Origin of the sequence: Rhizobium sp. YTUHZ044 (genome assembly GCF_051123975.1) — a bacterium.
Lineage (GTDB): Bacteria > Pseudomonadota > Alphaproteobacteria > Rhizobiales > Rhizobiaceae > Rhizobium.
The window spans coordinates 1-207,592 of record NZ_CP101431.1 but is presented as its reverse complement, the minus strand read 5'-3'; the positions used below and the strand labels follow the sequence as shown (position 1 = coordinate 207,592).

Here is a 207,592-nt window from a genome sequence, read left to right as displayed (position 1 = left end):
GGAAATCTCGAAAATGCGATTTAAAAGCTCTACGCGCTGAGAAACCGCATTTAGCGCCGATTCTGGAGGAGTGGCAAGGCAAATAGGGTTAACAAGACCCTATCAAAAGGTTGTCCAATCTTTTTCAAGCGGTTGCGCAGGCCGCGCCTGTCGCTGGCCGGTGCAATCGCACGTTCACGGGCCGAATCGGACGAGGTCGGCTGGAAACACCGGCATGATAATCCAAATCGCAATGTCGGGTGGGCAAAGCGCTTTGCGGCATGTCCGCAGCGGCAAGCCACCGGTTCGTCGGCATAGAGCACGGCGCGGCGGTAAGGTGCCGGGCTCTGGCCGATCAGCCGCAACTTGCCAGATCACGCGAGGCTGAGCTCGGAGGAGAATTGCCCGCCGGCCCGTTACTCGAGAGGCGGACGGGTGATATTCGCTATCGACGGCAAAGCCGGGCGGCTTTCCGCCTGCGCCATCGCTTTCACCAATGCGATGATCGTTTCACGGATATCGGGATCGGCAATCTTCAGAAAGGCCCGATTAAGCACCAGCCCTTCCTTCGTCCGCAGGAATTCAGCGACGGGGTCGGCGCGGTCCGGCAGATCCAGCCCTTGCAGGCTCAATGGCTGTGACTCGTTCTGCTGGAAGAAGAAGCTCGGTGAGGTGTGAAGCACTTCGGCGATTCGCTGCAAGCGGCTCGCACCAATGCGGTTGATGCCCTTCTCGTATTTCTGAACCTGCTGAAAAGTCACGCCGATCTGCTCGGCAAGCCGCTCCTGGCTCATTCCAAGCAGCTGCCGGCGTGTTCTGATGCGCGCTCCGACGTAGCTGTCTATGGCATTCGGTGTCTTGACATTCATCGCGTGTTTTCAGCCTCGATCGATTTCAATCGGCGCAGCTGTAGTACCCCTGCAAGCAGTTTTCCACGGTTGTTTCCATGTAGCATAGCATATCTGCGATGATCACGGCTGACTGTGATATGAAAACCCCCATCCGGCAAACGCCAGCGACGCAGGAACCGGTCGGCGGTGGGGAAAATCAGACAAAAGCCGTACCGATCCTGGCCAAACCGGGCTGGTGATCGTTGGCCGACCTGCGTTAAGTATCTTTCAGCGACCGTCGCTTGATAGTCTTGCCAGCCCCGATCGCCCAAAATCCATCGAAAACGACGGCACTGATCGTGCCTGTGCAGGAGGATGTTGATGGCAAGCGTTGCCGAGCGCGCACCCCGTTTCGAAAAGACAACGATGTCCATTCTGATGGCTGTCAGCTTCTGCCATATGCTGAACGACATCATGCAGTCGCTGCTCGCCTCGCTCTATCCACTGTTCAAGGCAAATTACGACCTCGATTTTGTCCAGATCGGCCTGCTGACCATGACGTTCCAGGTCACGGCGTCTCTGCTGCAGCCGGCGGTCGGCATCGTCACCGATCGCTGGCCGATGCCCTATTCGCTGCCGGTCGGCATGGCGAGCACTTTTTGCGGACTCATTCTGCTCGGCAATGCCGGCAATTTCGCGCTGCTGCTGGTCGCGGCAAGCCTGATCGGGTTTGGCTCGGCCGTCTTCCATCCGGAATCCTCGCGTGTTGCCCGTCTTGCCTCCGGCGGCCGCCACGGTTTCGCGCAGTCCTTTTTCCAGGTCGGTGGCAATGCCGGCCAGGCGATCGGTCCGCTGCTCGCCGCCTTCATCGTGCTGCCGCTCGGGCAGCACAGCGTCTCCTGGTTTGCCGCCATCGCGATGATCGGCATGATCGTGCTGAGCTGGGTAGGCAGCTGGTATATGAGCCACAGGCGACAAAACGCCAGCAAACCGGCCGCGAGTCGAACTCTGCCGTTATCGCAGAGCCGGGTCGTCCGGGCGCTGCTGATCCTCGTGTTGCTGACGGCGACGAAGAATGTCTACATGGCGAGCGTGTCGAGCTACTTCACCTTCTATGTCATCGACAGGTTCGAACTCAGCGTGCAGCAGGCGCAGCTGATGCTGTTCCTGTTCCTCGGTTCGGTCGCCGTCGGCACTTTCCTCGGCGGGCCGATCGGCGATCGCTTCGGTGCCCGTTTCGTCATCTGGTTTTCGATCCTCGGCGTCATTCCTTTCGCATTGCTGCTGCCCTATGCCGATCTTTTCTGGACAGGCGTGCTCAGCATCGTCATTGGCCTGGTCTTCGCGTCGGCCTTTTCAGCGATCGTCGTCTTCGCGCAGGAACTGGTGCCCGGCCGCGTCGGGCTGATTGCCGGCGTTTTCTTTGGCTTTGCATTCGGGGCAGGGGGGTTAGGGGCTGCGCTGCTCGGCGATTTTGCTGACACTCACGGCATCGCCTTCGTCTACCGCATCTGCTCCTACCTGCCGCTGCTCGGCCTGCTGACGATCTTCCTGCCGCGCATTCCGAATCAGAAGCCGGCCTAAGGCCATCCGGGACGTCACGATTGCCGTATCGGAGCGGGTCTGAGAAGTCCGTCGTCCCCTTTGGCCGCCGTGGTTGCAAACGGCGGCCACAGGCGACGTTTTCCTTTTTTAGGGGATGCTCACAAGCCGCAATTAATCCATAAATTTGATGGAAAATTTATCCTGCCGGTATTGATGACGGGGCAAGAGTTTTTCCGACCTTTCCTCCACATCAGACTTTCTTGCTTCGCCCGCGACCCAGCCATTTGCCATGATCGACCGGCTCGGGGCGTTCGGCCTCATTCAGTCAGACGGGATATAAAATGACCAAGAACAAAAATCTTCACGGCTTCCACCTTTCGCGCCGCGCGGCTCTTGCGGCCGTCGCTGTTTCCGCGGCTGCACTTTTTACCCTTGCGGCACCCGCACTTTCCTTTGCCGAGGACAAGTCGATCAAGGTCGGCATCATGGCCGGCGAGGATGAGGATGTATGGCGCGTGGTGACCAGCGAGGCGGCCAAGAAGGGCCTGACGATCGAGACCATCACCTTCAACGACTATACTCAGCCGAACGAAGCGCTGGAGCGCGGCGAAATCGACGCCAATGCCTTCCAGCACCGACCCTATCTCGACAACCAGATCCAGCAGCACGGCTATCACATCGTCCCCGTCGGCTATACCGGCGTCTGGCCGATCGGTCTCTATAGCAAGAAGCACAAGGCCGTCGCTGAGATCCCCGAAGGCGCCGTCATCGGCGTGCCGAACGATCCCTCGAACGAAGGTCGGGCACTGCGAGTTCTTCAGAATGAAGGCCTGATCAAGCTGAAGGACGGCACCGGCATTCTTGCGACAGTTGCTGACGTCAGCGACAATCCGAAGAAGATCGAGATCAAGGAGCTCGATGCCGGCATCGTCGGCCGTTCGATCGACGATCTCGATGCCGGCGTCGTCAATACCGACTGGGCGCTGAAAAGCGGTCTTTCTCCGGCCGAGCGCATCGCGCAGGAGCCGGCCGCCGATAACCCGTACCGCAACTTCATCGCCGTCAAGGAAGAGAACAAGAATGCGGACTGGGTCAAGACGCTGGTGTCGTCCTACCAGAACGACACCGTCAAGGCCGAGTTCGACAAGGTCTACAAAGGGACCGGTCTCAGCGCCTATTGATCCGAGAGAAGGCCGGGGTTAAGGCCTGCCTAAAGGCGGTTCGGGCATTCCCCGCTCGGACCGCCTTCGGCGTTTGCAAGGAAAAGCACATGAATTCGTTTGTTTCCACCACTGCGGTCGCGGCGCAGCCGCAGACGACGGTGACCGAAGAGGTGGTGAGGCTGATCGATGTGAAGCGGCGGTTCGGCACCACGCCGGCGCTCGACGGTATTTCGCTGAGCGTAAAGAGGGGCGAGATCCTCGGCATCATCGGCCGCAGCGGCGCCGGCAAGTCGACGCTGATCCGCTGCCTGAACGGGTTGGAGCGCGCCGACAGCGGCGAGATCCGCATCGAGGGCCGCGATATCACCCGACTTCAGGAGCAGGAGCTGCAGCCGCTGCGCCGCCGCATCGGCATGATCTTTCAGCACTTTAACCTGCTGTCCGCCAAAACGGTCGAGGAGAATGTCGCGCTGCCGCTGAAGATCGAGGGTGTTGCCAAGGCCGAACGCGTGAAGCGGGCCCACGAACTGCTCGAGCTCGTCGGGCTTGCCGACAAGGCGCAAGCCTATCCCGCATCACTCTCCGGCGGCCAGAAACAACGCGTCGGCATCGCTCGGGCCCTGGCAGCACGCCCGGCACTGCTGCTGTCGGACGAGGCGACATCGGCCCTCGACCCGGAGACAACACGATCGATTCTGGCGCTGCTCAGGGATATCAACCGTAAGCTCGGACTGACCATTCTGCTGATCACCCATGAGATGGAAGTGGTGCGCGGCATTGCTGATCGGGTCGCGGTCATCGATGCCGGGCGGATCGTCGAGGAGGGCCAGGTCTGGTCGGTTTTCGCCAATCCGCAGACTGACATCACCAGGAGCTTGCTGGGCGGCATCCGCCCGCAACTTCCCGATCACATTCTCGGCCGGCTGTCGGCGAAGACAGGCAGCGAAGTGATCCTCAGTGTTGATCTCGCCGGGCCGCAAGCGCAAGGGGCGCTGTTTGCGGAACTCTCGGCGATGCTGCCGCATTCCTTCCGCCTCGTCCATGGCGGCATCGACCATATCCAGAACCAGCCGGTGGCGCGGTTCTTCATCGCCGTCCCCGCGCGCGACCCCGCGCTCGCCGGAAAGGTCGAACAATTCCTGACAGCCCGGTCTGCCCGGGTGGAGGTGCTTGGTTATGACACCGATCATGCTTGAACTGCTTCTTCGCTCGCTTTGGGAGACGGTCCTGATGACTGTCGCCTCGGGGGTGATTTCGCTCTTCGCCGGGCTGCCGTTCGGCCTTGCCCTCGTCGTCACGGCGCGCGGCGGCATCGCCGAAAATCTCTGGATCAATCGCATGCTCGGCGCCGTCATCAACGGCTTCCGCTCGGTGCCATTCATCATCCTGCTGGTGGCGCTGATCCCGCTGACGCGGCTGATCGTCGGCACCGCGCTCGGCACCGGAGCGGCCATCGTGCCGCTCGCCATCGCCGCGACACCTTATTATGCGCGCATCGCCGAAGTATCGCTGCGGGAGGTCGACCGCGGGCTGATCGATGCCGTCCGCGCCATGGGCGGCAATCGCTGGACCATCATCCGCGAGGTGCTGGTGCCTGAAGCGCTCCCTGGCATCGTCGCCGGTTTCACCGTCACGCTGGTGACGCTGATCGGCGCCTCGGCCATGGCAGGCGCGATCGGCGCCGGCGGCCTCGGCGACCTTGCCATTCGCTATGGCTATCAGCGCTTCGAAACCAATGTCATGATCGCAGTGGTCGCCGTCCTCGTCATCCTCGTCTGCGGCATCCAGTGGCTCGGCGACCGACTGGTCGCCAAGCTCGACCACAGATAGGTCAAAACCGCAGGCGTGCGGCTGCTTTAATTGTCCTAAGGCCGTATCGCATCAGCCACCTGTGAAGTGATAAGGTGGCGATGAAGCAGCCGGAGGAACGCATGACGAAGAAGACGCTGTCGGATTGGGCGGAGCTTGCGCAGAAGGAACTGCGCGCCTCACCCGAGACACTGACCTGGCAGACGCCGGAAGGCATCGCTGTCAAGCCGCTTTATACCGCCGAGGATCTCGAAGGCGCCGCGCATCTCGGCTCGCTGCCCGGTTTTGCACCCTTTACCCGCGGACCGCGCGCGACGATGTATGCCGGCCGGCCATGGACGATCCGCCAATATGCCGGCTTCTCCACAGCCGAGGAATCGAACGCCTTTTATCGCCGCAATCTCGCAGCCGGCCAGAAGGGCCTGTCGGTCGCCTTCGATCTTGCCACCCATCGCGGTTATGACAGCGACCATCCTCGCGTCGAGGGCGATGTCGGCAAGGCGGGCGTCGCGATCGACAGCGTCGAGGATATGAAAATCCTGTTCGACGGTATTCCGCTTGGCGACATGTCGGTTTCAATGACCATGAACGGCGCCGTCATTCCGATCCTCGCTTCCTTCATCGTCGCCGGCGAAGAGCAGGGCGTGCCGAGGGCCGAGCTGTCGGGGACCATCCAGAACGACATCCTCAAGGAGTTCATGGTCCGCAACACCTATATCTATCCGCCCGAACCTTCGATGCGGATCGTTGCCGACATCATCGACTATACGGCAAGGGAGATGCCGAAATTCAATTCGATCTCGATCTCCGGCTATCACATGCAGGAGGCCGGCGCGACACTGGTCCAGGAGCTTGCCTTCACGCTGGCCGACGGCCGCGAATATGTCAGGGCGGCGATCGCCAAGGGTCTCAACGTCGATGATTTTGCCGGAAGACTCTCCTTCTTCTTTGCGGTCGGCATGAATTTTTTCATGGAGGCGGCAAAGCTGCGCGCCGCCCGGCTGCTCTGGACCCGTATCATGGAGGAGTTCCAGCCGAAGAAGGCATCCTCGCTGATGCTTCGCACCCATTGTCAGACCTCCGGCGTCTCATTGCAGGAGCAGGATCCCTACAACAACATCATTCGCACCGCTTTCGAGGCGATGTCGGCCGTGCTTGGCGGCACGCAGTCGCTGCACACCAATTCCTTCGACGAGGCGATCGCGCTGCCGACGGAATTCTCCGCCCGCATCGCCCGCAACACCCAGCTGATCCTCCAGCATGAAACCGGCGTGACCAAGGTGGTCGATCCGCTGGCCGGCTCATATTATGTCGAGAGCCTGACGAAGGAACTTGCCGACAAGGCCTGGGCGCTGATCGAGGAGGTGGAAGCGATCGGCGGCATGACGAAGGCTGTCAACGAAGGTCTGCCAAAGCGGCTAATCGAGGAAGCAGCGGCGCGCCGCCAGGCGGCCGTCGACAAGGGCGAGGAGGTCATCGTCGGCGTCAATCGCTACAGGCTCGACAACGAACAGCCGATCGACATTTTGGAAATCGACAACAGCGCGGTGCGCACCGCGCAGATCCGCCGCATCGAGGAGACGAAGCGGCGGCGTGACAGCAGCGCCGTGCGCGAAACGCTGGCCGCCCTGGCAGAAACCGCACGCAGCGGCAAAGGCAATTTGCTGGCCGCCGCCATCGAGGCGGCACGGGCCCGCGCCACTGTCGGCGAGATATCGGATGCGATGCGCGCCGCCTTTGGCGATCACGCCGCGACACCTGATGTCATCAAGGGCGTCTATGGCGAGGCCTATGACAACGAGCCGGAACTTGCCGTCCTGAGGGAGCGTATGGCAGAGGTGACGGAAGCGATGGGATACCGGCCGAAAATCATGGTCGCCAAGCTCGGTCAGGACGGGCACGACCGGGGCGCCAAGGTAATCGCCTCGGCCTTCGGCGATATCGGCTTCGACGTGCTCGCCGGTCCACTGTTTCAGACGCCTGACGAGGCTGTCGAGTTGGCGCTTGATCGCAAGGTCAATGTCGTCGGTGTCTCGTCGCTCGCCGCAGGCCACAGGACGCTGCTGCCGCAGTTGGTCGACAGGCTCAGGGAAAAGGGTGGTGACGATATCATCGTCGTCTGCGGCGGCGTCATTCCGCGGCAGGACTATGAATTCCTCCACGAACACGGCGTTGCGGCCGTGTTCGGCCCGGGCACGAACGTTCTGGAAGCGGCGAACTCCGTTCTCGACCTGCTAGAGGGCAAACGGCGAAACCAGTAATTCATAAAATCTGCGCAGCCGGAGGCAAACCGCTGCGCACTTTGCTTAGAGTAACCCGCGCGTCGCAAGGTTGCGCATCAGCGCCGATATGCCGAACGTCCAGGGCGGGCATTCGGTGGAGAGGCGCACGGTATTGACGAGCGCGCCGAGCCCGGCCGACGAAATCTCGACGACATCGCCGATCTTGTGCGTGAAGCCTTGCTTCGGCGCGTCACGGTCCTGCGTCGGCGCAAACAACGTGCCGAGGAAGAGCATGAAACCATCGGGGTATTGATGATGAGGGCCAAGCGTCTGTTTGACGAGATCGGTCGGGTCGCGGCTGATCTGCGACATCGAACTCTTGCCATGCAGCACGAAGCCATCCTGCCCGGTTACCTTTAGATCGAGTTCGGCCTTGCGTACCTCGTCGAGCCCGTAACCGGCATCGAACAGCCGGACGAACGGACCGATCGAGCAGGAGGCATTGTTGTCCTTGGCCTTGCCGAGCAAGAGGGCCGAGCGGCCTTCGACATCGCGAAGATTGACGTCATTGCCGAGCGTCGCACCCTTGATCTCGCCGCGGCTGTTGACCGCGAGCACGATTTCCGGCTCCGGATTGTTCCAGGTCGAGATCGGATGCAGGCCGACATCGGCACCCCAACCGACGGAAGAGAGCACCGGTGCCTTGGTGAAGACCTCGGCATCGGGACCGATGCCGACTTCGAGATATTGCGACCACATGCCTTCGTCGATCAGCGCCTGCTTGACCTTGGCGGCCTCGGGCGAACCGGCCTTGAGATTGGTGAGACTGCCGCCGATCAGCGCGCTGACGCGCTCGCGGATCGAAGCGGCGCGATCGGGATTGCCGGCCGCCTTCTCCTCAATGACGCGCTCGATCATCGACTGGGCAAAGGTGACGCCGCAGGCCTTGACCGCCTGCAGGTCGGCGGGCGCAAGCAGGCAGGGCCGTCCAGCATCCGGTTTTCCGGTGCTGTTGGCGGCAATCTCCTCCAGCGAACCGATCGCCTTGCCATTTGCGGCTCGGACGAAGCCCGCAGCATCCTGCGTCTCGAAGAGGGCGCTCAGTGTCGGCGCCTCGTGCGAGGTGATGTCGACGAGCATCCCGTCGCGAAGGGTCACGATGCTCGGGCCGGCAACTTCGGGATTCCAGACGCGGCCAACAAAAATTCCGCCGGAAACGGCAGCATCGAGAAGGGGATGAGTCATGGTGATCCTCCGTCACAGGCAAGCGGCGAGCGCTCTTGAAAGAATTCCGAGATCATTGCCGCCCTCCAGCCCGGCGGCGGCCGAAATCGATCACATTCGGCCGAATGGAGCAAGATAGGCGGGGGAAAAAGACTTTTGCCGGATTGGATCGAAAAGAGGAACTGCCTGCATCCATTCGAACGAAGGCCACAAATAACTATTTAGATACATAATAGTCGTTATTTTACAAACATTTAGATATGAGCACCAACGATTTCATCCCGCAACTCGCCTTGACAGCAGCCCGCTTTCGTTATCTGTTTTGGCCGAGATGGAGGACGCCGGCATCAGCCGGCCGCACGAAAATCCCGGGAGGATATTGCAGCGATGTTGAGATTTGCCGTCGTCGGAATCGACCATGGGCATACGTTCGATCACGTGAAGGGACTGCTCGCCGCAGGCGGCGAGTTCGTCGGCTATTGCCCGCAGACCTCCGTGCCGGCGTTGCGGGAAGCCTTTGAGAAGACCTATCCCGATGCACCGCAGATCGACCGAGAGAAACTGTTCGACGATCCGTCGATCGACGTCATCTGCATTTCCGCCATTCCGCGCGACCGGGCCGGGCTTGCCATCCGCGCGATGAAAGCGGGCAAGGATGTGATGACCGACAAGCCTGGTGTGACGACCTTTGCCCAGCTCGAAGAGGTCAAGCGCACCGTTGCCGAGACCGGCAAAATCTTCTCCATCTGCTTTTCCGAGCGCCATTGCGTGCGCTCCGCCGTCAAGGCCGGCAAGCTGGTAAAGGAAGGCGCGATCGGCAAGGTCATTCAGACGCTTGGCGTCGGTCCGCACCGGCTGCAGCTGCCGACACGTCCCGACTGGTTCTTCGAGCCCGAAGCCTTCGGTGGCATCATCGTCGACATCGCCTCGCACCAGGTCGATCAATTCCTGTTCTATACCGGCTCGACCTCGGGCGAAGTCATCGCCAGCTCGATCGGCAACTTCGGCATGCCCGATAAACCCGCCTTCCAGGATTTCGGCGAGGTGCTGCTGCGCTCCGACAGGGCGGCGGGCTACGTTCGCGTCGATTGGTTCACGCCGGAGGCGCTGCCGACCTGGGGCGACGGCCGTCTTACCATCCTGGGCACAGAGGGTTATATCGAGCTTCGCAAATATATCGATATTGCCGGCCGGCCGGGCAAGGATCACCTCTTCCTCGTCAATGGCAAGGAAATGACCCATATCGATTGCAGCGGTGAGAAGCTCGACTATTTCGACGCGTTCACTGCCGATGTCGCGAACCGCACGCAGACGGCGATGACGCAGGATCACGTTTTCGAAGTCTGCCGCCTTTCGCTCGAAGCCCAGACGAAGGCCGCGCGCATCGGCGCCCGCTGAGGAGGATATCATGGCCAGAAAATTACGCGTCGGTGTCATCGGCGCAGGCATCGCCGCGCGGCACCTGACCGGCTTCGGCTGGAACAAGGATCTCTTCGAGGTTCCCGTCCTTTGCTCGCTGGACGAGGATCGCGGCCGGGCGCTGTGCGACGAATTCGGCATTCGGGAATATACGCAGGATGCGGATTCGCTGTTTGCCCGGGACGATCTCGACATCATCGACATTTCGACGCCGCCGAGTTCGCATTTCGAGCTCTGCCGCAAAGGCATTGTGTCAGGCAAGCATGTGATCTGCGAAAAGCCGCTCTTCGGCTCGATTGCCGAGGTCGACGAGATGGGCCGCATCCTCACCAGCTTCCCCGGCCGGAAGCTGATGCCGATCTTTCAGTATCGCTACGGCTCCGGCCTGCAGAAGTTGAAACTGTTGATCGAGAAGGGCCTCGCCGGCAAGCCGTTCCTGACGACGATCGAGACCCATTGGTGGCGCGGTCCGGATTATTATGCCGTGCCGTGGCGCGGCAAATGGGCGAGTGAACTCGGCGGTGGCCTTCTCGGCCACGCGATCCACGCCCACGACATGCTGAACTACGTGCACGGCCCTTGCGCCGAGGTGTTTTCCTATGGCGCGACGCTGGTCAATCCGATCGAGGTCGAGGATACGGCCGCTCTTTCGGTGAAGATGCAGAACGGTTCGCTGGCGACACTGTCGATGACGCTCGGCTCACGCAAGGAAATCTCGCGGCTGCGTTTCTGCTTCAGCGATCTCGTCGCCGAAAGCATCCTCGAACCCTATACGATGGGCCGCGATCCCTGGGTCTTTACCGCCGGAACCGAAGAACACCAGGCGCGGGTCGATGCGGCGCTCGCCGCCTATGTGCCGGGCGAAGATGGTTATACCCGCCAGTTCGAGCTCTTCCACAAGGCGATCGTCGAGGACACGGAACCGCCGGTGACGTTGCAGGATGCCCGCAATTCGCTGGAGCTGGTGACGGCTGCCTATTTCTCCCAGCGCACCGGCCAGCCGACGCCGATGCCGATCGCCGCCGATCATCCGCTCTATCGCTCCTGGCTTCCGGAAGAACAGCGCGCGGCTGGCAGCCGCTGAATGATCAAGCGGAGGATGCCGGGCGGCGCTTGGCATCCTCCCTGACGGGCGATGAGGCGGAGCGTGCGTTAATTGCGGAAGGCGCCGGCGGGCATCGTCGTCACCAGCCGGATGTCGCGGCGGAAATCGGACGGCGACATGCCGGCGATGTGGCGGAAGGATTTGTTGAAGGCGCTGATCGAGCCGAAGCCGCTGTCCATCGCCACCTGCAGAACGTTGGCACCTTCGCTCATCAGCATCGCCTGGGCGCGCGACAGCCTGAGCAGCGTCACATATTTGCTGAGCGTCATGCCGGTCGATCGCTTGAAAAGGTTCATCGCATATTTCGGATGCAGATCGGCGGCGCGGGCGATATCGACCGAATCGATGTCCTGCAGAAAATTGGCGGCGATGAAATCACACATGCGCGCGACGCTGCGCGAGGAGTTGGGTTGCGGCTGATCGCCTTCCAGGCTGACGGCCGTTTTCGATGTCGTCATCGAATAGGGTTCGAGCGCGATGCGCTCGATGCGCAGCAGCAGTTCGTCGACTGCGTGCTGGGCCTTGGCGGAATCGCCAGACTTGGAATAGCGAGACCAGCGGGCGAAGTTCTCGTTGTCGGCGGCATCGGTTGCCGAAGTCAACAGCGTCTCGCCCTTCATTAGCCGGCTGGAAATGCTGATCGGCAGACGCAGCCGGAAGAAATAGATGAGCGGCAGATGGGCGCCGGCATAGAGCGAATCATCCGAGGATTCGTCCATCTGATGCGGCTGCCCGCCCCAGAACAGGCACATTTGACCGGCGCTCAGCCGGAATTCGTGGTCGCTCATCCGATAATGAACAGTGCCGCGCATGACGTAATTGACCTCGACCTGCGCATGCCAGTGCGGCATGGCCATGACGAGCGGATGGGCATGAAACATCTGCAGCGCCGTCGGCGAACCCTCGATGCTGCTTGCGCCGGGCTGATAGATTGCAGCCGTGCCGACCTTACTTTCCGCCAAATCCATATTCCCTTTTTAGGAGACAGCCGCTCCCTTGCGGATAGTCTAACCGCGTTCGTGAAAGATCGGCAATTGAAAAGGGAGGATTTTCAATGCGCTTCAAACTTCTCGCTGCGACCGCAGCTGTCGCACTGCTTGCTTCCGGCTCCGCCTTCGCTGAGTCGGCCAATCTCACAATCTGGAGCTGGAATGTCGCCGCATCGGCGTTGAAATCCACGCTGCCCGGTTTCAACAAACAATTCCCCGATATCAAGGTCACCGTCGAAGACCTTGGCAACAGCCAGGTTTTCGACAAGACGCTCGCGGCCTGCGCTGCCGGCGGCGACGGCTTGCCCGACATTGTCAGCATCGAGAATTTCGAGGCTGAAATCTTCTGGAGCCGTTTCCCCGATTGCTTCGCCAATCTGAAGGAGCTCGGCTACACGGCCGATATCCAGGCGAAGTTCCCCGACTTCAAGCGCACCGAACTTGAGGTCGGCGATGTCGCCTATGCCATGCCGTGGGATTCCGGCCCCGTCGCCGTTTTCTACCGCCGCGACATGTATGAAAAGGCCGGCGTCGATCCGAGCACGATCAGCACCTGGGACGATTTCATCGCGGCCGGCAAGAAGATTTCCGCCGCCAATCCCGGCGTCGTCATGGCGCAGGCGGATTTCAACGGCGACAGCGAATGGTTCCGCATGATCGCCAACGAACAGGGCTGCGGCTATTTCTCGACCGACGGCCAGAACATCACCATCAATCAGCCGGCCTGCGTCGCCGCGCTGCAAAAGGTGAAAGAGATGAAGGATGCGGGCACGCTGACGGCGGCCAACTGGGACGAGAAGATCCAGGCTAATACCGCCGGCAAGGCCGCAAGCCAGCTCTATGGCGGCTGGTATGAAGGCACCGTGCGCTCGACCTCGCCTGACCTCAAGGGCAAGTGGGGCGTTTACAGAATGCCGAGCCTGACGGCCGATGGTCCGCATGCCGCCAACCTCGGCGGTTCCTCGCTCGCCATTTCGGCGACTTCCGCAAACAAGGATGCCGCCTGGAAATTCGTCAATTACGCCCTCGGCACGAATGAAGGTCAGGTCACCATGCTGAAGGAATTCGGTCTGGTGCCGTCGCTGCTTTCTGCCGAAAAGGATCCTTTCGTCAACGAGGCGCAGCCCTATTGGGGCGGCCAGAAAGTCTGGGCCGACATCCTCGCGACACTGCCGAAGATCGTGCCGAGCCGCGGCACCGCCTTCCAGAGCGATGCCGAAGGCATCTTCAAGGCAACGCAGGCGAAATTCTTCGCGGGCGGCTACCCCGACGCGAAAGCGGCTCTCGACGATGCCGCCAAGCAGATCGCTTCCGCAACCGGACTTCCGATCGCGCAATGAATGACGATGCCGGGCGCTTCCCGCGCCCGGCTTTCTCCCGGCTTGCAACGCGCCCGGTCATTCATTCGTTCGTGAGGAGGAGGCTCGATGCCGTTCAGAACCCGGAGCGCCTATGCGTTCCTCGCCCCCTATCTGCTTGTTTTCGCCACCTTCTGGGTCTGGCCGATCATCGACTCATTCCTGATTTCCTTTCAGAACACGCGCATCAATCCGTGGAAATACAGTTTCCAGGCCAACTGGGGCCGGCTCTTCTACGACCCTGCCTTCTATAATGCTCTGTACAACACGCTGATCATCCTGGTGATCCAGGTGCCTGTAATGATCGCGCTGGCCACCGTCATGGCCGTACTGCTCAATTCGCCGCTCCTGAAAGCGCGCCCGCTTTTCCGTTTCGCCTTCTTTGCCCCCGTCGTCGTCGGTGAGGTTGCCTACGCGGCCGTGTTCCGGCTGATGTTCAGCCTCGATTTCGGCATCGTCAACAAGATGATCTCAGCGGTCGGCTTCAGCCCGATCTCCTGGTTCGACAACGCCAATGCCGCAATGGGCGTAATCATCCTCGCCGTCACATGGCGCTGGGCCGGCTATAACGCCATCATCATCCTGGCCGGCCTGCAGGCCATCCCCGACGATGTCTACGAGGCCGCGACGCTCGACCGGGTGAACAAGGCACAACAATTCTTCCACATCACCCTGCCGCTCTTAAAGCCGATCATCCTCTTCTGTGTGGTGCTCTCGGTGATCGGCACCATGCAGCTCTTTACCGAACCCTTCCTCATCACCAATCGCGGTGGTCCGGGCGGCGGCACGGAGACACTCGGCCTCTTCCTCTACCGCCAGGGTTTCACCTCGCTGAACTTCGGCTATGCCTCGGCGATCGCCTATACGATGGCCGCTCTCGCCGTGGTGATCTCCTTTTTCAATCTCTGGATCGGGAGGGACCCGAAATGAGATCCAAGTCGCAATCCCTTCTCATCCGTCAGATCGCGCTGCACGCCGCGCTGGCGCCGCTGGCGCTGATCTGGCTGTTTCCGCTGTGGATGATGTTCGTTTTCTCGACAATGCCCGACAACGGCATCTTCAATCCCGAGATCGTGCTGTGGCCATCGACCAACTTCGTCGAGAATTTCAAAAATCTGCAGGCCGATACCGATTTCGTTGGCGCAATGGTGATCTCCATCGGCGTGGCGCTTATCTATACCGTGCTCTCGGTGATGCTGACGTCGATGGCCGGCTGGGCGCTGGCACGTTACCGTTTTGTCGGCCGCTCCGTCGTCATCGCCATCATCCTCGGTACGATCACACTGCCGTTCTCCGTGGTCGTCATCCCGCAATTCATCATGGTGGCGCGCGAGTTCAAGCTGGCAAACACCTGGGTGGCACTGATCGTGCCGCCGCTCTTCAATTCCCTCGGCGTCTTATTCATGCGGCAGTCTTTCTCGATGATGCCGGGCGAGCTCTTCGACGCGGCCCGCGTCGAGGGGGTCAAGGAATGGCAGATCTTCCTGCGCATCGCCCTGCCGCTGGCGCGTCCGACCATGGCGGCATTGGCGATCATTCTCTTCCTGCATTCGTGGAACAATTACCTCTGGCCGCTGCTCATCAATTCCAGACCGGGGATGATGACGGCGCCGGTGGCATTGGGAACGCTGATCGGCCTCACCAAGGTGTCCTGGGGCGGCATCATGGCCGGCGCGGTGCTGCTGACGGCGCCGATCCTCGTCGTCTTCGTGGCGCTCCAGCGCCATTTCATCGCCGGCATCGCGGCCGGCGCAATCAAGTAATCGGGGAAGCCGAATGGCAGAGCTTTCATTGACCAACATCGTCAAACGCTTCGGCGGCTTCGAGATCATCCATGGCGCCAATCTGGAGGTGAAGGACGGCGAATTCGTCGTCTTCGTCGGCCCTTCCGGCTGTGGCAAGTCCACGCTGCTGAGGATGATCGCCGGTCTCGAGGATATTACATCGGGCGAGCTTCGGATCGGAGGCAAGGTCGTCAACGACGTCGAGCCGGCCGATCGCGGCATCGCCATGGTCTTCCAATCCTATGCGCTCTATCCGCATCTGACGGTCGAGGAGAATTTGAGCTTCGGCTTGCGCATGAACGGCAACCCGAAGTCCGATACCGAGCGGCGCGTGAGCCATGTCGCCGATATCCTGCAGATCACCGAACTGATGAAACGGCGGCCAAAACAGCTTTCCGGCGGTCAACGGCAGCGCGTCGCCATCGGGCGCGCCATCGTGCGCGAACCTGAGGTCTTCCTGTTCGACGAACCCCTATCGAACCTCGACGCAGAGCTGCGCGTGCAGATGCGTGTGGAAATATCAAGGCTGCACAAACAGCTCGGCACGACGATGATATACGTGACCCACGATCAGACGGAAGCGATGACGCTCGCCGACCGCATCGTCGTGCTGCGCGCCGGCAACATCGAGCAGATCGGCGCGCCGCTCGACCTCTATGACGATCCGGCCAACCAGTTCGTCGCCGGTTTCGTCGGCTCGCCGAAGATGAATTTCTTGAAAGCCGCGGTCGTCGAGGCGCAGCCGGGCAGGGCGGTGATCGCGCTGGAGAGCAATCCGGCGACGCGCCTGCCGCTGTCCGTCGCCGATCGCATCGAAACCGGTGCGAAAGTGACCCTCGGCATCCGGCCCGAACATTTCGTCGATGCAGGTGCCGGCGATACCGATCTTACCGTTGCCATAGATGTCGCCGAACACCTCGGCAATACCAGCTACATCTATGCCGCCGTCGGCGACGAACAGCTGATCATCGAGCGGCCGGAATCGCGCACATCAGGCAATCGCGAGACGCTGACCGTCGGCCTTCCCGCCAGCCGCACATTCCTTTTCGACGGCGCTGGCAAACGGCTCCGCTAAACCGCAATCCCAAGGCAGAAAGACGAAAGAGGTTTCCATGACTTCAGATCAACCGATCCGCTGGGGCATCATCGGCCCCGGCACCATCGCTCGCACCTTTGCCGATGGCGTTGCCCACTCGCGCACCGGCAAACTGGTCGCGATCGCCACCCGCAACCCCTCCAAGCCGGGACTTGCCGAAAACTTCCCGGGCGCCCGCATCGTCGATGGTTACGAGGCGCTGCTTTCCGACCCCGAAGTCGATGCGGTCTATATTTCCGTGCCCCATACCGGCCATGCCGAATGGGCGATCAAGGCGGCGCGCGCCGGCAAGCACATCCTGGTGGAAAAGCCGATCGCGCTTTCGGCCTATGATGCCGAAGCCGTTTATTACGAAGCCAAGAAAGCCGGCGTCTTTGCTGGCGAAGCTTTCATGTACCGGGTGCATCCGCAGACGGAAAAGCTGGTTCAGCTCATCAAGAGCGGCGTCATCGGCACGATCCGCATCATCCGTTCGAGCTTCGGCTTCAACATGGGCAGCTATAAGCCGGAGCATCGGCTTTTCGCCAATGATACCGCCGGCGGCGGCATTCTCGATGTCGGCGGCTATCCTGTTTCCATGGCGCGGTTGATCTCTGGCGCCGCGGAAGGCAAAGCCTTCCTCGAGCCGGAGAAGGTGTCGGGCGTCGCCCATCTCGGAGAGAGCGGCGTCGACGAATGGGCGTCGGCCGTGCTCAAGTTCCCGAACGAGATCATCGCCGAAGTCTCCTGCTCGATCATGGCTCAGCAGGACAATGTGCTGCGCATCATCGGCTCCGAAGGCCGGATCGAGGTCGCGGATTTCTGGTTCGCCTCCGGCCACAAGGGCGGCGTCGGCAAGATCGAGATCTTCAAGGGCGGCAAACAGGAGACGGTAGAGGTCAAGGAAGAGCGCTGGCTCTATTCCTTCGAAGCGGACGCGGCGGGCGATGCGATCCGGGCCGGCAGAACCGAGTTCAGTTCTCCAGGCATGAGCTGGGCCGATTCGATCGGAAACCTGCGCGTGCTCGACCAGTGGCGCGCCTCGGTCGGGCTCGAATATGGCGTCGAAAAAGCCGCCAAACGCACGGCCAATATATCAGGCGGCGCGGTCACGCGCGGCAACAGCATTCCGCAGCGACAGATTCCGGGCATCTCCAAGCCGGCTTCGGTCGTGACCCTCGGCTTCGAGTTCTTCCCGAACTTTGCCGCCGCCTCCCTGACGCTCGACGCCTTCTACGAAGCCGGCGGCAACGCCTTCGATACGGCTTTTGTCTATGGCGCCGGCAAGACGGAGGCGATCTTCGGGGACTGGCACACCAGCCGCAAGGTGCCGCGCGAGGAGATCGTGCTGATCGGCAAGGGCGCGCATTCGCCGCTCTGCTATCCCGACATGATTGCAAAGCAGCTCGACCAGTCGCTCGCCCGGCTGAAGACCGACTATGTCGACATCTATTTCATGCATCGCGACAATACCGACGTGCCTGTCGGCGAATTCGTCGATGCCATGGATGCCGAGGTCAAACGCGGCCGCATCCGCGGCATCTTCGGCGGCTCGAACTGGACGCGCGCACGTTTCGACGAGGCGATCGCCTATGCCGAAAAGACCGGCAAGAGGGCACCGGCAGCGCTCTCCAACAACTTCTCGCTTGCTGAGATGCTCGATCCGATCTGGGCCGGCTGCGTCGCCGCCTCCGACGACGACTGGAAGACGTGGCTTAACGACAAGCAGATCCCGAACTTCGCTTGGTCGAGCCAGGGCCGCGGCTTCTTCACCGACCGCGCTGGCCGCGACAAGCGGGACGATGAGGAGATCGTGCGGGTCTGGTATTCCGAGCGCAATTTCGGGCGCCGCGACCGCGCCATCGAGCTTGCCAACAAGCTCGGCCGCAACCCGATCCACATCGCGCTCGCCTATGTGATCGCCCAGCCTTTCCCGGTCATTCCATTGATCGGGCCGCGCACCATCGCCGAGCTGGAGGACAGCCTCTCGGCGCTCGACATCAAGCTGACACCCGATCAGGTGAAGTGGCTGGAAGGCTGATAAAACAGGGAAAGGGCGCGGTTCGAAGCCGCGCCCTTCGCATATTTATTTGCGCGTTTCGGACGCCTTTCTTCCGGCTGCGTCGTCCATCAGCTCGTACCACATGGCGTTGAGGACAGCGAAGGCGGCTGCCAGCGGCAGGCCGAGAATCCATGCGAAATACCACATCGTTTCGTCTCCCTCAGTAAGCGTGACTGTTCTTGTCTGTGATCGATTTCTCGTCGACCTTGCCCCACAAAACCCTATAGACCCAGGCGGTGTAGGCAAAGATGATCGGCAGGAATATCGCCGATACCACGAGCATGATGAACAGCGTCATGTGGCTGGAGGATGCATCCCAAACCGTCAGGCTCGAGCGCGGATCGAGGGAGGAGGGCAGGATGAACGGGAACATCGACAGGCCGACCGTTGAGATGATCCCCAGTATCGCGATCTTACTGAAAAGCAGTGTCATCACCTCGCGCCTTGCCCGCATGGCGATGAAGGCCAATGCCGCACCGGCAAAGCCGAGGACGGGCGCGACGATCATCCATGAATGGGCGGTGTAGTTGGCAAGCCATGCGCCGTTCTCAGGCACCACCGTCTTCAGCAACGGATTGGAAGGCCCGATCGGGCTGATATCGCTGCTGATGCGATAGCCACTGACGCCGACCCATAGGAAGAGCCCGCCGAGGGCAAATAGCACGATGGCCGCCAGGGCGGCGATGCTGCCATAACTCCTGGCGCGTTCCGCAACCGGCCCGCTCGCCTTCAACACCAGCCAGGCCGCGCCGTGCATCGTCAGCATGGCGACGGAGAGCAGGCCGCAGAGCAAAGCATAGGGGTTGAGCAGGGCAAAGAACGAGCCTTCGTAGAAGATCCGCATATCGTCGGCAAAGCGGAAGGGCACGCCCTGCAGCACATTGCCGACGGCAACGCCGAAGATCAGCGCCGGCACGAAGCCGCCGATGAAGAGCGCCCAGTCCCAGCCGTAGCGCCAGCGGACACTTTCCCGCTTCGACCGGTATTTGAAACCGACCGGACGCAGGATGAGTGCGAAGAGGATCGCAAACATTGCGAGATAAAAGCCCGAGAAGGAGACTGCATAAAGCGGCGGCCAGGCGGCGAAGATGGCGCCGCCGCCGAGAATCAACCAGACTTGGTTGCCTTCCCAGGTTGCGCCGATGGTGTTGATTGCCAGGCGCCGTTCCGTATCGGTCCTGGCGACGAAGGGCAGGAGCGTGCCGACGCCGAGGTCGAAGCCGCCGGTCGTCGCAAAGGCGATCAGCAAGACGCCGAGCAGCAGCCACCAGATGACGCGCAGGGTTTCATAATCGAGGAGTTCGTGAAGGATCATGACAGGTCACTCCGCGGCCGGGACGAGGGTTTCGGAAATCAGCACGGCTTCCGGCGCGTCGTCCGGTTCCGGTCCCTGGCGGATCGCCTTGATCATCAGACTCATCTCGATGACGATCAGAACCGTGTAGAGCGCGGCAAAACCGATGATCGTCAGAAGCACGGTGCCGGCGCCGAGGCTGGAGACGGCTGCCGCCGTCGGCAGCACGCCTTCGATCACCCAGGGCTGGCGGCCGAATTCGGCGACGACCCAGCCGAGCTCGATGGCGACCCAGGGAAGCGGGATCGCCAGCACGGCAATCCGCAGCAGCAGCGGATATTTGTCGAGATGGCGCCGCGCCGATAGCCAGAAGAAGGTTGATGTCAGCAGGATGAAGAAGATGCCGAGCCCAACCATGATGCGGAAGGACCAGAAGAGGGTCGGCACATGCGGGATCGTATCACGCGCCGCCTGAACGATCTGCGCGTCGGTCGCCTGGCGGGGATCGTCGACATAACGCTTCAGCAGAAGGGCATAACCGAGATCATGGCCGAGATCCTCGAAGGAGGTGCGCACTTCCTGCGCAACCTGATCCTGCGTCGGCGCTGCGCGGATCTGCATAAGCGCATCGTAAGCTCTGATGCCGCCGCGGATGCGGGCTTCGGCTTGCTGTTCGAGCTTATCGATTCCGGGTATTTCCGTCGTCAGCGATCGTGTGCCGATCAAGCCCATGACCCAGGGGATATGCACGGCGAAATGTGTTTCGCGCGCTTCCTGATCCGGAAAGCCGAAGGCGGTGAAGGCGGCCGGAGCCGGCTCCGTCTTCCACATGCCTTCGATCGCGGCGAGCTTCATCTTCTGGTTTTCGGTTGCCAGATAACCGCTCTCGTCACCCAACACGACGACGGACAGCGCCGAGGCAAGACCGAAGGAGGCGGCGACCGTCATCGAACGCTTGGCAAGCTCGATATGCCGGCCCTTCAGCACATACCAGGCCGAGACGCCGAGCACGAAGATCGAAGCGCAGACGTAGCCTGCCGACACGGTATGAACGAATTTCGCCTGGGCGACCGGGTTGAAGACGACGTCGAAGAAGCTTGTGATCTCCATGCGCATCGTCTGCGGATTGAGTGCCGATCCCACCGGGTTCTGCATCCAGCCATTGGCTATGAGAATCCAAAGGGCGGAAAAATTCGAGCCGAGCGCCACAGCCCAGGTGGCGACGAGATGGCCGACCTTCGACAGCTTGTCCCAGCCGAAGAAGAACAGCCCGACGAAGGTGGCCTCCAGGAAGAAGGCCATCAAGCCTTCGATCGCCAGCGGCGCGCCGAAGATGTCGCCGACATAATAGCTGTAATAGCTCCAGTTCATGCCGAACTGGAATTCCATGACGATGCCGGTGGCGACGCCGAGCACGAAATTGATGCCGAACAGCGTGCCCCAGAATTTTGTCATCTGCCGCCAGATCTGGCGGCCGGTCATCACATAGACGGTTTCCATGATCGCCAGGAGCACGGACAGGCCGAGCGTCAGCGGCACGAACAGGAAGTGGTAAAGCGCCGTCAGCGCAAATTGGAAGCGCGAAAGTGCTACGATATCTAGTTCCATTGTCTTTCTCCCACGGTCCCACGGGGTACGGAGCGTTCCTCAGCGCCGGCCGGCGGGTGAGGGCATGCGGGTCTTGCTCAGTCCGATCGAAGCCGGTCGAGCGCCTTTTCGAACGCCGCCTCCCCACGGCGCGAAACTTCCGAAATACGGCCGCCCTCGATGACGGCGATGCGGTCGGCAACCGCAGCCTCGCGGCGGATATGCGTGGCGATCACCAGCGAGCGGCCTGCCGCCATTAACGACAGCTGTGAGAGCACATCGCGAGCGGTGGCGCCGTCGAGGCCTTCGGTCGGCTCGTCGAGCAGCCAGAGCGGCGTCTCGCGCAGGAACAGCCGGGCAAGCGCCAGCCGGCGCGACTGGCCGCCCGAAAGTCCGAGCCCACACTCGCCGAGCCTTGTGTCGATCCCCTTTGGCATGGCCTCGATATCGGCAAGCAGGCCGGCGGCGGCAAGCGCTTCGCGAAGGCGGTCCTCGCTCGCATCCGGGTTCGCAAGAAGAAGGTTGCCGCGCAGGCTATCCTCGAAGAGTTCCGTCCGTTGCGTCAGCAAGGTCGCCCTCATCACGGCGACGCTTCCTGCGCTTGCCGGCAACTCGCGGGAAAGCAGAGCGAGCAGGCTCGACTTGCCGGCGCCGCTGCTGCCGATGACGGCAAGGCGTTCGCCCTGCTTGAGCACCAGGTCGATGTCCTCCAACGCCGGCACGGCGGAATTCTCATGGAAGCCGGACACGCCAGCCAGAGAAAAGGCGTGCCCCGGCAGCGGCGTCGCTGGCGGTTGGGTCTCATCAGCGACGGCAAGCCGCGGTGCGATCCGCTTTGCGGCCAGCAGCGTTCGGCCGAGTTCCAGAGCCCCGCGGCGGAGCGCCGCGAAGGGTTCGACCGCCGCGAAGGCGACGAGCAGGCCGAGGGCTGCGACCGGCGCGCTAATCGCTTTCGTTTCCGCAAGCGCGGCCACCGTGAGCAGCGATGCCGTCAGCAGGAGCGTGGAGACGAGGCCGAAACCGAATGTCAGACCGGTTTCGACACGGTTCAACCGATCATCGGCTTGAGCCGCGTAACTGTCGGCATCCGCGATGGCGCTCCTCTGCGCCTTGAGCCGGCCGGCCATCAGCAGGTCGGTCTGGCCGGCGACGAGATCGATCGTCCGTGACCGCAGCGCCTCGATGCCATGGGCACGCCTGCGGGCGGGTTTGCGCGCAACGCGGCCCGCGATCAATGGCAGGCCAAGGCCGGCTCCGGCGAGAAAGAGGCCGAAACACAGGCCGAACGGGGGATGCATCAGGCCCAGCACCACGCTCGCAGTCAGTGTTGCGCCGATCGCGACAGCAGCCGGCACGAGAATTCGGAGATAGAGGGAATCAAGCGCATCGATATCGCCCGTCAGCCGGAACAGCAGTCTCGCCGGACGGTGCGCCAGAGCACGGGCAGCACCCGGTTCGGCAAAGCCGCGAAACAGTCTTTCGCGCAGCGCGGCAAGCACGCCGAGTGTTGCATCATGGGTCGCAAGCCTCTCGCCGTAGCGTGCCGCCGTCCTGACGACGGCGAGCAGGCGGATGCCGGCGGCCGGTGCGAAAACGTCGAAGGTCATGGCGGCCGCGGCCGATAGCCCGGCAAGGGCAGTGGCGGTGATGAACCAGCCGGAGAGTCCGAGCAGCGCGACCCCTGCCGTCACCGTTGCCGCCGAAAGCACGGCGCCGACAAACAACGCGCGTCGACGTTCGGCCAAGAACAGACGAAGGATCGGCTTGATGTCTGCAACAAAGAAGCTCATTCAGCCGCCTCCCTCATGGCGAAATCCGCATCGATGCGGATGGCGCGGTGCATGCGGGCGGCGAGCAGCGGATCATGTGTCGCGACGATGAGGGTACGACCCCGCGCCAGCGCGAGCAAGGTCTCGGTCACATCAGCCGCCGTGTCCGCGTCGAGATGCGCGATCGGCTCGTCGGCCAGAATGATCTTCAGATCAGGATTGCAAGCAGCGCGTGCGATCGCAAGCCGCAGCGCCTCGCCGCCGGAAAGACCGATCCCGCCTTCGCCGAGCGGCTGGCCCCCATAAGCGTCGGCAACCTTTCCGAGGCTGGCGGCGGCAAGCGCGTCCGCCACGTCGCCGCGCGAGATACCAGGCCTGCCGAGTGCGATATTGCCTGCGATGGTACCGGCAAAGATATGCGGCTTTTGGCCGATCCAAGCCATCGCGCCCCGCAGCGTGGCGACGGTGTCATCCCCAAGCTCGATGCCACCGATGACGATGCGGCCACCGACGCAGGGCGCCAGTCCCGCTATCAGCGAAAGAAGCGTTGACTTGCCGGAGCCGCTGGCACCAAGCAGCGCCAGATGTTCGCCGGCGGCGATATCGAGGTTGAAGCGGTCGAGGATCAGCGGCTCGTCGGCGCCGTAACCAAAGGCGAGATTTTCAAGTCGGATGCCGGGCGCCTCGGTGCTGGCGAGAGCCGCCGGTTCGGCCAATCCCCGAATGGACAGACCTTCGGCGGCAAGCGCGTCCAGGCCTTTCAGCGCCGCTTCCCCCGCCGCCCGGTCGTGCCAGACGGCCGAGAGTTCGCGCAGCGGCTCGAAGAAGGCCGGCGCCAGCAGCAGCATGAACAGTCCCTCTGTCAGGTCAAGCCGTCCTGTCCAAGTGCCGAAACGGATTTCGCCGAGCAGGCTGAAGCCGACATAGACGGCAACCATAGCCACGCCGAGCGCTGCCAAAAGCTCGAGCACGGCCGAGGACAGAAAGGCGATCTTCAGCACGGACATAGTGCGCGCACGCAGCGATTCCGCCTCGCGACGCAGCCGCAGGGCCGTTGTATCGACCGCATCCAGAGCACGGATCGTCGTCAGTCCGCGCAGGCGGTCGAGTAGGAAGCCGTTGAGATCGCCGGTCGCCACAAGCTGCTTTTCGCTGGCCGCCTGGGCGCGCCAACCGATCAGCGCCATGAAGATCGGAATCAGCGGCGCGGCAAACAGCAGAACCAGCGCGGCGATCCAGGAGACGGCGAGGATAAAGACAAGGATGACGAGCGGCACAAGGCTCGCTTTCACCCGCGCCGGCTGGAAACGGGCGAGATAGGGCACGATGAGCTCAGCCTGTTCGCCGATGACACTCGCGGCTTTGCCGGATGCCGGCCGGCCGCGGTCGACCGGCGACGCCAAGGAGAGGGAAGCGGCCGCCGCCTGCCGCTTTCGGCTGAGTTCGCTCCGCGCGGCGCGGAAGGCCAGGCGCCCCCCAGCCGCGTCGAGACAGCTTCTTACCAATCCGAGAACGAGAATGCCAAAGGCCGGCCAGAGAACGTCATGCTGCCCGCCGCCGCCGGCGAGACGGCCAACCGAGACGGCCAGCAGCGCAGCCTGCGGGATCCAGATGACAGCGGCCAGCGCCTGCAGCATCGCCGCATTGCGCAGCCGGCCTTTGCCCGCATCGGCGCGTGGTGTCGCGACCTTTCCAGCCCGCGGCCGTCCATCCGCTTCGTTTGTCGCGTCGAAGAAAGCAGTGCCCATGCCGCTAACTCTTGTTTGCAGGATTCGGCCGGCGGCTGCGGCCGAGCGAGATGACTCGGTCCTTGGCCTCCAGAAGCTTTGTCACTTTCGCGCCCAGCGAGAGTAACGTCGCGAGCCTTTCCGTTTCAAGTTGTTTTACGTCTTCATACCAATGCGTCAGCTGTTCGATCAGCGTATGCATCTCGCCCATGCGTTCCTGCGCATAGCGCTCGGTTTCGCTTGCCGGGCGCTGCATCAGGATTTCGCGCAAAACCGACAGCGTCGGGTCGACCTCCCGTTTCTTCCGCTCCTCGGCAAGCGTCCTCAATATCTGCCAGACATCATCGGGTGTGGTGAAGAAATCGCGGCGATCATCCGGCTTGTGTTTGAGAAGGACGAGATTCCAGGCCTGCAGCTCGCGCAGGCTCATCGACACATTGGAGCGCGAGATGCTGAGGGAATCGGCGATCTCCTCGGCGCAGAGCGAGGCGGGAGAGACGAATAGCAGGGCGTAGATCTGACCGACTGTGCGATTGATCCCCCAGCGCGATCCCATTTCCCCGAAATGGAGAACAAAGGACTGAACGAGAGGCGGAAGGTTCATGTCAATTTCCGTTGAGTCTGTGATTTCAGAAATTTCTGAAATCACTATACAGAGCTTTACCTCCCGCCGACAATCAGCAAGAGGTGCCTGCGTCAATTTGGATATTGTCAATTCACGCGTGGGATTGACCGCAGCGGATTACGCGGCGCAACTCCGCGGTTCGTCAGCGCAATAATGCGAAAACTATGTCCGGCATTGCATCGCGCATGCCGAGCGTAATTGTCCGAGCGAGGTGCGTCAGCTGCGTATCGGCTTCTTGCCGAAATGCGAACAGATCAGATCAGACCGGCCAGGATGCCCAGTCCCGAGATGGCGGCAAGGCCGCCGGCCGCCCGCGTGACGAAAACGCCCTGGCGTTCGCCGGCGCGGCCGATCACGCAGCCAAGCGCGAGGCCGGCGCCATGCAGCAGTCCGGTTGCCATCATGAAGCCGGCAGCATAGGCGGCGCCGGCAGCGTCGTCCGGCATTTCGGCGCCGTGCGCATGGCCATGAAAGATGGCGAAGAGACCCGCCATGCCGAGCGCCGTAGCCAGCGGCGCCCTGACATTGATTGCAATCATGCCCCCCAGAACGACGACGGAAAGCGCAATGCCTGTCTCAACGAAGGGAAGATCAACGCCGGCAACGCCGAGAGCACCGCCAAATGCCATCATCAGGACGAAGGTCAACGGCAAGAGCCAGATGGCGCGACCGCCGAGCTGGAAAGCAACCACACCGACCATCACCATGGCAAGGACATGATCGAAGCCGGAGATCGGATGAGCAAAGCCATGGCTGAAGCCGGCAGCGTCGCCGACGGCAGGATGGGCGGAAGCGACAGCCGGTAGCGCTGCGGCAGCCAAGGCAAGCAGGCCGCTCTTAAGTACTGACTTCATGGTTCGTTTCCTTTGCAATTCTTCGACTTCCTGCCGGGATGCCTCAAGCTAATTCAGGCAGTTCGTACCGTCAACAAAAAAGCCACGAATAGCCAGAGAATTCAATTGCTTATCTGATAGGCAAATGCCGCTTTCCATTGCTTCGGCCACTCATGATCAGCACCGGTGCGCGGTTCGCTCTGCAATTTCTCGTCAGCCAACTGGAAACGACCGCAGTCGGAGGTTATCAATTCTCCAGCCGGCAACGCAAGCCGCCGCGACGGAGGAGATGCCGATGACAAATGCCGAACGACCGCTGGCGATCAGCGCGCCCGAGCCGCGCACGCTCGATCTGATCTTCAGCGATAAGGCACGCGCCGAACTGCAGGCGAAATACGAAGTTGTCGAAGCCGATCCGAAGAACATCGCCGGGCTTGGCGACGAAATTCTCGGCAGAGCGCGCTATGTGATCGGTCAGCCGCCGCTCTCGGCGGAAACGCTCGCCAGAATGCCGGCTCTACGCTCGATCCTCAACGTCGAGAGCAATCTTCTCAACAACATGCCCTATGACGTGCTGTTCGAGCGCGGCATCCATGTCGTGACGACGGGCCAGGTTTTCGCCGAGCCGGTGGCCGAAATCGGTCTCGGCTTTGCGCTGGCCCTGGCGCGCGGCATCGTCGATGCCGACGTGGCCTTTCGCCAGGGCAGCGAGCTCTGGGGCGGGGAGGGCAATGCGAGCGCGCGGCTGATCGCCGGTTCCGAGATCGGCATTGTCGGCTTCGGCGATCTCGGCAGGGCGCTGCGCCGCTTGCTGTCCGGTTTCAGGGCGCGCATCCGGGTCTTCGATCCCTGGCTGCCCCGCTCGATCCTCGAAGAAAACGGCGTCGAGCCCGCAAGCCTGGAGGATGTCCTGACGAAGAGCGATTTCGTCTTTGTCGTCGCAGCCGTCACCAGCGAAAACAGGGGATTTCTCGGTACCGAGGCCTTTTCCAGCATGCGCAGGGGAGCGGCCTTCATCCTGCTCAGCCGCGCCGACGTTGTCGATTTCGACGCATTGATGGCGGCTGTTTCGTCAGGCCATATCGTCGCGGCAAGCGACGTCTACCCTGAAGAGCCGCTGCCGCCTGATCATCCGGTACGCAGCCTGAAGGGCTTCATCCGCTCGGCGCACCGGGCCGGAGCGCTCGACAGCGCCTTCAAGAAGATGGGCGACATGGTGCTCGAGGACATGGACCTGATGGATCGCGGCCTGCCGCCGATGCGCTGCAAACGGGCGGAGCGCGAGACGGTCTCCCGCATGCGCTCCAAGCCGGTCGCGGTGAATTGAAGATGCCGCCCAAGCTGATTGACAGCCTGGGCGGCGTGAATAAGAGCCTTCTTTAAGCGGCGCGCTGCCCGGTGCCCTGGATCGCGGCGAGTTTCCAGTCCGCGCCCGGCCTGCGCACGAAGGTCCAGATCTCGGTGCTTTCGCTCGGACGGCGGTCGTCGCCGGAAACGACGCGACCGCTCTCGCGTTCGACCATCGCATCGATCGAGGAATAACGCATAGCGAGCGTCGCATATTCCTGGCCGTTCTCGCGCCAGGCCTCGGCAATATCGCCCTGCAGCAGCTTGACGTCGGAGACACGGTTGCGCACGCCGTTGGTGGCGTTTTCTCCCAGTTCCTCGGCAAGGTAGGACATGGCCTCGGGCGTCGTCAGCCGGCGCAACGCGCCGTAATCTTCGGCGCCGTAAGCGGTCTGCACGCTCGTCAGCAACTCCTCGAACTGGTCGAGATCAGCCTGGACCAGCCCGATCTCGTCGCTTAGGCGATTGCCGCGCGGCAGTCCGCCGTAACCGGCGCCCGAGCCGATCGCCGGGATCTGGAACGACGAAGAGTTCGTGGGCGACATTTTAACGGACTGGCCGTAGGACCGGCTCTGACCGCTGGCGCCGTAAGAAGGCTGGCGGCGGTTGGCGAAATAACGCATGGCAAGCATGACGGCGCCGCCGATCAAAGCGATCTGCAGCAGCATGCCGAGGAAGCCGAAGCCGCCGCCGAAACCCTGGCCGAGCAGCATGCCGAGGAGACCGCCGGCGATCAGCCCGCCGATCATCGAACGGCCGAAGCCGTTGAAGAAACCCGGGCGCTGCTGGGCGTAGCCGGGCTGCTGCGTGCTATAGGGTGCCGTCGTTTGCGGGCGCGGCGTCATCGATCGTTCGATGGGGGCAGCCGGGGCAGGCGCCGTACGGGTAACCGGAGGCGCGCTGAAAGTGCGGGTGCCACGGCTTCCGAACCCGCCGAAGGCGCGTCGCGCATCGGCATCGCTGATCGTGGCAAAAACGGTAGCGCTCGTCAGTACGGCAATGGCCGCCATCTTGGCAAAACGCGAAACGGCACTCGGCATTCCTGGTCTCCTGTCATGCACAATCACGGCATGTCGGGATAGAATATAGGTCGTCTTTCTTCTGTTTGAAGTTTTGCGAGTGTTTTACTGACAAACATCGACCCAACTGGCGCCGGTGAGCTCGGCCAGCCGTCCCGTAGCGATGCGCACGGCCGAATTGGTCGAGCCGGCCGCCGGTACCACTTCATCGAAACGTTTCAGCGAAATATCGCAATAGATCGGCAGCGGCGCGGGCAGGCCGAACGGGCAGACACCACCGACCGGGTGGCTGGTGACCGCCACCACCTCTTCGGCATCGAGCATGCGCCCCTTGGCCCCGAAAGTGTCCTTGAACTTGCGATTGTCGAGCCGCGCCGTACCGCCGGCGACCACCAGCATCATCTGTTCGCCGACGCGCAGACAGATCGTTTTGGCGATCTGGGCGGGCTCGACGCCATGGGCTTCGGCGGCAAGGGCAACCGTCGAGGAACTCTCGGCGGTTTCGATGATGTCGATATCGGGTGCGTGAGCACGGAGGAAGGCGCGGACGGATTCAAGGCTCATGAGGCGATGCTAGACCAGGAAAGCCGCAATTTGAAGCATAAAAGATGCCCGTCGAACACTGCCGCTTGCAAGTCCCGCGCACATCGTCATAATAATTTTTGCACACGTGCTCAATTTTGTCATTCGACCGTTACATCAAGCCCATAGAGCGGGACTTGTCACGTTTCGCGGGCTCTCGAAGCGGTCGTCAACACCAGTGATGACCCGTCAAGAGGCTTCACACTGCTCTTCTGGGGAGATGAAGAAGATGACCATTTTGCCGACGTTGAAATCCCTTACGATCGCGGCTGCCATCCTGGCCTCGACCTCCGTATTTGCATTCGCCAAGGATGTTACCATCAGCGTCTGGGCCGGGGGCACCGGCCCGAACGACGTCTATCGTCTCGATGCCATCGAGATCGCGGCGCAGCAGCTGCAGCGCGAAGCCGCCCTCAAGGGCGAAGACCTGAAAATCACCGTCGAGAAAAAGCCCTATAGCGCCTGGGAAGACTTCAAACAGGCGCTGACCCTTGCCGCAGAAGCCAAGACCGCCCCGAACATCGTCGTAAGCGGCCATGAGGACATCGCGCCCTGGTCGCAATCCGGCCTGATCGTCCCGATCGAAGATTATGTCGACCTCGACTCCTGGCCGCTCAACGGCATCTACGAAAATCTTCTGAAGATCGCCTCCTACAACGGCACCGTCTACGGCATCCCGCAGGATGCCGAATCCCGGCCGATGTTCTTCTGGAAACCGTATATGAAGGCGATCGGCTACAGTGACGCCGATCTCGACGCCCTGCCGCAGAACGTGCAGGACGGTAAGTATACGATGAAGAACCTGCTCGAAGACGCCAAGAAGATGCAGGACAAGGGCCTCGTCCAGCCCGGCTACGGCTTTTATCCGCGCACCAGCAACGGTCCGGATTACTGGCAGTTCTACACCAGCTTCGGCGGCACGATGGAAGAAGGCGGCAAGCTTGTTTTCGACAAGGCTGCGATGGCACGCACTTACCAGTTCTTCGCCGACGCTGTTAAATCAGGCGTCACCAAGAAGAACCACATCGGCATGCCGGGCGACCAGTGGTGGAAGGAAGTCGCCACCGGCAAGGCCGGCATCTGGGACGGCGGCACCTGGCACTATGCCCGACTCGTCAATCAGGAAGGCCTCAAGGATTTCTTCGGCAACGTGATCTTCACGCTGATCCCGGCCGGCGAAGGGGGCAAGGCCAACACGCTGACGCATCCGCTCGTCTACCTCCTGACCGCAGGCCACGACAAGGAGGACACCGATATCGCCGCCAAGCTGATCGCGATCGCCTCGGAGCCGCGCATCAATGCGTTGCATGCGGTCAAGTCAGCCCATCTCGGCATTTCTGAGGCGGAGTCTGAAGTGGATTTTTACTCGGCTGACCGCTGGACCCGCGAAGCCACCGAACGCCTGCTGCCGCATGCCAATGCGATGCCGAACAATTCCGATTTCGGCACCTATTGGAACATCATGTGGAAGAACCTCGAAGCTTCCTGGACCGGCGCCAAGACCGTCGACGCCGCCATCGGCGATGCCGAAAGCGAGCTGAAAAGCACGCTCGGTGACAAGATCGTCATCCGCTGAGATCGAAGCATCCCTCCGGACGGCGGCAACCCCGCCGCCCGATCGATCCCTTCGAGGAGGCTTCCATGAAAACGTCCAGAACGCTCGGACTGGTGATGATCGCGCCTGCGGCCGTCATGATCGTGCTGTTTTTCCTGATGCCGGTCGTTCTGACGGCAGTCTTCTCCATGACCAACATGACCACGGCGACTGGCATTTCAGGGGGCGTCTATCAGATCGCACCTAATTCGCTGATCACGCTGAAATCGGCGATGCCGGAGATCGCGGCCGAGATGGCCGAGCCGCGCTACACGATCGACGAAGCCGGCCTCAAGGCCGTGGAGGGCCTCGGCCTTGCGCCTGCGATCGCGGCGGAGTTGCGCGCCAAACACGCCGGCGAGATCTTTGCGACGCGGCGCGAGGTCGAACGCATGATCAAGGATCTTGCCGAACGCCCTTCGACGCGTGAGGTCAAACATATCTCCGAACAGTTCAACCGCTCCGTCCTCAACACGCGCTTCGACAGCAAGGAACAGCTGTTTTCGTCGCTGGACGGTCTGGGTTTCAAGCTGACGCCGGAGCAGAAGGAAACCGTCGCCAAGACCACCTATACCGGCTGGACCTGGACGACCGACAATTTCTCACGCATGGCCAGCTCGCCCGACATGGCGCGTGTGCTTTTCAATACCGTTCTCTATGTCGCGCTAGTATTGATGCTCTTCAACGTCGGTTATGCGCTGCTGCTTGCCATCTGGACGCATTACATGCCTCCGACGCCGGCCTCGATCTTTCGCGGCATCTGGCTCCTGCCGCGCATCACGCCCGTCGTCATCTACGTCATGCTGTGGAAGTGGCTCGCCTGGGACAGCGGCTTCATCTCCATCCTGATGGGCAAGTTCGGCTACCCCCCGAAGAACTATCTGCTCGATACCGCCTATAATGCCTGGTTCTTCGTCGTGCTGATCAACGGCTTCATCGGCGCCTCGATGGGCATGCTGGTGTTCTCGTCGGCGATGAAGGCCATCCCGAAGAGCCAGTTCTATGCGAGCGAGGTCGACGGCGCCTCACGCTGGCAGCAGATCCGCTACATCATCCTGCCCCAGATGCGCTGGCCGATCCTCTTCGTCACCTGCTATCAGACGCTGTCGCTGCTCGCCTCCTTCAATGAAATCCTGCTCGCCACCAATGGCGGGCCGGGCAACGCGACCGAGGTCTGGGCGCTCTCCGCCTATCACACCGCACTCAGAAACTATGCCGGCAATCTCGAATACGGACTGGGTGCCGCCATGGCGCTGGTGCTCGTCGTCATCGGCGTGGTGCTGTCGCTGCTTTATCTGCGCGTCTTCAACTATGGCACGCTTGTCGCCAAGCCCTTGATCGAGGATTGACCATGGCCGAACGCTCGCAGCCCTCAGCAAATTATCGCGGCTGGCCTGTCCTGACGGCGCTGACCATCGTCAGCCTGCCGCTGCTCTTGATGTATGTCTATCTCTTCCTCGACACCGTCACGGTGAAGCCGCCGGACGCCTTGTTGCCCTCCGGCTTGACGCTCAACCATTGGCGTTTCCTGTGGCAGACAACGGCGGGCAAGGCGAACATCTGGCACGTGACCCTGAATACGCTGCTGTTTTCGGCCTGCACCACCAGTCTGGTGCTGCTCGTCTCCTCGATGGCCGGTTATGTGCTGTCTCGGCTGAACGTGCCGGCACGCGGCTTCTTCCTTGCCGGCGTCATGGTGCTGCACGCCTTCCCGTCGGTAACGCTGATCATCGCCATCTTCATCGTGCTGCAGATGATCGGCCTCTATAACTCGCTGATCGGCGTCATCCTGGTGAAGGCGGCGATCGACCTGCCGCTCGGCATCTGGCTGATGAAGGGCTTCTACGATACCGTGCCCTGGGAAATCGAAATGGCCGGCGTCGTTGATGGCGCTTCGCGTTTCAGGGTCTGGCGCAGCCTGGTGCTGCCGCAGGTCAAGCCCGGCATCATGGCCCTCGGCCTGTTCTCCTTCCTCTCCGGCTGGGGCGAGTTCATCCTGCCGCAGGTGTTGGCGCCGGGCAATCAGGTGCAGGTGCTGTCGGTCTATCTCGCTGGCTTCCTCGCCGACGATAACAATTATGACTTCAACATGTTCAAGGCGGTCGGCCTCTTCTACCTGATTCCGGTGTTGATCGTTTACGCGCTCTTCAACAAATACCTCATGAACATCTACGGCGGCGGGAGCAAAGGTTGATGCGCATCCTCCTCGACAATTTCTCGAAGAGCTTCGGCTCCACCAAGGTCATCGAGAACATGCGGCTCGAAGTCGCCGGCGGCGAGATGCTGGCCTTGCTCGGACCGTCCGGCTGCGGCAAGTCAACGACGCTTTTTGCGGTCTGCGGCATTCACAGGCCGACCGGCGGGCGCATCCTCTTCGGCGAGCGGGATGTCACGGATCTCCCGAGCCAGGCCCGCAATGTCGGTGTCGTCTTCCAGTCCTATGCGCTCTACCCGCACATGACGGTTGCCGAAAACATCGGATTCCCCCTGAAGGTCAAGGGCATGCCTGCCGCCGAGATCCGCAAAGAGGTCGATCGCATCGCGACCCTCGTGCAGATCGGCAAGCTGATGGACCGGCGGCCGGCCGAGCTTTCCGGCGGCCAGCAGCAGCGCGTGGCGCTGGCCCGCGCGCTGATCCGCAAACCCGACGTGCTGCTGCTCGACGAGCCGCTCGCCAATCTCGACGCCAAGCTGCGCCTCGAAATGCGCTCGGAGATCCGCCGCCTGCAGCGAGAGACCGGCATCACCGCCATCCTCGTCACCCATGACCAGGTGGAGGCGATGAGCATGTGCGACCGCATCGCCATCATGAAGGAGGGCGAGATCGTCCAGATCGCCACACCGGCCGAGATGTACAACGATCCAAAGACCGCTTTCGTTGCTGGCTTCCTCGGTAATCCGCCGATCACCTTCCTGCGCGGCGTCATGGACAAGGGCGCCTTCGCAATCCCGGAAAGTGAGATCCGGGTCCCGTTGCCGAGAGCCATCGGCGCCGCCGAAGGCGCCAAGCTGATGCTCGGCGTCCGGCCGGAGCATTTTACGCCTGCGGGCGACGTCACCGTGTCCGGCAAGATCACCTTCGCCGAAACACAAGGCCGAGAAAACCTTTACGACGTGCGTGTTGCCGGCGGGCCGCTGCTGCGCTCGATCCAGCCGGCGCGCAACGATGTTCACGTCGGCGACGATGTCGCCTGGGGCATCGACAGCCGCGGCGTGTTCGTCTTCGACGAGAACGGAACGAGGCTCTGATGACCCGCGATTTTTCAGCCTTCTTCCAACGTTACGGCTGGCCGACGGCCAAGGGCCGGCTTCCCTTCTGCATCGGCCATCGCGGCGCCAGCGGCCACGAACGCGAAAACACCCTCGCCGCTTTCCGCCGCGCGGCCGAACTCGGCGCGGAGATGTGGGAGCTCGACACGCAGCTGACCGTTGACGGCGTGGTGGTCGTCTCGCATGACGACCATCTGCAGCGGGTCTATGGCATCGACAGACGTATATCGGAAATGACGGCGGCTGAGCTCGCCGGCCTTGACGGCGTCGACGTGCCGACCTTTTCGGAGGTCGCCGCTCTCGCCCGAGAGACCGGGACTGGCCTCTATGTCGAACTCAAGGCGCCGGGGACGGGCATCCGATGCTGGCGGCACCTTGTCGAAATGAACCAGCGCTTTGCCTGCCTTGGTTCCTTCGATACCGCGCAGGTGCGCGAACTCAGGGACGCGGCCTGCGATTTTCCGCTCTCGGTGCTGATCCGTGTCGGCCACGATCCGCATGCTCTCGGTGAGGAGGCCCGCGCGGATATTCTGCATCTCTGCTGGGAGAGGGCAGGGGAGCGCCCGCAGGATCTGGTGACCGAGGCGCTGATGGCCCGCGCCTTCGAGGCTGGCCGCGAGATCGTGCTCTGGCACGAGGAGCGGCGGACCATTCTCGATGACCTCATGAAACTGCCGGTTCTCGGCATCTGCACCGATCTGCCCGATCTGATGCGGCCGCCTCCGATTAAGGAGAAAGCACTTGGCTGACAAGGACAAGGGGCCGCGCAAGGCAACCTCCTTCGACGTGGCGCGGGCGGCCGGCGTCTCGCGCGCTGCCGTGTCGCGCGCCTTCACGCCGGATGCCAGCGTCTCGCCGAAAACGCGCGAGAAGGTCTATCAGGCCGCCAAGCAACTCGGCTATCGAGTGAACTATCTTGCCCGAAGCCTCACCAACAAGCGCTCCGATCTCGTCGGTCTCGTTGCCGCCGGTTTCGACAACCCGTTCCGCACGCTGCAGATCGAGCATCTGTCTCGGGCGCTGCTCGCCCGTAACTTCCGCCCGATCCTGTTGCCGACCTCACAGGAGGCGGATACCTCGACGGTCATCGGCCAATTGCTGCATTACGCCGTGTCAGGCGTCATTGTCACATCCGACGCACCGCCGACCGAAATCTGCGAACAATGTGCGGCCGAAGGCGTGCCAATCGTACTGATCAACAAGGGCGACGACATTCCCTTGGTCGACCGTATCATTTCTGACGACCGCATGGCCGGGCATCTGGCAGCCAGCCACCTGATCGACAGCGGCGTGCGAAAGCCCGCCGTGATGGCTGCCCCGGCCAAATCCTATACCGCGCGACGTCGCAGCGAGACCTTCATCGCCGACTGCAAGCAGCTTGGCGTCGAGGCGCAGTTCCTGCAGGTCAGAATCAATGACTACCGGAGCGGTTATGATGCGGCGCCCGACCTGGCCGCATCCGGCATCGATGGGCTGTTCTGCGCCAATGACTACATGGCCTGCGGCGTGATCGATCGCATCATGCAAGGCAGGGGCCGCGACGAGGCGCCGCCGATCCCCATTATCGGCCATGACGACATTCCCCAGGCCGCTTGGGCCGCCTACGACCTGACGACCATCCGCCAACCCTGTGACCTCCAGGCAGAACAGACCGTCGACCTGTTGATAAGCCGGATGGCCGAACCGGAGCTGACGGCGCGTGTCGAATTCACACCGGTGACATTGATAAAACGAAGGACTGCCTGATGAACGCCGCATTCGACGCCGCTGCCATCCGCGCACGGGCGGAGGCCGCGATTACCGTTGCGCTCGAGGTCGGACGGGAGACGGCCGGGTTTCGGCGCGAGTCGGATCCCGGCACTCTTGCCGTCCAAAGCAAGGGATTGCAGGACTTCGTCACCATCGCCGACAGGAGGGCCGAGCAGGCGATCCGCCACGGGCTCATCTCGCGCTTTCCCGACGATACCTTCATGGGAGAGGAGAGCGGCGGGCAATCGGAAGGGGCCGGCACCTGGGTCGTCGATCCGATCGACGGCACGACCAACTATATCAGGGGCTTCCGCCACTGGGGCGTTTCGATCGCCTTTGTCGTCGGCGACAAGGTCGAGATCGGCGTCGTCTACGACGCTGCCGAGGACAAAGTATTTCACGCGGTACGCGGCGGCGGCGCCTTCAAGGATGGACTGGCGATCCATGCGGCGACGACTGCCGATCCGGCCAATGCGCTCGTCATTCTCGGTCATTCGCGCAAGACGAGCTTCGATGAGTATCTCGCGCTGTCCAAGCGACTTCATGAGCGCGGAATGGACTATCGCCGCATGGGCGCTGCCGCCCTCGACCTCCTTCGCGTCGCCGAAGGCGCGGCAGACCTCTATTACGAACGCCACCTCAACGCCTGGGACATGCTCGCAGGGGCGCTGATCGCCGAAGAGGCCGGCGCGATCGTGGCCATGCCGTCGGTCGATAAATCGCTTGCGCAAGGCGGACCGGTCATCGCCTATTCGCCGGGGCTTGCCGACGAATTCGCCTTCATCCTCGACATCGAAGGACTGGCACCCGTTACCCGTTAATGCGGCGGCGCCAGGCGCGCTCGGTCGCCGGCGCTTCGTCGGTGGTGATCTGATCCGGCTTGAGTGCCATCAGTGCCAAAAAATTCAGCCACTCCTCTTCGCTGAAGCCAGCCTCCGGCTGCTTCAGCGTGAAGGTCCAGGCATCGACGCGCTTGCCGTGGTCCTGGCAGAGCGCGATCATATCCAGCCCCTCTTTAGCGGCGTTGAGGATCAGCGGCCAGTGGAGATAGACCGTGTCCGGCTCGGTCGGGCCGTTTAGATCGGCGCGCAATTCTGTTTCGACAGCTTTCCAGCCGCCGGCCTTCCTGATGTCGTAGAGCTTGTCGGTCGGATCGATGCCGCGCAGCAGATGCGGTAGCTTTTCCTTGACTGCCACGATGAGGTCGAGACTGCCGCCGCTGACAATCACCGAGGCGGCGATATTGCGGAAATGCCTGGCAAGATGCTCGATGCCGCGGGTGCCGACAGCTTCGTAATTGTCCTTCATATCGAATTGCAGCAATGCGGCCGGATGCGTTGCCCGCATCATATCGGCGAGATCCTCGCTGAGGATCAGCGGCCGGGTGCCGTCCTTCATCCTGGTATCGCGGAGGTCGGCAGCGTTCTTTGCAGCGATTGGTCCACGGCCCGTCGTCTCACCTTCAAGCTCCCTGTCGTGCAGCACGACGAAGCCGCCGTCGGCGCGCACGCGCAGATCGAGTTCCATCGAGGCGCCTGCCGCAAAACCCTCCGCCATCACCTCGGCGGAGAACAGGGGATCGGCAAACCGCTTGCGCAGCCGGTGCCATTTCAGACGGGTGCGATGCCCCTCATGCGAAATCTCCAGGCCTTTCGAATCCGCCAATCTCGTCATCTGCATCTAATCTCCGTGATGTCACTCTCCTGCCTTGCCAGGCCGCGATTATCAAGGGCCGAATATGACCTTCGCGACGAGATGCCGGCATGCCCCTTCCCTACGGTTCGATCACGTGAGGGGAACGGCCGCCGCAGCGCTCAGGCCTGGTTCTCGACCTCAAAGGCATCGCTTTGCCCCGGTACCAGTTCCAGCGGCCAAATGATGTTGCCGCCGCCATCCGGATAGAATTCGCGATAGGCCGGCATGTTGGCGAGCAGCATCTGGCCGAGCGCAATACCGAGATCGTAGAGCGACATGCGGAAGCAACTGAGCGAGGGTTGCAGGAAGCGGGCACGGGGGGCGTCGCGGAAGCCGATCACCGCGAGATCGCGGCCAGGCAAGACGCCCGATTCCCCCAGGCGTCGGTAAAGGCCGATCGCCATCAGCTCATAAATCAGGATGACTGCGGTCGACCGATCTTCAAGTTGCAGCAGTTCGTGCGCTGCCTGATACCCGCCTTGTTCGCTCGACTGGACGCGAATGACGAGCGACGGGTCAAAGGGAATGCCGTGCCGTTCGAGCGTGCGGCGATAGCTCTCGACAAAGACGTAGCCGAGGTTGACTTCGCTTGAGGGCGCCGTGATCGCGATCCGGCGATGGCCGCGCGCGACCAGCCTTTCGACAGCACCTTCGGCAACGCCTTCGAAATCGAGGTCGATCCAGGGAAAATTGCCGGCCGAAAGGCTGCGGCCGACGGCGGCGAAGGGAATCTTTGCTCGCGACAGAAGATTGATGCGCTGATCGATGCGCTGCGTGTTGGAGATGATCATCGCATCGACGACGCGCCGCGCCACCATGCGCTTCAGATATTCGCACGGATCCTCGTCGGCAGGGCAGGGGAGCATCAGGAGGTCGAGCTTGTGCCGGGCAAAAACATGCTGCAGGCCGCTTGTGACGCCGAGGAAGAAGTTATCGGCATTTTCCACTGCTTCCCGGCTCGCTTCGATCATCAGGCCGATGACCTTTGTCTCTCCTTGCCGGAGGCTTCGCCCCGACTGATTGGCGACATAGCCGAGCTCCTCGGCCGCCGCCAGCACGCGCCGGCGGGTTTCCTCGTTGACGTCAGGCTTGCCGTTCAGCGCACGGGAGACCGTGCCGATCGAGATATCCAGGTGCTCGGCAAGCTGGCGAATCCCTTTCATGGCTGACGCTTTTCCTCCGGTCCGCATTTTCGCATTTTGCCTCTATTGACAGCGTAAAATGTTTTCGCCTACAGTCGTAAACGTTTACGGGATGCGTGTCACGAGGAGAGTTGGCGCCATTCCCTCGGAGGAAATCGTGAAATTCAGTGCCATTCTGTGCGGGTGCGGAGCTATGTCCAAAGGTTGGTTGCGCGCCATCGCGTCCTACCCTCAACTCGCCGACTCCATCGCCATCGTCGGCCTCGTCGACCTGAACCGGGAGACGGCGGAAAAGCTCGCCACCGAGTTCGGTCTGGAAGACGCCGTCATCGGCTCTGACCTGTCGGAGATGATTGCCGCCACGAAAGCCGATCTCGTCTTCGACATCGTCATTCCGCCCGCCCGGTATGATGTCGTTTCGACCGCGCTCAAGGCCGGCTGCCATGTGCTCAGCGAAAAGCCGATGGCGGCCTCGCTGGCCGAAGGCGCGGCGCTGATCGATCTCGCTGCAGAGACCGGCCGCATCCACGCCGTCATCCAGAACCGTCGCTTCATTTCGGGGGTCAGGCGCCTGCGCCGTTTCGTCGACAGTGGTGCGATCGGCGAACTCACCGCCATTCACTGCGATTTCTTCCTCGCGCCGCATTTCGGCGGCTTTCGCGAGGAGATGGACAATGTGCTGCTTCTCGATATGGCGATCCACACCTTCGATGCTGCCCGCTACGTCGCGGACAGGAAGCCGCTCGCCGTCTATTGCGTCGAGCGCAACCCGAAGGGTTCCTGGTACCGGCACGGCGCGTCGGCAAACGCAATCTTCGAATTTTCCGACGACATCGTCTTCACCTATCGCGGCTCCTGGTGCGCCGAAGGCGAGCGCACCAGCTGGGAAAGCCAGTGGCGTCTCGTCGGTTCGAAGGGAATGCTGACCTGGGACGGTGAGGAGAGCTTCAAGGCCGCCGTCGCCGGTGAAGAGCCCGGTCTTCTGCACGGCTTTGCTTCCGTAAACGTTCCCGGTCCGGAACACCACGAGGAAACCCACGGCCACGCCAGCGTCATCGCCGATTTCATCGCGGCGATCCGCACCGGCAAGCAGCCCGAGACCGTCAATTCCGACAACATCAGGAGCCTTGCCATGGTCTTCGGCGCGATCGAAAGCGCCAGGACCGGCCGGCGCATCGAAATTCAGCACAGGATGACGTGACGTGAGCAACCCTGCAAAATCCATTCGCATCGGCACCATGGTCAGCGGCAACAAGGGCGATGCCGCCCAGCGCATCGGTCAGATTGCCGACCTCGGCTTCGAAAGCTTCGAACCTTTCTTCTGGCAGACGACCAAGGGGCAGAACCTCGCCGAGCTCGGCAAGCGCTGCCTTGATGCGATCGGCGACCGCGACATCACCATCTCGACGCTCGGCATGTTCGGCAATCCGCTGGAAGAGAGCGCAATCGATCTCGAGACGCTGCAGGGCTGGAGGGATTGCATCGACAATGCCCATCATTTCGGCGCCACCTGCGTTGCCGGCTTCACCGGCCGCGTCCGCGGCAAGCCACTGACCGACAGCCTGCCGCGCTATAGACAAATCTGGAGCGAGCTGGCCAAACGGGCGGCCGACAAGGGCGTCAAGATCGCTTTCGAGAATTGCGCCATGGACGGCAACTGGGCGAGCGGCGACTGGAATATCGCCCACAATCCGGATGCCTGGGAGCTGATCTTCAACGAAACGCCGGATGATCATATCGGGCTGGAATGGGAACCCTGCCATCAGATGGTCTATCTGATCGACCCCATGCCGCAGATCCGCAAATGGGCGCACAAGTTTTTCCACGTCCACGGCAAGGACGCGACCATCCGCTGGGAGGTCATCAAGGAACACGGCATCTTCGGCAAGGAGAAATTCGTCTTCATGCGCACGCCGGGCTTCGGCGACAGCAACTGGACCGACATCATCTCCGAGTTGCGCCTCGCCGGCTGGTCCGGCTCGATCGACATCGAAGGCTGGCACGACCCGGTCTATCGCGACGAGCTCGAAATGACTGGCCAGGTTCACGGGCTCAACTATCTGAAGAAGTGCCGGGGCGGAGATTTCATTGTTGATCCCTGATCAACCGACTAAAATGGAGCGCCGCCGGGCTGGGAGGCCGGGGCGGGGCGCCATGACTGACTAACTCGTCTTTTCGCGGCGCAGCCGCTTTTTTGGGAGGAAGGCATGAAAAGAATTGCGACACTTGCGCTAGCGCTCGGCACGGCGATGCTGATGACATCGATCGGCCATGCCGAACAGAAGACCTTCAAGATCTGGTGGTTCGAGGAGCCGACCACGGCTCAGGGCATTGTCTGGAAGAAGGCGCTCGAGGAGTTCAAGGCGAAACATCCGGACATCAACGTCAGCTTTGAGCAAAAGACATTTCAGCAGTTGCAGGCCTCGGGCGGCATGATCCTCAATTCCGATCAGGCCCCCGACGTGCTTGAGTACAATAAGGGCAATGCGACCGCTGGCCTGGTTGCAAGCCAGGGATTGCTGACCAATCTGGATGCCTACGTGAAGAAGGAGGGCTGGGACAAGATCCTTAACGAAGGCGATTTTGTCCTCAGCCGTTATGACGAAAAGGGAATCTATGGCTCTGGCCCTGTTTGGGGCGTTTCTGTCTTCGGCGAATATGTTTCGTGCTTCTACAATATTGACATGTTCGAAAAGGCAGGCCTCAATCCGCCGACCACGCTTGAAGAGTGGGTCGCTGACTTGGAAGCCTTCAAGCAGAAAGGTCTCACGCCCCTCGCGCTCGGCGCCATCGACACCAGTGGCCAGCACTTGCTTGCCTCTCTCGCCTACACCAAGGCCGATGACGCCTGGATCCAGAATTATCAGGGTTTGAAGGCGCCTCTCGACGGCGCGCCCTACCTCTATGCGGCCCAGACCTTGGTCGACTGGGTCAGCAAGGGCTACATCAGCAAGGACTCCACGGGCATGAAGGACCCGGATGCAGCTCTGCTCTTTACCTCGGGCAAAGCACCGATGTACGTCTCGGGCACGTGGAATCTCGGCACCTTTGCCTCGACCATCAAGGACTTCAAGTGGGGTCAGTTCGTCATTCCGACACCGAAATATTCGGTCGGCTCGACAGGCAATCTCTGGGTCGTTCCCAAAAGTAGCAAGAATCCCGATCTCGCCGCCGAGTGGATCAGCCTGACCTTGTCGCCGAAGTACCAAGCTGAACTCGGCAATGCCGGCGGCGTCCCGATCGCCGCTGATCTTTCCGCCATCACCAATCCCATCGGTAAGAACGCCGCAGCGGTTTTCAAGCAGATCTCTGACAAAAACGGCCTCGGTTTCTATCCTGACTGGCCGGTCCCCGGCTACTACGACGTGCTCAATCAGAAAGACACCGGCCTTTTCCAGGGCAGTCTGACTGCGGAGCAGTTCGTCGAAGAGATCAAGCAGGTCTACGACGACGCGCAGGAGAACCAGTAGCGCGACCTTGAACGCTGGGCTGCGCCTCCGGCGCAGCCCATTGTGGTAGGCTGAAGGAAGAATGATATGGCTATATCCAGCCAGCGATTGAGCGACGGTTCACGAAGCTATAGCCTCTACCTCATCCCGGGGGTGATCGGCTTCATTCTGATCGTGCTCATACCGCAGCTCGCCAATATCGGGCTGAGCTTCACGGCATGGAAGGGCGTTGGCACGCCGCGACCGGTCGGCCTGCAGAACTATCATCGCCTGCTTACGGACGATCAATTCTGGGGATCGATGTATCACACGCTACTGTTCATCGTCTCGATGACCGTGATACCCGTGTGTATCGGCCTGGTGCTCGCCGCTCTGCTGTTCGACTACGTCAGGGACCAATTCGGGGAATGGGTTTCGAGCTTCTTCAGGGCCGGTTTTTACTTACCGCAGATTCTGCCCGTAACGGTCGCGGGCGTGCTCTGGGGCTGGATTCTCAATCCCGTCGGTGTCATCAACATCACGCTGAAGGCCATCGGCCTTGATAACCTCGCCCAGAACTGGATCGGCGATGCGACATACGCGCTTGCTGCCGTCTCGCTCGTCATTGTCTGGATACAGGTCGGCTACTGTCTGGTGGTTTTCATGGCCGGTCTTTCGCGCATCGACCCTTCCCTCTACGAGGCTGCCGAGCTCGATGGCGCAAACTGGTGGAGCCGGCTGGTGACGATCACCATTCCGCTCCTGGCGCCGGAGATTTTCGTCGTTGTGCTGACCACACTGATCGCAGCGCTTAAAGTCTTTGCGCCAATTTTTGTCATCACCGCCGGCGGCCCCGACAATTCCACCCTCGTGCCCTCCTATCTGACTTACTACCACTTCTTCACAACACAACGCGTCGGCTATGCCGCAGCCATCGCGGTCGTGCAGACGACCCTGACGATCGCTTTGGCCGTGATTTTCCTACGTTTCCAGTCCCAGCAGGAGGCGAAGGAGTAGATCATGGCTTACTCAGTTCTCAGCGACGGTACCACCAAGGCAAAAGCGACCGCACCTGCCGATCGCGCCCGACGCGATCCCATGCGGTGGGTGGTGCTGGCCATCCTTATTCTGCTCCTCGCCTTTACGCTCTTTCCCTTTTTCCTTGCTCTGCTCAACGCCGTCAAGGCGAGCGCCGAATACGCGGTCGGCGGACCGCTTTCGATTCCTCGGTCGATCGATCTCACGGCGATCGAGAAATTCTGGACGGTGTCTGATTTCGGCCGCAAGCTGCTCAATAGCGTGGTGATCAGTCTGGCTGTATCGGTGTTGGGGGTACTGATAAGCCTGTTCAACGCCTATGCGATAGGGGTCGGCAAGGTGCCGGGTTCGCGCGTGATTTTGGTGGTCTTTCTTCTCGGCATTATGGTGCCGCAGGAGTCCATCATTTACCCGCTTTACTACATGGCGAAAGCGAGCGGCCTCTATGATACGCAGCTTTCCGTGATCATCATTTTCGCGGTCCTGCAAAGCGCTTTCGGGACTTACCTGCTCTCGACCGTGCTGAGTACCTTTCCCAAGGAAATCCTCGAAGCGGCAGAGATGGATGGCTCGACCCATTGGAAAACGCTGTGGTTTGTCGTCGTCCCGATGCTGAGGCCGACGCTCATGGTCCTGGGAACCTTCTTTTTCATTTGGACTTGGAACGAATTCTTGATCCCGCTCGTCATGTTGGTATCGAATAACAACCAGACGGTCTCGGTCGCCATGGGCCTCACCCGCGGTCAGAACATGTCGGACCCGGTGCTGCAGGCCTCGGCGGCTTTCCTGGGTATAATACCGACCGTGATCTTCTTCTTGATCTTCCAGCGCACGCTGACGCGCGGCATCGCCGCTGGAGCAGTCAAGTGACGACGTTTTTCACCCTTGACCATCTCATCGGTCCCGGTTGGGGACCTGCAAGGTTTTCGGTATGAGCCAGGACATCCAAATCGAACTCTCGGGCGTCGAGAAGCACTACGGCGCCTTTCACGCGCTTAAGAACGTCAACCTATCAATTCCCAAGGGCACATTCGTGGCGCTGGTCGGTCCGTCAGGATGCGGCAAGTCGACGTTGCTCCGTTCGCTTGCCGGGCTGGAAAAAATTACCGGCGGCACGCTGAAGATTGCCGGCAAGGTGATGAACGACGTGCCGCCGCGAGCACGCGATATCGCCATGGTTTTTCAGAGTTACGCCCTCTATCCGCATATGACGGTGGAACAGAACCTGACCTACTCGCTGAAGATGCACCGCGTCCCCAAGGCTGAGGCAAAACAGAAAGCCGAGGAGGTCGCTGCCATCACGGGCCTTTCCAGACTGCTCGACCGTTATCCGCGCCAGCTTTCCGGGGGCCAACGACAGCGCGTCGCCATGGGCCGCGCAATTATCCGCAACCCCCAAGCCTTCCTGTTCGACGAGCCGCTTTCCAACCTTGATGCCGCGTTGCGTGTCTCGATGCGCAAGGAAATCCGGGCGTTGCATGACCGGCTGAACGCCACCTTCGTCTACGTCACGCATGACCAGGTCGAAGCGATGACGATGGCCGACCATGTCGTGGTGATGCGCGACGGCATCATCGAACAGCAGGGCGCGCCGCTTGACCTTTACGACCGGCCGGCGAACCGGTTCGTCGCCGGGTTCATCGGTTCTCCGGCGATGAATTTCATTCCAGCGATCGCCGCCGAAGACGGCAAGAGCCTGGTATTGGATTTCGGCGCGGTAAAACAGAAGCTTGCACTGGCACGCGCAATCGAACCTGGACGCAAGCTCGTCGCCGGCATCCGGCCGGAGCATATCGAGGTTGTCGCGCCCGGGCAGGGCAGCTTCGACGTGCCGATCGCCTTCGTCGAATCCACGGGCTCCTCGACCTTCATCGTCGCGGCGACGCAGCCGGAACTGACGATCGTCGAGACGCGGCGCGACAAGGTCAGACCAGGAGAGATGATCGGACTTTCGGTCGATCCGGCCCAGGTCCATCTTTTTGACGCATCGACCGAGCGCCTGATATAAGACCTGTCGGGCGCGGGCAGCTTCATAAAACCATCATCGGTCTCTGCGAAGGGAGTGGCTCCGCACGATTCACTTCGTTCATATCTACAGCATCCGGATTTTTTTCATGGCATCCTCCCCGACTTCAGCGCGCCTTTCCCCGAACGCGTCGCCCCGCCTCATCGTGCTTGCCGAAACGGTGTTGAAGGCGGGCGAGACGGCCCGGGCTTCCCTGCGGCGGCGGACATCCGGGGAAATACTGGCCAAGGCGCCGCGCGATTATCAGACTGAAATCGATGTCGCCATCGAGCGTATCATCGTCGATGAGATGGCCAAGGCTTTCCCTGAATATGCCATCCAGGGCGAGGAGGCCGTCGGTAACCGCACGGCTGGGCCGGAGACCCCGATTATCTACATCGACCCGATCGACGGCACGACCAATTACGCCTGGGGCGTTCCGCATTTCGGTATGACGATTTCAATTGCCGAAGGCGGCCGACTGGTCGCCGGTGTCGTCTACGATGCCATGCTCGATGAACTGTTCAGCGCCGAGATCGGCGGCGGCGCCTATCTCAATGGCGAGCGCATCCGCTGCGCCGATGTCGCCGACATCGAAAACGTGCTGATCGGCGCCGGGCTGCCCATTCCCGGCCAGGTGAAGGCGGTTGCGGAGGAGACCTATTTCGATGCCATCAAACGCCTGATGGCCAACACGGCGGGCGTGCGCCGCCTGGGCTCGGCGGCGCTGTCGATCGCCTATGTCGCTTGCGGCCGGCTGGACGGCTTTTTCGAGGATGGGCTCTCGATCCATGATTTCGGCGCTTCGGCGCTGATGGTCGAAGAGGCCGGCGGCATCGTCACGCGGTTTTCCGGCGCTGAAGTCGACGGGCGCGGCGATATCCTCGCGGCCAGCAAGGCGCTGCATCCCTGGCTCAAGGAAGGCTTCTCAAATCAGGGGTGACGGCGTCAGACCGGCAGCAGTCGCCCGGCCTCGACATCGCTCTTTGACGGCATCGACTGATGCACGAGGGCGTTGTCGCGGAAGGCGTAAAAGCTTGCGAAACTCGGCTCGACCTTCATTCCGGCCTGAAGCCGGTCGTCCGGCGCCATCATCGCCTTCAGCCTGACGCCGTCGGCAAGATCCACGTCGACCATCTTGTGAGTGCCGAAATCGACGATGCGATGAACTGTCGCGGCATCCGCCCGGTCCGAAGGACGGATCGTCAGCGCTTCGGGACGGGTGGCGAGCGTCACCGGCCCGTCTCCGACGGGAACGACGAGCGGGAAGAGCGGATGTTGGCAAACGCCGTTTCTGATGCGGCTCTCGACGAAATTCATCGAGCCGATGAAGCCGGCGACGAAGGCCGTTTGCGGCTGCCGGTAGATGGTGCTCGGCGGCGCGATCTGCTCGGTGCGGCCGTCACGCATAACGACGATGCGGTCGGCAAGCGCCAAGGCCTCGTCCTGGCCGTGCGTGACGAAGAGCGTGGTGATACCGAGACGCTGCTGGATATCGCGCACCTCCTCCCGCAATTTTTCGCGTAAGTGCTGGTCGAGGCTGGCAAAGGGCTCATCGAGCAACAGGATCTTCGGTTCGAGCACCAGCGAGCGGGCAAGTGCGACGCGCTGCTGCTGCCCGCCCGATAGCTGCGTCGTCATCCGCCGTCCGTAGTCAGCAAGGCCGACCAGCGCCAAAGCGTTTTCGACCCGCTCACGGATTTCGGATTTCGGCAGCCGGCGCAGCTTCAGGCCGAAGGCGATGTTGTTGAAGACATCCATATGCGTCCAGAGCGCATGGCTCTGGAACACCATGCCGGTCGGACGCCGCTCGGGCGGAAGGTTCGTCACGTCCTTGGCATCGATGCGGATCGTTCCGCCGCTTGGTCGCTCGAAGCCGCCGATCATCCGCAACAGTGTCGATTTGCCGGAACCGGATGGGCCGAGCAGACAGACGAGCTCCCCGTCGCCCACTTCAAGCGAAAAATCGCGAACGGCAAAGGTGGCCCCGAACAGCTTCGAAACGCCCTCGATCGCCACATGTGCCATACTCAAACCTTTCCCTGAATTGGTGCGTGACGCTTTACGCGCCAAAACCTCTCGCAAAGGCGCCGGTGCCGACAACGCGCCGCGCAAACATCAGCGCGATGAAGGACGGCACCCACAGCATGACGGAGAGCACGGCGCCGTACTGCACGACGATCTGATTGTTGATGAAGCTGATCATCAGCACGGGCATTGTGCGGATTTCGGGCGCGCCGATCAGCCAGGCCCCTTCGGTCTCGTAGAAGGTGCCGACGAAGGTCAGAAGCAGCGCAGCGGATATGGTCGGCGCGGCCTGCGGCAGCGTGATCGACCAGAAGACGCGCAGCGGCGTAGCACCGGCATCGCGCGCCGCTTCCTCCATGCGCCGATCGACATTCTGGAAAGCGGCGACCGGAATCCAGATCATCAGCATCAGCGTGCCGACGAGCTGAATCAACACGACGCCCCAGAAAGTGCTGATCAGGCCGAGCTGCAGGAAGATGCCGGCAATGGCGACGAGCAGGCCGAATTTCGGAAAGGCATGTGAGGCGAGGAACGAGAGGAAGAGGATGTTCCGGCCGGGAAACCGCATGCGCGCAAAGGCATAAGCCGCGGGAAGGCAGATGACGGCGGACAGAACGGTGACCGTCGTCGTCAATCGAAGGCTGAGCAGAAGGGCTTCCCAGACATCGGAACGCGCCAGCGTCTGGCCCCAGAAGCGTAGGCCGAATTGCTGCGGGATCACCGAAGGGTAGCGCCATACTTCGGTGAAGGCCCATGTTCCCACAACGAGAAGCGGCAGCGCGATGAACAGCGTCAGCAGAGCTGCGAAAAGCAGGCCAATCCAGTCGACGCGAAGGTTGATGCCCGATCTGCCTGCGCTCATCGGCTGGTCTCGCGGGTGCGGGCGATCGAGCGGACATAGAAGATGCCGAAGACCAGGCAGAAGCCGAAGGTGATGACGGCCTGCGTCATGGCGTTCAACGGATCGTTCATATCGGCGAAGGTGCGCTGCATGAACGGCCCCATCATCTCCGGCGATGCCGGGCCGAGCACGTAGGGAAGGGTGAAGGCGGAAAAGATGCCGAGCACGGCGAAGGAAGCAGTCACCAGCAGCGAATTGCCCATGCGCGGCAGGATGATCGAGATGAAGACCCGAAGCGGCCTCGCGCCGACATCGCGGGCGGCCTCGATGGCGCTGCTCGAAACCGAGGAGAGCCCCGCCGTCAGCATCAGCACCGTCAGCGGAAGATTGTCCCAGACGAGGCCGATGACCGGTCCCCATGGTGTCAGATAGGGGGTGCGCAGCTTCGGCAGACCGACGGAATTCAGCAGCAGGTCGATGGTGCCGTTCGGCCCGATGGTCCTGATCAGCGCGTAGGCCAGGATGATCGACGGCACGAACATCGGGAAGATTGCCAGGCCCTGCACGAAGGCTGCAAGGCGCCCCTGCGAGAAGCGAAGGTAAAGCGCGATCGGCAGGCCGATCGCCAGCAGCAGGATACCGCACACAGCGGTGGTCCAGAGAGTCAGCCAGAGATTGCCGAGGCTGTAGCCGTCGGTGAAGAAGAAGCGGTAGGAGGCGAGGGAGAGCTCGGTCGCGCCGTCAGGCTCCCTGATGAAAACAGTGCCGACGACCGCTGAAAAGATCGGAAAGATGATCAACCATGCGAGCAGAATGACCGGCAGGGCAACGAGGAGGAGCCCGATCGCGCTCCCCCTGTTGATAGTCTGGTGACGACCCGAAGCCGCCGGCGCAGTATCGGCGGACATCAAGTGCGGCTGATGTTCGGAGCGACGTTGCGGTACCAGCCGTCGTTGATCGCCGTTTCCCAATCGCCGCTCGGAAATGTCGGAATGGTGGACGGGATGACGTCGGCATATTTCTTGCGCAGATCGTCCGAGATATGATCCCAGGAGATTCCGGGGAAACCACCGATCTCAGTAATAATTGCCTCCTGCATTTCCTTGGTCAACATGAAGGCGGCAAGCTTTAACGCCGCATCCTTGTTGGCGCCGTTCGAAAACACAGTAATCCTCGAGAACCCGCCGCAAAGGGCGAGATCGCCAAGCTGCACCAAACCGGTCGTATCCGGCAGCACGCCCTGGGCGATCGCCTGCAGCACCTGATCCGACCAGACCGGCACCATAGTGACAACGCCCTGTGCAAGCAGCTGGATCGACTGCGTATTGCCCGATGTATAGGCCCCCTTGTCGTAGAGCGAGGGGGCGAGATCGCTGAGTATCTTCCAGGCCGGTGTCAGGGCCTGGTTGGCAAGGTCGGTGGTGAAATTGTCGACCTTGAACTTGTTCGGATCGCGGCCGTTGGCTTCATGGATCGCGCGGCGGACGAAGTTGCCGCCCGAACCGCCCTTGTCCGGGCGGTTGTAAATGAACTGGCCCGGATTGGCCTTGATCCAGGTGGTGAGCTGCTCCCAGCTCTTCGGCGCATTCTTTGGATCAAGCTTGGTCGTGTCGTAGGCGAGCAGCACCTGCGAACCGCGATAGGGAAGCGAGTAGGGGGTGTCGAAGGCGAGCGGGTTGATCCGGTCATAGCCTTCGATGTTCTCGGCCGAGAGTTTGACCCAGAGGCCGGCATCGATGCCGCCGGACGGCAGACGCGGATCGAACTGCTCGAAGAGATCGGCCTGCGGATCGGTCTTCGTCTTCAGCGCTGCGAGTGCACGGTCGGCGATGGCGCGCAGGCCGTTATTGTCGCCAGCGTCGGTCACCTTCAGGGCGACGCCGGGATGGGCCTTTTCGAAGGCGGGGCGGATGATGTTGTTCCAGAGATCGACGATGTTGGCATCCGAACCGCTGTAAAGGTCGATCGTGCCGGCCGCTGCCGATGCGAAACGCGGAAGAGCCAGAAGACCGGCCGCAGCCGACGATGCGATCAGAAATTCACGCCTGTTCATAACCCATCTCCATCAGGTGTCGCGGCTCTGTCTCCGCAGATTGTCCTAGGTCTTGCTAGCGCCGGCGCGTAACATCGACATGACAGGAGGGAGCTATCCGGAGGGAAATTGCACAGCTGTGCTGATTTCCACCTTATGGAAATCGGCGGCGGGAGACACTATCTGTCGGGAAACAAGGAGACACCCAATGACCGAAGAACGTGCAGTGCTCGCCGGCGGCTGCTTCTGGGGCATGCAGGACCTCATCCGCCGCTATAATGGCGTTATTTCGACCCGCGTCGGCTATACCGGCGGCGATGTGCCGAATGCCACCTACCGCAACCACGGCACCCATGCCGAGGCGATCGAGATCATCTTCGACCCCGCCCGGATCAGCTATCGCGAAATCCTCGAATTCTTCTTCCAGATCCATGATCCGAGCACGCGCAACCGCCAGGGCAACGACGTCGGCACGAGCTATCGCTCGGCGATCTTCTACACCAGCCCGGAGCAGGAGCGTGTCGCCCGCGATACGATCGCCGATGTCGACGCGTCCGGCTTGTGGCCCGGCAAGGTCGTCACTGAGGTCGTGCCGGTGAGCGATTTCTGGGAGGCCGAGCCAGAGCATCAGGATTATCTGGAACGGATTCCGAACGGCTACACCTGCCACTTCATCCGGCCCGGCTGGAAGCTGCCGGCCCGCCAGAAGATTGCCTGACGCAATTGGCGCATGCATGCCGGAAACAATGCCGGCATGCATGGCGCGTCCAGCCGCTCGGCGGGTCAGAACCCGGTGCGATCGGCAATGATACGCACCATTTCGTCGATGTCCCGATCGTGAATTTCGTGCCCGCCACCAACAAGCCGGTGCAGCTCAGCGCTCGGCGCGACACGGGTGAAGGCCTCTCCGTGTTCGATCGGGAAGAGCGGATCCGACGTCCCGTGAATTACGAGAACCGGCACATCGATACCGGACGCATGCAACGTGGCGGCGCCATCCTCGCTCAACAGCATGAAATGGTTGATCGCGCTGACAAAGGACGCGGCGCGGCTCATGTCGCGTGCGATGAGGGCGGTTGCCGCCTCGGCATCGTGCGGATGCCTGGTGCCGGCCAGCATGACCGAATCGCGGCGCAGGAAATCGGCGATGGTCCCAAGATCCGACCAGTCGAGACTTTCGGCAGCGGCGGAATGTTCCTTGTAAGCTTTGGTCGAAGAAGGCAGGCCGTCGACTCCGACCGGCGACGAGCTGATCACGGTAAGTGTCCGCACGCGCCGGCGGTGGCGCAATGCGGCCTCTTGCGCCACGAAACCGCCCATCGACATGCCCACCAGATGCGCGGCCTCAATTCCATAACCGTCGAGAACGGCGATGGCGTCGTCGGCCAGATCGCTAAACGAATAGTCCGGCTCGCCCGGCGGATAACACGTGGAAAGGCCGGTGTCGCGCTGGTCGTAGCGGATCACGTAGCGCCCTTGTGCGGCGAGTTCCTCGCAGAACCTTTCCGGCCACCACAGCATCGAAGACATCACCCCCATGATCAACAATACGGGCGGGTGGGCCGGATCGCCCAAGGCCTGGGTGTGCAGTTGCACATTTTCGAATGCGACGATCTTTTCGGCGACGAGAGTTGACCCGGTCATTTCCATACCCATCTTTCCGATTGCAATTCGCAACCAGTCTTCATCTTGCATAACTGATCCTCATATGCAATCTGTTTTGGCACGCGAAACCCCATCAGACTGAAGATTGATCCCCGAACAAAGCAAAGTGAGTGTTATGGCGTTGGATCGTGCCGACTTTTACGACGCGGAATTGGCGAGACACAATCGGCACCTGCGTATTGCTGCCGGCGTTGCCCCCGGTGACCTGGTGCTCGATATCGGCTGCGGCGCGGGACAGACGACGCGCGAGGCCGCCCGCGCCGCGCCGCAAGGAAAAGCGGTCGGAGTGGATACATCAGCCGAGATGCTCGAAGTCGCAAGGCGACGGAGTGCTGCGGAAGGTTTGCGAAATGTGGTATTCGAGCAGGCAGACGCGCAATTCCATGCCTTTCCGGCTGCCGGCTTCGACCTCTGCATCAGCCGGTTCGGCGTGATGTTTTTTGCCGATCCGGCGGCGGCATTTGCCAATATCGGCAGGGCGATGCGTCCGGGCGCCCGCCTTGTGTGGATGGTGTGGCAAAGCCGGGAGCATAACGAGTGGTCTGGCGCCATCCGGCAGGCCCTGGCGCCCGCAACTACGGTTTCGGCAGGTGGTCCCAATCCGTTTTCGCTTGGCAATCCTCCCATTGCGAAGGACCTTTTGAGTACCGCAGGTTTTACGTCGATCGATTTTGCCGACGTGCGAGAGCCGGTCTTCTATGGACCGGACGTCGATGCGGCGTCCGAGGCGCTCGCCGGCCTTTATCTTGTGAAGGACGCGCTCGCACGCACCGATGAGCCGCCCGGCAAACCGCTGCAGCGTCTGCGCGATTTGCTGGCGGCGCATATGGCGCCGGAGGGTGTGTTTTTCGACTCCCGCGCCTGGATCATCACAGCCCGCCGCGCGACGAGATAGCGCGCAGGCGTCGTCGCGTCTCAATAGCGCGGCGCGTAATCCAGACCACCATCGATCCGGGCCGGACGCCCGTCCAGGAAAAGCTCGCCGATGCGCGGCGCCGAGCGGACGATAACCTTGCCGCGGCGGATCACGGCCAGTCGGTTCGGCTTCAGCCGCAGCGCTTCCAGCGTATCGCGCGCCTGGAGGATGACGAGGTCGGCGTTGCATCCCTTCTCCAGGCCGTAACCTGAAAGGCCCATCGTCTTTGCCGAGTTGACCGTCAGGGCATCGAAGATCTTCTTCTTGTCTTCGATGCCGGCCATCTGCGCGACATGGATCGCCATATGGCCGACCTCCAGCATGTCGCCTGATCCCATCGAATACCACGGGTCCATGACGCAATCATGCCCGAAGGAAACGTTGAGCCCGGCATCCATCAACTCCCTCACGCGGGTCATGCCGCGGCGTTTCGGATAGGTATCGTGCCGGCCTTGCAGCATGATGTTGATCAGCGGATTGGGGATGACGTTGATCTTAGCCTCTGCCATCAGCGGGATGAGCTTGGAAACATAATAATTGTCCATCGAATGCATCGAGGTCAGATGCGAGCCAGCGACACGTCCCTGCAGTCCGAAGCGGATGGTTTGCGCGGCCAGCGTCTCGATATGGCGCGAGAGCGGATCGTCGGTTTCGTCGCAATGCATGTCGACCGGCAGGCCGCGATCGGCGGCGATACGGCAGAGCGCCTCGACCGAGGCCGTCCCTTCGCCCATCGTCCGTTCGAAGTGCGGAATGCCGCCGACGATGTCGACGCCCATGTCGAGAGCACGGTTGAGCGCGTCGATCGCGCCCGGCGAGCGGTAATAGCCGTCTTGCGGGAAGGCGACCAATTGCAGGTCGATATAGGGCGCGACCCTCTCGCGGACCTCGATCATCGCCTCGACCGTCACCAGCCTGGGATCGCTGGTATCGACATGGCTGCGGATGAAAAGCAGGCCTTGCGTCACCGCCAGATCGCAATAGCGCAGCGCGCGATCGACCAGTTCTTCCCTCGTCACGATGGGGCGCAGCTCGCCCCAAAGTGCGATGCCTTCGAGCAGCGTGCCGGAGACGTTCATGCGCGGCAGGCCGAGCGACAGGGTGGCGTCCATATGAAAATGCGGATCGACGAAAGGCGGGCTGATCAGCCTGCCGGTTGCATCGATTTCTTCGCCAGCCTGCGCCTGGAGATTGGGCTCGACGGCAAAGATCCTGCCGCCCTCGATGCCGATATCGATGCCGGTGCGGCCATCGGGGAGATTTGCGTTTCTGACGATCAGATCGAACATCGGAGCCTCGTTGGATGTGGACGGTCTCAGCGCTCGCCGCGGCGGTAGGGCTGCATCAGCGCCTGCGGAACGCGGGCGCGGCGGGCCATGACGGCAAGCGCGGCGATGGAGAGAATATAGGGCGTCATCAGGAAGAGCTGATAGGGCACAAGCCCGCTCAGCACGGTTTGCAGCCGAAGCTGAAAGGCATCGAAGAACGCGAAGAGCAGGGCGCCGAAAAGCGCCCGGCCCGGCCGCCAGGAGGCGAAGACGACGAGCGCGATGCAGATCCATCCGCGCCCCTGCACCATGGTCGGGAAGAAGCTGTTGAACGCCGACAAGGTCAGGAAGGCGCCGCCCATTCCCATCAGCGCGCTGCCGGCGATGACCGCGCCGTAACGCACCTTCATCGGATTGACGCCCTGGGCTTCCGCAGCATGCGGGTTTTCGCCGGTCATGCGGATCGCAAGCCCCATGGGCGTGCGGAAGATGATGTAGGCCATCAACAGGGCGATCAGGATCGCAAGATAGGTCGGCGCGGTCTGCGTGAAGAAGGCCGGGCCGATGAAAGGCAGCGTCGAGAGGCCGGGAATGGCGATCGGCTGGAACGGCACGATGGTCGGCGGCGTATTGGCAAGCGGCACGATCAGCCGGAAGACATAATAACTGAAGCTCGATGCAAAGAGCGTGACGCCGAGACCGGAGACATGCTGCGAGAGGCCGAGCGTCACCGTCAGCCCCGCATGCAGCAGACCGAAGACGCCGCCGGCGATCGCAGCAATCAGCAGGCCGGTCCAGAGATCGGCGCCATGATAGACGGAAAGCCAGCCGATCATCGCGCCGAAGGTCATGATGCCTTCGATGCCGAGATTGAGCACACCCGCCCGTTCACAGAGCAGGGCGCCGAGCGTGCCGAAAATCAGCGGCGTGGCGATCCGCAGGATTGCCGCCCAGAGGCCGGCGGAGGCGATGATATCGAACAGCTGCATCATCGCCGGATCCTGTACTGGGTGAAGAACAACGCGATCAGCATCGTCAGCAGCGACAGCGCCACTGTGACATCGGCGATATAGGTCGGGATGCCGAGACCCCGGCTCATGCCGTCGGCGCCCACGAACATGGTGGCCGTGAAAATGGCGGCGAAGACGACACCGAGCGGATTGAGATTGGCAAGCATCGCCACCACGATGCCGGCGTAGCCGAAACCGGGCGACAGATCGGTCGTCACGTAACCCTTGACGCCCATCACCTCGATCGCGCCTGCAAGCCCCGCAAGCCCGCCCGAGAGGCAGGCGACCTTCACCAGCGTTCTGCCGAGGGGCACACCTGCGAAGACCGCGCCGGCGGGATTGAGGCCCGCAGCGCGGGACTGCATGCCGAACACCGTACGGGACTGAACGAAATGGACGACGACGGCAAGAACGATGGCGATCGCAAAGCCGATATGCAGGCGCGAGCGGGCGATCAGCTTCGGCAGCATGGCGTGATCGCTGACGGATTGCGACTGCGGCCAGCCGAAAGCGAGCGGATCCTTGAGAACCCCGTCGATCAGCATCGACACGAAAAGCACGGCGATGAAGTTGATGAGCAGGCTGGTGACGACCTCATCGACGGAAAAGCGCAGCCTGAGCCATAGCGGAACCAGGATCAGCACCATGCCGGCGATGGCGCCGATCAGCAGCAGGAGCGGGACGAGGATGGGCGCGGGAAGATTGCCCAGCAGTTTCGAACTTGCTGCCGCAACGGCAATGGCGCCGAGATAGAACTGGCCCTCGGCGCCAATATTCCAGAGCCGCGCCCGGAAGGCGACGGCGGCAGCAAGCCCGGTCAGCATCAGCGGCGTTGCCCGTGTCAGCGTTTCGGTCGCCGAAAGCCGCGAACCGAAGGCGCCGGTCAGAATGCGCCAATAGGCGTCGACAACAGGTGCGCCGGCGATCGAGATCAAGATGCCCGCCAGCGCCAGCGCCGCGATGATGGCGATGACGGGGGTGGCGATCAGCAGGTAAAGCGGGCGGTGCTCGCGGCGCTCAAATCGCATGATCGGCCTCGCGGGTCTCTTGCCATTCGCCGGCCATCATCAGCCCCAGCCTGCGGGCGTCGGCGCCATCGGCGTCGACGGGCGGCGACAGCCGGCCGCCGACGATCGCCTGTATGCGGTCTGCAAGCGCAATCACCTCGTCAAGATCCTCCGAGATCAGCAGCACCGCAGTCCCCTGCCGACGAGCTTCCAGCAGGCGCGCATGCACGGCGGCAACCGCACCTTCATCGAGGCCGCGCGCAGGCTGCGCCGCGATCAGGATGCGCGGCCGCCGATATAGACTGCGCCCGAGAATGAGCTTTTGCATATTGCCGCCGGACAGCAGCCGCGCGCGGGTTGCCGGGCCGCCGCCGCGAACGTCGAAGCCGTCGATGATCTCGCGGGCAAAGGCCATGCCGGCCTTGCGGTTGACGAGCCCGCGGCGCGAGAAGGTGGGCGAAGCGATGCGCTCCAGCACCGCATTTTCCCAGATGGCCATTTCGCCGATCACGCCCTCATGGTTGCGGTCCTCGGGAATGCGGCCAATGCCGGCTTCGACGACATCGGCGACGCCGAGATGACCGACCGCTTCCCCGAACAGCCTGAGGTCGCCGCCGCTGCGCGCCAGCGTGCCGGACAGAAGGCGCGCCAACGCCGCCTGGCCATTGCCCGAAACGCCGATGATGCCGAGGATCTCGCCCTGATGCAGCCGAAAGCTGACCGATTTCAGCCGATCGACGCCGCCGGTGCGCACCGTCACGCCGTCCGCTTCGAGGGCAATGGCCCCGGGTGTCGACGGCTCGCGCACGGGCCGTGTGACGCGCCGCCCGACCATCAGTTCGGCGAGTTCCGCCTTGCTGGTTTCCGCTGCCCTGCGTTCGGCGACCATCTTGCCGCCGCGTAAGACGACGATGCGGTCGGCCGCAGCCATGACCTCATCGAGCTTGTGCGAGATAAAGATCAACGACAGGCCCTGGCGGGCCATTTCCTTCAGCGTCGTGAACAGCCGCTCGGCCTCGATGTTGGTCAGCACCGCCGTCGGCTCGTCGAGGATGAGGATGCGGGCGTCGTTGTAGAGCGCCTTGAGGATTTCCACTCGCTGCTGCTCACCGACCGACAGATCGCCAAGGCGAGCGTCGGGATCAACCGTGAGGCCGAAGCGCTCGGAAATGGCCAGGAGCTTCTTGCGCGCCGCTGACGTTGCCGAACGCCAGGACCATAGTCCCTCCGTGCCGGTCATGACATTTTCAAGGACCGTCAGATTGGGGGCGAGCGAGAAATGCTGGTGCACCATGCCGACGCCGGCGCGGATTGCCGCGCGCGGCTTTCCCTGCGGCAGCTCGGCGCCGTCGATCAGAATTCGGCCGGCATCCGGCACGTAATGGCCGAAAAGGATACTCATCAGCGTGGTCTTGCCGGCACCGTTCTCGCCGAGCAGGGCCACGATCTCGCCCTTGGCGAGGGTCATGGAAATATCGTCATTGGCGAGATTGGCGCCGAAGCGTTTGCTGACGCCGACAATCTCGAGAACAGACCGGGTCATGACAACAATCCCGCCACCGGAAACCGGTGCTGCCATCGCCCCTCGGCCTCCAGGCGTGCGGCAAGCGACAGAAGGCGTGGCTCGTGGCCCATAGGCGCCAAGAGCTGCAGCGGCAGCGGCATAGCCTGTTGATCCTGTCCGAAAGGGAGCGTCAAAGCAGGAAAACCCGAAATATTGGCCAGGCAGGCAAGCGGCGCGAATGCCGCCATTCGTTCGAGATGCAGTTCCGTGTCGGCATGATCGGACGGAAAGGAGCCGATCGCAAGGGGCGCGGCGGCGAGCATCGGCATCAGGATGCAATCGACCCTGTCGAACAGTGACCAGAGACGATGGCTCACCAGGACGGCGTCGCTCAGGGTGTTCCAGAGCATAATGGCCGACAGTGCCCGCCCGCGCGCCGCGAAAGCCTGCGTGAGAGGCTCGGCCCTGCTTTCATCGAGCACTGCCGCCTCGATGAGCGCCGCGAGGTTGACGGAAACGATATCGGCGAAGGCGCGGCTGCTGGCGATGACGCTCCATTCGAAGTCGGTCCAGGCGAGCGGGACGACGACATGTCCATCGTTCTCGAGCACGCGCACCGCCGCCTCGACGGCTGTGAGCCGATCGCCCTCGGTCGGGTAGGCCGACCCAGTATCGGTCAGCAAGCCGATCCGCAAACGGCCAGCGCCGGTATCGACAGGGGAGGGATCCGCAACAGGGCCGCGCGCATGACCGGTCAACCGGCTGAAAATCAGTGCCGTATCCCGCACCGAGCGGCAGACCGCGAGTTCGCTGGCGATGCCGGCGAGGTGGTTGCCGAAGGATGGTCCGCCCGGAATGGCGCCGCGGGTCGGCTTCAGTCCGACGAGGCCGCAACAGGCGGCCGGCACACGGATCGAGCCGCCGGCGTCGGTGGCATGGGCGATCGCGACGATCCCGGCCGCAACCGCCGCCGCAGCGCCGCCGGAGGAGCCGCCGGCGGTGCGGGCCGGATCGAGCGGATTGCGGCAGACAGGCCCGATTGCCGGTTCGCTGGCGAGCGAAAGGCCGAATTCCGGGCTCGTCGTCAAGCCGAACAGGCAGAAGCCAGCATCGCGGAACCGAGAAGCAAGATCGGAATCGGCTTCGCCGCCCTTTCGTTCGAAGAGGCGAGAACCAGCCGTCACCGGCAACCCGGCAAAGGGGCCGCCAAGATCTTTCGCCAAGGTCGGCACGCCGGGAAAGGGCCGGGCGGCAAAATCGCCGGGCGCGCTCTGCCGCTCCCGATCGCAGGCGTGCGCCGCGGCGAAACCCATGGCGGCATCGAGATAGGCGATCGCGCCGAGCGACTCATGCCGTGCGGCGGCCTCGAGGGAGATCTGCAAGGCTTCTGCAGCACTCAGGCTGCCATGCCTGATCGCTGCCGCCAGTTCCGTCGCATCGCCCTGCATGGGGCGAACTACTTCGGCTCTTCCATCAACTTCGGAACTTCGAAGGTGCCGGCCTTGATCTCCGCCCGCTTGGCTTCCATCGCGGCCTCCGCCTCGGCAGGCGCAACGCCCTTGACGAAGACGATATCGCTGCCGCCTTCCTTCATCAGGCCGTAAGACGTGTAGTTCCTCCCGACTGGTTTGCCGGCAGCGACATCGGCGATCGCGGCATTGAGGATCGGGCGGAAATACCACATGGCGTTGGCAAACACCGTATCCGGATAACGCGGCGTGTAATCGACCAGCGAGCCGACCGACTTAATGCCGCGTTCCTTGGCAGCGTCGGCCGTGCCGATGCGCTCGCCGAACAGGATGTCGGCGCCGGCGTCGATCTGGGCAAGACCGGCTTCACGGGCCTTCGGCGGATCGAAAAAGGTGCCGATGAACGAGACGAGGTGCTTGGCATTGGGGTTGACCGCCTTGACGCCCGCGGCAAAGGCGTTGATCAGCATATTGACCTCGGGGATCGGAATGGCGCCGACCGAACCGACGATGTTCGACTTGGTCATCTTGCCCGCCAGCATGCCGGCGAGATAGGCGCCGTCATGGTTCCAGGTGCCGAAGACGCCAAAATTGTCGCCGGCCTGCTCGCCGCTTGAACCCAGCACGAAAGCGGTATCGGGATAATCGGCCGCGACCTGCCGCGCCTCCTTTTCCACCGCATAGGCCTCGCCGATAATCAACTTGTTGCCCTGTTCGGCATATTCACGCATGGCGCGGGGATAATCGGTGCCGGAGACGCCCTCGGAGAAGACATATTCGATGACGCCGTCCTTGGCCGCATCCTGGAGGGCCTTGTGCAGACAGGAGTTCCAGGCATTTTCAACCGGCGACGCATGGATGCCGGCAACTTTCAACGGCGCAGCAGCCCTTGCCAGCGGGGCGAAGCCGCTGACGCCAAGCGCAATGCCCGATGCGATGACTGCCCGGCGTGAAATCAGGATGTCTTTGGTCATTGATTGCTCCCCTTTTTTTACCATTTGGTTCAAAAATCATAGCAACGCCCAAAAATGTGTCAAGCAACGAATGAGCTTAAAAATCAGGCTGATCGGTCGCCACGACCTGGCTGAAAGAACGAGATATGGCAGGGCTGCACGCGCGGTGCCGCCGTGCTTCTCGGGCCGGGTTTGCAGGGCTTGGCGCGACGACTCCGGCAGGCTATGCATAGATCAATTGGGTTGGGGAAATTGAAATGGGTGAAGAAGAAGACGCCTCGGGGCGGCCGATCGCGAGCCGGTCGTCGTCCTGGCCGGTCGCGCTCGTCCGTCGCCTTCTCGTGCTGTTCGTCCGGATCATGGTCGGCGCCCGAAGCGAGTGGCGGGGCTGTACGCCCGACCCCCGCCGCCGCATCTATTTCGCCAATCACAACAGCCATGTCGATACCGTTGCCGTCATGGCTGCGCTGCCGTGGCCGGTGCGGCGGCTGACCCACCCGGTCGCGGCGCGCGATTACTGGGGAACGAGCGCTTTTCGGCGTTTCATTGCCGAGAAAGGCCTGCGCGCCGTCCTGATAGACCGCAAGCCTCTGCCCGAGAGCAACCCCTTGGAGCCGGTCGAGCGCCTGCTCGAGGAGGGGCGCTCGGTCCTGATCTTCCCGGAAGGCACGAGAAGCGCCAGCGAGGAGATCGCCCCGTTCCGCAGCGGCATCTATCGCCTTGCCTGCCGTTTCCCCGATGTCGATCTCGTGCCGATCCATCTCGACAATCTTCAGCGCATCCTGCCGAAGGGAAGCTGGCTCATCGTGCCGATCACCTGCACGGCGCGCTTCGGCAAGCCGCTGCGCATCGAACCGGGCGAAGCAAAGGACGTGTTCCTGGCCCGCGCCCGTGCAGCAGTCATCGAGTTGGCGGACGGAAAGCACATCGCATGAGCAGCTTTTTCTCCATCGTGCTTGCCGCAATCCTCGGTCTGCTGGCGGTCGCCTCGGCCATCGGCTTCATCCTTCAGCGGCGCGCGACCGAGCCCGGATCCGTCGCGACCGTCCACAATCTCAATGCCCGAATCCGCTCCTGGTGGATCATGGTGGCAATATTCGGCGGTGCGATACTGCTCGGCGATACTGCGGTGGTCGTCCTCTTCGCATTCCTGTCCTTCATGGCGCTTCGCGAATTCTGGACGCTGACGCCATCGCGGCGCGGCGATCACCTGGCGCTGTTCCTGTCCTTCTTCGTCGTGCTGCCGGTGCACTATGTGCTACTCGGGACACTCTGGTACGGCCTCTTCGCGATCTTCATCCCGGTCTATGCCTTCCTGATCCTGCCAGCAGTGGCGACTTTGACAGGCGACGTCAACGAATTCCTGGCGCGCACCGCCAGGGTGCAATGGGGATTGATGCTGACAGTCTATTCGATCAGCCATGCTCCCGCACTTCTGATGCTGCAGACCGGCACGCCCTCGGCCCTTCTCCTGGTCTATCTCGTCATCGTCGTGCAGCTCAGCGACGTCTTCCAATATGTCTGGGGCAAGCTTCTCGGAAAACATCGTTTCTCGCCGAATATCAGCCCATCGAAAACGCTCGAAGGCCTCTTCGGCGGCGGCGCCTCGGCCATCCTTGTCGGAACGCTGCTCTATCGCCTGACGCCGTTCTCGCCGCTGCAGGCGGCGGCCGTCAGCACGGTCATCGTCGTCGCGGGCTTCTTCGGCGGCTTCGTACTCTCGGCGATCAAGCGCGACCTCAACGCCAAGGACTGGGGTTATGTCATCGAGGGTCACGGCGGCGTGCTCGACCGCTTGGACTCTATCACCTTCGCGGCGCCGCTGTTCTTCCACATCGTCCGCTACTGGTACACAACCTGAAGAGACGCACGTGGCCAATTTCTAAAGCCGGTCGATATTCTGGAGACTATCGAACAGCCGTTGCTGGACCTCGCGCTCCTGGCGGCTGATCGCCGTCATGAGCTTGCTCATCGTTCCTCGCAGGCCGTGGAGCTGGTCGACCAGGTTCATGACGACGTCGACGCCGGCCTCGTTGACACCCATATTGCCGATGAGATCGAGGATGAGCTGGGCACGGGCGACGTCAACTTCGCGAAACTGCCGCCCTCCGCTCGACGTCTCCGGGATCAGCCAGCCGTGTTCGATCCAGAAGTCGAGCTGGACGACATCGATTTTCAAGTAAAGACGGAATTCGAGATCATCCATGATCAGGCCTCCATGTTCTTTCTCGGATCGTATGGATGTGCGGCCGCCCATTCCTCCACCAGAGACGTGAGCCGCTCGTCGGGGCGGTCGGGCAATACGATCTTCAGGGTGACGTAGACGTCGCCGTGTCCACCGCCGCGTTTCGGAGCACCCTTGCCTTTGAGACGCAGCACTTTGCCGGTGTTGGAATGCGGCGGCAGCGTCAGGCTGACCGGTCCGGACGGCGTCGGTGCCCGAACCTTGCCTCCGAGCACGGCTTCGCTGAGCGAAATCGGCAGTTCCAGGCGGATGTCGTCGCCGTCACGCGTGAAGAAGCGATGGGGCCGCACGCGAATCTCGATCAGCGCATCGCCCGTTGGCCCACCGCCAATGCCCGGTTCACCCTTGCCGCGCAGCCGCAAGGTTTGGCCGTCGCGGGTTCCCGGCGGGATCTGCACCTCGAGCGCGGGGCCATTGGGAAACTTGATCTCGGTCTTGGCGCCGTTGACGGCCTCGAGAAAATCGACCTCCATGGAGAACCGCCGATCCTGACCCTGGCTGCGCGACCGGCCACCGCCGGTGCGGCGCGAAAAGAAGCTCGCAAAGATGTCATCGGCGTCGCCGAAATCGGCGAAGCCGGCGCTGTTGTGATAGGGATCGTTGGGACCGCTGGCCGCGGCATAATCGCGATAATAGTTGCGCTGGGCCCGCTCGGCGCCCGACATATCGATCTCGCCGCGGTCGAAGCGGCCGCGCTTTTCCTCATCGCTCAAAATCTCGTAGGCGGTCGAAATTTCCTTGAACCTGTCCTCGGCGTGTTTGTCGCCGGGGTTGAGGTCGGGGTGAAGTTTCTTGGCGAGTTTGCGGAAGGCGCTTTGAATATCCTTCTGCGTCGCATCTCGCTTCACGCCCAGAAGCTCATAAGGATCCTGGCTCATGCATATCTCCGGTCGGGCAGTGAATACTGCTGGTTGGGTTGGGATTGATATAGGTTGCCGGTCCGCCGCAGGGGAGGGGATGCCAAGCGTCAAAATCCCGTCATGCCATGATCGGCGGAGGCTCGCCAGGATCAGAGCGAAACGACGTCTTCTGTTTGAGCCGCAGAATCTTCTCCGGCATGATCGAGGCGCCGGTCGATGAGAACCGAGCACCCTGCATGGCGCACGACCTTCTCGACGATCGAGGAGAAGACATAGTCGGTGATATCGGGCACGTGGGATGACAGCAGGATGAGATCGGCTGCTCTCTCCCTTGCGGCCGAGACGAGCAGCGAGGCGGCAACGCCGATGCGAACTTCGATCATCGCCGGGATGTCCAGCTCCTTGCACAGCGACGCAAGTTTCCGTTCGGCGTCGATAATGGCAGCCGTCTCGAATTCCTCGGGGACACCGGTCAGGTGGTGGCGCGGGATATTCTCGATGACATGCATGACGACGATCGTTCCGCCTTCATCCACCAGCGCCGCAGCCCGGCGCAGCAGACGGTTGGCCGTCTGTCTCGAGCCCATGCCGATGCAGCAGATGATCGTGCGATACATTGAGATCAATATCCTCGAATGCGAGTCATTTGCCTGATCATAAGGCTATCCACAGCGTCTGCTTTGACTAAAGTCAAGCCGGACTGCCGCCGGCATATTGGCAACCATCGGCCGCCTCAAGACGAGAATTCAGCCGCATTGTCGCAGTTGACGACCGCCCGATCGGCGGTAACTCTCATGCGGGTGCCGTCACAACATCGAGGTTTCAGATGCCGAGCTTTGCCATTATCGGAGCGGGCGCAATGGGAAGCGCGGTCGCCAAACGATTGATCGAGCATGGCGCTACGGTGCTGACTTGCCTCGATGGCCGAAGCGAGCAGACGATCGTGCGAGCCAAGACAACCGGCATGGTGCCGGTCGGCCGCCAAGAGCTGACCGAAGCCGAGCTGATCCTGTCGATCGTTCCGCCAGCTGAGGCACTCATAGTCGCCGAACTGGTTGCCGACATATCGGCGAGGACGCCGGCGCCGCCCTTCATCGACCTCAATGCAATTGCACCGAAGACAATGCAGACGCTTGCAGCCCGGTTCGACGGCATCGGCGTGACGGTGCTGGACGGCGCTATCATCGGAGGGCCGCCGGTTGCCGGAAAATCAGGTCCGACCCTTTATGTCAGCGGCGACGGCGCGGAGCGAAGCAGACTGCTCGAAGATTACGGCTTACGGGTCCGCAGGCTGGACGGACCGCTCGGCGCAGCTTCGGCGCTGAAAATGTGTTATGCCGGCATCAACAAGGGATTTATCGGCCTTGGCGCTGCCATGCTGCTTGCCGCATCGCGCTCGGGCGCGGTTGAGAGCCTGAAGGCCGAGCTCTCCGAAAGCCTTCCCGATTTCGACCGCAAGCTGTCGAAATCCATTCCAGACATGTATCCCAAGGCCTATCGTTGGGTTGCCGAAATGCAGGAGATTGCCGATTTCCTCGGAGAGGGCGATCCGGCGGCAACCATCTTCCGCGGCATGGCGGATGTTTTCTCCAGGTTGGCGGAGGATGTGGAAGGCAGCCGCGCCCTCGTCGCACAGCTGGACCAGATCCTTCGCTCCCAGCAAGCCTCTGGCGCGATGGTCATGCCATAGCTCATCGCCGGCCGTTGGCGTGCAGCCGGACGAAGCCGCGCCTATATCTTTGCGAAGTCCTCGACCTGCGCCCTGATCGCGACCTCGGTCGGCAAGCGTTCCATCGAGCTTGCCCCGTAAAAGCCGTTGCAGCCCTTGCAGCGGGCGAGCACATGGGCCGCATCCGCGGGCATGGCGATTGGCCCGCCGTGGCAGAGCACGATGACGTCGTTGCGCACCGATCTTGCGGCATCCGACCACGCGTTGATCTTTTCCACGCAGCCGTCGAGCGTCAGCGCCGTTTCGGCGCCGATCGCGCCCCCGGTGGTCAGGCCGAGATGGCAGACGACGATGTCGGCGCCGGCCTTGGTCATGGCCACGGCGTCGTCGCTGCTGAAGACGTAAGGGGTCGTCAGCATGTCCTTGGCGTGGGCGCGGGCGATGATGTCGATTTCCAGATCGAAGCCCATGCCGGTCTCTTCGAGATTGGCGCGGAAGGTGCCGTCGATCAGCCCGATGGTCGGGAAATTCTGAATGCCGGCAAAACCCATTGCCCTCAATTCGTCGAGGAAGTGATCGGGAAGCATGAAGGGGTCGGTGCCGTTGACGCCGGCAAGCACCGGCGTATGGCGCACAACCGGCAGCACCTCGCGGCCCATCTCCTTGACGATCTCATTGGCATTGCCATAGGCCAGCAGGCCGGCCAGCGAGCCGCGCCCGGCCATGCGGTAACGGCCGGAATTATAGATCACGATCAGGTCGATGCCGCCGGCTTCCTCGCTCTTGGCGGAAAGGCCGGTGCCGGCGCCACCGCCGATGATCGGCCGGCCCTCGGCGATCTTCCGTCGAAGCTTGGTCAATATGTCGTTTCTATCGATACGGGTCAAAACTCTCTCCTCAGGCATGGATCTCATGGAAGCCGGCGACGAGTGCGACGGCAAATTCCGGGCTGTTGATATGGGCATCGACCTCGACGAGGCGCCTGTTCGGCGCGTCGTGCCAGCCGGTCCGGATGGCGGAAAACAGTGCCGCGTCGGCTTCGGGATCGTGGAACGGCTGACCGGCGGCGTCGATTGCCGAAACGCCCTGAAGCGGCAGCAGGAAACGAACCGGCCCCTGCATCCGGTTGAGCCGGTCGACGATGAAGGCGCCGATCCTGCTGTTCTCTTCCGGCGTGGTTCGCATCAGTGTCACCTGCGCGTTGTGGATGTGGAGCCTGCGGTCGCGGAAGGCTGCCGGCACCGTTTCCCGCGCGCCGAAATTCACCATGTCGACGGCACCGACCGAGCCGACATAGGGCAGGCCGGTGCGGACGATGGCACCGAAGCGATCCTCGGTCGCCGGAAAAACACCGCCGACAAGGAGATCGGGAACCTCCGTCGTCGTCACGTCGATCACGCCCTGCAGCAGACCGGAATCGGCAAGCTTCTCCATCGACTGGCCGCCGACGCCGGTGGCATGGAAGACGTAGATTTCATGCGTCTCGCCGAGCATCTCGCGAACCTGGGTGACGCAGGAAGTGGTGACGCCGAACATGGTCATGCCGATGCCCGGCCGGTCATCCGCCGAGGCGGGAATGGGGTTGCGGACCATGCCGGCCGCCGCATTGGCGGCATTGCCGATCACCTTGCGTGAGATGGCATTCAGGCCGGCGACGTCGACGACCGAATACATCATGGTGAGGTCGTTCGGCCCGACATAGGGCGCGACATTGCCTGAGGCGACCGTCGAGACCATCAGTTTCGGCACCCCGATCGGCAGTGCCCGCATCGCCTCCGTGACCAGTGCGGTATTGCCGGTTCCGCCAAGACCGAGCACGGCACCGATGTCGCCACGCGAATTGAGAAAAGCCGTCAACGCCTTGGCCATGGCCGAAACCGCTGTCCCCCGGTCCGTTTGTCCAAGGACGGCCGCCGCACCGGCGGGATGAAATTGGGCGACTACGCGCACCTTGATATCGGCGTCCGCGCCGTCCCCCAGCGTGCCGACATCGACCAGCACCGCATCGGCTCCGGCCGAAAGAACCACCTCCTTGGCATAGTTCAATTCAGCGCCCTTGGTGTCGCAGGTACCGACGATATAGACCTTTCCCATTGTTTTTCCTCCTCTTTTCGATCAATTTTCACATACTTCGATAAAGTTCCTGCTTTTTGTATTTTCCATATTGTATATTCCTTCGCATATTGCATACTTAAATCATGAACGCCAGACGGAAACAGAAATCATGAACGCACCTCGCCACCTCACCCTTCGTGAACGGATCTACGAGGAGATCGTTCGCCTGATCGTCTCCGGCGAACTGCCGAGCGGCGTCTCGATCGATGAGAAGGAATTGACGGAGCGCCTGCAGGTCAGCCGCACGCCGTTCCGCGAGGCCATAGGAACGCTTGCCAAGGAAGGACTGATCGAGATCAGGCCGTATCGCGGCTTCTTCGTGCGCAGCTTCACGCCGAAGGAGATCGACGACCTCTATAATCTGCGCAAGACTCTCGAATGCTTCGCCGTCGAGCTCGCCGTTCCGGAGATGAGCGACCGGCATATCGCAAACTTCGAGCGCATCCTGGATGAGGCGGTGGCGGCACTGCGCCGCGGCGACATGGCGACCTATGGCATCCGCGACAAGGAATTTCACGAGACCATCGCCGACCTTTCGGGAAGCGCGCCGCTGGTCGAAACGCTGGCGCGGCTCGCGCTGCAGATCCAGATCTGCCGCTCGATCGCCAATGAGAGTCGTGACCTGGCCGAAAGGGCCGCCGAGGAGCGCGATCAGATCCTGCAGGCTTTCCGGGCGCGCGACATCGCCGGCGCCAAGGCGCTGATGCACGCGCATATCAGCGACGTCCAGCAGGCCGTCATGGCGCGCTTTCAGAAAGAAAATCCGGCGCGTTAGCCGGGTGAATGAAGGAGAGGGAGGTCTCCTTTCAACGAGCGGAAAACGTGGCCAAGGAGCGGCCCGGAGGAGGGAACAATGCTGAAATTTCTGGCCCGGACAACGGCACTGGCGGCGATGATCGCCTTAAGCTTGCCGGCGCATGCCGAGACCCTGAAAATGTGGGGTCCGGAGCAGATCACCGAACCGCTGGTCGCGCAGCTCTGGAACGGCATCAAGGCCGATTTCGAGAAGGCCAATCCCGGTGTAACGGTTGAATTCATGCCGCCGACCGGCACGATCAGCAACGGCGCGGTGCAGGCGGCGATCCAGTCGGATGCCGGGCCTGACGTAATCCTCACCAATTCCGGTATCGGCCGCATCAGCGTCGTCAAAAACGCCAAGCAGGTCGTGCCGCTCACCGAACAATATGAAAAGCGCGGCTGGAAGGATGAGATCTATCCCTGGCTCTACACCGAGCTGAAGGGCCAGTTCGGCGGGGAAATCTACGAGGTTCCGGATGGGCTCGATGCTCTCGGCATCTGGTATCACAAAGATCTCTTCGCGCAGGCGGGCTGGAAAATGCCGGCGACGTGGGCCGAGTTCGAAACGCTGATGAAGGCGATCGAAGAAACCGGGCTGCAGCCGATCGCCATCGGTCCGCGCACACCGGGCAGCGCCGGCCACCTCTTCGGCAACCTACTGCAATCGGCGAGCGGCAAGGAAGTGATCGGCAAGGCGCTGCGCCGCGAGATCGCTTTCGACGACCCATCGGTCGCCGCCGGCGCCGTCCGGCTGCAGAAGCTGATCGAGGCGGGCTATATCAAGAAGGAAATGGCAGGCCTCGATCTCGACGGCGCCTCGCGCCTCTGGTTCAACAAGCGTGCGGCCATGTTCGTTGCCGGTCCCTGGTTCACCGCCAATGCCCGCAAGGCCGGCTACGACCTCGCCAACGCCGGTTATGCGCCCATGCCTTCTGACATCAAGGGTGCTGATATCCCCACCGGCGGCGTCGGCTGGAGCTGGCTCGTTCCGGTCAACTCAAAGCAGCCGGAGCTTGCGATGAAGTGGATCGACTTCATGCTTTCGGATGCCGTGATGAAGAAGCGCGCGCAGGATCCGGCAAGCACGATGATCTATCCGCGCGAAATTCCCGGTGTCGAGCCGCCGACCCCCGTGCTGAAGGACATCTTCGCGGCTGCCGCAGGCGGCGTCGGCTACAATCCGAGCGTCTATCTGCCAGGCCCCGTGCTCGACACCTACTTCCAGGTCATTCAGGGCCTGATCTCCGGCCAGATCGGCGGCGAGGACGGCATGAAGCAGATCCAGGCGAAGATGGCAGAGGCGAAATAGTGGTCATCCCAGAAACGCCCGGCGGCAAGGTCGTGGCTCCTCTCAGCACCGTCCCCGCCATGGCGGGACATACGGGTGGCACATCCGCCCGTATGTCCAAACGCCGGGTAGCCGGGTCCGGCTCAGCCGATGGCGATGCCGGCACCGCATTCTGGCTGATGGCGCCGGCGCTCACCCTTTATGCCGTCTTCACGCTGCTGCCGATCGCCGCCACCTTCTGGCTGAGCTTCAACAGTTCCGCCGGCTTCAATACCTCCGCGAGCTTCGTCGGCCTCGACAATTACGCCAAGGCGGCGCAGGATCCGATCGTCTGGAAGAGCCTCGTCCATACCTTCCTCTGGCTGGCCTATCATGTGGTGATGGCCGGCGGCCTCGGTCTGCTGCTGGCGCTTGCCGTCAGCAGACTGAGAGTGACACAAGTCTTCTTCCGCACCGCTTTCTTCCTGCCGCATCTGGTGTCGCTCGCCGTCGTCGGCGTCATCTGGGCCAATATCTACGACCCGTTTTTCGGCCTGCTGAACACGGCCCTGACGCGGATCGGGCTCGGCGCGTTCACGCGAGGATGGCTTTCCGATCCCGCTTTGGTGCTGTTCTCCGTCAATGTCGCAAGCTCGTGGCAGGGCTTCGGCCTCTACATGCTGCTCTTCATCGCCGGCCTGCAGAATATCGACCACTCGCTTTACGACGCGGCGGAAGTGGACGGCGCCAACGCCTTCCAGAAGCTGATCTATGTCACGCTGCCGGGGCTTCGCGAGGTGACCACCTTCGTCGTCTCGCTGGCGATGATCAATGGCCTGAAAGGCTTCGCCACGGTCTTCGTCATGACCAATGGCGGCCCGTTCTATCAGAGCGAACTGATCACCACCTACATCTACCGGCTTGCCTTCCAGTCCCAGGATCACGGGCTTGCGGCGGTGCTCTGCATCCTGCTCAGCCTGCTTGCGATCGCCATCACCATCGTCTTCAACCGCTGGCGCGCGAGGCTTTCCCAATGAGTGTGCGCAATCGCGAATGGCCGGTGGCGCTGGCGCTAACCCCGGTCCTGATTCTGATCCTCGCTCCCTTCGTCTGGCTGGTGATCTCGAGCTTCAAGACAGAGGCCGAGATTGGCCAGGCCGATCCCTTCACCTGGCCCGCCGACCTGATGTGGCGGAATTATCTCGACGCCTGGCAGATCGGCGGCTTCGGGGACCTCGTCGGCAACAGCCTCATCAACCTCGTCGGCGTCGTCGCCTTGTCGCTCATCACCTGCGCGCCGGCCGGCTATGCGCTTGCCAAGATCCGATTCCCCGGCCGGGAATGGCTGTTCTACGCCTTCATCCTCGGGCTCACCGTGCCGGTCCAGGCGATCGTCATCCCGCTCTACCAGGTGCTCTTCGGACTGAATCTCGTCAACACGCTTGCTGGTATCGTGCTGGTGCAGGTCAGCAACGGCATTCCCTTCGGCATCTTCCTGATGCGGAGCTTCTTCATCGGCGTGCCGGACGATCTGATCGAGGCCGCCAAGATCGACGGCGCTTCGCATTTCCAGATCCTCACCAAGGTCTTTCTGCCGATCTCGACACCCGCGGTGCAAGCGCTCGTCATCATCAGCGCGCTTTCCACCTGGAACGATTTCTTCCTGCCGCTGATCGTGCTGATCAGCCCGAAGGTACAGACGCTGCCGCTCGGGCTGGTCCGTTTCGCCAGCACCTATGCCTCCGATTATCGCCTGGTCTTCTCGGGCACCGTCATTTCGTTCCTGCCGATCATTCTTCTCTACATCCTGATGCAGCGCCGCTTCACCGAGGGGCTGACGCAGGGGGCAATCAAGGGCTGACCATGTCGCATCACGTCCAGCGGGAAATCCGCTACAATTTCGAATTCGACCATCGCATCAAGGCCTGCTTCATCGGCGCCGGCGGCCATGCCTATCGCAATGTCTATCCGGCGCTGCGGTATGCGCCGGTGGAACTTGCCGGCATCTGCGATCTCGATCTCGGCCGCGCCGAGAAATTCGCAAAACTCTTCGGCGCCGGCAAGGCCTATACCGATCATCGCGAGATGCTGGAGCGAGAAAAGCCGGAGCTGGTCTTTCTCGTCACCGCCTATCATCCCGACGGCCGGGTCCAGGCGACCGATCTGGCGCTCGACGCCCTTGCAGCGGGCGCGCACGTCTGGATGGAAAAACCGACAGCGGCAAGCATCGACGATATCGAAATGCTGCAGGCGGCAAGTGCGGCGGCCGGCCGCATGGTGATGACCGGTCTCAAGAAGACCTTCTTTCCGACGATCGAGAAACTCAAGGATCTGATCGGCTCGCCGGGTTTCGGCAGGCTGACCTCGATCAATGTCCGTTATCCCCAGAGCCTGCCGAGGCCGGAAGACCGCGCCGATCTCGTCAAGATGCAGAGCTTTCTCGACCATATCTACCATCCAGGCGCGATCCTCAATTTCCTCGGCGGCGAGATAGAGCGTGCCAGTTATGAGTGGGAGCCGTTGGCCGGGGCAAGCGTCACCAGCCTGCGCTTCCGCTCCGGCGCGATCGGAACGCTGCACCTCGCCGCCGGCCAGTCGGGCGGCAGCATCTTCGAGCGCGTGGAGATCATCGGCGAAGGCGCCAACGCCATCATCGAAAACGGCAGCCGTCTGACGTATTTCCGCAAGGCGGACCTGCCGTCCTATGGCCGCGCCGCAAGCTTCATCCAGCCGGACGAGAATGCCGCTTTGCTCTATGAGCCTGAGCATTCGCTCGGCCAGCTCTATAACAACAATCTCTTTTATCTCGGCTATGTGCCCGAGATCCTGCATCTGACGGATGCGATCCTTGCCGGCACCCAGATATCAAGGGGCACGCTCGAAATCGCCCGCGAGATCATGAAGCTCTTCGAATTCTACAGACGCACGAATGCCGGCGTCACCACCAATCTCTGACAGGGAGGGACAGCCTTGAGCGATACCGATGTGATTTTCAGGAAAGCTGGCGGTGAATTCATGCCGACCAGTTGGGGCGAACTCAACTGGAAGATCACCGGCGACGGCACGCCCGGCGCCGAGATGACCTTCGGTACCTGTCGCATCAATCCCGGCGAACGCAACCAGCTGCATTCGCACCCCGACTGCGAGGAGATCCTCTACGTCGTTTCCGGCAGTTGCGAACACAAGCTCGGCGATGCGCTTTATCGGCTCGAACCTGGCGATGCGATCCGCATTCCCCGCAATATCCGTCACTGGGCGCGCGCGCTCGGCACCGAACCGCTCTTCGCGCTGATCATGTTCTCCTCCGGTACCCGGACGGCGGTCAATCATGAAGGCGAGGGTGCGGCCTGAATCGGCAGATTTTCATCAACCTTGCCAAGGCTCTGACGATTGCGTGAAGCCGCTCCGATAGCTGTGACAAAACCTCATCGCCTCTGCTATGTCAGGAAAAATGCGACGACCCAACCGGCGTCGCACTCTATCTGATCAATGCCAGGAGTTTAAAAGATGAGCGGTACCTCCGACTATATCCCCCCGAAGGTCTGGACCTGGAACAAGGCGAATGGCGGCCAATTCGCCAACATCAATCGCCCGATCGCAGGACCGACACATGAGAAGGAGCTTCCGATCGGCCGCCACCCGCTGCAGCTCTATTCGCTCGGAACGCCGAACGGCCAGAAGGTCACGATCATGCTCGAGGAACTGCTGGCGCTCGGTCATGGCGGTGCTGAGTATGACGCCTGGCTGATCAGGATCGGCGAGGGCGACCAGTTCGGCAGCGGCTTCGTCGCCGTCAATCCCAACTCCAAGATCCCGGCGCTGATGGACCGCAGCGGCCCGAAGCCGGTCCGCGTCTTCGAATCCGGCGCCATCCTCACCTATCTCGCCGAGAAGTTCGGCGCCTTCCTGCCGACCGAGCCGAGTGAGCGTGCCGAATGCCTGTCATGGCTGTTCTGGCAAATGGGAAGCGCGCCCTATCTCGGCGGCGGCTTCGGCCATTTCTACGCCTATGCACCAACCAAGATCGAATATGCGATCGACCGCTTCGCGATGGAGGTGAAGCGTCAGCTCGACGTGCTCGATCACCGTCTTGCCGAAAGCGAATATGTGGCAGGCAGTCAATACACGATCGCCGATATTGCCATCTGGCCGTGGTACGGCGGCCTGGTGAAGGGCTGGAGCTACGAGGCCGCGGAATTCCTGCAAGTCGGGGACTATAAAAACGTGTTGCGCTGGGCCGACAATATCTATAGCCGGCCCGCGGTGCAGCGCGGCCGGATGGTCAACCGCCTCTCCGGCGACCCGTCGAGCCAGTTGCACGAGCGCCACGACGCCAGCGATTTCGAGACCAAAACGCAGGACAAGCTGGCGGCTGCCGAATAAGCAAGCCGTGCCAGCTGGTTGTTTCAGCAATAAATCAGGCTCCGCCGCCTCTACGGCGGCGGAGCATTTGCGAGCTGCCCGAACTCAGTTCTTGACCGTGTCTTCCAGGAAGAAGCGGCCGAGCGGGTTCTGGTGGAAGTTCTCGATATTCTTGCGCGAGACGTTGATGTAGGGGCTGTAATAGAGGTCGATCCAGTTGACGTCGTCCTTGGCCATCTTCTGCAGATCGACATACATCTCTTCGCGTTTCTTCGGGTCGAGTTCGAGACGCGCCTTGGCGACCAGCTCCTTCACCGCCTCATTCTTGTAGTTGGTCATGTAATTATTGTTCGAATCGTGGCCGAGAACAAAGGTTGTCTTCTGGTCCGGATCGAGGATGTCGTTCGTCCAATAGTTGACGGAGATGTCGTAGTCGCCCGCAACCGTCATGTCCCATTCCTGGCTCGGGTCGACCTTTTGCAGGTTGGCGGTAATGCCGGCCTTCTGCAACTGCTGCTGGACCAGCACGGCCGTCTGTTCGTCGACCTCGTCACCGGCGCGGATCAGATAATTGAGCGTCAGGTCGGAAGCGCCAGCAGCAAGCAGCATCTCCTTTGCTTTTTCAGGATCGTAGGGCCGCTGCAAATTATCGGCGAAATAATAAAGCGCGCCTTTCGGAATGTAAGAGTTGGCAACCGTGCCCTGGCGGAAGGTGACGGCGTCGACGATCGCCTTCTTGTCGATCGCCAAGTCGAGCGCCTGGCGGACTTCTTTCTTGGCGAGCGCGCCGTGCGCATGGTTGATCAGAAGATGATCCTCGCGAGTAGAGGAATCGACGTCGACGTTGAGGCTTGTATCCTTCTTCAGCTCCTCGACCCGGGAAAACGGTACAAAGATCGCCGCATCCAGCTCGCCGGCCTGGACGTTGAGCATCCGGGTATTGTCGTCGGGCACGGAGATCCATTCGACGCCGTCGAGCTTGACTCGGTCGGCCTGCCAGAAGTTTGGGTTCTTCTTAAGGATAATGCGGTCGCCACGCCGCCATTCCTCGACGGTGAAGGCGCCGGATGCGACCGGCTTTTCGGCATAGGTATCGGCGCCCAGCGCTTCCATGCCCGCCTTCGAAATGACGGAAGCGTTCGGCAGCGCCAGCGTCGACAGGAACGGCGCCGACGGATTCTTGAGCTTGATCGTCAGCGTATGCGCGTCGGTCGCAGCCGCCGTGTCGATCACCTTGTAGGAATCGCTCCAGAGCGAGGCCGGGTCGTCGCGGATGCGCAGCAGGCTGTAGGCCGCGTCTTCCGCCGTCAGCGGCGAACCGTCCGAGAATTTCGCATCGCGGATCTTGAAGGTGTAGGTCAGCCCGTCATTGGAGGCGGTCCAGCTTTCGGCAAGGCCCGGCTCCAGCTTGGTGCCTGTCTTGTCGACGCGGATCAGCACATCGTAGACGTTCGAGAACACCCAGTTGTCGATGTTCTGCGCCGTCTTGATCGGATCGAATGTCGTCGAATCCTCGCGGCGGCCGATGGTGAGCACACCGGCGGCTTCGGCATAGCTTGCACTCAATGTCAGGCCAGCGAGCATGGCGGCAAGCCCGATTGATTTCCACCTGTTTGGCATCAGTTCGTTCCCTTCTTTGTTATGGCATGCGTCTGATGGATATGGATTGCGCCTCGTCCCTGCGGCCGGTGCCCTTGCAGCAGCGGCTTGTCAGGATCGATGTCGGGAATGGCAGCGATCAGCGCCGCGGTATAGGCATGCTTCGGCCGCGCGAAGACCTCGTCGGAGCGGCCCTCCTCGACGATCTCTCCGCGATACATCACGACGACGCGTTCGCAGAGATTGCGCACGATCGCCAGATCATGGGCGATGAAGACCAGCGTCAGGTTCATCTTCGCGGTGAGCTGGCGGAAAAGCTCGATGATCTGCGCCTGGATGGTGACGTCGAGGGCCGCCACGCATTCGTCGGCGATAATCAGCTTCGGTTCGACGGCAAGCGCGCGGGCGATGCCGGCGCGCTGGCACTGACCGCCGCTCATGCTGCGCGGCTTGCGCTCAGCGAATTCGCGCTCGAGGCCGACGAGATCGAGCAGTTCGCCGATGCGCGCCGGAATATCGGCCTTGGCGACCTTGCCCTGCACCTTCAGCACCTCGGCCAGCATCTGCCCGATCGTCAGCCGGGGATTGAGGGCATTATAGGGGTCCTGGAACACCATCGCCGTTTCGCGCCTGAGCTTTGCCAGGCCAGCGCTTTTCTGCAGCGTGAGATCGACACCGTCGAAGGTGACATGACCCGAGGAAAGTGGCGTGAGACCGAGCACGGCGCGGGCAAGCGTGCTTTTTGCCGCTGCCGGATTCGCCGACGATGCCGACCGTCTCGCCCGGCATGATCTGCAGGCTGACGCCGGCAACGGCGCTGACCGTCTTGGCGCCACCCTTGACCAGGCTGCCACCGGCTCTGAAACGCACGTGCAGATCATCGATTTCGAGCAAGGGTCTCGCCGGCGCGCGTGCCTCGGCGATCTCGAGCGCCGGCGCCGGCATCCCGCCTGATATCGACGGGTGGCTGTCGATCAGGTTGATCGTATAGGGATGTTGCGGCTGTGCGAGGATCGTCCGCTTCGGCCCCTCTTCGATGAGCTTGCCGCCACGCATTACGGCGATGCGGTCGCAGGTCTGGGCGACGATGCCGAGATCGTGAGTGATGAGAATGATCGACAGGCCGCGGCGGTCGCGAATATCGATCAGCAGCCGCAGGATCTGCGCCTGAATGGTGACGTCGAGCGCCGTCGTCGGTTCGTCGGCGATCAGGATTTTCGGATTGCAGGACAGGGCAACACCGATCATCGCCCGCTGGCGCATGCCGCCGGAAAATTCATGCGGATAGCTGTCGTACTGCCGGCCGGGGTCGGGAAAGCCGACCTGCGCGAGAATTTCCAACGCCGCGGCGCGAGCTTCGTGGGCACCAAGGCCCTGATGATAGCGGATGCCCTCGGCGATCTGATTGCCGATCCGCATGACCGGATCGAGATGGCTGGTCGGGTTCTGGAAGATCATGCCGATCTCACCGCCGCGCACCTTCAGCATCTCAACGTCATGGATCCGCGTCAGGTCGCGTCCTTCCAGCAGCATGGAACCGCTCTCGATCTTCAGCAGCGAGGAGGGCAAGACGCGCACCAGCGAGCGGCAGAACAGGCTCTTGCCCGAGCCGCTCTCGCCGACGAGACCGAGAATTTCGCCGCGACCGAGATCGAGCGAGACTGCATCAAGCAGCGTGCGCGGGCCGGAATCGAGATGCGCTCTGACGGTGAGATCGCGAACGGAGAGCACAGGACCGCTCATTCATGCACTCCCAGCAATTCGCCGAGCGCATCGCCCAGCATGCTGAAGCCGAAGGCAAGGCAGACGATGGAGAGGCCGGGAAACAGCGTGATCCACCAGGCGGTGGTGATGAAGCTCTGCCCCTCCGCGACCATGACGCCCCATTCGGCGATCGGCGGCTGGACGCCGAGGCCGAGATAGCTGACGGCCGCACCGCTCAGCAGCACCAGAGTCGCATCGGACATGGAAAAGACGATCGAGCCGGCAATCGCGTTCGGCAGCAGGTGCCGGAACATGATACGCCTGCGGCTGAAGCCGAGGCTGACGGCGGCCACTGCGTAATCGCTGCTCTTCAGCACCAGCATCTGCGCCCGGATCAGCCGCGCATAGGAGACCCAGCCGACCAGCGCCATGGCGATGTAGAAGCTGCCGAGTCCTGGGCCGAGGATCGCGATAATCGACAGCATCAGCACGAGAAAGGGAAAGGCAAGAATGATATCGACCAGACGCATGAACAGTGCATCGACGATTCCACCGAAGAAGCCGGAGATGGTGCCGACCGTCGTGCCGATCAGGAACGGGAAGACGACGCCGATCAGCGCCATCTGCAGATCGACGCGCGCACCCCAGATGACGCGGGAGAGGATGTCACGGCCGAAATTGTCGGTGCCGAAGGGGTGAAGCAGCGAAGGCGCCTGCAGGCGCACCTCGGCATTCTGCATGATCGGGTCATAGGGCGCGAGAAGAGGCGCGCCAAGCGCCAGCAGGATGAAGAACAACAGCACGCCGGCGCCGACGGCAAACATCGGCCGCCGGCCGAGGAGGAGGCGGCCAGGGGACGCGGGTGTTGTCACCTCGACGCTCATAGCTTCACCCTCGGATCGACGGCAACGGTGACGATATCGGCGATGAAGTTGATCAGCACGGTGGCGCAGGCAAAGACCATCGCGACGCCCTGCACCACCATATAGTCACGCGAGAAGATCGCCCTGACGAGGAGCTGGCCCATGCCGGGCAGCGCGAAGACGCTCTCGACCACAACCGTGCCGCCGATCAGCCAGCCGATGTTGACGGCAAGCAGGTTGATCGCCGGCACCAGCGAATTCGGCAGCACGTGCCGCCAGAAGACGATGCCTTCGGGCATGCCGCGGGCGCGCGCCGCCGTCGCGACATCTGATTTCAGCGACTCGATCATCGCGGCGCGCAGGCTGCGCGTCAAAACGGTCGAGAGCGACAGCGCCACCGTCAGGCTCGGCAGCACGAGATGCGCAAGTTTGTCGCCGAGCGTCGCGCCGTAGCCGGAAACCGGCAGCAGCCCGAGTTCGACGCTGAAGAGGATGATCAGCATCAGCCCCAACCAGAAGGGCGGAAAGCCGATGCCGAAGGTCGAGACGATGCGCACCGCATGGTCCGGCGCCCGGCCGGCATTGCGTGCGGCGATCGCCGCCATCGGCACAGCGATCAGCACCGACAGCACGACGCTTGCGGCGACGAGGGCAAGCGTCGGCTCGATGCGGGTGACGATCAGCTTCAGCACGTCGATCTTGTAGAGGATCGATTTGCCCATCTCGCCATTGGCGAGATTTTTGAGGAAATAGACATATTGCAGCCACATCGGCTGATCGAGACCGTATTGGGCACGGATGCTGGCAAGGGCAGCCGGTGTGGCGCGCGTACCGAGGATGTTGCGCGCCGGATCGCCGGGGATCAGCCGAACCAGAATGAAGGTGATGACGCTGATGCCGAAGATGACGGGCAGGAACTGAAGCGGTCGGGTCAGAACGAATTTATAGCGATACATGAGCACGGCCGCCCCTCTGTCCTCGTCCGGTTTGAGCCGCTTTCGTTTTCATCAGGCTGCCTTGTGCCGGTCGAGGAAATCGAGAAGCGCCGGATAATAGTCCTGCGGGTTCTCATAGAAGGGCATGTGGCTGGCATTGGCGAACACCCGGAGCTCGGCATTCGGCAGCGCCAGCTTCATCCTGAGCCCGCAGGCGGGCGTCAGCTCGTCATGCTCTCCCGTGGTGATCAGCACGGGCAGCGTCAGCCGCGGCAGATCCGGGATGCGGTTCCAGTCCTTGAGGTTGCCGATGTAAAGAAACTCGTTCGGGCCCTGCATCGTCGCGTAAGGCGCCATGTTCCAGTCGTCGAGCGAACGGCGTATCGGCGCCGGCCATTCGGCCAGGCGGCAGACATGGCGGTAGTTGAGGATGGTGACGGCGGCGATATATTCCGGATGATCGTAGGTCCCCTGCGCCTCATGCTTCTGCATCATCGAGACTGTTTCCGGACCAAGCGCTGCCCGCAGCCGTTCCAGTTCCGAGATCAGATGCGGCATGTCGGCGACGGTATCCTCGAGGATCAGCGTCTTGAGGTTTTCGGGGTAGGTCAAGGCATAATCGATCGCCAGCCACCCGCCCCAGGAATGGCCGAGCATGTGGACCTTTCCGAGTCCGAGCGTCTTGCGCACCGTTTCGGTCTCCTCGACATAGCGGCCGATCGTCCAGAGCGAGAGATCGTCCGGCCGATCGGAGGCGCCGGTGCCGAGCTGGTCGAAGGCGACGACGCGGTAGCCCTTGTCGATCAGGCAGGAGTGCGCCTCGCGCAGGTAATCGCAGGGCAGACCGGGACCGCCGTTCAGGCAGAAAACCGTCTCGTTGCCGGTCCCGAAGCTATAGGCGACGACGCGATAGCCACCGGCATCGATCTCAAATCGCGCGTCCGGCTGTATTTCACGCCACATTGATTGCTCCAGCAGAAAATACCCCTTGCTCAATATTTGGGCGTGGTTAATTTTTTACCGTAAATCGCGTTCCGTGCCAGCTATAAGAAGTGATAGGGTAGGGCGCCACGCCGAAACCGGGAGCAGCCCATGCTTGACGACATCGGAACGATCAGACGGCAGTTTACGGCGCATGAGACGCTGGACGGCCGGATCGACCAGGCCTTCGAGGCGATGAAGCAGCTGGGCTTCGAGGCTCTCATCTACGACTATACGCCGGTGCCCTACGACCTCGACGGCGCGATCATGATCCCGTCGCTGCTGAAGCTCCGGAACATCGCCGACGATATGCACGACTATTGGTTCGATCGCGGTTATTTCCGCATCGACCCGGTCCAGCAGGTGGCGCTGCGCAGCACCGCGCCGTTCTTCTGGAATTACGACACGAATGCGGACACGCTGATCAACCGCTTCATGAGTGACGACACCGCACCGGTGACGCGCTATCTCCTCGAACGCGACATGTCGACCGGTGTCACCGTGCCGGTGCATATGCCGGGAGGCGATTATGCGACGGTCACCGGCATCCGTTTCCGCGGCGACCGCGATTTCGAACGGCATGCGTTGCGCGCTATCGCTGACTTCAACCTGCTTGCCCACGTCTTCCATGAGACCGCCTATTCGCTTTTCGACACGAAGGCTCGAAGCGTCGGCACCATTCGCCTGACCGAGCGGGAGCGCGAATGCCTCCGCCATTCGGCGGAAGGCTATTCCGCCAAGGAAATCTCGCGCATCATCGGCCGTTCCGTCCCGACCGTGGTCATGCATCTCAACGCCGCGGCCAAGAAACTCGGCGCCCGCAACCGTACGCAGGCCGTCGTACGCGCCACTCATTACCGCCTGCTCTAAGAGCGCGGCCGATCATTGCCATCCTATAACTTGTGATAGCTGCCTTCGCCGCGGTTGCCGCGTTATGGTTTCCAAACTTCCGAGGAATGGAGATGTCGGTGGCCGAAGTCGCAACAAGTGAAGCCTATCTGCCCTTTCGCGATTATCGCACCTGGTACCGCGTCACCGGTTCGCTGAAAAGCGACAAGCTGCCTCTCGTCGTTGCGCACGGTGGGCCCGGCTGCACGCATGATTACGTCGATTCCTTCAAGGAAATCGCCGCCCTCGACGGCCGCCCGGTCATCCACTACGACCAGCTCGGCAACGGCAATTCCACCCGCCTTCCGGACAAGGGCCCGGATTTCTGGACGGTCGGCCTGTTCCTCGAAGAGCTCGACGCACTGCTTGCCCATCTCGGCATCCAGCATCGTTACGCCTTCCTCGGCCAGTCCTGGGGCGGCATGCTCGGCGCCGAACATGCGGTGCGCCGGCCGCAAGGCCTGAAGGCCCTTGTCATCGCCAACTCGCCGGCCAACATGCACACCTGGGTTGCCGAAGCCAATCGGCTGCGGCAGGAATTGCCGAAGGAGGTGCAGGACACGCTGCTGAAGCACGAACGGGCGGGAAGCCTTACCGATCCGGACTATATCGCCGCCTCCCGCGTCTTCTATGATCGCCATGTCTGCCGCGTCGCGCCATGGCCGCCCGATGTGGCGCGGACATTCGCCATCATGGACGAAGACAACACCGTCTATCGCAACATGAACGGCCCGACGGAATTCCACGTCATCGGAACGATGAAGGATTGGACGATCGAAGACAGGCTCGACCGCATCGAAGCACCGACGCTGCTGATCTCGGGCAAACATGACGAGGCGACGCCCCTCGTCGTAAGGCCCTATCTCGAACGCGTCCCGGGCTGCGAATGGGTGCTCTTCGAAAATTCCAGCCATATGCCGCATGTCGAGGAAAAGCAGCTTTGCCTGGCGACCGTTTCCCGCTTCCTGTCGCGGCACGACTGACGCATATGCTGGTCCGTCATGACTGGCGAACCAGCCATTTCTTGGCGACCCGGCAGGCCATCGTATAGGCCGGGTCAAAGACGTTGCCGACGTCGTAACGCACGACCTGGCCGAGCAGATGGCTGGCCGCTGTCCGGTCCAGGCCGTAATCCGACGCCAGCCAGGTCAGCATTTCGCTCGTCGCATGCTGGAGCGCCTGGTCGAGGGGTCTCGCATTGCCGACGGTGAATATGTCTTCAGCGGTTTCTCCGCGTGGCCAGATCAGCCCGGCCTTCTTTTCCACCGTCAGCCGCACCGTGACGTCGAAAGTGGTCTCGACGCCGGTACCGACGATCTCGCCATCTCCTTGCACCGCATGGCAGTCGCCCAAAAAGAAAAGGGCGCCCGGCGCCGATACGGGCAAGCGAACGGTCGTGCCCGGACCGAACAGGCGATAATCCATGTTGCCGCCATATTCGCCGCTGGTCGCCGTCGAGATTGCCTGGCCAAGGCTGGGCGCAACCCCGAAACAGCCGATCATCGGCGCAAGAGGCAGAACGAAACTGTCGAGGCCGGAGACCGGCTCGGACAATCGGACCGTCAATGCTTCGCGGTCGATCGCCCAGATCGCCATGTCGCGCGGCGGCAGGTCGCGAACCGTTTCAGGATCGATGACATTGGCCGCGACGATGCTGCGCGTAAAACCAGTGTCCCTCGTCGGGATCATGCTGATGATCTCGACCTTCAGCGCATCTCCGGGTTCCGCGCCTTCCACGAAGATCGGGCCGTTCATCGGGTTGGGACCAGATGTCCGCCGGATGCCGTCCTTGTCATAGCCGATGGCGTCGAGTGTCTCCGTGACGACGGTGTCGCCGTCAGCGATGTGCAAGGCGGGCGGAAGAGAGCCGATGACATTGTGGAAGGTCGTCGGAATGAAGCGGTGAGTGGTCATGAGAATACGGCTCTCGCTTTTTTTCAAATACCGTCAGCCCAGGCTGCGTAGCCGGCTGAGAATCGAGACTAGATCAGAGATGATCTGGGAAGCCAATATCCCGACATCGCTCGTGTAGCCCCGCATCGATTTCGCGATCGTGACCCGACGTCTCCTGCCGCGAAACGGCCGGCTGATCTTGCCTTTCATTCTCCGAATGTTATATGTAGGTAAGTGCCTACATCGGAGGTGGATTATGAGCGTGACACATCTTTCCAGCCGCGAACTAAATCACGACGTGAGCAGGGCAAAGAAGGCGGCGCAAAATGGTCCGGTCATCATCACGGATCGTGGAAAGCCATCCCACGTGTTGATGACCTATGACGAATTCGAGCGGCTAACCGGCAAGCCCCGCAGTCTCGTCGATGCTCTCTCCATGCCAGGCCTGTCGGATATCGACTTCGATCTGCCTCGAGTTGAGATCGCCCCCCGTGGAGTCGATCTATCTTGAAATATCTGCTGGACACCAATGTTGTTTCCGAGCTGCGGAAGGTCGGAGACGGCAAGGCCAATGCTAATGTGGTCGCATGGGCTGGAGCGCAAGATGCAACAGGCCTATGCATCTCCGCCATGACGATCCTGGAATTGGAACGTGGAATACTCGGCGTGCAGCGCCGCGATGCAGCGCAGGGCGCTCGTCTGCGTGCATGGCTGGAAAATCAGGTTCGGCCAGCATTCGCCGACCGTATCCTGTCGATCGACGATGCGGTCGCGACGTGCTGCGCGCATCTGCATGTTCCAGACCGGCGCAATGAAGCCGATGTCTTGATTGCCGCGACGGCCCTGGTTCACGGCCTCACCGTCGTCACCCGCAATGCCCGGGATTTCGAAGGCACGGGCATTGTCGTGCTGGACCCGTGGCAAGATTGATTTCCCTGCCGAAACGCAGAGGTGGCGCGGCGTTTCTTTGCGCGTTGTCACGGCAGTTGATGTATGGTCACGTTCGGAACAACGTCTCGCGCGATCTCGCAGAGATGCCAATGGTGGGTAAGGTAGATAACCTGTCCGACCTTTGCCATTTCGCCGAGCAAGCGGAAGACCTCTTCGGAGCGAGGATTGTCGAAGCTCTCCATGATGTCATCGGCGACGAAGGGTACGGGCCGGCGAAACGCTGCGAATTCCTCGTAGCCCGCCAGCCGCAGCGCGAGGTAGAGTTGGAACTGGGTGCCGGTCGACATCGCGTCCGCAAGCTTCGAACCACCGTCGCGCGACACGCCGATCAATATCTCCTTGTCCCGGTCGGGCTGGGTCGTCAGGCCGGAATAATTGCCGCCGGTGATCAGGCGAAAGGCCTCCGATGCGCGGTTCATCATCGAACTACGATGTTTTTCCCGATAGATATGCAGCGCCTGTTCAGCCGCGAGCGTGCCCGCGCGCAGCGTCAGATGCCGCACGGCCAGTTCCTCGATTTCAAGGAAAATGGTTCTGCGTTTGGCCTCGATCCGGGCCACGGAGTCGTCTCCGCCGACGGCCTCGAGCTTCTGCCGCGCCAGCGACACGTCGGAATAGAGAAGTTTCGCACGCTCGGTGAGATCCTCGATCCGGGCGCCAAGCTCCATGGCGTCGCGCTCGACCGCAGCGGCGTCGACAGCGTCGAGGCGCCGTTCGGCTTCGGAAAAACTCGCAGCACGCAATGCCTCGGTGATCTGGTGGCGTAACGCGGCGGCTCGCTCCTCCAGCCGGTCCCGCTCTCGGGACTGGTTCAGGAATGCTTCGACCGAAGCAAGCGAGTCCGCAGCGAAATAGCCGGTCAATTCGTCCTTGCGGGCATTGTGAACGGCCAGTTCCTCCTCCAGCGCACGCCGTTTTTCCAATTGTCTTTCGAGATCCGCCTGCCGGTCTGCCCGAAGCTGAGCCGCATGCCGCGCCGCCTCATGACGTTCCACAAGCGCGTTTGCGGAGGCGAGCGTATCCACCGCCGACTGGCTGAGACCGCAGTCTCTGAGGAGACCGGCAATTTGCTCGCGGAATTGCTGCTGGTCGCGCTCCATCGCGGCAACACGACTTGCGAGGTCATCACTCTCCTTCAGGATGGAGGGCAGTGTAGCGAGCGCATTCAGCATCGCGCGGACAGCGGCCATCGAACCGGCCTTATCGGCAAACCAGGTTCGCGACAGCGCCTCTGCCCATTCCCGCTCCCAAGCCGCCATGGCGGCTTCCGCCTCCTGCCGGTCGCGCTCGCGTTCCCTGAGATCGTGGCTGAGGTCACCGACCGCCTTCTCGTGCGCCTGCCGCGTCGCCCGCTCGGCTCTGCCGGCGACGATTATATTATTTGCAGCCTGCATCAGCTCGGCGACCGGTCGCTGGCCTGCGTCATCAAGACCGGCTTCTGCAAGGCTCTCCGCAAGCGTTGCGACATGCCTATCCAGTTCGAGGCGAAGTGCGTGCACCGTGTCTTCTGCGTGTTGCAGATCGTCCCAGGCGGCGAGCGCCGCGGCTCGCTTGGTGCTCCAAGTCTCGAGTGCGGCCACGCGCGCCGCGGCTTCGGCGTCATGTTCGATGCTTTCAGGCAGCAGATCACCGATGCGCTCGGCAAGCGCATCATGTTCGGCGCGCGCTTCGCCAAGCAGTTCCCTTTGCCGCTCGATCATTGCTGCCGTTGCCGCTTCCGCCTGGCGGAGTTGACGCAGCTCGGCCAGTTCCTGCGCCCGCGACAGCCGGCCGGCGGATACCACGTCGTCCTGCCGCATCCGCTCCTCGAAAATCCGAGCCGTGGCGGCATTCAGGCTGGTAAGATGCGCCTGCCAGGCGGCATCGCGTTCATCGCGCAGCCGCGCGGCCTCGGTATCGTCGATCGAACCGCCGGCGACGAAGGCCGCGATCCGGGCTTTGGTCAGCGCCTGTTCGGTGCCGAGATCGCGCAGCCTTCCCTCGTGATCGCCAATCCGCTTGTCGATAGCGGCCGCTTGGCCACGCCAGGCTTCGATCTGTCGAGGCTCTGCCACGGCCATTTGCTGCAGAGCGGCGGCGTTGCCGCTCCAGGGTGCGAGCTGTTCAAACCGGTTCTCCTGCGTTCGCTTCGCCTGGACAAGTGTCCGTTCTTCCATGGTAAGCCGCACGGGGAGATCAGATCCCGCCAGCCGGCTCAGGGCGATCTCGATGCGGCCGAAAAGCTCGGGATCCAGGACCCCAGCTCCATCTCGCGAGCCGCCTTCCCTGTCCAGCCTTTCGAGATTCTCCCGCGCTCGCAACAGTTCCCGATCAGCGGCTGCCAGTTTCGCCTCGACGCCGGAACGCCGTTCGATAAGATCGCGGATGATGCCGATCAGCGAAGCGGGCAGCAGCAGGGCCTCGGGTTTCGCATGGCCGGGCTGTTCGAGATCGGCCAGCAGTCGGACCAACTCACCCTCCTGTTCGGCCAGCGCCAGCCGGCGCTTCGGCAGATCGCTCTCAGCCGCAAGATAGCGCGCCCGACCCTGATCCAGCAGGTCCATATGCGCGGCGACTGCCAGAGCCTTGTCGTCGATCGCGATCGCCTCGATCTGGTCGGCAAGCTGGCGCAGCGTGCGGTCGGCGGTCTCGACAAGCGCCTGCAGCCGCGTCTCGTCGCGCGAAAGCTGGGGCAGGAGCGCGAACCATTCGGACGGCGGCCGCGGCAGATCGCTCATGGCGGCTGCATCTGCATCCAGCCGCCGGAGCTCCAGCGCTGCAGGCAAGGCGCCGAGAAGGCGGGTCAGCTCCTGATACCGCGACTTGGCCTCGGCCAATTCCCGTGTGGTCGTGCCATAGGCGCGCTCGGCCTGCTCATGGGTCGATTTCAGGCCCGCATAGGCCGAAGCAAGCGTGTCGATGGCATTGCGCTCGGCCTTGAGCGCTTCGAGCGAACGCTTGAGTTCCGCGAGCTTGGTGCTCGACGACCGCTTCTTGTAGATTGCGTTGGCTTCGTCGGCCGCGGTCACCAGCGAACGGCTCAGGCCTGCCAGACCCGAGCTGGCCGAGAACAGCAATTCGCCGAGTTCGCCCTTGCTTTGTATGATGGCGTTGCCGCCTTCCTTGAGCGACTGATCGTCGAGCGAGAACATGGTGCGATAGGCCTCGCGACCGACGCCTCCAAGCGCGCCGGCCAGGAGCGCCTCGTTCACAGCTTGTCCCCGATCATCGACAAGGCTGCCGGTCCGCAGCTTGAGCCGAGCGAGCTCGTATTCCGAGCCGCCAAATTCCAGCCGCGCACCGACCTTCATCGTATTGTAGGGATGCAGGAAATTATAGGTGCTGCGCTCACCAATGCCGTAGAGCAGATCAAGATAGGCGGCGAAGGTGGTCGACTTGCCCGCTTCGTTCAGGCCATAAACAATGTGCAAGTCCGGCGAACCTTGACGGGCCGCGCCGAAATCGATGGAGTGATCGGTGAACTTGCCATAGCGGGTGAGGTCGAGGCGGCGCAGACGCATCAGCTGTCTCCCCGATCCACCGCCTTCATCCGGGCGGCGATGTCCTCGGCGCCATCGCTGAGAAGGCTGTCGATGAAGCGTTCAAAACCCGCCTCGTTATCACCGGCAAATGCCCGGCTCTCGGGCGGCAGGTCGGCGAGCAGGTCCCGGACCATCTCCCTGACATCGTCGCGAAATCCGCTACGCGCAATGACCTCGTCCCGCATCAGCGTGCCGAGTTCGATGACGGGATCGGCGGCGGACGCGTCTGCGGGGATCGACGGCGCTTCGAAGGCGAGTTCCAGTTTCTCGATCCAGGTGCGGCCGATCAGGTCGCTGCGCCGCTCGGCTTCCGCCTGCATGAGGTCAACATCGCGCCGCAGCTGCCAGGAGAGCGGCGTGCGGCCGGAAAGCCTGAGGCGTGCGACAAGATGCGGCGAAGCCGTACGGTCGCGCTGCGCCATCAGCGCCGTCTCGATCACCATGGCCGCCTCACGCCAATCATCGACACCCGTGAGGTCGACATTGACGCGCTCGAACTGCGCGATGCTGGTGCGCCGCTCCTCCACCGTCACGCTCCGGTCGTCGGCCACGGTCACCAGTGACACGGTCTTGACGCCCGCTTCATTGATGTCGCGGCCCTGCGGCATGCCGGGCATGATGACCGTCGCCGTGCCGGGATACTGGCTGCGCTGGTGGAGATGCCCGAGCGCCCAGTAATCGAAACCCGAGGCATGCAGGTCGAGCACGTTGCAGGGCGCATAGACATCATGCCCGGCTGATCCGGCCAGGCTGGTATGCATGATGCCGATATTGATGGCATCCGCTACCGGCGGCTTGAACTTCGGCAGCAGCGGGTCCGGGGCTTGCGGTTTCGCAAAGCTCAGACCATGGATCGCGACCGACAAGCTGCCCTTCGTGGCCTCCACGATCTCGGCATGGCCGCCGAAGATCTTCACCGTATGGGGCATCACCAGTTCCCTGGCGATCTTCGACATCGCATCGTGATTGCCCCGGATCTTGAAGACTGAGATGCCCGCTCGGTGCAGCCGTTCGAGCTGCCCTGCCAGGAAGCGCGCAGTCTTCATCGACGTCTGTTCGCCGTCATAGAGATCGCCGGCAATGACGAGTGCATCGACCTGCTCCTCAAGGCAAAGATCGACGATCGCGACCAGCACCTGCCGGCTGGCGTCACTCACGAGATCGGCCAGCTCTGCGTTGCGAAGCGCGAGAGAGCGGAGGGGAGAGTCGAGATGGAGATCGGCGGTGTGGACGAAACGATAGGCCATGAATGCAAGAATGGTGTTGCGATAGGGTGATCCAGCAGGCGCCGTCTGACAAATAAACGGACGCTATCGCCCGTCAGCAAAAAATGAGACCATGCCACGAATATTCAGAGCATGGCGGCAGCGTCCTGGCGAGTAAAATGGGCCGGCGGAACCGGCCCATCCACAATCAATGCTGCTCGATCGGCGCCGCAGCCGGCGAAGCCTGCTGTTCAAGCCGATCGGCGACCAGCATCGACAGCATCATTTCCACAAGACCGTTGGTGGCGCCCTTTCGCCGCCGGCGCCACCGATCTGGATCTGCGGCACGAGCGGCAGAGCGATGGCCGCCCGGTTGGTTGTGGGTTGATAAGACGAAGTGCGCCTATTCGCCCGACGCACTAAGGGGTCAGAACAAGAGCAGTCCAAGATCGTACGCTAAGGTCGAACGAAACCGGAACGATGCCGTATTCGGTGTCATTGGCGCGGGTCACGACCTCGTCCTCACTGTCGAAGGCGGTGATGGCGGCGACCGGCCCAAAGTCTCCTCGCGCATGATCAGCGCATCGTCGGGCACATGGATCAACAGCGTCGGATCGAAGAACAGCGGTCCGGCCTTGTGACGCTTGCCGCCGGTCAGGCATTTCGCGCCGCGCGCGATCGCGTCATTGACCTGTTCTTCGACCTTGGCGACGGCGCGACCATGCATCAGCGGGCCGATCTCCACACCGGCTTCCAGGCCCGCGCCGACCTTCAACGCCCTGATGCGCTCAGCAAATTTCGCCGAAAAGGTATCAAGGATCGAGTGCTGCACATAGATGCGGTTGGCGGCGAGGCAATCCTGGCCCGAGGTCGCGAACTTGGCATCGATCGCGATATCCACCGCGCGGTCGATATCGGCGTCCTCGAAAATGATCAGCGGCGCATGCCCGCCCAGCTCCATCACCAGCCGCTTCATCGTCGGCGCACTCTGCTGGGCGATCAGTTTGCCCACTTCGGTCGAGCCGGTAAAACTCATGGCCCGAACGCGCGTATCGCGGCACATCTGGCCGACGATCGACGCCGCATCACCCGTCAGCACGTTGAACACGCCGTCAGGCATGCCGGCGCGTTCAACCAATTCCGCCAGCGCAAGCGCCGAAAGCGGCGTCTCGGAAGAGGGATGAGCCACCACGGTGCAACCGGCCGCGAGTGCCGCACCGGCCTTGCGGCTCAGCATCGCGGAGGGGAAATTCCACGGCGTGACAAGGCCGGCGACACCTATGGCCTGGCGGCGCACCATCATCTCGGCGCCGGGCAGGTGGCTGGTGACGTTCTCGGCGTTCAGCCGCTTGCCTTCCTCGGCATACCATTCCACGAAGGAGGCGGCATAATCGATCTCGCCCAGCGATTCCGCCAGCGGCTTGCCCTGTTCGAGCGTCATGATCAGCGCCAGATCATCTTTGGCGTCCAGTATCAGTTTTTACAACTTTCTGAGAATGCGCGCACGCTCCTGCGGCAGGAGACCGCGCCAAGCGGGCAGTGCCCGCGAGGCGGCATCGATGGCTGCTGTGGTCTCGCCTGCGCCAAGGCTTGCCACCCAGGCAATGGTCGCACCGCTTGCCGGATCGGTGACCTCAAAACCCTTGTTGTCGGCGCCGGCCGTCCAGCGCCCGTCGCAATAGGCGAGATCGCGAAGCAGATGCCTGTCCTTGAGGCGCGAAAGCGCCTGATGAAAATCGGGGCGGGCAAAAACCGCGGTCATGTCTGTCTCCTCGTTACCGATACCGAAATCTTTCACGGAAGCAGGCGAGATTTTGTCTTTTAAGGGCGGCTCAAAGAGAGAGATTGTCCAAGGCTGAGCGCCGGGCCGCATGATCTCTCGATGCGTCATTCGAGCTTTCACCGGGCTGCACGAGAGCGGCGACCGGTAGCGCGGTTTCATCCTTCACCGTCTTCGTTACGATATAGGTGAAATAGCGCTCGATCCCGAGTCCGCGGTCAAGTAGCCCGTCGATCAGCCGTTGGTAAGCATCGATATCGGGTGCGGCGATCCGCAGGAAGTAGTCGACACCGCCGCCGACGGACCAGCAGCCAACGATCTCGGGAATGCCGCCGATCACCCGCTCGAAGCGCTCGAAATCGTTCTGGCGGTGATTGGCGAGCGTCACCTCGACCATGACGCTCGCGACCGGGGCAATTTTGCGAAGCGCGATGCGGGCATGATAGCCGGTGACGATCCCAGCCTTCTCAAGCTTGCGCAGCCGCATCCAGCAGGGCGTGGGCGAGAGGCCGGCCTTTTCTGCCAAAGCCAGTTTGGTAATGCGGCCATCTCGCTGAATCGCATCGAGAATTCTGAGATCGACGGCGTCTAACTTCATTCTCTCTAGCCCTTGGCGGCCTTTTCGGCTTCCATCTCGGCAATATCCTGGAAGCGATCGGCAATGCGGGCATGCGGCCGGCCGCCATCGGCGGCGCCGATTGCCACGACGATTTCGTCCGGACCGGGCGCATCGGCAATCAGGAAGTTGGCGGTCAGGAAGTGCGAGCGTTTGCCGTTCTCGCTCTTGTGCATCATCGGCAGCGACAGGAGCGCGCCGGGGCCGTTGCGGGTATTGGCGAACTCCAGGTAGTTGGTGCCGCCGATCGCCTCGCGGAACGGGTTGCCGAAGCGCAGCGTGTGGATCATCGCCGAGGCGTGCTCGATCTCGCCGTCGATGCCCGTCGCTGCCGCCTTGCCGCAGGCCTCGATCTTGTCGGCGCCCATCTGCCGCAGCAGGCGGCTGGTCATTTCATGGCTGAGTTCGCCGGCAATGCGAATGATTTCCGGCCGCAGGTTTTCGACAAAGCCGCGCCCTGCCCAGGGGTTCTGGATCACCGCCGCGACGACGACCATGGTCACAGGACGCGGGGCCGCCTTGCCGCCCTCGATGTGGGTTTCTTCCAGGAAGGTCGAGATTTTTCTGATGCCGAGTGTCATGCCTTACGCCGATACGAAATGTTGAAACTGGCAGAAGCCTAGCGGCTAAACGGTCGGCGTCTTCCTTCATATGACGGAAGCGTGGGGCACCGGCTTCCATCGAAACGGAGTAGATTTATCCCGAAGGCGCGCGCATGATGCGCGGTAGCCGGAGGGAGCGAGGCAGGTTGGATCAGAAGTCTCAGATATTGGCGCTCCGCGACGTCGCCAGCCAGATCAACAGCGGCGGCGACCTGCAGACCGTGCTGCAGCACTTGATTGCGGCGGCCTGCCGTCATGCTCATTGGTCACTGGGTTCGATCATGGGCATCGACGCGGCGCATGGCTATGCCTATGTCATCGTCCGCTACGACCCGACACTGATCGAGCGGCAGCTCCCTGATAGATGGGAGCTGGCAACCAGCCCCTCGCTGATCGCCCTGCAGCGCAACGAGCCGGTCTATATCCGCGATGCCCGCGAGTCCGTGGAGTTTCCAGGCTACCGCAAGGAGGCCTTCGAGCGCGACTATCGCACCGTTCTCGTCATGCCGATGAACTGCAAGGATGCCGAGGGCCGGCCGATGGTGCTGAGCGTCATCTCCCGGCAGATCACCGACGTCACCGAAGACGACCTCGCCTTTCTCGGCGCGATCATCCACATGGGCGCCATCGCCATCGAGCGCGAGCACCGGCTGGAGGCGGAAAAGCGCGCAGCGCAGCGCCTGGAGCGGGCGCTGCAGGCGCATACGTCGCTGCTTGAGCATGTCTTGAGCGATGGCGCGGTCGCGCCGCTCTCGGCAATGGTTGGCATGATGCTGCCCAACCCGACGGTGGTCGTCGATTTCACTGCCAATCAGGTGATCGCCGGACGTCCGCCCAATGCGCTCTATGACGAAGCCTCCTGGCAGGAGGCCGCGGCAACCACACTCGCCCGGCCGCTGATGAAGGCGGCGCGCGAGGCGATCGATCGCGGCACGACCGATGCCGCCAGCCTGTTTCTCGATGACGGCGCGCAGCGTTTCAAGATTTCTGCGCGCATCGAGCCGCTGACTGTCGATAATCAGCTGGTCGGCGCCCTGATCATCTTCCCGACCTCGCGCGAATTCAGCGATCTCGATCTGCTGATGCTCGACAGCGCAAAGTTTGCGCTCAGTGTGCAGATGATGCGCAGCTTCATCCGCTTCAGGTTCGAGACTCGCACCCAGACCGAGCTGTTCTTCGAGATCGTCGAGGCCCGTTGGCGCAATGCCGGCGATGTCACTCAGCGCGCTCAACGGTTGGGCCTGAATTTCTCGCAGCCGCAGCAGATGATCGTCATCGATTTCCCCGACAAGACCAAGGCTTTCGGCGGCGCTTCCGTCGATGTCGAGCATACGCTCGCCCGCATCATGCAGCAGGCTTCGCTGCAGGCAAACCTGATCGCCATTGATGGCGGCGTCGTCTGCCTGGTGCCCCATGATGCGAGCAAGCGGCAGGAGCGGACGGTCAAGCTGACCCGGCGGATCGCCGAGGAGCTCGGCCGCTATTTCGACGAGCCGCCGGTCGTCGTCGCCGGCAATCGCTGCGCAACGCTGTCCGATTACCCGGCGGCCTGGGAACGCTGCAGTCGGATGATCCGCATCGGCCGCTCCTTCGGGCTGACCGGCGCTGTCTCGGCGCAGGATTTCGGGCCGCTGCCGATGCTGGTCGCGGCGTCTGAAGCGGGCGATGTTCGCAGCTTCGTGCAAGAAAGTGTCGGCGCCATTGCCGAGCATGACCGCGAAAACGGTACGCCCTATCTGGAGACGCTCTCCACCTACCTCCAAGAGGGCTGCCGCAGCCAGGCCTGCGCCGATACGATGGGCCTGCATGTGACGACGCTGCGCTACCGGCTGTCACGCATTCAGGAGCTTTTCGGCGTCAATGTCGAAACACAGGAAAAGCGTTTTGCCGTCGAGCTGGCAATCCGCCTGTATGGCGTTATCGACAATCGCGTCAGCGCCGCCGAAAAGTAGTCCTTCCCAGCCGCTTTATCTTCGCCTCCCGCGCTTTCGCGCGGCCACTTTCACTCTCCTACGGATCGCAGCAGAAGTTTTCCGCTGGCTCCGTCGAAGCCACGGAAGAACGGCCGGACCGGCAGCGCTAGCCTCCTCTCAACAGCAAGAGGGAGGCAAGACAGCATGGCGGAGACAGCGGCAAAGGCGGATGCGCCGATCGACCCGATCGCCCTGCGCCGGGCCTTCGGAACCTTCGTGACGGGTGTCACCGTCATCACCACCCGCGACGAGGACGGCACGCCGCGCGGCATGACCGCCAATTCCTTCACCTCGGTTTCGCTCGATCCGCCACTGCTTCTGGTCTGTGTCGCGAAATCGGCTTCCAGCTATCAGTCCTTTACCAAGGCCCGATGCTTTGCGGTCAACATTCTCCATGAGGGCCAGGTCGATGTATCGGCCACCTTCGCCTCGAAGTCGCCGGACAAGTTTCAGTCGGTCAATCACGACCATATCCATACAGGCGCGCCTGTTCTGACCGACAGCCTCACCTGGTTCGACTGCACGACCTACAACACCGTCGACGCCGGCGATCACTCCGTTCTGATCGGTCAGGTTCGCGCCTTCGGCACCAGCCCCACCGCGCCGCTCGGCTTCTGCCGCGGCCGCTATGCCAGCGTCAAGGATCCGCTGCCATCGGGATGGCTCGCATCGCATGGCATGATCATCGGCTATCTGATCGAAGCCGGCGACGGCCTGCTGTTGCGCTCCGATGGCAAGTTCGGCTGGGTGCTTCCCTCGGCGCGCCGCCGCAAGGCCGACAGCCAGCTCGTCGTGGATGGCGGCGATGCGCTGAGCCTCGTTCCGGAGGAGACCTTTCTCTATTCCGTCTTCGACGTAGCCGACAGCGATCCCGGTTATCTCGTCTATCGTGCCCGGCTGGCGGGCGAGGGCGCGGGCGTCAACCTGCCTGCCGACCTCCGCTTCTTCGCCATCGACGATCTGCCATACGAAGCGATCGCCACCCACGAACTGCGCTCCATGTTGCGCCGCTACGTCCGCGAGCGGCAGGCGGGCCGGTTCGGCATCTACATGGATTCGGACGACGGCGGCCGCGTCGCGATGATCGACGGCGAAGCCCGTGCCTGGATCCAAGCCTCCCAAGACCAAGGACAGTGACATGAAGACGACAGTGAGCACCATCGAAGGGTCGCGGCAGGGCCTGTTCATCAACGGCGAATTCGTTGCGCCGAAGGACGGCAACTACATCGCCAGCTACGACCCGACCACCGGCGAACGCTGGTACGATCTGGCCGAAGCCGATGCCGACGACGTGGCAGCCGCCGTCGCGGCCGCGAATGCCGCCTTCCGCAATCCGGCCTGGCGGCGCATGACGCAGACCGACCGCGGCGCGCTGGTGCGCAAACTCGCAGAACTCGTCCGTGCCAATGCCGATACGCTTGCCGAAATCGAGACGCGCGACAACGGCAAGCTGCTGAAGGAAACCCGGGCGCAGATGCGCTCGATGCCTGATAGCTATCACTACTTCGCCGGCATGGCCGACAAGCTGCAGGGCGACACAATCCCGATCAATCGGGCCGATACGCTGAACATCAACCTGCGCGAACCGCTCGGCGTCGTCGGCATGATCACGCCCTGGAATTCGCCGCTGATGTTGCTCACCGGCACGCTGGCGCCATGCCTGGCGATCGGTAACACCGTCGTCATCAAGCCGTCGGAACATGCGACCGCCTCGACGCTGGCGCTGGCCGAACTGATCCATGAAGCCGGCTTCCCGGCGGGCGTTGTCAATGTCGTCACCGGCACCGGCAAGAGCGCCGGCGAGGCGCTGACCCATCATCCGGGCGTCGCCAAATATGTCTTCACCGGCAGCACCGCGACCGGCCGCCGCATCGCCGGCAATGCCGCGCAGAACCTCGTGCCCTGCTCAATGGAACTCGGCGGAAAGTCGCCGCATGTGGTCTTCGGCGACGTCGAGATCGAGCATGCCGTCAACGGCGTCGTCTCCGGCGTCTTTGCCGCTGCCGGGCAGACCTGCGTTGCCGGTTCGCGCTGCTTTGTCGAAGCCAGCATCTACGACAAGTTCATCGATGCGCTGATCGCCCGCACCGCCCGCATCCGCGTCGGCCTGCCGACGGTCGATGATACCGATATCGGCCCTCTGGCGCTCGCCGACCAGCTTTCCAAGGTCGAGGGTTACGTCGCCTCGGGCGTCAAGGAAGGCGCCAAGGTCGCGGCCGGTGGCCGCCGTCCACGAAAGGAAGGTCTCTCGAGCGGCGGCTGGTACTACGAGCCGACCGTCATGGTCGATGCGCAGAACGACATGGGCTTCATGCGCGACGAGATCTTCGGCCCGGTGGTCGGCGTCATGCCGTTTCGCGACGAGGCGGAGATGATCGCGCTCGCCAATGACAGCCATTACGGCCTCGCCTCCGGCATCTGGACCAAGGACATCGATCGGGCCTTGCGCTTCGCCAACCAGATCGAGGCCGGCACCGTCTGGGTCAACACCTATCGCTCGGCCTCCTTCATGTCCGCGAATGGCGGGTTCAAGGAAAGCGGCTACGGCCGGCGCGGTGGCTTCGAGGTGATGCATGAATTCTCGCGGCTGAAGAACGTCATCATCGATTATTCCGGCGCCATGCAGGACCCCTTCGTCATCCGTCTGAAGTGACGGCACAAAACTGAACCCGAAAGGGAGGCTAGCAGATGAAATTCGCAGTATCGCTGACCATGGAACGCTTCTCGCCGGACATTCCGATGTCGACGGTCAAGAACAATCTCCTGCAATTGGCACGGATGGCCGACGAAGGCGGTTTCGAGGCGCTCTGGACTGCCGAGCACCACACGATCGAATGCACGATCTCTCCCAATCCGTTCCAGACGCTGGTGTGGCTGGCGCAGCACACTGAGCAGATCCGCCTGGGTACCTCGACGCTGGTTGCGCCCTATTGGACCCCGATCCGCCTCGCCGGTGAATCCGCGCTCTGCGATCATCTGACCAACGGCCGCCTGGAATTCGGCATCGCTCGCGGCTCCTACCAGTATGAGTTCGACCGGATGGCCGGCGGCATGCCACAGCAGGAAGGCGTCGCCTACATGAAGGAGATCGTGCCTGCCGTGAAGAAGCTCTGGGCCGGCGACTACGCCCATGACGGGCACTACTGGAAGTTCCCGACTGCGACCTCAGTGCCAAAGCCGCTGCAGCAGCCGCATCCGCCGATCTGGGTCGCGGCCCGCGATCCCGGCTCCTTCGACTGGGCGATCGCCAATGGCGCCAGCATTCTCTCCACGCCGCTTTCGCAGCCGGCAGCCGAGATCCAGGTTCTGGCCGACAAGTTTAACAAGGCGGTTGCCGATCATCCCGAGGTACCGCGCCCGCGCTTCATGATGCAGCGCCGCACCTGCGTCTACGACAAGCCCGACGGCTGGGAACTGGCGGTCAAGCACAGCATGGATTACGGCCGCGCCTTCGAAAACCTGATGCAGAATATCGGCAAAGTCCGCGAAGGTTTCCCGGAAGCGGTGCCCTATGAAGCGGTCAAGGGCAAGGATAACTACAGTCCGGACAATATCCGCAAGAACCTGATGTTCGGCACGCCAGACGAGGCGATCGAGAAGCTGCTGGTTTATGAAGAAGCCGGTGTCGACCAGTACTGCCTCGGCCTGACCTTCAACCTGCCCTTCGAGCTGCAGAAGCGGACGATTGAGCTGTTCGTCAAGGAGATCATGCCCTTCTTCGCCGCGCGCGAAAAGGATAAGCAGCGCAAGGCGGCGGCAGGCTGACATGGCAGAGGCACAGCGCCATACCGTCGGAGACGTGACGCTCAACTACCGGATCGACGGTAGCGGCGATCCGCTGGTCTGCATCCACGGCGTCGGCTCCTATCTAGAGGCGTGGTCGGGTGTGGTCGAGCGCCTGAAGGACAGTTTCACCATCCTGACCTTCGACCTGCGCGGCCACGGCCAATCGAGCCGGATGAAGGGCCGCTACGAGATCGACGATTTCGTCAACGAGGCGCTGGCGCTCGCCGACAAGGCAGGCTTCTCGACCTTCAATCTCGCCGGCTTCTCGCTCGGCGGGCTGATCGCCCAGCGCCTGGCGCTGACCCACCTGGGCCGGCTGCGCAAGCTCGTGCTGCTATCGACAGTGGCCGGCCGGACGCCGGAAGAGCGGACGCGCGTTCTCGAGCGTCTTGCGGCGTTGCGGGCAGGTACGCCAGCCGACCATCACAATGCCTCGCTGTCGCGTTGGTTGACCGAGGAATTCCAGGCCGCGAACCCGGAGGTCATCGCAAGGCTTCGCCAGCGCGACGCCGAGAACGATCCGGAATGCTATGCGGCGGCCTACCGCGTGCTCGCCGAGACCGACTTCGGCGGCTTCCTCGACCAGATCCGTTGCCCGACGCTGATCGCGACGGGCGAGGACGATGCCGGATCCAATCCGCGCATGGCCCGCTACATGCACGAGCGTATCCCCGGCTCGACGCTGTCGATCCTGCCGGGCCTGCGCCATTCCATTCTCATCGAGGCGCCGGAAACGGTGGCGAACCTGATGCGCGGTTTCCTGAGCGCCAAGGAGACGAACCATGGATGAGGCGCTCAGAAAAAGCGGCGAGGCCGTTCGCCGCAAGGTGCTGGGTGACGACTATGTCGACCGCGCCATCAACGGCGCCGACAGCTTCTCGGCACCGTTTCAGGATGTGCTCAACGAATATTGCTGGGGCACGGCCTGGACCGACGGAGGGCTCGATCTCAAGCAGCGCAGTCTCCTCAACCTCGGCATGCTGGCGGCGCTGAACCGCATGCATGAATTCGGCATCCATTTTCGCGGCGCGATCCGCAATGGCCTGACCGAGGATGAACTGAGGGCAGCACTCGTGCAGATCGCGGTTTATTGCGGCATTCCGGCCGGCGTCGAGGCCTTCCGGGTTGCGCGCTCCATTCGCGACGAGATGCGTCAGAAAGGAGAGCTCTGACTTCCAACGATTCAAGGAAGCGACCGGCCTGCGGCTGCTTCAGATCGCCGGAAGACGAAAAGGTCTCTTCGACATCAAGATTGCATGACGGTACGGGAATGAGCCCGGGCCAAAAACCAAGAATGACAATAAAGGGAACCATCGCATGAACAGACTGACCAAGATTTCCGCAGCGGCAGCATCGCTTGCCGTGGCCTTTGCCGCCCTCCCGGCCAATGCCGGTGCCGTCCTCGACCGCGTCATGGCGGCCAAGGACCTTAAGGTTGCGACCGACGCCAACTGGGCGCCGCAATCCTTCATGAACGAGAAGAACGAGCTCGACGGCTTCGACGTCGACGTCGCCAAGGATATCGGCAAGCGCCTCGGCGTGAAGATCGAATTCGTCACGCCCGGTTGGGATATCATCACCGCCGGCAACTGGGCCGGCCGCTGGGACATGCATGTCGGCTCGATGACGCCGACCAAGAAGCGCGCCGAAATTTTCGATTTCCCGGCCGTTTATTATTACACGCCGGCTGCCGTTGCCGTTCATAAGGACAGCAAGGCCACCAAGCTTTCCGACCTCGATGGCAAGGTCGTCGGCACCACCGCAACCTCGACCTTCGAAGCCTATGCCAAGGGCGACCTGACGCTCGATGCCGCCGGCGCGCCTTCGTTCAAATACGAGCTCAAGCCGAAGGAAGTGAAGTCCTACGCCAACTCGACCACCGCTTTCGACGACCTGCGCCTCGGTGACGGCACCCGCCTCGATGCCGTCGTCTCCTCGCTGCCGAGCATTCTGGATGCGGTGAAGGCCGGTTATCCGATCAAGCAGGTCGGCGACCCGGTCTTCTACGAGCCGCTCGCCGTTGCCATCGAACACGGAGACAAGGAGTTCAACGATAAGATCGCCGAGGCCGTGAAGGGTATGCAGTCTGACGGCACGCTCAGCAAGCTTTCGGTAAAGTGGTACGGCGTGGATTACACGGTCGTAAAATAACCGCCGCCAGAACAAGACGGTCCGGGCAGCCGGACCGTCGATTTGCCGCAAGGGACAAGAGATGCTTTATCCCGATACAGTCGAGTCTGAAGTGCTCGTCCACAAGCCGTGGTTCATCGCGACGATGTTTGCGGTCGTGCTGGCTTTCTTCCTGATGTTCAACATGACCGGCACGGCGATGGGCGAATTGATGCGCCCCGTGATCGGCGATCCCGCTGCTAGCGGCCTCTACGGACGCTTCGCGATTGCCTTCGTCATCGCCGTCATGTTCGTGCTCAATGTCGTGCTGATCGGCTTCGCTCCGCTTAGGGTGCAGATCGCTGTCGTCTGGCTGGAGCTGCTGCTGCTGTTCCTCGCCTTCTTCGCGACATTTCATCTAAGCCTGCCGTTCATCGTCGAAAAACTGCCCTTTATGATCACCCAAGGTCTGGTGACGACGATATATGTCTCGGCCGTCTCGATAATCATCGCTTCAGCAATCGCCATTCTCGGCTCCGTCGCGAAGCTGTCGACCAATGGCTTTGCCTATGCGATCGCCAGCTTTTACACCTCGTTTTTCCGCGGCCTACCACTGCTGATGCAGGTTTATCTGATCTATCTCGGCCTGCCGCAGCTTGGCTTCGTCATCGACGCGGTGCCGGCCGGTATCCTCGCCCTGTCGCTCTGCTACGGCGCCTACATGACGGAGATTTTCCGTTCGGGCATCCAGAGCATCGACCGCGGCCAGTGGGAAGCCTCGCGCTCGATCGGCTTCGGCTTCGGCATCACCATGCGCAAGATTATCCTGCCGCAGGCGCTGCCGGTCATCATCCCGCCGACCGGCAACCAATTCATCTCGATGCTGAAGGACAGTTCGCTGGTCTCTGTGATCGGCGTCTGGGAACTGATGTTTCTTGCCCGCACGCTCGGGCAGAAGACCTTCCAGCACATGGAAATGCTGATCTCCGCCGCCATGCTCTACTGGATCATGTCGATCTGCCTCGAGCTCATCCAATCCCGCATCGAGCGTCACTACGCCAGGAGCAAAATCCGATGAACGGCGACAAGATCATCGAAGCCAAGAACGTGTCCAAGTGGTACGGCAGCTTCCAGGTGCTGACCGAGATCAACCTGACGGTCAGCAAGGGTGAGCGCATCGTCGTTTGCGGCCCTTCTGGCTCCGGCAAGTCGACGCTGATCCGCTGCTTCAACCGGCTGGAGGCGCATCAGGAGGGCGAGATCACCGTCAACGGCATCACGCTCCACAACAAGATGCGCAACGTCGGCGAAGTCCGCAAGAATGTCGGCATGGTGTTCCAGCACTTCAATCTCTTCCCGCACATGACCGTGCTGATGAACTGCATGGTGGGGCCGATGTGGATCAAAGGCGTGCCGGAAGCGGAGGCCAAGAAGACCGCCCTGAAATTCCTTGAGCGGGTCCGCATTCCCGAACAGGCCAACAAATATCCGATCCAGCTTTCCGGTGGCCAGCAGCAGCGTGTGGCGATTGCCCGCTCGCTCTGCATGCAGCCGGCCGTGATGCTCTTCGATGAGCCGACTTCGGCGCTCGATCCGGAGATGGTCTCGGAGGTGCTGGAGACGATGACGGGTCTGGCGAAGGACGGCATGACGATGGTCTGCGTCACCCACGAAATGGGTTTCGCCCGCGCCGTCGCCGACCGGGTGATCTTCATGAACTCCGGCCAGATCGTTGAGGAGGCCAAGCCCGATGCCTTCTTCTCCAATCCGCAGCACGAGCGGACCAAGCTGTTCCTCAGCCAGATCCTGAAACACTGAGATTGCGCGTCAGGCCTTGGCGAAACGCAGGCACATCGGTGTGCCGATGCGGATTGTTTTGCCGCTGTCGCTGAGCGCTCCGGTTTCAGCGTTACGGGTGAAGATGGTCACGACGTCGCTATCTTGATTGGCGCAAAGCAGGTGATCGCCCTGCGGGGCGATTGCCAGGTTGCGCCGCGTGCGGCCCCCGCAGGGCACCTGAACCTTGCGCGAAAGTCTGCCGGTTTCCGCGTCGATCTCGAAGATCGCGATGCTGTCATGGCCGCGATTGGCGCCATAGAGGAACCGCCCGTCGCTGGAAATCTGCAGGTCGGAAGCGTGGTTTCCAGCCGCGGCTCCTTCCGGCACTGTCGGATAGACGGCGATTTCTTCCAGTGATGAACCACCGGCATCGATCCGGTAGCTCGCGACGGTCGAGTTCAGCTCGCTGATGACGAAGACGAAGCGGCCGGTTGGATGGAGCGCGACACATCTCGCCGCTCAGTTGGGAGCATATCAACCTTACCGGCATCTACACCTGGGATGCCGAACATCAGATGCCGAACGGATTTCGATCGCTCCGTCTGCCAGCCGGGCTACGACGGGTCGCATAGGTTCTCATTCCGTTCGCCCTTAGCGTACGATTTCGGACTGCTCTTGTTCTGGTCCCACTAAGGCTGTCGAACGCTAGGCTGCTGAATCTCAGGAAAACGACCGCCCGTCCCGATGGCAATATTGCTCGCTGAAAATACCAGGCGCTGCCTCCGTCGTTTTGACGGTGTTTCCTTGGTGGCAGCCGCAACGCTAGTGATGCCCAGCACCATGTCTGGCCGCCGACTAAAAAGGTCCTGATGAGAGCCCGTGAGGGTCGGCTTGACATCAGGGCCACTCCGGTCTTTGATGCCGAGCATTCACCAGGGGTGTCCCGGCAAGGGGCTGAGATTCTGCTGAACAATACGGCTTTGCCTGTTGTGGCGCAGTGACCCGTTGAACCTGATCCAGTTCATACTGGCGTAGGGACGGTGCGGACGCTGCGGCTGTCGGGCGGATTTCGCTTTGTTGCTTGAGGCGTCTTTTCATCATTCCAACTCTGGAACTGGGTCTCCAAACGTCAAACCTTGGAGCCTCACCCATGAATATTGTTGCACCCAAGCTTACTCCGGTCGTCACCACCGGCCCGCTTCCGGGCTCGACCAAGATCGCCAAGCCCGGAACGCTCTATCCGGATCTGCGCGTGCCGATGCGCGAAATCAGCCTTCACCCGACCTCGGGCGAACCGCCGGTAACGGTCTATGACTCCTCCGGCCCCTATACCGACCCGACACATACGGTCTCGATCGACGCCGGGCTCCCGCGTTTGCGCGAGAGCTGGATCAGGGCGCGGGGCGACGTCGAAGCCTATGAAGGCCGTGTGGTGAAGCCTGAAGACAATGGTTTTGCCACAGGCGAACGGCTGACGCCGGAATTCCCCCTTCGCAGCACGCCGCTGAAGGCAAAGGCCGGCCGCGCCGTCACCCAGCTCGCCTATGCGCGTGCCGGCATCGTCACGCCGGAAATGGAGTTCATCGCCATCCGCGAAAACCTTGGCCGGCAGGCCACGAAGGAGGCGCTCGCTCGCGACGGCGAGAGCTTTGGCGCTGACGTTCCCGATTTCGTGACGGCCGAATTCGTGCGGCAGGAAGTGGCAGCCGGCCGGGCGATCATTCCAGCCAACATCAACCATCCGGAGGCCGAACCGATGATCATCGGCCGGAATTTCCTGGTGAAGATCAACGCCAATATCGGCAACTCGGCCGTTACCTCGTCGATGGCGGAAGAGGTGGAGAAGATGGTCTGGGCAATCCGCTGGGGTGCCGACACGGTCATGGACCTTTCCACCGGCCGCAACATTCACAACATCCGGGAATGGATCATCCGCAATTCGCCGGTTCCGATCGGAACGGTGCCGCTCTACCAGGCGCTGGAAAAGGTGAACGGCATAGCCGAGGATCTCACGTGGGAAGTCTATCGCGATACGCTGATTGAACAGGCCGAGGAGGGGGTCGATTATTTCACCATTCATGCGGGCGTGCGGCTTGCCTATATCCCGCTCACCGTCAATCGTGTCACCGGCATAGTCTCACGCGGCGGTTCGATCATGGCCAAGTGGTGTCTGCATCACCACAAGGAGAGCTTCCTCTACGAGCATTTCGAGGAAATCTGCGACATCTGCCGTGCCTACGACGTGTCCTTCTCGCTTGGAGACGGCCTTCGCCCCGGCTCGATCGCCGATGCCAACGACGCAGCGCAATTTGCCGAGCTCGAAACCCTCGGCGAACTGACCCGGATTGCCTGGGCCAGGGATTGCCAGGTGATGATCGAAGGCCCTGGCCACGTGCCGATGCACAAGATCAAGGAGAACATGGACAAGCAGCTTAAGGTCTGCGGCGAGGCTCCCTTCTATACGCTCGGGCCGCTGACGACCGACATCGCCCCCGGTTACGATCACATCACCTCCGGCATCGGAGCCGCGATGATCGGCTGGTTCGGAACGGCGATGCTCTGCTACGTCACGCCGAAGGAGCATCTGGGCCTGCCCGACCGCAGCGACGTCAAGACCGGTGTCATCACCTACAAGATTGCCGCGCATGCCGCCGACCTTGCCAAGGGCCATCCGGCCGCCCGCATCCGTGACGATGCACTGTCGCGGGCGCGCTTCGAATTTCGCTGGGAAGACCAGTTCAACCTCTCGCTCGACCCGGATACGGCGCGTTCCTTCCATGACGAGACCCTGCCGAAAGAGGCGCACAAGGTGGCGCATTTCTGTTCGATGTGCGGCCCGAAATTCTGTTCCATGCGCATTTCCCACGACATTCGCGCCGAAGCTCAGAAAGAAGGACTGGAAGCGATGGCTGCCAGGTATCGTGATGGCGGCGATCTCTACATGCCGGTCGCCGAGGCCGCGAAAACGCCTGCCGGAGAATGACGATGCATATTCTCGTCAAGGGGGCCGGCGTTGCCGGCCTCACCGTTGCCTGGCAGCTCTATCGACATGGTTTCCGGGTCAACGTCGCTGATCAAGCCGACCGGATCGGTGCAGGCGCTTCCGGCTTTGCCGGCGGCATGCTGGCCCCATGGTGCGAAAGGGAAAGCGCGGAGGAGCCGGTCCTGGCGCTCGGCCGTCTTGCCGCCGATTGGTGGGAGGCAGCACTACCCGGCCATATCAATCGTCGGGGAACGCTTGTCGTGGCGGCCGGGCGCGATGCCGGCGAACTCGACCGCTTTTGTCGCCGGACAAGCGGATGGGAATGGCTGGACGAGCAGGCGATCGCGGCTCTTGAACCGGATCTCGCCGGCCGCTTCCGCAGGGCATTGTTCTTTCCGCAGGAAGCGCATCTCGATCCACGGCAGGCACTCGCGGGGCTGGCCGCCGGACTTGAAGAAGCCCGCATGCGTCTCACATTCGGCACCACGGGCGATGCTGACCTTGCCCATTACGATCGGGTGATCGACTGCACCGGGGCTGCTCAGATCGGCCTTCTGCCCGGCTTGCGCGGCGTTCGCGGAGAGATGCTCTGCGTCGAAACGAACGAAGTGACTCTCTCTCGCCCCGTTCGCCTGCTGCATCCGCGCCATCCGATCTATATCGTGCCGCGCGAAAGAAATCGTTTCATGATCGGGGCGACGATGATCGAAAGTGACGATACCGGCCCTATCACCGCGCGTTCGCTGATGGAGTTGCTGAATGCCGCCTACACCCTCAATCCTGCCTTCGGCGAGGCACGGGTGACGGAAACCGGCGCAGGCGTGCGGCCGGCTTATCCCGACAATCTGCCGCGTGTGACGCAGGAAGGGCGCACAGTCCATGTCAATGGTCTCTACCGCCACGGTTTTCTGCTGGCGCCTGCCATGGCAGGCGAGGTGGCGCGGCTTCTTCTTGGCGAAGGCAATCAACCGGAAAGGAGGGCATCATGACCTTCATCATCAATGGTGAGGAACAGGAGGTCGCGGCCGCGACGCTCGCAGATCTTCTCCTCGCTCTCGACTACGAAGGCGAATGGCTGGCAACCGCAGTCAACGGCGAGCTGGTGCACCGCGAGGACCGCGCCGATTTCAGGCTCGGCGAACGCGACCGCATCGAAATTCTCTCACCCATGCAAGGAGGCTGAGATGCTGAAACTTTATGATGTTGAAGTCCGCTCCCGACTGCTACTCGGGACCGCCCGCTATCCGTCTCCAGCTGTCCTTGCAGAAGCGGTCAAGCGCTCGAAGACCGAGATCGTCACCGTTTCGCTTCGCCGCGAAGCCGTCGGCGGCAAAGCGGGCGGCGCCTTCTTCGATCTGATCCGCGAACTTGGCGTGCGCGTGCTGCCGAATACGGCCGGATGCCACAGCGTGCAGGAGGCCGTGCTGACGGCGAAAATGGCGCGCGACGTCTTCCGCACCGACTGGATCAAGCTCGAAGTCATCGGACATCACGATACGCTGCAGCCTGACGTCTTCGGCCTTGTCGAGGCGGCCCGCATCCTCACTGGCGAGGGCTTTCAGGTCTTCCCCTACACGACCGACGACCTTGTCGTCGCCGAAAGGCTGCTGGAAGCCGGCTGCCGCGTGCTGATGCCCTGGTGCGCGCCGATCGGGTCCGCTCAGGGGCCGCTGAACCCGATGGCGCTGCGATCGTTCCGGGCGCACTTTCCGGATGTGCCGCTGATCATCGATGCCGGCATCGGCCGCCCGTCTCATGCCGCCACCGTCATGGAATATGGTTATGATGCCGTCCTTCTCAACACCGCCGTTGCCGGCGCAGGCGATCCCGCCAGCATTGCCGAGGCCTTCGCGCTTGCCATCGATGCCGGCCGCCTGGCGCATGGAGCCATACCGCTGGAGCCACGCGATATCGCCGTCCCATCCACTCCCGTTATCGGAAAGGCAGTCTTTTCATGAAGCTAGACCCCTTCTATCTCATCGTCGACAACGCCGAATGGGTCGAGCGTCTCGTGCCACTCGGCGTCAAACTCGTCCAGCTGCGCATCAAGGATTGCCCGGACTCCGTGCTTCGCGAGCAGATCCGGCGTTCGAAGGCTGCCTGCGCGGCCGCGGGTTGCCAGTTGGTCGTCAATGACCACTGGAAGCTGGCGATTGATGAAGGATGCGATTTCATTCATCTCGGGCAGGAAGATCTGATGGCCGCTGATAGAAATGCCATTCGTCGCGCCGGCATGAAGCTCGGCCTTTCCACCCACGACATATCGGAGCTGGAGACGGCGCTGGCGGCCGAGCCGGATTATGTTGCGCTCGGCCCGGTCTGGCCGACGGTTCTCAAACAGATGAAATGGGCGCCGCAAGGCATTGAACGTGTTGCGGACTGGCGCCGGCGCGTCGGCGCGATACCGCTCGTCGCCATTGGGGGGATCACCGCCGAACGCGCGCCGCTGGTGCTGGAAAAAGGCGCCGATGGTGCTGCCGTGGTCACCGATATCACCCGCAACGCGGATCCCGAGGCCCGCACGCGGCAATGGCTGGCCGCAACCGCGCCGTGGCGGCGCGCGAAAGAGCTATGAAGGTTGATACATCCCGCCGGCAACGGGGAAGCCTTCGATCCTGCCGGCGCGGGTATTATCCATATACTCAACTACGTCACGAAATTCGACTTTTCGGTTGCTCCGTTTGCTTGCGAGGCGGACGCCGGATCTGTTCAATTCCACTAATGAGCTCGGTTTCATTCAGCCTGACAACGGCGGCCGGGACGCGTTCGTCCATATTTCTGCCGTGGAACGCGCTGGCATGCGCGAAATCGTCAAAGGCCAGAAGAACGGCTACGACTTGGAGCATGACGACAAGTCCGGCAAGATGTCGGTCTGGCAATCTTCAGTCTGCTTGAAGGGGTACAGACGAGTGGACGGAGGTCCGTCAAGGACCGCGCCAGGAATTTTTTCGACGACCCAGCTGACATCGTTTGCATATGCCGAGCCTGAGACCGCCCGTGGGGCTACCCCTTCAGGTAAGTGAGAGCGTACTCAATCCTCAACGTGTTGCGTTTTGCGGGACCAAGGGAAAGAAGTCACCAGTTTCTGCACAACGGGCGTATGTTCACTCGGTACTTCCTGCTCAGCTGATCCAGCATCGTGCAATGCCTCGCGAAGAGCCTGACCTTGCGGATGATCGCCGAAGTGCTCCAGAAAGCTCGAAATCGGCCATCTCGTCACAGTGCCGCCGGAAGCATCGTTGGCGCGATGGATGACAGTATGCTGGTCCGCTGTTTCGTTATGTTCGAGATACCATTTGTCTCCGTTTGGACTGGCCGCAAATTCGTTTGGTGCTTCTGGCATTCTAGCCTCCTCTGACGGTGCCCATTATTGTGCCGCTTCCCGGCGGGCTGTTGCGCATTATGGTTTCGCAAGCGCAGCAGCAAGGTCTTGAGTGAACGGCTTGGACCGCCGGCGCAATCCCGCGCCGTGTGCACTTTCGCTGCAGGTAGTTCATGGCACGGAGAGTCAACGACTTCCTGCGCCTCCGACGCTTGCGCCGGGGGCGATGAGAAGGTCGTCTAGCTGTTCGAACGGCGCCGGCATGCAACCCTCCATCGCGTTGGTAAGGCCTTCGTCGAATGAGCTTTGCGAGAAGTTACCCAACACGGTCTGTTCAGGCGCCGGTAGGCGACCTAACTTTAACGGCTGAACGGATACCCTGAATCCGCTTGCGATTGTTTTCGAACTCCGCGGATGATTTCGAGGACAGTGGTGTTTTTCCGAAGTGCCGGCTGAGTTCGATAGAGAGGGCGGCGGGCGAGGTCATTCCGTCGTGATAAAGCTTGAACAGCAGTCTGACGGCAACGTTGTAATATTTCGGGTCTGCAAGGCTACTTGTGCAATCATATCCGGCGTCGTCAAGGACGCCCTGCAATACAGCCAGGTCAGAGGTCCGCACAGACATGTTGAGATTGGAAGACATGCTGTCCTCCTTCAATTTGGGGCGAAGGCAGAAACCGACCTCCACGCAGTAGCGCCCTGAGAAACAGCTACTGAAGACCTACCATGCGCCTAATCGATACGGCTGGCAAACTGAATATTGTGGGATGAGGAGAAAGCGGTCAGACCTGTGCGTCCCAATGTGGTGATTTTTCGCAATCATCTCTTTCCAGGTTCAATCATCAGGGCCAAAAGGACGTAAAAGGACCTACGCACATGCCGTCCGAACTCCGAATGAAGTCGGTGAACCGGAAATCGCTTGATCACCTCTTTCCGAGCTGGAGCAATGCGACATCACGCCTGCGACGGCATGATCGCTGCAGGTCTTTGCAACATACCACTGGGCAGAATTTCAGCATCACCAAAGACTAAGAGGGGCTGGGCTTTCGACCACCGAGCCTGATCGCCAATCCGGCATTCCTTGCTCAATTGCCTCGCGGGTCATCAATTCTTCTTGTCCGCAGGCGCGTCCACATCTCGCGTGGCGCCCCCTTCGTTTTCCCATGATGCCAAAGCCTCAGGATCGGCATGCAGCTTCCGCCGTCTCGAAGAGGGGTAGGCGGGCGCGGGAATCGTCGCCGCCTTGATGCGCCTTATCACCATCACCTCTTCGTGATGGTCGCCATGTTCTGAAGCAACGAGATCTGTCGTCGCGTAGTCCGCGCGCTTGAGGATGGACCGGAGCCGCCAATTCTCGTCGCGTTTCGTCGGAATTCCGGTTGTGATGATTACTACCATAACCAGCCTCTCAAAATTAAACCGATGATGACGGCGAAGCTCGCCAGGATGGAAGCCCTGAATAAGAAGTCGCCATATGCCGCGATATGGGAAGAGTGCTTGAAGGTGGAAGACATCTTGTCCTCCCTTGATTGGGGCGAAGGGAGCCACCCCTTGATCGGCAGCGCCCGTTTCATTGGCTGCCGATATGCCAACATGCGCCTCTATTGTGCCTTATCCAAGGCGAAAGCGGCTAACGCAGTGCCACGCAACCATATAATTCTCGTTGCGGAGCTACTAGGTCACGGGGCGAGAGGCGCGGGCTCTCCTCGGCTCGTTCAGCGATATCAACTCACCTGGCGGCCGCGATAGTACCGAGGCGGCTCCGAATTGAATCCTACTTTCATCTGCCTGTATGATATAGTCTCTCATGACCTATTCCCCGAAGGACCTGGAACTCGCGCGCCGGCAGGTGACTATCGACCGGCAGATGATCTGCGCTCAGCAGAGCCTGATCGACGGAATGCTGACGCGAGGCGAGCCCGCTGGGCTGGCCAACGAAAGGCTGGTCAAATTGACAGAGGATCTACGCAAGCATTGCTTCCATCAGGATCTGATTCAGGCGTCGATCCGATTGGAACGCTGAGCCTGCGCACTCGGGGCGGTTGACGGGCTTCCCGCTTGTTCACTCCGCAGCCTTCTCGTCAGGCTCCTCGGCATGCCTATCAGCTTCCTGGCTGGCGATCTTCCGGCTGTGATCGGTCCGCGCCTGCTCGAGTTCTCTCATTGTGGGAAGGTCCCGGACACCCATGCTCTTGTCATCGACCTCAGTGCTTTGGCGCTTTGTGAACCGATGCCGCGGCTTCTTTGCTTCACGGCGTTCGTCAACTGCGCGAGCTCCCTCGGGCGGCATGGCGAGGTCGGTGCGTGCGGCGACGGCATGGGCGATCAATTCCTTGGCCGAGGGATTGCCATCCGGGCGCTTGCCGTTGGCGCCGTCGCGATCACGGGCAGCAAAGCGCTTGGCGTTGTTATGTTTCGACATTTAGATGCCCTCCGTTTTATTGTGAGGCCACGAGCCTGCCGTTCACGCAGCGACGCCCTTTTAGGGCGGGCCTCCCCGCGTGTCGAGCGGGCTCGCTAAGGTGGCGCATATTTTCGCAAATCCGATCTTGGAATTGCAGCATCTTATATTTCAGGAAAATAACACAATAAAAAGGCAAATAGGTCATTACTGAAGATTAGTTCAATTTAGTTCCATCAACCAATAATATTATAATTCCAGATCTTGCCAATCGAGCTTGAACAAAACCTTCAGTTTAGCATTTCATCGCAGTTGCGACGCAATTGGGGCGTAGGAATCTCTATGTCGTTTGGCCCTGTGGCTCTCGCAGGTGCCAGAAGCTTGCGGGCCATCATCGGCCTGAATTCCGATCGCTCTGCCAATGCCCTGTAGGAAGTAATCACGCGCTTGGCTGACCGTATTCAACTGGAGCCTGTCACCATGTCCATGGACATATCATCTACACGCACGACGAACACCATCGTGCACTTCTCCGCCCCTTTCGCGCTGCCCGATCTGGCTGGCGAGATGCATCCGGCCGGCGATTACAAGATCGCGCAGGATGAAGAGCCGATCGAAGGTCTGTCTTGGCTTGCCTACCGCCGCGTCGCAACCTACATCCATCTGCCGTCGATTGCTCAGGGGAACCGCTTGCGCAGGATCGTCCGGATCGAGCCGACGGCGCTCGCTGATCTCTTGGCAGCAACGAATGCGACTGAGGAGCTGTCCCGATGAATGCCATCGAAGACCGTGAGAAAGCCTTGGAGCAGATCTATTTCCTGAATTCGGAAATTGCCTTCAAGGTGCGATCGCGCCGCGACCGCCTGCTGGCGGTCTGGATCTGCGGCATGACGGGCACTGCCGATGCCGAAGCCTATGCCGGGGAGATCTTCGATGTCAGGATGGCAGGCGCTGACGATGAGGGCGTGATTGCCAAGATCCTGGCAGATTTACGCTCGGCGGGCAAGAATCTCGATGAGCAAGCCTTGCGGGAACGCATGGAGGCTTTGAGCGTCGCCGCCATGCAGGACCTCGTCCGCCAACCGCCTCTGTGATCGGGAGATCCATCTGCGGTTAACGGAAACCCGGCAGCGTGCCGGGCTTGCTCCCAGTCAGGGCGGGAACACGGCGCGGATGCGCGCCGATGGAAATAGTGCCATGGGTTCGCCTCACAAATCCGGCGACAGCTCATTATGAACATTGTGCACACCCTTCGTTCTCAGCGTAATCTCCTCCGCCAACAACACCTCCGCTTGCACATGCACCCACCCGGCCAGCGTGATATCGCTGCCGCGTGCGGTGACGAAGATATAGCTGGAGTCGAGATCGCTGGAACCGGCAAGCGCGCTTTGCGGGCTCCATCTCTTGCGGAGAAAGGCATCGCGGTTTGGGGTGCGACTTTCCGCGAAATCTATGAAGCGGATTTGGATGTTGGTGTCTCTAAGAAGAGACGTGAGCAGCGCGGAAGGCTGGCACTGCGGCGGCAAGGACTAGCTCGTTACCTATTCTCAAGAACGCCGATTTCGACCGTCACTGGTCAAACGTTGGGCGGGCTGCTTGCTGGGACTGTTGCATGCGCACTTTCGCGAATTATTGCGCTCCTCATTCATCTGAGCGATCGAACATTCGACGCGACAATTGCCTCCCGGCAGGATGATCGGGTGTTGCGTGTCTGCGTTGCCTCCAGATGCTCGAATCCATTTGCTATATGACCTGACAGGGAGCAAGGTTTCTTTCTCGGTAGCCACTGAACGGGCACTGCCGATTGAGGGCTTTCAATAGTCCTCGCCCCAACAGAAGGAGGGCATGATGTCTTCCGAACAGGAAACTTCCCATCTTACATCCGCCGATTTGCGCCTGCTGCAAGACGTCTTGCACGAAGCGGGCTATTCCGGAAATGTCTCACCACCGCCGCGGCTCCACAACATCGCTGCAAGGCTTCTCATTACCCTCTTTCGGGCGGGAACGCGAAATCCTGAAGAACTGAAAAAAAACCTGGAAATGGTCTTCGGACGCCCGCAGATGCCGGCTCCGCGTTACTCTCGCCCCTTGTTCAACCGGTTCTCGATTCAAGGCATTCCGCCCCCGGCAGCGTCCAATCCCGCCCCTAACATTGGATCCGCGGAGCTGGCGGATGTTCCGTTAGAGGTGGCCACAGAACTGGCTAGTCGCAGCCTCGCGGTATTCAAATCGGATTGGGCTGCGAAGGACCCGGATGACGATCAGCGAACAAGCGCGGTATCGAAAGCGATCACTCGCCGGGCCGACACCGATCGAATAATTAAGACCGCCCACCTTAAACGACAGCGAAAAGAACGAGAGCAGTTTTGTTGGCGCGTCACATGAGCAGAAACTTGAGACGTTCATGTGATTTGATAACGCATTCAACATCGGCTCACTCGTGTCTTCCTCTCGCGCCGGGCACTTACCGGCTCGGCGAGAAGGAAGATGCACTGGAGGACGTGTCGTTCCTGGCCTATAAAACTAACGCCGCTCGTCTTGAAATTCCTGACGCAGACCCCTAACGACAGCAGATGCCTTTACCCGAGGCGAGATTGACGATGCACTCTTCAGAGACCACCGCTTGCAGAAAGAGCAGGTGGAGAGGGCAAAATCCTGGCGGAGCGAATGAGCACTCCAAAAATCGATCGGTATGCTACCGCTAAGCAACCGACGCCGCGCGAGGCGTTCGGCGCCCATTGGCCAGAACGCGATGCGTTGATTCTGATACTTGCGGAGCGTCCTGGCGAAAGTGGCGAGTACCTCCGCACCGGTTTGACAATATCTGTTTTCGAGGCCGCCCAAGCCGCGCAGAGGCGGGGATTTGCGCTTACCATTGCGGCCTTCCTGACCTGCCTCGGACGCCGCCTCCAGGTGGTTCTGACCCGAAGACGAGGAAATCGGCAGTCCTTTTAAGTCAAGAGCTAGGCGATCCGAACCACGACTCGCGCGTCAAAAGCTGCTGCAAGGAATGCGGACTGGGCTTCCCCTTCGGTTACTATGCCCTCTACCGTGCCCGCACAGGCCTCCATTGCCATAAAGAAAGCGCTACCGCTCGTCACCGGCCAATTCTTAAAAAGCATGTCAAGGGCTTCATCTGCGGACGCAATAATATGCCGCACCTGATTGCGTTCAACCACTAAGAGCAGCCACGCCGACGTCGACACACAGTCTCCGATTCCACATTTGAGAAATAGTGGATCTCACAGTTAGCCGGAGTACGGCATGAGGAGAAACCTTCCTCACCCGTGCAATCCACACCCCCAACCCCCGCCTTGACGCATTGTTCCATGCTATCGCCCTATACATTGGGAGGGCCGGGAAGTCCTACGGTTGTCGGAGGTTTATCGGGCAGGCCGTCCCTGAATGGAGGCGCGTGTCCGCTCAAAGCTTGGCGGAGACTTCGACGATATTGGCTCGCCAAAACACCTTTCCAGCTCCCTGGAAAGGTCGTCGGCAGAGGTCATCCCATATTGGAAACGTTGGATAAGCAACTTCGCTGCCGCGCTGTATCGCTCAGGATGGGCGACGCTTCTGGCTGAATTGTATCCAGCCGCATCCAAGACGCCTCGCAGCATTGTGAGGTCACTGGAATTTAAGATATGGACGTGTTCGGAAGACATTTCCGGTCCTCCTTCAATTTGGGGCGAGGGCTGAAAGCCCTGATGCAGCAGCGCCCGTAACATTGGCTGCTGACGAGGTGACCATGCCTGAGCGCAGCTCCGGATGCAATGTGAATCACGCAATTTGAATTTTTATAAGATATCTTTAACAAAACCGATAATTGCGGTTGCGTTTCATGCAGCGAGTGCGTATATGCCTCTCATCGGCATTGCTGATGAGCGCTGGAAAGCATCTGTCGCTCGCAATTGCCGCAATCGCTTTCTGCTTTTGACCACGGATGTACTGGCATTGGTACGAGTAGCGATGTGAGGAAGGTCGGTGCGGTTTCGCCCCGGCCTTTTTTGTTGGCCGGCTCGCTGTCCCAGAACTTCGTTTAAACACAATGGCGGCTCAGGTTGCCACATCGAGTTTGCTAGTAGAGCTTCGTTTCGCGCCGATTGGCGTCAAGCAACCCTTTTCTCTCAAAATCGAACTTCTGTCTTCCGGGCGCCGTCCGGCAGCGATCACTCATGCGACGAAAAGGAATTGAAAATGAGCAAAACCAATGCAGCTGAGATCCGGCGCAGAACCGAACGCCAGGTCGCGAACACGAGCGGTGGCGGGCACCTGGGGGGAACAAACTTCGGGCAAGCTCCCGACGCCAAGACCGCAGGCGGAACAGGTGCCAAATCCCGTCCTAGTGGTGGACGCAAATAGACGTCTGATAGTAGCAACTCGGAAGGCTCGCTTTAAGAAACTGAAGCGAGCCCGCTTTTCGAAGCAGCCAACTGTAATTCCTGCGGTATCGCGTTCGCCGCGGCAAGATCCTGGCAGATTTACGCTCGGCGGGCAAGAATCTCGATGAGCAAGCCTTGCGGGAACGCATGGAGGCTTTGAGCGTCGCCGCCATGCAGGACCTCGTCCGCCAACCGCCTCTGTGATCGGGAGATCCATCTGCGGTTAACGGAAACCCGGCAGCGTGCCGGGCTTGCTCCCAGTCAGGGCGGGAACACGGCGCGGATGCGCGCCGATGGAAATAGTGCCATGGGTTCGCCTCACAAATCCGGCGACAGCTCATTATGAACCTTGTGCACACCCTTCGTTCTCAGCGTAATCTCCTCCGCCAACAACACCTCCGCTTGCACATGCACCCACCCGGCGAGCGTGATATCGCTGCCGCGTGCGGTGACGAAGATATAGCTGGAGTCGAGATCGCTGGAATCGGCAAGCGCGCTGTAGACCGCCGATTCAAGATCGTCCTGGTCGGGATGGTGGGTTGCTACGCGGCTCGCGACGCTGAGATGTTTTCTGTCGACTGACATCGTTTCGCCTCCTGCGCGGCCCTTTTCGGGTGTAATAGGCTATCGGCGGATATCCCGCGCCGTCAGGGTATGTCGGTCCTTGCAGCCGCGGCCGTAGGCATGGGTGGCCGCATCCAGAATGGCCTCGCGCGCCATATCAAAGGCTCTCAAGCACTCGTCTTCGGAGCGGGCGGCCTGGCTTGCGGTCCGCAAGGCATTGGCTTCAATCAAAAACCGCACCTCGAACATGCCGTCATATCCAGAGAAGCGAACGGCATTGCGACTCTCGTCGAAACTGCGGCTTCTATTGGGAAAGGTCAGTGTCACGCATTTCTCTCCCGGAGGGGTTGGTCATGCCAAGTCAAACTGGACTGGCGCAAAGTATGCCATTGAACTTCCGCCGGGCTCGCCGAGGCGCGGCAGGGCTGGTCAGGTTGCCGCTGTGCTACAGATGCAGGAGACCTTCCTCCTGTCCGGCTTCCTGCTGTCGGGGTGCCGGAATCCCGGAACGACGGCTGCTCCTTCGCAGCTCCGGTCCTAAGAAATATGGGGCGCGGCCCTCGAATTGCAATGTAGGGTCAGAGGAGAGTTCGTGGCTGGCTGGAATCTGTCGTCTGCGCTTGAGGAGGGCTGCGACGAGAGCATCGCGTTCGGGCCGAACGGGGCAGGTTATGAAACCTTTCTACGGCGTCCGCGTTTCGCACCATCGATCCCCATTTGGTCTGATCGAAAACTCCTGCAGACGGTTCATCGTGATACCCGCTGTTATGATGACGATATAGTGTCGGAATTGGAAGTTTTCATTTACGCGCTGACAGTAATCTCGTCGCTCTTCTGGAGTTTCCGTCTTAGGCGCCCAGCCGTTTGCTTTCCGATAGAAAAAACAAGCAGAGTGAAAAATCATCAGCTATTTAGACGGCGAGGGAGGCACCGAGGTAGACTTCAGCTGATTGTCATTCGATCATGCAGGCACCACCGCGAAGCTGGTACGGACGATTACAGTCCCATCCGTTGCCCGTCGAGTTAAGATGTGCGTTTTCGGGAAGCTTGAGCTGCAGGCATTGATTGCCCCTCGGCTCGAAGCCGCGGTCGCACTTCCATTTCAGTCCGTGGGGCGCGTCGACGAAGATGGCATTCTCCGGAACCTCGACAGCGACACACGTCTGATCCTTGTTTTCAAAGCCTCTATCACACCTCCACTCATTTCCGGCGGATGTCAGATATGAGTGGGCGGGGAGTTCGAGCTTGAGACATGCTTGTTGTAGCGCGCGATAACCTCTTTCGCATTCCCAGCCGGATCCTGTGGTATTATCGGACAGGAATGCTTTCTCCGGGACTTTGATAGGGTCGCAACCCACATTGGTTTGACGGTATCCACGCAGGCATCTCCAGCGATCGCCGAAATATGGGTCGAGATATGCATTGTCCGGAATTTGGACGGTGAGGCACTGGTTCCCCTTCTCCAGAAAGCCGTAATGACAATCCCAGCCCTTGCCAAAGGAGGAGTTCGTCAGAAACGCGTTGTCGGGAAGCTTCACCTTAAAGCAGGCGTCATCCTGCCTTCGAAAACCACGATTGCATTCCCAGCCGAGGCCATAGCGGCTTGCCTGGGCATTTTCAGGCACCGACCTTGAGGTCTGGCCGAGCGCCGAGGAGCTGAGTCCCGATGCAGAATGCAGGGGGATGGTCATCATCAGGGCCAGCGCCCTGTAATATGATTGGCGCATAAGTTGTCTCCAAAGGCCTGCATCTGCGATCTCCTGGCCGTAATTCCAAGATATAACGCTGAAGGGCAGTAAAGAGGGAAGGACAGATACCGTGCGACGCTACCAGAGCCTTGGCTCTTTCTCGGGAGCTTTCTCAGGAAAAATGGGCGCGCCGGCCCACATCCCGCGACCGACAGGTGACGAGCCATGAAGCTGTCCTCTGTTGCGGACCATGGGAAAGGTCCTATGCACTTTCCGATTGCCTGGTTTGCGCTTGCTTTCGCCGTTGGCGTTCAGGAGCATTTTCTGGAAGTAGAGCAGGAAGCAGGCATGCGAGGATCGGGACGTCATCGCGTCCTCCTCTTGTCGGGGCTAGGGCGCGCTCTTGTCCCTCAGGCGGCAGCGCCCTGACCAGTTGCAGCCGACATCGCACCCTGGACTTCATTTCCGCCTTTGGCAAGCAAGCTTTTGCTATTCATGTGGTGCCTTGAATGAGGCTGATTGAAACCTTACATACAGGGCACGTTTTCAGCCTTTCGGCTACCTGATCCTCCCGGCTGCGTCGGTTGCTTGGCAAACCCTGATTTTGCGAACGTTGCGAACTCCGCCATACTGGCTGGAGCGGTTTGTTCCGGATGTATTCGTCCCGCAGCCGCACTGAGGATGCCATAATGACCAACACCACCCGCCATGCCGCCGAAAGCATGTTCAAGCGCTCCAAGCCAGAACAAGGATCGGATGCAGCAAAGCTGCAGGATTTCCTCAGCAGGCAAGCTCTCCGGAGGCGCGCGACGAAGCTTGCCAAGATGCAGCAGCGTCTCGAAAAACGGAGTGCTGGACCGGTTGGACTGACTTCTTCTTCCGTTAATACCGCAACATGGGACGGCAAAGAACGACTGTTCTCGGCGATCGCTCAAGCCGCAAGGATTAGGTTATGACCGTTTTCGACTATAGTGCCGGCGCGGGGCTTTACCCGTGCAAGACAATCAACAGAAGAGGCCGCCTCGGCTACAAGAGGTTCGATTCCGTCGCCGAGGCTCTTCGCTTTGCGATCGAGGACATGCCGGCCTCTCTCCTCGGTGGATCCGTGCTCGAAGTCGAGGAGGCGCGCTTCGATGGCTTGCAGATGCGCAAACTCTATGAAGCCGAGGCTTATCCGCTGACGCGCCGTCGACCTGAAACGTATCACGCGGAATTGCCCGCCTAAGTGGAAATGGCGAGAAGCTGAAAACAAAAGGTTGACTGGGAAGGATCTCCAGTCTATCCCTGCACACATCGATACTTTGTTTGCCGATATTTGTTTGGCTGCGCTCTGCGCCTCTTGATCAACTCTCCCTTCAAAAGTCGAAAACACCGCCGCGCGTCGCTCGGCGGGCCGTCAAATTTATGCCGATGAAAGGGTTAATCATGACCACTGGCACAGTAAAATGGTTCAACGCCACCAAAGGCTTTGGCTTCATCCAGCCTGACGACGGGAGCGCCGACGTCTTCGTTCACATCTCTGCCGTTGAACGCGCGGGAATGAGTTCAATCGCTGAAGGCCAGAAGCTCGGCTTTCAATTGGAGCACGACCGCAAGTCCGGCAAAATGTCTGCAGGCCAGCTCCAACCGGCCTAAAAAGCTCCTATAGCCGCTGCGACCACGGATGTACTGGCGTGGCTGGCAAGGATAGTTGAAGGCCAGGCAGATGTCTGGCCTTTTTCATTCAACAAGTGAACAGCGCCCGACCGCTCGTACGACTTGAAGCGTAGCGGCCTAGGCTATCCTGTTGGGCAAGGACATCGATTGAAACACCCAAGCGACAACAGCTTTTCAGAACGTCGTAAGTCCGCCGAAAGCGCCAGACGTCAGCTGATTGCAAAATTTGAGTCGGCTCCGAAGCCGACCGACCCTGTAATGCAAGAACGGTTGGCGGCAATTGCTTCGGCCAGGACCGCGCGTCGCGCTGAGCGCGATGCGATGAAGGCGGCGGAAAATGACCGCCTCCTTCAGGAAGCTGCCGCATTAGCCGATGTTGCCGAGGCTCATCAAAGAGCAGAGGCGGAGGCTCGCCAATTGGAAGCCAATAACCGAATCGCACGTGTCGTCGCCGATGAAGCGGCACGCAAGGCCGAGCGCGACCGGCGCTATGCCGCACGTAAGGCTCGTCGCGCTTGACGGATGAACATCCGACCGTGGCTCCTGCCAATTTGCGTCGCGTCCGAAGGGGATCAGAAAATCGATGAGAAGCCAAGCCGGCCAGTTGCACGAGCCGTTTGAAGACTCCGCCGGTGCGTGGCTGAAGATCCTCGCGAAATACCGGCAACCGAGCTTTTGGCGCAGCGCGTTCGAGTTGTCTGTGACAGCTGTCCCCTTCGCGCTGCTATGGGTCGGCGCATATGCCTCTTTGCTGCAAGACTTTTGGCCCGGCTACATACTGATCCTGCCAGCCGCCGCCTTCCTGCTCCGGTTATTCATGATCCAGCACGATTGCGGGCACGGTTCATTCTTCGCCCGGCGAAAGCTGGATACGTGGACAGGACGGGCACTCGGCGTTTTGACCCTAACGCCGTACGATTATTGGCGGCAAACACATGCGGAACATCATGCATCTGCGGGCAATCTTGATAAACGTGGCATCGGCGACATCACGACCTTGACGCTCGAGGAATATCGCGCCCGTTCTCGAACCGGACGACTCGCCTACCGACTTTACAGGCATCCGATCGTCATGTTCGGCATTGGACCCGCCTGGCTCTTTATCTTCAAGCAACGCCTGCCGATCGGGATGATGCAGGCGGGAGCCTTGCCTTGGGTTTCCACGATGGCCACGAATGTAGCGATCGCGATCGTAGTCGGCCTGTTAATGTGGACGATTGGGCCTATCCCCCTCCTGCTGGTGCATCTGCCGATCGTTTTGCTGGCAGGGGCAGCCGGCGTCTGGCTATTTTATGTCCAACATCAGTTCGAGGAAACGCACTGGTCGAAGACCGGAGAATGGAAATTTCCGCGGGCCGCTCTTCACGGCGCGTCACATTATGATCTTCCGCTCGTGCTTCGATGGCTGACCGGGAATATCGGTATCCACCACATCCACCACCTTTCAAGCCGCATTCCGTATTACCGGCTTCCGGAAGTCCTGCGCAATCACCCCGAGTTGGTGGCTATCGGCCGCGTCACCCTTCGGCAAAGCCTCGAATGTGTCCGGCTTGCTTTGTGGGATGAAGAGAGCGGCAGGCTCATCTCCTTCCGAGAGGCCGAGAGCCTCGGCCCATCGATATCTGACCGCTTTATGCGGATCGTTTGAATAGCATGTTAGGATCCAAGATGAGTACGACCGCCAAAACAAGTCCCAATACGGCCGCTTTGATGGTCACTTTGACGCCTCCCCAGATCAGAGGCTTGAAACTTGCAAGGGATGGGGACCTGTACCTTCAGGAGAGCAAGAAGTGGACGCATCTCAATGCGACGATTACCTTCGCCAAAGCCGATCGCTTTCAGGAGCGGCCGATCGCAATCAAGTTCGCAACAACGGCGACGGTGGGCGAATTGAGAATCAGCGGTCTTCTCAAGACCCTCGATCCCGACGCCGACCCAGCCATCTCGCCGCACGGCATCACGATGGCCGGAAAGATGTGGCTGCTGAAGCATAAATAAATCCGGTCAGTTGCAGCGCCCGCGACAGCAGAAACCGTCAGGACAATGCTGCTCCACCGGAGCGGTGTCCCAGTCGTCGTCCCTGATCCACTCCGGCATGCGGTCCACAAGCTCATAGTCGCCAGCCGCCGACACACTGACGGGCAGGGGTGGCGAGCGCGAGAAGGACGTTCGTCAACCTGCGCTGCTCTTTGAAGCCCTGCAGCAGACAAGGCGATCTGCCGACTTGGCGCTCGTCTACAACGAAGCATCGGAGCGCGGTCTTGCGTGGCAACAAAATATTCGAGCCCGGGTAGGAATGCTGGCGGCAAAAGATGCCGTGCGGCTTCGCGCTTGCCATCGATGCCGGCCGCCTGGCGCATGGGGCCATACCGCTGGAGCCACGCGACGTCGCCGTCCCATCCACTCCCGTCATCGGCAAGGCAGTCTTTTCATGAAGCTAGACCCCTTCAATCTCATCGTCGACAACGCCGAATGGGTCGAGCGTCTCGCGCCACTCGGCGTCAAACTCGTCCAGCTGCGCATCAAGGATTGCCCGGACTCCGTGCTTCGCGAGCAGATCCGGCGTTCGAAGGCTGCCTGCGCGGCCGCGGGTTGCCAGTTGGTCGTCAATGACCACTGGAAGCTGGCGATCGATGAAGGATGCGATTTCATTCATCTCGGGCAGGAAGATCTGATGGCCGCTGATAGAAATGCCATTCGTCGCGCCGGCATGAAGCTCGGCCTTTCCACCCACGACATATCGGAGCTGGAGACGGCGCTGGCGGCCGAGCCGGATTATGTTGCGCTCGGGCCGGTCTGGCCCACGATCCTCAAGGCTATGAAATGGGCGCCGCAAGGCGTCGAACGCCTTGCTGACTGGCGACAGCGCGTCGGCGCGATACCGCTCGTCGCCATCGGCGGGATCACCGCCGAACGGGCGCCGGTGGTGCTGGAAAGAGGCGCTGATAGTGCCGCCGTGGTCACCGATATCACCCGCAACCCGGATCCCGAGGCCCGCACGCGGCAGTGGCTGGCCGCGACCGCGCCATGGCGATCCGCAAAGTGAGGTATCACCGGTGACCTCTTGATACCGAAGCCGTAAAACTGCGCGGCGACGGAGGCGGGCTCGACGGCCAGGCATGATGCCGCTTGGCGGCCGAGACTTTCGATCTCATCCTAAGTCGTCAATAACATACCGATGATAGCAGGGATGAGAACTTTGCTACGCCTCGTTTGTAAGCGACATAAATTATTCAGAGAGCGACGGCGAAACCAATTGAAGTTAATCCTAAATTAGCCAGTCGCGCGAATTCTTGCGGTTATCTGAGCTGTACAGCCCGCCCTAGAGGACTGGAGAATTGTATGAAACGCCCGACCGTCAAGCAGACCCTGATTGCCGTTTTGTCTGTCATCTGTGCCTTCCTGATTGCCTTGTCGTACAATTCTCTCAGTACAATTTCGACACTGAACGACAGTGCTCAGCAGATTGGCGGCTTCTGGATGAAGCGGATGATCACCGCCCGGGATATCAAGGGAAACTTCTCTGATCTGAAGCTGGCCTATGCGCGGTACTTGCTGGAGGCCTCGCCTGAGAAGCAAGCCGCCGAGGCGAAGCTGATCGACGAGGCGAACGCCGCGGTCGAGCGAGCAATCCGAGAATATGTGGCGGGCGTCCGCACGGAGAAAGGCCGCGAGCTGATCAAAGACGTCGAGACAGGGCTCAAGAAATATAGCGAGTTTGCGCAGCAAATGGTCCAACTGCACGACAACGGCAAGGCCGCCGAGGCGGTCGGCCTCTTTCGGGAGAGTATGGAGGCACAATCTGATCTGGTGAACCAGGAGATTGCTGACTTGGTGGCGTTCATTCTCGGACAGACCGAAACATATGTGACCACAAGCAACGCGACGGCGAGCTACGCGTTCACGACCACGGCATTAATTGCCGCCCTTTCGATTCTGGTCACTTCGGCTGGAGCACTGTTTGCCGTTTTCGGCATCGCCAATCCGATCCGATGGATCGCCTCCGCCATGAAGACCCTTTCCGACGGCGATCTGCAGAGCGAAATCCCCTATGCTGGCCGCGCCGACGAAATCGGGGCGATGGCAGGAGCAGTGGAAGTGTTTCGACAGAACGCGATCAACGTTCTTCGATTGGAGCAGGAAGCAGCGATATCGCGAAGCCAGTCGGAGGCGGAGCGCGCTGCCGCACAGGAGCGCGCCGAACGGGAAGCGCAGCAGTTGCGCTTTGCGACAACGACGCTTGGCGATGGATTGAGACGCCTTGCGGGCGGTGACGTTTCTTTCCAGTTGGCGGAGCCGTTCGCTCCGGAATACGAGAGGTTGCGTGGGGATTTCAATGCTTCGCTTAGGCAACTCGGCACAACCATTGGCGCTGTACTGCAGACGGTGCACAGCATCGACACCGGAACATGCGAAATCGCCTCCGGTGCGCAAGATCTGTCCAAGCGGACCGAACAGCAGGCAGCCTCCCTGGAGGAGACTGCGGCAGCCCTCGATGAGATTACTGCCAATGTGACGACCGCCTCGAAGCGAACCGAGGAGGCTCGCAATGTCGCCCAGGCGGCTAACGTCAGTGCAGAACGTTCTGCTTCCGTTGTATCTCATGCCGAACAGGCGATGCGGCGGATAGAGGAAAGCTCCGAACGAATATCGAGCATTATCGGCGTCATCGACGACATCGCTTTCCAGACCAATCTTCTTGCCCTGAATGCCGGCGTCGAGGCAGCACGGGCCGGCGAGGCCGGCAAAGGTTTTGCCGTTGTCGCTCAGGAGGTTCGCGAGCTTGCCCAGCGGGCAGCGACGGCGGCGAAGGAAATCAAGGGCCTTATCCAAAAGTCCTCCACCGAAGTCGGCACCGGCGTAAGACTGGTTCTCGAGACTGGCCAGTCGTTGAACGAAATCAGCGAGCAAGTGTCTCAGATCAACCGGTTGATGGAAGCGATCGCGACCTCTGCGCGTGAACAGTCCACCGGACTTGCCGAAATCAATACGGCCGTCAATCAGATGGACCAGTCGACTCAGCAGAATGCGGCGATGGTCGAGCAATCCACCGCAGCGGCCGCGTCATTGTCGGCTGAGGCGAGCAGGCTGCGCGAACTGGTCAATCAGTTCACCCTCGACCGTGACCCCGCTCAGGCCGCTAAGCCTAGACATAGCGTCCGCACCATGGCGGCGTGATGACGATCAGGTACTTGTCCTGAGGTCACCGGGTAGAAGAACCAACAGCCTTGCTCTCGCCGCCGGCAACTCTTTGAGGGGTGGATCAAGAAGGGTGCAAAGTGTTCTGACGCGCGATTTCCAGCTTCAGGACCCTTCTCGCAGAGCATGCTTGACGCGGAGGATAGTGATCGCAACGGTTCCCACAACCACCGGAACGGCAACAAGCATGATCACCGGATCGAAATGGAACCCAGCGTGGTCTGCCGTCTCATATATGAACTTCACCAAGCTCAGCAAATAATAGCTAATCGCAATGATCGAAAAGCCTTCGACCGCGCGCTGGATCTTGACCTGCGTCGCAGCTCGATCCGCCATTGCTTGAATCTGCGTAGCATTCTGGAACTCAATCTCGACCTGAATTCGAGTCTGTAGCAGATCGAGCAGGTGCATCGTCGCTCTCGACAGCTGCTCAAGCCTCAATGCACTTGCCTCGCAAGTACGAACCGCAGGCTTAAACCGCCGCTCGACGAAAGTGCCAAAGCGCTGGAAGCCGGGGACATGGGTTTCCCGTAGAAGCGCGATTCTCTCTTCAACGATTTTCGCGTAGGCGGCGGTCGCTCCGAACCTGTTTCTGGTTTCCGCGGTGGCCGAGATGATATGGGACGAAAGAACCGTGATCTCGTCCAGCAGCTGCTTGTGCTGATGTGCAGGAGTACTCAAGTTGCGATTGGTCAGTTGAACGAGCTCCGCATCATACTGACCGAGAAGCGGTGCCAGACGTCGCGCCTCCGGCAATCCGAGCAGCGCCATTGATCTGTAGGTTTCTATCTCGCAGATGCGGCGCACCATGCGCCCCAGGCGATGTGCGTTCAGGTCCCTGTTGAACAGGATGATCCTGCTTGAATTGTCCGGTCTGACCCTAAAATCGGAGCAGACTTGCGCCGACCCACCACCAATCGAGGACGCCGCTGTATCCCCGAAATCGAAGGATTTTAAAACCGGTCCCAGCTCGTCAGGAGGGTTGCCCAGCACAAGGATAGCAACGTGGCAAACAAGGCGAGGAGCGGTCAACCCTGCCAGCCGCGCAAAATCACCTTCCGCAAGATCAGATTCCGGCCAACGCCCGGGCTCCGAGTGCAATTTCCGCAGGCGTGTGACCGTGACGAATTCAGTATGCCGTTCGACCCTGACTGAAATCTCACCATCGACTTCCAGGCTATCGTGGAACTCTTTGATCGCCCCATCCAAGGGCATGAACGCAATGTGCTCGACGATCGCCGGGCCGGTAAAATAAATGGACGGACGAGCGTGAAGCTCGGAGTTGAAATCTGCTGTTTGCAGTCCGACAGTCGCTGGGCTGGCGACTTGCTGCGCAGAAGCAGACGTCGTGGTTGAAACTGCTTCCTCTGCGCGATTCGAACTCAAATCCATCTTCCCCGTCCCACCAAACGCCACCGGCCAACTTATATGAACCGAACGCGATCAACTTGAAAGCCCTGCTGCCTGCTCATCAAGCGGCCTGGAACTGTTACCCGGTCGATCGGCTTCCCTACTCATCGCTGCCGCTATCGCCGCGATTGCGGGAATAAAGAACCTGAGAAGGCGCTGCCCGCTTCGTTGACCTCACCATCGCGCATCCCCTGGGGGACCTCTTACGACTTGGCGTGCTGTGTATCCCGCGCGGTCAAGCGGTTCGCACGCTTGCTCACGCAGCCATATGCATGGCCTTTTGGGTGCGGGGTGGATGTCGTCCGTGCGCATCAACGCAAAATGCCATGCCGGCCCGCTGACCCTGGACGGCTGTTCCATAATTCAGCTTACGCCAGACTCGCCACCTGAGGTTGCATTGAACTATACGCGCAACCATCCCATCACCAGCACTCATGGGAACAGCCAGTTTTCGACGCGCAAGTCCTGGTAAACCGTAAAGTCCCGCACATTATTCGTCACGAGGACAGCCTTGAGCGAAACCGCATGAGCGGCTATCAGTTTGTCCAAGTGATCCTTTTTCCGGTCACGTGTCGCGAACCTGAGAGGTCCGTAGGCCCGTGCCGCATCACTATCGAACGGGGCGACAGGGATTGCCTCGATCAGATACTCTAGGTTCGACCGGTCCCTTTCTGCATCCTTCGAGGCAGAAACGCCATATTCGAGTTCCGCGAACGTAATGGCAGACATGACGACATCGCCAACGCGGCATTGAGCAAAACGTCGTGCGACTTGCGGCGGCTGCTCCTTCATCAGATAGATGCACATGTTTGTGTCAAGCATGTAGAGCGGCATTACAGCCTATCCCGTTCGGCCTGCTCCTGATCACCGCGCCCCTCCGCCATGAACGAGTCGTCAAATCTTGCGAAACGCGCCAGTACGCCCTCCAGGGACGGTTTTAGCGGGCGGATGCGGAGCTCGTCACCAATGCGCTCGATTTCAAGCTCCATCTCGGTCTGGCTGTAAGCCAAATCGGCGGGAATTCTCACGGCTTGAGAGTTGCCGTTCTTGAATACTTTTGTCGTATGCATGACATCCTGCTTTCCGAAGTCGAACTCGCCCGTGTACATCATCCGTGTGTACATAATGGATTTGTCGCGGCGATGCAAGTTGCGGGAAGGAAAAGGCCGGACCGCGAGTAGGCCTGCTCAGGCCCGGAGCGCAGGGAACGAAATCCGCGCGTTCAGGTTAGTCCAAGCAAAGCGGCATTTCGTACCCTGGCAAGGTGAACCCGAGGAGCACGTTGTGAATGTTGTATTGTTTTCCACGGCAGCGCCGCGATGATCCCGATCGCGCTTTGGTGAGCACCGACGCGGATGAGCGACGGCTCTATAAGTTTGCCCTGCAGTACGAGATGGATGGCAAGAGCTGGGCGACCGACATATGGGCCTATTCATGCAAGGACGCCGAGGATCGCGTCGCCGCAATGCGGCGGTCGCTGACAATGTGCGGTCAGCTCTATGCCGAGGTGGAGGCCGATGCTCCGACGCACCTCTGAGGACATGCGACGCAGCCGAGAAGACCAGATTATTGCCACTCCCGTCACCGGCTGTCGACAGGTCACTTTGCCATGTCGTCTGGAACAGTTTGTTTCTCCAAGAGTTCGGGTCGCAAAATATCTGCCGGGGGATTTCCTTCGACAATGTCGGGAGGCAAAAATGTCAGCGCGATCGAAACATCCGCCAACAATTGGTGAGAACACGCCTGCGGCTGGCGGATGGGCGGCGGCGAGATCTCTTGGAGAAATTCTTCTGCGCGAACACGTCCCCCGATCGGGGCCGTCGCTGCTTTCCCATCACAACAAACCAGACGGCTACATGTGTGTCAGTTGCGCCTGGGCCAAGCCTGCAAAACCGCATGCGATGGAATTTTGCGAAAGCGGCGCAAAGGCGACCGCCTGGGAGGTCACTTCCCGCCGCGCCGACCGCGCCTTCTTCGCCGCCCATACATTGCATGAGCTGGAGCAATGGAGCGATCACGATCTCGAAGAACAAGGTCGCCTGACCCATCCGATGCGGTGGAACCGCTCGACCGACAAATACGAACCGGTAGACTGGAGCGATGCATTCGCGGAGATCGGCGAGGAGCTGCGGTCAATTCCTCCGCGTGAGGTCGATTTCTACACCTCTGGGCGCGCATCCCTCGAGACCTCCTACATGTATCAGCTTTTTGCCCGCATCTTCGGCAGCAACAACCTGCCCGACTCTTCCAACATGTGTCACGAAAGCTCCTCGGTCGGTCTGCCGGAAAGCATCGGAGCCTCCGTCGGCACGGCAATCCTGTCCGATTTCCAGAACTGCGATTGCATTTTCTACATGGCACAGAACGTCGCCACCTCTTCTCCGCGGATGCTGCATGACCTTCAGGACGCCGTCGACCGGGGCGTGAAAATCGTCACCTTCAATCTCTTGCGCGAACCGGGTCTCGAACGTTTCATCAACCCGCAAATGCCGAGCCAGATGCTGACCGGCCGGTCGACGCCGATTTCGTCGGAATATTACCAGGTGAAGAACGGAGGCGACATCGCGGCCCTCTTCGGGGTCTGCAAAGCCTTGATCGAAGCCGACGATGCGATGAAGGCACTGGGCATGAGCAAGGTTTCAGGCTCCGATGCCCTGCCCCATAAACCGGATAATGCTGCGGCGGTCGCCTTCGCCGCTTCGATTGCCGCCGCCGACAAAAAGCATGTTCTCGACCACGATTTCATCAGCACGCATACGTCGGGTTTCGAGGAATTCGCCGAAGCGGCCCGCCGATATGACTGGGCCGAGCTGGAGAGTGTTTCCGGCTTGACCCGCGAGCAGATGATTCAGGCAGCCCGCACCTACGCCCATTCGGAGGCGGTGCTGATGATCTACGGCATGGGTCTCACGCAGCATGTGATGGGTGTCGAGAACGTTCATATGGTCGCCAATCTCGCGCTACTGCGCGGCAATATCGGCAAGCCGGGCGCCAATATCTGCGCCGTGCGCGGCCACTCGAACGTGCAGGGCCAGCGCACGGTCGGGATAACGGAAAAGCCGGACCTCGTGCCGCTCGACAAGCTGAAGGAGCTCTACCAGTTCGAGCCGCCACAGTGGGAAGGTCGCGCGACCGTTGACACCTGCAAGGCGATCATGGATGGCGAAGCCAAGGCCTTCGTCAGCCTCGGTGGCAATTTCCTGCGCGCTGTCCCGGAAACGGAAGCGATGGAGGAGGCCTGGCGCAAACTCCGCCTGACCGTACAGATTGCGACGAAGCTCAATCGCAGCCACGTCATCCATGGGGAAATCGCCTATCTCCTTCCCTGTCTCGGCCGCATTGAGATCGATGAACAGGCGAGCGGTCCGCAAGCCGTCTCCATCGAAAGTTCCGTGGCGCATTTCCATGGTTCGCGCGGAAAGGCGAAGCCAGCAAGTCAGGAGCTTCTGTCGGAGCCCGCCATCATCGCCGGAATCGCCAAGGCGACGCTGGCGAAGGGCCGAGTCCCGTGGGACGAATGGGTCGGCGATTATTCGAAGATCCGCGATGCGATCGAAGCGACCTATCCCGAGACGTTCAGGGATTTCAACAAACGCATGTTTCAGCCGGGCGGCATTCCGAGACCGGTGCCGGCCAGGGAGCGCAAATGGACGACGCCCAACCAGAAAGCCAATTTCATCACTCCGCCGCGGCTCTTCCCCGAACTCGACATCGGTCCGGGCGACACTGAGGTTCTCAACCTCGCCACATTACGCTCCAACGACCAGTTCAACACGACCATCTACGGTTACAGCGATCGCTACCGCGGCGTGAAGGGATCGCGAAAGGTGGTCTTCATGAACGATGAGGATATTGACAGACTGGGCTTCAAAGAAGGCGATTTCGTCGATCTGACGACTGCCATCGACGTCGCCACATTGCGCCGAGTCGCCGGCTTCAAGATTGCCAGGCACGCGATTCCAACCGGGTGCTGTGCGGCCTATTACCCTGAGGCGAACCCGCTCTTTCCGCTGGCGCATCACGACGCCAAAGCCAAGACCCCGTCCTACAAGATGTTGCCGGTGCGGCTCAGTCTCTCGGCTCTGTCGTCGCGACCCTAACCCAGGTCCCGGCGATGCGCGAAAGCAAGCATGCCTGGTCGGCGGCAGTATCGTTTCTCACAATGGCCGGCGTCTTGGCCGCCGTTGCTTGGGCAACCCGTCCACGCTTGCGTCGCGCCGATACCGCCGTCGCGTCCGGTCCCGATCGGTTCCCTTTGCTTGCCGATAGCACAGTCAAGAAGGAGGGCATCTGGTTGGTCTTGATGTTGCTGCTCTTTGTGTTCGTGATCGGAGCCGCGATGGGCTGGGCTAGACATCCAAGGCAGTATCGCGCCGATCCGCCGGTCACATCATCTCTCGATCAGTTCCTGCTGATGCCGGGCGGGATCGGCGGCACACCACCCCACGTGTATTTCGCGCTTGGCAAGCCTTATGAGGTGACCGCCTATGATCTGAGCCAGGGCAAGCGCCTTTATTCCTGGTTCGGCTGCGCTAGTTGCCATGGAGACGGACGAGGCGGGACCGGCCCTTCGTTTCTTGACGGCTGGTGGTTTTATGGCTCGGAAATGGTATCGGTCGTGGCATCCATACGCGACGGACGGCCTCACGGCATGCCTGCCTTCGCGAACAAAATGACGAGCGACCAGATCTGGCAGCTCGCCGGCTATGTCAGGACGATCGGCGCCTATTCCGCCCTCTATACCGCGCCGAGCCGCAACGACGACAAGCATACGAGACCGGCCGAGAACCGGGCGCCGGCCGCAACTCTTTTCGAGGAAGGCCCGGTAGGCGTCCGCTCCGATCGAGGTGTCCGGCCTTGAAGATCGCCGCGGCATGCACCTTGTTTCTGTCCGGCTGCGCTGCCGGGACGCAATCGGCGCTGAATGCGGACGGACCTGCCGCTTCGGAACTCAGAAGCTTGATACTCCTGTTTGTCGCCGTCTGCGGCGTTGTCTTCGTGCTAGTCATGAGCGTCATGGCATGGGCGCTGGTTCGCAGGAAAAACCAGGCCCCCGGTGAACCGCAGTCCGAGCGTTCCATGGGCAGGGTCGTTAACGGCGCGATCGTGATGACTTTCCTGGTCATAAGCTTCCTGACAATCACCAGTTTTTACGCAACCAATGGCGTCGACCGCGGCCGGGACGATCAGCCGACCATCGCCGTTCGCGGGCAGCAGTGGTGGTGGCAGTTTACCTATCTCGATGCGGATCCCGCCAAGACATTCCAGACCGCCAACGAGCTGCATATCCCGGTGGGAACCGATGTCCGGCTGCGCCTGGACGCGACTGATGTCATTCATTCGTTCTGGGTGCCGAACCTGACGGGAAAGCAGGATCTGGTCCCCGGCCGCGATAACCGTCTGACGCTGCATGCCACCAAAGCCGGCATCTATCGCGGCCAATGCGCCGAATTCTGCGGCCTGCAGCACAGCCACATGGCACTGTTGGTGATCGCCGAGGAGCCGGAGGACTATGCCAGATGGCTGGAGTCGCAGAGAGAAACGGCAGCCGCACCGACCGATGGTGATGCCGCGGCGGGAGAGCTCGTCTTCATGAGCAAGCCTTGCGCCGCCTGCCACACCATCCGCGGCACCGAGGCGTCGGGCACCTCCGGACCTGACCTCACCCATGTCGGCAGCCGCAGCATGATTGCGGCGGGGCGGCTGGAGAATACGCGGGGATCGGTTGCGGCATGGATTGCCGACCCGCAAACGCTGAAGCCGGGCAACAACATGCCGTTGGTCCCCCTCACCGGCGAAGAGCTGAGACAGTTGAGCGCCTACATGAGTGGTCTGCGATGACCGGCACCGGCAGAACCCCTTCCCCAGCCGATCTGGCTGCCGGCAATGAAGAGGCGGAAGCCTTCCTCAGGCGCACATGGTCGACTCCTTCCGGATTGCTGGCAGCGCTCTCCACGGTCGATCACAAGATCATCGGTCGGCGCTATATCGCGACAGCCTTTGTCTTTCTCATTCTCGGCGGCGTGCTGGCGCTTGTGATGCGTATCCAGCTCGCCTTCCCCGAGGCCCGCTTCGTCAGCGCGGACCGGTACAATCAGATCTTCACCGTGCACGGCAGCAACATGATGTTCCTGTTTGCGGTGCCGGTCATGGAGGCAATGGCGGTCTATCTCGTTCCTCTGATGGTCGGAACCCGCAACATCGCCTTTCCCAGGCTGAACGCCTTCTCCTACTGGATCTATCTCGCCGGAGGGCTGCTGCTGTGGATCTCGCTTGCCCTCGATACCGCCCCCGATGTCGGCTGGTTCTCCTACGTGCCTCTGTCCGGCCCGCAATATGGCGCGGGGAAACGGGCGGACCTCTGGGCACAGATGATCACCTTCACCGAGGTGTCCGCCCTTGCCGTTGCCGTCGAGATCGTCGTGACGGTCTTCAAGCTGCGCGCGCCCGGCATGTCGCTCGATCGGATACCCGTCTTCGTCTGGTCGATGCTGGTCACCGCCTTTCTGGTCATCCTGGCCATGCCGGCGATCATGTTCGCCAGCTCATCGCTCATTCTCGACCGGCTGGTCGGCACCCAGTTCTATAATCCTGCGGAAGGGGGCGACGTCCTCCTCTGGCAGCACCTGTTCTGGTTCTTCGGCCATCCCGAAGTCTACATCATCTTCCTGCCGGCCGTCGGCATCGTCTCCGCCATGATCTCCACCTTCACACAGCGTCCGGTCTTCGGCTATATGCCGCTGGTGCTGGCGATGATCGCCACCGGAATTCTCTCCTTCGGCCTATGGGTGCACCACATGTTCGTGGCCGGCCTGCCGCGGCTGGGGAGCAGCTTTTTCACCGCCTCGAGCATGGCGATCGCCATTCCCGCCGGAACCCAGATCTTCTGCTGGCTGGCAACGCTGTGGGATGGCCGTCCGGTGTTCAAGACACCGCTGCTTTTCATCATCGGCTTCCTCATCACCTTCGTCATCGGCGGCCTGACCGGCGTGATGGTGGCGTCGGTGCCCCTCGATACTCAGGTCCACGACACCTATTTCGTCGTCGCCCATTTCCACTATGTCCTGATCGGCGGCTCCGTCTTCCCGCTGATCGGCGCGATCTACTACTGGTTTCCAAAGATGACCGGGCGGATGATGAGCGAAAGGCTCGGACGGTGGGCCTTCGGCCTGATCTTCACAGGCTTCCACCTGACTTTCTTCCCAATGCACATCCTGGGGCTCCAGGGCATGCCGCGGCGCGTCTACACCTATCCGCCCGAGCTGCCCTGGGCCGGTTTGAACCTGTTCGTCAGCCTCAGCGCCTTTATCCTGGCCGCCGGCTTCCTGGTCTTCTTCATCGATGCCCTGCGCAGCTTCCGCCATGGCCCGCCGGCCGGCCGCAATCCCTGGAATGCGTCAACATTGGAATGGGCCGTGCCTTCGCCCCCTCCCCCCTATAATTTTCGGCATATTCCGGTGGTCGAATCGCGCGAGCCGCTCTGGATGTCGGGCGAGACATTGGCGGTGGCGACGGGACTTCGGCTCGATCGGCGGGAACTGATCGTCAGCAGCGTCACATCAGGCGAGCCGGAGGCGCGGGAGGCCTCGCCAGCCGATTCCATCTGGCCGTTTCTGGCCGCCATTGCCACCAGCATCATGCTGATCGGCTCGATCTTCAGCCCGTGGGCCGTCGTCTGGGGAGCCGTTCCGGTGGCGATCACTCTGACAGGATGGTTCTGGCCCAAGCAAACACCCGAGGACGAGACATGAAGGAGCGCGTGGTCACCGATCTCTCGAAGCTTCCCTTGCACGGCCTGGGCACCGCCAGCCTGACCTTCTGGGGCACCAGCGCCTTCATGCTGATTGAAGGCATGGGATTCGCTCTGGCGATCGTCGTCTACTTCTATCTCATGAGCCTGGCGCCGCATTGGCCGATCGAAGCCCCTGCCCCGGATCTCCTTCCCGGCACGATCCTGACCCTGCTGCTTCTCGTCAGCATCGTGCCGAATATGCTCGTCGCGCGGTGGGCGAAGCAGAGGGATCTCCGCAAAGTGCGCGCGGGACTGATCATCATGGCGCTTCTCGGAGCGGCACCCCTCATACCCCGCGCCTACGAATTTCCTGCCCTCCACATAGGCTGGGACGACGACGCCTACGGATCGATCGTCTGGACAATGCTCGGCCTGCACGCGACCCACATCATCACCGATCTCGTCGATACCGTCGTCCTCGCCTGCCTGATGTTTTCGAAGCATGGTGACAATGCGCGGCGCTACGGCGATGTCGAAGATAACGCGCTCTACTGGAACTTTGTCGTGCTCGCCTGGCTTCCGCTCTACGGATGCATCTATTGGGTGCCGCGGCTATGAGAACAGCAACGACAATCGCTTTTCTTCTCATGGCGACACCGGGACTGGCACATGAAGGCCATGCCCATTCGAATTCCTTCACATGGACGGCCGATCCCTGGATAATCGCGCCGCTCGCAGTTTGCGCAGCCCTCTATGCAAGTGGAAGCCTTCGCTTGATGTCGCGATCATCCGCTGGCCGGCGCGTCTTCGCGCACCGGCTTTTGGCCTATTGGGCCGGCTGGCTGGTGCTTGCCGGCGCGCTTGTCTCTCCCCTGCATTGGCTTGGAGAACAACTTTTCACCTTCCATATGATCGAACATGAACTGCTCATGGCGGTTGCCGCGCCGCTCATCGTATCGGCACGGCCGTCGGCCGTGCTGCTCTGGGGGCTGCCAAGGATCGTCAGGCGCCGGACAGGACAGGTGCTCGCCTCGCGCATGGTTCGCAAGACCTGGAGGTTGCTCAGCAACGGCACTGTCGCGACGCTGCTGCACGGGGCGGCAATCTGGGCATGGCATGCGCCTGTCCTGTTCGACGCCGCGATTGAAAGCACGCCGCTCCACCGGCTGCAGCATCTTTCCTTTTTTGTAAGTGCCGTCCTGTTCTGGTGGTCCGTCATCTGGAAGACGAACAGGGGGCTGGCGGCCTGGCACCTTTTCCTGACGATGCTGCATATGAGCATTCTCGGAGCCCTCATCGCCCTGTCACCCAACGTGCTCTACGTCGTGCAGACACGCTCATCCGGGGTTTGGGGGCTGTCGCCGCTCGAAGACCAGCAGATGGCAGGCCTGGTAATGTGGGTTCCTGCCGCCATCGTCTACGCCGCTGTTGCGCTGGCGCTGACGGCTTTGTGGATCAGGGCTTCCGGAAAGGGAGGCGCAGATGGAACACGCATCGTCGCCCCATAATTCCCTTCGCCCCGCCTTGGTGATCGCCGCCTGCGTGGTGAGCCTGACGGCGGCATTGACCTTGACCGACATCTACCGGCAGCGATCCGAAAGGCAGGCTGTTGCCGTCGCCATGACGAAAGGCGATCCGGCGCGGGCGCCGGCGATTTTTCGCCGATATGGCTGCGCCGGATGTCACACCATTCCCGGCATCGAGGGCGCCGACGGCAAGGTCGGCGGCGATCTCTCCGGTCTGCGCGAGCGGGTCTACATTGCCGGCGTGCTCAACAATTCCGCCGACAACCTCATCAGCTGGATTGTCGCGCCGCAGGCCCATTCGCCAAAGACGGCGATGCCGGCCACCGGGATATCCGAACAGGAGGCCCGCGATCTGGCAGCCTATCTCTATGCTCGTTAGAAATCTGGGTTTCCGATCAACCCGCCTTTGAAGTTGCTCGGATCATCACGGCGCTCGACAGCGCGAGATTGTCGCTGAGCTGACCAACCGCGGCGCCGACGTGAAGGCGATACGGCTTTTGACCAATTTCGAGGAGTCGCAGGACATGCATGTGGCGCACCTTGAGAGGCTTAAGGCAGAGTTGCTAGAATGTGACGAGAAGCAACAGGCCGGCGGATCCGCGCTGCGACGGGGCGAGAACTTTACGTCGATCTCTTAGCGACAGCATCCGCTGCAAAAGTCTTTGCGCGTCCCAAAAACGGGGTTGGGGTCGAACGATTGCGGCGTGCAAAACTTGCCCTCCAATGGGATCCCCGTCTGTGACGAAATTCAGCAATTTTCGCCACTGTGATTTAGGAGCGGCTATTCCTACCCGGTATTTGGGGGTTGTAGAAGTGAGGACGTGATTGGTCATGCGCCCTTCTAACATTCTCGCCACCCCGCAATGAAAACCCCATCAACCGCTCGTATTCCGCCTCCGGAATGCCATAAGAACCACTGGCCTTGAGAATGAGGCCCTCGCGATCGAGGACGATTACCTTTCCTCGAACCGACCGGATGAGTTTTTCGCCTTCTAGAATTGGAAGTACGCCCGTAACTCCTGAACGCCGGACGCCGAGCATCGAAGATATATGCTCGTGGGTCAGAAGCAGCACCTGGCCTTCCGATCGATCATCGAGCATAAGCAGCAAACGGGCCAGTCTCTGTTCGATGGAATATCGGCTGTTGGCGAGGGCCGTATAACCAATTTGAATTGCGAGCGTCCTTGAAAACGTTGATGAAAGCGATCGCAACTGCGGTGCCCTCTGCGTCAGACGAAGGAAGCTGTCGACGTCGGTGCGCTGCGCGGTTCCTTCGGTCTGCACCACAAGCTTGTAGGGAGTGCGCCAATCGCCCTCCAACAACCCCGTGCCGGTTACCCCTTCACGCCCGATAAGGCCAACCTCTACCTGTGAGTCATCCAGCGACGAGGCGACCAGCGAGACCGTCCCGCTTTCAATGAAGGAAACCGTCGTGATCTCTCCAAACTGCCTTTCAAGAACCTCGCCTTGAACCAGCTGAACCTGCTTGAGAAGCGGCCGGATAAGATCATCTTCTCGCGGAGAAAGAGCGGAAAGAACGAGATTCTTCTGACCGCCTGATGACCTCGCCGTCGAACCTCGGCACTCGGAAAGGGCAGTATAAATCGCGCTCGTGTCCAGCGGTTTTTCCACGAAAATCCGATCCGCAAAGCGGGGAGGCACGACATCACGGCTGTAGCCGGTTGCGAAGAAGAACGGGATATTGCGCTTAGCCAGCGCATCGGCGACAGGGAACACCATCGTTCCACCGAGATTGATGTCCAGAATGGCCACTTCAATTTGGGAATCTTCGATATATTGCAACGCTCGTTCGACGCTCGGTGCAGGCCCGACTATCTTGATTCCGGTTGCTGTCAGCTTCGATGCGAGTTCGCTGGCGAGAGCGTAATCGTCCTCGACGACCAGGACAGCCTTTTGCGCGAGTTCGTCAAAAGCCGTATTCATGACGATCTGCCTCTCACATTATACCTGTTCACTCAAAACGTTGCGGCCATTGCACTGTTCCGTCGCCCAACCTGATGACGTTGCATCAATAATAGCTTAATCCCCCCCGTTCTCGCGTTCTTCAATATCACTCGATCGGCGATACGCATCAAGGATGGGACGTCGGGCGCGGCGGCAGCGACTTCAGGTATCGGGCGATAGCCATCCGGTCGACCTCCGGGAGCTCCGCCGTATTCTCGACCACATCCGCCATGGACCAGCCGACATAGCCGTGACCCGGCGTCCTGCCGCTGTGAAGCATTTCGGCGACATCCTGCTCCGACCACGAGCTGATACCTGTCGGCGTGATGTTAGGGTTGAAGCCGACACCTTCAGAACTCACTCCGCCGGCGAACCTGGTTTTTGGCTTTAACGCGCCGAATATGTTGCGGGATGAGTGGCACTCGGCGCAATGACCGAGCGTCTCCGCGAGATAGGCACCGCGATCATGCACGGGATCGCCGCTCAGCGCTGCTTCCGATCTGCCTTCGTGGAAGAACAGAAGCTTCCAGAAGCCGACGAAGCGGCGGATGCGAAACAAGGGGGAAATATCGTGTGGCTGCGGGCGCTCCGGCACGGGCGAAAGCGTATGCAGAAAGGCGTATAGATCTCTGACGTCGCCGAGAGTCATCCCCGTGTAGCTGGGATAGGGGAATACCGGGTAATAATGCTGCCCTGAGGGAGAGACCCCTGAAATCAGCGCGTTGGCGAGATCGGCAACCGACCACGATCCGATACCGGCCTCTGGGTCGGACGAGATATTGGGAACTCTGAAGGTTCCATAAGGTGAGGCCAGGGCAAGATCTCCTCCGAGCCTTAAGCGGTCCGGCTGACCGGGGGAAGCATGACAGGAGGAGCAGCCGCCTGCAGCAAAGACCACTCTGCCGCGCTCGGCATCCCCCGGCGTCAGCGTGGGATCGCCCGCAGCGAAACGTGGATGCGGACTTGTCAGCAGCCAGGTTGCGAGGCAGACAAGGAGGACCGCGGCGACAGCGGTCGAAAGCAGTCGGGCACCTTTCACCATTCTGGACCCGCTAGAGCAATTCCGGGAAAACTATGAAACAGTTTTCCGTCCGGCGTTGCGAACGACAACTTAGAGCGGTTTCGCATTTCCGTGAAAAGCTCAATCGCTCTGGATGAACACCTCAACCGGGCGGCGGCTCGACCATATATGGCCGCCGCCCCAGGCGGCAGAGATAAACTTCTCGCTCGGGATTGGCCTCGATGACAAAACCCGAGCTGCGCAGCATCGCTTCGACCGCCGCCTTGTTGGGAATGAACCAATTGGTGGGATCGGCAGCATAACGCTCTTCGACAAAGAACAGCTTCGGAAAATCCGGCCGGTTAAAAACCTTCCATTCCGAAAAGTCGTAATCCTCTTCCAGCGTGGCAATCCGCTCTTCACCACGCTGCAGGCATTGGAACAGCATGAGGTCTGCAACCACATGTTCGTGGAGCAGATCCAGTGCCAGCAACGGATGGCGCAGGTGGTAAAGCACGCCCATGAAGATCACAAGATCGAACCTCTCGCCAAGTTTCGACACATCGTAAACCGACATCTGCCTGAACTCGATATCGAGGCCGAAATGATCGGCGGCGAAGCGGGCCTGCTCGAGATAACGTGGATCGCTGTCGATGCCTAACACCCGCCCGGCGTTGCGGCGCTTCATTTCGAGCGCATAAAAGCCTGCATTGCAGCCGATATCGAGAACGCTGCGTCCTTCCAGATCCTTGGGCACGACATGTTTGAAGCCTTCCCATTTGAACGCCGGATAGTCGCCGAGAAAATGGTCCGGCGCGGTTTCGATCTCTCCGAACCGCATATTCTGAAACCAGGGGCCCAGTTCATTGATACGCTGTTGCAGGTTCACCATCGTGTGCATCCGCGTCAGTTGTCCAAGGGGGCGGCCTGCGAGGCAGCCGCGGCGCGATGACGGCGAGGCGCAGCGACGCGTTTACGGGGACGATCGTCCAAATTGGCGGCAAACCAGTCGATCGTATATCTGAGCCCCTCGGCAAGGGGCACCGTCGGCTGCCAATCGAGAAGTTCTGTCGCGCGGGAAATATCGGGCCGGCGGCGTTGAGGATCATCCTTCGGCAAAGGTCGGTAGGCCACAGCCGTTCGCACCGGCACCATCGATCGAATCATCTGCGCAAGCTCGTTGATGGTGAACTCCCCGGGATTGCCGAGGTTGACGGGCACGCCAGGGTTCGGCCGCACATCCATCAGCGCCTTGAGGCCGCCGACAAGATCGCTGACGTAGCAGAAGGATCGGGTCTGCATGCCGCTTCCGTAGATGGTGAGCGGTTTCCCCGAGAGGGCCTGCACGATCAGGTTGGAGACGATCCGGCCGTCATTTGCCTGCATTCGCGGCCCATAGGTGTTGAAGATGCGGGCGACCCGCACATCGACGCGGCCCGCGCGCAGCATATCGAAGCAAAGAGCTTCGGCGGCGCGCTTTCCCTCGTCATAGCAAGCGCGCGGTCCTGTGCAGCTGACATTTCCGCGATAGTCTTCCGTTTGCGGATGCTCGGCGGGATCGCCATAGACCTCGCTCGTCGAGGCCTGGAGAAAGGCGGCCCGGTGCCGCTCGGCAAGCGCCAGCAGATTGCCCGTGCCGGCGACGCACGTCATCATCGTGTGAACGGGATCCGCCTGGTATTGCGGCGGGGACGCGGCGCAGGCCAGATTATAGATCTGGTCGAGCGGTTCGCCGATTTCAATGAATTTGCAGATATCCTGTTCGATGAGCCGGAAGCCCGGATGGTTCATCAACGGCCTGACATTGTCCCGCGAGCCGGTAATATAGCTGTCGACGCAAATGACGCTGTCGCCACGGCCGAGCAGAGCATCGCATAGATGCGAGCCGACAAAGCCGGCGCCTCCTGCCACCAGAACAGTCTTGCCTTTTCCGCGACGATTGGCTTGAAGCATCGATACTCTCCTTCACGCTGAGATACGGTCGAAAGCTCGCTTGGCGGGCCGATCGGAAAGAGCCCGGACGAGCTCGCCGGCACGTGCGACACCGGTATGACTGCTCATCGCCAGCTTTCTCGCTGCTGCGGCGGCGGCCAGGCGGTCGCTGTCGGGAAGCTCCGTCAGCAGCGCCACGACATCCTCCGGCGCGCGCGCAACGAACAAGGCCTTACCGTCCGGCAGCAGCTCGTCGAGACCCTGCCATAAATCGCTGATGATCGGCGCACCGCAGGCGGCAGCCTCGAACAACCGCACGCTGGGAGACCAGCCCGCGGCAATCATATCGCTGCGGGTCACGTTCAGCGTGAACCGCTGCCGGCTGTAAAAGCTTGCGTGATCGGCAGGCGGCAGATGCTCGATGCGCTCGACATTGGCCGGCCATTCGATCCCGGCGGGATATTGCGGCCCGGCGACAACGAAGCGCATCGACGGCAGGCGGCGCGCCGGCTCCAGCAGAAGCCGCTCCAGTGTCGGTTGGCGGTCGGGGCTATAGGTTCCGAGGTAGCCGAGATCCCAGCAAGTGGGCTCGCCGGTATCGGCATAGCGGCCCTCGTCGACCGAACAATAGAGCGCGATGGCCCTGCGCGCGCCATATCTCTGTTCGAGCCGCGTCAACACCCTTCCTCCGGAGAAGGAGAAGTAGGTGTCAAATAAAGGAATCTGGCGCAGCGCCAGATATTCCTCGTCACCGCGACCGAGCTTGGCGAGGGTGACCGGCGTGTCAATGTCATAGAAGCAGAGGCGTTTCGGCTCCAGCGCCTCGAGCCTGTCGATGAGCGGCACACCATCGGGGACGTAGGATCCGACGATGACGGCATCGGCCTTGCCGAGCCTTTCACCGTGACGCTCGATCATTGCGCCGATATCGGAATAATAGGCAAGCTCGCAGAAGCCCGGCGATGGCAGGTCCCGGTGGCTGGCATACCAGGGCACGTCCCGCTCCAGGAACAGGACCCGATGGCCGTCCTGCCGAAGCCCCTTGATCAGGGCGCGATAGGTCGTGGCGTGACCGTTCCCCCAGGAAGAGGAAAGGGAGAGTCCGAGGAAAACGATATCGAGCGATCTCGTCATTCAGCCGCCTCCCGCGCGCCAAGACGGGCGCGAAAAATCTCGTCTGCCGTTTCGGCGCGATTGACATAGGTGTGTTCGGCCAGAACGCGCCGGCGCGCCCTTTCCCCAATTTCCCGTGCGGCTTGGTGCGACAGGCCGCTGAGCAAGGCAGCCACGTCCTGTCCGTCGCGGGCGACCAGGACCTCCTCGCCGGACTTCAGAAAGACATCGATGCCTTCCCAGTAGTCGGTAATAAGGCAAGCCCCGGCGCCAGCCGCCTCGAAGACCCGCGTCGCAGGGGAAAAACCATTCTCCGCCATACTGGCGCGCGATATGTTGAGGACCGCCATCGGCGTCACGTTGAAGGCGTTGTGATCACGCGTCGGGACATGGCCGATATAGCGGACGTTTGAAGGGATCGGCTTATCCTGCCAGCCGGAACCGCCGAGCAGGAACGTCCGGTTCGGCAGACGCGACGCCGGTTCCAGGAAGAAATGCTCGACCCTGGCCTCTCGATCCGGCAGGCGGTTGCCAAGGAAACCGAGGTCGGCGGCGAAGCGGTAGTCCTGCGGCACCGGATGATGCGTTTGCGGGTCCAGCGCATTGTAGATCGGCACGCATTCGGCCGCTCCGACGGAACGGTATGCGCTCACGACAGGATCGCCGCCGCCATAGGTCAGCACGAGATCAAGCCCGGCGAGCGCACGGCGCAAAGGATGATCTGGGTTGGCCCTAAGTTCGGCAAGCGTCGCCGGCGCGTCCACGTCCCAGAAGATCTTCAACGCTTGGGGTCGGGCGTTGCGCAGCACCTCTTCCAGCAATCGGTCGTCCTCGAAACCGACACCGCTCGCCTTGACGACGATATCAGCTTCGGACGCCTCGCTGGTGACGGCCTTGAGGGCGTCAATCGTCCCTTCGTAGACGACGACCCTGCACCAGTCCGGCGGATCCATGTCGCGGTTCTTCTGCCGATCATAGACATCGGGCTCATAGAAGGTGATGTCATAACCCTTCTCCGCCAGCGCCCGCAGCAGACCGCGATAATAAGTGGCGGCGCCGTTCCAATAGGCGGAGACGAGACTTGAACCGTAAAAGGCGATCTTCATTCGGCAGCCTCCCTGGATTGCAGGGTTGCGGTGACCCTATGCGTGCCGCAGCGCGCCAGGATGGCGAAAAGCTCGTCGACGCGGTGGCGGCAGGTGTGACGGGCCTTGATCGTTTCAAGGCCGGCAGCGGCAATGCTCGTAGCCAAATCGGCGTCGGAGAGGATATCGCGCAGGCGTTTCTTCATCTCTTCACCATTGCTAACGACAAGATAGTCGCTGCCGGTCTCGAAGAGATGTTCGACGTCGTTCCAGGGCGCCGAGAGCAGGGGTATTCCGCAGGCGAGCGCCTCGAAGACACGGATGGTCGGAATACCCGGCAGGTGTTCGACATAGGGTCGGCGCGGAATGTGTACGGTGACCCTATGGCGGGCGAAGGCCGCGGGAACGTCGGCATTGGCTATCCAGCCGCCATAGGCGATGCCGGCCTTGCGCAGCTCGTCCAATGCATGGCCGGGATAGCGTACGCCGCGAACGACCGTGTTCAAGCCGAGATCTCTCGCGGGACGGATCAGGAATTCGCCGATTTCGGCGGACCGTTCATCGTCGCCCCAGTTGCCGATCCAGATGAGGTCTCCGGCTTTCTCGATCTCCGGCAACGGTCGAAACAGCGTGTCGTCGGCCGCCTCGTGCCAAGTGAAGACGGATTTCCCCCAGCCGGCTCTGAGATAACGTTCGCGCAGCGTCTGTCCGAAGGCCAGCACCCCATCATAGTCGTCAAGCGCCAGCCCTGCGATATCGCCCTCGGCGGTGACGGCCCGATGATGCGTATCGTGGAAAAGCAGGGTGAAGGTTGCGCCATTGCGCCGGATGCGGCCGAGCCTCTCGACCAATTGCGGTTCCGTCCACTCGTGGACGATGACGACGTCGGCATCGGCAAGCGCTGCTTCATGGTCGAATTCGACACCATACGTTCGCGAACGGTGCTGCGGAAATGCCTGGTGAAATGCCTCGACCGCAGCCGGCCCCTGGTCCCTCACCAGATTGGCCCGGCTCCAGGCATCCTGCGGCTCCAGCGCCAGCGTCTCATGGCCGCGCCGCTGGAGATCGCGCATGATGCCGCGAAGAAAATGGGCATTGCCGTGATTCCAGTCGGAGACCAGTGAATGAGTGTAAAAAAGGAACTTCATGGTCACTCCGCTGCTGTTGAAAAACCGCGGGCGCACATGCCGGAATAGATCGAGCGCATCGCCTCTGCCTGAGCCTTGACACTGAAGCCGGCAGAGCGAGCACGCGCTTTTCGTCCGAGCGCGGCGCGCTGCTGCGGATCGCCGGCAAAAGAATTGAAAGCATCGGCGAAGACATCGGGGCGATGCGGATCGGCAAAGAGAGCGGCTCCGTCCCAGATCTCGCGATAGGTGGGAATATCAGAAAGCACCAAGGCCGCGCCCGCCCGCGCCGCTTCGAGAGCGGCTAGACCGAAAGGCTCGTAGAGCGACGGCGAGGCGACGATGGCCGCCTGCCGCGTCAAGGCGCTCATCCGCTCATGCGAAAGCTCGCCGCGGTGATCGGCATGGCGAAATCGCATGTTCTGCCCATTGGGACCGGTGGTCGCGCCGGCCGCCGCCACCGTCCAGCGCGTCATCGCTGCAGCCTCATCCAGCACGGCCCCGTTCTTGCCGTCGTCCCACCAGCGCCCGGCGGCAAGAACAAAGTCCTGCTTGGGTTCGTCGGAAACCGCAAGGGCGCTGGCGTTGTGAACGACCTGGAGATTTCCGATCGTTCCATAGGCCGCTTCCATCGCTCTCGCATGGCTGTGGCTTGGCGCGATGACCGTGTCCGCGCATGCAAAGCCCTCCTGGTTCAGCCGGTACTGCCACTGCCAGTCCGGCGGCACTTCGCGTCCGCGGACAGCGGCAAACCATGTGACGACACAGGAATGGCAAACCACCGCAATCGGCAGGTTTGTTTGCATGCCCGCCGCTTGCGACGGCAGATTGAGATGCAGAAGATCGGCCTGTTCGCGGCGCGCGAGATCGGCGATCAGCCGCGGAACTTCGGCAACGGCCTCTTCAGTCTGGGCCGTCCAGTCGAGCGGCGCATCCAGCCAGACGAGCTTGCCGACCCGGCCGGCCTCGGCGACCTTGTCGTCTGCAGGGAAAGGCCCCAGCCCGGCAAAGACAACCTCGATGTTGTTCGATTTCAGGGCTGCGCCCAAGTTCATGGCGTAACGCCAGACGCCGCCGATGGCGTCGACCGTCATCAGCACGCGGCGGTGCCTGTTGCTCCGGTCGTGTCCGCTCATGCCGACACCTTCCGCTTTTCCCTGCGGATCTGCCGGCCGCCGAAACGATGGGCGATCAGCCATTCGGCGAGGTGCCGCAAACCATGACGCCATCCGATTCCGGCTTGCCAGCCGGTTTCCTGTTCAAGTCTCGTCGTGTCGGCCACGAAATAGAATTGGTCGCCGGCGCGCCATGGGCCAAAGCTGGTTTCGACAGGCCGACCCGCAAACACTTCGATCTCGCGCAGCACCGAGAGCACGCTGACGGCGTTGCGCGGTCCGCCACCGAGGTTGAATGCTTTGCCGCTAACCCGCTCGATATTGGAAAGCAGCGCCCGATAGGCAGCGACGGCATCATCGACATGCAGAATGTCCCGCACCTGCTTGCCGTCTCCGTAGATTGAAATGGGTTCCCCGCCGAGCGCCCGGATCAGGAAATGCGCCACCCAGCCCTGGTCCTCGGTGCCGAACTGGCGCGGCCCATAGATACAGCTCATCCGCAGGACGGCGGCAGGGATGCCGTAGGATTTCGCGTAGTCGAGGATATACTGATCGGCCACACCCTTCGAACATCCGTAAGGCGTGCAGAAATCAAGCGGCCGATCCTCGCCGATTCCTTGCGTCCTGACGGTCTCGTCTTCGGGAAGATAACGATCGCCGAGTTCGACCAGGCCGAGATCGTCGAGAGCACCATAGACCTTGTTGGTGCTGGCAAAGATGACCGGAGCCCGTTTGCCTGCCCTGCGCACCGATTCCAGCACATTGAGGGTACCGCGCGCGTTCGTTTCGAAATCCTCGAGCGGGTCGACGAGGCTGGTGGTCACCGCCGTCTGTGCAGCGTAGTGGAACACGGCCTTGGCATCCCTGAAGGCTGCCTCGATGCCCAGCAGATCGCGAACGTCGGCGAGCACCGGATGCACCCGTCCGCCATGCCGCTCCTTCAGCCATGAAAGATTCTGATCGACTCCCGATCGTGCCAGACTGTCGAGAATGATGACGTCCTCGCCGTCGCTGAGCAGGCTGTCGGCGAGATTGCAACCGACAAACCCGCTGCCGCCCGTGACGACGATCGGCGCGGCGCCGGAGGCGATGTTGGGAGCGGCAAGGGCCGCGACCTCCTCCAGCCTCTTGACGCCTCCTTCCGTGAGAAGGCGGGCAAGCAGCTTCGGCTTGTTGTCGTGGCTGACAGCCCCCAGATGATAATGCCTGGGATCAAACCACAGGCCTTCCTGAACCGGAACATCCGGCGGCACGTCGCACCAGGAATACCAGTACATGCGATCGGCCGGCACGTTCAGGGCCTTGATGAAGCGCCGCGCCTGTTCGATCTCGTCATTGCGCCAGGTGGAGTAGCCGGTTTCGGTGATCCATATTTCCGCATCGGCATTATAACGATCGATAATCCCACGCATCTCTCCGAGATGCATGTCCCAGCCGCCCCAGCTTGCCTCCTCGCTGTCCCAGGTTCCGGGAAAGCCATGGAAGCCGACCGCATCGACCACGCCGAGCACGCCGCGCGTACCCATCAGATTGAGCCAATAGGGATCGAAGGGGCACGGGCCGCCAAGCACCGGTTTGTAGCCCCTCTGCTTCGCCCAGTAGGCGGCGCCTCCGACCATTTCGCAGAAAAGCAGGAAGTCGCTGTCGTGGCGCCAGTCCCAGTCAAGCAGGTTGTTCGGTTCGTTCCAGAGCTCGATATGGCTGATATAGCGGCCATAGCGCGTCAGGACATGATCAACGAAGTCGGCATAGGATTTGAGATCGATCGGCGGGCCCGAAGACCTGCCCGTCCGGGACAGGGAAGGCGGGGTATAGTGTATGCACGGCAGAAGGTCGATTTCACTGCCGATACGCGGGATCAGCCAATCGAACCATTGCTGGCCGCCGGGCGCCAGATATTCCGCCCAGGAAAGATGCGTGCGGAGATAACTGGCGCCACTTTCCAGAATATCCGGCAGCGCGACCTCAGCCCGCTCATATTCTCCGGGCCGGAACCATTCGACGAAACCGAACTGCCTCGTCTCCTGGTGATCGGATGCTCGAGAACCGGCCTTGTTCATGAAACCAGCCCCCGCTCTTCCAGTTGCCGCTTCATTTCGGCGCCACGGTCGACCGCCCCGGTCTGCCGCACCCATTCGGCGAAGGGAGCGAGGGCATTTTCGAGACGATATTTCGGTTCGAAGCCGAGCAGTTCGCGCGCCTTGGAAATGTCGGCGAAGCAATTGCGGATGTCTCCCGAACGCGCCTTGTTCATGATGTCCGGGCCAATCTCGGGCACGCCCATGGCATCGGCGAGAAGCGTTGCGACATCGGCGATCGAATAGGCCTGGCCGCTGCCGATATTGAGCACGTGACCGGCGGCTGCGGGTTTTTCCAGAGCCAGGCGGAAAGCTGTCGCCACGTCGCGGACATGGACAAAATCGCGCCGCTGCCTGCCATCCTCGAAGATCATCGGCGGCTGAGCGTTGGCCAGACGCGAACCGAAATTGGCGAGCACGCCGGTGTAAGGATTGGAAAGCGCCTGGCCCGCGCCGAAAACGTTGAAGAGACGCAGGGCGACGGCATCAAGCCCGTAGGCTTCACCGAAAATCAGAACCTGCCTCTCCTGGGCGTATTTCGTCAAAGCGTAGATGGACGCAAGATCGACCGGTTTCTCCTCGTCGGTGGCGACCGGTGTCAGCGGCCGGTTGTCCTGGTCAAGCGGATCCCACCGGCCCTGCTTGACATGCTGCATGCGCCGCCTGACATAGCCGAGCCGCTTTCCATCGACCGTCCGATAGAGCCCTTCTCCATAGACACTCATCGATGAGGCGACGACGATCGTCTTGACGGGAAGGCCGATCATGGCTTCCAGGAGCACCGCGGTGCCGAGATCGTTGCAGCCGACGTAGCGGGCAATTTCGTACATCGACTGTCCGACGCCGACTTCGGCGGCGAGATGGATGACGCCGTTCACACCGGCAAGCGCCGCGCGCACGGCGTCCTTGTCTCTGACATCGCCTTGGATGATCTCGGCTCCATCAGGCAGGCTGACTTCGGCGTCGCCATGCACCTGGTCGATCAGCGCATCGAGAATGCGCACGTCGTAGCCATTTTTCAGAAGTTCTTCGGCAACGTGGCGACCAATGAAGCCGCATCCTCCAGTTATCAAAATCGTCATTATGAGATCCGTCCGGTTGAATAATTGGCTTCGGAGATAGGCGCCGAACCGAACGCGAATGGAAAAGTTCCTTCTTCAATGACATCTTTATTGACTTCATCATCTATGCTTCTTTGACCTCTACCGGAACTCTTCGGGAGGCCTTTTGTTCTAGGGATGCCACATTGGAGGACATCTTATGGACATTGCGGCGACACAGAAGACCGGGCTCATGCGGGCGGCCATCGTCACCGGCCCCGGACGTATCTCGGTGGATACCCGCCCCTTGCCGGAACCCGGTCCGGGCCAGGTCAGGGTGAAACTGGAAGGATGCGGCGTCTGCGCCTCGAACCTCACGCCCTGGGCCGGGCCGGACTGGATGACGTTCCCCACCGAAGCTGGCGGGTTAGGTCACGAGGGCTGGGGCATTGTCGACGCCATAGGCCCCGATGTGACGGGAATCCGGATGGGAGAGCGGGTTGCTGCTCTTTCCTACCATGCCTACGCCACGCACGACATTGCCGATGCCTCGATGGTCGCATCACTGCCGAAGGAGCTGGATGGCAAGCCCTTTCCGGGCGAACCGCTCGGCTGCGCCATGAACATCTTCGGCCGCAGCAACATCGAGAGCGGCCAATCCGTCGCCATCATCGGCATCGGATTCTTGGGCGCCCTCCTCACCCGGCTTGCCGCGGCTGCGGGCGCAAGGGTGATCGCCATCTCGCGCCGGCCCTATTCCCTTGAGGTGGCGAGAGAGATGGGAGCGGCCGAGACTATTCCCATGGACGATCATTGGCGCATCATCGAACAAGTTAAAGCACTCACGGACGGAAAATTCTGCGATTGCGTCATTGAAGCCGTCGGCAAACAATGGCCGCTCGACCTGGCGGGCGAGCTTACGAAGGAACGGGGGCGACTGATCATCGCCGGTTATCACCAGGATGGGCCCCGCCAAATCAACATGCAGCTTTGGAACTGGCGCGGCCTCGACGTCATCAACGCTCATGAGCGCGAGCCGGCCGTCTATATCAAAGGCATTCGCGACGCCATAGAAGCCGTGCGCCAAGGTCGGATCGATCCGCGGCCGCTCTACACCCATAGCTATCCGCTGGAAAGGCTGGACGACGCCCTCAACACGACGCGCGACCGGCCGGACGGTTTCCTCAAGGCTCTGGTGCAATATTCATGAAGACGTGGATCTCCGGAGAACATGCGGCGACCGCCAGACGGCTGAAGCTCGGCTTTCTCGGCGTAGGCTGGATCGGCCGGCATCGGATGAAAGCGATCCTCGGGAGCGGCGTTGCCGAGGCCGGCGCCATCGCCGACCCTTCCATAAATATGGCACGAGAGGCCCTGGCGCTCGCCCCGGATGCCAGGATCGTCGCCGATCTGGACGCGTTGTTGGAGCAGGAGCTCGACGGCATCGTGATCGCAACACCAAGCGCCTGTCATGCCGAACAGTCCATCCGCGCCCTCGGTGCGGGCTTTGCCGTCTTCTGCCAAAAGCCGCTTGGCCGAACGGCATCCGAGGTCAGGGCCGTCGTCGATGCTTCCAGAACCGCCGACAGGCTGCTTGGCGTCGACCTTTCCTATCGACACACGCAGGGCATGCAGCAGATCCGTCAGCTCATCCGCGCGAACGCTCTTGGAAAGATCTTTGCGGCCGATCTGACCTTCCACAACGCCTATGGCCCCGACAAGCCCTGGTTCTACGACAAGAACCAGTCCGGCGGCGGCTGCGTCGTCGATCTCGGGGTTCACCTCGTCGACCTGGCCTTATGGTGCCTCGATTATCCCTCCGTCACCAACGTTACGAGCGCTTTGAGAGCGGGTGGAAAAAGGCTCGAAAGCACCGGCCAGGTCGAGGATTTTGCGACCGCAACGCTGACGCTTGCAGGCGGCGAAATCATCCGTCTGACATGCTCCTGGCGCCTCAACGCCGGCTGTGACGCCGAGATCCGCGCTGATTTCTTCGGAACCGAGGGAGGCGCCTCGTTCAGAAATGTCGATGGCTCATTCTATGATTTTACGGCCGTCAGGATGTCCGGCACTTCGAGCGAAACTCTGGCCCTCCCTCCCGATGAATGGGGCGGACGGGCTGCCGTGGATTGGGCAAGAAAGCTCGCCGGAGGCCAGCGCCACGATCCCGTGTGCGAGAATTTCATCGCGGTCGCGGAGGCAATCGACGGCATCTATGGCGCCGGCATGTGATCGATCTAGGAGCCTTTGACGAGGCCATAGAGAACGATCGTCGCATAAAGGGTGAATGCGACAACGGCGACCGTGCCGACCAGGATCAGGGCTATTCTGCCGGCATTGAGCCTGGCGCGCCTGCCGACGGAAGAGGACGACGGCCGCTGAACCGGATCTTTATCCCCCTCGCTCATCGTGTCTGCTCCGTCGTGGCCGCAGGTGATGTCTCGCCGGGTTTGCCGGGATGCCTCATCCATGTGAATGCGAGTGCGACAAGGCAGGCGATCATAAAAATGGTGACCACGCATATCAGCATGCGCCGTGGCGGTTGGGAGTTATCGTGGCTCATTCCTGAAGGAAAAGAGCCGCCTTTCCTCACCTCGCTCATGGCGCGCCCCGTTGCGGAAGCTCCGTCTCCTCATCGAGCTTCTCCTTGAGTTCGTCGAGCCGATCGCGCAGCAGCGACGCTTTCATGCGCCTTGCTTCCGCATCCGGCACCTCAACCATCCGGCCGCTGTCATCGGGAATGCCGGGGCCGCTTTCAGCAATAGTCTCGTTTCTGGGCCTGTCGTTGGTGCCGGTGGATATTTTCGCTCGCTTGTCCATGACATCCTCCGTTCAGATCTCGGGAACGTTTCTGCGATGCTTGTCATGGTCCAAACGACGCGCCGGTAGCGAAGTTCCGCATAATTCGGCAGCTTTTGTCGCCCCCCCTGCGATTATCGCGTGTACATCGCCCCGACGGGCTCGGCGGAACATAGAAGCCATCCAGGTGTTGCTTTGCGTATCAATTGCTGGGATCGACGATGACCGCTCGAAGTGCCGAAAGAGACAAAAACGACAATTCGCTCATGAAAGTGAAGGCGGTTCCGGAACTCATCGATCCCGACGCCGAGCCGTTCGTGACCCAGGCCGTCCGAGAACTCGTCGGATCGCAGATCCCGTTTCTGGTCGCCGGCACCTATGCTGTCTGCGCCTATACGGGCATTTCGCGCCAGACGAAGGACTTCGACATTTTTTGCAAAGCGGGCGACTACGCGCGCATCCTCGGCCACTTCAAGGCAAAGGGTTACACGGTCGAAGTCGAGGACGAGCGCTGGCTCGGAAAGGTCTTCAAGGGCAACCATTTCTTCGACGTCATCTTTGCCTCCTCCAACGGAACGATGCCGGTCGGCGACGACTGGTTCGAGGATGCGCGCAGGGTCAAGATGTGCGGCCACACGGTCAGGATCGTCAGCCCGACCGAACTCGTCTGGTCGAAGTGCTTTGTCCAACTGCGCCACCGCTATGATGGCGCCGATATCGCGCACGTCCTCTTGAAGGCACATGATTCCATCGATTGGCGCAAGCTGCTGGCTTATCTGGAAGTTCACTGGGAAGTCCTCCTCATCCATCTCCTCAATTTCCGGTGGATCTACCCGACCGAGCGAGACAAGATTCCGCAATGGCTGCTGGAAGAACTGCTGGACCGGCTCAAGGCGCAGCAGGAGCTGCCGTTGCCGCAAATGAAAATATGCCGTGGCCGGATGTATTCCCGCGTGGATTTCGAAATCGACGTGAAGGAATGGGGTTTTGCCGATGTCGGCGGCGAAGGCGAATTGCGAGGAGATTAGGAGAACCATAATGGATGAACAGCGAAGGAGCGTGAGAATTGCGGCGGTGGCCGATCTTCATGTGACCGAAGACGGCGCCAAGTCCTACAAGGATCTGTTTGCGGAGATTTCCTCCGTGGCCGACGTTCTCGTCATCGCCGGCGACCTCACCGATCTCGGCAAGCCCAAGGAGGCCGAACTGCTTGCGAGCGATCTGCGCCATTGCACGGTGCCGACAGTCGCCGTCCTCGGCAACCATGATCACGAGAGCGGCCAGGTCGATGACGTCTGCCGGGTCCTGACCGATGCCGGCGTGAAACTGCTCAACGGTCAGGCGGCCGAAGTCGCCGGCGTCGGCTTCGTTGGCGTCAAGGGCTTTGCGGGCGGCTTCGGGCGACACATGCTCGGCTCGTTCGGCGAGGCGGCGATCAAGGCGATGGTGGCCGAAAGCGTCGAGGAGTCGATGCGCCTCGAAAACGCGATGCGCCAGGTCCGCTCCGATCGCTCCCTCGTCGTGCTGCACTACGCGCCCATTGCCGAAACGGTGGCCGGCGAGCCCCTGGAAATCTATCCGTTTCTCGGCTCTTCACGGTTGGCGGAAACAATCGACCGATTCCGCGTCAGTGCGGTCGTGCATGGCCACGCCCACCGGGGGTCCTATGAGGGCCGGACGCCGGGCGGCGCCCCCGTCTACAATGTCGCGGCCCATATCGAGAAGCCTACGGGAAAGCCCTACGCGTTGCTTGAGCTCTGACTGAGCCGAGCGTCACGGCTACTTGTTGGTGCGTCCACGCTGGCGCGGATCCACACCGCCCTGGGGCGTCGTATCGTTGGCTGTGTCGCCTTCGACGGTGTTTTCGGCCTGCGTTGCTTCGTCGTCCGGCGGCGAGACGATGCCACGCGAGCGGCTAATGCCCGGATCGTCGGTAAGGTCAATATCGCTTGGCTTCATGGTCTTGGCATGTTTGGGGGAGGTCATCATCTTCTCCTTGCAACGTTGCGACCCTTTTGAGTGAACTCACGGCATAGTCCGGGGTTCCCCTGAATCAGCCTATGAACCCGTGACCATGAAAAGCCCTGCATTGCCGGGAACATTTTTCCGAAGCTGATGTTGAAGCGCCATGAGAGCGTTGCGCGTCCTTTCGGACGCTCAAAGGCGCTCTAACACCTTGAATCCGCGCATCGGGCTTTTCCGAAATCGATTCCGATTTTCGGGCCGATGCGCCGGCGACCGGCGAGGAGAACCACCGTGAGAGCTCTGACGTGGCACGGCAAGCACGACATCCGCTGTGACAGCGTCCCCGATCCTCAGATCCAGGACGGGCGCGATGCCATCATCAAGGTCACGGCCTGCGCGATCTGCGGATCGGATCTGCATCTCTACGACGGCGTCATGCCGGAGATGCACAGCGGCGACGTCATGGGTCATGAGACGATGGGCGAAGTGGTGGAAGTCGGCAAGGACAATACCAAACTCAAGGTCGGCGACCGCGTCGTCGTGCCCTTTACCATTTCCTGCGGCGAATGTTTCTTCTGCAAGCGCGGCTTCTATTCCGGCTGCGAGCGCTCAAATCCCGATCGAGCCAAGGTCGCGAAACTCTGGGGCAATTCGCCGGCGGGCCTGTTCGGCTACTCGCATCTGCTCGGCGGCTATGCCGGCGGACAGGCGGAATATCTGCGCGTGCCCTATGCCGATGTCGGGCCGATCAAGGTGCCGGCGGGGCTTTCCGACGAGCAGGTGCTCTTCCTGTCCGATATTTTCCCGACCGGTTATATGGCGGCCGATTTCTGCAACATCCAGCCTGGCGACACGATCGCGATCTGGGGCTGCGGCCCGGTCGGCCAGATGGCAATACGCTCTTCCTTCCTGCTCGGCGCCGAACGGGTGATCGCCATCGATGCAGTGCCCGAACGGATGGCGCTTGCGCAAGCGGCCGGCGCCATTACCCTCGATTTTATGGACAAGGACGTCTACGACCAGATCATGGAACTGACCGATGGCCGCGGTGCGGATGCCTGCATCGACGCGGTGGGAACCGAAGCCGAGGCAGCCGCCAGCTGGGATTCGCGCCTCGACCGCATCAAGGTCGCCATGTTCATGGGAACGGACAGGCCGCATGTGCTGCGTCAGGCCATCCACTGCTGCCGCAACTTCGGAACGGTCTCGATCGTCGGCGTCTATGGCGGTTTTCTCGACAAGATCCCGATGGGTTCGGCAATCAACCGCGGCCTGACGTTCAAGATGGCCCAGACGCCTGTCCAGCATTATCTGCCCATCCTGATGGAGCGTATTGAAAAGGGCGACATCGACCCGTCCTTCGTCATCACCCATCGCGGCACGCTGGAAGACGGTCCGGCCCTCTACAAGACGTTCCGCGACAAACAGGATGGATGCATCAAGGTCGTCCTGAAACCCTAAACTTCCTGCGCTTCCTTCGAACGGAAGGCTCTAAAGGAGAAGGATCATGGCTGATAAGGAAGCAGGCAAGGGCCTCGCCGTCGTCACCGGCGCCTCCACGGGCATCGGCTACGAACTGGCGAAATGCGCAGCCCGCGATGGATATGATCTCATCATTGCCGCCGATGAGAACCGCATCAACCAGGCGGCGGCCCGGCTGAAGGAATTCGGCACGGCAGTGGATGCCGTGGAAGCCGACCTTTCAACGCCCGAGGGCGTGGACCGGCTTGTGGAACGGATCACGGCCAGCGGCCGGTCGGTGGACCTGCTGATGGCCAACGCGGGATGCGGCCTCGGCAAGGCCTTTCTCGACCAGAACTTCACCGCGGCGCGCAGGGTCGTCGATACCAATGTCACCGGAACGATCCACCTCATTCATGCGATCGGCAATCAGATGCGCAGCCGCGGCGAAGGGCGCATCCTGCTGACGGGCTCGATCGCAGGCTTCATGCCGGGGTCCTACCAGGCCGTCTATAACGCCACCAAAGCCTTCATCAACAGCTTCTCCTTTGCACTGCGTGAGGAACTGAAGGATTCCGGCGTCACTGTCAGTTGTCTTATGCCCGGCGCGACGGAAACTGAATTCTTCAAGCGAGCCGGACTTACGGATACGGCGATCGGTCAGGCGAAGAAGGACGATGCCGGCGAAGTCGCGCGCATCGGCTATGACGCAATGATGGATGGCGAAGGTGATGTCGTCAGCGGCTGGAAGAACAAGCTTCAGGCGGCCGTCGCCAACGTCACGCCGGCAAGCGTGCTCGCCGACCAGCATTCGAAGATGGCAAAGCCCGGTTCGGGCATAAAATAGATGGCAGTTTCCCTAAACGACCGGTCGCCGCCGTCATCACGGCAGCGACCAGAAGGCAAGAAGGTTGAGCGCTCAGTCGCGCTCGACAAACTTGTTAAAGCGGCTCGTCTTTCCGTCCTTGGTCTTGTCCTGGTAGAGGAAGGCGAGCTTGTTTTCGTCGAAGATCTTGAAGAATTCGTCCCAGTCGATCTCGTCGAATTCCTCTTCCTTTTCTCCAAAATCGATCCGGAGAACGCCGCCTTTGCCGCGGGTCCGGATAGCTGCCGGCCTGCCGTCTCTTTCCTCCGCCCATTTACGGATTTTCTTGTGATCCGTCGTCGTCTCAGAACTGCTCATTGAAGCCTCCATTCCTCTTGGTTTTGAGCGATGGTGCTGCCATGGCTCACGCGGTTACAGCAGCGGCTGCCTTTGCTTCCAGTCGCGATACGGCGCGAGCACCTGGCCAGGATAACGCCGCTCGATCTCGTCCTCGGTCAAAGCGATCCGGGAGAGAACCTCCGCCGCCGCGTCGTTCTCGGCAGCGTTGCTCGCTGTTTCCAGTTCACTCATGGTCAGAAACAACTCGTCGTCGGTCATCGCCTTGAGGCGTCTGGCAAGCTCTTCGACCGGTTCAGATATAAGTGGATTCGGGGACATTGGCGCCTCTTTGCTGGTGCCTGTCCAACTTCGCTCCGGACACTAAGTTCCGCCGCTGCACGGTGAGAAAACGCTCATGTCGCCGCCTGCTCCTCCCGATATAGTCGCCAGGGAACCGTCGCCACCGTCAGGCGGGGACCTCCAAGCTTGACCAGTTTTGCCCTTAGCCGCCCTGCCCTGTTCATGTGCAGCAGCTTCTGCCACCATTTGTCTTTCACCGTTTCAGGGATCAGAACCGCGACCCGCCTCTCCGGACTATCGGCATCAAGCCTTTCGATCAGCCGCAGAAGCGGCTCATGCAGTTGCCGATAAGGCGCTGGGATGAGCATGAGCCGCGGCGGCTTCAGCCCGTGGGCGGCGATCGGCTCTTCCACCTCGACGCGCCATTCCTCGCGAAGCGCTTTTTCACTTTCCTCCAGATCAGGCCCACCGAGACGGATGAAATGGACCGCGACAACGTCGGGCGAGATCGTCAGAGCGAACTTGATGGCGCGTTCGCTCAACCTGTTCCATGTTTCGGTTACGACGAGAACGGTCGGCGGCTCAATATCTTCGACGGTGATAGGACCAGGCGTCCTGAGTTCGCGTTGAAGCGAGCGGTAGTAGCTCTTGATCGATTTCAGAATGGCAATGGTCACCGGGACCGTGATGAGGGTGATCCACGCGCCCTCCGCAAACTTGGCGATCAGGATGATGATGAGCGCCGCACCTGTCGAAACCGCGCCGACCGCGTTCATCGCCAGCTTTGCGGTGTATCTCTTGGGCTGACGGCGCCAATGCATCGTCATGCCCGCCTGAGAGATCGTGAATGTCAAGAAGGCGCCGATCGCAAAGAGCGGTATGAGATGGTCGGTTATTCCTCCGAAGACGATCAAAAGCAGTGCGGCGAAGCCGGAAAGAAACACGATGCCGACGGTGAACACCAGGCGGCGGCCCGGCTGGGCGAAAGCCCTCGGCAGATAGCCGTCGGCGGCAACCATCTGGCAAAGACGCGGAAAGCCGACGAAGCTGGTATTGGCCGACAGGCAAAGAACGCTGAGAAGGCTGGCCATTGCGATATAATAGAAGGCGCCGTGGCCGGCGACGGCGGCAAGCAATTGCGACAGGACACTCTGATAACCTTCCTTCGTCTGATCCATTGCGCCGATCTCGAAGACGGTTGCGATGGTAGCGACACCACCAAGAAGCAGACCGAGAATGACGACGATGATCGTCAGCGTGAAATAAGCGTTGCGCATGACAGGCTCTCTGAAAGACCCCATCCCGTTGGAAACGGCTTCCACTCCCGTCATGGCCGTGCAGCCGCTGGCAAAGGCGTGCATGAGGAGCCAGACGGTCGCACCCTGTGTGACTGGGCCCAGGGCAGGCGGCGGAATGAGGGTGGTGGGCTTCTCCGCCAAAGCGATGCCCACCAACCCATAGCCGATGGCGCCAAGGAAACAGAGGATGAAGAGGTAGGTCGGCAATGCGAATAGCCAGCCGGCCTCTCCCGTTCCTCGCAAATTGGCCAGCATGACGAGGAGGACGATGCCAAGGCAGAGGGGCAGAATGTAGGGGTGAAGGCTCGGCACCGCCGAGACGAGTGCCCCAACCCCTGCCGAAACGCCAACAGCGACATTCAGGACGTAATCGATCATCAACGCTGCGGCGGCAAGCAGGCTCGGATATTCTCCGAGGTTCTCCTTCGCCACCACATAGGCGCCGCCATTCGTCGGGTAAGCGGCGAGCGTCTGCCGGTAGGAGAAATAGAGAACCCCCAGCAGAGCAACGATGCAGAAGATCACCGGGCCGATATGGGCCAGGCCGAGCGCGCCGAGTGGAATGAGGACGGTGAGCGCTGCCTCCGGCCCATAGGATGATGAGCCGAGGCCATCCAGCCCCATGGCGGGCACGGCTTCTACCCAACCGATCTTCTTGTCTTCGTGCTCGCGATTGGCGAGACGCCGACCCAACAGGAGGGTACTGAGGTTCAATCTCTATTCCTTATCCGGGGGCTGGGGCGATAACCAACAACCAGCGGCCGCTCGGGTTCCCGGAGCCAAGGGCATAGAAGGACCCAGGCAGCTGGCCGTCGCTCTGCCGCCGATCCCATCCGTTCATATTGCAAAACTCGCGAACTGTGCGGAACAATTGGCCATCTGCGACGCGCGCCTGATATCGATGCCGTGCTGACGGGCGCTGCGATCCGGTTGAACCCGCAAGCCATGGCCGCAAACGAGTGTAAGCCCTAGCAAGGCCATGGCCGCACTGCCGGGGAACAACCACCTGCTTTCAGCTGTTCTCCCCGAGACTGGAGGTGACCCATGGATATGACCCGCATCCGAGACCACATGGTGGAACATCATGTCATGCGTCGCGGCATTCGCGATCGAGGCGTTACCAGGGCGATGCGGATGGTGCCGCGCGAAAAATTCGTCGATCCTGGTTTCGAGGAATTCGCCTATGAGGATGCGCCGTTATCGATCGGCGAGGGCCAGACAATTTCGCAGCCCTACATTGTCGCACTGATGATCGAAAAAGCCGATCTGGACGCCGGCGACAAGGTTCTGGAGGTCGGAACCGGTTCGGGCTACGCCTCGGCCCTCATCAGCCGGATCGCAAGGCACGTCTATTCCATCGAACGGCATGAAAGGCTGGCGGTTCAGGCTCGGGAGCGATTCGAGAAGCTTGGATACCGCAACATCGACGTCCGAGTCGGCGACGGCAGCAAGGGCTGGGCCAAAGCCGCTCCCTTCGATGCCATTATCGTTTCCGCGGGCGCACCCGAGGTGCCGGCCGCCTTGAAGGAGCAGCTGGATCTCGGAGGGCGGCTCGTCATCCCGGTCGGCCGAGGTGAAGAGCAGCGCCTGAAACGCATCACGCGCACCGGTGCAACCACCTTCGAGGAGGAGGATCTCGGCGGCGTCTTCTTCGTTCCCCTGATCGGCGAGGATGCCTGGACTGCCGCACATCCGATGTACACGGCGGCAGCCCCGTCATCGCGCATGGAGGAAACGCCTTACAAACTCATCGCGACCATGGCGGAAGAATTTCCCTCGGTCGACGACCGGAGCTTTGCCGCCCTTTTCGATCGATTTGGCGAAAGCCGCATCGTTCTGCTGGGTGAATCCACCCATGGCACGGCCGAAATTCTACGAGGCACGCGCGGCCATCAGCCGTCACCTGATCGAACATCACGGGTTTAATATGGTGGCGGTCGAAGCGGATTGGCCGGACGCCGCGGCGGTCGACCGCTGGATAAACGGCCAGCCGTCGAAAGGCGATCGGCCGTTCAGCCGTTTTCCCAGGTGGATGTGGCGGAACCTGGAATTTTCGCGATTCCTCGGCTGGCTGAAGGGGCATAATGAGCGTCGCAAGGCTTTACACGCCGATCCGATCCGGTTCTACGGCCTGGATCTCTACAACATGTCGGGATCGATCCGCTCGGTCCTCGACTATCTCGAAGATGTCAGCCCGGAGACCGCCGAGATTGCCAGGGAACGCTATGGCTGCCTCAGCCCCTGGCAGAGCGATCCGGCGACTTATGGCCGGGCCGTGCTCACCGATGCCTATAGGTCATGCGAGGAGGCGGTGCTCAAGCAATGCACGGAGCTCCTGGCGCGATCCCTGGACGACGCTGCCTCAGACGGTCATGACTTTCTGAACGCCGCCCAGTCGGCGCGGTTGCTTGCCGCAGCCGAGCGGTATTACCGGATCATGTATTACGGCGGTTCTCAGGCCTGGAATCTCCGCGACACCTACATGGCCGATACCGTCGAGCACCTCCTCGACTTCCACGGTCCGACGGCAAAGATCATCATATGGGCGCACAACTCGCATATCGGCGATGCCCGCTATACCGATATGGCAGCCGCCCGCGACGAACTGAATCTTGGCCAGCTGTGTCGGCAGCGTTTCGATGGAATGACAAGCCTCATAGGACTGGGTACGCATTCCGGCGAGGTGATTGCGGCAAGCGACTGGGATGGACAGGCCGAGAAGAAGCAAGTCAATCCGTCCCTGCCGCAAAGCTGCGAGCGTCTCTGTCACGATTCCGGAAAGCCGCGATTTCTCCTCGACCTCGCGGCCGATGAAGAATTGCATGCAAGCCTCGTCGACCAGCGGCTTCAGCGCTTCATCGGCGTCATCTACCGGCCGGAAACGGAACGGCTGAGCCATTACATGTCGGCATCACTGTCGCGGCAATATGATGCATATCTTTGGTTCGATGAAACCCGGGCGCTTTCGCCGCTCATGGCACCGGAGTTCGGTACATCGGATCCGGAAACTTTTCCCTTTGGGCTCTAAGCCCCGGCTGTGTCGAACGAAGAGCGATCATCAACAACGCGATAAGGCGGGAACTCTGCGCCTGTGCGCAAGTTTGGCGATCACCAACCCAGGAGATCCTTATGAAACGCTGTGTTATCGCCTCGCTCGCCCTCTCGCTTGCTGTCCCGGCCTTCGCCCAATCGGCTGCCGAAAAGAGCGGGGTCAATTCCCTGATCGGTGTGCCGCCGAAAACCGAAGATTTCGTCAAGGAAGCAGCCGCAAGCGACATGTTCGAAATCGCCTCCAGCAAGCTTGGGACCGAGCGTGGCGACGATGCGACGAAGGCCTTCGCGCAGCAGATGCTCACCGACCACCAGAAGACCAGCGAGGAACTCAAGGCACTGGTTTCCAGCGGCAAGGTCAAGGCGGCGCTTCCGAGCGCCATGACGTCGGATCAGCAAAGCATGCTCGACAAGCTGAACGGCCTGCAAGGAGCCGATTTCAACAAGCAGTATCACTCCGACCAGGAATCTGCCCATGAGGACGCGGTCGATCTCTTCAAGCGCTATGGCGACGAAGGGGACAATCCCGAACTGAAGGCATGGGCTGCAAGTACGCGCCCCGCTCTGGAACATCATCTGCAGATGGCCAAAGAGCTCAACAAGTAAGCGGCAGGACCGCATGGTCAAGGTGATCATGAGGCCCGACGGGAGGCAAGAATGATCGATGAGGAGACACGAAGGATCCGTGCCTACCGGATTTGGGAAAGCGAGGGGCGCCCGGAAGGTCAGGACCTCGCACATTGGTATCGAGCGGGTGACCCGGCGCAAGATGGTCGGGACTACATCCGATATTCCCATGGCTCGGCGCCGGCAGGGTCGCTGATCATCAAACTCTATCGATCGGGCAACCAGATCCGGGGATATGTTCGCAAGGTCGCGGAAAGCGACCTGGACGACACGGTCTATCCCGGCGAGGAAATGGAGCCTGAGGCGGCATTCCAACTGGCAGAGTCCCATAGAGGCAACAGCAACAGCCCCGTCTTCGTCGAACTTGTCGAGGACGTCGAATGGGATCCCTCCTGGGGCCGGCTCAGCTATTAACCCACGGAAGCAGACCGGGTCGCATCGATTAGCCCGGCACTGAAACTGCGGCTTGATCCGGAGTAGATCCGCTTCCAGCGCATCTCACACGATCTCGGGAGAACAGCATCCATGGCGAAAACAGTCGGCGATTTCCTTGTGGCACGGCTTCGCGAATGGGGCGTGCGACGTATGTTCGGCTATCCCGGCGACGGCATCAACGGCGTCTTCGGGGCGCTCCATCGCGCATCCGACAAGATGGAGTTCATCCAGGCACGACACGAGGAAATGGCGGCTTTCATGGCCAGCGCCTATGCGAAGTTCTCAGGCGAACTTGGCGTCTGCATCGCAACCTCGGGACCTGGCGCCACCCATCTGATCACCGGTCTTTACGACGCTCGCATGGACCATCAGCCAGTTCTCGCCATTGTCGGCCAACAGGCGCGTCGCGCGCTCGGCGGACGTTACCAGCAGGAACTCGACTTAGCCGCCCTCTTCAAGGACGTCGCGAGCGATTTCGTGCAACAGGCTTCCGCTCCGGCGCAAGTGCGCCATCTGATCGACCGCGCGGTTCGCATCGCGCTCGCAAACCGAACGGTGACAGCGATCATTTTGCCGAACGATCTGCAGGAAATGCCCTATGAGGAGCCAGCGCGAAAGCATGGAACCGTGCATTCGGGTCCGGGTTACCACCCGCCGCGGGTCTTTCCGCATGGAGACGATCTTCAGGCTGCGGCCGATATTCTGAACGCGGGGAAGAAAGTGGCGATCCTCGTCGGCGCCGGCGCGATCAACGCCACGGACGAAGTCATTGCCGTTGCGGACCGCCTCCAGGCGGGCGCTGCCAAAGCCCTGCTCGGCAAGGCCGCGCTGCCGGATGACCTGCCATGGGTGACGGGTTCGATCGGCCTTCTCGGAACAGAACCCTCATGGAACCTGATGCGTGACTGCGACACGCTGCTGATGATCGGTTCCGGTTTTCCCTATTCCGAATTCCTGCCGGAGGAAGGCCGGGCGCGCGGCGTGCAGATCGACATCAATCCCGACATGCTGTCGCTGCGCTATCCGATGGAGCTCAACCTGACCGGTGATGCGGCCGAAACGCTCAGGGCGCTGTTGCCTCTCTTGCGGGAAAATCCGGATCGCAGCTGGCGGCAAACGATCGAGAAAGACGTCGCCTCCTGGTGGAAGACCCTGGACGAGCGCGCCCACGTCGACGCCAATCCGGTCAATCCGCAGCGCGTCGTCAGCGAGCTGTCGCCGCGGCTGCCGGCAAACGCCGTCGTCACCAGCGATTCCGGCTCCTGCGCAAACTGGTATGCCCGGGACCTGAAGATGCGCCGCGGCATGAAGGCATCGCTTTCCGGCGGACTGGCCTCGATGGGAGCTGCCGTGCCCTATGCGATCGCCGCCAAATTCGCTCACTCCGATCGCCCCGTCGTCGGCCTGGTCGGCGACGGCGCCATGCAGATGAACAATCTCGCCGAGATGATCACCGTTGCCAAATACTGGAAGGACTGGGCCGATCCGACTTTCGTCATCTGCGTCTTCAATAACCAGGATCTGAACCAGGTGACGTGGGAGCAGCGGGTGATGGAGGGCGATCCGAAATTCGACGCGTCGCAGTCCATTCCTGACATAGCCTATCACAAGTTCGCCGACCTCATCGGATTGCGCGGCATTTTCGTCGATCGGCCGGCTCAGCTCAGCGCCGCATGGGAAGCAGCCCTGACCTCCGATTGCCCCGTCATCCTCGAGGTGAAGACCGACCCGGAAGTGCCGCCGCTGCCGCCGCACATCACCTTCGAGCAGATGCGGAATCTCACCTCGGCGTTGATGACGGGGGATCCGCATGAGACGGGCGTCATTGCCGGTACCTTCCGCCAGCTCTTTGCCGGCATCCTGTCGCGACGGTAGCTGACGACATTGTCTCTCACCGTTACGAATTGTCTGAGCCAATCCCGAAGGCGTCTCAGAAGGAAAGATCCAGCACCCTGCCCTCGAACAGACGGTCCCGGGAGCCTTCGAGATGTGCCTTCATCAGCCGTTGTGCATCATCAGCCCGGCCATCAGCGATCGCCTTGTAGATGGCGTTATGCTCTTCATAGACCTGTTCCAACCCCTGGCGGGGTCCGAGCAGGGAAAGACCATGAAGGTGCATGCCGACGGCGATATGGGCTTTCAGCGCATCGATCGAGGCGGTGTAATAATGGTTGTTGGCAGCCTCGGTCACCGCGCGATGAAAGATGAAATCGGCGTCGGTGCGGTGAAGCTGATGGCTGGTCGCTTCGCGAAGATCCGCAAGGGCGCTGGCGATCTTCTGGATCGCCTGCTCATTGCGGCGCTTGGCAGCGAAATAGGCCGCGGCCGGTTCGATGGTCAGCCGGAATTCGTAGCAGCGCTGAATATCGGCGATCGTCTTGACCGGCGAATAGGCAAGCTGAGTCGTCGGCGATCCATGCGCGCTGACGAAGGTCCCAGCTCCCTGTCGGGCATAGACCATGCCCTGATCACGCAACCGCGCCAGCGCATCGCGGACGATCGGCCGGGAAACCCCCAGCATCGCGGCAAGTTCATGTTCGCCGGGAAGGCGTGAATCCGGTGGGTAGTTTCCGCCACGAATCCGCTCGAGCAGCTGGTCGAAGACACGATCGACCAGCTTGACGGCCTTGCCGCGTTCGGGCTTGCCCGGCGGGCCGGCTTCCGCGTTCAAAGATTCGCTATTCGCTTCAACCACGTCATTCTCCCCGACGGTATCTTACTAGAGCATGACGCCGAAAAGTGTGAGCGGTTTTCGGATGACATCATGCTCTCACTACAGAATTTAGAACAGGATGATTTAGGCTGGTTGGCCTAAATCATCCTGTTCTATGCCGCCTGATTCCGAAGAACCAGTTTTAGCAGACTATCAGGCTTACCGAAGCCCCCCGACTTGACGGCGCACCGAAATCGCCGGCCATCGGCGGCCGTCACATCGAACCAGGGAATGCCCGCCTCGATCTCGCCCTTGGGCGTCAATACCCTCACACCCAATATGCGGAAAACGGCAAGAGCCGTATCGCCACCGCCGACCATCAGCATATCCGGCCTCGTGTCGTCGATGACAGCCTTGACGCCTGCCGCAAAATTGCGGGCGACGAGCCGCGCATCGGCCGCCATATCGCCTGTGCAACGCAACAGCACCGGCAGCGCCAGACCCTCTCCATATTCGATCTCGCCCATCGGCGCATCCACTACCATGCGCAAGGCGCCTGTGCTTTCAAGCCGGTTCATCTGAGCGGCAGTGATCGGATCGCGCGAGCCGAAGGCAAACAGGGTCCGCGGACTTGCTGCAAATTCCCTCTTGGTCGATGGACCTCTCTCGCCGAGGTGGCGCGCAAGTGCGGCGCCAAGACCCCGTGCGCCGACCGCAAGGGTCGTCTGCCAGTCATGACCCTCGGCGATCCGGTCAAGATCGACATCGTCCTCGGCATCTGCAACGACAATGCGGTCCGCGCCAGTTTTGAACAGCTCAGCGATCGGCAGCGGCCGGTTGATGCCGCGGCCGACGACACAGCCCCGGTAGGTCAAACGCTCCTGATCGGGAATGGCGGGCGCGACGACGACGGTCTTAAGGCCGAATGCCTTCGCCAGCGCCATGCTTTCCACCGCGACATTGCCCTTCAGCCGGGAATCGATCTTCTTCATGACGACCGCCGGCTTCTCGCCACGAAAGACCGCCGCCGCCGAGTGTACTCTTTCGGCGGCTTCGCGCTCATCCAGCGCGCGGGAGGCGGTATTGACGACGACGACATCGCAACCGATGGCGACCGCCTCCCGGGCCGCCTCCATATCAATCGCGACGACGACCGAAAGGCCGGCTTCGACGAAGGGCGTGCCGGTATCGAGCGCGCCGGTCAAATCGTCGGCAATGATCGCAGCCTTCAGCGTCATGCGATTTGCTCCGTGTTGACGGCGTGGCACGCAACGAGATGGCCGGGCCTGGCTTCCTTCCAGGCCGGGATGACCTTGCTGCAGACATCCATTGCGATCGGGCAGCGCGTGTGGAAACGGCAGCCGGACGGCGGGTTCAGCGGGCTCGGCACGTCGCCCTGCAGGATCTGGCGCTGGCGGGTGCGCTCCAGTTCCGGATCGGTCTCCGGAACGGCCGACAGCAGCGCCTTGGTATAGGGATGCAGCGGATTGTCGAAGAGCTCCTCACGGGTGGCGAGTTCGGCCAGCCGCCCGAGATACATGACGCCGACGCGGGTGCTGATGTGGCGCACGACAGCGAGATCATGGGCGATGAAGAGGTATGTCAGCCCGTATTTCTCCTGCAGATCGAGCAGAAGGTTGATGATCTGCGCCTGGATCGACACGTCGAGTGCTGAGATCGCCTCGTCGCAGACGATGAATTTCGGCTGGCAGGCGAGCGCGCGGGCGATGACCACGCGCTGACGCTGGCCGCCGGAAAGCTCGTGCGGATAGCGCTGGGCAAAGCGTGTGGGCAAGCCGACATCGGTGAGCAGCGTCGCCACCCTCTCCTTCAGCTCGGCCTTGGCGCAGAGCTTATGGAAGAGGATCGGCTCCCCGATCGCTTCGCCCACGGTCATGCGCGGATTGAGCGTCGAATACGGGTCCTGGAAGACGATCTGCAGGTCGCGGCGGAAAGGCCGCATCTGCTTCTCGTCGAGGGTGGCCAGGTCCTGGCCTTTGTAGACGACCTTGCCGCTGGTCGCCTTATAGAGATTGAGGATGGTGAAACCGGTCGTCGATTTGCCGCAGCCGGATTCGCCGACAAGGCTCAGCGTCTCGCCTTCCATGATGTCGAGATCGACATTGTCGAGCGCATAGACCGTCGCCGACCGCTCACCGAAAGCACCGAGCTTGACATGGAAATGCTTGACCAGATTTTCGATCTTGAGCAGCGGTTGAGCAGCCATCACGCGGCCTCCTGCATTCTCTGGACGACGAAACAGGCGGCGCGATGATTGCTGCTGCCGCTCAGCGGTTCGAGCCGTGGCACCTTCTCGTGACAGACCGCCTCTACAAGCGGACAGCGCGGCGCAAAGGGGCAACCTTTCGGCCGGCGGCCGGGCTCCGGTGGGGTGCCGCCGATCGAGCGCAGCCGGCTTGCCGGCGGATCCGACAGTTTCGGGATCGAGGACAGCAGACCGCGCGTATAGGGATGGCTCGGACGAGCATAGAGCTCGTCCACCGGCGCATCTTCCACGACGGTGCCAGCGTAGAGCACGGCGACGCGATCGACGAGACCGGCAATCAAAGCGAGGTCGTGGGTGATCCAGACGACGGACATGCCGAGCTTGGCGCGCAGATCCTTCACCAGACCGACGATCTGGGCCTGGATGGTGACGTCGAGTGCCGTCGTCGGCTCATCGGCGATCAGGAGCTTGGGATTGCAGGCAAGGCCGATGGCGATCATCACGCGCTGGCGCATGCCGCCTGATAGTTCGTGCGGAAAGGCCTGCAGGCGCTCTTCCGGACCGGGAATGCCGACCAGGCGCAGAAGCTCGACGGCGCGGGCGCGGGCCTGCGCCTTTTTCATCTTGCGGTGATAGATCAGCGGCTCGCAGATCTGGTCGCCGACGCGCATGACGGGATTGAGCGAGGTCATCGGGTCCTGGAAGACGAAGCCGATATCGCCGCCGCGCACCTTGCGCAGCTCGCCGTTCGACATCGTCTGCAGGTCGCGGCCGTCGAAGGTCGCCGATCCCCTGGCGACCTTGATCTTGTTCGGCAGGAGCCGCATCAGGCTCAGCATGGTAAGGCTCTTGCCGCAGCCGGATTCGCCGACGACGCCGAGGGTCTCGCCCTTGTCAACGTGGAGATCGATGCCGTCGACGACGACGGCCGGGCCGTTGCGGCCATCGATCTCGACGGTAAGACCCCTGACATCGAGCAGGCGTTCTGTGCTTTTCGTATCCATCATTTGCCGCCCCGCGGGTTGAGCGCGTCGTTGAGGCCGTCGCCGAGGAAGCTGAAGGCAACCGAGGCGAGGCCGAGCACGGCCGCCGGAGCGGCGAGAAGATGCGGATAATGCTGCCAGACGCGCAGGCCGTCCGAGATCATGTTGCCCCAGCTCGGCGTCGGCGGATTGACGCCGACACCCAAGAAGCTGAAGGCGCTTTCCAGCACCATCGCTGTGCCGAGACCGGCGCTGACCGAGACGATCAGCGGGCCAAGCGCATTCGGCACGACATAACGTTTGATGATGATCCAGTTCGACAGGCCGAGCGCCTGGGCCGCGGTGATGTAGGGCCGACTGCGGATCGACAGCACCTGGGCGCGCACCAGACGGGCATAAGGCGGCCAGGAGATCAGCGCCATCGACCCGAAGACGAGGATGAAGTCCACCCATATGGTCTGGCGGTAGAAGGGGTTGAGGGTCTCGAGGTAGCGCGCCTCCATCCACCGGGTGATCGGCGATTTCAGCGACGCGTTGATGACGACGACGAGCAGCAGGTTGGGAACCGACATCGTCACGTCAGTCAGCCACATGATGGCGCGATCGAAAGGATTGCCGAAGAAACCGGCCACCGCGCCGAGCGTCAAGCCGATCAGCACCGCGAAGAAGGTGACGATGACGGCGACGAGGAACGCGGTCCGCGTGCCGAAGACAACGCGGCTGAAAACGTCGCGACCGAGGTCGTCGGTTCCGAAGAGATGGCTCATCGACGGCAGCGCGTTGCGGGCACTGAGGTCCTGGCTGAGATAATCATAGGGCGTGAGATAAGGCCCGAGGATCGCCGTGAAGGCGAGGATCAGGACGATGACGAGGCCGAAGACGGCGAGCTTGTTGCGCCGCAGCCGATGCCAGGCATCGCGCCACAGGCTGACCGGCGGCTCGTCGACGGTTTCGGCGGTGGAAAGAGGGATGGCGGACATGGTCAGCGGCTCCTTCTTGCATCGTTGGCGCGTGGGTCGAGCAGCGGATAGAGCACGTCCACCAGCAGGTTCGACACCATCACCAGGAACGATCCGATCAGCGTGATCGCCAGGATGACGGGATAATCGGAATTGATCAGCGCCTGTACCGTCAGCCGGCCGAGACCCGGCAGGCCGAAGACGAGTTCGACGAAGATCGCGCCGTTGACGATCGTAATCATGATCAGGCCGAGCTGCGTGACGACGGGCGTCAGCACCGGCCGCAGAATATGACGCAGCGCGACGATGATTTCGGGCACGCCCTTGGCCCGGGCGGTCCTGACGAAATCCTCCGACAGCACCTCGATGACGGCGGCACGGGTCTGGCGCACGATGAGCGCGATCGGCTGGAAGGAGAGGACGATCAGCGGCAGCAGGATTCTGATATCGAGGATGCCGCCCCAGCCATAGGGCACTTTCACGCCCGGCAGCAGCACGATGAGGCCGACCATCAGCAGTGGTCCGGCGACATAGGCTGGGATCGCCCAAAGGAAAAGCGCGGAGCCCAGAATGGCGTAGTCGAGGCGCGAATTCTGGTTCAGCGCGGCGATCATGCCGAGCGGGATCGCGACGACGGCGGTCAGAATGATGGAACAGAGGGCAAGCTGAAAGGAGACAGGCGCAGCGGCCGAGACCATCGCCCAGACGGCGCGGCCCGATGTCAGCGAGTTGCCGAACTGGCCGTGCAGCAGGTTCCAGATGTAAAGGCCGAACTGCTCGATGAAGGGCCTGTTGAGACCCGCGCTTTCGCGAATGGCTTCGATGCGCTGCGGATTGTAGGCGACATCGCCCGGCGCGCGCAGGAAGATCAGCTTGATCGGGTCGCCGGCGCCGTAAAAAGCCAGCGCATAGACAGCCAGCATGACCACGAGAACGGACGGAATCCAGATGGCAAACCGGGTTAGCACGTAGCGCAGCAAGGCCACCTCCCACCTGTTATACGATGCGTTTCCCTCATCAGCCTGACGGATCGCATCTCTTCTTGAAACTTGCGCGAAGGCCGCAAGGCCCTCGCGCGCTCATTGTCAATTCCAACAGGGCTTTCCGAGATCAACCGATGGAGATGTTCCAGGGTTCGACAACCTGCCAGTCGAGGTTCTTATCGAGGCCTTTGACCTCCTTGGTGGCCCAGCGCGACATCGCCTGAGAATACCACGGAATGAAGGCCCAATCGTCGCGGAAGGCCTTCTGCGCCTGCTGGGCGAGAGCGATGCGCTGCGGATCGTCCGCAGCCTTGGTCGCCGCTTCGGCAAGGGCGCTGTCGACCTTGTCGTTCTTGTATCCGCCGAGCTTGTTCTGCGCATTCGACGAGGTCGAGGCGATGCAGCCCGTGAGATAGGAAACGGCATCGGGAACGCGGGTGCCGACGTCGTCGCGGAAGATCTGGACCGAGTTCTGGTCCGGGCCGGCGTAGGCGTCCTGCTGCGGCTTCATGTCAACCGCTGTAATGCCGAGGTTCTGGCGCCACTGCTCGGCGATGAACTGGGCCGCCGCCTCAATCGCCGGCGCCGAAATGCCGACGAACATGATCTTCGGCAGCCGCTCCGGACCGCCGTAGCTCGATTCGGCGAGCAGCTTCTTGGCGCCTTCCGGGTCGTAGGGAAAAGGTTCAAAGCCGGAATTCTCCGCGCCTGGAACCGAGTTGAGGATCTGGTCGGCCTTCTTGTGCGGCCCATCGGGATAAGAAGCCTTGAACAGGCCATCACGGTCGACCGCCATGATCAGCGCCTGGCGGACCTTCGGATCGTCCATCGGCGCGCGGGAGATATTGAACCAGAAATGCTGGCTGGTCGGGATCAGCGGGCCGGCCGAGAATTCCGGGCCAAGGTCCTGAATAATGGTCGAGGTGACGAGCTCTGTATGGGCGTTGAACTCGCCCGAGTTGATCAGCGAGGTCGCGGTGACATTGTCCTCGATCGAGGTGATCTCGATGCGCGCAAGCTTCGGCTTCGGCCCGAAGAAATGTTCATTCGGCTCGAAAGTAAGCTTGCCGGCGTCGATATCGAGGCTCGTCAGCTTGAAAGGCCCGGAGAAGACCGGTTTGCTGTCGGGCTTGTACCAATCGATGACCTCCTCGCCGTCGCTACCGCGTGACTGCGACGCCTTGGTGATCGGCGCGATGTGATTTGCCAGGCGCATGAAGAAGATCGGATCGGCGCCGGCGAGCGTCACGACGACCGTTCCTTCGTCGGGAGTCGCGACACCGGTCAGCTCTTTGCCGGAGCCGGCGGCGATCTCGGCATAACCCTTGACCTTGCTCAGCACCTGGTCGGCGCGCTGGCTCTTGGTGTTCGGCATCGAGGCGACTTCCCACGACCCCTTGACGTCGGCCGAGGTAATCTTGCTGCCGTCGGAGAAGACGGCCTTGGGATCGATCTTGAAGGTCCAGACGATGTTGTCGGCCGATTCCCAGCTGGTGAAGACATAGGGCTTGAGATTGCCCTGGCTGTCGAAATACATCGGCGAAGCCCACCAGATCGCGTTCCAGCGGAAGGTCCTGCCGCCACCACGCAGCGGCGACCAGTCCTGGTCGAAAGCCGGATGCGCGACTTTCAGGACCTGGCCTTCGTCCGCCAGCACGATGCGGGCATTCATCCCGAAGACGGTAAGGCCGACGCCGGCGGCGAGGCCGAGTTTCAACGCATTGCGACGTGATAGATTGGTTTTGTCAGATTGATCAAAAGACATGCATTCCTCCCACGATTAATCGGCAGCACTCTCCCTGCACCCTCCAGGCGCAGCATAATCCCTGTCATATCGTTCCCTCGTTATTGTAAATATGTCAACAAAAAAACGCGATTTTGATCCGACGAAAATTATCTGATAAAAATAACACTATAATTACAGTTAGATAATATTTCGCCTCCGCAGTCACTCATTTTGTCTTCTTGACAAAAGCGCCGCGATGGAAAAGTTCTTTGCACTCCATCGCCACAGACAAATGACAATCGCATGTGCCGTCGGACGGTTCGACGGATCGGCAAGACAAGGCGCGCCGAAGGGAGGGCGGAATGAGCCATCACAGGATTACAGGCGTTTTCAGCGCGGCCGCAACGCCGCTGACCGCGGACAATACGCCGGATCTCAGCCTTTTCACCGATCATTGCCGACGGCTGCTGGCCGAGGGATGTCATGGCGTGGCCCTGCTCGGCACAACGGGTGAGGCCAATTCCTTTTCCGGAGGCGAGCGGCGCGCCATTCTGGAAGCGGCGCTGGAGGCCGGCATTCCTTCCGACAAGCTGTTGCCGGGAACGGGCGTCGTCGCCATTCCGGAGACCGTCGAACTGACCCGGCACGCCCTGTCGCTCGGCGTCACCAAGGTGGTGATGCTGCCGCCCTTCTACTACAAGGGCGTCTCAGACGACGGCCTCTTTGCCGCCTATTCGCAGGTGCTGGAGAAAGTCGCCGACACGCGACTGCAGGTCATCCTCTATCATATCCCGCAGGTCTCGGGTGTGCCGCTCTCCATTCCGCTGATCGGCCGGCTGATTGCCGCTTTCCCGGAAACCGTCGTAGGCATCAAGGAATCTGCGGGCGATTTCAACAACATGCAGGCCATTATCGCTGCCTATCCCGGCTTTTCCGTCCTGGCGGGCGCCGATCCCCTGCTGCTGCCGCTCTTGAAGGCCGGCGGCGCGGGCTGCATCACTGCGACCTCCAATCTCGTGGCAGATTCACTGCGCACGGTCTACGACCATGTCCACGACGAGAGGCGCGCCAGCGGAGTCGAGGCGGCGCAGGCGCGCATCAATGCTTACCGCACACTTTCCAACTCCTACGTCCAGATCCCGGCCATCAAGGCAATGGTCGGGCTGAAGACGGGCAATCCCGCATGGAGGCGCACCCGCGCACCACTAATGCCGCTCAGCGAAGCGGATTATGCCGCACTCGCCGAGAGCTACGCCAAGCTGCCCTGAGGAGACCCGCCATGCGCTTTACCGGACTGCCCCCCGAAGCCGTTCCCGCCCTGATGACCGGGGCCATCACAGCCCACCCCGCTGTCGAGGGCCGCGCAGACACCTATCTGCCCTCGCCCTGCATCCAGAACCACGCGGCAAATCTCGCCTTTCTGCCCGATGGCGCGCTGACCTGCGTCTGGTTCGGCGGAACTATGGAGGGCATGGGCGATATCTCCATTTACATGTCGCGGCTGGCGCCGGGCTCCGAGCGCTGGTCCGAACCGGAGAAGATGAGCGACGATCCGGAGAAATCCGAGCAGAACCCGTTGATTTTCAATGCTCCTGACGGAAAGACATGGCTGCTTTTTACCTCGCAGACCTCGGGCAATCAGGACGGCTCCGTTGTCAAATGCCGGATCTCCGATGACGGCGGCCGGACGTTCGGCCCGGTCCGTATCCTCTGCGACAGCCCCGGTACCTTCGTTCGCCAGCAGATCGTCGTGAACGACAGAGGCGAATGGCTGCTCCCAATCTTCCGCTGCGTCGGCCTCGACGGCCGGCGCTGGAGCGGCGACGCCGATACGGCAGCGGTGTTGATCTCGCGCGACGGCGGCGCGAGCTGGCAGATGAACGACGTTCCCGACAGCATCGGCGCCGTGCACATGAACATCCTTCCACTCGGCGGCGGCGAGATGATCGCCTTCTACCGCAACCGTTTCGCCGAGACCGTTCTTTCCAGCCGATCGAACGACGGCGGCAGGACGTGGAGCGCTCCGGAGCCCACGGACCTGCCGAACAACAATTCCTCGATCCAGGCCACAGTCCTGGATGATGGAGCGATTGCAATGGTTTATAACCATTCGAATGCAGCCATGTCGGATGCACGGCGCCAGTCTCTCTACGATGAAATCGAGGGCGACGAGGCCGGAGCGACAGCTACCGTTCCTGCTTCCGATGTCGGCCGCAAGGCGGTCTGGGGTGTCCCGCGTGCGCCGCTGAGCCTCGCGATATCGAGGAATGGCGGCAAGAGCTTTCCGCATCGCATGGATCTCGATACCGGCGATGGCTTCTGCCTCAGCAACAATTCCAAGGATTCGCTGAACCGCGAATTCTCCTATCCCTCAGTCGTCCAAGGCGGCGACGGCACACTCCATATCGCCTACACATACTATCGGCGCGCCATCAAATATGTGCGCCTCGCCCCACAATCCTTGCCGTAAGCGAGGCGGCGGCTGAGCAATTGTAAATCTGCGTCCGGAGAGGGAGAAGAACGCGGGATTCAACGGCTTCGACCGGTCGAACGGCTTGAGCTTGATAACAAGTTCGACTGGCTCCTCGAACATACGATAGGCAGGTTCGGCCTGAGCGGATTATTGGAATTCAAAGACAGAGATCCGATAACGTGCAGATTTACCTGATGTTTATGTATATTCTCTCCGCATGAGAGCTTCAACGTTCCGATATCAGGCGACAAAATTTTCAGCCCTCTGGAATGCCGACTTGACATTGACATTACAACTTTACATTAAAGAGGGCGACATTGTTGCCGCAAGATCCGCAGGGAGGACTGATTCATGGCCAGCTTGGGTTCGCCAATCACGATAGTTCGGCCGCATTTGATCGAGTTCGGCATCGGCACGGCGGGAAAGCTCGGCAGATGGGCTGCCGAAAAGGGCTACAGGCGCACGCTTGTGATCTCGGATGCGTTCAACGCTTCGCGCATCGATGTGCTGGAACTGAAGGGCGAGGTCACGGTGTTTTCCGAGGTGACGCCCGAGCCGGATACGGCCAACCTCGACAAAGTATTGGGAGTGGCTAACGCCGCCGATGCCGAGTTGATCGTCGGCTTCGGCGGCGGCAGCGCCATGGATCTGGCAAAGCTCGCCGCCGTTCTTGCCGGCTCGACGCAGACGCTGCACGAGGTTGTCGGTCCGAACAAGGTCAACGGCCCGCGCAAAGTCGGGCTCGCCCAGGTGCCGACGACGTCCGGCACCGGCAGCGAGGCCGGCATCCGCGCGCTCGTCACCGATCCCAAGACGATGGCGAAGCTCGCCGTTGAAAGCTTTCATATGCTGGCCGACATCGCCATCGTCGATCCGGCGCTGACCTTCAGCGTGCCGGCGCGCACCACCGCCGCAACCGGCGTCGACGCCATGGCCCATTGTGTCGAAGCCTTCACCAACCGCAAAGCCCATCCGATGGTCGACATCTATGCGATCGAGGGAACGCGGCTCGTCGGCAGATATCTTGCCCGTGCCGTCAAGGACGGCGGCGACGCGGAGGCGCGCGCCGGTCTCGCGCTCGCCTCCCTTTACGGCGGCTTCTGTCTCGGCCCGGTCAATACTGCCGGCGGCCATGCTCTCGCCTACCCTCTCGGCACGCGCTGGCACGTGGCTCATGGTGCCGCGAATGCTCTGATCTTCCCGCATGTTCTCGCCTTCAACACGCCGGCAGCCGCGGAGAAGACGAAAGCGGTGATGGCGGCGCTCGGCTACGAAACCGCGGAAAACATCGCCTCCGTCTTCGATGCGGCTTACGCTTTCTGCGCCGAACTCGGCATCGAAATGAAGCTCTCCGGCCTAGGCGTGCCGGAAAGCGATCTCGATGCGATGGCCGATGACGCCTTTGCCATTCGCCGGCTGCTCGACAACAATCCGCGCGATCTAACCCGCGCCGACATTCGCTCGATTTACGCGGCCGCCTTTTAAAGCATGATGCCGAAAAGTGTGGGCGGTTTTCGACATCATGCTTCGGACCTAAGCAACGGTTTCAGAAGGAACTCGATTGATGGACAGGAATGCGAAAGTCGCCGTGACACTCGGTGATCCCGCCGGCGTCGGCCCCGAAGTGATCGTCAAGGCCTTGGCGGCGCTTCCAAGCGAAGAGCGTCGCGATTTCGTTATCGTCGGCAATGTGGAAGCGCTGGAGCGGGCCGATCGTGTTACCGGCTCGGGCCTGAAATTCGGACCCGCCGAGGCCGCCGGCGACAGGATCGCGGTCGACGAGGTCTCGCTCGGCGCCGCCCTGCCCGAGATCGGCAAGGTCAGCCCGGTCGCCGGCGATGCCTCGGTGCGCTACATCACCCGCGCCGTCGATCTCGCCATGTCGGGACAAGCCGATGTCATCGTCACCGCGCCGATCAACAAGGAAGCGATGAACCTTGCCGGCCATCACCATGACGGCCATACCGGGCTTCTCGCGCACCTCACAGGCTCGAAGAGCTCCTTCATGCTGCTCGCTTCCGAGCGGCTGAATACCATCCACGTCTCGACCCATATCTCCCTGAAAGGCGCAATCGAACGCGCCAAGACCGAGCGGGTGCTCGCCACCATCGAAGCCGGCCACAGGCATTTCCTGCGCCTGGGCAAAAAGGCCCGCATTGCGGTCGCCGGCCTCAATCCGCATTGCGGCGAAAATGGCCTGTTCGGCACCGAGGACATGGAATTCCTGGCGCCGGCCGTCGAGCAGGCGCAAGCAAAGGGCATCGACGTTGTCGGTCCGATCTCCGCCGACACGGTCTTCGCCCGGGCCTATAACGGCGCCTTTGATCTGGTCATTGCCCAGTATCACGATCAGGGCCATATACCGATCAAGCTCGTTGCCTTCGATACGGCCGTCAACGTCTCGCTCGGTCTGCCGATCGACCGCGTCTCGGTCGATCACGGCACCGCCTTCGACATCGCCGGTACCGGCAAAGCCAATCACGTCAACATGCTGTCGGCTATTGCCTATGCCAGGCTGATGGCCCGCTCGCCGCGCCAGAAGACCTGATCGCAACATTAGAGAGGAGCGACAGCGCCATTGCTCGGGGGAAACGTTTTCCTGCTGCCGCGTCACATGCCGAACAGACGGCGATCCCAGAACACTGGCTCGTGGAGACTCGCCGTGATCGAGGAGAATTCCGGATGCGCCGGATTGATCAGCACGTTGCGGTCGACGCGGGCGACGACGCTCGGCACCAGCAGGATAGCGCTGCGCTTCTCCTGGCACCAGCCTTCGCCGAAGTCCTTGCTAACGCTGGCCGGCATGCTGTCCCAGCCCGAGAGCGCGGGCTCGGAGAAAACCTCGTAGCTAACCCCGCGCGGTATGGTGATGGTGACATAATGCTGGTTGGGCGGCAGCCGCCCGCTGCCATGCACGAGCTTTTCGAGAAGCGCCGTCGAATAGTGTTCGCTCGTGTAAATGATCGGGCTGCCTGCCGTATTCCACCGCCCCGGCGCGATGGTCGAGCCGGTGGCGTCGAAGATCGGATAGGTTCCGTCAGGATCTCCGATGCGGACAGATGTCAGCGTGCGATCCAGGCGTTGCGCGCTCACGCAGCACTGCCGTATTTCAGGCTTCCGAGGATATCGAGAACGAGTTCGCCGCCGATTTCGCTCTGGATAACGACGTCGATCGGCCGCCTGTCCTCCAGCATCGCATGGGGGCGGAACAGGAAATCTCGCGCCTCGATGTCGCTTTGCCAGACATCGAGCGCCAGCCCCCAGACGCGCGCGAGGCGAGCGAGCTTTATGCCCTCGTCGGAGGAAAGCCGATGCTTGGACTTGCGCCGCTCATAGGTGGCCTTCGGCACCAGTCGGTACTTGAACTGCGCATCGCTCGGTGCGAGAAGCAGCGCCATCCGGTCAAGCGCCTTGACCGGCAATCCCTCCTCGATGCTGGAAAGCAGCCCGAAGGCCGAACGCGAGGCCGGCTCCCTGGCTGGCAAGCCGAGAACATCGGCAACGACTGCAAATCCGGTCATGCAATTGGCTCCAATTCACTTGAGGTTATATTTAGTCTCAAATGAGCCAATGTTCAATAGCCTGTCTGCATGCGCGTCATACCGCTATGTTGCAGAAAGACACGAACAGCGAAGGAGGTTGCCTATGTCACCGCGGGACGCCTGATCCAGACGGGACTCATCTTCTCCACTTCACCATGCTTGGCCTTTTTTCGCTTAGAGAAATGACAGTCGGCGATGCCATCGACTTCTGGCTTGCGTTTCTGGGAACACTGGGCATCACGCCGGATCACGTAACGATCCATCCGGACCACCTGCTTGAATGGACGCCGTTCTATAGTGGCGCGTGCCCGTCGTTCCAGATTCGCAATGCATCTGGAGCGATGGCAGCATCACGGGATACTGCACCGAGTTCTACAAAGATGGGTCGAGATCGGAAACATCGTCAATCCGCTCAGAAGCTGCATAGACGTCGGCTTCGGCGGGGAACGTCTCGATATGATCGTCAACGGCACGCCGCAAAGCGATGCGCTGGAGACATTGTGCGAGACCGTCACGACAATCGTGGAAAGCGGCTATCGGCCAGGCAACAAGGAACAGGGATATGTTCTGCGGAAATTGCTCCGCCGCATCCATAAGATGGGCGGCACGCTCGACCATCCCTTCTTTAAGGACGAAGTCGAACGCCAGAAGCGGCTCCGCGTTAAATATCTGCGCCTTCGCGACCGCTATTCCGCCATGAGTGCGGATTGGTGGTTTGACACCCACGGCATCGATCTCGCCGCTATCCCGCCGCCGTGTCCGAAATCATGCGCGACACGGCATTCTTCCAACCGATGATCTTGGTCTGCCGCTCGCCTTCCTCCATCGAGGGATTGAAGCGGCGGTCGCAGGCCCAGGCCTGTGCAAACTCTCGCCTGCCGGGCCAGATGCCGGCCTTCGAGCCGGCGAGCCAGGCGGCTCCCAGCGCCGTCGTCTCGCGGATCGCCGAGCGGTCGACGGGATTTCCCGTGATGTCCGCCAGGCACTGCATCGTCCAGTCGGACGCGGCCATGCCGCCATCGACACGCAGGACGGTTTCCAACTGGTTGGCGCCCCAGTCCTTCTTCATCGCAACGAGCAGGTCGAGCGTCTGGTAGGCGACGGATTCAAGCACGGCGCGGGCGAATTCCGCCGGCCCGCTGTTGCGCGTCAGGCCGAAGATCGCGCCGCGCGCGGCTGGATCCCAATAGGGCGCGCCGAGGCCGGTGAAGGCCGGAACGATATAGACCTGCTGGCCGGGGTCCGCCTTGGTCGCAAGAACCCCTGCCTCGGAAGCCTGGCTGATGATGCCGAGGCCGTCGCGCAGCCATTGCACGGCCGCACCCGCAATGAAAATCGAGCCTTCGAGCGCATAAGTCGTTTCGCCGTCGAGCCGGCAGGCAATGGTCGTCAGCATCCGGTTGGAGGAGGAAACGCGATCCCGGCCGGTGTTCAGCAGAGCGAAGCAGCCGGTGCCATAGGTGGATTTCATCATGCCAGGATCAAAACAGGCATTGCCGACGGCCGCAGCCTGCTGATCGCCGGCGACACCGAGGATCGGAAGCGCGGCGCCGAACAGCGCCTCGTCGACCCGGCCGAAATCATCGGCGCATTCCCTGACCTCGGGCAGCATGGCGGAGGGAATGCCGAGAATGCCGAGAAGCTCCTCGTCCCATGCCCCGTCATCGATATTATAGAGCAGCGTTCGCGACGCATTGGTCGCATCGGTAGCGTGCACGCGACCATCAGTCAGCTTGTAGATCAGCCAGCTGTCGATCGTGCCGAAGCAGACCTCGCCCGCCTCCGCCTTTTCCCGCAGGCCATCGACATTGTCGAGCAGCCAGCGCAGCTTCGTGCCGGAGAAATAGGGATCGAGCAGCAGGCCTGTCTTGGCACTGAACAGCTTCTCATATCCGTCGGCCTTCAGGCTCTCGCACATTTCGGCCGTGCGCCTGTCCTGCCAGACAATAGCGCGGTGAAGCGGCGCGCCGGACTTGCGATCCCAGACGACTGCCGTCTCACGCTGATTGGTAATGCCGATCGCCGCGATCGCGGCGGCGTTCATGCCGGCATCGGCGATCGCGCTGCGCACCGTGTCGACGACGGACTGCCAGATTTCGGCGGCGTCATGCTCCACCCATCCGGGCTGCGGATAATATTGGGTGATCTCCGCCTGCGCCGAGCCGGCCATTTTCATGCCGCCATCGAAGATGATGGCGCGTGAAGACGTCGTGCCCTGGTCGATCGAAAGAATATAGCCGCTCATACATCCATCTCCGGCTCGCACGAAACCGCTCAGCCTGCCGCTCAGCGGCAGGACGCCGGGTTTGATGAGAGAAAGATTGTGGGGTGCCACCGGCTTGCTGCCGGTGGCAGGAAGTGATGGCCGGAGGCCTCGTCGCCTCCGGCCGGGTCCGCCTTACTTCTTCTGCCAGCTCTTGACGAGCTCGTCGTAGTTGACGGTCAGCGGCTTTTCCTTCTCGTTCTCGATCTTCAGCTGCGGTGCCAGGTTGCCCTTCTTAACCGCATCCGCATTCCAATAAGCGAGATCATGCTCTTCGGCGAGTTTCGGACCGATATCGCCCTGGACCTTGGCGCGTTCCAGGCGCTGCAGCACCTTTTCCTGCTCGGAGCAAAGCGAGTCCATCGCTTCCTGCGCCGTCTTGGCGCCGGAAGAGGCGTCACCGATCGCCTGCCACCACAGCTGCGCGAGCTTCGGATAGTCAGGAACGTTCGTACCGGTCGGCGACCACTGCAGGCGGGCCGGCGAACGGTAGAATTCGATCAGGCCGCCGAGCTTCGGCGCGCGATCGGTGAAGGACTTATGATCGAGCGTCGACTGGCGGATGAAGGTGAGGCCCATGTGGCTCTTCTTCACGTCGACAGTCTTGGAAGTGACGAACTGGGCATAGAGCCAGGCCGCCTTGGCGCGATCGACGGGCGTGGACTTCATCAGCGTCCAGGAGCCGGCATCCTGATAGCCGAGCTTCATGCCGTCCTTCCAGTAGACGCCGTGCGGGCTTGGTGCGAAGCGCCATTTCGGTGTGCCGTCCGCATTGACGACCGGCAGGCCTTCCTTGACAAAGTCGGCCGTGAAGGCCGTGTAGGTGAACATCTGCTGGGCGACTTCACCTTGCGAGGGGACCGGTCCGGATTCGGAGAAGGTCATGCCCTGAGCGGCGGCCGGTGCATAGGCCTTCATCCAGTCCAGATACTTCTGGATGGAATAGACCGCTGCCGGGCCGTTGGTGTCGCCGCCGCGTGCGACGCACGAACCGACAGGACGGGAGTTCTCGTCGACCTTGATGCCCCATTCGTCGACCGGCTTGCCGTTCGGAATGCCCTTGTCACCGTTGCCGGCCATCGAAAGCCAAGCGTCGGTGAAGCGCCAGCCGAGCGACGGGTCCTTCTTGCCGTAGTCCATGTGGCCATAGACCTTCTTGCCGTCGATCTCGCGGCCGGTGAAGAACTCGGCAATATCCTCATAAGCCGACCAGTTGACCGGCACGCCGAGATCGTAGCCGTACTTCGCCTTGAAGTCCGCCTTGTTCTTCTCGTCGTTGAACCAGTCGTAGCGGAACCAGTAAAGGTTAGCGAACTGCTGGTCCGGCAGCTGGTAAAGCTTGCCATCAGGCGCCGTCGTGAACGATTTGCCGATGAAGTCGTCGACGTCGAGACCAGGATTGGTGACATCCTTGCCTTCATTGGCCATCCAGTCGGTCAGCGAGCGGGCCTGCTGGTAGCGCCAATGGGTGCCGATCAGGTCCGAGTCGTTGATGTAGGCGTCGTAGATGTTTTCGCCCGACTGCATCTGCGTCTGCAGCTTTTCCACCACATCGCCTTCGCCGATCAGGTCATGGGTGATCTTGATGCCTGTGATCGCGGTGAAGGCCGGAGCCAGCACCTTCGATTCATATTCATGCGTGGTGATCGTTTCGGAAACGACCTTAATGTCCATGCCGGCGAAGGGCTTCGCGGCATCGACGAACCACTGCATTTCCTTTTCCTGGTCGGCGCGGGTAAGCGTCGAGAGATCACCGACTTCCTTGTCGAGGAACGTCTTGGCCTCGTCCATGCCGGCATAGGCCGATGCTGTCATCGCCAGCAGCAAGCCTGCTGTCGTCGTCAATAAGTGCCGTCGCATAATATCCTCCCAGGGTTTGCGATTGCAGTCACGTCTCAGGCGGCCAGTACCCCCGGCCATCTGTCTTCTCCCTGCCGTTACACGTAGCGGAACACGCCAATGGCGTAGACTACGGAAATAGCAAGAGCCCACCACAGGTTGGGCCCAGCGAGCCCAAGCCATGCAAGATGAATGAATGCTGCCCCAAGCAGCGAAATGAAAAGCCGGTCGCCGCGCGTCGTCTCGAACCGCAGCACGCCTGTGCGCGGCGTGCCGCCCGGCGAAAAATATTCCCAGACGCTCATGGCTATCAGCAGCGCCAGGATCGTCAGGAAGAACAGCGCCGTCGGCAGTGTCCAAGCCATCCAGGAAAAATTCATGGCCGTCTCCTCCTCAGACGCGGCCCAGGGCAAAGCCCTTGGCGATGTAATTGCGAACGAAATAGATGACGAGCGCGCCTGGAATGATGGTCAGCACGCCGGCTGCCGCCAGTACGCCCCAGTCCATGCCGGCCGCCGAAACCGTGCGTGTCATGATCGCCGAGATCGGCTTTGCCGCGGTCGTCGTCAGCGTGCGGGCCAGCAGCAGTTCGACCCAGGAGAACATGAAGCAGAAGAAGGCGGCGACACCGATCCCGCTCGCAATCAGCGGCATGAAGATCTTCACGAAGAAGCGCGGGAAGGAGTAGCCGTCGATATAGGCGGTTTCATCGATCTCCTTCGGCACGCCAGACATGAAGCCTTCGAGGATCCAGACTGCCAGTGGCACATTGAACAGGCAGTGGGCGAGCGCCACGGCGATGTGCGTGTCGATCAGGCCGAAGGCGGAATAGAGCTGGAAGAAGGGCAGTGCGAAGACGGCGGGCGGCGCCATCCGGTTGGTCAGCAGCCAGAAGAACAGGTGCTTGTCGCCGAGGAACCGGTAGCGCGAGAAGGCATAGGCCGCCGGCAGCGCCGCAAGCACCGAGATAACAGTGTTCATCACCACGTAGATGATGGAGTTGATATAACCGCTATACCAGGACGGATCGGTGAAGATGACGGCGTAGTTCCGGAGCGTCGGGTTTTGCGGCCACAGCGAGAAGGCGCCGGTGATCTCGGCATTCTCCTTGAAGCTCATGTTGATCAGCCAGTAGATCGGCAGGAGCAGAAAGACGATGTAGAGCGTCGTGACCACCCAGGAGAAATTTCCGGCGGGCTTGTATTTCATTGTCGCAGCCATGGATCTCTCCTTTCTCAGGCGTTGGCGTCGCTGCTGGTCATGACCGTGTAGAAGATCCATGACAGCAGCAGGATGATCAGGAAGTAGATGATCGACATCGCCGCGGCGGGGCCGAGATCGAACTGGCCGACGGCCATCTTCACGAGATCGATGGACAGGAAGGTCGTCGAGTTGCCGGGGCCGCCGCCGGTGACGACGAAGGGCTCGGTATAAATCATGAAACTGTCCATGAAGCGCAGGAGCACGGCGATCAGCAGCACCCGCTTCATCTTCGGAAGCTGGATGTAGCGGAATACGGACCAGCGCGAGGCGCCGTCGATCTTGGCGGCCTGATAATAGGCGTCGGGGATCGAGACGAGGCCGGCATAGCAGAGCAGCACGACGAGGCTCGTCCAGTGCCAGACATCCATGACGATGACGGTGACCCAGGCATCGACGGGATCGCGGACATAGTTGTAATCGAGGCCGAGCCCTTCGAGCGTATGGCCGAGGAGGCCGATATCGACACGTCCGAAGACCTGCCAGATAGTGCCGACGACATTCCACGGGATGAGCAGCGGCAGCGCCATCAGAACGAGGCAGACCGGAACGCCGATACCCTTCTTCGGCATGTTGAGCGCGATGAAGATGCCGAGCGGAATTTCCAGCGCCAGGATGATGAAGGAGAAGAGCAGGTTGCGCTCGAGCGCTTCCCAGAAGCGGTCGGAATGCAGCGTCTGGACGAACCAGTCGGTACCTGCCCAGAAGAACTCGTTGTTGCCGAACGTATCCTGGACCGAATAGTTGACCACGGTCATCAGTGGGATGGCGGCCGAGAAGGCCACGAGCAACAGCACCGGCAGGACCAGAAACCAGGCTTTGTTGTTCCACGTCTTCTGCATGGCTCAGGCCTCCCTGCCGACACGCCAGCTGTCGGCGTAAATGCTGATGGCGGACGGATCGAAGGTGACGCGAGCATCCGTGGGGATGTCCGTATCCTCCTGCACGACGATCGCAATCGGCTGGCCGGCGAAGCGAGCGCGCACGATCTTCTGTCGACCGATATCCTCGATCTTGGTGATGGTGATCGGCATGCCTTCCCGCCCGAGGCGGATGAATTCCGGGCGGATGCCGAGCTCGGTCTTGGAGCTACCTGCAGTCTTCGGCGCGTAATCGAGCGCCAGCACCTCGTCTCCGACCTTGACGGCGCTGCCGTCGATCTGCGCCGGCATGACGTTCATACCCGGCGAACCAATGAAATAGCCGACGAAGGTGTGGCTCGGCCGCTCGAAGAGTTCGGCGGGCGTGCCGATCTGAACGATCTGGCCGTCATACATGACGACGACCTTCTCGGCGAAAGTCAGCGCCTCGGTCTGGTCATGGGTGACGTAGACCATGGTGAAGCCGAACTGCTTGTGCAACCGTTTCAGCTGCGAGCGCAGCACCCATTTCATATGCGGATCGATAACGGTCAGCGGCTCGTCGAACAGAATGGCGTTGACGTCGTTGCGCACCAGGCCGCGGCCGAGAGAGATCTTCTGCTTCTGGTCGGCCGTCAGCCCCTGCGCCTTGCGCTTGGCCCAGCCGGCAAGGTCGATCATTTCGAGAATGTCGCGCACGCGCCGGTCGACATCGGCTTCCGCCACGCCGCGGTTGCGCAGGGGGAAGGCGAGATTGTCGTAAACGGTCATCGTGTCGTAGATGACAGGGAACTGGAAGACCTGCGCGATGTTGCGGCTCTGCGTCGAAAGATTCGTCACATCCTTGCCGTCGAAGAGGATGCGGCCATGCGAAGGCTGCAACAGACCGGAGATGATGTTGAGCAGCGTGGTCTTGCCACAGCCGGAAGGACCGAGCAGCGCATAGGCGCCGCCGTCGTTCCACTCGTGGTCGACTTCCTTCAGCGAATAATCATTCTCCGTCTGCGGATTGGCTCCGTAGGCGTGGCGGATATGGTCGAGCGTAATGCGTGCCATTGTGCTCTCCTATGCCTTTCCGGTCGTTGCGGCATCGCGGCCGGCCGAAGCGATGGCGCGGCCGTCGGCGCCGAAGGCCAAGAGGTGGCGCATGTCGAGGAAGGCCTCGATCTCCATGTCGGGATCGATGTCGTGAATCCCGTGCGCCAGCATTACCCAGCGCACGCCATCATATTCCAGGTGAACGAAGCTCTCCGAACCGGTGATCTCCGAAACCAGCGTGCGCGCCTGCAGGCAGGCCGCGTCACCCGTCTGCGGCTTGAAGCCGAGATGATGCGGGTGAAAAGCGACCGTCACCGGCCCGTCCGGCACGACGGCCAGATGCGGGGGAACCGGAAGGGCTGCCCCGCCCGGACGCGTAAAGGCATTGCCGGATTTGGTGACGTCGAGCGTGTTTAGCGGCGGGTCGGCGAAGATGCCGGCGGTAGCGAGGTCGGCAGGCCGGCGGTAAACATCGATCGTCTGCCCGAACTGGGTCACCCGGCCTTCGTTCAATGTCGCCGTGTTGCCGCCGAGCAGCAGCGCTTCGGACGGTTCGGTCGTGGCATAGACGAAGATCGCGCCGGATTGGGCGAAGATCTTCGGCAGCTCTTCACGCAATTCCTCACGCAGCTTGTAGTCGAGGTTGGCAAGCGGCTCGTCCATCAGCACGAGGCTGGCATTCTTGACGAGCGCGCGCGCCAGCGCAGTGCGCTGCTGCTGGCCACCGGACAGGTTGAGCGGCGTGCGATCAAGATAGGGCGTGAGCTTCAGAAGCTCGGCCGCCTTGCGCACTTCGCGGTCGATGGTGGCGGCATCCTTGCCCGATATGCGCATCGGCGAGGCAATGTTCTCGTATACGGTCAGCGCCGGATAATTGATGAACTGCTGGTAGACCATGGCGACATTGCGCTTCTGCACCGGCATGCCAGTGACATCAGCGCCGTCGAAACGGACGGAGCCGGCGGTCGGACGGTCGAGCCCGGCCATCAGCCGCATCAGCGACGTCTTGCCCGACAGCGTCGGCCCGAGCAGGACGTTCAGCGTGCCGCGCTCGAGGACCAGATCGGTCGGATAGATATGATAGTCCGCGCCCACCATCTTGGCGGCGTTTCGCAGTTCCAGCATTCCGATTCCCGTGCCTCCACGCAGCGGGGACCACACGCCACCTTATCCGGCCATCGCCGGTATGGCAGCCATGTACTCCTCCAGTGACTGAGCCTGTTCCTTCGAAAGGCGCAGACCATCCTTTGTTCTCCTCCACAGCACGTCTTCGGCGTGCCGGGCCCACTCATGTTCGACGAGGTATTTGACCTCGGCTTCGTAAAGATCGGCGCCGAACAGCTGCCCGAGGTCTTCAATGCCGCGGGCATCGCCGAGCAGCGTCTCGGCCCTGGTGCCGTAGCGGCGCACCAGCCGGCGCGCATGCGGATCGGCAAGGAAGGGGTAACGCCGCTTCAACTTGGCGACTTCGCCCTCATAACCCTGGACCGCGAAATTGCCGCCCGGCAGATGGCTCTTTGCCGTCCACGGGCTGCCCTTGACCCCGATCGCGGCACCGATTTTCTCCAGCGCATTCTCCGAAAGCCGGCGATAGGTGGTGAGCTTACCGCCGAAGACGTTGAGCAGCGGCGCAGCCCCGCCTTCGCCTTCCAGCTTCAGCACATAATCGCGTGTCGCCTCCTGCGCTTTCGAGGCGCCGTCATCATAAAGCGGCCTGACCGCCGAATAGGTCCAGACGATATCTTCCGGCCGCACCGGTTCCTTGAAATATTCCGAAGCCGCGTTGCAGAGGTAGACGGTCTCTTCCTCGGAGATCCGGACGTCCTTGGGATCGGCGGTGTAGTCGCGGTCGGTGGTGCCAATCAGGGTGAAATCGCCCTCATAGGGAATGGCGAAAATGATGCGGTTGTCAGGATTCTGGAAGAAATAGGCACGGGGGTCGTCGAACTTCTTCCTGACGACGATATGGCTACCCTGAACGAGACGAACGTGGTGGGCCTCGTTCTGGCCGAAGGCGGAACGGATGACATGATCGACCCAAGGACCGGCGGCATTGATCAGCATGCGGGCCTGATGGCTGTCATTGCGGCCAGTCACCGTATCGGTCGTTTCAATGTGCCAGAGACCATTCTCGCGCCGCGCCGACACCACCTTGGTGCGCGGCAGGATGGCCGCCCCTTTGTCGGCTGCGTCGCGGGCGTTCAACACGACCATGCGGGCATCATCGACCCAGCCGTCGGAATATTCAAACGCCCTCGTGAACAGCGCCTTCAGCGGCTTGCCGGCCGGGTCCTTGCGCATGTCGAGTACCGACGTCGCCGGCAGCAGCTTGCGGCCGCCGAGATGATCGTAAAGGAAGAGGCCGAGTCGGATCAGCCAGGCCGGGCGGATGCCGCCCTTGTGATAAGGCAATACGAAGCGCAGCGGCCAGATGATGTGCGGCGCCATCGCCCAGAGGATCTCGCGCTCCATCAGCGATTCGCGCACCAGCCGGAACTCGTAATGCTCGAGATAACGCAGGCCGCCATGAATCAGCTTGGTGGCGCCGGACGACGTGCCGGAGGCAAAATCGTTCATCTCCGCCAGCGCGACGGAATAACCGCGCCCGACGGCATCGCGCGCAATGCCGCAGCCGTTAATGCCGCCGCCAATGACGAATATGTCGTGTATCTCCCGGCCCAATTGCCCCTCCGAGCCCACTGCTGATTTCGCATCGCACAAAACTTGCGCGATTGCGAAAGTGATAACAGTTAAAACGAAAGGAATGCGAATGTCAAACGAATGTTTGTTCCATTCGCGTGACCTAGCGCGATCTGGTGCTCGTTTCGATCAGCTTCACATTGTTTTCGAGGCAGAGATTGCGGATGGACGGCACCGGACAGTGGTCGGTGATGAAGGTATGGACCTGGGAAAGCTGGCCGATCCGGACCGGCGCGGTGCGTTCGAATTTCGTCGAATCGGCAACGAGGATGACATGCCGGGCATTGGCGATAATCGCCTGCGCGACCTTCACTTCGCGAAAATCATAATCGAGGAGCGCGCCGTCAATATCGATTGCCGATGCGCCGATGACGGCATAATCGACCTTGAACTGCCGGATGAAATCGACCGCCGCTTCGCCGACGATGCCGCCGTCCGAGCCGCGCACGACGCCGCCGGCGATCACCACCTCGATGGCCGGAAAGAGACGCAACCTGTTGGCAACGTTGATATTATTGGTGATCACCATCAGCTCGTGGTGATTGGCGAGCGCCTCGCCCACCGCTTCGGTCGTCGTGCCGATGTTGATGAAAAGCGAGGCTCCGCTCGGGATCAGCTCGACTGCCGCCATACCGATCGCCTGCTTCTCCGAAGCGGCGATCTGCCGCCGCGCCTCGTATTTGACGTTCTCCGTTCCGCTCGGAAATGTCGCGCCGCCATGAATGCGCGTCAGCACCTGCGCGTCGCAGAGATCGTTCAGATCCTTGCGGATTGTTTGCGGCGTCACCGAGAAGCGGGAGGCGAGCTCCTCGACCAGAACCCTGCCGCTCGATTTCGCAATCGCCACGATTTCAGTTTGTCGGTCGGTCAAGAACATCCGCGCCCCTTTCGCTCTGCTTTCGTTTTTAAAGAAAGCGAACGGCAGCGCAATGCCTATTTGTCAGTTGCCCGACTGCGGCACTCCGAACGTGGCGGCAGCGCGATACGGTTATCGTTTCCGCATCACGTTGACCACGAGCACGCCAAGGATCGCCATGACGCCGCCGGCAGCACCCAGTGCGGTCGGCGTCTCACCCAGCCCGACGAACCCGATCAGCGTTGCGACAGGCGGGACGCCGTAGAGAAAATTCGAGGCGCGCGCAGCGGTCAGCCGCTTCAAGGCGATGGCCCAGGTAAGATAGCCGATCGCAGTCGGGAAGATGACGAGATAGGCAACGCCCCAATTGACCTCTGCCGGCGCCGCCGCCAGCGCGCGGATCGTCGCCGGGACGGCCGGAAAGAGTGGCACGGAGCCGATCAACAGGATCCAGGCGGTGACGGCAAGCGCCGGCAGGCGAGCGAGCAGCGGTTTCTGCAACACGCTGGCGATCGCCGAGCAGAGCGCCGCACCGAGGATCAGCACAGCGTTCGGATCGAGCGTGAAGCCGCCGTCGGAGGCGACGGCGATCAGCGCCACGCCGCCGAAGGAAACCGCGGTGCCAACCCAGCCCCAGCGGCCGAAACGCTCGCCGAGCGCGAATGTGGCAATCAGGGCGGTGAAGACGGGCATGGTATTAATGATGAAGCTCGCCGGCCCCGCCGCCACGGTCTGCTCGCCGGTGTTCAGGAGAACCGCATAGGCGGCGATGAAGAGGACGGCAGCGACCGAGAGGCGGACGAATTCACGCTTTTCCGGCATCGGCCGGTAGATGGCGAGATAGACAAGGGCGAGGACGCCTGCCGCCACATAACGCGCCGTTGCCAGTTCGATCGGCGTCAGCGGCCCGAGACAGATACGGATCACCACGAAGGAAGAGGCCCAGAAGAGAATGGTGACGACAATCGCCGCAAAGGCGATCAGATCGAAGCCGCCTTGCTGTTTTGCCGAAACCGGTGCGCTTGCCGCCATGCTCATGTTCGCCTCCATCTGTGCGTGCGACAACGAATTAGGGCTTCGATACATGCTTGAAAAGCACCGCAATCGATGATCAAATGTGCGCATGGTTCACAGCTCGCCAGTGCTCCCACCGCTCGATACGCTCGAGACCTTTGCCCGCGCCGCTCGGCTCGGATCGTTTTCGGCCGCGGCCGAGGAAAGCGGGATCACCCATGGCGCCGTATCGCGGCAGGTCTCGCGGCTCGAGCGCTGGATGGGCGTGCGGCTCTTCGCGCGTGAAGCTCGCGGTGTGCGCCTCACCCCGGAGGGCATGCGGTTCTTCGCACGTGCCGAGGAAGCTCTTTCCCTGCTCGGGAACACCGGCGAGCGCTGGCTGCCACGGCCGAACAAGGCGGTGGTGCGCCTTTCCGTTACTCCGTCCGTCGCCTCTCTATGGTTGTTTCCGCGCCTGGCAAAGCTCGAAGGAAATGAGCTGCATGTCGAATTGACGCTCGAACACCGCCTGGCGGATTTCGGCGAAGGCACGGACCTTGCCGTCCGCTGCGGCAAGGGACCATGGGCGGGCGTGCGCGCCCTGCCGCTGTGGCAGGAGAAATCTTTTCCGATCGCCTCACCGACAATGGCAGCACGACTCGGGCAACGCTCGGATGCGCTTTCGCTGCTCGATCTGCCGATTCTTCACGACTCCAATATCGAGGGCTGGCGGCGCTGGCTAGCGTGTGAGGGCGTCGACTATACGCCGCGTGGTCAGGACCGACGCTTCGAAGATTACAATCTGGTGGTCGATGCCTGCGCGCAAGGGCTCGGCATTGCGCTTGCGCGGCCGCCGTTGTCGGATGCTGCGCTTGCCGCCGGGCGCGTCGTCGCAGTGTCACAGCGCACCCTCGATTCCCATGTCGCTTTTCACCTGATCCGGCCGGACGATGCATTGAGAAGTCCTGCCATCGAATTCGCCAGCCGCTTCCTACGCGAAGCCGACCATGACGAGACGGCGATCAACGCCTTTATCGCGCCCGGCAAGCCGAAAGCGTAAACAGAAAACGCGCCGCCGCGCACATGCCTCAGCCGTGTGTAGGCGCTTCGGCTATGCGGCTCACTCCACAGGAAACTTCAGGCGCATTTCCTTCGCCAGCTCGAAGCCGGCGCTGCGATAGACTGGCTCCCCCACATCCGAGGCATGAATGACGGCAGTCGTGCAGCCGATGGATTTCAGATAATCAACGGCCCTGTTCGTCAGCGCCAAAGCAATGCCGCGCCGGCGGAAAGCCTCGGCGACATAGACGGACCAGATATAACCGTGCAACCGCTGCTCCGGCCGAATGACTTCCGGAAACGGCGATTGGTGCAGCTGACAAGATACGGAACCGGCGATTCCATCGTCCACAACGGCGAGGCGTCGCTCCTGGCGACCGCTTCTCAAAAACGCCAATATCCGCGCCGCCGCGTCCGGCCTGTAATGTTCCGGCGGCGTGCCATAGCTGTCCCAGATTTTCAGATAGTGGCCGACCAGGATCTCATCCTCGCCCGGCGTTGCAATTCGGATATCCATCGTTTCGTCGCCAGCAAGCCAACCCAATAATCTCGTGGAGCCCCCGCCGCGTCGCGGCAGGGGGCGACAAAACCCGTCAATCCGCCGGTGTCAGTGTCATCGACGCGCTGCCGGCCGCGACATTCAGGCCGAGCTGGCCCGTCAGGCTGACCGTCTGCAGATGGATTGAACCGGAGGTGCCACCGACCAGGAGGTTGGCGCCGACGCCGGCACCGACCGTCGCCTCTGCGCTGGCGCCGACATAAAGTCCGGCGAGCGACCCACGATGATAACCAGCCGTCGGCGCAAACACCGCCCAGATCAAGCGACTGCGCGTGGTGAAGCCGAGGTCGATGCCAAGCTTTCGGATTTCGCCGGTGTAGTGATCGAAAAGCTCATTGCCGACAATTGACTGAAAGACGCAATCGGCTTCCTTGGACGAACCGAGCACATATCCCGTGCCGCCGCCGATATCGCAAGTGAGATAACCGATCTTCACGCCATTGCGCAGGTCCGGCTCTTCATAGGTTCTGGTGACAGGGTCGGCGGCATTGGCCGCCCCCGCGCCGAAAAACGTCAACGATACCGCGGCAAACGCCGCCGCAAGAGTTGTTTTCATAAGTCTCTCCTTCTCAAATCGTGACGGGAACACCCGGCTGGCGGCACCGGATATCGGAGGGGACTGCAGAGCAATCCCGGACGGCGCCGTTTTCGCGTCGCGTGTCAAAGCGCGTGGGAAGGCGCAAGCGACAGCCCCACGGTTCAGCCCCATTGGGACATTTCGAAGGCACATGCGACCAGCATGCGGTCTTTCACGATCTTGTTAGGGATGGTTGCACGAAAAGCACATTCGCTCGAAGCGAGTTTCACCGACCACTGCGGGACCATCAAGGAAAGCAAAACCCGGCGATAATTATCACCGGGCTTTTATACTTGAACCATCTTCACTATACTCTGCGCATGAAGCGCATGACAAGCGAGACGACGAACAACACCAGGAAAATGAAGAACAGAACCTGGGCAATGGAAGCTGAAGCCCCTGCAATGCCGCCAAATCCGAGGACGCCGGCAATCAAGGCCACAACGAGAAACACCAGAGCGTAGTAAAGCATCGCAATCTCCTTTTACGTTGCTGCGGAGATAACGGCGGCCGTCCGGTTTGGTTCCCTCACTCTCATGGCCGGCCGATGGAACGTCGCATCGGCGGCTTTCAGCCGAAATGAAAGACGCCGCTGTACATCCGGTCGCCCTCGGTCGGTTCGGGAGGTTCGGCCGCATCGAGGTAAGTTTTGAGCGGCCCGGTCAGCACGAACCAGACACTTGCCCCGAGCATGAAACAGGCGCCCACCGGATCATCGATGCGGGCGATGAACGGAAGGCAGGCGGATGAAAACAGCATGATGATCCGCACCGACCATTCCGCCTCCCGTTTGGCGACGGCGCGCGCCCTTGACGATTTGTATTCCCGGGCGCCATAGGCGCTTCCCCCTGCCTTGACCGCCGAAAGCAACTTCTTGGCTGAAGGCAGGGCCAGCATGATCAGCGCGGCAATGCTGAGCGCGAAAGGCTTGCCCGTCATGACCTGTCCGCTCGCGATAAGGAGAAAGGATAGCACGACAAGGTTCCACGTCGGCTCCAGCAGCTCCGGCGACTGCCGTGTACGAATGTGCCACTGCCGCAGCAAGCCTGCCGCGCCGTTCAATAACGGCTGATCGATATGACGATTGATCCAGTCCATGCTGATGTGCCCGCCCCGATTGTTTGAAGAAGGCCCGAACACCATGGAAATGGGTCATCATCGTGGCAGAGCGCCGGCAATGTCGGCCGGCGCTCTTCTTCGTTCACATAAACGGCCCTCACAGCCGGCGGAAAAATAGCCGTTCAGCTCCGAAGTCCGGGCGCCTCGTGGCCGGTACGCGCTACATATTCCGTATAGCCGCCGCCATATTGGTGGATGCCCTCCGGCGTCAGCTCCAGCACCCGGTTAGAGAGCGCTGCCAGGAAACGCCGGTCGTGGGATACGAAGAGCATGGTGCCCTCATATTGCGCGAGCGCCTTGATCAGCATTTCCTTGGTGTCGAGGTCGAGATGGTTGGTCGGCTCGTCGAGCACGAGCAGGTTCGGCGGGTCGAACAGCATCATAGCCATGACCAGCCGGGCCTTCTCGCCGCCCGACAGCACCCGGCACCTTTTCTCGACATCGTCACCGGAAAAGCCGAAACATCCGGCGAGCGCGCGCAAAGGCCCCTGCCCTGCCTGGGGAAAGCGATCTTCCAGCGATTGGAAGATCGTGCGCTCGCCATCGAGAATATCCATCGCATGCTGGGCGAAATAGCCCAACTTGACGCTGGCGCCGAGAGCGACACTGCCTTCGTCGGGCGTCGTGGTGCCCGTCACCAGCTTCAGCAACGTCGATTTGCCGGCGCCGTTGATGCCCATGATGCACCAGCGTTCTCGCCGCCGTACCATGAAATCCAGCCCCTCATAGATGCTTCGGCTGCCATATTTCTTATGCACGTTCTTCAAGCTGATCACGTCCTCGCCGGAGCGCGGCGCTGGCTGGAATTCGAACGCGACCGACTGACGGCGCTTGGGCGGCTCCACCCGGTCGATCTTCTCCAGCTTCTTCACGCGGCTCTGCACCTGCGAAGCATGCGAAGCGCGCGCCTTGAACCGCTCGATGAACTTGATTTCCTTGGCGAGCATCGCCTGCTGGCGCTCGAACTGGGCCTGCTGCTGCTTTTCGTTCTGCGCCCGCTGCTGCTCGTAAAATTCATAGTCGCCGGAATAGGAGGTCAGCGAGCCGGCGTCGATCTCGAGGATCTTGTTGACGATGCGGTTCATGAACTCGCGGTCGTGCGAGGTCATCAGCAGCGCCCCCTCATAACCCTTCAGGAACTCTTCGAGCCAGATCAGGCTTTCGAGATCCAGGTGGTTGCTCGGTTCGTCCAGCAGCATGACGTCGGGACGCATCAGCAGGATGCGGGCAAGCGCCACGCGCATCTTCCAGCCGCCCGACAGCGCACCGACGTCGCCGTCCATCATCTCCTGGCTGAAACTCAGGCCCGCGCGCCCGTCGAGCGCATAACCGTCCAGCTCCTCGTAACGCGCCTGCACCTCGCCGTAGCGCTCGATGATCTCCTCCATGTCGCCGGCCCTCTCGGGGTCGACCATGGCCGCCTCCAGCTCCCGCAGTTCAGCGGCAACGATGCTGACCGGCCCGGCGCCGTTCATCACTTCGGCGACGGCGCTGTGGCCTGACATTTCGCCGACGTCCTGGTCGAAATAGCCGATGGTGACGCCCTTCTCGCAGGAGACCTGTCCCTCGTCGGGCTGCTCTTCACCGTTGATCATCCGGAAGATCGTCGTCTTGCCGGCGCCGTTCGGGCCGACGAGGCCGATCTTCTCGCCTTTGTTAAGAGCGGCCGACGCCTCAATGAAGAGGATCCGGTGGCTGAGCTGCTTGCTGATATTCTCGATACGAATCATGGTCTGCTATGGGCCTGAAAGAAAGTTACGGCGCCCTTACCACGCCGGGAAATGGCGGGAAAGGTCCGTTCCCCTGCCCTCTCGATCTCAAAGACCGGATTGGATAAGGTTGTCGCCTACGCTGATAAGGAATCCGTGCCCATGAGCGTTCGGCCCCCGCAGTCTTTCAGACAATCCCAGGAGGATAGGAACGGCCTCAGCGTCCTCGAATACGAGCTGATGTCGGAGCGCGCCGATTCACTCGGGCGTCACGGGCTGAAGGTGGAGGCGGCCCTCGCCGCCTTGAAAGCCTGGACCGGCGAACGCCAAAGTGCGGAGCGCGAGAGACTTCTCAATGACGCCTCCGACGCGGTCTGGGCATTCTTCATCCAGCGTGAAATCTGCGGAATGAAAAATAACCGCGACGCCATTCAGCGCTACGGAATTCCGAACGAAGTGATCGCAAGGTTGGGCGCGATACGGAAGTAACGAATGAAGCGCCAGCTTGCGTGTGATTACCACCCTCACCGATTGAGTCGAAACTAACGGTGCGGAAATGAGATGACTTGGTACCAACCTACGAAAGGGAAATTGCGATGCCAGCCTCAATCCGGATCGGCAATCAGGACCTCACTGTCGATGTCTCCTCCCTCGGCGCCGAGATGCAGGCACTTAAATCAAGCGACGGACGCTCGTGGCTATGGACGGGCGACGCCGCCTTCTGGACCGGGCGTTCGCCGATCCTGTTTCCGATCGTCGGCAAGGCCCCGGACGACAAGATTGCAATCGACGGCACGACCTATCCGATGGCCCAGCATGGTTTTGCCCGCCGCAGCGAGTTTTCCCTCGCGGCATCCGCGGCAACGATGTGTCGGTACGAGCTTGCCGCCTCGGAGAGTACCCGGGCGGTCTATCCGTTCGAATTCCTGCTGGCCGTGGAGCATGCGGTGGAAGGCCGGGCGCTGACGGTCAGCGCCGAGGTGACCAACCGCGACCGGAAGACGATGCCCTTCGGGCTTGGATTCCACTCCGCCTTCGCCTGGCCGCTGCCCGGCGCTACCGGACGCGCCCACATCATCACGCTCGACAATCAGGGCGAGCCGGAACTCGTGCGGCTGGCGGGCGGCCTTATCAATCCCCCAGCGCTGCCTTCGCCGTTTCATGCCGGACGTCTGGTTCTGGATCACGCGCTTTTCGAGCAGGATGCGATGATCTTCCCCAAGGGTGCGGGCGAAGGGCTGCGCTACGGGGCCGAAGGCGGGCCAATCCTGCGGTTCCGCTTCGAAAACCTGCCCAACCTCGCTCTCTGGACCAAGCCGGGCGCGCCCTTCCTTTGCGTCGAGCCATGGCATGGCACGGCTGCGCAAGCCGGAGCATCGAGCGAGTTGTCGAAGCGGCCCTCGACAACGCTGCTTGCACCGGGCGCTGTTGCGCGTTTCGCCTTCACGGTCGAGATCGGCCATTAGCGTTCACGTGTGAAGCCCCCCTTCGCATGACGGCAAAGGGGGGCTTTCCCTACGGAGGATCTTCCTGCGGCGTCCGCCGGGTTTCAATGGGCGCCCGCACCGGCGCCGGCCGGAGGCTTTTTGGTGAGGAGCAGGGCAAATGCCGCCACTGCAAGCACCACGCCGATGATAGCGAAAGTATCGCTGAAGCCCAAGATCAATGCCTGGCGCTTGACGATCTGACCCATCGCAACGACCGCCTTTTGCGATGCAACAGCCGGATCGGTGACGCCGTGCTGGATGAAGTAGCCGGTAAGCTTGCCCAGGCGATCGCGAACTTCGTCACGGCTCAGCGTAATCGACTGGCCGATGATATTGGAATGGAACTGTTCGCGCTTCGTCAGGATGGTGCCGAGAGAGGCGGTGCCGACCGCGCCGCCAAGATTGCGCAGCATGTTGGTCAGGCCAGAGGCGGCGGCGGCATCTGATGGAGCAATGCCGGCCGTCGTAATGGCTGTGATCGGGGTCAGCACCAGGGCCTGGCCAACGGCACGGACAATATTCGGGATCCAGAACTGGTCGCCGGCATTGTCAGCCGAAAGCATGATGTTCATGAAGCAGCTGATCGCGAAGATCGAGATACCGAGGAAGCCGATATAGCGGGCGTCGAAACGCTTCATGAGAACAGGCACCAGCGGAATGAGCAACAGCTGCGGCAGGCCGGTCCAGGCGAGTACGTTGCCGATCTGCTCGGCATTATAACGCTGCACCTGGCCGAGATATTGCGGCAGGATATAGACTGTGCCAAAGAGCGCGACGCCGACCAGGACGTTGACCAGCACGCCGATGCCGAAATTGCGCTGAGTGAGCAGCCGCAGCTTTACCAGCGGCTTCTTGACCGTCAGCTCGATCCAGATGAAGACAGCGAGAAAGACGAAGGCGACAAGGCTGAGCTTGACGATGAAGGGCGAAGAGAACCAGTCTTCCTTGTTGCCTTCCTCCAGCACGGTCTGCAGCGCCGAGAGGCCGACGGCCATGGTGAAGATGCCGGCCCAGTCGCCTTCCCTCAGAAGGTGGAGCTGCATCGGCTGCTTTTCCAGCGTCAGGGCGAGAGCGGCCGCCATAATGAGGCTCGGGATCGTGTTGATGAAGAAGATCGTCTGCCAGCCATAATTCTCCGTCAGGTAGCCGCCGATCGTCGGGCCGATGGCCGGGGCGAAAGTGACCGACAGCGCGAAGATCGCGAGCCCCAGCGGCTGCTGGGTCTTCGGCAATTTGGTTAGCACCATGGTGAAGGCCATGGGGATCAGTACGCCACCGGCAAAGCCCTGCAGGCCGCGCAGCAGGATCATCGTGCCGAGATCATGCGCGAAGGCACAAGCCATCGAAAATAGCGGAAAGAGAATGGAATTGACGAGGATATAGCGGCGGAACGAGAAGACATTGCTGAAATAGGCCGTCAGCGGAATGACGACGATCTCCCCAATCAGGTAGGAGGTCGATATCCATGCGCCGTTGTCGACGCCCGTTCCGATGCCGCCCTCGATGTCGAGGAGGGAGGCATTGGTGATCTGGATGTTGAGGATCGCCATGAAGGCGCCGATCATGCCGGCGAGAACGGCGATCCATTCCTTGGTGCCGGCGCCCGGCTGCGATATGGGGGCGGCTGTTGCTGCGGTAGTGGACATGACGCGATCTCCTAATCCCCGCGCCTAACTGCGGTCGGCATCGGCCTTGGTGTCGATGCTCGGCTGAACGGACATGCCGGGTCGCAAGTCGCCATTGGCGGCTTCGCCGTCGAGCACGATCTTGACCGGAATGCGCTGAACGACCTTTGTGAAGTTGCCGGTCGCGTTGTCGGGAGGCAGAAGCGCGAATTCCTGGCCGCTTGCCGGAGCAAGGCTATCGACATGGCCCCGATAGATGCGGCCTGGAAAAGTATCGACCTCGATATCCACCGGCTGGCCGGCGCGAACATCGGTCAGCTGCGTTTCTTTGTAGTTGGCGATCACATAGATCGCGCTCGTGGGTACAACCGACATCAGCTGGGTGCCCGCCTGCACATACTGGCCGACCCGCAGCGTCCTGTTGCCGACGGTGCCGTCGACAGGGGCGGTAATCTCTGCATAGGAGAGGTTCAGTTCAGCCTGATGCTGGACAGCCTGGTCATGGGCGAGCGTCGCCTTCGCCTGGGCGAGTTCGGCATTGAGAAGGTCGACTTGCTTGACGGCGGCGTCGAGCGCAGCGTTGTCGCGAACAATGGTTGCCTGGGCGGCGGCAATGGCGGAAGCGGCCTGTTGTGCCGTCTGAACTGGCGCATAACCATTGGTGGCGAGATTGGCGTAACGCCTGTTGTTCTGTTCGGCGAAGGTCTCGTTTGCCTTGTCGACCTCGACCGTGGCGCGGGCTGCGGCAATCGTCGACTGCTGAATATCCAGCGACGCCTGCTTGGCGTTGAGCGTCGCCTCGGCGGCGGCGACATCGGCCTTGGCCTGATCGAGAGCGGCACGGAAATCGCGATCATCGATGCGTGCGAGCGGCTGACCCGCCCTGACCACCTGGTTGTCACCTACGAGCACTTCCGCGATGTAGCCCGAAACCTTTGGTGCGACAGTCGTATTGTCGGCCTTCACATAGGCGTCGTCGGTGGAAATCTCGAAGCGGCCGAAGGTCCAGTAACTATGGCCGTAATAGCTGGCGGCGGCGATCAGGGCGATGGCGGTCGCGCCCAGCAACAGTCCGCGGCCACGGCGCTTGGGGGCGGGATGCTCCAAAACGGCGGCAGCTTCGACGATGCGTGACGTGTTGCCGGTATCAAGGGTTGCCGGCGCGGCCTCCGCCGTGGTTTCGGTGACAGGCGCGTTGTTGTTCAGGGCCTGCAGCGTACTGATGGACATTGCCTTTCTCCTATTACTGGTCGCTGTCGCTACCGGCTGCGGCCTCTAAATTCATGTCAGTTCCACTTTTGGAAACTTGTTATTTTCCAAAATATGCTTTATAAAATCGGTGTCAACAAGAATTTGGAAAATAGTCATGGTCCAAAATCACGAAATCGAGAAGAGACCGCGAGGACGACCGCAAGTCCGCTGCGACGACGATACGAGAAGCGTGATCATCGAGGCGGCTAACCGGCAGTTCCACGAGAATGGTTATGCCGCGGCAAGCATCGCCGCGATCGCGCAAGGGGCTGGTGTCTCGACCAAGACGCTCTACCGGCTGTTTCCGACCAAGGCGGATCTGTTTTCCGAGATGATCATCGAGCGGACGGGGCGCTTCCTCATGTCGCTCGATCCCGGAACGCTTGCGGTATTGGACCTCAGGCAAGGATTGGAGCGCATGCTGATGGCCTATGGCATGCTGACGCTCTCGCTGGACACGATCACCGTGACTCGGCTCGTCATCAGCGAGTCCGACCGCTTTCCCGAGATCGCCACGACCTTCTATGAGAAAGCGATCGTCAGGACCAACGCGCTGATGGAGGACTGGCTGCGTAGACAGATCGATCGCGGGCTGATCGCACTCGACGATCCACATGCCGCCTGCGGGATGCTCCGTGGGATGATGATCATGGAGCCACAGCGTGCAGCGATGCTGCGCCAGCAACAGCCGCCGGGGATCAAGGAGATCGCCGCAAGGGCGAAGATGTGCACGGATCTGTTCCTGAAGGGTTGCGCGCTCTGAAATGTCGCTTGGGCTCCAGAGCGCAATGATTTTCTATGCCAAGCGACGCCAATGCCCTCAGGTCGGCGGGGCATCCAGTGCATGCAGGATGCCGCGAAGCTCGGCAAGGCCGCGCATGCGGCCAATGGCGGGGTAGCCGGGCGTGACTGTTTTGTCGAGATCGTCGAGCATGCGGTGGCCATGGTCCGAGCGGAAGACGATGGTATCTTGAGCGCCACGGCGGCGGTCTTCCGTGACAAGTTCCCGGAGAACGGCAACCATGTCGACATCGCCCTCCAGGTGCGCGCTTTCATGGAATGTTCGGCCATCGCCCTCTCTCGTCGTAGCGCGCAGATGGGCGAAATATATCCGTGAGGCGAAACGGCGGGCGATCGCCGGCAGATCGTTATCGGCGCGCACGCCAAGGCTGCCGGTGCAATAGCACATGCCGTTCGCCTTCGACGGCACCGCATCGAAGAGAGCAGCATAATCATCGGCCGTCGAGGCGATGCGCGGCAGACTGAACAGCGACCGCGGCGGATCGTCGGGATGCAGCGTCAGCTTGACGCCGCGTGCTTCGGCGGCCGGCGTCACCGCCTCGAGGAATTCGATCAGGTGCCGGCGCAGCCTTGCGGCATCGATACCGCGATAGGCGACAAGCTTTTCCCGGAAGGCCGGAATGGTCAGAGGTTCGGTGGTCGAACCCGGCAGAGCCGATGTGATGATGCGGGTGATCTCGGCGATCTCCTCCTCCGACATCGCCTCGAAGACGATGCGCGCCCGTTCCCGATCTGCATCGGCATAGTCCCGTGCCGCATCCGGCCGTTCCAGAATGAAAAGATCGAAGGCCGCGAAACGCTCATGATCAAAGCGCATCGCGGTGGCCCCGGTCGGCGTCACGAAATCGAGTTCGGTGCGGGTCCAGTCCACGACGGGCATAAAATTATAGCAGACGATCGGAATGCCGCAGGCGGCGACCGCTTCGAGGCTTGCGATCCACGCCTCGATTTCGGCCTTCGCCTCCCCGCCCCTGCGCTTGATGGCATCGGGGATCGGAATGCTTTCGACGACCGACCAGACGAGCGGCGAGCGGTCGGCTGGCGTCGTCTCGATCAGCGATTGGCGTTCGCGCACCTCCTTCTCCGTCCAGGCCCTGCCAATCGGCACCTGATGGAGCGATGAGACGATATTAGTGGCGCCCGTCTGGCGGACATCATCCAGCGTCACCGGCGCTTCCGGTCCGAACCATCTCCAACCCTGTCGCATCTTTCTTCCTTCCCTCGACTCTTCGTTTCGTGGTGATCCTGCCGTCAGCAGAAATAATCGGGGTAACGCGAGCGTAGCTCATCGACATCGGGAATGACGGCGCTCAAGTGATGGATCATCGCGCCGCGCGCAGCCGTGGCATCATGGGCGACGAGCGCGTCGCGAATGACGATGTGTTCGCGGATCACATTGTCCATCCGCCCAAGCGCCGGCAGCGCCAGCCGCCGCGCCCGGTCGATCTGCACCTTGACCGTCTTCAGAATCGCCCAGATTCCGGGATAACCTGCTATCTCAGCAATCGCTTCGTGAAAGGCCTCGTCCTCCTCATGAAAGTTCGAGGCGTTGCCGACCGCGGCATGCGACCGCTGCCGGGAGATGATGGCGTCCAGATGGGCAATATCGGCAGCGCTGGCGGTTTCGGCCGCAGCCTCGACGGTTGTACCTTCGAGCGCCTTGCGCACGACCACCGCCTCCGGGATCGACGCGACAGGCACACGCGATACGACCGTGCCCGACTGCGGATAGATGTCGACCAGCCCGCCTTCGGAGAGCCTGAGCAGTGCCTCGCGCACCGGCGTGCGGCTGACCCTGAAATCCTCGGCAATCCGCTTCTCCTGCAGCAACAGGCCAGGCGGCATCCTGAGCGAGACGATGTCGGCATAGAGCCGTTCGTAGATGGCGCCGGCCGTGGTGACGCGTCGCAACTTCGGACCGACTCCTTGGGAAATCGGAACAGCAGGCGCTTCGGCTTCTGGGGACTGCCGCATACTCAAGACCGGTGGTGGCGTTCTGACATACTAGTATATCAGCCTCAGCGCCTTGCCAAGAGCTGCGGAGGAACTGGCTTACATTTTGAGGTTCCGCGTCGCTTCAACCGCCGTTTCGATGCTGGCCGCGTCTCTTGGTTGGAACTTAGATCAGCCGAATTGGTTGAGATCCAATCAAGGAGGCGCCGATGAAGAACCCGGTACGCAAAAGAAGTGAAGGCACGACTGACGACACGCGGCTGGAGGATTCCTCCCCCGCTGGTGCGCGAAAAGGGAAGATGGCGCGGCAAGCGGCACACCAGACCGTCGGGCAGCGCACCGATTCTCCGGCCGCTGGCCGCGAGGAGGAGATCCGCAAAAGAGCATACGTGCTGTGGGAGAAGGACGGCAGGCCGGAGGGCAGGCATCAGGATCATTGGACCCGCGCCGAACAAGAGCTCGATACGCGGCATGGCGAGGCCGACAATCCTCCCAAGCTCGAAGCGTTGCGAGAGGCCTCGCGCGAACATAGCGATACGTTCCTGGTCAAGACGGATCTCGAAGACGCCGATCAACGCGAAGCCTCACCCGGCACACGCGAGCAGGATTAAATTGCAGTCTTGAGTCAATGCAGGAAAGGTCCCGACATGGTCGATAAAAGAGACTTGGACGCCGGATTCACCGGCACACCCGTCGAGCCGCCGGAAGGATTGGCCAAGGTTGCCCAATCGGCGGCCAGCGGGGTGAAACGCGAGGTCTATGCAGTCACGGCCGGGGCAAGAAACCACCCGCAGACCGCAAGCGCATTGTTGCTCACTATAGGTATTGTCGCATTCGGGTTCGGCTATCTCCTCGGCCGGTCATCGGTGGAAAACTCGCGCCTATATTGGCGGTAGCTGCAGACTTCAACGATGTTAGTTTTGACAAATCGCCCGATACTCGGTGATGATGGGAGGTCAAGGTCGTGCTCGAAAGGTGTCCCCATGGGCCGGATCGCGCCGCACGATGACAAAGCTTCTCGATCGCACTTCAAACGTGTTTTCCGATCGGCACGGCTTTGCTATAGCAAGCTATTGCGGCCCATTGCCAAGTGAGCAAAGTGCATCCGGGCTTGCTGTTGCCGGAATACGACAGTGCAAAAAGCACGGGTTCTGCCCGCGTTCACGGCTTGACAGTGGTGGCAACCGTCCTTAGCGAGGCTGGAAAGCAACACCTCAGGGCTACCAAAGTGAACTATTTCAGGCAACTCGTGATTGCGGTACTTCATCCTGGAAACGGATCTGGAAGCGCGCTTGATCGAACCAACGGCATTGCGGTCTTTCTCTTTGCAATCCTGCCCGGACTTTCGCCGAACTTCAATTCCTTCATTCTCCTCGGGTCGATGCTATCGGGCCTCTATTGTCTGGCAAGAGCCCGCTGTCCTCTGAACCTGTCGAAGTCCGATCTGGTGGTTGCCATTTGCATGACGATTTACCCGGTGGTGATGATCGTCAGCATATTCGTCAATCCGCCTTTCTCGGAAGAACTGGATTGGATTTTCCGGCTCCTGCCGTTCTTTTCGATCTGGCTGATTTTGCCGCGTATGCGTCAATCTCCCGATGGCCGCCTTGTGCCGCTCTTTATCCTCGCCGCCGGCCTCGGGATGATTGTTACTTTCCTTTTCAGCCTGCTTCAAGTGTTGTTCCTGATGCCCAGGGCGGAGGCGGGAACCTCGAACGCGGCGCTGCTCGGCGTTATCGGCGTGCTTTTCGGCGGCGTCGCGCTACTCAATATTCAATCTCCCAAAAGCATGGAGCAAAAGATCGCGATATTGGGGTATGCCGCGGGTCTCGGCTGCGCGCTGCTTTCCGGAACGCGCTCGGCCTGGCTGGTCATCCCCGTCCAGCTCGTCATCTTTCTCTGGTATTTTCCCAAAAACCGATTTCATATCAGTCTGCGCAGCCTCGCCATCACCGGCTCGGTATTGCTGCTGGGACTTCTCGCCCTGGGCAGCGACCAGGTTGTCTATCGCGTCCGTGAGCTCCAGGACAATCTGTCGTCGCTCGAAAGCACCAATGGTGATATCACCTCGCTGAGCGCGCGCGTTGCCCTCTACAAGGGCGCCCTATCCGCAATCACCAAGGATCCGCTGACCGGCTATGGCCCGCAGAACCGGATGGCTGCTGTCCTGGCAGAAGTCCCTGAGGGCCTTAGGCCGCAACTGCCCTATTCCCATGTCCATAACGGCTTTCTCACAGCGGGAATCGACGCCGGCCTTGTCGGCATCGCGGCGCTTTCACTGCTGCTGCTGACGCCCGTGATCGGTGCGTGGAAAAAGGAACCCGGCCCTGGCCGGGATCTAGCCATGGCGATCGCTCTTCTGCTCACCACCAGTTACATTATTACCGGCAGCTTCGGCATCATGTTCAACCAAAAGGCACTGGATCCCATCTTCGCCTATATGGTCGCTCTTATTTGCGCGGATCGGGGCAGTACACGCTATGCAGCTGTCGTTCGAAGCTAATTTCCTGCGCCTGAGGCTAGCGCGCTGACATCTTCTTGCGCCGGATTGGTTTCGGCGCCGGTGAACGCAAGATCTGAAACCTCACCCGTTGAGGAATAGCCGGAAACGAGTTCTGCCAAGGTCGCCCGTGCCGCGACCATGTCGTTTCGGTCCAAGGACGCATTGAGCGAGTTGAGCTTCTTCGAAAGTTCCGCCCAGAACAGGAAATCCTCGCGCGCCTTCATAATCCGCGGATGTTCAGTTGTCTCGGGGTTATCCCCGATCAAAAGTTCTTCATAAAGCTTCTCGCCGGGCCTCAGGCCGGTAACGGCTAGCTCGATGTCCCCTTCTGGATTATCCACGTCCCGGACGGTCAATCCGGACAGTTCGACCATCTTGCGGGCGAGATCCGCAATGCGGACGGGCTCGCCCATATCGAGCAGGAAAACATCGCCACCCTCGGCCATGGCACCCGCTTGGATGACAAGTTGCGAGGCTTCCGAAATGGTCATGAAGTAGCGAGTTATTTTCGGATGCGTCAGGGTAACCGGGCCGCCTTCCTTGATCTGCTGCCTGAACAGCGGCACGACGGATCCGGAGGAACCGAGAACATTTCCGAAGCGGACCATCGAGAAGTTTGTCCGCAGTCTATCAGCGGTCAGCTCTGCCGCGAGCGCCTGCAGCACCATCTCCGCCAGCCTCTTGCTGGCGCCCATCACATTTGTCGGGCGCACGGCTTTGTCGGTGCTGATCAGCACGAAATTCGAGACGCCGCATTTATTTGCCGCACGTGCGGTGATCAATGTCCCCATGACATTGTTCTTGATGCCTTCCACGGCATTGTGTTCGACGAGTGGCACATGCTTGTAAGCGGCGGCGTGATAAAGCGTCTGAGGCCGCCAGCTCTGCATGATATGTTCCATGCGATCCTGGTCGCGGACGGAACAAAGGATCGGCACGATCTGCAGGCTCTCATGCTTGTAAGCTTCGGCCAGCTTCAGCAATTCGGCATGAATATTATAAAGCGCAAACTCGTTCTGATCTATGAGGATGAGGCTCGAAGGCGCATTGCGCAGAATCTGGCGACATAACTCGCCGCCGATAGAGCCGCCGGCGCCCGTGACCATCACCACCTTGTTGCGCATCGCCTTGTCGAGCAGCTCTTGCCGCGGCGCAACCGCTTCCCTGCCCAGCAGGTCTTCGATCTCCAGCTCACGAATATCGGAAACGGCGACTCGTCCCTGAGCCAGCGCTGTGAGATCCGGCAATGTCCGGACGTTCACCCTGGCTTTACGGATATGCTCGAGAATTTCATTGCGACGCTGCCGCGATGCGGATGGAAGAGCAAGAAGCACGTTGTGCACGCCAAGTGCTTCAGCGAGCACCGGAAGATCCGACGGGTCATAGATCGGCAAACCGCCCATGATGCCGCCCTTAAGGCGCGGATCATCATCGAGGTAACCGACCACATTGAGTTCGGCGCTGCTCGTCAGAGCGCCGGCGAGTTGCCGTCCGGCATTTCCCGCCCCATAGATCAGCACCTTGGCGAGCGTATTCTGGTGAAGAATACGCTGATAGGTATCCCCGAGCCAATAACGGATCCCCAACCGTGACAGGCCGATCGCTATCAGCAGCAGGAAGGGCTGAAGAATGCCGACGGTTCTCGGAACGCCCGGGACGCTGAGCGCCGTAAAGATCGTCATGAAGGCGACGCCGTAGATAGCAATGGCCTTCAGAACGGCAATGAAAGCGGCCATGTTGGCGTAACGGAAGATCGCCCGATACATGCCCATGACGATGAAGATCGGAAGGGCCATGCACAGGGAAACCAAGACCGGCAACCACTGCACGCCGGTTAGCACCGTCCATTCGTTCAGGCGGAAGCAATAAGCCAGCCAGATCGTCAGAACGCAAAGGCCGGAATCCACCAGCAGGGCGAGCGCGCGTTTGGCAGCACGCGGCATGGCCAGCAAAGGGGCGACAAGCGCCTGCATCGGCACTAAGAACCATCCCGAGCGTGGCGTCTCAGTGGGGGTATTTTCAGGCATTGCTTCCCAGCGTCTCGCGGATCAAATAGACAACCACCTTCTTGTCATTTTCTACAACGAGCGCAACTGAAATAATCGGAAATCAAGGTGTTCCGCACCTCTTATCTATCAGAAGTAGGTAACTTAATGCTTTATTCCCCTACGGCGGATGACCTTCTCGGCCGTCAGAAACAGGATGCGCATGTCGAAGCCGATCGAGCGCCGCTCAAGATATTCGACATCGAATTTCACCTTCTCCGGAATTGGCAGTTCGTCCCGCCCGTTGATCTGCGCCCATCCGGTCAATCCGGGCAGGAGTTGGTCGACCCCATGGACCGTCCGCAATTCGATCAAATCATACTGGTTGTAGAGCGCCGGCCGCGGCCCGACGAAACTCATTTTGCCGCCCAGAATGCACCAGAGCTGCGGCAGTTCGTCGAGACTGGATTTGCGTAGAAACGACCCGATCGGCGTCAGAAACCGCTCGGGGTTTTCGAGTAGATGCGTCGCGACGGTCGGCGTGTCGACGCGCATGCTGCGGAATTTCGGCATCAGGAAGATCTGATTGAAACGCCCGATCCGTTTTGACCAGTAGAGGATCGGTCCTGGCGACGTTAGCCGGACACAAAGAGCGACAACAAGGATCGGAACGAGGAGGATGACCGAAGCCACCAAAGCCAGCAAAAAATCCACTGCCCGTTTCAAGCCCATCGCCGTACTTCTTCCATTGCCTCTTCAGCGGATTTTCGCCATACGCCACCGCGCCGTATCGTCAAAAAGGCATTTCACGTCAACTCCAACCGCATCGTTTCTCCAGAGAACGACAGCCGATCGTCGATCAGATCCTTTCCTCGCCTTGCCGATCAAAAATCTTGTAACCTCATGATCTTAAAGGAAGAAGAACTTAACGGGAAGTTATCTCCCCGTTTATTTCCGTCACCTTTCGTTAACCATAAGCCGATCGGGCAAACCGCATGGCAATCTCATCCAATCTTACCCCTGATTGGCGAATTGGTGCGGACAAGCGCCATCAGCATCGGTCCGATGGCAAATTCGCCTCTTTCGGCGCGGCGGGTCAGATCACGGAGGTAACCACCGGCGGAATTGATGTGCCCTGCCCTTTCAAGCACGCACGCTATGACGGTAGCCGCATTTTCAGGCCCCATGATCTCGCAGGCCTGTTCATAGGCCGAGGGGCTCACTCCGAGCATCGAGCGCACGACGACAGCTGCCGCCATCAGATCGCGCCATGTGCCCACCGAGCCCTGCGGTCCATAGGCAGTGATCTCTGGGCAGGCCTGCAGCACCAGGCCCAGCGGGAACGATTTGAGCCCGCCGCCGGCAGTCGAGGCTGAGCTTGCAGCCGGCACGGGCCTGCCCTTCCCTTCATGTGTCGCTATTCTGGCCATCGGCTCGGCCCAACCTTCCGATTGGTCGTCTGCCGTTGCTCCCTGCTTCGTTTCGAAGCTTGGTTCAAGTTCAGTAATGCAGTGTGGATTTGAATTCTGTATGTGCCGCTCAGAATGTCGGGCATTGCCGCTTTGATTTGGAGCTTTGACCTGCATTTCCAACTGATTGGTGATTTCTTCGCGCAGCAGTTCCAGTTCGTCGAGCGCGGCGGCGATCTTCTCGAAGGATGGCGACCGCGGCAGCCGTTCGACGACGCCTCGAAAATGCAGGTGAACCCCGCTCCAATCACCAGAGGCCCCCTCTTCCACGGCCAACTCGATGAGCTTGGCGATGTCGCGCCGGCAAAGCGTCAGGCGCTCTTTGAGCCGCTGCAGTTGCAATCGCTCGGCTGCCACCTCCGCCGCCAGCCGCTCGATCTCGTCAGCGCGCACAAGCAGCGGCGCCAGCGAGAAGCCGAATGCCTCACGGATCTCCCCGCCCTGCTCCTTGCGGGCGTAACGCTTGCCGTTCGGACTGTCCTTGCGGATCAGCAATCCGGCCTCGATCAGCGCCGCCAGATGGCGGCGGATCGTCTGCTCCGCCATTCCATGCGCGCGCAAAGAGAGCTGCGCATTCGAAGGAAAGACGACCAGGCCGTTGTCCTCGGAGAGCTCTCCCTTGGGATAAAAGCTCAGCAAGGCGTTCAGGATAGAGAGCGCCCGATCGGTAATGCCGAGCAGCGGCCTGGCCTCGCACAGGGCGCGATAGAGTTTCCACTTGTCAATCGATCGGCCCGGCTCGATCTTTCGGGCAGCGGCCTGGTTTGCCAACATGCCAAACGTCATCGGCCGCCGCCCGAAGGGCGTCGTCACACTTCCGCTTTCCATTTTCTTCGCCTTCTTCAAGGCAAAAGATCACGGCTCACCAAATTCGGTGCCAAAGACTCTTGACTATGATTCGCGGAAATGTGATTCTCTGGGTGTCTAGATCAGAGAGGGCTTCCGCGGCGGCAACGTTCGGGGGCCTTTTCTTTTGCTTATTGATCTCCGTTCTTCGTCAATCCTGTGTCTTCTCGAACGCCTCGTAGAGACGATCCAGATTGCTGGCGATGTAGGCGCCAAAGGCAGATGCCTTCTCCGCCTTCAGCGCGATGGTGAACTGTTTTCCATCATCCTTGATCTTCGCTTTGACGGCTCCGTCCTGGCGCTGCCAGGCGTGAGCCACGGGCTGAATTGCGGCGGCGGACGAAGCCTGTAGCTTCCTGCTGATGAAGGCGACGAGCATGTCGAAGCGGGCGTCCGGCTCCGCCGTCTCGAACTCCGCCGATCTGGTGAACGCGATCGCCCGGGCGGCAATGTTTTCCGTCTCGAATTTCACCGAAAGATCATGCCAGCGATCGCGACCGGTCGTCTTGGCTGCGCCGATCGCGGCCAGGACTTCGGCCGGAATCCGCTTCGTGACCGACAGCATCTTGGACACCGTCGTCTTGTCGGCGCTGAGTGCCGACATGATCGTTTCCCGATCGAAACCCAACGTATCGAGCTTGTCGGCAAACATCGTCCTCTCGATGAAGGAGAGATCGGCGCGCGCCGAATTCTCCTGGCCCTGCGCAATAACATGGTCGCGGTCGTCGAGTTTCTTGACCACCGCCCGAACAGGTCGGCCGAGCTCCTTTGCCGCCCGTGCGCGACGATGGCCAAAAGCGATCTGGTATCGCCCCTCCCTCTCGGGATGCGGGCGCACGAGGATCGGTGAATCCTGGCCGCGCAGGCGGATCGCCTCGACCAGTTCCCGGAACTGTTCGTCGGTATGCGCGAGCCGGTCGCTCACGAAGGAATCTTCGATCAGCGCCGGGTCGAGATCAATCACCGTCTCGCCGCTCGCCAGCTGCTCTTCGATCGCCTTGGCGGCATCGGCCTTGGCGGCCAAGGCATCGATGCTGCGGGTGACCGCCCCGAGTGCGCCAATCCCTTTATAGGTGATATGCTGCCTCTCGTCGCGATGGGCCGGCTCATCCTCATTGTTTACCGCGGTAAACTTCTTGGAATCATCCATCAGGCCCGACAGAAGATTTTTACGCGCCATCAGCCAGCTCCTTGCCCGGGTTTACCGCAGTAAACTTCCCGCTCATTTCCGGCCCCATGCCTTGTGAATGAGATCGACGATTTCCGTGTTGACCGCCTCCATCGCCTCCATGGCGCGGTCATAGGTCGCGCGGGTAAACTGACTTCGCTCGACCTCATACAGTGTCTGGTTTGTCATCGCCGCATCGGAGATCGCGACGCTGCGCAGCATCGGGTTGGTGAGCACATGGCTCTTGAACATCGAGCGCATGAAGGCGACCATCTGCGTCTGCGGCCCGTCCTGCGGGTCGTAGCGGGTCACGAGATAACGCAACCAGTCGAGGTTCATGTTGCCGCCGGCTCCCTTCAGGGTGTTCAGCACTTCGCCAAGCATTTGCAGGAACTGGCACATCGACATGACATCGAGCATCTGCGGATGAACGGTGATCAGCACCGCCGTCGCACCGCAAATGGCGCTCATGGTCAAAAAGCCGAGCTGCGGAGGGCAGTCGATGATGACGACGTCGTAATCGTCCGCGACCGAAGCGAGTGCCTCATCCAGCCGTGCGAAGAAAACGCGCCCATAATCACTCGCTTTACCCTGAGCGAGGACCCGCGGCGTATCGTGCTCGAATTCCATCAGTTCAAGATTGCCCGGCACAAGGTGAAGGTTCGGGAAGTTGGTTGGCCGGATAATGTCCCGCAGCGGACGCCGCTGATCGTCGTAGCGAATGGCGGCGTAGAGCGTCTCGTTTTCGTTGACGTCGAACTCCGGCTGAAACCCGTGTATGGCGGAAAGAGACGCCTGCGGATCGAGATCGACGGCAAGGACGCGGTGACCGGTCAGGGCAAGATGCTGGGCAAGATGCGCGGCACTCGTCGTCTTGCCGCTGCCGCCCTTGAAGTTGACGACGGCGACGACCTGCAGATGTTCGTGGCCGCGGCGATGACGTATATAATGCGTTCCGGCCCGCGCATTGTGCTCGAGAAAGCCGCGCATCTCTTCCATCTGCTCCGCCGTATAGGATCGGCGGCCGGACGGCGTGACCTGGGGGAGGGCACCCTTGCCCTCGAGCGAGAGATTTCGAAGATAGCCGCTGGTCACGCCGAGAAACCGCGCCACCTCGGCGAGCTGAAATTCCCGCAGACCCTTCAGCGCGCGCGGAGGAAACATTTCGAGCCGATGCTGCTTCAGCTTGTCGGAGAGTTCCTGCGCCTGACCGATGATCAGCTGATCGACATCGGAAATTGCTTTGTCTATTTGCGGTGCCATATTCAT

At 61.2% G+C, this 207,592-nt stretch carries 198 protein-coding genes, 9 pseudogenes and 1 riboswitch; of the genes and pseudogenes, 104 read left to right on the top strand and 103 right to left on the bottom strand.

Translation table 11 applies throughout. The annotated features are described in order from the left end of the window. Positions 1 to 395: 395 nt before the first annotated feature. Entirely contained in the window at positions 396 to 848 is a 453-nt protein-coding gene (locus NL154_RS31725) for a helix-turn-helix domain-containing protein (protein ID WP_210633657.1), read from the bottom strand. A 342-nt stretch (positions 849 to 1,190) separates the two neighbouring features. Between NL154_RS31725 and NL154_RS31720 the strand changes: the two genes are divergently transcribed. From NL154_RS31720 to scpA, 5 genes are all read left to right on the top strand, one after another. Continuing rightward, on the top strand, positions 1,191 to 2,393 hold the full coding sequence (locus NL154_RS31720; RefSeq protein ID WP_434734670.1) for an MFS transporter: 1,203 nt from the start codon (positions 1,191 to 1,193) through the stop codon (positions 2,391 to 2,393). Positions 2,394 to 2,695: 302 nt separating this feature from the next. Continuing rightward, the gene (locus tag NL154_RS31715) at positions 2,696 to 3,535 is read left to right on the top strand and encodes a MetQ/NlpA family lipoprotein (RefSeq protein WP_434734669.1); all 840 of its coding nucleotides are present in this window, start codon (positions 2,696 to 2,698) and stop codon (positions 3,533 to 3,535) included. An 89-nt stretch (positions 3,536 to 3,624) separates the two neighbouring features. Beyond that, positions 3,625 to 4,713, top strand: a complete 1,089-nt coding sequence (locus tag NL154_RS31710; protein ID WP_434734668.1) for a methionine ABC transporter ATP-binding protein — start codon at positions 3,625 to 3,627, stop codon at positions 4,711 to 4,713. Beyond that, positions 4,694 to 5,347 carry a methionine ABC transporter permease gene (locus NL154_RS31705; protein WP_434734667.1) on the top strand — a complete coding sequence of 218 codons (654 nt, stop codon included), beginning with the start codon at positions 4,694 to 4,696 and terminating at the stop codon, positions 5,345 to 5,347. The genes NL154_RS31710 and NL154_RS31705 overlap by 20 nt, the downstream gene beginning before the upstream one ends. Positions 5,348 to 5,448: 101 nt before the next feature. After that, positions 5,449 to 7,587, top strand: coding sequence for a methylmalonyl-CoA mutase (gene scpA / locus NL154_RS31700; protein WP_434734666.1), 2,139 nt, complete (start codon positions 5,449 to 5,451; stop codon positions 7,585 to 7,587). Between the two features lie 45 nt (positions 7,588 to 7,632). Here scpA and NL154_RS31695 read toward each other — a convergent pair whose 3' ends face one another. Next, positions 7,633 to 8,793 (bottom strand): fumarylacetoacetate hydrolase family protein, encoded by a 1,161-nt coding sequence (locus NL154_RS31695; protein ID WP_210633647.1) that lies wholly within the window; start codon positions 8,791 to 8,793, stop codon positions 7,633 to 7,635. 366 nt (positions 8,794 to 9,159) lie between these two features. Between NL154_RS31695 and NL154_RS31690 the strand changes: the two genes are divergently transcribed. Beyond that, on the top strand, positions 9,160 to 10,170 hold the full coding sequence (locus NL154_RS31690; RefSeq protein WP_210633646.1) for a Gfo/Idh/MocA family protein: 1,011 nt from the start codon (positions 9,160 to 9,162) through the stop codon (positions 10,168 to 10,170). Between the two features lie 10 nt (positions 10,171 to 10,180). Next, on the top strand, positions 10,181 to 11,275 hold the full coding sequence (locus NL154_RS31685) for a Gfo/Idh/MocA family protein (protein ID WP_210633644.1): 1,095 nt from the start codon (positions 10,181 to 10,183) through the stop codon (positions 11,273 to 11,275). A 68-nt stretch (positions 11,276 to 11,343) separates the two neighbouring features. Here NL154_RS31685 and NL154_RS31680 read toward each other — a convergent pair whose 3' ends face one another. Beyond that, positions 11,344 to 12,264 carry a helix-turn-helix domain-containing protein gene (locus NL154_RS31680; protein ID WP_210633642.1) on the bottom strand — a complete coding sequence of 307 codons (921 nt, stop codon included), beginning with the start codon at positions 12,262 to 12,264 and terminating at the stop codon, positions 11,344 to 11,346. An 86-nt stretch (positions 12,265 to 12,350) separates the two neighbouring features. On the opposite strand from NL154_RS31680, the gene NL154_RS31675 reads away from it, so the two are divergent. The 5 genes from NL154_RS31675 (at position 12,351) to NL154_RS31655 (ending at position 18,543) form a co-directional block, all read left to right on the top strand. Next, complete coding sequence (locus NL154_RS31675; protein WP_210633640.1) at positions 12,351 to 13,625, top strand: extracellular solute-binding protein; 1,275 nt, start codon at positions 12,351 to 12,353, stop codon at positions 13,623 to 13,625. Positions 13,626 to 13,712: 87 nt separating this feature from the next. Continuing rightward, positions 13,713 to 14,573 (top strand): carbohydrate ABC transporter permease, encoded by an 861-nt coding sequence (locus NL154_RS31670; RefSeq protein WP_221147532.1) that lies wholly within the window; start codon positions 13,713 to 13,715, stop codon positions 14,571 to 14,573. Beyond that, entirely contained in the window at positions 14,570 to 15,406 is an 837-nt protein-coding gene (locus NL154_RS31665; RefSeq protein WP_064806618.1) for a carbohydrate ABC transporter permease, read from the top strand. Before NL154_RS31670 ends, NL154_RS31665 begins: the two co-directional genes overlap by 4 nt. A 13-nt stretch (positions 15,407 to 15,419) precedes the next feature. Further along, a complete protein-coding gene (locus NL154_RS31660) occupies positions 15,420 to 16,502 on the top strand; it encodes an ABC transporter ATP-binding protein (protein ID WP_210633636.1) in 1,083 nt (360 codons plus the stop codon). A gap of 37 nt (positions 16,503 to 16,539) precedes the next feature. After that, positions 16,540 to 18,543, top strand: coding sequence for an aldo/keto reductase (locus NL154_RS31655; RefSeq protein ID WP_210633634.1), 2,004 nt, complete (start codon positions 16,540 to 16,542; stop codon positions 18,541 to 18,543). Between the two features lie 45 nt (positions 18,544 to 18,588). Here the strand turns inward: NL154_RS31655 and cydX are convergent, their stop codons facing one another. The 7 genes from cydX to NL154_RS31620 all read right to left on the bottom strand — a co-directional run bounded on the left by cydX (position 18,589) and on the right by NL154_RS31620 (position 26,420). Beyond that, positions 18,589 to 18,711, bottom strand: coding sequence for a cytochrome bd-I oxidase subunit CydX (cydX, locus tag NL154_RS31650; protein WP_210633633.1), 123 nt, complete (start codon positions 18,709 to 18,711; stop codon positions 18,589 to 18,591). A 13-nt stretch (positions 18,712 to 18,724) separates the two neighbouring features. Continuing rightward, entirely contained in the window at positions 18,725 to 19,879 is a 1,155-nt protein-coding gene (gene cydB / locus NL154_RS31645; protein WP_210633631.1) for a cytochrome d ubiquinol oxidase subunit II, read from the bottom strand. A gap of 6 nt (positions 19,880 to 19,885) precedes the next feature. Continuing rightward, on the bottom strand, positions 19,886 to 21,466 hold the full coding sequence (locus tag NL154_RS31640) for a cytochrome ubiquinol oxidase subunit I (protein ID WP_434734665.1): 1,581 nt from the start codon (positions 21,464 to 21,466) through the stop codon (positions 19,886 to 19,888). Positions 21,467 to 21,543: 77 nt separating this feature from the next. Next, complete coding sequence (locus NL154_RS31635) at positions 21,544 to 23,235, bottom strand: amino acid ABC transporter ATP-binding/permease protein (protein WP_434734664.1); 1,692 nt, start codon at positions 23,233 to 23,235, stop codon at positions 21,544 to 21,546. Beyond that, positions 23,232 to 24,962 carry a thiol reductant ABC exporter subunit CydD gene (gene cydD, locus NL154_RS31630; protein WP_434734663.1) on the bottom strand — a complete coding sequence of 577 codons (1,731 nt, stop codon included), beginning with the start codon at positions 24,960 to 24,962 and terminating at the stop codon, positions 23,232 to 23,234. The genes NL154_RS31635 and cydD overlap by 4 nt, the downstream gene beginning before the upstream one ends. Positions 24,963 to 24,966: 4 nt before the next feature. Beyond that, complete coding sequence (locus NL154_RS31625) at positions 24,967 to 25,545, bottom strand: GbsR/MarR family transcriptional regulator (protein ID WP_210633624.1); 579 nt, start codon at positions 25,543 to 25,545, stop codon at positions 24,967 to 24,969. A gap of 275 nt (positions 25,546 to 25,820) precedes the next feature. Then, the gene (locus NL154_RS31620) at positions 25,821 to 26,420 is read right to left on the bottom strand and encodes a HupE/UreJ family protein (RefSeq protein WP_434734662.1); all 600 of its coding nucleotides are present in this window, start codon (positions 26,418 to 26,420) and stop codon (positions 25,821 to 25,823) included. 274 nt (positions 26,421 to 26,694) lie between these two features. Between NL154_RS31620 and NL154_RS31615 the strand changes: the two genes are divergently transcribed. Beyond that, the gene (locus NL154_RS31615) at positions 26,695 to 27,726 is read left to right on the top strand and encodes a hydroxyacid dehydrogenase (RefSeq protein WP_210633620.1); all 1,032 of its coding nucleotides are present in this window, start codon (positions 26,695 to 26,697) and stop codon (positions 27,724 to 27,726) included. Positions 27,727 to 27,778: 52 nt separating this feature from the next. Here the strand turns inward: NL154_RS31615 and NL154_RS31610 are convergent, their stop codons facing one another. Further along, positions 27,779 to 28,786, bottom strand: a complete 1,008-nt coding sequence (locus tag NL154_RS31610; RefSeq protein ID WP_434734661.1) for a Tim44 domain-containing protein — start codon at positions 28,784 to 28,786, stop codon at positions 27,779 to 27,781. An 84-nt stretch (positions 28,787 to 28,870) separates the two neighbouring features. Continuing rightward, positions 28,871 to 29,329, bottom strand: a complete 459-nt coding sequence (locus NL154_RS31605) for a YbaK/EbsC family protein (protein ID WP_210633617.1) — start codon at positions 29,327 to 29,329, stop codon at positions 28,871 to 28,873. 247 nt (positions 29,330 to 29,576) lie between these two features. Here NL154_RS31605 and NL154_RS31600 point away from each other — a divergent pair, with 247 nt between their 5' ends. The 7 genes from NL154_RS31600 (at position 29,577) to NL154_RS31570 (ending at position 36,781) form a co-directional block, all read left to right on the top strand. Next, on the top strand, positions 29,577 to 30,923 hold the full coding sequence (locus NL154_RS31600; protein ID WP_434734660.1) for an extracellular solute-binding protein: 1,347 nt from the start codon (positions 29,577 to 29,579) through the stop codon (positions 30,921 to 30,923). A 65-nt stretch (positions 30,924 to 30,988) separates the two neighbouring features. After that, complete coding sequence (locus tag NL154_RS31595) at positions 30,989 to 32,290, top strand: carbohydrate ABC transporter permease (protein WP_210633614.1); 1,302 nt, start codon at positions 30,989 to 30,991, stop codon at positions 32,288 to 32,290. Positions 32,291 to 32,292: 2 nt separating this feature from the next. Then, complete coding sequence (locus NL154_RS31590) at positions 32,293 to 33,135, top strand: carbohydrate ABC transporter permease (RefSeq protein WP_210633613.1); 843 nt, start codon at positions 32,293 to 32,295, stop codon at positions 33,133 to 33,135. Continuing rightward, positions 33,135 to 34,190, top strand: a complete 1,056-nt coding sequence (locus NL154_RS31585; RefSeq protein ID WP_221147524.1) for an ABC transporter ATP-binding protein — start codon at positions 33,135 to 33,137, stop codon at positions 34,188 to 34,190. Before NL154_RS31590 ends, NL154_RS31585 begins: the two co-directional genes overlap by 1 nt. Further along, positions 34,190 to 34,960, top strand: a complete 771-nt coding sequence (locus tag NL154_RS31580) for a glycerophosphodiester phosphodiesterase (RefSeq protein WP_210633609.1) — start codon at positions 34,190 to 34,192, stop codon at positions 34,958 to 34,960. The genes NL154_RS31585 and NL154_RS31580 overlap by 1 nt, the downstream gene beginning before the upstream one ends. Then, positions 34,953 to 35,957, top strand: a complete 1,005-nt coding sequence (locus NL154_RS31575) for a LacI family DNA-binding transcriptional regulator (protein ID WP_221147523.1) — start codon at positions 34,953 to 34,955, stop codon at positions 35,955 to 35,957. The genes NL154_RS31580 and NL154_RS31575 overlap by 8 nt, the downstream gene beginning before the upstream one ends. Next, positions 35,957 to 36,781, top strand: a complete 825-nt coding sequence (locus NL154_RS31570) for an inositol monophosphatase family protein (protein WP_221156003.1) — start codon at positions 35,957 to 35,959, stop codon at positions 36,779 to 36,781. The genes NL154_RS31575 and NL154_RS31570 overlap by 1 nt, the downstream gene beginning before the upstream one ends. Here the strand turns inward: NL154_RS31570 and NL154_RS31565 are convergent. Both NL154_RS31565 and NL154_RS31560 read right to left on the bottom strand, forming a co-directional pair. Continuing rightward, the gene (locus tag NL154_RS31565; RefSeq protein ID WP_221164665.1) at positions 36,771 to 37,640 is read right to left on the bottom strand and encodes a glycerophosphodiester phosphodiesterase; all 870 of its coding nucleotides are present in this window, start codon (positions 37,638 to 37,640) and stop codon (positions 36,771 to 36,773) included. The two genes, NL154_RS31570 and NL154_RS31565, sit on opposite strands and share 11 nt — an antisense overlap. 134 nt (positions 37,641 to 37,774) lie before the next feature. After that, positions 37,775 to 38,818 (bottom strand): substrate-binding domain-containing protein, encoded by a 1,044-nt coding sequence (locus NL154_RS31560; RefSeq protein ID WP_221156001.1) that lies wholly within the window; start codon positions 38,816 to 38,818, stop codon positions 37,775 to 37,777. Positions 38,819 to 38,954: 136 nt separating this feature from the next. On the opposite strand from NL154_RS31560, the gene NL154_RS31555 reads away from it, so the two are divergent. From NL154_RS31555 to NL154_RS31525, 7 genes are all read left to right on the top strand, one after another. Then, positions 38,955 to 39,998 carry a Gfo/Idh/MocA family protein gene (locus NL154_RS31555; protein ID WP_434734659.1) on the top strand — a complete coding sequence of 348 codons (1,044 nt, stop codon included), beginning with the start codon at positions 38,955 to 38,957 and terminating at the stop codon, positions 39,996 to 39,998. A 1-nt stretch (position 39,999) separates the two neighbouring features. Continuing rightward, positions 40,000 to 40,899, top strand: coding sequence for a sugar phosphate isomerase/epimerase family protein (locus tag NL154_RS31550; RefSeq protein ID WP_210633598.1), 900 nt, complete (start codon positions 40,000 to 40,002; stop codon positions 40,897 to 40,899). A gap of 105 nt (positions 40,900 to 41,004) precedes the next feature. Then, complete coding sequence (locus NL154_RS31545) at positions 41,005 to 42,267, top strand: ABC transporter substrate-binding protein (protein ID WP_221164668.1); 1,263 nt, start codon at positions 41,005 to 41,007, stop codon at positions 42,265 to 42,267. 66 nt (positions 42,268 to 42,333) lie between these two features. Next, positions 42,334 to 43,242 carry a carbohydrate ABC transporter permease gene (locus NL154_RS31540; protein WP_434734658.1) on the top strand — a complete coding sequence of 303 codons (909 nt, stop codon included), beginning with the start codon at positions 42,334 to 42,336 and terminating at the stop codon, positions 43,240 to 43,242. Positions 43,243 to 43,245: 3 nt separating this feature from the next. Then, positions 43,246 to 44,133, top strand: coding sequence for a carbohydrate ABC transporter permease (locus tag NL154_RS31535; RefSeq protein ID WP_210633594.1), 888 nt, complete (start codon positions 43,246 to 43,248; stop codon positions 44,131 to 44,133). A gap of 61 nt (positions 44,134 to 44,194) precedes the next feature. Then, the gene (locus NL154_RS31530; RefSeq protein ID WP_221147519.1) at positions 44,195 to 45,271 is read left to right on the top strand and encodes an ABC transporter ATP-binding protein; all 1,077 of its coding nucleotides are present in this window, start codon (positions 44,195 to 44,197) and stop codon (positions 45,269 to 45,271) included. A gap of 106 nt (positions 45,272 to 45,377) precedes the next feature. Beyond that, the gene (locus NL154_RS31525) at positions 45,378 to 46,211 is read left to right on the top strand and encodes an inositol monophosphatase family protein (RefSeq protein ID WP_434734657.1); all 834 of its coding nucleotides are present in this window, start codon (positions 45,378 to 45,380) and stop codon (positions 46,209 to 46,211) included. 5 nt (positions 46,212 to 46,216) lie between these two features. Here NL154_RS31525 and NL154_RS31520 read toward each other — a convergent pair whose 3' ends face one another. Genes NL154_RS31520 through NL154_RS31505 form a run of 4 tightly spaced genes read right to left on the bottom strand, consistent with a single transcriptional unit; the run spans position 46,217 to position 50,190 of the window. Then, a complete protein-coding gene (locus NL154_RS31520) occupies positions 46,217 to 47,296 on the bottom strand; it encodes an ABC transporter ATP-binding protein (RefSeq protein WP_434734707.1) in 1,080 nt (359 codons plus the stop codon). Between the two features lie 34 nt (positions 47,297 to 47,330). After that, complete coding sequence (locus NL154_RS31515) at positions 47,331 to 48,158, bottom strand: ABC transporter permease (protein WP_434734656.1); 828 nt, start codon at positions 48,156 to 48,158, stop codon at positions 47,331 to 47,333. Then, positions 48,155 to 49,045, bottom strand: coding sequence for an ABC transporter permease (locus tag NL154_RS31510; protein WP_434734655.1), 891 nt, complete (start codon positions 49,043 to 49,045; stop codon positions 48,155 to 48,157). The genes NL154_RS31515 and NL154_RS31510 overlap by 4 nt, the downstream gene beginning before the upstream one ends. After that, a complete protein-coding gene (locus tag NL154_RS31505; RefSeq protein WP_434734654.1) occupies positions 49,045 to 50,190 on the bottom strand; it encodes an extracellular solute-binding protein in 1,146 nt (381 codons plus the stop codon). Before NL154_RS31505 ends, NL154_RS31510 begins: the two co-directional genes overlap by 1 nt. A 187-nt stretch (positions 50,191 to 50,377) precedes the next feature. Between NL154_RS31505 and msrA the strand changes: the two genes are divergently transcribed. Next, positions 50,378 to 50,887, top strand: coding sequence for a peptide-methionine (S)-S-oxide reductase MsrA (gene msrA / locus NL154_RS31500; protein WP_210633589.1), 510 nt, complete (start codon positions 50,378 to 50,380; stop codon positions 50,885 to 50,887). Positions 50,888 to 50,952: 65 nt separating this feature from the next. Here the strand turns inward: msrA and NL154_RS31495 are convergent, their stop codons facing one another. Beyond that, positions 50,953 to 51,708, bottom strand: coding sequence for an alpha/beta fold hydrolase (locus NL154_RS31495; protein ID WP_434734706.1), 756 nt, complete (start codon positions 51,706 to 51,708; stop codon positions 50,953 to 50,955). A gap of 241 nt (positions 51,709 to 51,949) precedes the next feature. Between NL154_RS31495 and NL154_RS31490 the strand changes: the two genes are divergently transcribed. Continuing rightward, positions 51,950 to 52,729 carry a class I SAM-dependent methyltransferase gene (locus tag NL154_RS31490; RefSeq protein WP_210633586.1) on the top strand — a complete coding sequence of 260 codons (780 nt, stop codon included), beginning with the start codon at positions 51,950 to 51,952 and terminating at the stop codon, positions 52,727 to 52,729. 20 nt (positions 52,730 to 52,749) lie between these two features. Here the strand turns inward: NL154_RS31490 and NL154_RS31485 are convergent, their stop codons facing one another. From NL154_RS31485 to NL154_RS31460, 6 genes are read right to left on the bottom strand one after another with little or no spacing between them, the layout of a single operon-like run. Further along, positions 52,750 to 54,039 (bottom strand): amidohydrolase family protein, encoded by a 1,290-nt coding sequence (locus NL154_RS31485; RefSeq protein WP_210633585.1) that lies wholly within the window; start codon positions 54,037 to 54,039, stop codon positions 52,750 to 52,752. 26 nt (positions 54,040 to 54,065) lie between these two features. Next, the gene (locus NL154_RS31480; protein WP_221147516.1) at positions 54,066 to 55,010 is read right to left on the bottom strand and encodes an ABC transporter permease; all 945 of its coding nucleotides are present in this window, start codon (positions 55,008 to 55,010) and stop codon (positions 54,066 to 54,068) included. Continuing rightward, the gene (locus tag NL154_RS31475) at positions 55,007 to 56,056 is read right to left on the bottom strand and encodes an ABC transporter permease (RefSeq protein WP_434734653.1); all 1,050 of its coding nucleotides are present in this window, start codon (positions 56,054 to 56,056) and stop codon (positions 55,007 to 55,009) included. The genes NL154_RS31480 and NL154_RS31475 overlap by 4 nt, the downstream gene beginning before the upstream one ends. After that, a complete protein-coding gene (locus NL154_RS31470; protein ID WP_434734652.1) occupies positions 56,046 to 57,578 on the bottom strand; it encodes an ABC transporter ATP-binding protein in 1,533 nt (510 codons plus the stop codon). Before NL154_RS31470 ends, NL154_RS31475 begins: the two co-directional genes overlap by 11 nt. After that, a complete protein-coding gene (locus NL154_RS31465; RefSeq protein WP_210633581.1) occupies positions 57,575 to 58,987 on the bottom strand; it encodes an amidase in 1,413 nt (470 codons plus the stop codon). The genes NL154_RS31470 and NL154_RS31465 overlap by 4 nt, the downstream gene beginning before the upstream one ends. 8 nt (positions 58,988 to 58,995) lie before the next feature. Next, complete coding sequence (locus tag NL154_RS31460) at positions 58,996 to 59,982, bottom strand: BMP family protein (RefSeq protein WP_210633580.1); 987 nt, start codon at positions 59,980 to 59,982, stop codon at positions 58,996 to 58,998. Positions 59,983 to 60,218: 236 nt separating this feature from the next. Here NL154_RS31460 and NL154_RS31455 point away from each other — a divergent pair, with 236 nt between their 5' ends. Together NL154_RS31455 and NL154_RS31450 are read left to right on the top strand one after the other, a co-directional pair. Beyond that, on the top strand, positions 60,219 to 60,896 hold the full coding sequence (locus NL154_RS31455) for a lysophospholipid acyltransferase family protein (protein ID WP_247241822.1): 678 nt from the start codon (positions 60,219 to 60,221) through the stop codon (positions 60,894 to 60,896). Then, positions 60,893 to 61,822 (top strand): phosphatidate cytidylyltransferase, encoded by a 930-nt coding sequence (locus NL154_RS31450; protein ID WP_210633579.1) that lies wholly within the window; start codon positions 60,893 to 60,895, stop codon positions 61,820 to 61,822. The genes NL154_RS31455 and NL154_RS31450 overlap by 4 nt, the downstream gene beginning before the upstream one ends. 21 nt (positions 61,823 to 61,843) lie before the next feature. Here NL154_RS31450 and NL154_RS31445 read toward each other — a convergent pair whose 3' ends face one another. The 3 genes from NL154_RS31445 to NL154_RS31435 all read right to left on the bottom strand — a co-directional run bounded on the left by NL154_RS31445 (position 61,844) and on the right by NL154_RS31435 (position 63,683). Next, complete coding sequence (locus NL154_RS31445; RefSeq protein ID WP_210633578.1) at positions 61,844 to 62,167, bottom strand: chaperone modulator CbpM; 324 nt, start codon at positions 62,165 to 62,167, stop codon at positions 61,844 to 61,846. A 2-nt stretch (positions 62,168 to 62,169) separates the two neighbouring features. Next, positions 62,170 to 63,084 (bottom strand): DnaJ C-terminal domain-containing protein, encoded by a 915-nt coding sequence (locus tag NL154_RS31440; RefSeq protein ID WP_221124348.1) that lies wholly within the window; start codon positions 63,082 to 63,084, stop codon positions 62,170 to 62,172. A 131-nt stretch (positions 63,085 to 63,215) separates the two neighbouring features. Next, positions 63,216 to 63,683 (bottom strand): universal stress protein, encoded by a 468-nt coding sequence (locus tag NL154_RS31435; protein WP_210633576.1) that lies wholly within the window; start codon positions 63,681 to 63,683, stop codon positions 63,216 to 63,218. Positions 63,684 to 63,892: 209 nt separating this feature from the next. Between NL154_RS31435 and NL154_RS31430 the strand changes: the two genes are divergently transcribed. After that, positions 63,893 to 64,756 carry a DUF1932 domain-containing protein gene (locus tag NL154_RS31430; RefSeq protein ID WP_434734651.1) on the top strand — a complete coding sequence of 288 codons (864 nt, stop codon included), beginning with the start codon at positions 63,893 to 63,895 and terminating at the stop codon, positions 64,754 to 64,756. Between the two features lie 41 nt (positions 64,757 to 64,797). On the opposite strand, the gene NL154_RS31425 is transcribed toward NL154_RS31430, so the two are convergent. Both NL154_RS31425 and NL154_RS31420 read right to left on the bottom strand, forming a co-directional pair. Next, positions 64,798 to 65,640, bottom strand: coding sequence for a phosphoenolpyruvate hydrolase family protein (locus NL154_RS31425; RefSeq protein ID WP_210633574.1), 843 nt, complete (start codon positions 65,638 to 65,640; stop codon positions 64,798 to 64,800). Further along, entirely contained in the window at positions 65,633 to 66,829 is a 1,197-nt protein-coding gene (locus tag NL154_RS31420) for a Tm-1-like ATP-binding domain-containing protein (RefSeq protein ID WP_210633573.1), read from the bottom strand. Before NL154_RS31420 ends, NL154_RS31425 begins: the two co-directional genes overlap by 8 nt. Positions 66,830 to 66,959: 130 nt before the next feature. Between NL154_RS31420 and NL154_RS31415 the strand changes: the two genes are divergently transcribed. The 7 genes from NL154_RS31415 to yghU all read left to right on the top strand — a co-directional run bounded on the left by NL154_RS31415 (position 66,960) and on the right by yghU (position 73,298). Beyond that, complete coding sequence (locus NL154_RS31415; RefSeq protein ID WP_221124352.1) at positions 66,960 to 67,625, top strand: GntR family transcriptional regulator; 666 nt, start codon at positions 66,960 to 66,962, stop codon at positions 67,623 to 67,625. A 78-nt stretch (positions 67,626 to 67,703) separates the two neighbouring features. After that, positions 67,704 to 68,957, top strand: coding sequence for an ABC transporter substrate-binding protein (locus NL154_RS31410; RefSeq protein WP_221124353.1), 1,254 nt, complete (start codon positions 67,704 to 67,706; stop codon positions 68,955 to 68,957). Positions 68,958 to 69,016: 59 nt separating this feature from the next. After that, entirely contained in the window at positions 69,017 to 69,952 is a 936-nt protein-coding gene (locus tag NL154_RS31405) for a carbohydrate ABC transporter permease (protein WP_221124357.1), read from the top strand. Continuing rightward, positions 69,949 to 70,776, top strand: a complete 828-nt coding sequence (locus tag NL154_RS31400; RefSeq protein WP_434734650.1) for a carbohydrate ABC transporter permease — start codon at positions 69,949 to 69,951, stop codon at positions 70,774 to 70,776. Before NL154_RS31405 ends, NL154_RS31400 begins: the two co-directional genes overlap by 4 nt. A gap of 2 nt (positions 70,777 to 70,778) precedes the next feature. Continuing rightward, positions 70,779 to 71,870: a Gfo/Idh/MocA family protein gene (locus NL154_RS31395; protein WP_221124355.1), complete on the top strand. Its 1,092-nt coding sequence runs from the start codon at positions 70,779 to 70,781 to the stop codon at positions 71,868 to 71,870. 15 nt (positions 71,871 to 71,885) lie between these two features. Beyond that, entirely contained in the window at positions 71,886 to 72,266 is a 381-nt protein-coding gene (locus tag NL154_RS31390) for a cupin domain-containing protein (protein ID WP_210633568.1), read from the top strand. Positions 72,267 to 72,422: 156 nt separating this feature from the next. Beyond that, complete coding sequence (yghU, locus tag NL154_RS31385; protein ID WP_210633567.1) at positions 72,423 to 73,298, top strand: glutathione-dependent disulfide-bond oxidoreductase; 876 nt, start codon at positions 72,423 to 72,425, stop codon at positions 73,296 to 73,298. A gap of 84 nt (positions 73,299 to 73,382) precedes the next feature. Here the strand turns inward: yghU and NL154_RS31380 are convergent, their stop codons facing one another. From NL154_RS31380 to NL154_RS31360, 5 genes and pseudogenes are all read right to left on the bottom strand, one after another. Further along, positions 73,383 to 74,897, bottom strand: coding sequence for an ABC transporter substrate-binding protein (locus tag NL154_RS31380; RefSeq protein WP_210633566.1), 1,515 nt, complete (start codon positions 74,895 to 74,897; stop codon positions 73,383 to 73,385). A gap of 19 nt (positions 74,898 to 74,916) precedes the next feature. Beyond that, a pseudogene (locus tag NL154_RS31375) lies at positions 74,917 to 76,619 on the bottom strand (dipeptide ABC transporter ATP-binding protein). Beyond that, positions 76,616 to 77,464 carry an ABC transporter permease gene (locus NL154_RS31370; RefSeq protein WP_221147508.1) on the bottom strand — a complete coding sequence of 283 codons (849 nt, stop codon included), beginning with the start codon at positions 77,462 to 77,464 and terminating at the stop codon, positions 76,616 to 76,618. The pseudogene NL154_RS31375 and the gene NL154_RS31370 overlap by 4 nt, the downstream one beginning before the upstream one ends. Then, entirely contained in the window at positions 77,461 to 78,399 is a 939-nt protein-coding gene (locus tag NL154_RS31365) for an ABC transporter permease (RefSeq protein ID WP_434734649.1), read from the bottom strand. Before NL154_RS31365 ends, NL154_RS31370 begins: the two co-directional genes overlap by 4 nt. A 51-nt stretch (positions 78,400 to 78,450) precedes the next feature. After that, positions 78,451 to 79,341 (bottom strand): proline iminopeptidase-family hydrolase, encoded by an 891-nt coding sequence (locus NL154_RS31360; protein WP_434734648.1) that lies wholly within the window; start codon positions 79,339 to 79,341, stop codon positions 78,451 to 78,453. Positions 79,342 to 79,470: 129 nt separating this feature from the next. Between NL154_RS31360 and NL154_RS31355 the strand changes: the two genes are divergently transcribed. Together NL154_RS31355 and NL154_RS31350 are read left to right on the top strand one after the other, a co-directional pair. Next, the gene (locus NL154_RS31355; RefSeq protein ID WP_210633562.1) at positions 79,471 to 80,229 is read left to right on the top strand and encodes a helix-turn-helix transcriptional regulator; all 759 of its coding nucleotides are present in this window, start codon (positions 79,471 to 79,473) and stop codon (positions 80,227 to 80,229) included. A 98-nt stretch (positions 80,230 to 80,327) separates the two neighbouring features. Then, positions 80,328 to 81,230, top strand: a complete 903-nt coding sequence (locus NL154_RS31350; protein WP_210633561.1) for a proline iminopeptidase-family hydrolase — start codon at positions 80,328 to 80,330, stop codon at positions 81,228 to 81,230. A 16-nt stretch (positions 81,231 to 81,246) separates the two neighbouring features. On the opposite strand, the gene NL154_RS31345 is transcribed toward NL154_RS31350, so the two are convergent. After that, positions 81,247 to 82,161, bottom strand: coding sequence for an acetamidase/formamidase family protein (locus NL154_RS31345; protein ID WP_210633560.1), 915 nt, complete (start codon positions 82,159 to 82,161; stop codon positions 81,247 to 81,249). 235 nt (positions 82,162 to 82,396) lie between these two features. Between NL154_RS31345 and NL154_RS31340 the strand changes: the two genes are divergently transcribed. Both NL154_RS31340 and NL154_RS31335 read left to right on the top strand, forming a co-directional pair. Next, on the top strand, positions 82,397 to 82,651 hold the full coding sequence (locus NL154_RS31340) for a type II toxin-antitoxin system Phd/YefM family antitoxin (protein WP_184455494.1): 255 nt from the start codon (positions 82,397 to 82,399) through the stop codon (positions 82,649 to 82,651). Beyond that, on the top strand, positions 82,648 to 83,070 hold the full coding sequence (locus NL154_RS31335; RefSeq protein ID WP_434734647.1) for a type II toxin-antitoxin system VapC family toxin: 423 nt from the start codon (positions 82,648 to 82,650) through the stop codon (positions 83,068 to 83,070). The genes NL154_RS31340 and NL154_RS31335 overlap by 4 nt, the downstream gene beginning before the upstream one ends. A gap of 47 nt (positions 83,071 to 83,117) precedes the next feature. Here NL154_RS31335 and NL154_RS31330 read toward each other — a convergent pair whose 3' ends face one another. From NL154_RS31330 to NL154_RS31310, 5 genes and pseudogenes are all read right to left on the bottom strand, one after another. After that, positions 83,118 to 86,591: an AAA family ATPase gene (locus NL154_RS31330; protein WP_434734646.1), complete on the bottom strand. Its 3,474-nt coding sequence runs from the start codon at positions 86,589 to 86,591 to the stop codon at positions 83,118 to 83,120. Then, entirely contained in the window at positions 86,591 to 87,859 is a 1,269-nt protein-coding gene (locus NL154_RS31325; RefSeq protein WP_434734645.1) for a metallophosphoesterase family protein, read from the bottom strand. The genes NL154_RS31330 and NL154_RS31325 overlap by 1 nt, the downstream gene beginning before the upstream one ends. Positions 87,860 to 88,293: 434 nt before the next feature. Further along, positions 88,294 to 89,579: pseudogene (locus NL154_RS31320) on the bottom strand (NAD-dependent succinate-semialdehyde dehydrogenase); the annotation flags it as partial. Positions 89,580 to 89,649: 70 nt separating this feature from the next. Further along, positions 89,650 to 90,195, bottom strand: a complete 546-nt coding sequence (locus NL154_RS31315; RefSeq protein ID WP_434734644.1) for an Lrp/AsnC family transcriptional regulator — start codon at positions 90,193 to 90,195, stop codon at positions 89,650 to 89,652. Positions 90,196 to 90,200: 5 nt separating this feature from the next. Next, positions 90,201 to 90,794: an amino acid synthesis family protein gene (locus tag NL154_RS31310; RefSeq protein ID WP_434734643.1), complete on the bottom strand. Its 594-nt coding sequence runs from the start codon at positions 90,792 to 90,794 to the stop codon at positions 90,201 to 90,203. A gap of 167 nt (positions 90,795 to 90,961) precedes the next feature. On the opposite strand from NL154_RS31310, the gene NL154_RS31305 reads away from it, so the two are divergent. From NL154_RS31305 to NL154_RS31265, 9 genes are all read left to right on the top strand, one after another. Then, a complete protein-coding gene (locus tag NL154_RS31305; protein WP_434734642.1) occupies positions 90,962 to 92,767 on the top strand; it encodes a helix-turn-helix domain-containing protein in 1,806 nt (601 codons plus the stop codon). Positions 92,768 to 92,932: 165 nt separating this feature from the next. Next, positions 92,933 to 93,925 carry a flavin reductase gene (locus NL154_RS31300; protein WP_434734641.1) on the top strand — a complete coding sequence of 331 codons (993 nt, stop codon included), beginning with the start codon at positions 92,933 to 92,935 and terminating at the stop codon, positions 93,923 to 93,925. Position 93,926: 1 nt separating this feature from the next. After that, positions 93,927 to 95,441 carry an aldehyde dehydrogenase gene (locus NL154_RS31295; RefSeq protein WP_434734640.1) on the top strand — a complete coding sequence of 505 codons (1,515 nt, stop codon included), beginning with the start codon at positions 93,927 to 93,929 and terminating at the stop codon, positions 95,439 to 95,441. Between the two features lie 35 nt (positions 95,442 to 95,476). After that, positions 95,477 to 96,553 carry an LLM class flavin-dependent oxidoreductase gene (locus NL154_RS31290; protein ID WP_434734639.1) on the top strand — a complete coding sequence of 359 codons (1,077 nt, stop codon included), beginning with the start codon at positions 95,477 to 95,479 and terminating at the stop codon, positions 96,551 to 96,553. 1 nt (position 96,554) lies between these two features. Further along, complete coding sequence (locus NL154_RS31285) at positions 96,555 to 97,364, top strand: alpha/beta fold hydrolase (protein ID WP_434734638.1); 810 nt, start codon at positions 96,555 to 96,557, stop codon at positions 97,362 to 97,364. Next, positions 97,357 to 97,746, top strand: coding sequence for a carboxymuconolactone decarboxylase family protein (locus NL154_RS31280; RefSeq protein ID WP_434734637.1), 390 nt, complete (start codon positions 97,357 to 97,359; stop codon positions 97,744 to 97,746). Before NL154_RS31285 ends, NL154_RS31280 begins: the two co-directional genes overlap by 8 nt. A 145-nt stretch (positions 97,747 to 97,891) precedes the next feature. Next, entirely contained in the window at positions 97,892 to 98,725 is an 834-nt protein-coding gene (locus NL154_RS31275; RefSeq protein ID WP_434734636.1) for a transporter substrate-binding domain-containing protein, read from the top strand. A 61-nt stretch (positions 98,726 to 98,786) separates the two neighbouring features. Beyond that, positions 98,787 to 99,761 (top strand): amino acid ABC transporter permease, encoded by a 975-nt coding sequence (locus NL154_RS31270; RefSeq protein WP_434734635.1) that lies wholly within the window; start codon positions 98,787 to 98,789, stop codon positions 99,759 to 99,761. After that, positions 99,758 to 100,501, top strand: coding sequence for an amino acid ABC transporter ATP-binding protein (locus NL154_RS31265; RefSeq protein ID WP_434734634.1), 744 nt, complete (start codon positions 99,758 to 99,760; stop codon positions 100,499 to 100,501). The genes NL154_RS31270 and NL154_RS31265 overlap by 4 nt, the downstream gene beginning before the upstream one ends. A gap of 9 nt (positions 100,502 to 100,510) precedes the next feature. Here the strand turns inward: NL154_RS31265 and NL154_RS31260 are convergent, their stop codons facing one another. Continuing rightward, positions 100,511 to 100,924: a lactonase family protein gene (locus NL154_RS31260; protein WP_434734705.1), complete on the bottom strand. Its 414-nt coding sequence runs from the start codon at positions 100,922 to 100,924 to the stop codon at positions 100,511 to 100,513. A 462-nt stretch (positions 100,925 to 101,386) separates the two neighbouring features. Next, a riboswitch (TPP riboswitch) is annotated at positions 101,387 to 101,518 on the top strand. Positions 101,519 to 101,612: 94 nt separating this feature from the next. On the opposite strand from NL154_RS31260, the gene thiC reads away from it, so the two are divergent. The 6 genes and pseudogenes from thiC to NL154_RS31230 form a co-directional block, all read left to right on the top strand. Continuing rightward, entirely contained in the window at positions 101,613 to 103,445 is a 1,833-nt protein-coding gene (gene thiC, locus NL154_RS31255; protein WP_434734633.1) for a phosphomethylpyrimidine synthase ThiC, read from the top strand. Between the two features lie 2 nt (positions 103,446 to 103,447). Then, positions 103,448 to 104,434: a glycine oxidase ThiO gene (gene thiO / locus NL154_RS31250; RefSeq protein WP_434734704.1), complete on the top strand. Its 987-nt coding sequence runs from the start codon at positions 103,448 to 103,450 to the stop codon at positions 104,432 to 104,434. Beyond that, positions 104,431 to 104,628 (top strand): sulfur carrier protein ThiS, encoded by a 198-nt coding sequence (gene thiS, locus NL154_RS31245; protein ID WP_210633790.1) that lies wholly within the window; start codon positions 104,431 to 104,433, stop codon positions 104,626 to 104,628. The genes thiO and thiS overlap by 4 nt, the downstream gene beginning before the upstream one ends. Position 104,629: 1 nt before the next feature. Then, positions 104,630 to 105,403, top strand: a complete 774-nt coding sequence (locus NL154_RS31240; RefSeq protein ID WP_434734703.1) for a thiazole synthase — start codon at positions 104,630 to 104,632, stop codon at positions 105,401 to 105,403. Further along, entirely contained in the window at positions 105,400 to 106,020 is a 621-nt protein-coding gene (locus tag NL154_RS31235) for a thiamine phosphate synthase (RefSeq protein ID WP_434734702.1), read from the top strand. The genes NL154_RS31240 and NL154_RS31235 overlap by 4 nt, the downstream gene beginning before the upstream one ends. Positions 106,021 to 106,126: 106 nt before the next feature. Beyond that, a pseudogene (locus tag NL154_RS31230) lies at positions 106,127 to 106,315 on the top strand (cold-shock protein); the annotation flags it as partial. A gap of 161 nt (positions 106,316 to 106,476) precedes the next feature. Here NL154_RS31230 and NL154_RS31225 read toward each other — a convergent pair. The 3 genes from NL154_RS31225 to NL154_RS31215 all read right to left on the bottom strand — a co-directional run bounded on the left by NL154_RS31225 (position 106,477) and on the right by NL154_RS31215 (position 108,315). Continuing rightward, a complete protein-coding gene (locus NL154_RS31225; RefSeq protein WP_183698236.1) occupies positions 106,477 to 106,788 on the bottom strand; it encodes a hypothetical protein in 312 nt (103 codons plus the stop codon). A gap of 313 nt (positions 106,789 to 107,101) precedes the next feature. Continuing rightward, entirely contained in the window at positions 107,102 to 107,410 is a 309-nt protein-coding gene (locus NL154_RS31220; RefSeq protein WP_221138208.1) for a hypothetical protein, read from the bottom strand. 461 nt (positions 107,411 to 107,871) lie between these two features. Next, positions 107,872 to 108,315: a hypothetical protein gene (locus tag NL154_RS31215; protein WP_434734701.1), complete on the bottom strand. Its 444-nt coding sequence runs from the start codon at positions 108,313 to 108,315 to the stop codon at positions 107,872 to 107,874. A 259-nt stretch (positions 108,316 to 108,574) separates the two neighbouring features. Here NL154_RS31215 and NL154_RS31210 point away from each other — a divergent pair, with 259 nt between their 5' ends. After that, positions 108,575 to 108,790, top strand: a complete 216-nt coding sequence (locus tag NL154_RS31210; RefSeq protein WP_097599683.1) for a hypothetical protein — start codon at positions 108,575 to 108,577, stop codon at positions 108,788 to 108,790. A gap of 39 nt (positions 108,791 to 108,829) precedes the next feature. Here the strand turns inward: NL154_RS31210 and NL154_RS31205 are convergent, their stop codons facing one another. Then, on the bottom strand, positions 108,830 to 109,189 hold the full coding sequence (locus tag NL154_RS31205) for a hypothetical protein (RefSeq protein WP_434734700.1): 360 nt from the start codon (positions 109,187 to 109,189) through the stop codon (positions 108,830 to 108,832). 426 nt (positions 109,190 to 109,615) lie between these two features. Here NL154_RS31205 and NL154_RS31200 point away from each other — a divergent pair, with 426 nt between their 5' ends. Together NL154_RS31200 and NL154_RS31195 are read left to right on the top strand one after the other, a co-directional pair. Beyond that, entirely contained in the window at positions 109,616 to 109,942 is a 327-nt protein-coding gene (locus tag NL154_RS31200; RefSeq protein ID WP_432443122.1) for a hypothetical protein, read from the top strand. Beyond that, the gene (locus tag NL154_RS31195) at positions 109,939 to 110,262 is read left to right on the top strand and encodes an ATPase inhibitor subunit zeta (protein WP_434734699.1); all 324 of its coding nucleotides are present in this window, start codon (positions 109,939 to 109,941) and stop codon (positions 110,260 to 110,262) included. Before NL154_RS31200 ends, NL154_RS31195 begins: the two co-directional genes overlap by 4 nt. Positions 110,263 to 110,376: 114 nt before the next feature. Here NL154_RS31195 and NL154_RS31190 read toward each other — a convergent pair whose 3' ends face one another. After that, a complete protein-coding gene (locus NL154_RS31190; RefSeq protein ID WP_434734698.1) occupies positions 110,377 to 110,694 on the bottom strand; it encodes a BON domain-containing protein in 318 nt (105 codons plus the stop codon). A gap of 322 nt (positions 110,695 to 111,016) precedes the next feature. Here NL154_RS31190 and NL154_RS31185 point away from each other — a divergent pair, with 322 nt between their 5' ends. Beyond that, positions 111,017 to 111,553, top strand: coding sequence for a hypothetical protein (locus NL154_RS31185; RefSeq protein ID WP_434734697.1), 537 nt, complete (start codon positions 111,017 to 111,019; stop codon positions 111,551 to 111,553). A 578-nt stretch (positions 111,554 to 112,131) separates the two neighbouring features. Here the strand turns inward: NL154_RS31185 and NL154_RS31180 are convergent. From NL154_RS31180 to NL154_RS31165, 4 genes are all read right to left on the bottom strand, one after another. Beyond that, positions 112,132 to 112,374, bottom strand: a complete 243-nt coding sequence (locus NL154_RS31180; RefSeq protein WP_183698230.1) for a DUF982 domain-containing protein — start codon at positions 112,372 to 112,374, stop codon at positions 112,132 to 112,134. Between the two features lie 1,491 nt (positions 112,375 to 113,865). Then, the gene (locus NL154_RS31175; RefSeq protein WP_434734696.1) at positions 113,866 to 114,132 is read right to left on the bottom strand and encodes a BON domain-containing protein; all 267 of its coding nucleotides are present in this window, start codon (positions 114,130 to 114,132) and stop codon (positions 113,866 to 113,868) included. A 39-nt stretch (positions 114,133 to 114,171) separates the two neighbouring features. Beyond that, positions 114,172 to 114,438: a DUF1488 domain-containing protein gene (locus tag NL154_RS31170; RefSeq protein ID WP_097599671.1), complete on the bottom strand. Its 267-nt coding sequence runs from the start codon at positions 114,436 to 114,438 to the stop codon at positions 114,172 to 114,174. Positions 114,439 to 115,064: 626 nt separating this feature from the next. Next, positions 115,065 to 115,838 (bottom strand): hypothetical protein, encoded by a 774-nt coding sequence (locus tag NL154_RS31165; RefSeq protein ID WP_210633785.1) that lies wholly within the window; start codon positions 115,836 to 115,838, stop codon positions 115,065 to 115,067. 650 nt (positions 115,839 to 116,488) lie between these two features. On the opposite strand from NL154_RS31165, the gene NL154_RS31160 reads away from it, so the two are divergent. From NL154_RS31160 to NL154_RS31115, 10 genes and pseudogenes are all read left to right on the top strand, one after another. Beyond that, on the top strand, positions 116,489 to 116,755 hold the full coding sequence (locus tag NL154_RS31160) for a hypothetical protein (RefSeq protein ID WP_434734695.1): 267 nt from the start codon (positions 116,489 to 116,491) through the stop codon (positions 116,753 to 116,755). After that, a complete protein-coding gene (locus NL154_RS31155; protein ID WP_221147815.1) occupies positions 116,752 to 117,024 on the top strand; it encodes a hypothetical protein in 273 nt (90 codons plus the stop codon). The genes NL154_RS31160 and NL154_RS31155 overlap by 4 nt, the downstream gene beginning before the upstream one ends. Positions 117,025 to 117,224: 200 nt before the next feature. Next, positions 117,225 to 117,434: a cold-shock protein gene (locus tag NL154_RS31150; protein WP_210633800.1), complete on the top strand. Its 210-nt coding sequence runs from the start codon at positions 117,225 to 117,227 to the stop codon at positions 117,432 to 117,434. Between the two features lie 168 nt (positions 117,435 to 117,602). After that, on the top strand, positions 117,603 to 117,974 hold the full coding sequence (locus NL154_RS31145) for a DUF6481 family protein (protein WP_221156830.1): 372 nt from the start codon (positions 117,603 to 117,605) through the stop codon (positions 117,972 to 117,974). A 64-nt stretch (positions 117,975 to 118,038) separates the two neighbouring features. After that, on the top strand, positions 118,039 to 119,103 hold the full coding sequence (locus tag NL154_RS31140; protein WP_221156836.1) for a fatty acid desaturase: 1,065 nt from the start codon (positions 118,039 to 118,041) through the stop codon (positions 119,101 to 119,103). Positions 119,104 to 119,165: 62 nt separating this feature from the next. After that, positions 119,166 to 119,453, top strand: coding sequence for a hypothetical protein (locus NL154_RS31135; protein ID WP_176536298.1), 288 nt, complete (start codon positions 119,166 to 119,168; stop codon positions 119,451 to 119,453). Between the two features lie 30 nt (positions 119,454 to 119,483). Further along, a pseudogene (locus tag NL154_RS31130) lies at positions 119,484 to 119,787 on the top strand (GSU2403 family nucleotidyltransferase fold protein); the annotation flags it as partial. Further along, positions 119,780 to 119,890, top strand: a pseudogene (locus NL154_RS31125) (thiazole synthase); the annotation flags it as partial. The pseudogenes NL154_RS31130 and NL154_RS31125, both read left to right, overlap by 8 nt. Further along, a complete protein-coding gene (locus NL154_RS31120) occupies positions 119,887 to 120,501 on the top strand; it encodes a thiamine phosphate synthase (RefSeq protein WP_434734694.1) in 615 nt (204 codons plus the stop codon). The pseudogene NL154_RS31125 and the gene NL154_RS31120, both read left to right, overlap by 4 nt. Positions 120,502 to 120,797: 296 nt before the next feature. Further along, positions 120,798 to 122,633: a HAMP domain-containing methyl-accepting chemotaxis protein gene (locus NL154_RS31115; RefSeq protein WP_221147568.1), complete on the top strand. Its 1,836-nt coding sequence runs from the start codon at positions 120,798 to 120,800 to the stop codon at positions 122,631 to 122,633. Between the two features lie 126 nt (positions 122,634 to 122,759). Here the strand turns inward: NL154_RS31115 and NL154_RS31110 are convergent, their stop codons facing one another. The 3 genes from NL154_RS31110 to NL154_RS31100 form a co-directional block, all read right to left on the bottom strand. Then, entirely contained in the window at positions 122,760 to 124,040 is a 1,281-nt protein-coding gene (locus tag NL154_RS31110) for a DUF3422 domain-containing protein (RefSeq protein ID WP_434734708.1), read from the bottom strand. A 456-nt stretch (positions 124,041 to 124,496) separates the two neighbouring features. Then, entirely contained in the window at positions 124,497 to 124,898 is a 402-nt protein-coding gene (locus tag NL154_RS31105; protein ID WP_434734693.1) for a type II toxin-antitoxin system VapC family toxin, read from the bottom strand. Then, positions 124,898 to 125,134, bottom strand: a complete 237-nt coding sequence (locus tag NL154_RS31100; protein ID WP_210633778.1) for an antitoxin — start codon at positions 125,132 to 125,134, stop codon at positions 124,898 to 124,900. Before NL154_RS31100 ends, NL154_RS31105 begins: the two co-directional genes overlap by 1 nt. Positions 125,135 to 125,352: 218 nt before the next feature. On the opposite strand from NL154_RS31100, the gene NL154_RS31095 reads away from it, so the two are divergent. The 8 genes from NL154_RS31095 to NL154_RS31060 all read left to right on the top strand — a co-directional run bounded on the left by NL154_RS31095 (position 125,353) and on the right by NL154_RS31060 (position 133,701). Continuing rightward, on the top strand, positions 125,353 to 125,601 hold the full coding sequence (locus NL154_RS31095; protein WP_434734692.1) for a hypothetical protein: 249 nt from the start codon (positions 125,353 to 125,355) through the stop codon (positions 125,599 to 125,601). A gap of 160 nt (positions 125,602 to 125,761) precedes the next feature. Next, positions 125,762 to 128,164 carry an FdhF/YdeP family oxidoreductase gene (locus NL154_RS31090; protein WP_210633775.1) on the top strand — a complete coding sequence of 801 codons (2,403 nt, stop codon included), beginning with the start codon at positions 125,762 to 125,764 and terminating at the stop codon, positions 128,162 to 128,164. A 203-nt stretch (positions 128,165 to 128,367) separates the two neighbouring features. After that, positions 128,368 to 128,925 carry a c-type cytochrome gene (locus NL154_RS31085; RefSeq protein ID WP_210633774.1) on the top strand — a complete coding sequence of 186 codons (558 nt, stop codon included), beginning with the start codon at positions 128,368 to 128,370 and terminating at the stop codon, positions 128,923 to 128,925. After that, positions 128,922 to 129,905 (top strand): cytochrome c oxidase subunit II, encoded by a 984-nt coding sequence (gene coxB, locus NL154_RS31080; protein WP_221164634.1) that lies wholly within the window; start codon positions 128,922 to 128,924, stop codon positions 129,903 to 129,905. Before NL154_RS31085 ends, coxB begins: the two co-directional genes overlap by 4 nt. Further along, complete coding sequence (gene ctaD / locus NL154_RS31075; RefSeq protein ID WP_210633771.1) at positions 129,902 to 131,815, top strand: cytochrome c oxidase subunit I; 1,914 nt, start codon at positions 129,902 to 129,904, stop codon at positions 131,813 to 131,815. The genes coxB and ctaD overlap by 4 nt, the downstream gene beginning before the upstream one ends. After that, entirely contained in the window at positions 131,812 to 132,414 is a 603-nt protein-coding gene (locus NL154_RS31070) for a cytochrome c oxidase subunit 3 (RefSeq protein WP_210633769.1), read from the top strand. Before ctaD ends, NL154_RS31070 begins: the two co-directional genes overlap by 4 nt. Next, positions 132,411 to 133,304: a cytochrome c oxidase assembly protein gene (locus tag NL154_RS31065; RefSeq protein WP_221164635.1), complete on the top strand. Its 894-nt coding sequence runs from the start codon at positions 132,411 to 132,413 to the stop codon at positions 133,302 to 133,304. The genes NL154_RS31070 and NL154_RS31065 overlap by 4 nt, the downstream gene beginning before the upstream one ends. Continuing rightward, positions 133,279 to 133,701 (top strand): c-type cytochrome, encoded by a 423-nt coding sequence (locus NL154_RS31060; protein ID WP_210633765.1) that lies wholly within the window; start codon positions 133,279 to 133,281, stop codon positions 133,699 to 133,701. Before NL154_RS31065 ends, NL154_RS31060 begins: the two co-directional genes overlap by 26 nt. A gap of 392 nt (positions 133,702 to 134,093) precedes the next feature. On the opposite strand, the gene NL154_RS31055 is transcribed toward NL154_RS31060, so the two are convergent. From NL154_RS31055 to NL154_RS31010, 10 genes are all read right to left on the bottom strand, one after another. Beyond that, the gene (locus NL154_RS31055) at positions 134,094 to 135,266 is read right to left on the bottom strand and encodes a helix-turn-helix domain-containing protein (RefSeq protein WP_210633764.1); all 1,173 of its coding nucleotides are present in this window, start codon (positions 135,264 to 135,266) and stop codon (positions 134,094 to 134,096) included. A gap of 148 nt (positions 135,267 to 135,414) precedes the next feature. Beyond that, positions 135,415 to 136,329: a c-type cytochrome gene (locus NL154_RS31050; protein WP_434734691.1), complete on the bottom strand. Its 915-nt coding sequence runs from the start codon at positions 136,327 to 136,329 to the stop codon at positions 135,415 to 135,417. Between the two features lie 121 nt (positions 136,330 to 136,450). Continuing rightward, entirely contained in the window at positions 136,451 to 137,179 is a 729-nt protein-coding gene (locus NL154_RS31045) for a TIGR04290 family methyltransferase (RefSeq protein WP_434734690.1), read from the bottom strand. A 14-nt stretch (positions 137,180 to 137,193) separates the two neighbouring features. Then, a complete protein-coding gene (locus tag NL154_RS31040; RefSeq protein WP_221147565.1) occupies positions 137,194 to 138,240 on the bottom strand; it encodes a UDP-glucuronic acid decarboxylase family protein in 1,047 nt (348 codons plus the stop codon). A gap of 12 nt (positions 138,241 to 138,252) precedes the next feature. Then, positions 138,253 to 139,353 carry a CgeB family protein gene (locus NL154_RS31035; RefSeq protein WP_434734689.1) on the bottom strand — a complete coding sequence of 367 codons (1,101 nt, stop codon included), beginning with the start codon at positions 139,351 to 139,353 and terminating at the stop codon, positions 138,253 to 138,255. Then, positions 139,350 to 140,438: a CgeB family protein gene (locus NL154_RS31030; RefSeq protein ID WP_434734688.1), complete on the bottom strand. Its 1,089-nt coding sequence runs from the start codon at positions 140,436 to 140,438 to the stop codon at positions 139,350 to 139,352. Before NL154_RS31030 ends, NL154_RS31035 begins: the two co-directional genes overlap by 4 nt. Continuing rightward, positions 140,435 to 141,565, bottom strand: a complete 1,131-nt coding sequence (locus NL154_RS31025; RefSeq protein WP_434734687.1) for a CgeB family protein — start codon at positions 141,563 to 141,565, stop codon at positions 140,435 to 140,437. Before NL154_RS31025 ends, NL154_RS31030 begins: the two co-directional genes overlap by 4 nt. Positions 141,566 to 141,567: 2 nt before the next feature. Next, positions 141,568 to 142,680, bottom strand: coding sequence for a glycosyltransferase family 4 protein (locus tag NL154_RS31020; protein ID WP_434734686.1), 1,113 nt, complete (start codon positions 142,678 to 142,680; stop codon positions 141,568 to 141,570). After that, positions 142,677 to 144,719 carry an NAD-dependent epimerase/dehydratase family protein gene (locus NL154_RS31015; RefSeq protein WP_210633752.1) on the bottom strand — a complete coding sequence of 681 codons (2,043 nt, stop codon included), beginning with the start codon at positions 144,717 to 144,719 and terminating at the stop codon, positions 142,677 to 142,679. The genes NL154_RS31020 and NL154_RS31015 overlap by 4 nt, the downstream gene beginning before the upstream one ends. Continuing rightward, positions 144,716 to 145,819: an NAD-dependent epimerase/dehydratase family protein gene (locus tag NL154_RS31010; protein ID WP_221147561.1), complete on the bottom strand. Its 1,104-nt coding sequence runs from the start codon at positions 145,817 to 145,819 to the stop codon at positions 144,716 to 144,718. Before NL154_RS31010 ends, NL154_RS31015 begins: the two co-directional genes overlap by 4 nt. A gap of 178 nt (positions 145,820 to 145,997) precedes the next feature. Here NL154_RS31010 and NL154_RS31005 point away from each other — a divergent pair, with 178 nt between their 5' ends. Together NL154_RS31005 and NL154_RS31000 are read left to right on the top strand one after the other, a co-directional pair. Next, complete coding sequence (locus NL154_RS31005) at positions 145,998 to 146,987, top strand: MDR/zinc-dependent alcohol dehydrogenase-like family protein (RefSeq protein WP_434734685.1); 990 nt, start codon at positions 145,998 to 146,000, stop codon at positions 146,985 to 146,987. Further along, entirely contained in the window at positions 146,984 to 148,009 is a 1,026-nt protein-coding gene (locus tag NL154_RS31000; protein WP_434734684.1) for a Gfo/Idh/MocA family protein, read from the top strand. Before NL154_RS31005 ends, NL154_RS31000 begins: the two co-directional genes overlap by 4 nt. A gap of 5 nt (positions 148,010 to 148,014) precedes the next feature. Here the strand turns inward: NL154_RS31000 and NL154_RS30995 are convergent, their stop codons facing one another. Next, positions 148,015 to 148,185: a hypothetical protein gene (locus NL154_RS30995; RefSeq protein ID WP_210633745.1), complete on the bottom strand. Its 171-nt coding sequence runs from the start codon at positions 148,183 to 148,185 to the stop codon at positions 148,015 to 148,017. Positions 148,186 to 148,375: 190 nt separating this feature from the next. Continuing rightward, entirely contained in the window at positions 148,376 to 148,597 is a 222-nt protein-coding gene (locus NL154_RS30990) for a hypothetical protein (RefSeq protein ID WP_210633744.1), read from the bottom strand. 245 nt (positions 148,598 to 148,842) lie between these two features. On the opposite strand from NL154_RS30990, the gene NL154_RS30985 reads away from it, so the two are divergent. Together NL154_RS30985 and NL154_RS30980 are read left to right on the top strand one after the other, a co-directional pair. Further along, a complete protein-coding gene (locus NL154_RS30985; RefSeq protein WP_434734683.1) occupies positions 148,843 to 149,604 on the top strand; it encodes a nucleotidyltransferase family protein in 762 nt (253 codons plus the stop codon). A gap of 10 nt (positions 149,605 to 149,614) precedes the next feature. Further along, a complete protein-coding gene (locus NL154_RS30980; protein ID WP_210633740.1) occupies positions 149,615 to 150,337 on the top strand; it encodes a metallophosphoesterase family protein in 723 nt (240 codons plus the stop codon). Between the two features lie 18 nt (positions 150,338 to 150,355). Here the strand turns inward: NL154_RS30980 and NL154_RS30975 are convergent, their stop codons facing one another. After that, a complete protein-coding gene (locus tag NL154_RS30975; protein WP_221156029.1) occupies positions 150,356 to 150,562 on the bottom strand; it encodes a hypothetical protein in 207 nt (68 codons plus the stop codon). 270 nt (positions 150,563 to 150,832) lie between these two features. Between NL154_RS30975 and NL154_RS30970 the strand changes: the two genes are divergently transcribed. Both NL154_RS30970 and NL154_RS30965 read left to right on the top strand, forming a co-directional pair. Continuing rightward, positions 150,833 to 152,002, top strand: coding sequence for a zinc-dependent alcohol dehydrogenase (locus NL154_RS30970; RefSeq protein ID WP_210633736.1), 1,170 nt, complete (start codon positions 150,833 to 150,835; stop codon positions 152,000 to 152,002). Between the two features lie 46 nt (positions 152,003 to 152,048). Then, entirely contained in the window at positions 152,049 to 152,849 is an 801-nt protein-coding gene (locus NL154_RS30965) for an SDR family NAD(P)-dependent oxidoreductase (protein WP_210633734.1), read from the top strand. A 72-nt stretch (positions 152,850 to 152,921) separates the two neighbouring features. Here NL154_RS30965 and NL154_RS30960 read toward each other — a convergent pair whose 3' ends face one another. The 3 genes from NL154_RS30960 to NL154_RS30950 form a co-directional block, all read right to left on the bottom strand. Next, positions 152,922 to 153,185 (bottom strand): hypothetical protein, encoded by a 264-nt coding sequence (locus tag NL154_RS30960; RefSeq protein WP_064712032.1) that lies wholly within the window; start codon positions 153,183 to 153,185, stop codon positions 152,922 to 152,924. A gap of 54 nt (positions 153,186 to 153,239) precedes the next feature. Then, entirely contained in the window at positions 153,240 to 153,485 is a 246-nt protein-coding gene (locus tag NL154_RS30955; protein ID WP_434734682.1) for a hypothetical protein, read from the bottom strand. Between the two features lie 74 nt (positions 153,486 to 153,559). Further along, entirely contained in the window at positions 153,560 to 155,458 is a 1,899-nt protein-coding gene (locus tag NL154_RS30950) for an APC family permease (RefSeq protein ID WP_221158257.1), read from the bottom strand. A 330-nt stretch (positions 155,459 to 155,788) separates the two neighbouring features. Here NL154_RS30950 and NL154_RS30945 point away from each other — a divergent pair. The 6 genes and pseudogenes from NL154_RS30945 to NL154_RS30920 all read left to right on the top strand — a co-directional run. Continuing rightward, a pseudogene (locus NL154_RS30945) lies at positions 155,789 to 156,463 on the top strand (protein-L-isoaspartate(D-aspartate) O-methyltransferase); the annotation flags it as partial. A gap of 136 nt (positions 156,464 to 156,599) precedes the next feature. Then, a complete protein-coding gene (locus NL154_RS30940; RefSeq protein ID WP_434734681.1) occupies positions 156,600 to 157,772 on the top strand; it encodes an erythromycin esterase family protein in 1,173 nt (390 codons plus the stop codon). Positions 157,773 to 157,873: 101 nt separating this feature from the next. After that, entirely contained in the window at positions 157,874 to 158,401 is a 528-nt protein-coding gene (locus NL154_RS30935) for a DUF4142 domain-containing protein (RefSeq protein ID WP_210633727.1), read from the top strand. 51 nt (positions 158,402 to 158,452) lie between these two features. After that, positions 158,453 to 158,515: pseudogene (locus NL154_RS30930) on the top strand (hypothetical protein); the annotation flags it as partial. 63 nt (positions 158,516 to 158,578) lie between these two features. Further along, positions 158,579 to 158,836 (top strand): hypothetical protein, encoded by a 258-nt coding sequence (locus NL154_RS30925; protein WP_247241827.1) that lies wholly within the window; start codon positions 158,579 to 158,581, stop codon positions 158,834 to 158,836. A 111-nt stretch (positions 158,837 to 158,947) separates the two neighbouring features. After that, positions 158,948 to 160,732: a thiamine pyrophosphate-requiring protein gene (locus tag NL154_RS30920; RefSeq protein ID WP_210633724.1), complete on the top strand. Its 1,785-nt coding sequence runs from the start codon at positions 158,948 to 158,950 to the stop codon at positions 160,730 to 160,732. 55 nt (positions 160,733 to 160,787) lie between these two features. Here the strand turns inward: NL154_RS30920 and NL154_RS30915 are convergent, their stop codons facing one another. The 7 genes from NL154_RS30915 to NL154_RS30885 all read right to left on the bottom strand — a co-directional run bounded on the left by NL154_RS30915 (position 160,788) and on the right by NL154_RS30885 (position 168,427). Then, positions 160,788 to 161,552: a FadR/GntR family transcriptional regulator gene (locus NL154_RS30915; RefSeq protein ID WP_210633722.1), complete on the bottom strand. Its 765-nt coding sequence runs from the start codon at positions 161,550 to 161,552 to the stop codon at positions 160,788 to 160,790. A gap of 131 nt (positions 161,553 to 161,683) precedes the next feature. After that, on the bottom strand, positions 161,684 to 162,748 hold the full coding sequence (locus NL154_RS30910) for a four-carbon acid sugar kinase family protein (protein WP_434734680.1): 1,065 nt from the start codon (positions 162,746 to 162,748) through the stop codon (positions 161,684 to 161,686). Next, a complete protein-coding gene (locus NL154_RS30905) occupies positions 162,745 to 163,737 on the bottom strand; it encodes an ABC transporter ATP-binding protein (protein WP_210633719.1) in 993 nt (330 codons plus the stop codon). Before NL154_RS30905 ends, NL154_RS30910 begins: the two co-directional genes overlap by 4 nt. Then, positions 163,737 to 164,744 carry an ABC transporter ATP-binding protein gene (locus tag NL154_RS30900; RefSeq protein WP_210633718.1) on the bottom strand — a complete coding sequence of 336 codons (1,008 nt, stop codon included), beginning with the start codon at positions 164,742 to 164,744 and terminating at the stop codon, positions 163,737 to 163,739. Before NL154_RS30900 ends, NL154_RS30905 begins: the two co-directional genes overlap by 1 nt. After that, positions 164,741 to 165,700, bottom strand: a complete 960-nt coding sequence (locus NL154_RS30895) for an ABC transporter permease (RefSeq protein WP_210633716.1) — start codon at positions 165,698 to 165,700, stop codon at positions 164,741 to 164,743. The genes NL154_RS30900 and NL154_RS30895 overlap by 4 nt, the downstream gene beginning before the upstream one ends. Positions 165,701 to 165,702: 2 nt before the next feature. After that, complete coding sequence (locus tag NL154_RS30890; protein ID WP_221147551.1) at positions 165,703 to 166,659, bottom strand: ABC transporter permease; 957 nt, start codon at positions 166,657 to 166,659, stop codon at positions 165,703 to 165,705. 130 nt (positions 166,660 to 166,789) lie between these two features. Beyond that, positions 166,790 to 168,427: an ABC transporter substrate-binding protein gene (locus tag NL154_RS30885; RefSeq protein WP_210633713.1), complete on the bottom strand. Its 1,638-nt coding sequence runs from the start codon at positions 168,425 to 168,427 to the stop codon at positions 166,790 to 166,792. 323 nt (positions 168,428 to 168,750) lie between these two features. Between NL154_RS30885 and NL154_RS30880 the strand changes: the two genes are divergently transcribed. The 4 genes from NL154_RS30880 (at position 168,751) to pdxA (ending at position 173,409) form a co-directional block, all read left to right on the top strand. After that, positions 168,751 to 169,656 carry a dihydrodipicolinate synthase family protein gene (locus NL154_RS30880; RefSeq protein WP_210633711.1) on the top strand — a complete coding sequence of 302 codons (906 nt, stop codon included), beginning with the start codon at positions 168,751 to 168,753 and terminating at the stop codon, positions 169,654 to 169,656. Positions 169,657 to 169,667: 11 nt separating this feature from the next. Then, a complete protein-coding gene (locus tag NL154_RS30875) occupies positions 169,668 to 170,858 on the top strand; it encodes a sialidase family protein (protein WP_210633709.1) in 1,191 nt (396 codons plus the stop codon). Positions 170,859 to 171,212: 354 nt separating this feature from the next. Beyond that, on the top strand, positions 171,213 to 172,346 hold the full coding sequence (locus NL154_RS30870; protein WP_210633707.1) for an iron-containing alcohol dehydrogenase: 1,134 nt from the start codon (positions 171,213 to 171,215) through the stop codon (positions 172,344 to 172,346). Between the two features lie 79 nt (positions 172,347 to 172,425). Continuing rightward, on the top strand, positions 172,426 to 173,409 hold the full coding sequence (pdxA, locus tag NL154_RS30865; protein ID WP_210633706.1) for a 4-hydroxythreonine-4-phosphate dehydrogenase PdxA: 984 nt from the start codon (positions 172,426 to 172,428) through the stop codon (positions 173,407 to 173,409). Positions 173,410 to 173,471: 62 nt separating this feature from the next. On the opposite strand, the gene NL154_RS30860 is transcribed toward pdxA, so the two are convergent. Beyond that, the gene (locus NL154_RS30860; protein WP_210633704.1) at positions 173,472 to 173,954 is read right to left on the bottom strand and encodes an RES family NAD+ phosphorylase; all 483 of its coding nucleotides are present in this window, start codon (positions 173,952 to 173,954) and stop codon (positions 173,472 to 173,474) included. Next, a complete protein-coding gene (locus NL154_RS30855; RefSeq protein WP_221156024.1) occupies positions 173,951 to 174,382 on the bottom strand; it encodes an antitoxin Xre-like helix-turn-helix domain-containing protein in 432 nt (143 codons plus the stop codon). The genes NL154_RS30860 and NL154_RS30855 overlap by 4 nt, the downstream gene beginning before the upstream one ends. A gap of 149 nt (positions 174,383 to 174,531) precedes the next feature. Between NL154_RS30855 and NL154_RS30850 the strand changes: the two are divergent. Beyond that, a pseudogene (locus NL154_RS30850) lies at positions 174,532 to 175,201 on the top strand (hypothetical protein); the annotation flags it as partial. Here the strand turns inward: NL154_RS30850 and glpK are convergent. From glpK to NL154_RS30800, 10 genes are all read right to left on the bottom strand, one after another. Further along, the gene (glpK, locus tag NL154_RS30845; RefSeq protein ID WP_434734679.1) at positions 175,146 to 176,648 is read right to left on the bottom strand and encodes a glycerol kinase GlpK; all 1,503 of its coding nucleotides are present in this window, start codon (positions 176,646 to 176,648) and stop codon (positions 175,146 to 175,148) included. The pseudogene NL154_RS30850 and the gene glpK overlap by 56 nt on opposite strands. 153 nt (positions 176,649 to 176,801) lie before the next feature. Further along, complete coding sequence (locus NL154_RS30840) at positions 176,802 to 178,526, bottom strand: ABC transporter substrate-binding protein (protein ID WP_210633699.1); 1,725 nt, start codon at positions 178,524 to 178,526, stop codon at positions 176,802 to 176,804. Between the two features lie 77 nt (positions 178,527 to 178,603). Next, positions 178,604 to 178,885, bottom strand: coding sequence for a DUF2160 domain-containing protein (locus NL154_RS30835; RefSeq protein ID WP_064806467.1), 282 nt, complete (start codon positions 178,883 to 178,885; stop codon positions 178,604 to 178,606). 13 nt (positions 178,886 to 178,898) lie between these two features. Next, the gene (locus tag NL154_RS30830; protein WP_210633698.1) at positions 178,899 to 179,726 is read right to left on the bottom strand and encodes a carbohydrate ABC transporter permease; all 828 of its coding nucleotides are present in this window, start codon (positions 179,724 to 179,726) and stop codon (positions 178,899 to 178,901) included. A gap of 14 nt (positions 179,727 to 179,740) precedes the next feature. Next, positions 179,741 to 180,607, bottom strand: a complete 867-nt coding sequence (locus NL154_RS30825) for a carbohydrate ABC transporter permease (RefSeq protein WP_210633696.1) — start codon at positions 180,605 to 180,607, stop codon at positions 179,741 to 179,743. 3 nt (positions 180,608 to 180,610) lie between these two features. Further along, positions 180,611 to 181,681, bottom strand: coding sequence for an ABC transporter ATP-binding protein (locus NL154_RS30820; protein WP_210633694.1), 1,071 nt, complete (start codon positions 181,679 to 181,681; stop codon positions 180,611 to 180,613). A 9-nt stretch (positions 181,682 to 181,690) separates the two neighbouring features. Continuing rightward, the gene (locus tag NL154_RS30815) at positions 181,691 to 182,788 is read right to left on the bottom strand and encodes an ABC transporter ATP-binding protein (protein ID WP_210633692.1); all 1,098 of its coding nucleotides are present in this window, start codon (positions 182,786 to 182,788) and stop codon (positions 181,691 to 181,693) included. Between the two features lie 42 nt (positions 182,789 to 182,830). After that, positions 182,831 to 184,345 carry a glycerol-3-phosphate dehydrogenase gene (gene glpD / locus NL154_RS30810; RefSeq protein ID WP_434734678.1) on the bottom strand — a complete coding sequence of 505 codons (1,515 nt, stop codon included), beginning with the start codon at positions 184,343 to 184,345 and terminating at the stop codon, positions 182,831 to 182,833. Between the two features lie 121 nt (positions 184,346 to 184,466). Continuing rightward, the gene (locus NL154_RS30805; protein ID WP_085781425.1) at positions 184,467 to 185,240 is read right to left on the bottom strand and encodes a DeoR/GlpR family DNA-binding transcription regulator; all 774 of its coding nucleotides are present in this window, start codon (positions 185,238 to 185,240) and stop codon (positions 184,467 to 184,469) included. 111 nt (positions 185,241 to 185,351) lie between these two features. Further along, positions 185,352 to 186,269 carry a DMT family transporter gene (locus NL154_RS30800; RefSeq protein ID WP_210633797.1) on the bottom strand — a complete coding sequence of 306 codons (918 nt, stop codon included), beginning with the start codon at positions 186,267 to 186,269 and terminating at the stop codon, positions 185,352 to 185,354. Positions 186,270 to 186,342: 73 nt separating this feature from the next. Here NL154_RS30800 and NL154_RS30795 point away from each other — a divergent pair, with 73 nt between their 5' ends. Beyond that, positions 186,343 to 187,272, top strand: coding sequence for a LysR substrate-binding domain-containing protein (locus NL154_RS30795; protein ID WP_434734677.1), 930 nt, complete (start codon positions 186,343 to 186,345; stop codon positions 187,270 to 187,272). A gap of 60 nt (positions 187,273 to 187,332) precedes the next feature. On the opposite strand, the gene NL154_RS30790 is transcribed toward NL154_RS30795, so the two are convergent. The 5 genes from NL154_RS30790 to NL154_RS30770 form a co-directional block, all read right to left on the bottom strand. Further along, entirely contained in the window at positions 187,333 to 187,788 is a 456-nt protein-coding gene (locus tag NL154_RS30790; protein WP_210633688.1) for a GNAT family N-acetyltransferase, read from the bottom strand. Positions 187,789 to 187,864: 76 nt separating this feature from the next. Further along, positions 187,865 to 188,386 (bottom strand): DUF992 domain-containing protein, encoded by a 522-nt coding sequence (locus NL154_RS30785; RefSeq protein WP_210633686.1) that lies wholly within the window; start codon positions 188,384 to 188,386, stop codon positions 187,865 to 187,867. Between the two features lie 328 nt (positions 188,387 to 188,714). After that, positions 188,715 to 188,879, bottom strand: a complete 165-nt coding sequence (locus tag NL154_RS30780; protein ID WP_003571841.1) for a DUF1328 domain-containing protein — start codon at positions 188,877 to 188,879, stop codon at positions 188,715 to 188,717. A 98-nt stretch (positions 188,880 to 188,977) separates the two neighbouring features. After that, a complete protein-coding gene (locus NL154_RS30775) occupies positions 188,978 to 189,505 on the bottom strand; it encodes a hypothetical protein (RefSeq protein WP_434734676.1) in 528 nt (175 codons plus the stop codon). A gap of 143 nt (positions 189,506 to 189,648) precedes the next feature. Beyond that, positions 189,649 to 191,256, bottom strand: coding sequence for an ABC-F family ATP-binding cassette domain-containing protein (locus NL154_RS30770; protein WP_434734675.1), 1,608 nt, complete (start codon positions 191,254 to 191,256; stop codon positions 189,649 to 189,651). Positions 191,257 to 191,397: 141 nt separating this feature from the next. Between NL154_RS30770 and NL154_RS30765 the strand changes: the two genes are divergently transcribed. Continuing rightward, complete coding sequence (locus tag NL154_RS30765; protein ID WP_210633683.1) at positions 191,398 to 191,724, top strand: DUF6665 family protein; 327 nt, start codon at positions 191,398 to 191,400, stop codon at positions 191,722 to 191,724. 107 nt (positions 191,725 to 191,831) lie between these two features. Continuing rightward, entirely contained in the window at positions 191,832 to 192,701 is an 870-nt protein-coding gene (locus NL154_RS30760) for an aldose 1-epimerase family protein (RefSeq protein WP_221147543.1), read from the top strand. A gap of 83 nt (positions 192,702 to 192,784) precedes the next feature. On the opposite strand, the gene NL154_RS30755 is transcribed toward NL154_RS30760, so the two are convergent. Beyond that, a complete protein-coding gene (locus NL154_RS30755) occupies positions 192,785 to 194,368 on the bottom strand; it encodes a DHA2 family efflux MFS transporter permease subunit (protein ID WP_434734674.1) in 1,584 nt (527 codons plus the stop codon). A 24-nt stretch (positions 194,369 to 194,392) separates the two neighbouring features. Further along, positions 194,393 to 195,577: an HlyD family secretion protein gene (locus NL154_RS30750; protein WP_221164652.1), complete on the bottom strand. Its 1,185-nt coding sequence runs from the start codon at positions 195,575 to 195,577 to the stop codon at positions 194,393 to 194,395. Between the two features lie 136 nt (positions 195,578 to 195,713). Here NL154_RS30750 and NL154_RS30745 point away from each other — a divergent pair, with 136 nt between their 5' ends. Next, on the top strand, positions 195,714 to 196,361 hold the full coding sequence (locus NL154_RS30745) for a TetR/AcrR family transcriptional regulator (RefSeq protein ID WP_210633676.1): 648 nt from the start codon (positions 195,714 to 195,716) through the stop codon (positions 196,359 to 196,361). A 57-nt stretch (positions 196,362 to 196,418) separates the two neighbouring features. On the opposite strand, the gene uxuA is transcribed toward NL154_RS30745, so the two are convergent. After that, positions 196,419 to 197,606: a mannonate dehydratase gene (gene uxuA, locus NL154_RS30740; protein WP_210633674.1), complete on the bottom strand. Its 1,188-nt coding sequence runs from the start codon at positions 197,604 to 197,606 to the stop codon at positions 196,419 to 196,421. A 44-nt stretch (positions 197,607 to 197,650) separates the two neighbouring features. Continuing rightward, positions 197,651 to 198,373: a GntR family transcriptional regulator gene (locus NL154_RS30735; protein ID WP_210633672.1), complete on the bottom strand. Its 723-nt coding sequence runs from the start codon at positions 198,371 to 198,373 to the stop codon at positions 197,651 to 197,653. Between the two features lie 188 nt (positions 198,374 to 198,561). On the opposite strand from NL154_RS30735, the gene NL154_RS30730 reads away from it, so the two are divergent. The 3 genes from NL154_RS30730 to NL154_RS30720 all read left to right on the top strand — a co-directional run bounded on the left by NL154_RS30730 (position 198,562) and on the right by NL154_RS30720 (position 200,855). Further along, the gene (locus NL154_RS30730; RefSeq protein WP_434734673.1) at positions 198,562 to 198,963 is read left to right on the top strand and encodes a DUF2934 domain-containing protein; all 402 of its coding nucleotides are present in this window, start codon (positions 198,562 to 198,564) and stop codon (positions 198,961 to 198,963) included. 36 nt (positions 198,964 to 198,999) lie between these two features. Beyond that, positions 199,000 to 199,248 carry a hypothetical protein gene (locus NL154_RS30725; RefSeq protein WP_210633668.1) on the top strand — a complete coding sequence of 83 codons (249 nt, stop codon included), beginning with the start codon at positions 199,000 to 199,002 and terminating at the stop codon, positions 199,246 to 199,248. Between the two features lie 332 nt (positions 199,249 to 199,580). Next, positions 199,581 to 200,855: an O-antigen ligase family protein gene (locus NL154_RS30720; protein ID WP_210633804.1), complete on the top strand. Its 1,275-nt coding sequence runs from the start codon at positions 199,581 to 199,583 to the stop codon at positions 200,853 to 200,855. On the opposite strand, the gene NL154_RS30715 is transcribed toward NL154_RS30720, so the two are convergent. From NL154_RS30715 to repA, 5 genes and pseudogenes are all read right to left on the bottom strand, one after another. Then, on the bottom strand, positions 200,852 to 202,882 hold the full coding sequence (locus NL154_RS30715; protein WP_434734672.1) for a polysaccharide biosynthesis protein: 2,031 nt from the start codon (positions 202,880 to 202,882) through the stop codon (positions 200,852 to 200,854). The genes NL154_RS30720 and NL154_RS30715 overlap by 4 nt on opposite strands. 123 nt (positions 202,883 to 203,005) lie before the next feature. Continuing rightward, positions 203,006 to 203,572, bottom strand: a complete 567-nt coding sequence (locus NL154_RS30710; RefSeq protein ID WP_221147539.1) for a sugar transferase — start codon at positions 203,570 to 203,572, stop codon at positions 203,006 to 203,008. Between the two features lie 272 nt (positions 203,573 to 203,844). Further along, on the bottom strand, positions 203,845 to 205,137 hold the full coding sequence (gene repC / locus NL154_RS30705; protein ID WP_434734671.1) for a plasmid replication protein RepC: 1,293 nt from the start codon (positions 205,135 to 205,137) through the stop codon (positions 203,845 to 203,847). Positions 205,138 to 205,286: 149 nt separating this feature from the next. After that, a pseudogene (gene repB, locus NL154_RS30700) lies at positions 205,287 to 206,335 on the bottom strand (plasmid partitioning protein RepB). A 42-nt stretch (positions 206,336 to 206,377) separates the two neighbouring features. Beyond that, positions 206,378 to 207,592 carry a plasmid partitioning protein RepA gene (gene repA / locus NL154_RS30695; protein WP_210633659.1) on the bottom strand — a complete coding sequence of 405 codons (1,215 nt, stop codon included), beginning with the start codon at positions 207,590 to 207,592 and terminating at the stop codon, positions 206,378 to 206,380.

Coding starts and splice junctions, on each gene's coding strand:
- NL154_RS31725 (WP_210633657.1), bottom strand. CDS start 848: ATGAATGTCAAGACACCGAATGCCATAGACAGCTACGTCGGAGCGCGC.
- NL154_RS31720 (WP_434734670.1), top strand. CDS start 1,191: ATGGCAAGCGTTGCCGAGCGCGCACCCCGTTTCGAAAAGACAACGATG.
- NL154_RS31715 (WP_434734669.1), top strand. CDS start 2,696: ATGACCAAGAACAAAAATCTTCACGGCTTCCACCTTTCGCGCCGCGCG.
- NL154_RS31710 (WP_434734668.1), top strand. CDS start 3,625: ATGAATTCGTTTGTTTCCACCACTGCGGTCGCGGCGCAGCCGCAGACG.
- NL154_RS31705 (WP_434734667.1), top strand. CDS start 4,694: ATGACACCGATCATGCTTGAACTGCTTCTTCGCTCGCTTTGGGAGACG.
- scpA (WP_434734666.1), top strand. CDS start 5,449: ATGACGAAGAAGACGCTGTCGGATTGGGCGGAGCTTGCGCAGAAGGAA.
- NL154_RS31695 (WP_210633647.1), bottom strand. CDS start 8,793: ATGACTCATCCCCTTCTCGATGCTGCCGTTTCCGGCGGAATTTTTGTT.
- NL154_RS31690 (WP_210633646.1), top strand. CDS start 9,160: ATGTTGAGATTTGCCGTCGTCGGAATCGACCATGGGCATACGTTCGAT.
- NL154_RS31685 (WP_210633644.1), top strand. CDS start 10,181: ATGGCCAGAAAATTACGCGTCGGTGTCATCGGCGCAGGCATCGCCGCG.
- NL154_RS31680 (WP_210633642.1), bottom strand. CDS start 12,264: ATGGATTTGGCGGAAAGTAAGGTCGGCACGGCTGCAATCTATCAGCCC.
- NL154_RS31675 (WP_210633640.1), top strand. CDS start 12,351: ATGCGCTTCAAACTTCTCGCTGCGACCGCAGCTGTCGCACTGCTTGCT.
- NL154_RS31670 (WP_221147532.1), top strand. CDS start 13,713: ATGCCGTTCAGAACCCGGAGCGCCTATGCGTTCCTCGCCCCCTATCTG.
- NL154_RS31665 (WP_064806618.1), top strand. CDS start 14,570: ATGAGATCCAAGTCGCAATCCCTTCTCATCCGTCAGATCGCGCTGCAC.
- NL154_RS31660 (WP_210633636.1), top strand. CDS start 15,420: ATGGCAGAGCTTTCATTGACCAACATCGTCAAACGCTTCGGCGGCTTC.
- NL154_RS31655 (WP_210633634.1), top strand. CDS start 16,540: ATGACTTCAGATCAACCGATCCGCTGGGGCATCATCGGCCCCGGCACC.
- cydX (WP_210633633.1), bottom strand. CDS start 18,711: ATGTGGTATTTCGCATGGATTCTCGGCCTGCCGCTGGCAGCCGCCTTC.
- cydB (WP_210633631.1), bottom strand. CDS start 19,879: ATGATCCTTCACGAACTCCTCGATTATGAAACCCTGCGCGTCATCTGG.
- NL154_RS31640 (WP_434734665.1), bottom strand. CDS start 21,466: ATGGAACTAGATATCGTAGCACTTTCGCGCTTCCAATTTGCGCTGACG.
- NL154_RS31635 (WP_434734664.1), bottom strand. CDS start 23,235: ATGAGCTTCTTTGTTGCAGACATCAAGCCGATCCTTCGTCTGTTCTTG.
- cydD (WP_434734663.1), bottom strand. CDS start 24,962: ATGGGCACTGCTTTCTTCGACGCGACAAACGAAGCGGATGGACGGCCG.
- NL154_RS31625 (WP_210633624.1), bottom strand. CDS start 25,545: ATGAACCTTCCGCCTCTCGTTCAGTCCTTTGTTCTCCATTTCGGGGAA.
- NL154_RS31620 (WP_434734662.1), bottom strand. CDS start 26,420: ATGAAGTCAGTACTTAAGAGCGGCCTGCTTGCCTTGGCTGCCGCAGCG.
- NL154_RS31615 (WP_210633620.1), top strand. CDS start 26,695: ATGACAAATGCCGAACGACCGCTGGCGATCAGCGCGCCCGAGCCGCGC.
- NL154_RS31610 (WP_434734661.1), bottom strand. CDS start 28,786: ATGCCGAGTGCCGTTTCGCGTTTTGCCAAGATGGCGGCCATTGCCGTA.
- NL154_RS31605 (WP_210633617.1), bottom strand. CDS start 29,329: ATGAGCCTTGAATCCGTCCGCGCCTTCCTCCGTGCTCACGCACCCGAT.
- NL154_RS31600 (WP_434734660.1), top strand. CDS start 29,577: ATGACCATTTTGCCGACGTTGAAATCCCTTACGATCGCGGCTGCCATC.
- NL154_RS31595 (WP_210633614.1), top strand. CDS start 30,989: ATGAAAACGTCCAGAACGCTCGGACTGGTGATGATCGCGCCTGCGGCC.
- NL154_RS31590 (WP_210633613.1), top strand. CDS start 32,293: ATGGCCGAACGCTCGCAGCCCTCAGCAAATTATCGCGGCTGGCCTGTC.
- NL154_RS31585 (WP_221147524.1), top strand. CDS start 33,135: ATGCGCATCCTCCTCGACAATTTCTCGAAGAGCTTCGGCTCCACCAAG.
- NL154_RS31580 (WP_210633609.1), top strand. CDS start 34,190: ATGACCCGCGATTTTTCAGCCTTCTTCCAACGTTACGGCTGGCCGACG.
- NL154_RS31570 (WP_221156003.1), top strand. CDS start 35,957: ATGAACGCCGCATTCGACGCCGCTGCCATCCGCGCACGGGCGGAGGCC.
- NL154_RS31565 (WP_221164665.1), bottom strand. CDS start 37,640: ATGCAGATGACGAGATTGGCGGATTCGAAAGGCCTGGAGATTTCGCAT.
- NL154_RS31560 (WP_221156001.1), bottom strand. CDS start 38,818: ATGAAAGGGATTCGCCAGCTTGCCGAGCACCTGGATATCTCGATCGGC.
- NL154_RS31545 (WP_221164668.1), top strand. CDS start 41,005: ATGAAAAGAATTGCGACACTTGCGCTAGCGCTCGGCACGGCGATGCTG.
- NL154_RS31540 (WP_434734658.1), top strand. CDS start 42,334: ATGGCTATATCCAGCCAGCGATTGAGCGACGGTTCACGAAGCTATAGC.
- NL154_RS31535 (WP_210633594.1), top strand. CDS start 43,246: ATGGCTTACTCAGTTCTCAGCGACGGTACCACCAAGGCAAAAGCGACC.
- NL154_RS31530 (WP_221147519.1), top strand. CDS start 44,195: ATGAGCCAGGACATCCAAATCGAACTCTCGGGCGTCGAGAAGCACTAC.
- NL154_RS31525 (WP_434734657.1), top strand. CDS start 45,378: ATGGCATCCTCCCCGACTTCAGCGCGCCTTTCCCCGAACGCGTCGCCC.
- NL154_RS31520 (WP_434734707.1), bottom strand. CDS start 47,296: ATGGCACATGTGGCGATCGAGGGCGTTTCGAAGCTGTTCGGGGCCACC.
- NL154_RS31515 (WP_434734656.1), bottom strand. CDS start 48,158: ATGAGCGCAGGCAGATCGGGCATCAACCTTCGCGTCGACTGGATTGGC.
- NL154_RS31510 (WP_434734655.1), bottom strand. CDS start 49,045: ATGTCCGCCGATACTGCGCCGGCGGCTTCGGGTCGTCACCAGACTATC.
- NL154_RS31505 (WP_434734654.1), bottom strand. CDS start 50,190: ATGAACAGGCGTGAATTTCTGATCGCATCGTCGGCTGCGGCCGGTCTT.
- msrA (WP_210633589.1), top strand. CDS start 50,378: ATGACCGAAGAACGTGCAGTGCTCGCCGGCGGCTGCTTCTGGGGCATG.
- NL154_RS31495 (WP_434734706.1), bottom strand. CDS start 51,708: ATGGGGGTGATGTCTTCGATGCTGTGGTGGCCGGAAAGGTTCTGCGAG.
- NL154_RS31490 (WP_210633586.1), top strand. CDS start 51,950: ATGGCGTTGGATCGTGCCGACTTTTACGACGCGGAATTGGCGAGACAC.
- NL154_RS31485 (WP_210633585.1), bottom strand. CDS start 54,039: ATGTTCGATCTGATCGTCAGAAACGCAAATCTCCCCGATGGCCGCACC.
- NL154_RS31480 (WP_221147516.1), bottom strand. CDS start 55,010: ATGATGCAGCTGTTCGATATCATCGCCTCCGCCGGCCTCTGGGCGGCA.
- NL154_RS31475 (WP_434734653.1), bottom strand. CDS start 56,056: ATGCGATTTGAGCGCCGCGAGCACCGCCCGCTTTACCTGCTGATCGCC.
- NL154_RS31470 (WP_434734652.1), bottom strand. CDS start 57,578: ATGACCCGGTCTGTTCTCGAGATTGTCGGCGTCAGCAAACGCTTCGGC.
- NL154_RS31465 (WP_210633581.1), bottom strand. CDS start 58,987: ATGCAGGGCGATGCGACGGAACTGGCGGCAGCGATCAGGCATGGCAGC.
- NL154_RS31460 (WP_210633580.1), bottom strand. CDS start 59,982: ATGACCAAAGACATCCTGATTTCACGCCGGGCAGTCATCGCATCGGGC.
- NL154_RS31455 (WP_247241822.1), top strand. CDS start 60,219: ATGGGTGAAGAAGAAGACGCCTCGGGGCGGCCGATCGCGAGCCGGTCG.
- NL154_RS31450 (WP_210633579.1), top strand. CDS start 60,893: ATGAGCAGCTTTTTCTCCATCGTGCTTGCCGCAATCCTCGGTCTGCTG.
- NL154_RS31445 (WP_210633578.1), bottom strand. CDS start 62,167: ATGGATGATCTCGAATTCCGTCTTTACTTGAAAATCGATGTCGTCCAG.
- NL154_RS31440 (WP_221124348.1), bottom strand. CDS start 63,084: ATGAGCCAGGATCCTTATGAGCTTCTGGGCGTGAAGCGAGATGCGACG.
- NL154_RS31435 (WP_210633576.1), bottom strand. CDS start 63,683: ATGTATCGCACGATCATCTGCTGCATCGGCATGGGCTCGAGACAGACG.
- NL154_RS31430 (WP_434734651.1), top strand. CDS start 63,893: ATGCCGAGCTTTGCCATTATCGGAGCGGGCGCAATGGGAAGCGCGGTC.
- NL154_RS31425 (WP_210633574.1), bottom strand. CDS start 65,640: ATGCCTGAGGAGAGAGTTTTGACCCGTATCGATAGAAACGACATATTG.
- NL154_RS31420 (WP_210633573.1), bottom strand. CDS start 66,829: ATGGGAAAGGTCTATATCGTCGGTACCTGCGACACCAAGGGCGCTGAA.
- NL154_RS31415 (WP_221124352.1), top strand. CDS start 66,960: ATGAACGCACCTCGCCACCTCACCCTTCGTGAACGGATCTACGAGGAG.
- NL154_RS31410 (WP_221124353.1), top strand. CDS start 67,704: ATGCTGAAATTTCTGGCCCGGACAACGGCACTGGCGGCGATGATCGCC.
- NL154_RS31405 (WP_221124357.1), top strand. CDS start 69,017: ATGGCGGGACATACGGGTGGCACATCCGCCCGTATGTCCAAACGCCGG.
- NL154_RS31400 (WP_434734650.1), top strand. CDS start 69,949: ATGAGTGTGCGCAATCGCGAATGGCCGGTGGCGCTGGCGCTAACCCCG.
- NL154_RS31395 (WP_221124355.1), top strand. CDS start 70,779: ATGTCGCATCACGTCCAGCGGGAAATCCGCTACAATTTCGAATTCGAC.
- yghU (WP_210633567.1), top strand. CDS start 72,423: ATGAGCGGTACCTCCGACTATATCCCCCCGAAGGTCTGGACCTGGAAC.
- NL154_RS31380 (WP_210633566.1), bottom strand. CDS start 74,897: ATGCCAAACAGGTGGAAATCAATCGGGCTTGCCGCCATGCTCGCTGGC.
- NL154_RS31370 (WP_221147508.1), bottom strand. CDS start 77,464: ATGAGCGTCGAGGTGACAACACCCGCGTCCCCTGGCCGCCTCCTCCTC.
- NL154_RS31365 (WP_434734649.1), bottom strand. CDS start 78,399: ATGTATCGCTATAAATTCGTTCTGACCCGACCGCTTCAGTTCCTGCCC.
- NL154_RS31360 (WP_434734648.1), bottom strand. CDS start 79,341: ATGTGGCGTGAAATACAGCCGGACGCGCGATTTGAGATCGATGCCGGT.
- NL154_RS31355 (WP_210633562.1), top strand. CDS start 79,471: ATGCTTGACGACATCGGAACGATCAGACGGCAGTTTACGGCGCATGAG.
- NL154_RS31345 (WP_210633560.1), bottom strand. CDS start 82,161: ATGACCACTCACCGCTTCATTCCGACGACCTTCCACAATGTCATCGGC.
- NL154_RS31340 (WP_184455494.1), top strand. CDS start 82,397: ATGAGCGTGACACATCTTTCCAGCCGCGAACTAAATCACGACGTGAGC.
- NL154_RS31330 (WP_434734646.1), bottom strand. CDS start 86,591: ATGCGTCTGCGCCGCCTCGACCTCACCCGCTATGGCAAGTTCACCGAT.
- NL154_RS31325 (WP_434734645.1), bottom strand. CDS start 87,859: ATGGCCTATCGTTTCGTCCACACCGCCGATCTCCATCTCGACTCTCCC.
- NL154_RS31315 (WP_434734644.1), bottom strand. CDS start 90,195: ATGAAGTTAGACGCCGTCGATCTCAGAATTCTCGATGCGATTCAGCGA.
- NL154_RS31310 (WP_434734643.1), bottom strand. CDS start 90,794: ATGACACTCGGCATCAGAAAAATCTCGACCTTCCTGGAAGAAACCCAC.
- NL154_RS31300 (WP_434734641.1), top strand. CDS start 92,933: ATGGCGGAGACAGCGGCAAAGGCGGATGCGCCGATCGACCCGATCGCC.
- NL154_RS31295 (WP_434734640.1), top strand. CDS start 93,927: ATGAAGACGACAGTGAGCACCATCGAAGGGTCGCGGCAGGGCCTGTTC.
- NL154_RS31290 (WP_434734639.1), top strand. CDS start 95,477: ATGAAATTCGCAGTATCGCTGACCATGGAACGCTTCTCGCCGGACATT.
- NL154_RS31285 (WP_434734638.1), top strand. CDS start 96,555: ATGGCAGAGGCACAGCGCCATACCGTCGGAGACGTGACGCTCAACTAC.
- NL154_RS31280 (WP_434734637.1), top strand. CDS start 97,357: ATGGATGAGGCGCTCAGAAAAAGCGGCGAGGCCGTTCGCCGCAAGGTG.
- NL154_RS31275 (WP_434734636.1), top strand. CDS start 97,892: ATGAACAGACTGACCAAGATTTCCGCAGCGGCAGCATCGCTTGCCGTG.
- NL154_RS31270 (WP_434734635.1), top strand. CDS start 98,787: ATGCTTTATCCCGATACAGTCGAGTCTGAAGTGCTCGTCCACAAGCCG.
- NL154_RS31265 (WP_434734634.1), top strand. CDS start 99,758: ATGAACGGCGACAAGATCATCGAAGCCAAGAACGTGTCCAAGTGGTAC.
- thiC (WP_434734633.1), top strand. CDS start 101,613: ATGAATATTGTTGCACCCAAGCTTACTCCGGTCGTCACCACCGGCCCG.
- thiO (WP_434734704.1), top strand. CDS start 103,448: ATGCATATTCTCGTCAAGGGGGCCGGCGTTGCCGGCCTCACCGTTGCC.
- thiS (WP_210633790.1), top strand. CDS start 104,431: ATGACCTTCATCATCAATGGTGAGGAACAGGAGGTCGCGGCCGCGACG.
- NL154_RS31240 (WP_434734703.1), top strand. CDS start 104,630: ATGCTGAAACTTTATGATGTTGAAGTCCGCTCCCGACTGCTACTCGGG.
- NL154_RS31235 (WP_434734702.1), top strand. CDS start 105,400: ATGAAGCTAGACCCCTTCTATCTCATCGTCGACAACGCCGAATGGGTC.
- NL154_RS31225 (WP_183698236.1), bottom strand. CDS start 106,788: ATGCCAGAAGCACCAAACGAATTTGCGGCCAGTCCAAACGGAGACAAA.
- NL154_RS31220 (WP_221138208.1), bottom strand. CDS start 107,410: ATGTCTTCCAATCTCAACATGTCTGTGCGGACCTCTGACCTGGCTGTA.
- NL154_RS31210 (WP_097599683.1), top strand. CDS start 108,575: ATGACCTATTCCCCGAAGGACCTGGAACTCGCGCGCCGGCAGGTGACT.
- NL154_RS31205 (WP_434734700.1), bottom strand. CDS start 109,189: ATGTCGAAACATAACAACGCCAAGCGCTTTGCTGCCCGTGATCGCGAC.
- NL154_RS31195 (WP_434734699.1), top strand. CDS start 109,939: ATGAATGCCATCGAAGACCGTGAGAAAGCCTTGGAGCAGATCTATTTC.
- NL154_RS31185 (WP_434734697.1), top strand. CDS start 111,017: ATGTCTTCCGAACAGGAAACTTCCCATCTTACATCCGCCGATTTGCGC.
- NL154_RS31175 (WP_434734696.1), bottom strand. CDS start 114,132: ATGTCAGTCGACAGAAAACATCTCAGCGTCGCGAGCCGCGTAGCAACC.
- NL154_RS31165 (WP_210633785.1), bottom strand. CDS start 115,838: ATGCGCCAATCATATTACAGGGCGCTGGCCCTGATGATGACCATCCCC.
- NL154_RS31160 (WP_434734695.1), top strand. CDS start 116,489: ATGACCAACACCACCCGCCATGCCGCCGAAAGCATGTTCAAGCGCTCC.
- NL154_RS31155 (WP_221147815.1), top strand. CDS start 116,752: ATGACCGTTTTCGACTATAGTGCCGGCGCGGGGCTTTACCCGTGCAAG.
- NL154_RS31150 (WP_210633800.1), top strand. CDS start 117,225: ATGACCACTGGCACAGTAAAATGGTTCAACGCCACCAAAGGCTTTGGC.
- NL154_RS31140 (WP_221156836.1), top strand. CDS start 118,039: ATGAGAAGCCAAGCCGGCCAGTTGCACGAGCCGTTTGAAGACTCCGCC.
- NL154_RS31135 (WP_176536298.1), top strand. CDS start 119,166: ATGGTCACTTTGACGCCTCCCCAGATCAGAGGCTTGAAACTTGCAAGG.
- NL154_RS31120 (WP_434734694.1), top strand. CDS start 119,887: ATGAAGCTAGACCCCTTCAATCTCATCGTCGACAACGCCGAATGGGTC.
- NL154_RS31115 (WP_221147568.1), top strand. CDS start 120,798: ATGAAACGCCCGACCGTCAAGCAGACCCTGATTGCCGTTTTGTCTGTC.
- NL154_RS31105 (WP_434734693.1), bottom strand. CDS start 124,898: ATGCCGCTCTACATGCTTGACACAAACATGTGCATCTATCTGATGAAG.
- NL154_RS31100 (WP_210633778.1), bottom strand. CDS start 125,134: ATGCATACGACAAAAGTATTCAAGAACGGCAACTCTCAAGCCGTGAGA.
- NL154_RS31095 (WP_434734692.1), top strand. CDS start 125,353: ATGTTGTATTGTTTTCCACGGCAGCGCCGCGATGATCCCGATCGCGCT.
- NL154_RS31090 (WP_210633775.1), top strand. CDS start 125,762: ATGTCAGCGCGATCGAAACATCCGCCAACAATTGGTGAGAACACGCCT.
- NL154_RS31085 (WP_210633774.1), top strand. CDS start 128,368: ATGTTGCTGCTCTTTGTGTTCGTGATCGGAGCCGCGATGGGCTGGGCT.
- ctaD (WP_210633771.1), top strand. CDS start 129,902: ATGACCGGCACCGGCAGAACCCCTTCCCCAGCCGATCTGGCTGCCGGC.
- NL154_RS31070 (WP_210633769.1), top strand. CDS start 131,812: ATGAAGGAGCGCGTGGTCACCGATCTCTCGAAGCTTCCCTTGCACGGC.
- NL154_RS31065 (WP_221164635.1), top strand. CDS start 132,411: ATGAGAACAGCAACGACAATCGCTTTTCTTCTCATGGCGACACCGGGA.
- NL154_RS31060 (WP_210633765.1), top strand. CDS start 133,279: ATGGAACACGCATCGTCGCCCCATAATTCCCTTCGCCCCGCCTTGGTG.
- NL154_RS31055 (WP_210633764.1), bottom strand. CDS start 135,266: ATGAATACGGCTTTTGACGAACTCGCGCAAAAGGCTGTCCTGGTCGTC.
- NL154_RS31050 (WP_434734691.1), bottom strand. CDS start 136,329: ATGGTGAAAGGTGCCCGACTGCTTTCGACCGCTGTCGCCGCGGTCCTC.
- NL154_RS31045 (WP_434734690.1), bottom strand. CDS start 137,179: ATGGTGAACCTGCAACAGCGTATCAATGAACTGGGCCCCTGGTTTCAG.
- NL154_RS31040 (WP_221147565.1), bottom strand. CDS start 138,240: ATGCTTCAAGCCAATCGTCGCGGAAAAGGCAAGACTGTTCTGGTGGCA.
- NL154_RS31035 (WP_434734689.1), bottom strand. CDS start 139,353: ATGACGAGATCGCTCGATATCGTTTTCCTCGGACTCTCCCTTTCCTCT.
- NL154_RS31030 (WP_434734688.1), bottom strand. CDS start 140,438: ATGAAGATCGCCTTTTACGGTTCAAGTCTCGTCTCCGCCTATTGGAAC.
- NL154_RS31025 (WP_434734687.1), bottom strand. CDS start 141,565: ATGAAGTTCCTTTTTTACACTCATTCACTGGTCTCCGACTGGAATCAC.
- NL154_RS31020 (WP_434734686.1), bottom strand. CDS start 142,680: ATGAGCGGACACGACCGGAGCAACAGGCACCGCCGCGTGCTGATGACG.
- NL154_RS31015 (WP_210633752.1), bottom strand. CDS start 144,719: ATGAACAAGGCCGGTTCTCGAGCATCCGATCACCAGGAGACGAGGCAG.
- NL154_RS31010 (WP_221147561.1), bottom strand. CDS start 145,819: ATGACGATTTTGATAACTGGAGGATGCGGCTTCATTGGTCGCCACGTT.
- NL154_RS31005 (WP_434734685.1), top strand. CDS start 145,998: ATGGACATTGCGGCGACACAGAAGACCGGGCTCATGCGGGCGGCCATC.
- NL154_RS31000 (WP_434734684.1), top strand. CDS start 146,984: ATGAAGACGTGGATCTCCGGAGAACATGCGGCGACCGCCAGACGGCTG.
- NL154_RS30995 (WP_210633745.1), bottom strand. CDS start 148,185: ATGAGCGAGGGGGATAAAGATCCGGTTCAGCGGCCGTCGTCCTCTTCC.
- NL154_RS30990 (WP_210633744.1), bottom strand. CDS start 148,597: ATGGACAAGCGAGCGAAAATATCCACCGGCACCAACGACAGGCCCAGA.
- NL154_RS30985 (WP_434734683.1), top strand. CDS start 148,843: ATGAAAGTGAAGGCGGTTCCGGAACTCATCGATCCCGACGCCGAGCCG.
- NL154_RS30980 (WP_210633740.1), top strand. CDS start 149,615: ATGGATGAACAGCGAAGGAGCGTGAGAATTGCGGCGGTGGCCGATCTT.
- NL154_RS30975 (WP_221156029.1), bottom strand. CDS start 150,562: ATGACCTCCCCCAAACATGCCAAGACCATGAAGCCAAGCGATATTGAC.
- NL154_RS30965 (WP_210633734.1), top strand. CDS start 152,049: ATGGCTGATAAGGAAGCAGGCAAGGGCCTCGCCGTCGTCACCGGCGCC.
- NL154_RS30960 (WP_064712032.1), bottom strand. CDS start 153,185: ATGAGCAGTTCTGAGACGACGACGGATCACAAGAAAATCCGTAAATGG.
- NL154_RS30955 (WP_434734682.1), bottom strand. CDS start 153,485: ATGTCCCCGAATCCACTTATATCTGAACCGGTCGAAGAGCTTGCCAGA.
- NL154_RS30940 (WP_434734681.1), top strand. CDS start 156,600: ATGGCACGGCCGAAATTCTACGAGGCACGCGCGGCCATCAGCCGTCAC.
- NL154_RS30935 (WP_210633727.1), top strand. CDS start 157,874: ATGAAACGCTGTGTTATCGCCTCGCTCGCCCTCTCGCTTGCTGTCCCG.
- NL154_RS30920 (WP_210633724.1), top strand. CDS start 158,948: ATGGCGAAAACAGTCGGCGATTTCCTTGTGGCACGGCTTCGCGAATGG.
- NL154_RS30910 (WP_434734680.1), bottom strand. CDS start 162,748: ATGACGCTGAAGGCTGCGATCATTGCCGACGATTTGACCGGCGCGCTC.
- NL154_RS30905 (WP_210633719.1), bottom strand. CDS start 163,737: ATGGCTGCTCAACCGCTGCTCAAGATCGAAAATCTGGTCAAGCATTTC.
- NL154_RS30900 (WP_210633718.1), bottom strand. CDS start 164,744: ATGATGGATACGAAAAGCACAGAACGCCTGCTCGATGTCAGGGGTCTT.
- NL154_RS30895 (WP_210633716.1), bottom strand. CDS start 165,700: ATGTCCGCCATCCCTCTTTCCACCGCCGAAACCGTCGACGAGCCGCCG.
- NL154_RS30885 (WP_210633713.1), bottom strand. CDS start 168,427: ATGTCTTTTGATCAATCTGACAAAACCAATCTATCACGTCGCAATGCG.
- NL154_RS30880 (WP_210633711.1), top strand. CDS start 168,751: ATGAGCCATCACAGGATTACAGGCGTTTTCAGCGCGGCCGCAACGCCG.
- NL154_RS30875 (WP_210633709.1), top strand. CDS start 169,668: ATGCGCTTTACCGGACTGCCCCCCGAAGCCGTTCCCGCCCTGATGACC.
- NL154_RS30870 (WP_210633707.1), top strand. CDS start 171,213: ATGGCCAGCTTGGGTTCGCCAATCACGATAGTTCGGCCGCATTTGATC.
- pdxA (WP_210633706.1), top strand. CDS start 172,426: ATGGACAGGAATGCGAAAGTCGCCGTGACACTCGGTGATCCCGCCGGC.
- NL154_RS30855 (WP_221156024.1), bottom strand. CDS start 174,382: ATGACCGGATTTGCAGTCGTTGCCGATGTTCTCGGCTTGCCAGCCAGG.
- glpK (WP_434734679.1), bottom strand. CDS start 176,648: ATGAGCGGCTATATTCTTTCGATCGACCAGGGCACGACGTCTTCACGC.
- NL154_RS30840 (WP_210633699.1), bottom strand. CDS start 178,526: ATGCGACGGCACTTATTGACGACGACAGCAGGCTTGCTGCTGGCGATG.
- NL154_RS30835 (WP_064806467.1), bottom strand. CDS start 178,885: ATGAATTTTTCCTGGATGGCTTGGACACTGCCGACGGCGCTGTTCTTC.
- NL154_RS30830 (WP_210633698.1), bottom strand. CDS start 179,726: ATGGCTGCGACAATGAAATACAAGCCCGCCGGAAATTTCTCCTGGGTG.
- NL154_RS30825 (WP_210633696.1), bottom strand. CDS start 180,607: ATGCAGAAGACGTGGAACAACAAAGCCTGGTTTCTGGTCCTGCCGGTG.
- NL154_RS30820 (WP_210633694.1), bottom strand. CDS start 181,681: ATGGCACGCATTACGCTCGACCATATCCGCCACGCCTACGGAGCCAAT.
- NL154_RS30815 (WP_210633692.1), bottom strand. CDS start 182,788: ATGCTGGAACTGCGAAACGCCGCCAAGATGGTGGGCGCGGACTATCAT.
- NL154_RS30805 (WP_085781425.1), bottom strand. CDS start 185,240: ATGTTCTTGACCGACCGACAAACTGAAATCGTGGCGATTGCGAAATCG.
- NL154_RS30800 (WP_210633797.1), bottom strand. CDS start 186,269: ATGGAGGCGAACATGAGCATGGCGGCAAGCGCACCGGTTTCGGCAAAA.
- NL154_RS30795 (WP_434734677.1), top strand. CDS start 186,343: ATGGTTCACAGCTCGCCAGTGCTCCCACCGCTCGATACGCTCGAGACC.
- NL154_RS30790 (WP_210633688.1), bottom strand. CDS start 187,788: ATGGATATCCGAATTGCAACGCCGGGCGAGGATGAGATCCTGGTCGGC.
- NL154_RS30785 (WP_210633686.1), bottom strand. CDS start 188,386: ATGAAAACAACTCTTGCGGCGGCGTTTGCCGCGGTATCGTTGACGTTT.
- NL154_RS30780 (WP_003571841.1), bottom strand. CDS start 188,879: ATGCTTTACTACGCTCTGGTGTTTCTCGTTGTGGCCTTGATTGCCGGC.
- NL154_RS30775 (WP_434734676.1), bottom strand. CDS start 189,505: ATGGACTGGATCAATCGTCATATCGATCAGCCGTTATTGAACGGCGCG.
- NL154_RS30770 (WP_434734675.1), bottom strand. CDS start 191,256: ATGATTCGTATCGAGAATATCAGCAAGCAGCTCAGCCACCGGATCCTC.
- NL154_RS30765 (WP_210633683.1), top strand. CDS start 191,398: ATGAGCGTTCGGCCCCCGCAGTCTTTCAGACAATCCCAGGAGGATAGG.
- NL154_RS30760 (WP_221147543.1), top strand. CDS start 191,832: ATGCCAGCCTCAATCCGGATCGGCAATCAGGACCTCACTGTCGATGTC.
- NL154_RS30755 (WP_434734674.1), bottom strand. CDS start 194,368: ATGTCCACTACCGCAGCAACAGCCGCCCCCATATCGCAGCCGGGCGCC.
- NL154_RS30750 (WP_221164652.1), bottom strand. CDS start 195,577: ATGTCCATCAGTACGCTGCAGGCCCTGAACAACAACGCGCCTGTCACC.
- NL154_RS30745 (WP_210633676.1), top strand. CDS start 195,714: ATGGTCCAAAATCACGAAATCGAGAAGAGACCGCGAGGACGACCGCAA.
- uxuA (WP_210633674.1), bottom strand. CDS start 197,606: ATGCGACAGGGTTGGAGATGGTTCGGACCGGAAGCGCCGGTGACGCTG.
- NL154_RS30735 (WP_210633672.1), bottom strand. CDS start 198,373: ATGCGGCAGTCCCCAGAAGCCGAAGCGCCTGCTGTTCCGATTTCCCAA.
- NL154_RS30730 (WP_434734673.1), top strand. CDS start 198,562: ATGAAGAACCCGGTACGCAAAAGAAGTGAAGGCACGACTGACGACACG.
- NL154_RS30725 (WP_210633668.1), top strand. CDS start 199,000: ATGGTCGATAAAAGAGACTTGGACGCCGGATTCACCGGCACACCCGTC.
- NL154_RS30715 (WP_434734672.1), bottom strand. CDS start 202,882: ATGCCTGAAAATACCCCCACTGAGACGCCACGCTCGGGATGGTTCTTA.
- NL154_RS30710 (WP_221147539.1), bottom strand. CDS start 203,572: ATGGGCTTGAAACGGGCAGTGGATTTTTTGCTGGCTTTGGTGGCTTCG.
- repC (WP_434734671.1), bottom strand. CDS start 205,137: ATGGAAAGCGGAAGTGTGACGACGCCCTTCGGGCGGCGGCCGATGACG.
- repA (WP_210633659.1), bottom strand. CDS start 207,592: ATGAATATGGCACCGCAAATAGACAAAGCAATTTCCGATGTCGATCAG.